This window comes from Streptomyces sp. NRRL F-5727, assembly GCF_000719555.1.
Lineage (GTDB): Bacteria > Actinomycetota > Actinomycetes > Streptomycetales > Streptomycetaceae > Streptomyces.
Window position 1 is genome coordinate 55,910 of sequence record NZ_JOGX01000002.1, and the last position, 185,334, is coordinate 241,243.

Annotated in this window: 169 protein-coding genes, 1 pseudogene and 1 riboswitch (1 of these 171 running past the window's edge); of the genes and pseudogenes, 96 read left to right on the plus strand and 74 right to left on the minus strand. The window is 73.5% G+C overall.

Going from position 1 to position 185,334, the window contains the following annotated elements; translation table 11 throughout:
* The 4 genes from IF73_RS0101815 to IF73_RS0101830 form a co-directional block, all read right to left on the minus strand.
* Positions 1-836, minus strand: the 5' portion of a protein-coding gene (locus IF73_RS0101815) for a branched-chain amino acid ABC transporter permease (protein WP_031002668.1). 94 nt of this gene lie to the left of the window's left edge; only the first 836 of its 930 coding nucleotides appear in the window; the start codon lies at positions 834-836; its stop codon lies beyond the left edge, outside the window.
* A gap of 117 nt (positions 837-953) precedes the next feature.
* Positions 954-2,192, minus strand: a complete 1,239-nt coding sequence (locus tag IF73_RS0101820) for a branched-chain amino acid ABC transporter substrate-binding protein (RefSeq protein WP_031002670.1) — start codon at positions 2,190-2,192, stop codon at positions 954-956.
* A 721-nt stretch (positions 2,193-2,913) separates the two neighbouring features.
* The gene (locus IF73_RS0101825) at positions 2,914-3,417 is read right to left on the minus strand and encodes a hotdog fold thioesterase (protein WP_031002672.1); all 504 of its coding nucleotides are present in this window, start codon (positions 3,415-3,417) and stop codon (positions 2,914-2,916) included.
* A gap of 64 nt (positions 3,418-3,481) precedes the next feature.
* Entirely contained in the window at positions 3,482-5,770 is a 2,289-nt protein-coding gene (locus tag IF73_RS0101830; protein ID WP_031002674.1) for an FdhF/YdeP family oxidoreductase, read from the minus strand.
* A 122-nt stretch (positions 5,771-5,892) separates the two neighbouring features.
* Between IF73_RS0101830 and polA the strand changes: the two genes are divergently transcribed.
* The gene (gene polA / locus IF73_RS0101835) at positions 5,893-8,604 is read left to right on the plus strand and encodes a DNA polymerase I (protein WP_031002676.1); all 2,712 of its coding nucleotides are present in this window, start codon (positions 5,893-5,895) and stop codon (positions 8,602-8,604) included.
* Positions 8,605-8,724: 120 nt separating this feature from the next.
* Here polA and IF73_RS0101840 read toward each other — a convergent pair whose 3' ends face one another.
* A complete protein-coding gene (locus tag IF73_RS0101840) occupies positions 8,725-9,600 on the minus strand; it encodes a DUF4184 family protein (RefSeq protein ID WP_031002678.1) in 876 nt (291 codons plus the stop codon).
* A 254-nt stretch (positions 9,601-9,854) separates the two neighbouring features.
* Between IF73_RS0101840 and IF73_RS0101845 the strand changes: the two genes are divergently transcribed.
* The 3 genes from IF73_RS0101845 (at position 9,855) to IF73_RS0101855 (ending at position 13,047) form a co-directional block, all read left to right on the plus strand.
* A complete protein-coding gene (locus IF73_RS0101845; protein WP_031002680.1) occupies positions 9,855-11,720 on the plus strand; it encodes a lytic murein transglycosylase in 1,866 nt (621 codons plus the stop codon).
* Between the two features lie 181 nt (positions 11,721-11,901).
* Positions 11,902-12,042 (plus strand): SPW_0924 family protein, encoded by a 141-nt coding sequence (locus IF73_RS40235; RefSeq protein WP_107049178.1) that lies wholly within the window; start codon positions 11,902-11,904, stop codon positions 12,040-12,042.
* A 9-nt stretch (positions 12,043-12,051) separates the two neighbouring features.
* Positions 12,052-13,047, plus strand: coding sequence for a DUF3068 domain-containing protein (locus tag IF73_RS0101855; RefSeq protein ID WP_031002682.1), 996 nt, complete (start codon positions 12,052-12,054; stop codon positions 13,045-13,047).
* On the opposite strand, the gene hrpB is transcribed toward IF73_RS0101855, so the two are convergent.
* Together hrpB and IF73_RS0101865 are read right to left on the minus strand one after the other, a co-directional pair.
* On the minus strand, positions 13,031-15,589 hold the full coding sequence (gene hrpB / locus IF73_RS0101860) for an ATP-dependent helicase HrpB (protein ID WP_031002685.1): 2,559 nt from the start codon (positions 15,587-15,589) through the stop codon (positions 13,031-13,033). The two genes, IF73_RS0101855 and hrpB, sit on opposite strands and share 17 nt — an antisense overlap.
* A gap of 93 nt (positions 15,590-15,682) precedes the next feature.
* A complete protein-coding gene (locus tag IF73_RS0101865) occupies positions 15,683-16,522 on the minus strand; it encodes a class I SAM-dependent methyltransferase (protein ID WP_031002687.1) in 840 nt (279 codons plus the stop codon).
* A 356-nt stretch (positions 16,523-16,878) separates the two neighbouring features.
* Between IF73_RS0101865 and rpsA the strand changes: the two genes are divergently transcribed.
* From rpsA to IF73_RS0101885, 4 genes are all read left to right on the plus strand, one after another.
* Positions 16,879-18,384, plus strand: coding sequence for a 30S ribosomal protein S1 (gene rpsA / locus IF73_RS0101870; RefSeq protein ID WP_031002689.1), 1,506 nt, complete (start codon positions 16,879-16,881; stop codon positions 18,382-18,384).
* 167 nt (positions 18,385-18,551) lie between these two features.
* On the plus strand, positions 18,552-19,490 hold the full coding sequence (locus IF73_RS0101875; RefSeq protein WP_031002690.1) for a PAC2 family protein: 939 nt from the start codon (positions 18,552-18,554) through the stop codon (positions 19,488-19,490).
* 31 nt (positions 19,491-19,521) lie between these two features.
* Entirely contained in the window at positions 19,522-20,127 is a 606-nt protein-coding gene (gene coaE, locus IF73_RS0101880; protein WP_031002692.1) for a dephospho-CoA kinase, read from the plus strand.
* Positions 20,128-20,184: 57 nt separating this feature from the next.
* Positions 20,185-20,553: a tetratricopeptide repeat protein gene (locus IF73_RS0101885; RefSeq protein WP_031002694.1), complete on the plus strand. Its 369-nt coding sequence runs from the start codon at positions 20,185-20,187 to the stop codon at positions 20,551-20,553.
* 15 nt (positions 20,554-20,568) lie between these two features.
* Here the strand turns inward: IF73_RS0101885 and IF73_RS0101890 are convergent, their stop codons facing one another.
* Positions 20,569-20,919, minus strand: a complete 351-nt coding sequence (locus tag IF73_RS0101890; protein WP_234338133.1) for a DUF6343 family protein — start codon at positions 20,917-20,919, stop codon at positions 20,569-20,571.
* Positions 20,920-21,005: 86 nt separating this feature from the next.
* Positions 21,006-21,338 (minus strand): hypothetical protein, encoded by a 333-nt coding sequence (locus tag IF73_RS0101895; protein ID WP_031002698.1) that lies wholly within the window; start codon positions 21,336-21,338, stop codon positions 21,006-21,008.
* 224 nt (positions 21,339-21,562) lie between these two features.
* Between IF73_RS0101895 and IF73_RS0101900 the strand changes: the two genes are divergently transcribed.
* The 3 genes from IF73_RS0101900 (at position 21,563) to IF73_RS42690 (ending at position 26,633) form a co-directional block, all read left to right on the plus strand.
* On the plus strand, positions 21,563-24,406 hold the full coding sequence (locus IF73_RS0101900) for a DEAD/DEAH box helicase (protein WP_031002700.1): 2,844 nt from the start codon (positions 21,563-21,565) through the stop codon (positions 24,404-24,406).
* Positions 24,403-25,683, plus strand: a complete 1,281-nt coding sequence (locus IF73_RS0101905) for an SWIM zinc finger family protein (RefSeq protein ID WP_031002702.1) — start codon at positions 24,403-24,405, stop codon at positions 25,681-25,683. Before IF73_RS0101900 ends, IF73_RS0101905 begins: the two co-directional genes overlap by 4 nt.
* Positions 25,684-25,820: 137 nt before the next feature.
* Positions 25,821-26,633: a chaplin gene (locus IF73_RS42690; RefSeq protein WP_031002704.1), complete on the plus strand. Its 813-nt coding sequence runs from the start codon at positions 25,821-25,823 to the stop codon at positions 26,631-26,633.
* A gap of 45 nt (positions 26,634-26,678) precedes the next feature.
* Here IF73_RS42690 and IF73_RS0101915 read toward each other — a convergent pair whose 3' ends face one another.
* From IF73_RS0101915 to IF73_RS0101930, 4 genes are read right to left on the minus strand one after another with little or no spacing between them, the layout of a single operon-like run.
* On the minus strand, positions 26,679-27,422 hold the full coding sequence (locus tag IF73_RS0101915; RefSeq protein WP_051716481.1) for a DUF2293 domain-containing protein: 744 nt from the start codon (positions 27,420-27,422) through the stop codon (positions 26,679-26,681).
* 11 nt (positions 27,423-27,433) lie between these two features.
* On the minus strand, positions 27,434-27,892 hold the full coding sequence (locus IF73_RS0101920) for a hypothetical protein (RefSeq protein ID WP_031002708.1): 459 nt from the start codon (positions 27,890-27,892) through the stop codon (positions 27,434-27,436).
* A gap of 57 nt (positions 27,893-27,949) precedes the next feature.
* Positions 27,950-28,327 (minus strand): MerR family transcriptional regulator, encoded by a 378-nt coding sequence (locus tag IF73_RS0101925; RefSeq protein ID WP_031002710.1) that lies wholly within the window; start codon positions 28,325-28,327, stop codon positions 27,950-27,952.
* Positions 28,328-28,340: 13 nt separating this feature from the next.
* The gene (locus IF73_RS0101930; protein WP_031002712.1) at positions 28,341-29,105 is read right to left on the minus strand and encodes an SDR family NAD(P)-dependent oxidoreductase; all 765 of its coding nucleotides are present in this window, start codon (positions 29,103-29,105) and stop codon (positions 28,341-28,343) included.
* A 44-nt stretch (positions 29,106-29,149) separates the two neighbouring features.
* On the opposite strand from IF73_RS0101930, the gene IF73_RS38490 reads away from it, so the two are divergent.
* Complete coding sequence (locus IF73_RS38490) at positions 29,150-29,629, plus strand: hypothetical protein (RefSeq protein ID WP_051716482.1); 480 nt, start codon at positions 29,150-29,152, stop codon at positions 29,627-29,629.
* Between the two features lie 28 nt (positions 29,630-29,657).
* Complete coding sequence (locus IF73_RS0101940; RefSeq protein WP_031002716.1) at positions 29,658-30,305, plus strand: uridine kinase; 648 nt, start codon at positions 29,658-29,660, stop codon at positions 30,303-30,305.
* Here IF73_RS0101940 and IF73_RS0101945 read toward each other — a convergent pair.
* Both IF73_RS0101945 and IF73_RS0101950 read right to left on the minus strand, forming a co-directional pair.
* Positions 30,297-31,223 carry a carbohydrate kinase family protein gene (locus tag IF73_RS0101945; protein WP_031002718.1) on the minus strand — a complete coding sequence of 309 codons (927 nt, stop codon included), beginning with the start codon at positions 31,221-31,223 and terminating at the stop codon, positions 30,297-30,299. The genes IF73_RS0101940 and IF73_RS0101945 overlap by 9 nt on opposite strands.
* Positions 31,220-32,140 carry a pseudouridine-5'-phosphate glycosidase gene (locus IF73_RS0101950; protein WP_031002720.1) on the minus strand — a complete coding sequence of 307 codons (921 nt, stop codon included), beginning with the start codon at positions 32,138-32,140 and terminating at the stop codon, positions 31,220-31,222. The genes IF73_RS0101945 and IF73_RS0101950 overlap by 4 nt, the downstream gene beginning before the upstream one ends.
* A 287-nt stretch (positions 32,141-32,427) precedes the next feature.
* On the opposite strand from IF73_RS0101950, the gene IF73_RS0101955 reads away from it, so the two are divergent.
* A complete protein-coding gene (locus IF73_RS0101955) occupies positions 32,428-32,787 on the plus strand; it encodes a cupin domain-containing protein (RefSeq protein WP_031002722.1) in 360 nt (119 codons plus the stop codon).
* Between the two features lie 15 nt (positions 32,788-32,802).
* On the opposite strand, the gene IF73_RS0101960 is transcribed toward IF73_RS0101955, so the two are convergent.
* Complete coding sequence (locus tag IF73_RS0101960) at positions 32,803-34,104, minus strand: MFS transporter (protein WP_031002724.1); 1,302 nt, start codon at positions 34,102-34,104, stop codon at positions 32,803-32,805.
* A gap of 44 nt (positions 34,105-34,148) precedes the next feature.
* On the minus strand, positions 34,149-34,703 hold the full coding sequence (locus IF73_RS0101965; RefSeq protein ID WP_031002725.1) for a methylated-DNA--[protein]-cysteine S-methyltransferase: 555 nt from the start codon (positions 34,701-34,703) through the stop codon (positions 34,149-34,151).
* 294 nt (positions 34,704-34,997) lie between these two features.
* Between IF73_RS0101965 and IF73_RS0101970 the strand changes: the two genes are divergently transcribed.
* The 5 genes from IF73_RS0101970 (at position 34,998) to IF73_RS0101990 (ending at position 42,072) form a co-directional block, all read left to right on the plus strand.
* Positions 34,998-35,897, plus strand: coding sequence for an MHYT domain-containing protein (locus tag IF73_RS0101970; RefSeq protein WP_031002727.1), 900 nt, complete (start codon positions 34,998-35,000; stop codon positions 35,895-35,897).
* Between the two features lie 72 nt (positions 35,898-35,969).
* The gene (gene uvrB, locus IF73_RS0101975) at positions 35,970-38,117 is read left to right on the plus strand and encodes an excinuclease ABC subunit UvrB (protein WP_031002729.1); all 2,148 of its coding nucleotides are present in this window, start codon (positions 35,970-35,972) and stop codon (positions 38,115-38,117) included.
* 148 nt (positions 38,118-38,265) lie between these two features.
* Complete coding sequence (locus tag IF73_RS0101980) at positions 38,266-38,844, plus strand: TerD family protein (protein WP_030492869.1); 579 nt, start codon at positions 38,266-38,268, stop codon at positions 38,842-38,844.
* A 120-nt stretch (positions 38,845-38,964) separates the two neighbouring features.
* The gene (locus IF73_RS0101985; protein ID WP_031002732.1) at positions 38,965-40,836 is read left to right on the plus strand and encodes a TerD family protein; all 1,872 of its coding nucleotides are present in this window, start codon (positions 38,965-38,967) and stop codon (positions 40,834-40,836) included.
* A gap of 237 nt (positions 40,837-41,073) precedes the next feature.
* On the plus strand, positions 41,074-42,072 hold the full coding sequence (locus IF73_RS0101990) for a TerC family protein (RefSeq protein WP_078867905.1): 999 nt from the start codon (positions 41,074-41,076) through the stop codon (positions 42,070-42,072).
* An 81-nt stretch (positions 42,073-42,153) separates the two neighbouring features.
* Here IF73_RS0101990 and IF73_RS0101995 read toward each other — a convergent pair whose 3' ends face one another.
* From IF73_RS0101995 to IF73_RS0102005, 3 genes are all read right to left on the minus strand, one after another.
* Positions 42,154-43,440, minus strand: coding sequence for an MFS transporter (locus tag IF73_RS0101995; protein WP_031002735.1), 1,287 nt, complete (start codon positions 43,438-43,440; stop codon positions 42,154-42,156).
* 163 nt (positions 43,441-43,603) lie between these two features.
* Positions 43,604-44,260, minus strand: a complete 657-nt coding sequence (locus IF73_RS0102000; protein ID WP_031002738.1) for an MBL fold metallo-hydrolase — start codon at positions 44,258-44,260, stop codon at positions 43,604-43,606.
* A gap of 47 nt (positions 44,261-44,307) precedes the next feature.
* Positions 44,308-44,997 carry a maleylpyruvate isomerase family mycothiol-dependent enzyme gene (locus tag IF73_RS0102005; protein ID WP_031002740.1) on the minus strand — a complete coding sequence of 230 codons (690 nt, stop codon included), beginning with the start codon at positions 44,995-44,997 and terminating at the stop codon, positions 44,308-44,310.
* A gap of 178 nt (positions 44,998-45,175) precedes the next feature.
* Between IF73_RS0102005 and uvrA the strand changes: the two genes are divergently transcribed.
* Positions 45,176-48,211: an excinuclease ABC subunit UvrA gene (gene uvrA / locus IF73_RS0102010; RefSeq protein ID WP_031002742.1), complete on the plus strand. Its 3,036-nt coding sequence runs from the start codon at positions 45,176-45,178 to the stop codon at positions 48,209-48,211.
* A 181-nt stretch (positions 48,212-48,392) separates the two neighbouring features.
* Positions 48,393-48,830 (plus strand): Rieske (2Fe-2S) protein, encoded by a 438-nt coding sequence (locus IF73_RS0102015; protein WP_031002745.1) that lies wholly within the window; start codon positions 48,393-48,395, stop codon positions 48,828-48,830.
* Between the two features lie 27 nt (positions 48,831-48,857).
* Here the strand turns inward: IF73_RS0102015 and IF73_RS0102020 are convergent, their stop codons facing one another.
* Complete coding sequence (locus IF73_RS0102020) at positions 48,858-49,787, minus strand: hypothetical protein (protein ID WP_031002747.1); 930 nt, start codon at positions 49,785-49,787, stop codon at positions 48,858-48,860.
* Positions 49,788-50,033: 246 nt separating this feature from the next.
* Here IF73_RS0102020 and IF73_RS0102025 point away from each other — a divergent pair, with 246 nt between their 5' ends.
* From IF73_RS0102025 to IF73_RS0102095, 15 genes are all read left to right on the plus strand, one after another.
* A complete protein-coding gene (locus IF73_RS0102025) occupies positions 50,034-50,657 on the plus strand; it encodes a papain-like cysteine protease family protein (protein ID WP_031002749.1) in 624 nt (207 codons plus the stop codon).
* Between the two features lie 5 nt (positions 50,658-50,662).
* Positions 50,663-51,535: a hypothetical protein gene (locus IF73_RS0102030; RefSeq protein WP_037878107.1), complete on the plus strand. Its 873-nt coding sequence runs from the start codon at positions 50,663-50,665 to the stop codon at positions 51,533-51,535.
* A 135-nt stretch (positions 51,536-51,670) separates the two neighbouring features.
* Complete coding sequence (gene uvrC, locus IF73_RS0102035) at positions 51,671-53,653, plus strand: excinuclease ABC subunit UvrC (protein WP_031002752.1); 1,983 nt, start codon at positions 51,671-51,673, stop codon at positions 53,651-53,653.
* Positions 53,650-54,630: an RNase adapter RapZ gene (gene rapZ / locus IF73_RS0102040; protein WP_078867906.1), complete on the plus strand. Its 981-nt coding sequence runs from the start codon at positions 53,650-53,652 to the stop codon at positions 54,628-54,630. Before uvrC ends, rapZ begins: the two co-directional genes overlap by 4 nt.
* On the plus strand, positions 54,627-55,667 hold the full coding sequence (locus IF73_RS0102045; RefSeq protein ID WP_031002757.1) for a gluconeogenesis factor YvcK family protein: 1,041 nt from the start codon (positions 54,627-54,629) through the stop codon (positions 55,665-55,667). The genes rapZ and IF73_RS0102045 overlap by 4 nt, the downstream gene beginning before the upstream one ends.
* Positions 55,658-56,647 (plus strand): DNA-binding protein WhiA, encoded by a 990-nt coding sequence (gene whiA, locus IF73_RS0102050; protein WP_031002759.1) that lies wholly within the window; start codon positions 55,658-55,660, stop codon positions 56,645-56,647. Before IF73_RS0102045 ends, whiA begins: the two co-directional genes overlap by 10 nt.
* A 220-nt stretch (positions 56,648-56,867) precedes the next feature.
* Positions 56,868-59,822, plus strand: a complete 2,955-nt coding sequence (locus IF73_RS0102055) for a M14 family metallopeptidase (RefSeq protein WP_031002761.1) — start codon at positions 56,868-56,870, stop codon at positions 59,820-59,822.
* A gap of 222 nt (positions 59,823-60,044) precedes the next feature.
* Positions 60,045-61,055, plus strand: coding sequence for a type I glyceraldehyde-3-phosphate dehydrogenase (gap, locus tag IF73_RS0102060; protein WP_031002762.1), 1,011 nt, complete (start codon positions 60,045-60,047; stop codon positions 61,053-61,055).
* A gap of 118 nt (positions 61,056-61,173) precedes the next feature.
* Entirely contained in the window at positions 61,174-62,385 is a 1,212-nt protein-coding gene (locus IF73_RS0102065) for a phosphoglycerate kinase (RefSeq protein WP_031002764.1), read from the plus strand.
* Positions 62,386-62,419: 34 nt separating this feature from the next.
* Positions 62,420-63,175, plus strand: a complete 756-nt coding sequence (tpiA, locus tag IF73_RS0102070; RefSeq protein ID WP_031002766.1) for a triose-phosphate isomerase — start codon at positions 62,420-62,422, stop codon at positions 63,173-63,175.
* Positions 63,176-63,280: 105 nt separating this feature from the next.
* Positions 63,281-63,511, plus strand: coding sequence for a preprotein translocase subunit SecG (secG, locus tag IF73_RS0102075; RefSeq protein ID WP_031002768.1), 231 nt, complete (start codon positions 63,281-63,283; stop codon positions 63,509-63,511).
* Positions 63,512-63,588: 77 nt separating this feature from the next.
* The gene (locus tag IF73_RS0102080; RefSeq protein ID WP_003957010.1) at positions 63,589-63,924 is read left to right on the plus strand and encodes an RNA polymerase-binding protein RbpA; all 336 of its coding nucleotides are present in this window, start codon (positions 63,589-63,591) and stop codon (positions 63,922-63,924) included.
* 163 nt (positions 63,925-64,087) lie between these two features.
* Positions 64,088-65,743, plus strand: a complete 1,656-nt coding sequence (gene pgi, locus IF73_RS0102085; protein WP_031002772.1) for a glucose-6-phosphate isomerase — start codon at positions 64,088-64,090, stop codon at positions 65,741-65,743.
* A gap of 3 nt (positions 65,744-65,746) precedes the next feature.
* Positions 65,747-66,247 carry a PH domain-containing protein gene (locus tag IF73_RS0102090; protein ID WP_031002774.1) on the plus strand — a complete coding sequence of 167 codons (501 nt, stop codon included), beginning with the start codon at positions 65,747-65,749 and terminating at the stop codon, positions 66,245-66,247.
* Positions 66,244-67,770 (plus strand): PH domain-containing protein, encoded by a 1,527-nt coding sequence (locus IF73_RS0102095; protein WP_031002776.1) that lies wholly within the window; start codon positions 66,244-66,246, stop codon positions 67,768-67,770. Before IF73_RS0102090 ends, IF73_RS0102095 begins: the two co-directional genes overlap by 4 nt.
* Before the next feature lie 33 nt (positions 67,771-67,803).
* Here the strand turns inward: IF73_RS0102095 and pgl are convergent, their stop codons facing one another.
* The 5 genes from pgl to tkt are packed head-to-tail and all read right to left on the minus strand — an operon-like array spanning position 67,804 to position 74,436.
* Positions 67,804-68,586 (minus strand): 6-phosphogluconolactonase, encoded by a 783-nt coding sequence (pgl, locus tag IF73_RS0102100; RefSeq protein ID WP_031002779.1) that lies wholly within the window; start codon positions 68,584-68,586, stop codon positions 67,804-67,806.
* The gene (gene opcA / locus IF73_RS0102105) at positions 68,583-69,653 is read right to left on the minus strand and encodes a glucose-6-phosphate dehydrogenase assembly protein OpcA (protein WP_031002781.1); all 1,071 of its coding nucleotides are present in this window, start codon (positions 69,651-69,653) and stop codon (positions 68,583-68,585) included. Before opcA ends, pgl begins: the two co-directional genes overlap by 4 nt.
* Entirely contained in the window at positions 69,650-71,182 is a 1,533-nt protein-coding gene (gene zwf / locus IF73_RS0102110) for a glucose-6-phosphate dehydrogenase (protein ID WP_031002783.1), read from the minus strand. The genes opcA and zwf overlap by 4 nt, the downstream gene beginning before the upstream one ends.
* A 5-nt stretch (positions 71,183-71,187) precedes the next feature.
* Positions 71,188-72,312, minus strand: a complete 1,125-nt coding sequence (gene tal / locus IF73_RS0102115) for a transaldolase (protein ID WP_031002786.1) — start codon at positions 72,310-72,312, stop codon at positions 71,188-71,190.
* A gap of 36 nt (positions 72,313-72,348) precedes the next feature.
* Positions 72,349-74,436, minus strand: coding sequence for a transketolase (gene tkt, locus IF73_RS0102120; protein WP_031002788.1), 2,088 nt, complete (start codon positions 74,434-74,436; stop codon positions 72,349-72,351).
* A 343-nt stretch (positions 74,437-74,779) separates the two neighbouring features.
* Here tkt and IF73_RS0102125 point away from each other — a divergent pair, with 343 nt between their 5' ends.
* The 3 genes from IF73_RS0102125 to IF73_RS0102135 all read left to right on the plus strand — a co-directional run bounded on the left by IF73_RS0102125 (position 74,780) and on the right by IF73_RS0102135 (position 77,345).
* Positions 74,780-75,733 (plus strand): heme o synthase, encoded by a 954-nt coding sequence (locus IF73_RS0102125; RefSeq protein ID WP_402311816.1) that lies wholly within the window; start codon positions 74,780-74,782, stop codon positions 75,731-75,733.
* A gap of 103 nt (positions 75,734-75,836) precedes the next feature.
* Positions 75,837-76,181, plus strand: coding sequence for a hypothetical protein (locus IF73_RS0102130; protein WP_031002792.1), 345 nt, complete (start codon positions 75,837-75,839; stop codon positions 76,179-76,181).
* 84 nt (positions 76,182-76,265) lie between these two features.
* A complete protein-coding gene (locus tag IF73_RS0102135; RefSeq protein ID WP_031002794.1) occupies positions 76,266-77,345 on the plus strand; it encodes an amidohydrolase family protein in 1,080 nt (359 codons plus the stop codon).
* Positions 77,346-77,355: 10 nt separating this feature from the next.
* On the opposite strand, the gene IF73_RS0102140 is transcribed toward IF73_RS0102135, so the two are convergent.
* From IF73_RS0102140 to IF73_RS0102150, 3 genes are all read right to left on the minus strand, one after another.
* On the minus strand, positions 77,356-78,315 hold the full coding sequence (locus IF73_RS0102140; protein WP_234338134.1) for a COX15/CtaA family protein: 960 nt from the start codon (positions 78,313-78,315) through the stop codon (positions 77,356-77,358).
* 174 nt (positions 78,316-78,489) lie between these two features.
* Positions 78,490-79,254 (minus strand): ABC transporter permease, encoded by a 765-nt coding sequence (locus IF73_RS0102145; RefSeq protein WP_031002798.1) that lies wholly within the window; start codon positions 79,252-79,254, stop codon positions 78,490-78,492.
* An 88-nt stretch (positions 79,255-79,342) separates the two neighbouring features.
* On the minus strand, positions 79,343-80,287 hold the full coding sequence (locus IF73_RS0102150) for an ABC transporter ATP-binding protein (RefSeq protein ID WP_031002800.1): 945 nt from the start codon (positions 80,285-80,287) through the stop codon (positions 79,343-79,345).
* Positions 80,288-80,457: 170 nt separating this feature from the next.
* Here IF73_RS0102150 and IF73_RS0102155 point away from each other — a divergent pair, with 170 nt between their 5' ends.
* The 8 genes from IF73_RS0102155 to IF73_RS0102190 all read left to right on the plus strand — a co-directional run bounded on the left by IF73_RS0102155 (position 80,458) and on the right by IF73_RS0102190 (position 87,007).
* Positions 80,458-81,183, plus strand: coding sequence for a helix-turn-helix transcriptional regulator (locus IF73_RS0102155; RefSeq protein WP_031002802.1), 726 nt, complete (start codon positions 80,458-80,460; stop codon positions 81,181-81,183).
* Complete coding sequence (gene sufB / locus IF73_RS0102160) at positions 81,180-82,595, plus strand: Fe-S cluster assembly protein SufB (protein ID WP_031002804.1); 1,416 nt, start codon at positions 81,180-81,182, stop codon at positions 82,593-82,595. The genes IF73_RS0102155 and sufB overlap by 4 nt, the downstream gene beginning before the upstream one ends.
* Before the next feature lie 68 nt (positions 82,596-82,663).
* Positions 82,664-83,842, plus strand: coding sequence for a Fe-S cluster assembly protein SufD (sufD, locus tag IF73_RS0102165; protein WP_031002806.1), 1,179 nt, complete (start codon positions 82,664-82,666; stop codon positions 83,840-83,842).
* On the plus strand, positions 83,842-84,159 hold the full coding sequence (locus IF73_RS0102170) for a bifunctional 3-phenylpropionate/cinnamic acid dioxygenase ferredoxin subunit (RefSeq protein ID WP_030692512.1): 318 nt from the start codon (positions 83,842-83,844) through the stop codon (positions 84,157-84,159). Before sufD ends, IF73_RS0102170 begins: the two co-directional genes overlap by 1 nt.
* A 7-nt stretch (positions 84,160-84,166) precedes the next feature.
* Complete coding sequence (gene sufC, locus IF73_RS0102175; protein ID WP_031002808.1) at positions 84,167-84,931, plus strand: Fe-S cluster assembly ATPase SufC; 765 nt, start codon at positions 84,167-84,169, stop codon at positions 84,929-84,931.
* The gene (locus tag IF73_RS0102180; protein ID WP_031002810.1) at positions 84,928-86,196 is read left to right on the plus strand and encodes a cysteine desulfurase; all 1,269 of its coding nucleotides are present in this window, start codon (positions 84,928-84,930) and stop codon (positions 86,194-86,196) included. Before sufC ends, IF73_RS0102180 begins: the two co-directional genes overlap by 4 nt.
* A gap of 14 nt (positions 86,197-86,210) precedes the next feature.
* Positions 86,211-86,672 carry a Fe-S cluster assembly sulfur transfer protein SufU gene (gene sufU, locus IF73_RS0102185; protein WP_031002812.1) on the plus strand — a complete coding sequence of 154 codons (462 nt, stop codon included), beginning with the start codon at positions 86,211-86,213 and terminating at the stop codon, positions 86,670-86,672.
* Positions 86,669-87,007 (plus strand): metal-sulfur cluster assembly factor, encoded by a 339-nt coding sequence (locus tag IF73_RS0102190; protein WP_031002814.1) that lies wholly within the window; start codon positions 86,669-86,671, stop codon positions 87,005-87,007. Before sufU ends, IF73_RS0102190 begins: the two co-directional genes overlap by 4 nt.
* Positions 87,008-87,069: 62 nt before the next feature.
* Here the strand turns inward: IF73_RS0102190 and IF73_RS0102195 are convergent, their stop codons facing one another.
* The gene (locus IF73_RS0102195; RefSeq protein WP_031002816.1) at positions 87,070-88,125 is read right to left on the minus strand and encodes a hypothetical protein; all 1,056 of its coding nucleotides are present in this window, start codon (positions 88,123-88,125) and stop codon (positions 87,070-87,072) included.
* A 62-nt stretch (positions 88,126-88,187) separates the two neighbouring features.
* On the opposite strand from IF73_RS0102195, the gene IF73_RS0102200 reads away from it, so the two are divergent.
* From IF73_RS0102200 to IF73_RS0102215, 4 genes are all read left to right on the plus strand, one after another.
* Positions 88,188-88,508 carry a DMT family transporter gene (locus IF73_RS0102200; RefSeq protein ID WP_031002818.1) on the plus strand — a complete coding sequence of 107 codons (321 nt, stop codon included), beginning with the start codon at positions 88,188-88,190 and terminating at the stop codon, positions 88,506-88,508.
* A complete protein-coding gene (locus IF73_RS0102205; protein ID WP_051716483.1) occupies positions 88,508-89,104 on the plus strand; it encodes a TetR/AcrR family transcriptional regulator in 597 nt (198 codons plus the stop codon). Before IF73_RS0102200 ends, IF73_RS0102205 begins: the two co-directional genes overlap by 1 nt.
* 44 nt (positions 89,105-89,148) lie before the next feature.
* Complete coding sequence (gene dapD, locus IF73_RS0102210; protein ID WP_031002822.1) at positions 89,149-90,135, plus strand: 2,3,4,5-tetrahydropyridine-2,6-dicarboxylate N-succinyltransferase; 987 nt, start codon at positions 89,149-89,151, stop codon at positions 90,133-90,135.
* A gap of 77 nt (positions 90,136-90,212) precedes the next feature.
* Positions 90,213-90,434 carry a hypothetical protein gene (locus tag IF73_RS0102215; RefSeq protein ID WP_031002824.1) on the plus strand — a complete coding sequence of 74 codons (222 nt, stop codon included), beginning with the start codon at positions 90,213-90,215 and terminating at the stop codon, positions 90,432-90,434.
* Here IF73_RS0102215 and dapA read toward each other — a convergent pair.
* Positions 90,413-91,297 carry a 4-hydroxy-tetrahydrodipicolinate synthase gene (gene dapA, locus IF73_RS0102220; protein ID WP_031002826.1) on the minus strand — a complete coding sequence of 295 codons (885 nt, stop codon included), beginning with the start codon at positions 91,295-91,297 and terminating at the stop codon, positions 90,413-90,415. The two genes, IF73_RS0102215 and dapA, sit on opposite strands and share 22 nt — an antisense overlap.
* An 84-nt stretch (positions 91,298-91,381) precedes the next feature.
* Positions 91,382-91,828 (minus strand): GNAT family N-acetyltransferase, encoded by a 447-nt coding sequence (locus IF73_RS0102225; protein WP_031002828.1) that lies wholly within the window; start codon positions 91,826-91,828, stop codon positions 91,382-91,384.
* 65 nt (positions 91,829-91,893) lie between these two features.
* Here IF73_RS0102225 and IF73_RS0102230 point away from each other — a divergent pair, with 65 nt between their 5' ends.
* Complete coding sequence (locus tag IF73_RS0102230) at positions 91,894-92,646, plus strand: antibiotic biosynthesis monooxygenase (RefSeq protein WP_051716484.1); 753 nt, start codon at positions 91,894-91,896, stop codon at positions 92,644-92,646.
* Positions 92,647-92,659: 13 nt separating this feature from the next.
* Here IF73_RS0102230 and IF73_RS0102235 read toward each other — a convergent pair whose 3' ends face one another.
* Positions 92,660-94,498: an endonuclease/exonuclease/phosphatase family protein gene (locus tag IF73_RS0102235; RefSeq protein WP_031002832.1), complete on the minus strand. Its 1,839-nt coding sequence runs from the start codon at positions 94,496-94,498 to the stop codon at positions 92,660-92,662.
* A gap of 232 nt (positions 94,499-94,730) precedes the next feature.
* On the opposite strand from IF73_RS0102235, the gene IF73_RS0102240 reads away from it, so the two are divergent.
* From IF73_RS0102240 to IF73_RS0102255, 4 genes are all read left to right on the plus strand, one after another.
* Positions 94,731-96,179 (plus strand): hypothetical protein, encoded by a 1,449-nt coding sequence (locus IF73_RS0102240; protein ID WP_031002834.1) that lies wholly within the window; start codon positions 94,731-94,733, stop codon positions 96,177-96,179.
* 139 nt (positions 96,180-96,318) lie between these two features.
* On the plus strand, positions 96,319-97,764 hold the full coding sequence (locus tag IF73_RS0102245) for an alkaline phosphatase PhoX (RefSeq protein ID WP_031002835.1): 1,446 nt from the start codon (positions 96,319-96,321) through the stop codon (positions 97,762-97,764).
* Between the two features lie 123 nt (positions 97,765-97,887).
* Entirely contained in the window at positions 97,888-98,589 is a 702-nt protein-coding gene (locus IF73_RS0102250; RefSeq protein ID WP_031002836.1) for a GntR family transcriptional regulator, read from the plus strand.
* A gap of 33 nt (positions 98,590-98,622) precedes the next feature.
* Positions 98,623-99,642 carry a 1-aminocyclopropane-1-carboxylate deaminase gene (locus tag IF73_RS0102255; protein ID WP_031002837.1) on the plus strand — a complete coding sequence of 340 codons (1,020 nt, stop codon included), beginning with the start codon at positions 98,623-98,625 and terminating at the stop codon, positions 99,640-99,642.
* Positions 99,643-99,660: 18 nt separating this feature from the next.
* On the opposite strand, the gene IF73_RS0102260 is transcribed toward IF73_RS0102255, so the two are convergent.
* Positions 99,661-100,902, minus strand: coding sequence for a TerD family protein (locus IF73_RS0102260; protein WP_234338135.1), 1,242 nt, complete (start codon positions 100,900-100,902; stop codon positions 99,661-99,663).
* Between the two features lie 36 nt (positions 100,903-100,938).
* Positions 100,939-101,178, minus strand: coding sequence for a hypothetical protein (locus IF73_RS0102265; protein WP_031002839.1), 240 nt, complete (start codon positions 101,176-101,178; stop codon positions 100,939-100,941).
* Positions 101,179-101,243: 65 nt separating this feature from the next.
* Here IF73_RS0102265 and IF73_RS0102270 point away from each other — a divergent pair, with 65 nt between their 5' ends.
* A complete protein-coding gene (locus IF73_RS0102270; RefSeq protein WP_031002841.1) occupies positions 101,244-102,209 on the plus strand; it encodes an AraC family transcriptional regulator in 966 nt (321 codons plus the stop codon).
* Between the two features lie 201 nt (positions 102,210-102,410).
* Here the strand turns inward: IF73_RS0102270 and IF73_RS0102275 are convergent, their stop codons facing one another.
* Positions 102,411-103,235 carry an NAD-dependent epimerase/dehydratase family protein gene (locus IF73_RS0102275; protein WP_031002843.1) on the minus strand — a complete coding sequence of 275 codons (825 nt, stop codon included), beginning with the start codon at positions 103,233-103,235 and terminating at the stop codon, positions 102,411-102,413.
* A gap of 226 nt (positions 103,236-103,461) precedes the next feature.
* Between IF73_RS0102275 and IF73_RS0102280 the strand changes: the two genes are divergently transcribed.
* Positions 103,462-104,613: a hypothetical protein gene (locus tag IF73_RS0102280; RefSeq protein ID WP_031002845.1), complete on the plus strand. Its 1,152-nt coding sequence runs from the start codon at positions 103,462-103,464 to the stop codon at positions 104,611-104,613.
* On the opposite strand, the gene IF73_RS0102285 is transcribed toward IF73_RS0102280, so the two are convergent.
* The 7 genes from IF73_RS0102285 to IF73_RS0102315 all read right to left on the minus strand — a co-directional run bounded on the left by IF73_RS0102285 (position 104,610) and on the right by IF73_RS0102315 (position 115,067).
* Positions 104,610-105,854: an amidohydrolase gene (locus tag IF73_RS0102285; RefSeq protein ID WP_078867908.1), complete on the minus strand. Its 1,245-nt coding sequence runs from the start codon at positions 105,852-105,854 to the stop codon at positions 104,610-104,612. The genes IF73_RS0102280 and IF73_RS0102285 overlap by 4 nt on opposite strands.
* Before the next feature lie 30 nt (positions 105,855-105,884).
* Positions 105,885-108,662: a SpoIIE family protein phosphatase gene (locus tag IF73_RS0102290; RefSeq protein WP_031002849.1), complete on the minus strand. Its 2,778-nt coding sequence runs from the start codon at positions 108,660-108,662 to the stop codon at positions 105,885-105,887.
* Positions 108,659-110,824, minus strand: coding sequence for a SpoIIE family protein phosphatase (locus IF73_RS0102295; RefSeq protein WP_031002851.1), 2,166 nt, complete (start codon positions 110,822-110,824; stop codon positions 108,659-108,661). The genes IF73_RS0102290 and IF73_RS0102295 overlap by 4 nt, the downstream gene beginning before the upstream one ends.
* A 93-nt stretch (positions 110,825-110,917) precedes the next feature.
* Positions 110,918-112,108, minus strand: a complete 1,191-nt coding sequence (locus tag IF73_RS0102300) for an MFS transporter (protein ID WP_051716486.1) — start codon at positions 112,106-112,108, stop codon at positions 110,918-110,920.
* Positions 112,109-112,191: 83 nt separating this feature from the next.
* The gene (locus IF73_RS0102305; protein ID WP_199806604.1) at positions 112,192-112,578 is read right to left on the minus strand and encodes a hypothetical protein; all 387 of its coding nucleotides are present in this window, start codon (positions 112,576-112,578) and stop codon (positions 112,192-112,194) included.
* A gap of 170 nt (positions 112,579-112,748) precedes the next feature.
* The gene (locus IF73_RS0102310; protein ID WP_031002856.1) at positions 112,749-114,197 is read right to left on the minus strand and encodes a peptidoglycan D,D-transpeptidase FtsI family protein; all 1,449 of its coding nucleotides are present in this window, start codon (positions 114,195-114,197) and stop codon (positions 112,749-112,751) included.
* A gap of 99 nt (positions 114,198-114,296) precedes the next feature.
* Positions 114,297-115,067, minus strand: a complete 771-nt coding sequence (locus tag IF73_RS0102315) for an IclR family transcriptional regulator (RefSeq protein WP_031002858.1) — start codon at positions 115,065-115,067, stop codon at positions 114,297-114,299.
* Positions 115,068-115,208: 141 nt separating this feature from the next.
* Here IF73_RS0102315 and IF73_RS0102320 point away from each other — a divergent pair, with 141 nt between their 5' ends.
* The 3 genes from IF73_RS0102320 to IF73_RS0102330 all read left to right on the plus strand — a co-directional run bounded on the left by IF73_RS0102320 (position 115,209) and on the right by IF73_RS0102330 (position 118,742).
* A complete protein-coding gene (locus IF73_RS0102320) occupies positions 115,209-116,702 on the plus strand; it encodes an aldehyde dehydrogenase (NADP(+)) (RefSeq protein ID WP_031002861.1) in 1,494 nt (497 codons plus the stop codon).
* 172 nt (positions 116,703-116,874) lie between these two features.
* On the plus strand, positions 116,875-117,591 hold the full coding sequence (locus IF73_RS0102325; RefSeq protein WP_031002863.1) for a DsbA family oxidoreductase: 717 nt from the start codon (positions 116,875-116,877) through the stop codon (positions 117,589-117,591).
* Between the two features lie 92 nt (positions 117,592-117,683).
* Positions 117,684-118,742, plus strand: a complete 1,059-nt coding sequence (locus IF73_RS0102330; protein ID WP_031002865.1) for an aminotransferase class V-fold PLP-dependent enzyme — start codon at positions 117,684-117,686, stop codon at positions 118,740-118,742.
* A gap of 98 nt (positions 118,743-118,840) precedes the next feature.
* On the opposite strand, the gene IF73_RS0102335 is transcribed toward IF73_RS0102330, so the two are convergent.
* Entirely contained in the window at positions 118,841-119,344 is a 504-nt protein-coding gene (locus tag IF73_RS0102335) for a MarR family winged helix-turn-helix transcriptional regulator (protein WP_037878080.1), read from the minus strand.
* 136 nt (positions 119,345-119,480) lie between these two features.
* Between IF73_RS0102335 and IF73_RS0102340 the strand changes: the two genes are divergently transcribed.
* On the plus strand, positions 119,481-120,551 hold the full coding sequence (locus IF73_RS0102340; RefSeq protein ID WP_031002868.1) for an alkene reductase: 1,071 nt from the start codon (positions 119,481-119,483) through the stop codon (positions 120,549-120,551).
* A 60-nt stretch (positions 120,552-120,611) separates the two neighbouring features.
* On the opposite strand, the gene IF73_RS0102345 is transcribed toward IF73_RS0102340, so the two are convergent.
* A complete protein-coding gene (locus tag IF73_RS0102345; RefSeq protein ID WP_031002869.1) occupies positions 120,612-121,712 on the minus strand; it encodes a pyridoxal-phosphate-dependent aminotransferase family protein in 1,101 nt (366 codons plus the stop codon).
* 86 nt (positions 121,713-121,798) lie between these two features.
* Between IF73_RS0102345 and IF73_RS0102350 the strand changes: the two genes are divergently transcribed.
* Positions 121,799-122,884 carry an amidohydrolase family protein gene (locus tag IF73_RS0102350; RefSeq protein WP_031002871.1) on the plus strand — a complete coding sequence of 362 codons (1,086 nt, stop codon included), beginning with the start codon at positions 121,799-121,801 and terminating at the stop codon, positions 122,882-122,884.
* Between the two features lie 18 nt (positions 122,885-122,902).
* Here the strand turns inward: IF73_RS0102350 and IF73_RS0102355 are convergent, their stop codons facing one another.
* Both IF73_RS0102355 and IF73_RS0102360 read right to left on the minus strand, forming a co-directional pair.
* Positions 122,903-123,469 (minus strand): GNAT family N-acetyltransferase, encoded by a 567-nt coding sequence (locus tag IF73_RS0102355; RefSeq protein WP_031002873.1) that lies wholly within the window; start codon positions 123,467-123,469, stop codon positions 122,903-122,905.
* Positions 123,466-125,556, minus strand: a complete 2,091-nt coding sequence (locus tag IF73_RS0102360) for a penicillin acylase family protein (protein WP_031002875.1) — start codon at positions 125,554-125,556, stop codon at positions 123,466-123,468. The genes IF73_RS0102355 and IF73_RS0102360 overlap by 4 nt, the downstream gene beginning before the upstream one ends.
* A gap of 103 nt (positions 125,557-125,659) precedes the next feature.
* Between IF73_RS0102360 and IF73_RS0102365 the strand changes: the two genes are divergently transcribed.
* Both IF73_RS0102365 and IF73_RS0102370 read left to right on the plus strand, forming a co-directional pair.
* Positions 125,660-126,379 (plus strand): siderophore-interacting protein, encoded by a 720-nt coding sequence (locus IF73_RS0102365; RefSeq protein WP_031002877.1) that lies wholly within the window; start codon positions 125,660-125,662, stop codon positions 126,377-126,379.
* Between the two features lie 321 nt (positions 126,380-126,700).
* Complete coding sequence (locus tag IF73_RS0102370; protein WP_031002879.1) at positions 126,701-127,726, plus strand: SCO1860 family LAETG-anchored protein; 1,026 nt, start codon at positions 126,701-126,703, stop codon at positions 127,724-127,726.
* Positions 127,727-127,852: 126 nt separating this feature from the next.
* Here the strand turns inward: IF73_RS0102370 and cobC are convergent, their stop codons facing one another.
* Positions 127,853-129,505, minus strand: a complete 1,653-nt coding sequence (cobC, locus tag IF73_RS0102375; RefSeq protein ID WP_078867909.1) for an Rv2231c family pyridoxal phosphate-dependent protein CobC — start codon at positions 129,503-129,505, stop codon at positions 127,853-127,855.
* A gap of 30 nt (positions 129,506-129,535) precedes the next feature.
* Here cobC and IF73_RS0102380 point away from each other — a divergent pair, with 30 nt between their 5' ends.
* Positions 129,536-130,288, plus strand: a complete 753-nt coding sequence (locus IF73_RS0102380; RefSeq protein WP_031002883.1) for a ZIP family metal transporter — start codon at positions 129,536-129,538, stop codon at positions 130,286-130,288.
* Positions 130,289-130,290: 2 nt separating this feature from the next.
* Here the strand turns inward: IF73_RS0102380 and IF73_RS0102385 are convergent, their stop codons facing one another.
* From IF73_RS0102385 to IF73_RS0102415, 7 genes are all read right to left on the minus strand, one after another.
* Positions 130,291-131,631: a cobyrinate a,c-diamide synthase gene (locus IF73_RS0102385; protein WP_031002885.1), complete on the minus strand. Its 1,341-nt coding sequence runs from the start codon at positions 131,629-131,631 to the stop codon at positions 130,291-130,293.
* Positions 131,625-132,233: a cob(I)yrinic acid a,c-diamide adenosyltransferase gene (gene cobO, locus IF73_RS0102390; RefSeq protein WP_031002887.1), complete on the minus strand. Its 609-nt coding sequence runs from the start codon at positions 132,231-132,233 to the stop codon at positions 131,625-131,627. Before cobO ends, IF73_RS0102385 begins: the two co-directional genes overlap by 7 nt.
* Positions 132,233-134,260 carry a putative cobaltochelatase gene (locus tag IF73_RS0102395; RefSeq protein WP_031002888.1) on the minus strand — a complete coding sequence of 676 codons (2,028 nt, stop codon included), beginning with the start codon at positions 134,258-134,260 and terminating at the stop codon, positions 132,233-132,235. The genes cobO and IF73_RS0102395 overlap by 1 nt, the downstream gene beginning before the upstream one ends.
* Before the next feature lie 130 nt (positions 134,261-134,390).
* The gene (locus IF73_RS0102400) at positions 134,391-135,899 is read right to left on the minus strand and encodes a cobyric acid synthase (protein WP_031002889.1); all 1,509 of its coding nucleotides are present in this window, start codon (positions 135,897-135,899) and stop codon (positions 134,391-134,393) included.
* On the minus strand, positions 135,896-136,870 hold the full coding sequence (locus IF73_RS0102405; protein ID WP_031002890.1) for a cobalamin biosynthesis protein: 975 nt from the start codon (positions 136,868-136,870) through the stop codon (positions 135,896-135,898). The genes IF73_RS0102400 and IF73_RS0102405 overlap by 4 nt, the downstream gene beginning before the upstream one ends.
* A gap of 54 nt (positions 136,871-136,924) precedes the next feature.
* Positions 136,925-137,007, minus strand: a riboswitch (cobalamin riboswitch).
* A 157-nt stretch (positions 137,008-137,164) separates the two neighbouring features.
* Positions 137,165-137,386, minus strand: a complete 222-nt coding sequence (locus IF73_RS0102410) for a hypothetical protein (protein ID WP_030492788.1) — start codon at positions 137,384-137,386, stop codon at positions 137,165-137,167.
* A 40-nt stretch (positions 137,387-137,426) separates the two neighbouring features.
* Entirely contained in the window at positions 137,427-138,701 is a 1,275-nt protein-coding gene (locus IF73_RS0102415) for an inorganic phosphate transporter (protein WP_031002891.1), read from the minus strand.
* A 397-nt stretch (positions 138,702-139,098) separates the two neighbouring features.
* Here IF73_RS0102415 and IF73_RS0102420 point away from each other — a divergent pair, with 397 nt between their 5' ends.
* Complete coding sequence (locus tag IF73_RS0102420; RefSeq protein WP_031002892.1) at positions 139,099-140,208, plus strand: alpha/beta hydrolase; 1,110 nt, start codon at positions 139,099-139,101, stop codon at positions 140,206-140,208.
* A gap of 110 nt (positions 140,209-140,318) precedes the next feature.
* Positions 140,319-141,752, plus strand: a complete 1,434-nt coding sequence (locus IF73_RS0102425) for a hypothetical protein (protein WP_078867910.1) — start codon at positions 140,319-140,321, stop codon at positions 141,750-141,752.
* A 27-nt stretch (positions 141,753-141,779) separates the two neighbouring features.
* Here the strand turns inward: IF73_RS0102425 and IF73_RS0102430 are convergent, their stop codons facing one another.
* Both IF73_RS0102430 and IF73_RS0102435 read right to left on the minus strand, forming a co-directional pair.
* Complete coding sequence (locus tag IF73_RS0102430; protein ID WP_031002894.1) at positions 141,780-142,178, minus strand: VOC family protein; 399 nt, start codon at positions 142,176-142,178, stop codon at positions 141,780-141,782.
* Positions 142,179-142,244: 66 nt separating this feature from the next.
* The gene (locus IF73_RS0102435) at positions 142,245-143,138 is read right to left on the minus strand and encodes a neutral zinc metallopeptidase (RefSeq protein WP_031002895.1); all 894 of its coding nucleotides are present in this window, start codon (positions 143,136-143,138) and stop codon (positions 142,245-142,247) included.
* 276 nt (positions 143,139-143,414) lie between these two features.
* On the opposite strand from IF73_RS0102435, the gene abc-f reads away from it, so the two are divergent.
* From abc-f to IF73_RS0102450, 3 genes are all read left to right on the plus strand, one after another.
* The gene (gene abc-f, locus IF73_RS0102440; RefSeq protein ID WP_031002896.1) at positions 143,415-145,013 is read left to right on the plus strand and encodes a ribosomal protection-like ABC-F family protein; all 1,599 of its coding nucleotides are present in this window, start codon (positions 143,415-143,417) and stop codon (positions 145,011-145,013) included.
* 321 nt (positions 145,014-145,334) lie between these two features.
* On the plus strand, positions 145,335-145,556 hold the full coding sequence (locus IF73_RS0102445; RefSeq protein WP_006123601.1) for a helix-turn-helix domain-containing protein: 222 nt from the start codon (positions 145,335-145,337) through the stop codon (positions 145,554-145,556).
* Positions 145,557-145,688: 132 nt separating this feature from the next.
* Positions 145,689-146,489 (plus strand): enoyl-CoA hydratase/isomerase family protein, encoded by an 801-nt coding sequence (locus IF73_RS0102450; protein WP_031002897.1) that lies wholly within the window; start codon positions 145,689-145,691, stop codon positions 146,487-146,489.
* A gap of 44 nt (positions 146,490-146,533) precedes the next feature.
* Here the strand turns inward: IF73_RS0102450 and IF73_RS0102455 are convergent, their stop codons facing one another.
* Positions 146,534-147,211 (minus strand): hypothetical protein, encoded by a 678-nt coding sequence (locus IF73_RS0102455; RefSeq protein WP_031002898.1) that lies wholly within the window; start codon positions 147,209-147,211, stop codon positions 146,534-146,536.
* Positions 147,212-147,304: 93 nt separating this feature from the next.
* On the opposite strand from IF73_RS0102455, the gene IF73_RS0102460 reads away from it, so the two are divergent.
* Genes IF73_RS0102460 through amaP form a run of 5 tightly spaced genes read left to right on the plus strand, consistent with a single transcriptional unit; the run spans position 147,305 to position 149,592 of the window.
* A complete protein-coding gene (locus IF73_RS0102460; protein ID WP_031002900.1) occupies positions 147,305-147,760 on the plus strand; it encodes an Asp23/Gls24 family envelope stress response protein in 456 nt (151 codons plus the stop codon).
* Between the two features lie 47 nt (positions 147,761-147,807).
* A complete protein-coding gene (locus IF73_RS0102465; RefSeq protein ID WP_031002902.1) occupies positions 147,808-147,999 on the plus strand; it encodes a hypothetical protein in 192 nt (63 codons plus the stop codon).
* A 6-nt stretch (positions 148,000-148,005) separates the two neighbouring features.
* A complete protein-coding gene (locus IF73_RS0102470) occupies positions 148,006-148,365 on the plus strand; it encodes an Asp23/Gls24 family envelope stress response protein (protein WP_107049179.1) in 360 nt (119 codons plus the stop codon).
* Positions 148,362-148,985, plus strand: coding sequence for a DUF6286 domain-containing protein (locus tag IF73_RS0102475; protein WP_031002906.1), 624 nt, complete (start codon positions 148,362-148,364; stop codon positions 148,983-148,985). The genes IF73_RS0102470 and IF73_RS0102475 overlap by 4 nt, the downstream gene beginning before the upstream one ends.
* A 7-nt stretch (positions 148,986-148,992) precedes the next feature.
* The gene (gene amaP / locus IF73_RS0102480; protein WP_031002908.1) at positions 148,993-149,592 is read left to right on the plus strand and encodes an alkaline shock response membrane anchor protein AmaP; all 600 of its coding nucleotides are present in this window, start codon (positions 148,993-148,995) and stop codon (positions 149,590-149,592) included.
* A gap of 17 nt (positions 149,593-149,609) precedes the next feature.
* Here the strand turns inward: amaP and IF73_RS0102485 are convergent, their stop codons facing one another.
* From IF73_RS0102485 to IF73_RS0102510, 6 genes are all read right to left on the minus strand, one after another.
* Positions 149,610-150,365: an SDR family oxidoreductase gene (locus IF73_RS0102485; RefSeq protein ID WP_031002910.1), complete on the minus strand. Its 756-nt coding sequence runs from the start codon at positions 150,363-150,365 to the stop codon at positions 149,610-149,612.
* 4 nt (positions 150,366-150,369) lie between these two features.
* Positions 150,370-152,154 carry a glycoside hydrolase family 15 protein gene (locus IF73_RS0102490; protein ID WP_031002912.1) on the minus strand — a complete coding sequence of 595 codons (1,785 nt, stop codon included), beginning with the start codon at positions 152,152-152,154 and terminating at the stop codon, positions 150,370-150,372.
* Positions 152,155-152,188: 34 nt separating this feature from the next.
* The gene (locus tag IF73_RS0102495) at positions 152,189-153,082 is read right to left on the minus strand and encodes an SURF1 family protein (protein ID WP_078867912.1); all 894 of its coding nucleotides are present in this window, start codon (positions 153,080-153,082) and stop codon (positions 152,189-152,191) included.
* 101 nt (positions 153,083-153,183) lie between these two features.
* Complete coding sequence (locus tag IF73_RS0102500; RefSeq protein ID WP_037878090.1) at positions 153,184-153,417, minus strand: hypothetical protein; 234 nt, start codon at positions 153,415-153,417, stop codon at positions 153,184-153,186.
* Positions 153,418-153,480: 63 nt separating this feature from the next.
* The gene (locus IF73_RS0102505) at positions 153,481-154,455 is read right to left on the minus strand and encodes a DEDDh family exonuclease (RefSeq protein WP_031002919.1); all 975 of its coding nucleotides are present in this window, start codon (positions 154,453-154,455) and stop codon (positions 153,481-153,483) included.
* Entirely contained in the window at positions 154,452-155,150 is a 699-nt protein-coding gene (locus IF73_RS0102510; protein ID WP_031002921.1) for a TetR/AcrR family transcriptional regulator, read from the minus strand. Before IF73_RS0102510 ends, IF73_RS0102505 begins: the two co-directional genes overlap by 4 nt.
* A 140-nt stretch (positions 155,151-155,290) precedes the next feature.
* Here IF73_RS0102510 and IF73_RS0102515 point away from each other — a divergent pair, with 140 nt between their 5' ends.
* The 8 genes and pseudogenes from IF73_RS0102515 (at position 155,291) to IF73_RS0102550 (ending at position 162,424) form a co-directional block, all read left to right on the plus strand.
* On the plus strand, positions 155,291-156,088 hold the full coding sequence (locus IF73_RS0102515) for an acetoacetate decarboxylase family protein (protein WP_031002923.1): 798 nt from the start codon (positions 155,291-155,293) through the stop codon (positions 156,086-156,088).
* Positions 156,088-156,972 carry an SDR family NAD(P)-dependent oxidoreductase gene (locus tag IF73_RS0102520; protein ID WP_031002925.1) on the plus strand — a complete coding sequence of 295 codons (885 nt, stop codon included), beginning with the start codon at positions 156,088-156,090 and terminating at the stop codon, positions 156,970-156,972. Before IF73_RS0102515 ends, IF73_RS0102520 begins: the two co-directional genes overlap by 1 nt.
* An 11-nt stretch (positions 156,973-156,983) precedes the next feature.
* Positions 156,984-158,267 (plus strand): amidohydrolase family protein, encoded by a 1,284-nt coding sequence (locus IF73_RS0102525; protein ID WP_031002927.1) that lies wholly within the window; start codon positions 156,984-156,986, stop codon positions 158,265-158,267.
* Positions 158,264-159,490 carry an amidohydrolase family protein gene (locus IF73_RS0102530; RefSeq protein ID WP_031002929.1) on the plus strand — a complete coding sequence of 409 codons (1,227 nt, stop codon included), beginning with the start codon at positions 158,264-158,266 and terminating at the stop codon, positions 159,488-159,490. The genes IF73_RS0102525 and IF73_RS0102530 overlap by 4 nt, the downstream gene beginning before the upstream one ends.
* A 119-nt stretch (positions 159,491-159,609) precedes the next feature.
* On the plus strand, positions 159,610-160,320 hold the full coding sequence (locus IF73_RS0102535) for a VIT1/CCC1 transporter family protein (RefSeq protein WP_031002931.1): 711 nt from the start codon (positions 159,610-159,612) through the stop codon (positions 160,318-160,320).
* A gap of 122 nt (positions 160,321-160,442) precedes the next feature.
* Positions 160,443-160,622, plus strand: a pseudogene (locus tag IF73_RS0102540) (sterol desaturase family protein); the annotation flags it as partial.
* A 71-nt stretch (positions 160,623-160,693) separates the two neighbouring features.
* Positions 160,694-161,368, plus strand: a complete 675-nt coding sequence (locus IF73_RS0102545) for a lysoplasmalogenase (RefSeq protein ID WP_031002934.1) — start codon at positions 160,694-160,696, stop codon at positions 161,366-161,368.
* A gap of 12 nt (positions 161,369-161,380) precedes the next feature.
* Positions 161,381-162,424: a zinc-dependent alcohol dehydrogenase family protein gene (locus tag IF73_RS0102550; RefSeq protein WP_031002936.1), complete on the plus strand. Its 1,044-nt coding sequence runs from the start codon at positions 161,381-161,383 to the stop codon at positions 162,422-162,424.
* Here IF73_RS0102550 and IF73_RS0102555 read toward each other — a convergent pair.
* Both IF73_RS0102555 and IF73_RS0102560 read right to left on the minus strand, forming a co-directional pair.
* Positions 162,414-163,712 carry a CoA transferase gene (locus IF73_RS0102555; protein ID WP_031002938.1) on the minus strand — a complete coding sequence of 433 codons (1,299 nt, stop codon included), beginning with the start codon at positions 163,710-163,712 and terminating at the stop codon, positions 162,414-162,416. The genes IF73_RS0102550 and IF73_RS0102555 overlap by 11 nt on opposite strands.
* An 85-nt stretch (positions 163,713-163,797) precedes the next feature.
* Positions 163,798-165,342, minus strand: a complete 1,545-nt coding sequence (locus IF73_RS0102560; RefSeq protein WP_031002940.1) for a S8 family peptidase — start codon at positions 165,340-165,342, stop codon at positions 163,798-163,800.
* 273 nt (positions 165,343-165,615) lie between these two features.
* On the opposite strand from IF73_RS0102560, the gene IF73_RS0102565 reads away from it, so the two are divergent.
* The 3 genes from IF73_RS0102565 (at position 165,616) to moaA (ending at position 168,797) form a co-directional block, all read left to right on the plus strand.
* The gene (locus IF73_RS0102565) at positions 165,616-165,990 is read left to right on the plus strand and encodes a DUF485 domain-containing protein (RefSeq protein ID WP_031002942.1); all 375 of its coding nucleotides are present in this window, start codon (positions 165,616-165,618) and stop codon (positions 165,988-165,990) included.
* Complete coding sequence (locus tag IF73_RS0102570) at positions 165,987-167,642, plus strand: cation acetate symporter (protein ID WP_031002944.1); 1,656 nt, start codon at positions 165,987-165,989, stop codon at positions 167,640-167,642. The genes IF73_RS0102565 and IF73_RS0102570 overlap by 4 nt, the downstream gene beginning before the upstream one ends.
* Positions 167,643-167,807: 165 nt before the next feature.
* On the plus strand, positions 167,808-168,797 hold the full coding sequence (gene moaA / locus IF73_RS0102575) for a GTP 3',8-cyclase MoaA (RefSeq protein ID WP_031002946.1): 990 nt from the start codon (positions 167,808-167,810) through the stop codon (positions 168,795-168,797).
* On the opposite strand, the gene IF73_RS0102580 is transcribed toward moaA, so the two are convergent.
* Both IF73_RS0102580 and IF73_RS0102585 read right to left on the minus strand, forming a co-directional pair.
* Positions 168,780-169,013, minus strand: coding sequence for a hypothetical protein (locus tag IF73_RS0102580; RefSeq protein ID WP_031002948.1), 234 nt, complete (start codon positions 169,011-169,013; stop codon positions 168,780-168,782). The genes moaA and IF73_RS0102580 overlap by 18 nt on opposite strands.
* Positions 169,014-169,226: 213 nt before the next feature.
* Complete coding sequence (locus IF73_RS0102585) at positions 169,227-169,571, minus strand: DUF3099 domain-containing protein (RefSeq protein WP_031002950.1); 345 nt, start codon at positions 169,569-169,571, stop codon at positions 169,227-169,229.
* A 169-nt stretch (positions 169,572-169,740) separates the two neighbouring features.
* Here IF73_RS0102585 and IF73_RS0102590 point away from each other — a divergent pair, with 169 nt between their 5' ends.
* Positions 169,741-170,016 carry a GlsB/YeaQ/YmgE family stress response membrane protein gene (locus IF73_RS0102590; protein ID WP_031002952.1) on the plus strand — a complete coding sequence of 92 codons (276 nt, stop codon included), beginning with the start codon at positions 169,741-169,743 and terminating at the stop codon, positions 170,014-170,016.
* A 72-nt stretch (positions 170,017-170,088) separates the two neighbouring features.
* Here IF73_RS0102590 and tyrS read toward each other — a convergent pair whose 3' ends face one another.
* The 3 genes from tyrS to IF73_RS0102605 form a co-directional block, all read right to left on the minus strand.
* Positions 170,089-171,354, minus strand: coding sequence for a tyrosine--tRNA ligase (gene tyrS / locus IF73_RS0102595; protein WP_031002954.1), 1,266 nt, complete (start codon positions 171,352-171,354; stop codon positions 170,089-170,091).
* Between the two features lie 51 nt (positions 171,355-171,405).
* Positions 171,406-172,809, minus strand: coding sequence for a metallopeptidase TldD-related protein (locus tag IF73_RS0102600; RefSeq protein ID WP_031002956.1), 1,404 nt, complete (start codon positions 172,807-172,809; stop codon positions 171,406-171,408).
* 91 nt (positions 172,810-172,900) lie between these two features.
* Positions 172,901-174,412 (minus strand): TldD/PmbA family protein, encoded by a 1,512-nt coding sequence (locus tag IF73_RS0102605; RefSeq protein ID WP_402311807.1) that lies wholly within the window; start codon positions 174,410-174,412, stop codon positions 172,901-172,903.
* A gap of 207 nt (positions 174,413-174,619) precedes the next feature.
* Between IF73_RS0102605 and fabG the strand changes: the two genes are divergently transcribed.
* The 3 genes from fabG to IF73_RS0102620 all read left to right on the plus strand — a co-directional run bounded on the left by fabG (position 174,620) and on the right by IF73_RS0102620 (position 176,698).
* Positions 174,620-175,339, plus strand: coding sequence for a 3-oxoacyl-[acyl-carrier-protein] reductase (gene fabG, locus IF73_RS0102610; RefSeq protein ID WP_031002960.1), 720 nt, complete (start codon positions 174,620-174,622; stop codon positions 175,337-175,339).
* Positions 175,340-175,341: 2 nt separating this feature from the next.
* Entirely contained in the window at positions 175,342-176,118 is a 777-nt protein-coding gene (fabI, locus tag IF73_RS0102615) for an enoyl-ACP reductase FabI (protein ID WP_030492754.1), read from the plus strand.
* 172 nt (positions 176,119-176,290) lie between these two features.
* Positions 176,291-176,698 carry a hypothetical protein gene (locus IF73_RS0102620; protein ID WP_031002962.1) on the plus strand — a complete coding sequence of 136 codons (408 nt, stop codon included), beginning with the start codon at positions 176,291-176,293 and terminating at the stop codon, positions 176,696-176,698.
* Here the strand turns inward: IF73_RS0102620 and IF73_RS0102625 are convergent.
* Entirely contained in the window at positions 176,646-177,347 is a 702-nt protein-coding gene (locus IF73_RS0102625; RefSeq protein WP_031002964.1) for a FadR/GntR family transcriptional regulator, read from the minus strand. The genes IF73_RS0102620 and IF73_RS0102625 overlap by 53 nt on opposite strands.
* Positions 177,348-177,504: 157 nt before the next feature.
* On the opposite strand from IF73_RS0102625, the gene IF73_RS0102630 reads away from it, so the two are divergent.
* The 4 genes from IF73_RS0102630 (at position 177,505) to IF73_RS0102645 (ending at position 179,896) form a co-directional block, all read left to right on the plus strand.
* Positions 177,505-178,815 (plus strand): CynX/NimT family MFS transporter, encoded by a 1,311-nt coding sequence (locus IF73_RS0102630; protein WP_031002966.1) that lies wholly within the window; start codon positions 177,505-177,507, stop codon positions 178,813-178,815.
* Between the two features lie 17 nt (positions 178,816-178,832).
* Entirely contained in the window at positions 178,833-178,949 is a 117-nt protein-coding gene (locus IF73_RS42530) for an SGM_5486 family transporter-associated protein (RefSeq protein ID WP_267883563.1), read from the plus strand.
* Between the two features lie 189 nt (positions 178,950-179,138).
* Complete coding sequence (locus tag IF73_RS0102640; RefSeq protein WP_031002968.1) at positions 179,139-179,342, plus strand: hypothetical protein; 204 nt, start codon at positions 179,139-179,141, stop codon at positions 179,340-179,342.
* Positions 179,343-179,377: 35 nt separating this feature from the next.
* Complete coding sequence (locus IF73_RS0102645) at positions 179,378-179,896, plus strand: SixA phosphatase family protein (RefSeq protein WP_031002970.1); 519 nt, start codon at positions 179,378-179,380, stop codon at positions 179,894-179,896.
* 164 nt (positions 179,897-180,060) lie between these two features.
* Here IF73_RS0102645 and serB read toward each other — a convergent pair whose 3' ends face one another.
* A complete protein-coding gene (serB, locus tag IF73_RS0102650) occupies positions 180,061-181,302 on the minus strand; it encodes a phosphoserine phosphatase SerB (protein WP_031002972.1) in 1,242 nt (413 codons plus the stop codon).
* Between the two features lie 228 nt (positions 181,303-181,530).
* On the opposite strand from serB, the gene IF73_RS0102655 reads away from it, so the two are divergent.
* Positions 181,531-184,128: an FHA domain-containing protein gene (locus IF73_RS0102655; RefSeq protein ID WP_031002974.1), complete on the plus strand. Its 2,598-nt coding sequence runs from the start codon at positions 181,531-181,533 to the stop codon at positions 184,126-184,128.
* A gap of 70 nt (positions 184,129-184,198) precedes the next feature.
* On the opposite strand, the gene IF73_RS0102660 is transcribed toward IF73_RS0102655, so the two are convergent.
* Entirely contained in the window at positions 184,199-184,990 is a 792-nt protein-coding gene (locus IF73_RS0102660; RefSeq protein ID WP_031002975.1) for a transglycosylase SLT domain-containing protein, read from the minus strand.
* Positions 184,991-185,334 lie beyond the last annotated feature (344 nt).

The window sequence follows — 185,334 nt, forward strand, 5'->3', positions numbered from 1 at the left end:
GACTGGCCGCCGAGCTGCTCCATACCGGGGATCTGGTCGACGTAGGCGGTCGCCATCGTCTCGGCGACGCCGAGGACGAGGCCGCCGATCATGGCGCCGTAGATGTTGCCGATGCCGCCGAGGACGGCGGCGGTGAACGCCTTGAGTCCGAGGAGGAAGCCCATCTTGTAGTCGACGACGCCGTACTTGAGGCCGTAGGCGACGGCACCGACGGCGGCGAACACGGCGCCGAGGGCGAACGCGATCACGATGATCCGGTCGGTGTTGACGCCCATGAGCTTCGCGGTGTCCGGGTCCTGCGCCGTGGCCTGCATGCCGCGCCCGGTGCGGGTGCGCATGACGAAGAAGGCGAGGAAGGCCATGCAGATCGGGGCCGCGATCACCAGGAAGATGTCACCCGTCTGGATGGTGACCGAGCCCAGCTCGATCGGGCCGCCGGGGATCTGCGGGAAGGTCCGGGCGGACTTGGCCTCCGGGTACCAGACCCAGACGGCGTACTGCAGGGCGAGCGAGAGGCCGATGGCCGTGATGAGCGGCGCGAGGCGCGGGCCGCCACGGAGCGGGCGGTAGGCGAACCGTTCCGCTCCGACGGCTATCGCCGTCGCGACGATCACGGCACCGATGATCATGAGGGGCAGCGCGACCCACATGCTGGTGCCGCCGGGCAGGATGAGCCAGACCGTCAGGGCCCCGAAGCCGCCGGTCATGAAGATCTCGCCGTGGGCGAAGTTGATGAGCTGGACGATGCCGTAGACCATCGTGTAGCCGACGGCGACCAGCCCGTACATGGATCCCAGTAGCAGGCCGTTGACCAGCTGCTGCGGCAGTTCGTTCACCGCATTGTCCTCCGAGACTTTCGACGGATATGACACCGCGCGGGGTGCCTGTGGTGTGCGGCCCCCCGCGCGGTGAAAGGTGGTGCTGAGTGGTGCTGAGTGGGGTGGAGCTGAGGATCAGCCGCCGAAGGTGCCGGACTTGACCGGCTTGTGGGCGCCGCCCGTGACCTGGTAGACGGTGAGCTGCTTGTTGGTGGTGTCACCGAACTCGTCGAAGGCGACCGAGCCGGTCACGCCCTCGAAGGAGACACCCTGGACGGCCTCGACGACCTTGGCGCGGGCGTCGTCCGGGAGCTTGCCGCCGTTGCCCTCGACGACCTTCTTGACGGCCTCGATGATGGCCCAGGTCGAGTCGTAGGAGTAGCCGCCGTACGCCTCGAACGCCTCCTTGTAGTTCGCGGCCTTGTAGTTGGCCAGGAACTCCTTGGCGGAGGCGAGGGACTCGATCGGGGCGCCGACGGAGGTGGCGATGTCGCCCTCGGCCGCGGCGGCACCCGCGAGCTTGACGTACTCGGGGGAGAAGAGCGCGTCACCGCCGACGACGGTGACCTTGGCGCCGGCCTCCTTGATCTGCTTGGCCAGCGGGCCGGCGGCCGGGTACTCGCCACCGTAGTAGACGACGTCCGCACCGGAGCTCTTGACCTGGGTGGCGACCGCGGAGAAGTCCTTGGTGTCCGGGTCGATGTGCTGGGTGCCGACGACCTTGCCGCCGAGCTTCTCGAACTCGCCCTTGAAGGTGCCCGCGAGGCCGGCGCCGTAGGTCTTCTTGTCGTCGATGATGAACGCCTTGGTCTTCTTGGCGTCCTTGAAGACGTACTGGGCGGCGAACGGGCCCTGGATGGCGTCCGTGGTGGCCGTGCGGAAGTACGACTTGTAGCCGCGCTTCTTGTCACCGGAGGCCCAGTTCGGGCCCTGGGACAGCGACGGGTTGGTGTTGGCCGGGGAGACCTGGACCAGCTTCGCGTCGTCGAAGACCTTCTGCATGGACTCGGCGACGCCGGAGTTCAGCGGGCCGACCACGCCGAGGACGGACTTGTCGGCGACCAGCTTGGTGGCGTTCTGCTGGCCGGACGACGGCTGGGCCTGGTCGTCCAGGGCGACCAGCTTGAAGGTGACGCCCTTGACGTACTCCTTCTTGTTGGCCGTGTTGACCGCGAGGTCGGCCGAGTTCTTGATGCCCAGGCCGAGGGCGGTCAGCTCGCCCGTGAGCGGGGCGTCCAGACCGATGGTGACGGTGATGCCGCCGCCCGCGTTGGAGCCGTCGCCGCCCTTGTCGTCGCGCGAACCGCAGGCGGTGAGGGTGAGTGCTCCCGCGGTGACCGCGGTGGTGAGTATGAGCAACGAACGGTTTCGCACGAAGGGTCCTTTCCCTGGCGCGGCCCCCTCTGCCGAGGCGGTGCCGTGGAGCTGCGGAGCAAGAGGTGCCGTTGGTGATTGCCGGGCCGTACTGAGTGCTGGTACGAGGCCGTGCAGTAGGTCGCGCCCAGTGGCGCGGTGACTGGCGGTGACTCTAAGCGCAGGTGGGGAGGGTCGGGGAGCGGCGAGTGAAGGATGTGACTGTCTTGTTATGCCGACGGGGTGAGCGGGGCTGAGAGGTCGGTCTAAATCCGGGCATAGCGACGTGTAACAAGGTGTTCACATGCTGAGAACGCCCAGTTCCGCTAAGGGGCTTGAGTGAATCTTGGTACTGACGCGGAACTTCGCCGACTCTCCGGATATCGGACAGGGCGCCCGAACTGAGCGGACGGATGTCAAGCCTCGGCCCCTCCTCGGCACCTCGCCTCCGTGATCACGGAGGGTGACGGAAGCGGGGTGGCGGCGGGGCGGGCGGCCGCCCCCGCGATCGGCCGGATCCCCTCGCTTTCGAACGTACCTCCGAGGCCCGGGAGTTGGGAGGGGCTGGCGTGAAAACGCCCTGAGGGGACGGGAATTGATGCGCGCACGGTGACGGACGCGGGTCCGACGCCCGTGGGGCACGGACCGGTCGGCCGCCGGCGATCCGGTGCCGGACACGCCGAAGGGGGCGGTACGCCTCCGCGTACCGCCCCCTTCGTGAAACCGGCCGACCGGCCCCGGCTCAGGCGCCGTTGAGCCTCGCCTCCTGCGGCAGGCTGCCCGCGTCGAGCGGACCGATCTCCCGCAGCATGCAGGTCAGACGCGCCGAGCAGACCCGGCGGCCCTGCTCGTCGCTGATGACGATCTCGTACGTCGCCGTCGACCGCCCGCGGTGCACCGGCGTCGCCACACCGGTCACGAGACCGCTCCGCGCGCCCCGGTGATGGGTGCAGTTCAGGTCCACGCCGACCGCGATCTTCGACGAGCCGCCGTGCAGCATCGAACCCACCGAACCGAGCGTCTCCGCGAGCACCGCCGAGGCGCCGCCGTGCAGCAGCCCGTACGGCTGGGTGTTGCCCTCCACCGGCATGGTGCCGACGACCTTCTCCGCCGACGCCTCCAGGATCTGGACGCCCATCCGGTTCCCCAGGTGCCCCGCCGAGAAGAGTGCCGGCAGATCCACGCCGAGCGCGGCGTACTCGTCGATGACCTCCTGCGGGAACTTCACGTGCTGCTGCTCACCCATGACCCGGCTCCGTTCGTCGTCGTACGGCTGATCCTTCCCGCCCTCCCGCTGGCTGAGCAAGCGCTTAGGCGGACGGTTGCGGCGATTCTTCCAGACGCACGATCACGGACTTGCTCGCGGGGGTGTTGCTGATGTCGGCCGTCGACTCCAGCGGCACCAGCACGTTGGTCTCCGGGTAGTACGCCGCCGCGCACCCCCGCGCGGTCGGATAGTGCACCACCCGGAAACCGGGCGCCCGCCGCTCGCTGCCGTCCGACCACTCGCTCACCAGATCCGCGTACACCCCGTCGGCGAAGCCCAGCGCCGCCGCGTCCTCCGGGTGCACCAGCACCACCCGGCGGCCGCCCCGGATCCCCCGGTAGCGGTCGTCCAGACCGTAGATCGTGGTGTTGTACTGGTCGTGCGAACGCAGCGTCTGCAGCAGCAGCCGCCCCTCCGGCACCTTCGGGTACTCCACCGGCGCCGCCGTGAAATTGGCCTTCCCGGTCTTCGTCGGGAAGCGCCGCTCGTCCCGGGGCGCGTGCGGCAGCGCGAAACCGCCCGGGTTCGCCGCCAGCCGCGCGTTGAAGTCCTCGAAACCGGGCACCACGCGCGCGATCCGGTCCCGGACGGCCGCGTAGTCCGCCTCGAACGCCTCCCACGGCGTCGCCGACCCCTCGCCCAGCACCGCCCGTGCCATCCGGGCCACGATCGCCGGCTCCGAGAGCAGATGCGGACTCGCCGGCGGCAGATTGCCGCGCGAGGCGTGCACCAGCCCCATCGAGTCCTCGACCGTCACGAACTGCCGCCTGCTCTTCTGCACGTCCTTGTCCGTGCGCCCCAGCGTCGGCAGGATCAGCGCCCGCCGGCCGGTCACCGCGTGCGAGCGGTTCAGCTTCGTCGACACGTGCACGGTCAGCCGCGCGTTGCGCATCGCCGCCTCCGTGACCTCCGTGTCCGGGGTGGCGCCGACGAAGTTCCCGCCCATCGCGAAGAACACCTTCGCCTCGCCGTCCCGCAGCGCCTGGATCGACCGCACCACGTCGAAGCCGTGGTGGCGCGGCGAGACGATCCCGAACTCCTTGTCCAGCGCGTCCAGGAAGGCCGGCGCCGGACGCTCGAAGATGCCCATCGTCCGGTCGCCCTGCACATTGGAATGCCCGCGGACCGGGCACACGCCCGCACCGGGCCGCCCGATGTTCCCCCGGAGCAGCAGCAGGTTGACCACCTCGCGGATGGTCGGCACGGAGTGCTTGTGCTGGGTCAGGCCCATCGCCCAGCAGACGATCGTCCGCTCCGAGGCCAGCACCATCTCCAGGGCCCGCTCGATCTCCGCGCGGGACAGCCCCGTCGCCGCGAGGGTCTCCTCCCAGCCGGCCTCCCCGGCCGCCGCCGCGAACTCCTCGAAGCCGTGGGTGTGGTCCCGTACGAACTCCTCGTCGACCGCCCCGGGCGTCTCCAGGACCAGCTTGTTGAGCAGCCGGAAGAGGGCCTGGTCGCCGCCGATCCGGATCTGCAGGAAGAGGTCGGTGAGCGCCGCGCCCCGCAGCATGCCCTGCGGGGTCTGCGGGTTCTTGAACCGCTCCAGACCCGCCTCCGGCAGCGGGTTCACCGAGATGATCCGCGCGCCCCCGGCCTTCGCCTTCTCCAGCGCCGACAGCATCCGCGGATGGTTCGTGCCCGGGTTCTGCCCCGCCACGATGATCAGGTCCGCCCGGTGCAGGTCCTCCAGGGAGACGCTGCCCTTGCCGATGCCGATCGTCTCGGTCAGCGCCGAGCCCGAGGACTCGTGGCACATGTTCGAGCAGTCCGGCAGGTTGTTGGTGCCGAACTCGCGCGCGAAGAGCTGGAGCAGGAACGCGGCCTCGTTGCTGGTCCGGCCCGAGGTGTAGAAGAGCGCCTCGTCGGGGGAGGAGAGCGCGGTCAGCTCCTCCGCGATGATCGCGAAGGCCCGCTCCCAGGTCACCGGCTCGTAGCGGTCGGCGCCCTCCGGCAGGTACATCGGCTGGGTGATCCGGCCCTGCTGGCCCAGCCAGTAGCCGCTCCGCTCGGCCAGCTCGGCCACCGGGTGCGCGGCGAAGAACTCCGGCGTCACCCGCCGCAGCGTCGCCTCCTCGGCGACCGCCTTCGCCCCGTTCTCGCAGAACTCCGCCAGGTGCCGCTTGTCGCCCTCCGGCCAGGCGCAGCCCGGACAGTCGAAGCCGTCCTTCTGATTGACCTTGAGCAGCGTCCGCGCCGTGCGGACGGCGCCCATCTGCTCCTGCGCGATCCGGAGGGTGTGCCCGATGGCGGGCAGGCCGGCTGCGGCGTGCTGCGGCGGCGTGACCTGCGGTGCGTCCTGGACCGGGTCACCGGCCGGCGGCTTGCTGACCATCGCGCTCTCCCTTGAGCGATCGACCTGTGGCGTACGTCTCCGATCCTGTCACGGACCGCCGACAGCCCGGCACCCCGACCGGTGTGGACGGGATTGTCGGTGGTCCGTGGCAGGATCGTCGTGTGGCCGAGACAGCATCGAAGAACCCCGCAGACACCCGCCCCCGCCTGCTCCTCATGGACGGGCACTCGCTCGCGTACCGGGCGTTCTTCGCGCTCCCCGCGGAGAACTTCACCACCGCGACCGGGCAGCCGACGAACGCGATCTACGGCTTCGCGTCGATGCTGGCGAACACCCTGCGCGACGAGGCGCCCACGCACTTCGCCGTCGCCTTCGACGTGTCCCGCAAGACCTGGCGCTCGCAGGAGTTCCCCGAGTACAAGGCGAACCGCTCGAAGACCCCCGACGAGTTCAAGGGGCAGGTCGAGCTGATCGGCGAGCTCCTCGACGCCATGAACGCGCCGCGGTTCGCCGTCGACGGCTTCGAGGCCGACGACGTCATCGCCACCCTCGCCACCCAGGCCGAGGCCGCCGGCTTCGAGGTCCTCATCGTCACCGGCGACCGGGACTCCTTCCAGCTGGTCACCGACCACACCACCGTGCTCTACCCCACCAAGGGCGTCTCCGAGCTGACCCGCTTCACCCCGGAGAAGGTCCAGGAGAAGTACGGCCTCACCCCCTCCCAGTACCCGGACTTCGCCGCCCTGCGCGGCGACCCGTCCGACAACCTCCCGGGCATCCCCGGCGTCGGCGAGAAGACCGCCGCCAAGTGGATCAACCAGTTCGGCTCCTTCGCCGAGCTGGTCGAGCGCGCCGACGAGGTCAAGGGCAAGGCCGGGCAGAACCTCCGGGACCACCTGGAGTCCGTCAAGCTCAACCGCGTCCTCACCGAGATGGTCCGGGACGTCGAGCTGCCGAAGACCGTCGCCGACCTGGCCCGCGAGCCGTACGACCGCAAGGCCGTCGCCCTGGTCCTCGACACCCTGGAGATCCGCAACCCCTCGCTGCGCGAGCGGCTGCTCGCCGTCGACCCCGGCTCCGCCGAGGCCGCCGAGCCGGCCCCCGCCCCCGGCGTCGAGCTCGACTTCACCGTCCTCGGCTCCGGCGAGCTCGCCCCCTGGCTGGCCGCCCACGGCGAGCAGCCCCTCGGCGTCGCCACCGTCGACAGCTGGGCGCTCGGCACCGGCAGCGTCTCCGAGATCGCCCTGGCCGGCGCCGGCGGCGAGGCCGCCTGGTTCGACCCCAGCGAGCTGGACGAGGCCGACGAGCGGGCCTGGTCCGCCTGGATCGCCGACCCCGCGCGCCCCAAGGTCCTGCACAACGCCAAGGGCGCCCTCCGGGTCTTCCCCGAGCACGGCTGGAGCGTCGCCGGCGTCACCATGGACACCGCGCTCGCCGCCTACCTGGTCAAGCCCGGCCGCCGCTCCTTCGCCCTGGACGCCCTCTCCCTGGAGTACCTCGGCCGGGAGCTCGCCCCCGCCGCCGCCTCCGAGGGCCAGCTCGCCTTCGGCGCCGAGGACCATGCCGAGGCCGAGGCCCTGATGACCCAGGCCCGCGCCGTCCTCGACCTCGGCACCGCCTTCGAGACCAAGCTCGACGAGGTCGGCGCCCGCGGGCTGCTGTACGACGTGGAGCTGCCCACCTCCGTCCTCCTCGCCCGCCTGGAGCGGCACGGCATCGCCGCCGACCGCGACCACCTGGAGGCCATGGAGCAGCAGTTCGCCGGCGCCGTGCAGCAGGCCGTCAAGGAGGCCCACGCCTCCGTCGGCCACGAGTTCAACCTCGGCTCGCCCAAGCAGCTCCAGGAGGTCTTCTTCGGCGAGCTCAACCTCCCGAAGACCAAGAAGACCAAGACCGGCTACACCACCGACGCCGACGCGCTCGCCTGGCTGGCCGGCCAGACCGAGCACGAGCTGCCGGTCATCATGCTCCGCCACCGCGAGCAGGCCCGGCTGCGCTCCACCGTCGAGGGCCTGATCAAGACCGTCGCCGCCGACGGCCGGATCCACACCACCTTCAGCCAGACCGTCGCCGCCACCGGCCGTCTCTCCTCCACCGACCCGAACCTGCAGAACGTGCCGGTGCGGACGGACGAGGGCCGCGCCATCCGGCACGGCTTCGTCGTCGGCGAGGGCTTCGAGTCCCTCATGACCGCCGACTACAGCCAGATCGAGCTGCGCGTCATGGCCCACCTCTCCGAGGACGAGGGCCTGATCGAGGCGTTCACCTCCGGCGAGGACCTGCACACCACCGTCGCCTCCCAGGTCTTCGGCGTCGAGCGGTCCGCCGTCGACGCCGAGATGCGCCGCAAGATCAAGGCCATGTCGTACGGCCTCGCCTACGGCCTCTCCGCCTTCGGCCTCTCGCAGCAGCTGAACATCGACCCGGGCGAGGCCCGCGGCCTGATGGACACCTACTTCGAGCGCTTCGGCGGCGTGCGGGACTACCTGCGCCGGGTCGTCGACGAGGCCCGCGCCACCGGCTACACCGAGACCATGCTCGGCCGCCGCCGCTACCTGCCGGACCTCAACAGCGACAACCGCCAGCGCCGCGAGGCCGCCGAGCGGATGGCGCTCAACGCCCCGATCCAGGGCACCGCCGCCGACATCGTCAAGGTCGCCATGCTCAAGGTCGACCAGGCACTCACCGAGGCCGGTCTCGCCTCCCGGATGCTCCTCCAGGTCCACGACGAAATCGTCCTGGAGATCGCCCCCGGCGAGCGCGAGCGGGTCGAGGCCCTGGTCCGCGAGCAGATGTCGGCCGCCGCCGACCTCCGCGCCCCGCTCGACGTCTCGGTCGGCGTCGGCCCCGACTGGGACTCGGCCGCGCACTGAGCCCACGGCGCTCCACCGGTGGCCGCACGCCCTCGCGGGCCGCGGCCACCGGCGTGTGCGCCAGGTGGCCACTCCGGGGCCGGCCCCGCGGCCTCACCCAGGAGGCCCGGATCGGCGAACTCACGGACGGGAGCGCGCCGTACGGCCGGCCGGGACTCCCTCCTCCGCCGGACCGGGGGCGGGGACCGCTCCCCGCCCTCGCAGCCGGGCCGCCGTCCCGTACAGCAGGAGCCCCGCGACGAGCCCCGCGCCCGCACCGAAACAGGCGGTCGGGATGATGTCGAGCGGGTTCTCGATCCGGTCCCAGCCCCAGTACGCCGCCCAGCGCAGCACCCGGTGCGCGACCCCGGCGAGCACACAGCCCCCGATCAGCAGCACCGCCGCCCGCCGCCCGCGCCGGCCCGGCACCGGCACCGCGGCGGTCGGCTCCGCCCCGGCCGGCACCGACCGCAGCGCCCGGGCCGTGAACCAGCCGAGCAGCCCCAGCGCCAGTGCCGAGCCCCCGTACTGCGCGTACTGGTAGACCGGGAACCCGGCCACGACCTCCGCCAGGAACGGGATCGTCCGCGTCCCCCACCGGTCGATGTGGGTGAAGGTGTCCCAGACGACGTGCGTGGCCGCGCCGAGCGCCGCCGACCCGGCGAACGCGAGGGCGAGCCCGGCCGGCTTCCGCCCCCGCCACGGCCGGCCGCGGACCAGCGCGTGCACCGGACCGCGCCACCGCCCCGGCAGCAGCCCGACCAGCGGCTCACGGACCATCAGCCAGAGCCCCACCAGGACGGCGGCGACGAGCACGTCGACGGTGACGATCCCGGCGGGGGAGTGGGTCACCTCCCCGAACTCCATCGCCCCGGGCACCGCCGTCGCCGCGAAGTAGGTGAGGTCGGGGGCGAAGCTGCCGGCGACCAGGGCGGAGGCGACGAGCGGTCCGCGCGCGGTCCCGTCCCGCCGTAGCGCCGGCAGCACCGCGGCGGCGTGACTCAGGGTGAAGGGCACGGAAGGAACCTCCCGGTCGTACGGATGATCGGCCCGCCCGGCAAGAGGCGCCGCGCCGCCCGGATGGTTCCCGGGGGTGCCTCCGGACCCCGGAGTCCGGACCTCCGTGTCCGGCCGACGGGAGGCCAAGGGGTGACGAAAGCGTGAAACCCGGTCAGGCGCTGGTGTCCGGTGATACGTACATCGCATAGGGTCGCCTGAGGCCACACGCGGGGAGCGTGCGGTTCCAGTCGATTTGGGGAGGGGTGCACGGTATGGCAGCGCAATTCGGCCGTCGCCTGCGCAGGGGCGCCACGAGCGGAGCGATCGTGGCGGCCGCGGTCGCGGCGCTGGCCGCTTCGCAGGGGCCGGGAGCGATCCCGCCGCCGACCGACAACCTCAACGGCGACCGGGCCGTCGGCGCCGGCGACGCCACCAGCCCGGCCGGCGGCCTCGACGGCGGCTCGGCGACCGGCGACTCGCCGTACTACACCGACCTGCCGCCGCTGAACTCGCCGAACCTGCCCGGCGCGTTGCCCCACTCGCCCCAGCTGCCGATCGTCACCGGCCCCGCCGCCGCCGGCATACCCGCGACCGTCCTCGCCGCCTACCGCCGCGCCGAGGCGTCGGTCCGCGCCACCGACCCCTCCTGCAACCTGCCGTGGCAGCTCCTCGCCGGCATCGGCAAGGTCGAGTCCGGCCAGGCCCGCGGCGGCCGCGTGGACGCCAACGGCACCACCCTCGCCCCGATCCTCGGACCGGTCCTCGACGGTGTCGGCTTCGCCAACATCTCGGACACCGACGACGGCGCCTTCGACGGCGACACCACCCACGACCGCGCCGTCGGCCCCATGCAGTTCATCCCGTCCACCTGGGCCACCTGGGGCCAGGACGCCAACGGCGACGGGAAGAAGGACCCCAACAACATCTACGACGCCGCCCAGGCCGCTGGCATGTACCTGTGCGCCGACGGCCGGAACCTGGCCGTCAAGGCCGACCTCGACCGGGCGATCCTCAGCTACAACCGCTCCACGGAGTACCTGAACACCGTCCTCTCCTGGTTCGAGTACTACGGGCGCGGCGCCCACACCGTCCCGGACGGCACGGGCGTCCTCCCGGTCGACCGCAGCGACCGGCCCGTCACCGGCAGGACGGTCCGCCCGTCCGAGTCCGCCGCGCCGCCCTCGCCCTCCCCGAGCCCCACCCCCTCGCCGCAGAAGCCGTCGCCGAAGCCCACCGAGACGACCCCGGTCACGCCCTCGCCGAAGCCGACCGAGCCGACGAAGCCGCCGGTCACCGACCCGACCCGGCCTCCCGTCGCCACGCCCGTCGAGGTCCCGCCGACGCTCAGGGTCGCGCGCCTCAAGCCCGGCACGGCGGTGCTGACCGCGGTCACCGAGAGCACCTTCGCCCAGGCCGCGACCGTCACCGCCGTCGACGCCTCGGGTCGCCCGGTCGCCGGCGTCAGCGTCCGCTTCGAGCTGCCCGCCACCACCGACGCCCGCTTCCCCGCCGGCGCCACCACGGTCACCGTCACCTCGGACGCGCGGGGCGTCGCCAAGGCCCCCGCCCTCCGCGCCGGAGCGAAGGCCGAGCCCTTCACCATCCGCGCCACCGTCCCCGGCCGCTCCCTGCCGGCCGCCGAACTGAAGGCGACCGTCGAGGTCCGCAAGGCCGACGCCCTCGCCCGGATCGGCGACACCGCCCTGACCGCCCAGACCGGCGCCGGCTACGCCGACGTCACGGTCGAGGCCCGCCTCGGCGGCGCGCTCGCCGCCGGCGTGAGCGTCACCGCGGTGGTCGCCGACTCGACGGACGCGCCGACCCAGAGCGCCGAAGGCCCCTCCTTCGGCAAGGACGCCGCGGGCAACCCGATCCGCACCAGGGTCCTGAAGACCGACGCCCAGGGCCGGCTGTCCATCGGCGACCTCGTGGCGGGCGAGAAGGCCGGCGGCTACGTCCTCTGGCTCACCGCGCCCGGCGGCGGCACGGTGAAGCTGACGCTCACCGTCACCGCCCCGGCCACCACGCCGCCCACCACGGAGCCGACCCCGGACCCGGCCCCGACGACCGAGCCCGCGCCCACCGCGTCCGGCTCCACGTCGGCCTCGCCCTCCACGAGCCCGTCGCCCACGAGCTGATCCGCGCCGCCCTTCCGCCGCACCGCCCCTTCTCCGTGCCGCCCCCGCCGCGTCCCTCCCGGGACGCCGGGGGCGGCGCGCGTTTCCGTCCGTCCCGCCACGAGCTGTTCTCATCTCACGGTCGCGTTGCTACGGTGCCCCCGCCCTGACGATCCATCAGATCACTTGCCGGGAGGCCGACATGCGCGCCCTCGTCGCCGCCGCCATCGGACTCGTACCCGTCCTGCTCTTCGTCCTGCTCGTCTCCGTGGTCGATCTGCCGCCCGACGGCCCCACCTCGCCCAGACCCCTGCTCACCGCCGACCCCGGCCCGAAGAAGTAGGGAGCCCCCGTGCGCCGCCGAGCCAGCCTCGTCCTCCTCTCCCTCGCGGTCTTCCTCGCCGCCATGGCCCCCACCCTGCGCTGGTACGCCTTCCCCCGGCTGGCCAAGATCCCGCCGAACCAGTACCAGGAGATGGTCCTGGAGGCCCGCCCCGCGACCCTCCTCGACTACGGCACCCTCAAGGCCCGCGAGGTCGAGAAGATCACGATCGTCCAGACCCTCAAGGGCAACGTGGAGGAGTCGAAGCGGATCGAGCGCGGCACCGACCGCGACGTCGTCGTCTGGGACGGCCTCTCCTACGTCATGGGACCCGACGGCGCGATGGTGTCCAAGATCCCCGAGCGGTACGTGTTCGACGCGCACACCCAGGACCCCGTGAACGTGCCGGGCGAGATGGTCGACGGCGACCCGGTCACGCGCGAGGGCATCGAGTTCAAATGGCCCTTCCTCACCGAGAAGCGCGACTACCTCTACTTCGACGCCCAGACCCGCACCTCGTCCCCCATCCACTACGTGGGCACCCGCACCTTCCGCGGCCTGGAGGTCTACTACTACGAGCAGACCATCCCCTGGACCCAGGTCCCCATGCCCAAGACCATGCCGGTCGAGGGCATCACCCCCGACGTCATCGCGAGCATGGGCCTCACCCGCTGGTACACCACCAAGCGCATGTTCTGGGTCGAGCCCGTCACCGGAGCCCCCGTCAACGGCGAGGAGATCCACAAGGAGGAGCTCCGCGGCGCCAAGGCCCTCACGGGCAAGGACACCGTCACCGTCTTCGCCGGCCACGTGAAGATGCGCGAGGACTACATCGCCGACACCGTCGAGCTGGTCTCCGCCAACCGCACCACCGTCCTCCTCCTCGTCTCCCGGCTGCCGTGGACCTTCACCGTCCTCGCCCTCCTCCTGCTCGCCCTCGCCCTCTGGCTGGAGTCCCGCTCCCGCCGCCCCGCCCCCGCAACCGCCCCGAGGACGGAACGGGAGCCCGTCACCCCTCCCGTCTGAGCCGCGCGATCGTGTGCCGGGTCGGCTCCGCCGAGGACGGGTCCTCCGGCCACGGATGCTTCGGATACCGCCCCCGCAGCTCCGCCCGCACCGCCCGGTAGCCGTCCCGCCAGAACGAGGCCAGATCCGCGGTGACCGCCGCCGGCCGCCCGGCGGGGGAGAGCAGGTGCACCAGCACCGGCACCCCCGCCACCGTCGGCGTCCCGTCCAGCCCGAACATCTCCTGGAGCTTCACCGCCAGCACCGGCCGCCCCTCCCCGTACGCCACCCGGATCCGCGAACCGCTCGGCACCTCGATCCGCTCAGGGGCCAGCTCGTCGAGCCGCCCCGCCTCGCCCGAGGCCCACGGCAGCAGCCGCCGCAACGCCTCCCCGGCGTCGATCCGCCCCAGGTCCGCCCGCCGCGCCGCCCGCGACAGCTCCGGCTCCAGCCACTCCTCGGCCCGCTCCACCAGCGCCTCCTCCGACACGTCCGGCCACGCCCCGCCGACCGCCTCGCGCAGGAACGCCAGCCGCTCCCGCAGCTCCACCGCCTCCCGGCTCCACCGCAGCAGCCCCGTCCCCTCCCGCCGCAACCCGTCGAGCAGCGCCTCCCGCACCAGCACCGGATCGGCCGCCGACCCCAGCGGGCGCACCGTCAGCTCCACCGCCCCCAACCGCTCCACCGACCGCGCGACCACGTCGCCGTCCTCCCAGCGCACCTCCTCGCCCGCCCGGAACAGATGCCCCGCCGCCCGCCGCGCCACGGCCTCGTCCACCACCGCAGCCAGCCGCACCCGCGCCGTCGCGTCCCGGGCCGTCCGGTCCGCCACCGCCACCGCCAGCCACGGCGCCGACCGCAGGCCCGACCCCTCACCGAGCCGGGCCCCGCTGCCGGACACCATCAGATGTCCGTCCCGCTCCCGCGCCCGCGCCACCCGCTCCGGGAACGCCAGCGCCGTCACCACCCCCGCCACCGAGTCCTCCCCGGCCGCACCCGCGCCGTCTCCGGCTCGCCCCTCCCAGGCGCCGCCCTCCGCGGCCGCCGCCCGCTCCAGCCGCCGCACCTCCGCCCGCCAGCGCGCCCCGTACCCGTCCCCGCCCCGCCGGGCCGCGCGCCAGGCGGCCGTCAGATCGTCCCCGTACTCCCGGGGCGGCTCCTCGCTCAGCAGCGCCACCACCTCGGCAGCCCGCCGCACCCCCACCTCGGCCGCCCCGTCGAGCAGCGCCCGCCCGAGCCGCGGATGCAGACCGAGCCGGGCCATCCGCTCGCCCCGCCCGGTCGCCTTCCCCGCCGCGTCCACCGCCCCGATCGCCTCCAGCACCGAGCGCGCCGCCGCCAGCGCCCCGGCCGGCGGCGCGTCGAGCAGCGCCAGCCCCTCCGCCGTCGGATCGCCCCAGCAGGCGACCCGCAGCGCGAAGTCGGCCAGATCCGCGATCCGGATCTCCGGCGCCGGGAACCGCGCCCGGCCGCTCTCCTCCGCCTCCGCCCAGCACCGGTACACCGTGCCCGGCGCCTCCCGCCCCGAACGTCCCGCCCGCTGCGTCGCCGCCGCGGCCGACACCGGCACCGTCGCCAGCGAACCGAGCCCCCGGGCGTGATCCATCCGCGGCTCCCGGGCCAGCCCCGCGTCCACCACGACCCGCACCCCCGGCACCGTGAGGCTCGACTCCGCCACCGACGTCGACAGCACCACCCGCCGCCGGCCGCCCGGCCCCGCGCCCCGCAGCACCGCGTCCTGCACCGCCGCCGGAGCCCGCCCGTGCAGCTGGAGCACCTCCGCGTCCACCCCGTCGAGCAGCCCCGCCGTCCGCGCGATCTCCCCCGTGCCGGGCAGGAAGCAGAGGACGTCGCCCTCGTGCCGCGCCAGCGCCTCCCGCACCGTCGCCGCCACATGCCGCAGCAGCGCCGGATCCACCCAGGTGCCGTGCGCCGGCCGGATCCCCGCCGGCGGCGGCACATGACGCACCGCGAACCCGTGCCCCTCGCCCTCGCTGCGCACCACCGGCGCCGGTCCGCCGCCCTCCTGGGCGGTCAGCAGCCGCGCCCACGCCTCCGCGTCACTGGTCGCCGAGGCCGCGACGAGCCCCAGCTCCGGCCGCAGCGCGGCCCGTACGTCCACCAGGAACGCCAGGGCCGTGTCGGCGTCCAGGTGCCGCTCGTGACACTCGTCGAGCAGCACCACGTCCACCCCGGCGAGCTCCGGGTCCCGCTGGAGCCGCTGGAGGAGGATGCCCGTCGTCACCACCTCGACCCGGGTCGCCGGCCCGGCCCGCCGCTCCCCGCGCACGGAGAAGCCGACCGCCCCGCCGACCTCCTGGCCCAGCAGCCACGCCATCCGCGCGGCCGCCGCCCGCACCGCCATCCGGCGCGGCTCGGCCACCAGCACCCGCCGCCCCGGCCCGTCCCCTATGAGTCCCGCGAGCGCGAGCGGCACCAGCGTGGTCTTGCCGGTGCCGGGCGGCGCGTGCAGCACCGCCGTGCCGCGCTCGGCGAGCGCGGCCAGCAGCTCGGGAACGGCATGGCGGACGGGAAGCAGATCGAGTACGTCGTGTCGGATCACGCACTCAGTCTCGTACGCGAAGGAAAAAGGCGGGCCCGGTTATCCACAGGCCCGCCTATAAGTACGACTGTCCGACTTCGAACGGCTCCGGTCTCAGTCCTCGCGCTCGCACACGAAGATCGCCGTGCCCGGGATCAGGTTCCCCCGCAGCGGCGACCAGCCTCCCCACTCCTGGCTGTTCCACGCCGGCCACTCCGGCTCGACCAGGTCCACCAGCCGGAAGCCCCCGGCCACCACGTCCCGCACCCGGTCGCCGAGCGTCCGGTGGTGCTCCACGTACACCGCCCGCCCCGACTCGTCCTGCTCGACGTAGGGCGTCCGGTCGAAGTAGGAGGCGGCGACCGACAGGCCCTCCGGCCCCGGCTCGTCCGGGAAGGCCCAGCGGATCGGATGCGTCACCGAGAACACCCAGCGGCCGCCGGGCCGCAGCACCCGCCGCACCTCCCGGAAGACCCGCACCGGATCGGCGACGAACGGCACCGCCCCGTACGCCGAGCACGCCAGGTCGAAGGAGCCGTCGCGGAACGGCAGCGCCCCCGCGTCCGCCTCCACCAGCGGCACCTCCCCGCCGATCCGCAGGGCGTGCTGGAGCTGCCGGTGCGAGAGGTCGAGCGCCACCGGCCGGGCGCCCCGCGCCGCCAGCCACCGCGAGCACTGCGCCGCGCCCGCGCCGATCTCCAGGACGTCGAGCCCCTTCAGCCCCTCCGCCGGCCCGAGCAGCCCGGCCTCGGCCTCGTCCAGCCCCTCCGGACCCCAGACGAACCGGTCGTCGCCGAGGAAGGCGCCGTGCTCGCTCTGGTACTCGTCGGCGTTCCGGTCCCACCAGCCCCGGCTGGCCCGGCTGCTCTCCGCGTCCCCGGCGTCACGCCGGGTGGCCTCCGCCTCCTCCTCGTCCGAGGAGAGGGGCAGTTCGTGTTCGTACTCTTGGTTCATCTCGCCCGTCGATGTAGTTTGCGCTCAGTGCCGCCTGCCGGCGGACCCCGCCGATGAGGCACGGGTGGACGCGGACCGGCACGAGTTGGTGCCGGGTTTGCGTGGTTCTGTCCCGGGTGCGCGCTTCGCGCATTGACCCTGTCCGGCCGCCCCCGTATGCTAAAGGTTGCGCTGCGGGCCTGCGCGCCTCAGACGGAGCAGGCCGCGCTCGCACCTGTTGCGGTCCCCTCGGTTTACGAGGCGCCCCCGTTCCCCGGGAAGGTGCTTCATCAGCTGTCCGGCTTCTTCAGTGCGATACGGGCTCTCGGCGTAGCAGTACCTACGACTTTCTGTCCGTAACCGGAGCCCTTTCCCACATGACGAGCAGCACCGAGACCACCGCCACCACCCCGCAGGTTGCGGTCAACGACATCGGTAACGAGGAAGCCTTCCTCGCCGCGATCGACGAGACGATCAAGTACTTCAACGACGGCGACATCGTCGACGGCGTCATCGTGAAGGTCGACCGGGACGAGGTCCTGCTCGACATCGGTTACAAGACCGAAGGTGTCATCCCGAGCCGCGAGCTCTCGATCAAGCACGACGTCGACCCCAACGAGGTCGTCAAGGTCGGCGACGAGATCGAGGCCCTGGTTCTCCAGAAGGAGGACAAGGAAGGCCGCCTGATCCTCTCGAAGAAGCGCGCCCAGTACGAGCGTGCCTGGGGCACCATCGAGAAGATCAAGGAAGAGGACGGCATCGTCACCGGTACCGTCATCGAGGTCGTCAAGGGTGGTCTCATCCTCGACATCGGCCTCCGCGGCTTCCTCCCGGCCTCCCTGGTCGAGATGCGTCGTGTCCGCGACCTCCAGCCCTACGTGGGCAAGGAGCTCGAGGCGAAGATCATCGAGCTGGACAAGAACCGCAACAACGTGGTCCTGTCCCGCCGCGCCTGGCTGGAGCAGACCCAGTCCGAGGTCCGCCAGACCTTCCTCACGACCCTCCAGAAGGGTCAGGTCCGCTCCGGCGTCGTGTCCTCGATCGTCAACTTCGGTGCCTTCGTGGACCTGGGCGGCGTCGACGGTCTCGTGCACGTCTCCGAGCTGTCCTGGAAGCACATCGACCACCCGTCCGAGGTCGTCGAGGTCGGCCAGGAGGTCACCGTCGAGGTTCTCGACGTGGACATGGACCGCGAGCGTGTCTCCCTGTCGCTGAAGGCGACGCAGGAGGACCCGTGGCAGCAGTTCGCCCGCACGCACCAGATCGGCCAGGTCGTCCCCGGCAAGGTCACCAAGCTGGTTCCGTTCGGTGCGTTCGTCCGCGTGGACGAGGGCATCGAGGGTCTGGTCCACATCTCCGAGCTGGCCGAGCGCCACGTGGAGATCCCGGAGCAGGTCGTCCAGGTCAACGACGAGATCTTCGTCAAGGTCATCGACATCGACCTCGAGCGTCGCCGGATCTCGCTGTCCCTGAAGCAGGCCAACGAGTCCTTCGGTGCCGACCCGGCGTCGGTCGAGTTCGACCCGACCCTGTACGGCATGGCCGCGTCCTACGACGACCAGGGCAACTACATCTACCCCGAGGGCTTCGACCCCGAGACCAACGACTGGCTCGAGGGCTACGAGACCCAGCGCGAGGCGTGGGAGGCCCAGTACGCCGAGGCGCAGGCCCGCTTCGAGCAGCACCAGGCGCAGGTCATCAAGTCCCGCGAGGCCGACGAGGCCGCCGCTGCCGAGGGCGCTGCCGCCCCGGCCGCCGGCAACGCCGGTGCGGGCATCTCGGGTGGCTCCTACTCCTCGGAGTCGGACGACAGCGCCGGCGCCCTGGCGTCGGACGAGGCCCTCGCCGCCCTGCGCGAGAAGCTCGCCGGCGGCCAGAGCTGAACAGGCTCACCGCTGAGCGGCGCTAGTCGCTAGCAGCACACCGGGGCCCGCTCCCTTCCGGGGGAGCGGGCCCCGGTTCGCGTTTCCGGCCCCGTCCCGGGCCCGCCGCGGGAATGACCTTGCCCTCCGGAGCGTTCTTCCCGAAGACGCGAGGAGGAGCGGTAACCGTGCTTGATCCCCAGGATTTGTACGAGTGGGACCCCAAGGGCCTGGCCGTGGTCGATCTGGCCCTGGCACAGGAGTCGACCGGACTGGTCATGCTGTACCACTTCGACGGCTACATCGACGCGGGAGAGACCGGCGAGCAGATCGTCGAGGGAGTCCTCGACGCCCTGCCGCACCAGCTGGTCGCCCGCTTCGACCACGACCGGCTGGTGGACTACCGCGCCCGCCGTCCCCTGCTGACCTTCCGGCGCGACCGCTGGACCGCGTACGAGACGCCCTCCATCGAGGTCCGCCTCGTCCAGGACGCCACCGGCGCCCCCTTCCTCGTCCTCTCCGGCCCCGAGCCGGACGTGGAGTGGGAGCGCTTCGCCGCCGCCGTCGCCCAGATCGTCGAACGGCTCGGCGTCCGGCTCGCGGTCAACTTCCACGGCATCCCCATGGGCGTCCCGCACACCCGGCCCGTCGGCCTCACCCCGCACGGCAACCGCACCGACCTCATGCCCGGTCACCGCAGCCCCTTCGACGAGGCCCAGGTGCCCGGCAGCGCCGAGTCCCTCATCGAGTACCGGCTCACCGAGGCCGGCTTCGACACGCTCGGGGTCGCCGCCCACGTCCCGCACTACGTGGCCCGCTCCCCGTACCCGGACGCGGCGCTCACCGCCCTGGAGGCCGTCACCGCCGCCACCGGGCTCGTCCTCCCCGGCGTCGCCCACGCGCTGCGCACCGAGGCCCGCCGCACCCAGACCGAGATCGACCGCCAGATCGGCGCGGGCGACGAGGAGCTGGTCGCCCTGGTCCAGGGCCTTGAGCACCAGTACGACGCCATGGCCGGCGCGGAGACCCGCGGCAGCCTGGTCGCCGAACCCGTCGACCTGCCCTCGGCCGACGAGCTGGGCCGCGAGTTCGAGCGCTTCCTCGCCGAACGCGAGGGCGACGCCTAGCACCGCGCGGCCAGGGCCTAAGCTGCCGCCCATGCTGAAGGTGGGCCTGACCGGCGGAATCGGCGCCGGCAAGAGTGAGGTGTCGCGGCTTCTCGTCTCGTACGGGGCCGTGCTGATCGACGCGGACCGGATCGCCCGCGAGGTCGTCGAACCGGGTACGCCGGGGCTCGCCGCCGTCGTGGCGGCCTTCGGGGAGGACGTCCTCACCGCCGAGGGCACCCTGGACCGCCCCAGGCTCGGCTCCATCGTCTTCGCCGACCCGGAGCGGCTGGCCACGCTCAACGCGATCGTGCACCCGCTCGTCGGGGCCCGGTCGGCCGAGCTGGAGGGCGCGGCGGCCCCTGGGGACGTGGTGATCCACGATGTACCGCTCCTCACCGAGAACGGCCTCGCGCCCCTCTACGACCTCGTCGTCGTCGTGGACGCCTCGCCCGAGACCCAGCTCGACCGGCTGGTACGGCTCCGGGGCATGGCCGCGGACGAGGCCGGGGCCCGCATGGCCGCCCAGGCCGACCGCGCTGCCCGGCTGGAGATCGCGGACCTGGTGATCGACAACGACGGCCCGCTCGACGCGCTGGAACCGCAGGTGCGGAAGGTGTGGGACGAGCTGGCGCGCCGGGCGGCGGAGACCGCCTAGCCGCCGGGAACACCGCGTCCGGTGTTCCCGGCCCGGAACGTGGGAAGGATGCAGTTCATGGCCGAGAGAAATCCGGAGACGCACGTCATCGACTTCCGTGCCGCAGAGCAGCTGCTGGCCGCACGGGACCCCCGGGGCGCCGTGAAACTGCTGGACTCGGTCATCGCCGAGCACCCGGAGAACACCGCCGCCCGCCTCCTGCGGGCCAGGGCCTTCTTCGCCGCCGCACAGCTGCGTCCCGCGCAGCTGGAGTTCGAGCTGGTGCTGGAGCGAGAGCCGGACAACGCCTTCGCCCACTTCGCCCTCGCCCGCACCCTCCAGCGGTCCGGGCAGGACGCCCGGGCCACCCGGCACTTCCGGCTGGCCGCCGCGCTCGACCCCCGGCCCGAGTACGTACGGGCCGCCGGCTTCGGCACCGAGGACTGACCGCCCGGCCGGTCCTCAGCGCTCACCGCGGTCCCGGCCGTCGTCGTCCGGGTGCGGGAGCCACCCGTCGCCGCCCTGGTCGCCGACGTACCCGCTCCGGGGCCGGCCGTCGCCGTGGTCCGGCTCGTACGGCGGGACGTCCCGGCCCGGCTGCCAGTGCGGCCCCTGGCGCAGATGGCGCAGGACCATCGACATGTCGACGGCGACCACCAGGAACAGCACCCCGCAGGCCACCGCCCAGCCCGGCCGGCCGACCAGCACGAAGACCACCGTGCCGAAGACCGCCCACACCATTCCCCAGGCACTCAGCCAGAACCGCAGCCGCAGCGCGCTGCGCGCGGTGGCCGGCTCGCTTCCGGTACGCATGACGGCGCCCTCTTCCGTCGGATCCCTGTGGGCACTTCCAGCATCTACCCGTCCGGAGGCGAAGGGAACGGCGTCGGGAACCGGGCTCAGTGCACCATCGAGTAGCTGTGCCAGGCCAGGGTGCCCGGCGCGATCGAGTCGGAGGTGTTGGTCGGCAGGTAGATCGACTCCTCGCCCCGGCAGTGCGGGGTCCGGTACAGGATCAGGTCCACCAGCGTGCCGTTCTCGACCCGCGTCGCGCCCAGCGGCAGCCGGTGGCAGCCCTGCACCGGCGGGCTCATCACCCGCACCACCTTCTCCCCGCGGGTCTCGTACGTGACGGGGCCGACGGCGGTGCGGCCGAGGCCCGAGCAGCCCGCGACCGTGAGCGTGAGCAGCACGGCCCCGGTGGCGGTCGTGAGACGCCGGCGAACGGACATGGCGGATCCCCTTCGATCGGGCGAGCGAGGCGGTCGGCGGCAGCCCCGGGGCGAAAAGCCCTGGTCGACGCCACCCTCCCGCCCCCAGAGGCGGCTGTCATCCGGGGTTGGGCCGGTCGGGGGACACACGCCGGCGACCGTTGTCAGACCCCGGCCGTAAGGTCGGGGGTACCGACGTGGAAGCTCCGCGCCGGCCGGTGGACCCGGGGGAAGGAGGGCGGCACATGACGGAGCGCTGGACGGCCCGTGCCGCCGTCTTCCTGCCGGCCGCGCTGCCCCGGGACGGCCGGATCGCCCTCTGGTCGCCGGACGGGACGGCCCTGCCCGAGCCCGTCGGCCTCACCGGGGCGGAGCCCACCCGGATCACGGTCGCCCGCCGGCACGGCACCGGCGCCCGCGGCCGGGAGGTGCCCGCCGTCACCCTGCCCATGGCGACCGCCCTGCCGCTGCTCGTCGCCGCCCGGCACAGCCCCGCCGCCCACCCCGCCACCGCCTGCTGGGGCGCGGCCGCCCTGCACGCCCTGCACCTCGTCGCCCGGGGTCGGCTGCTGCCCGGACTCACCGCCGACGACCTGGACGCCTGGCGGGCCGGGCCGCTCGACGCCGAGGACATCGCCCATCTGCGGGCCGTCGCCGCCGCGATGCCGTACGAGGGGCACGCCGTGCCCGTCGCCGGCCCGGGCCCGCTCGGGCTGCCCGATCCGGAGGCCCTGGTGCGGGCCTTCCTGGACGCGGTCGCCGACACCCTGCCGCGTACCCCCGCCGCCGTGCACGCGGTCGGGGCGCCCTTCGCCGCCGCCGAGCCGCAGCACCTGCCCGGGGCCCGGGCCTGGGCCGCCGAGGCGGCCGCCGGCATGGACGCCGGGGTGCGGATCTCGCTGCGCCTCGACCTCTCCGCCGCCGAACTCTTCGACACCGCCGACGAGGCCGAGGGAGGGGCCGAGCGGCAGGCGGCGGCCGCGATCCTCCAGGTGCACAGCCTCGCCGACCCGACCCTCGTCATCGACGCCGCCGCCCTGTGGGCGGGGGAGGGCGAGCACCTCGGCCCCCGCGCCCGCATCGACGCCCTCCTCGCCCTGCGCCGCGCCGCCCGGATCTGGCCCCCGCTCGGCCGCCTCCTGGAGCGGGACGCGCCCGACGTCCTCGCCCTCTCCGAGGCCGAGCTGTACGAGCTGCTCGGCCCCGCCGCCGCCCGGCTCGCCGACGCCGGGGTCGCCCTGCACTGGCCGCGCGACCTGGCCCGCTCGCTCAGCGCCTCCGCCGTCGTCCGCCCCGCCCGTTCCGCGCCCGGCTCCGCCACCGACGGCACCAGCTTCTTCGACAGCACCGAACTGCTCCGCTTCGACTGGCAGCTCGCCCTCGACGGCGATCCGCTCACCCAGGGCGAGATGGACCTCCTCGCCGAGGCCCACCGCCCCGTCGTCAGGCTCCGCGACCGCTGGGTCGTCGTCGACCCCGACCTCGTCCGCAAGGCCCGCAAGCGCGAACTGGGCCTGCTGGAACCGGTCGACGCCCTCGCCGCCGCCCTCACCGGCAGCGCCGAGGTGGACGGCGAGACGGTCCCCGCCGTGCCGGTCGGCGCGCTCGCGGTCCTCCGCGACCGGCTCCTCGCCGGCCCCGAGCCGGCCGCGCCCCCGCCCGGACTCACCGCCACCCTGCGGGACTACCAGCTCCGCGGCCTCGCCTGGCTCGACCTGATGACCTCGCTCGGCCTCGGCGGCTGCCTCGCCGACGACATGGGCCTCGGGAAGACCGTGACCGTCCTCGCCCTCCACCTCCGGCGCGCCCGCCGCGAGCCCACCCTCGTCGTCTGCCCCGCCTCGCTCCTCGGCAACTGGCAGCGGGAGGCGGCGAAGTTCGCGCCCGGTGTGCCCGTCCGCCGCTTCCACGGCACCGCGCGCGACCTCGGCGACCTCGACGGCGGGATCGTCCTCACCACCTACGGGACCCTGCGCACCCGCGCCGCGCAGCTCGCCGGGCGGCCCTGGGGCATGGTCGTCGCCGACGAGGCCCAGCACGTGAAGAACCCGTTCTCCGCGACCGCCAAGGCGCTCCGCACCATCCCCGCGCCCGCCCGCGTCGCCCTCACCGGCACCCCGGTGGAGAACAACCTCTCCGAGCTGTGGGCCCTCCTCGACTGGACCACGCCCGGACTCCTCGGCCCGCTCAAGGCGTTCCGCTCCCGGCACGCCCGCGCCGCGGAGAACCACGAGGAGCTGGAGAACGAGGAGGCGGTGGAGCGGCTCGCCAGACTCGTCCGCCCCTTCCTGCTGCGCCGCCGCAAGTCCGACCCCGGCATCGTCCCCGAACTGCCGCCCAAGACCGAGTCCGACCACCCGGTGCCGCTCACCCGCGAACAGGCGTCGCTGTACGAGGCGGTGGTCCGCGAGACCCTCGGCCAGATCGAGGCCGCCGAGGGGATGGCCCGGCGCGGCCTGGTGATGAAGCTGCTGACCTCGCTCAAGCAGATCTGCAACCACCCCGCCCAGTACCTCAAGGAGGACGCCCCGCGCGGCGGCGGCACCGCCCGTCTCGCCGGCCGCTCCGGCAAGCTCGCCCTCCTCGACGAACTCCTCGACACCATCCTCGCCGAGGACGGCTCCGTGCTCGTCTTCACCCAGTACGTGACGATGGCGCGGCTCCTCGCCGACCACCTCACCGCCCGCGGCGTCACCAGCCAACTCCTGCACGGGGGGACGCCGGTGGCCGAGCGGGAGCGGATGGTCGACCGCTTCCAGGCCGGCGAGGTGCCCGTGTTCCTGCTCTCCCTCAAGGCCGCCGGCACCGGGCTCAACCTCACCCGCGCCGGCCATGTCGTCCACTACGACCGCTGGTGGAACCCGGCGGTCGAGGACCAGGCCACCGACCGCGCCTACCGGATCGGCCAGACCCAGCCGGTGCAGGTCCACCGGCTCGTCACCGAGGGCACCGTCGAGGACCGCATCGCCGAACTGCTGCGGGCCAAGAGGGCCCTGGCCGATGCCGTCCTGGGCTCCGGCGAGGCCGCCTTCACCGAACTCACCGACCGCGAGCTGGCCGACCTGGTCTCCCTGAGGAGGTCCGCGTGAACCGCCCCGCCTCCCGGGCCGCCCGCCCCGCCCGCGCGGCAGGTCCCCGCCCCGACGACCGCCGCCGCACCTTCCCGGCGGTCCCGCCCCGCGAAGCCTCCGACGGGCGCTTCGCCGCCACCTGGTGGGGCAACGCCTGGGTGGCCGCCCTGGAGCGCACCGCGCTCGACCAGGCCCGCCTCGGCCGGGGCAGGGCCTACGCGGAGCGCGGCCACGTCGACGCCATCACCGTCACCCCCGGCCGGGTCGTCGCCTATGTGCACGGCAGCCGGATCCGCCCGTACCGCACCGAGATCCGGATGCGCACCCTCGGCGACGACGGCTGGGAGCTCTTCCTCGACGAGGCCGCCGCCCGGCCCGAGCACATGGCCGCCCTCCTCGACAAGGAGGTCCCGCACGCCCTGGAGGCCGTCGAGGGACTGCTGCCCGCCCCCGGCGACCTGCTGCCCGACTGCTCCTGCCCCGACGACGGCTTTCCCTGCAAGCACGCCGCCGCCCTCTGCTACCAGGCGGCCCGGCTCCTCGACGAGGACCCGTTCGTCCTCTTCCTGATGCGCGGCCGCGGCGAGGGCGAGCTCCTCGCCGAACTCTCCCGGCGCAACGCGGTCCGGTCCGCCGCCGAATCCGCCCCCACCGCGCCGCTCCTGCCCGCCGTGCCCGCCCGGGACGTGCTCACCGCCACCCGGCCCGCGCTGCCGCCGCCCCCGCCGCTGCCGCTCCCCGACCGGCCCGGCCGCCCCGCCGTCTTCCCGCCGGACCCGCACGCCCCGGACCCCCTCGCGCTCGACCTGCTGGCCGGCGAGGCCGCCGCCCGCGCCCATGCCTTCCTCGCCACCGGGCACGACCCCGTCGCCGACCTCACGCCGTGGCAGGACGCGGTCCGGCTGGCCGCCGCCCACCCCGGCTCCGGCCTCACCGCCTCGACCCGCGCGCTCTACCGGGACCTGGCCGACGCGCTCGACCGGACCCCGACCGACCTCGCCCGCGCCGTCGCCGCGTGGCGCCAGGGCGGCGCGGCCGGGCTCGCGGTCCTGGAGGAGCCCTGGGACCCGCCCGCCGGCCCGTTCGACCGGGCGAGACCCGCCCTCCTCGCCGCCGACTTCCCGGCGTTCCGCCCCTGGCGCAACCGGCTCTCCACCGCCTCGCTCCAACTCCGGCTCGGCAAGGACGGCCTGTGGTACCCGTACGAATCGGACCGCGGCCGCGAGGACTGGTGGCCGCGGGGCGTCCCCGACGCCGACCCGGTCGGAGCCCTCACCGAACTGCTGGGTCGCTAGCGGACGCGGAAGACGCCACTCGAACGGAGCCTCCCTCGAACGAGTGAAACCGCCCAACGGCCGGATCCGGCAAACGCGTTCGTCGCGTTTATTCCGGTACGGGCACTTGCCCGTGCAACTCCGGAAGGCAGGAAGCCATGAGGCAGATGCGCCGAAGTGGTCTGGCCACACTGTTGGTCACGGGTGGTGCGCTCGCGCTGTCGGCGGGCGCCGCCCACGCGGACTCGGGTGCCGAGGGGGCCGCGGTCGGCTCGCCCGGCGTCGGCTCCGGCAACACGATCCAGCTGCCGGTCCACGTACCGGTCAACCTCTGTGGGAACACGGTCAACGTGGTCGGGCTGCTCAACCCGGCGGCGGGCAACTCGTGCGCCAACACCTCGGCCCCGGCCGGGGAGTCCGCGGACTCCGGTACCGGCCGTACCCACAAGGACGAGGCCCTGACCCCGCGCGGCGGCGAGCAGACCGGCACCGAGAGCCGCGGCGGCTCCTCCGACGGCGGCGCGGTCAACGGCGGCGGTGCCACCGCCGAGAGCCACACCGAGGGCTCCCCGGGCGTGCTGTCCGGGAACGGCATCCAGCTCCCGATCGACCTGCCGGTGAACGTCGTCGGCAACTCGGTCAACGTGGTGGGCATCGGCAACCCGGCCGTCGGGAACACCGGCGTCAACGGCCCGAGCACCCCCGAGGAGCCGCAGGTCGAGATCCCGACCCCGCGCCCGCAGACCCCGGTGCGCAACGTGCCGCCGAAGCCGGTCGCGGAGCAGGAGAAGCCCGAGGCTCCCGCCCCGGTCCCCGCTCCCGCCCCCGCCCCGCAGGGCGAGACCGGCACCGCGTCGCTCGCCGCCACCGGCAGCGAGAGCGCCGGCCTCGCCGCCGCGGGCAGCGCCGCGCTCCTCCTCGGCGGCGCGCTGATGTACCGCCGCGCCCGCCGCGCGGCCGACCAGGTCTGACCCGGACCTCTCACGCCGGGGCCGGCCCCGCTGACGTCCGAGCCGTCAGCGGTCCGCCCGGCCCGGCGTCCCCTCCGCGCCCGTCGTGCCCGTCACGCCGGGCGCGTCCGCGTCTCCGCGCCCCCGCGTCCCGGGTGCGCGCCAGGCCCGGAGCACGGTCTCGATCGCCGGGGCGACGGTGGTGCGGGCCCGGTGGCGGGGGACCCCGCTCATCAGCAGCGAGTCGTACGGCGTGTCCAGGTGCCGTACGGAGGCGCGGACCGCGGCCGTCACGGCGCCCCGGTCGAGGGCCCGCCCGGCGGCCGTCCGGCCCACCCGGCCGCTGCCCTTCGCCGAGGCGTGGCCGGCGATCTCGGCCGCCCGGTCGAGCGGCATGGTGGGGAAGAGCCGCAGGATCTCGGCCCGCAGGGCCTCGGTGATCCCGGCGTCCCGCGCCGCCCGCCGCTCCGCGTCCCGGGCCCGGCGCCGGGCCCGGGCCTCCGCGTCGGCGAGGCAGGCCGCCTCCGCCAGCGCGAGGGCCGCCTCCTCGACGAGCAGCCCCTGCCGCTCGTAGCGGGTGCGGCGCCGGTTGTGGCGCACCACCACCGCCCACAGCGTGCTGCGCTCCCGGGCGCGCCGGGTGAGGGCGGTGTCGCCCCGGCGCAGGAAGACCAGGTGGCCGAGGTCGGCGCAGTCCAGACAGACCGGTCGGCCGTACTCGACGATCATCCGTTCCAGCGGGCCCTGCCGGCACTCCGAGCAGCGCCGGCGGCGCAGCGGCTCGACGACGACGGGGGCGACGAGGTCCATGACCGCCGTCCTCAGCGCAGTCCGGGCGCGGCGGCGGCGATGAACCGGGAGAGGGCTTCCTTGGCCTCGTCGGACCGGCGGGCCCGGTCAGCCGTGCCCACCGCCTCGTGCATGCAGTGGGTCTGCTGGAAGGCGGCTTCCGCGAGCCGCCGGACGTCGGCGTCGTCGCAGACCAGCTGGACGCGGAAGAGGGCCTGGCGGGCAGCGGTCCGCTGCCGGTAGGAGGCGTGCCGGGACTCCTCGGCCTCGTCCGAGCCGGGCTCCTCGACGGCCCGGAACCAGCGGTCGTTCTGGCTGTGGCGGTACTCGACGACGGCGCCCGCGAAGGCGCTGTAGGTGGCGATCCGTTCCTGGCGGAGCTGCTCGTTCCGGGCGAGTGCCGCCGTGCGCAGGGTCATCCGTCCCTGGAACCAGTGGGTGGCGATCACGCCGAGGAGCGTGCCCGCCACCGCTATCAGCGCCGCTTCCATGACCGGTGGTCCTCCCGTAGCCAATCCGACCGTCCGAAGATCCTTCGGACCGTCAGATCATGACATTCCGGGGGCTGTCGCGTCACTGCCGGACCGGTCGGCGAGGGCCGCCGCCAGCCGGTCGCGGGCCGCCGTCTGGGCCGCGATCCGGGCGTCGAGCACCGCGAGCCGTTCACGGGCGATCTCCAGGCCGCGGGCGGAGGGGCGCACCGACGGCAGGTCCCCGTCGAGGCAGGAGCGGAAGGCCGCCACGTCGTCGAGGGTGAGCCCGGCGTCGAGGAGGTACCGGATGTTGGCGACGCGGACGACCGCGTCCTCCTCGTAGACGCGGTAGCCGTTGGCCGCGCGGGCCGAGGCGAGGAGCCCGGCCTGCTCGTAATGGCGCAGGGCCCGCGCCGACACGCCCGTCCTGCGGGCCAGTTCACCGATGCGCACCCGCGCAGTCGTATCACGCGACCAGCGCGCCCCCGTCGACGGGGAGCACGGTCCCGGTGAGGTAGCCGGCCTCGGGCGCGGCGAGCGAGGTGACCGCCCAGGCGACCTCCTCGGGCCGGCCGATCCGTCCGAGCGGGGTGTGCGCCACCTGCCAGGCCAGGGTCCGGCGCCGCTGTTCGGGTGTCAGGCCCATGTGGTCGGCGATCGGTGTCTCGATCGCGCCGGGGGCGACCGCCACCACCCGGATCCCGGCGGGCGCGAGTTCCACCGCCCAGCAGCGGGTCAGCGTCTCCAGGGCGCTCTTGGTCGCCGGGTAGACGGAACCGGCCGGCCAGCCGCGCTGTCCGATCGTCGTCGTCACGTTGACGACCACGCCCCGGGAGGCGGTCAGCGCGGGCACGGCGGCCTGGGTGAGCAGCACGGGGGCGATCAGGTTCGTCTCCAGGAGCGGGCCGATCACGGTCCGGTCGAGGGTGCCGAGGGGACCGCCGGCCGCGATGCCCGCGTTGTTGACGAGGACGTCGAGGCGGCCGTGGGCGGCGAGGACGGTCCGGACCAGTTCCTCGGGAGCGCCCTCGGCGGTGATGTCGGCGGGGTACGGGTGGATCGCGGCGGGGGCCTCGGCGGCGGTCTCCCGCAGCGGCCCGGGCCTGCGGCCCACGGCGACGACGGTCGCGCCCTGCCGGGCGAAGGCCCGGGCGGTGGCCCGGCCGATGCCGGTCCCGGCGCCGGTGACGAGGACGACGCGGGCGGTGGAGGAGGTGTCGTTGATGTCCATGAATCCGATGGTGGAACCGTGACGCCAGTGACAAGGTCAAGTCCATGACCCACGACGACCGTTCGCCCGCGCCGCACGTGCTGTGGGCGGCCCTGCCGCAGGCCGTGCGGGAGCGGCTGGACGCCCATGTCCTGCGGCGGGCGCGGCTGATGGCGGCCCGGGAGGTCCTGGACGCCGGGTTGCACCCGCGTCCGGGGCTGTACGCGTGCCTCGACCTCGTCCACGTACGGGAGGAGGTCCTGGCCGACCGGCTGGTGCCGCTGCCCGCCCGGGACGCGGACGCGCTCACCGCGCGGGCGGAGGCGCTCGGCCGGCGGGTCGCCGCGCTGGAGCTGGAGTGGGACGGGGACAGCCGGGGCTGGATCCTGGTGCTGGACGCCGTGGGCGGGGCGGGGGAGCGGGTGGCTCTCGCCCAGTGGCAGGAGGTCGCCTGGGAGGGGCCGTTCGCGGTCGCGGCGGAGGTCGCCGGGCGGCTCGGGGTGGCGGTGCGGGGGCCGGGGGAGGACGGGCCGGACCGGCCGTGAGGGGCGGGCGCAGGGCAGAATGGGCGGGATGCGATACGAGGCGATCACCTGGGGCCGGATGGCCGGGCGGCTGGCGAGGCACCTGGACCGGCTCGCGCCCGGCGACGGCGGCGACCGGCTGAAGGTCGCCGTGGACGGGGCCCCCGCCGCGGGCGGCGGGGAACTGGCCGGGCTGCTCGCCGAGCAGCTCCGGGACCGTGGGCGCCCGGTGTGCGTCGTGGGGACGGCGGGGTTCCTGCGGCCGGCGTCGCTGCGGTTCGAGCACGGCAGGCAGGACCCCGACGCGTACTACGACGGCTGGACCGACACCGGCGCCCTGTGGCGGGAGGTGTTCACCCCGCTGGAGCCCGGCGGCGACGGGCGGATCCTGCCCGACCTGTGGGACCCGGTGAAGGACCGGGCGACCCGCAGCCCCTATGTGACGCTGCCGCCCGGCGGTGTCCTGCTGCTGCACGGTCCCTTCCTCCTCGGGCACTGGTTCCCCTTCGATCTGAGCGTCCATCTGCGGCTGTCGCCCGCCGCCCTCGCCCGGCGCGCCGAGGAGTCCTGGACGCTGCCCGCCTTCGCCCGGTACGAGGCGGAGACGGATCCGGCCGGGACCGCCGACGTCGTCGTCCGGGCCGACGATCCGCGGCATCCGGCCTGGACCGGGCTCGGGGCGCTCGGCTCAGACTGACGGCGGCCGGCCGCCGACCAGCGTCACCGCCTCGGCGCCCGCCGCGCAGCCCGCCCGGGCCGCCTCCGCCGGGTCCGCGCCCGCGAGCCGGGCGGCGAGGAACGTGCCGGTGAACGCGTCGCCCGCGCCCGTCGAGTCCACCCGCCGCTCCGGCGGCACGGGCGGTGCCGTCACCCGTGCCGTGACCGCCCCGGCCTCGGCGACCAGCGCGCCGGCCGCGCCCAGCGTCACCACGACCAGCGGCACCCGGCGGCTGAGCTCCCGCGCCGCGGCCTCCGGGTCCGGCGCGCCGGTGAGGAGCCGGGCCTCGTCGGCGTTGGGCAGCAGGAGGGAGGCGTCCGCCACGGCCGCGAGGAACCGCTCCGGTCCCAGCCGGGCCAGGAAGCCGGCCGACGCCGGGTCCACGCTCACCGGGGTCCCGGCGGCCCGGGCGTCCCGCAGGGCGAGGAGCGCCGCCGCCCGGCTCGACGGGGCGAAGAAGAGGTAGCCGGAGAGGTGGAGCGCCGCCACCCCGTCGAGGAGTCCGGGCGACCAGTCGGCGGGGCGGAGGCGCAGCGCGGCGCCGCTGTCCGTCAGGAAGGTCCGCTCGGCGGTCCCGTCGACCAGGGCGATCACGGTGCCCGTCGGGGCGTCCGGGTCGGGCACGAGCAGCGGACGGACGCCCGCCGCGACCAGCGCCCGCTCGTGCCAGTCGGCCGAGTCCGTGCCGACCCGGCCGAGGAGCCGTACCTCCCGGCGGCCCGAACGGGCCGCCCAGCAGGCCGCGTTGGCCCCCGCGCCGCCCGGCAGGGTGCGGATCGCGGCCGCCGTGTCCGTCGCCGGGGCGAGCGGGGTGCGGTGCCGGGCCACCACGTCCGTGACGACGTCCCCGACGACCAGCAGCGCCCCGGCCCGCTCCGGCCCCCCGGTGTCCGTCACCGCTCGCCCGCGGCGTACGCCCCCGCGATCTCGGCCGCGAGCCGGACGTTGCCCCGCACCGCCGCCAGGTTGGCCTCCAGGGACGCGCCGTCCGTGTGGGTCGTCAGGTACTCCAGGAGGAACGGGGTCACCGCCTGCCCGGTGATCCCCTTCTCCTTCAGTTCGGCGAGGCCCCGCGCGAGCACCCGGTCGTGCAGCGCCGGGTCCAGCTGCTCCGCCTCCGGCACCGGATTGGCCACGATCAGCGCCGACCAGGGCCGGCCCAGCGCCTCCCGGGCCCGTATGACGGCGGCGACCTCCGCCGGGCTGCGCAGCGTCCAGTCGACCGGCTCCCCGGAGGAGGAGAGGTAGAAGCCGGGGAAGGTCTCGGTGCCGTATCCCGCGACCGTGACGCCCAGGGTCTCCAGGCGCTGGAGCGTCGCCGGCACGTCGAGGATCGACTTCACGCCCGCGCACACCACGGTGACGCCGACCTCGGCGAGCAGTCGCAGGTCGGCGGACTCGTCCTGGGTCTCGCGCCACTCGCGGTGCACGCCGCCGAGCCCGCCGGTGGCGAAGACCCTTATGCCCGCGGCGTCGGCGAGCCGGGCCGTCGCCGAGACCGTGGTCGCCCCGGTGGCGCCGGTGGCGAGGGCGGGCGCGAGGTCCCGGTGGCCGAGCTTGCGCACCGACGGGTCCTCGGCGATCCGGGTCAGCCCCGTCCGGTCGAGGCCGATCCGGGCCACCCCGTCGACGACGGCGATGGTGGCGGGCACGGCGCCGCGGTCCCGGACCGACTCCTCCAGCTCCACGGCGACCGCCAGGTTCCGCGGGCGCGGCAGGCCGTGGGCGATGATCGTCGATTCGAGGGCGACGACGGGACGGCCCTCGTGGAGCGCCTCCCGTACCTCTTCGGACACCAGTGTGGTCGTGGTCATGGTCCATTTCTGGGCCGCCCGGGCGCCCCGCAAACACCGCCGGCGATCTCCCGCCACCCCCCTTTCGCACGAGGGTGCGAGTGGGGTACGGAATCGGTTCCCGGGTGTCCGGCCGAGGGGGCCGATCCGCCCCGGACCCCGCCGGAGCGGCGGGCAGGAGCCCGCTGCGGAATCCGTCGCCGTCCGCCCGGGTCGGCAACGTGCCTGGTCAGAGCCGTGAACGGAGGGATTCGTTCCGCGGTCCCGCTGTCACGTCCAGCCCCGGTGCCCGGCTACAGTCACCGCCCATGACGACACACGACCTCCCCTCCTTCGCCGTCCACATCCCCGACGCCGAGCTCGAGACCGAGCCGCTCGACCCCGGCCAGATCGTGTCCGGCACCCCCGAGGTGACCGGCAAGGTGCTGTGGGAGTCCGCCGACGGCAAGCAGCTGCGCGGCATCTGGCAGATCACCCCCGGCGTCGTCACCGACACCGAGGCGAACGAGCTGTTCGTCGTGGTCAGCGGCCGGGCCACCGTCGCCGTCGAGGGCGGCGCCACGATGGAGATCGGGCCCGGCGACGCCTGCGTCCTGCGCGAGGGCGACCGGACCACCTGGACCGTCCACGAGACGCTGCGCAAGGCGTACCACATCACCCTGCCCTGACCCGGGCCGTGCCGCTCAGGCCCTGCGGAGCACGCCCCGCAGGGCCAGCGCGCCCATCGGCAGCAGCAGACAGGCCGCGAGGGCGTTGAGCGGCCCGTAGCCCGCCTGGGAGACGACCACCCCGGCCGCCAGACCGCCGAGGCCCGCCGCCGTGTTCATCACCGTGTCCGACAGGCCCTGCACGGCCGCGCGCGCCGCCTGCGGCACCGAGTCCGTCAGCAGCGCCGAGCCCGCCACCAGCCCCGCCGACCAGCCCAGCCCCAGGACGAACAGACCGGCCGCGACCCGGGTGTGGCTCGCCCCCGCCGTCCCCGCGAGCAGCGCCGCCAGCCCCAGCAGCCCGACCGCGAGGCCGATCACCGCCAGCCGGCCGAGCCGGTCCGCGAGCCAGCCCATGACCGGCGAGAACGCGTACATGCCCGCGATGTGCACGCTGATGACGAACCCGATGAGCTCGATCCCGGCCCCGTGGTGGGTGAGCGCCACCGGCGTCATCGACATGATCGACACCATCACGGTCTGCGAGGCGGCCACCGTCACCAGGGCGATCCGCGCCTGCGGCGACGCGCGGACCGCGCGCAGCCCGGCCCGCAGCGACCGGCTCTCCGGGAGGTCCGCCGCCGCGCCCTCGTCCGCCGCGGCCAGCGCCCGCGCCGTCAGCAGGGGATCGGGCCGCAGCAGCACCGCCACCACCAGCGCCGAGACGACGAACACCACCGCCGCCCACACGAAGGGGCCCGCCGCCACCGGGATGCCGAGCCCGGAGACGCTCCGCCCGGCCGGAGCCGCGATGTTCGGGCCGAGGACGGCGCCGATCGTGGTCGCCCACACCACCGTCGAGATGGCCCGCGCCCGCCGGTCCGGCTCCGCCAGGTCGGCGGCGGCGAACCGGGCCGCGAGATTGGCCGAGGACCCCGCCCCGAAGCCCACCAGACCCACCAGCAGCACCGCGAAACTGCCCACGACCGCGCCGAGCACCGCGATCCCGGCCCCCAGTGCGCCCAGCAGATACGCCAGCACCAGACCGGCCCGCCGGCCCCGGCGGGCCATCAGCGCCGCCAGCGGCATCGCGAGCAGCGCGGGCCCGGCCACCGTGGCCGTCGAGGCGAGCCCCGCCAGCGCGTCCGTGCCGCTCACCTCGGTGGCGAGGACGGCGGCGAGCGCCACACCCGTGGCGATCCCCAGCCCGCCGAGGATCTGGGTGGCGACGAGCACCGCCTGGACCCGGCGGCGCAGCTCCGGGAGGGCGACGGTGCCGATCGGGACGGATATCTCTCCCTGAGCGGCGGTGTCAGGGGCGTCGGGCGTTTTGGTCACTACCGGAGTGTGCCAGCCGTCCCGGCCGATGGGAACGCCCGGACTCAGAAGAGCGGTTCCGGCAGCACGCCCTCCAGCGCCAGGAGTCTCCGCTTCGTCTCCAGCCCGCCGCCGAAGCCCCCGAGGCCGCCGTCGCTCTCCACCACGCGGTGGCACGGCACCACCACCGGCAGCGGATTGGCGCCCATGGCCGCGCCCACCGCCTGCGCCGCCCCCGGCTGCCCGACCCGCCGCGCCAGCTCCCCGTACCCGACCACCGACCCGTACGGGACCCCGGCCGCCAGCTCGCGCAGCACCTGGCGGTTGAAGCCGGTCGCCAGCGACCAGTCCAGCGGCAGGTCGAACACGCGCAGCGCGCCCGCGAAGTACCGGTCCAGCTGCCGCACCGGCTCCGCGAGCAGCCCCGTGGCGCTCTCGACGACCGCGGCGCCCAGCTGCTCGGCGAGCCGCTCCGGCATCCGCTCCCGGCGCCCCTCGCGCGCGTGGAACTCGACCCGCACGAGCCCCCGCCCGGTGGCCGCCAGGAAGAGCGGGCCGATGCCGCTCCCCACGACCGCCCACTCGGCGGTGACGCCCCGCGCTCCGTCCTCGATGTCCATGCCCTCACCGTACGGCCCGGCACCGACAGCCCCGCCCCGCGCCGACGGGCGCCCCCGGACCGGCGCCGCCGGTCACCGACGCCCTCCGGCCAGAACGCCGGATCGACGGCGAACCGGCGGCGGGACCCTCCCCGCAGGTCACGGACCGGTCTCGCTCCGGTCTCGCCACCGGAAAATCCCCGGTCAGGTGCTCACCGCACCCCGGACGGGCCATAATCTCGCCCCGGTAGTACTACCCAGCGGTACCGACTGTTTTCGGACGTCCATGCGCCAGGGGTGGGAGGGCACACGCTCATGCAGGGCACGGTCGACGGATTCAGCTACGGGATCGTCACACCGGTGGCGGCCTTTCTCATGGCCTGCCTCGGCGGTGCCCTGGGGCTGAGATGCACGACCCGCTCGCTGCGCCACCAGGACTCCTTCAAGGCCGGCTGGCTCGCGCTCGGCTCCACCTCCATCGGCACCGGCATCTGGACCATGCACTTCATCGCCATGATGGGCTTCTCGGTCCAGCAGGCGCCGGTCGACTACGACCGGCCGATCACCTTCGCCAGCCTCGGCGTCGCCGTCGTCATGGTCGGCATCGGCATCTTCATCGTCGGCTACCGGGGCGCCACCGCGCTCACCCTCGTCACCGGCGGCACCATCACCGGCCTCGGCGTCGCCACCATGCACTACCTCGGCATGGCCGGGATGCGACTGCCGGGAAGGATCGAGTACGACACCCTCACCGTCGCCCTCTCCGTGGTCATCGCCGTCGTCGCCGCCACCACCGCCCTCTGGGCGGCGGTCTCCGTCCACGGCTTCCTCGCCAGCCTCGGGGCCAGCCTCGTCATGGGCGTCGCCGTCAGCGGCATGCACTACACCGCCATGGCGGCCGTCAGCGTCCACCTGCACGCCGCCCCGGCCGCCTCCGCCGGGACCTCCGCCGGTTCGCTGCTGCTGCCCATGCTGATCGGCCCCGCCGTCTTCCTCATCCTCGCCGCCGTCGTCGTCATGTTCGACCCGCTGCTCGTCATGGGCGACCCCGACTGGCAGCGCGCCCCGGCCCGCTCCCCGTACCGCCCCGGCGTCCCCGCCCCCCGGCACGTCCCCAGCTACGGCGAGCCCGCGAACTGGACCGCCCGCCCCCCGGGCCGCGCTCGCTCCCGCCGCTCCGCCCCGCGCGGCGGACACCGCTCCCAGGACTGGTGACACCGGGCCGCCGCGCTCCGATCGCGCGGCGATCACCCCCCGACTGTCGGTGGCGGGTCGTACGGTGGTGGCATGCGGCCCGTTTCCAAGATCGAACGTTCGGTGGCGCCCTTCGAGGTCGTCTCCCCCTTCCAGCCGAGCGGCGACCAGCCGACGGCCATCGCCGAGCTGGACCGGCGCATCCGCGCCGGCGAGAAGGACGTCGTCCTGCTCGGCGCCACCGGCACCGGCAAGTCGGCCACCACCGCGTGGATGATCGAGAAGCTCCAGCGCCCCACCCTGGTGATGGCGCCGAACAAGACCCTGGCCGCCCAGCTGGCGAACGAGTTCCGCGAGCTCCTGCCGAACAACGCCGTCGAGTACTTCGTCTCGTACTACGACTACTACCAGCCCGAGGCGTACGTCCCCCAGTCGGACACCTACATCGAGAAGGACTCCTCGATCAACGAGGAGGTCGAGCGGCTGCGCCACTCCGCCACCAACTCGCTGCTCACCCGCAGGGACGTGGTCGTGGTCGCCTCCGTCTCCTGCATCTACGGCCTCGGCACCCCGCAGGAGTACGTGGACCGCATGGTCCCGCTCAAGGTCGGCGAGGAGATCGACCGCGACCAGCTGCTCCGCCGCTTCGTCGACATCCAGTACACGCGCAACGACCTCGCCTTCACCCGCGGCACCTTCCGGGTCCGCGGCGACACCATCGAGATCTTCCCCGTGTACGAGGAGCTCGCCGTCCGCATCGAGATGTTCGGCGACGAGATCGAGGCGCTCTCCACCCTCCACCCGCTGACCGGCGAGATCATCAGCGAGGACCAGCAGCTCTACGTCTTCCCCGCCAGCCACTACGTCGCCGGCCCCGAGCGCATGGAACGGGCCGTCAACGACATCGAGCGCGAGCTCGAAGGGAGGCTGGCGGAGCTGGAGAAGCAGGGCAAGATGCTGGAGGCCCAGCGGCTCCGGATGCGCACCACCTACGACATCGAGATGATGCGCCAGATCGGCTCCTGCTCCGGCATCGAGAACTACTCGATGCACTTCGACGGCCGCGAGCCCGGCTCCCCGCCCAACACCCTCCTCGACTACTTCCCCGAGGACTTCCTCCTCGTCATCGACGAGTCGCACGTCACCGTGCCGCAGATCGGCGCCATGTACGAGGGCGACGCCTCCCGCAAGCGGACCCTCGTCGACCACGGCTTCCGGCTCCCCTCCGCCCTCGACAACCGCCCGCTGAAGTGGGAGGAGTTCCAGCAGCGGATCGGCCAGACCGTCTACCTCTCCGCCACCCCCGGCACCTACGAGCTGTCCCGCTCCGACGGCTTCGTCGAGCAGATCATCCGCCCCACCGGCCTCGTCGACCCCGAGGTCGTCGTCAAGCCCACCGAGGGCCAGATCGACGACCTGGTCCACGAGATCCGGGTGCGCACCGAGCGGGACGAGCGCGTCCTCGTCACCACCCTCACCAAGAAGATGGCCGAGGACCTCACCGACTACTTCCTGGAGCTCGGCATCCAGGTCCGCTACCTCCACAGCGACGTGGACACCCTGCGCCGCATCGAGCTGCTGCGCGAGCTCCGCTCCGGCGAGTACGACGTCCTCGTCGGCATCAACCTGCTCCGCGAGGGCCTCGACCTCCCCGAGGTCTCCCTCGTCGCCATCCTCGACGCCGACAAGCAGGGCTTCCTGCGCTCCGGGACCTCGCTCATCCAGACCATCGGCCGCGCCGCGCGCAACGTGTCGGGCCAGGTCCACATGTACGCCGACACCATCACCCCGGCCATGGCGCAGGCGATCGACGAGACCAACCGGCGCCGCGAGAAGCAGGTCGCCTACAACAAGGAGCACGGGATCGACCCCCAGCCGCTCCGCAAGAAGATCAACGACATCGTCGCCACCATCGCGCGCGAGGAGGTCGACACCGAGCAGCTCCTCGGCAGCGGCTACCGGCAGGCCAAGGACGGAAAGGGCGCCAAGTCCCCGGTGCCCTCGCTCGCCGCGCACGCGCCGAAGGCGGGCAAGGCGGGCAAGGCCGGCGCCAAGGGCGGCTCGACGCTGGAGCTCGGCGACCGGCCCGCCGCCGAACTGGCCGGGGTCATCGAGGAGATGACGGAGCGGATGCGCGCCGCCGCCGCCGAGCTGCAGTTCGAGGTGGCCGCCCGGCTGCGCGACGAGGTCGCCGAACTCAAGAAGGAACTGCGCCAGATGAAGGAGGCGGGCCTGGCGTGAAGGCGCCGGTCCCGGCCGGGGCGAGCCGGGACCGGAGTGCGGCGAGGCGGCCCGGTGTGTTGCAAGACCGACACAAAACCGGGCCGCGCCCGGCACGTTGTCAGTGGGCCTGCGTAGGGTGCTGCCACAACGACGAGAGGGGCAGCGCGTGACGGTCAACATGACCAAGGGGCAGGCCATCAGCCTGGAGAAGCAGGGCGGGGGCAGCCTCACCCAGGTGCGGATGGGGCTCGGCTGGCAGGCCGCGCCGCGCCGGGGGCTCTTCGGCTCGCGCACGCGCGAGATCGACCTGGACGCCTCCGCCGTGCTCTTCGCCGAGAAGCAGCCGGTGGACGTGGTCTTCTTCCGCCACCTGGTCAGCGACGACGGCTCCGTCCGCCACACCGGGGACAACCTCGTGGGCGGCGTGGGCCAGGGCGGCGACGACGAGGCCATCCTCGTCGACCTCCAGCGGGTGCCCGTCCACATCGACCAGATCGTCTTCACGGTGAACTCCTTCACCGGGCAGACGTTCCAGGAGGTGCAGAACGCCTTCTGCCGGCTCGTCGACGAGACGAACGGCCAGGAGCTCGCGCGCTACACCCTGGACGGCGGCGGCCAGTACACCGCGCAGATCATGGCCAAGGTGCACCGGGCCGGCTCCGGCTGGCAGATGACGGCCCTGGGCAACCCGGCCAACGGCCGCACCTTCCAGGACCTGATGCCGGCGATCCTGCCGCACCTGTAGACCGACCGGCGGGGCCCCACGGCCCCGCCGCCGCGGCACCGCAGCTCCCGACGGGCACCGGCCCGCCGGGAGCTGCCCCGCATGACCGACCCGAACAGCGCCGAGGGGAACAGAGTCCAGATGACGGCCGAGCTGGTCCGGGGGCAGAACCACCCCCTGCCCGACACCCGACTCGAACTCCGGGTGTCCGCCGGACACCCGGTCGTCGCCGGGGCCACCCTCGGCGACGAGCGGGGCCATGTCGCCGGCGCCGAGTGGATCGTCCACCCCGGCGCCCCCGTACGGCCGGGGGTCGAGGTCCCCGGGGCGGTCGCGGCCGAACACCGCATCGCCGTGGACCTCGCCGCCCTCCCGGACTCCGTCCACCGCCTCTCCGTCCTCCTCGCCCTGCCGCCGGTCGCGGGCGGCCCGGCCCGCTTCGGCACCGCCGCCGCCCCCTTCGTGTCCGTCGCCGACCCGGCGGGCGCCGCCGTCGTCACGTACACCATCACCGGCCTCGACCGGGAGTCCGCCGTCGTCGCGCTGGAGCTCTACCGCCGCCAGGGCACCTGGAAGGTCCGCGCCGTCGGGCAGGGGTACGAGGGCGGGCTCGCCGCCCTCCTCGCCGACCAGGGCGCCCCTGCCGCCGCCGAGCTCGCCGCCGCCGTCCTGGACGCGGTCGCCCCCGCCGGGGCCCCGGTGCCGCCGCCGCTGGTCCCCGAGACCGCGACCGCCCCGGCCGACGTCGCCACCACCACGATCAGCTACACCCACCCGAGCCGCCGCCCGGCCCCCCGGCCCGCCCCCACGGAGCCCGGGCCGGGCCCGGCCGCCGGCGCCGGAGCCGTACCGCCGCAGCCGTCCGCGCCGCCGGCCGACTCCCGCCCGGCGCCCGTCGCCGGGGACGCCACCGGCTGGACGATGGACGAGCGGCTCTACAACCAGGTGTGGGGCATGTTCGAGGACCTGGCCCGGACCGTGGCCGCCTACCGCAGCGCCCGCGACTTCGCCGACCACCGCCTCGACCGCGCCATCGACCAGGTGCTCGCCGATCCGAGCACCCGCGTCGGGGGCGCCGGCGACGCCGCCCGGGCCGAGGCCCGCGCCACCCACGAGGAGCTGATGAGCCGCGCCCAGGAGGTCCTCGACCGGGACCTCGCGCAGCTCACCGCCGAGTCCGAGGTCGTCGAGCCCGCCCTGCCGGTCGCCTACGCCCGCTGGGACAACCCCGTCTGGCACGCCTACCGGACCCCGGAGGAGGCGCCGATGGCGGTCCGCCTCGGCGACCTCCACCTCCCCGAGCGGACCGGCCTCCGCATCCCCTTCCTGGTCCGGCTGCCGCTGGAGCGCGGGCTCTGGATCGACGCGGGCCCCGGCCGGACCTCGGCGGCCGGCCTGCTCGACGAGACCGAGCTGCGCCGGCTCGCCCTGGACAGCGCCGTGGCGCACACCGCCCGGCTGCTCGCCGCGTACCCCGCCGGCGCCCTCACCGTCCACGTGCTCGACCCGGCGGGCAGCGGGGCCGCCGCCTTCGGGCCGCTGGTCGAGACCGGCGTCCTGGCCGCCCCGCCGGCCCGGGGCGCGGCCGGGGTCACCGCCGTCCTCGCCCAGCTCACCGAGCGGGTCGACCTGCTCCAGATGGCGGTGCGCGGCGACGCCTCGGAGGACCTGCCGCCCGGCTTCGACGGCTCGCGCCAGCTGCTCGTCGTCCACGACTTCCCGCACGGCTTCGACGACCGGGCCGTCACCCGGCTCCGCTACCTCGCCGACGAGGGCCCCTCCGTCGGCGTCCACCTGCTGATGGTCGCGGACCGGGCGGACGCCGCCGCGTACGGGCCGGAGCTCGACCCGCTCTGGCGCTCGCTGCTCCGGCTCACCCCGGTGCCCGACGACCACCTCGCCGACCCCTGGGTCGGCCACGCCTGGACGTACGAGCCGCCCACGGTCCCGCCGGGCAGCGCGGTGCTCTGGCAGGTCCTCGGACAGGTGGGTGAGGCGCGGCGGCGACACTGACCCTGACCAGGTCGTTTGGCCTCTCTTTACCCTTCTCTTTACCTTCTCTTGGTTCTTCGGGTAGTCTCTGGGGAGCGGAGGGGAGTACTCCCCATGCGCGGCGTACCCGTCAATACGGACGGATCAAGGACATCCGGTCCCGGGGCGTCGGCCCGGCGGTCGTGCGAGCGTCCTCGGGTGGAAGAGACCTCCGGCAGCGACGACGCTGATCAGTAGCCGTACGAAGCCGGAGGCGCAGTGGACGTTTCGATGACCATGTGGGTGCTGACCATTCTCGGTCTGTGTGCCCTGATCGCGGTCGACTTCTTCATCGGGCGCAAGCCCCATGACGTGTCGATCAAGGAAGCCGGAATCTGGACGATCGTCTGGATCGTCCTCGCCGTCCTCTTCGGACTGGGTCTGCTCGTCTGGGGTGACAGCCAGGCGTCGGGCGAGTTCTTCGCCGGCTACATCACGGAGAAGTCCCTCAGCGTCGACAACCTCTTCGTCTTCGTCCTGATCATGGCGAAGTTCGCGGTTCCCTCGCACCTCCAGCAGCGGGTGCTGATGGTCGGCGTCCTCATCGCCCTGGTCCTCCGCGCGATCTTCATCGCCGCGGGCGCCGCGATCATCGCCAACTTCTCCTGGGTCTTCTACATCTTCGGCGCCTTCCTGATCTACACCGCCTGGAAGCTCATCCAGGAGGCGCGTGCCGGCGAGGAGGAGGACGACTACGAGGAGAACCGTCTCCTCAAGTCGATCGAGAAGCGCTTCGGCGTCGCCGACCGCTACCACGGGACGAAGCTCTTCGTCCGGGTCAACGGCAAGCGGGTGATGACCCCGCTGATGGTCGTCATGCTCGCCATCGGCACCACCGACATCCTCTTCGCCCTCGACTCCATCCCGGCGATCTTCGGCCTGACCCAGGACCCGTACATCGTCTTCACCGCCAACGCCTTCGCCCTCATGGGCCTGCGCCAGCTCTACTTCCTGATCGGCGGCCTGCTCAAGAAGCTGGTCCACCTCAGCTACGGCCTGTCGGTGATCCTCGGCTTCATCGGCGTCAAGCTCGTGCTGCACGCCCTGCACGAGTCCGGGCTCCACGTCCCCGAGATCTCCATCCCCTTCTCGCTCGCCTTCATCTGCGCGGTCCTGGTCGTCACCACGATCACCAGCCTGATCGCCTCGAAGAAGCAGTCCGAGAAGGCGGCTGCCGAGGCCGCGGAGAAGTCGGGCAAGGACAGCGTCGAGGCGTGACCCGCCCCCGCCACGCGTGACGGCGACGGCCGGCCCGGGCATTCCGCCCGGGCCGGCCGTCGCCGTTCCCGTACCGCCCCGCTAGGCGGGCGCGGACTCGACCGCCTCCGCGGCGCGCCGCTCCGGCAGCGTCTCCGGCAGCAGCGCGAAGCAGCCGAGGCTCACCAGCGCCACCACCGTCAGATAGGCCGCCACGCCCCACGGCGGGCCCGAGCCGCCCTCCGACAGCGTCGTCGCCACGATCGGCGTCAGCGCCCCGCCGAGCACCCCCGCCAGGTTGTAGCCCACCGCCGCGCCCGTGCAGCGCACCCGGGGCTCGTACAGCTCCGGGAGGTACGCGGCGACCACCGCGAACATGGTGATGAAGGCGAGCAGCGCCCCCAGGAAGCCCAGGAACATCAGCAGCGGCTGCCGGGTGTGCAGCAGCGCCACCATCGGGAACATCCACAGCGCCGCCCCCGCGCACCCCGCGAGGCAGAGCGGCCGGCGCCCCCAGCGGTCGCCCAGCAGGGCCAGGAACGGCGTCGCCGCGCCCTTCACCGCCACCGCGGCCATCACGCAGACGAGCATCACCGTGCTGCTCACCCCGAGCTTCTCGGTGCCGTAGGCCAGTGCCCAGGTGGAGACGGTGTAGAAGATCGCGTACCCCACGGCGAGGGCGCCGGCGGTCAGCAGGACGAGCCGCCAGTGGTCGCGCGCCACCTCGGCGAGCGGGGCGTTCGCCCGCCGCCCGGACGCGGACAGCTCCTCGAACTGCGGGGTCTCGGCGAGCGAGGAGCGCAGCAGCAGCCCGACGGCGGCGAGCAGCCCCGCCGCCCAGAAGGGCACCCGCCATCCCCAGGACCGGAAGTCGGCGTCGCTCAGCCCGGCGGTGAGCGCCAGCATCACGCCGTTCGCGAGCAGGAAGCCGACCGCCGGGCCGATCTGCGGGAAGCTCGCCCAGAGCGCCCGGCGGTGCGGCGGGGCGTGCTCGGCGGTGAGCAGGACGGCCCCGCCCCATTCGCCGCCGAGCCCGAGCCCCTGGAGGAAGCGGAGCACCAGCAGGAGCACGGGAGCGGCGACGCCGATCGACTCGTACGTGGGGACACAGCCGACCGCGACGGTGGCGCAGCCGGTCAGCAGCAGGGAGGCGAAGAGCACTGGGCGCCGCCCGTGCCGGTCCCCGACGTGTCCGAAGAGGACGGATCCCATGGGGCGGGAGAGGAAGCCGATGGCGAAGGTGCCGAAGGCGGCGAGGGTCCCGGCGAGCGGGGAGAAGGTCGGGAAGAAGAGCGGCCCGAGGACGAGGGCGGCGGCCGTTCCGTAGACGAAGAAGTCGAAGAACTCGATGGCGGTGCCGACGAGCGAGGCGGCGGCGAGCCGGGGCATGGAGGGGGTGGGCGGGGCCGCCGGTGGCGACGGAGCGTGACTGGGGTGCATGTGCCGCCAACTACCCGGCCGCCGTCCGGGTTACGGGGGCGTACGGGAGCGGTCATGGCGGCATACGGGGGCGCCCCCCGGGGTCACCGGGGGCGCTGCGGCACCGGCGGGATCACCAGCCGCGCTCGCGCCACTCCGGGAGGTGGGGGCGCTCGTCACCGAGCGTGGTGTCCTTGCCGTGGCCGGGGTAGACCCAGGTCTCGTCCGGCAGCGCGGCGAAGAGCTTGGTCTCGACGTCCCGGAGGAGGCTCGCGAACGCCTCCGGGTCCTTCCACGTGTTGCCGACGCCGCCGGGGAAGAGGCAGTCGCCGGTGAAGAGGTGCGGGTGGCCGTGCGGGTCGTCGTAGACCAGCGCGATGGAGCCGGGGGTGTGGCCGACGAGGTGCCGGGCGGTGAGCTCCACCTCGCCCACCCGGATCGTGTCGCCGTCCTCGACGAGGACGTCGGTGGCGACCGGGATGCCCTCCGCGTCGTACGCGCCCGCGTACGTGGTGGCGCCGGTGGCGGCGACCACCTGGGCCAGGGCCTGCCAGTGGTCGCCGTGCCGGTGGGTGGTGACGACGGCGCTGATGCCGTCGTCACCGATCAGCGTGAGCAGGGTCTCGGCGTCGTTGGCCGCGTCGATGAGCAGCTGGGCGCCGGTGGCCCGGCAGCGCAGCAGGTACGCGTTGTTGTCCATCGGGCCGACCGCGACCTTGGAGATCATCAGGTCCTTCAGCTCGTGGACGTCGGCCGGACCGCCCACCCTCACCGCTCCGCTGTACGTCATGGCCTCAGACTAGCCCCGCCCGCCGACAGCGGTCCCGGGAACGGCGTCTAGAGCGGCGGGAGCTGGGGGAGCGCGCCGCCCTCGGTCTTCAGGGCGGAGCCGTCGCGGCGGCCGGCCAGCCAGCCGAGCAGCTCGGGAGCGGGTCCGGAGACGGTCACCGGGCCGCCCTCGGCGCCGCCGCCGGTGGTCCACGTCCGGCCGTCGTCGGCGCGCAGGCCGGTGGAGGGGACGTCCGGGTGCCCGGCGAACCGCTCGGCGAGGAAGTCGATCTCGCGCTGGACGAACTCCTCGGGGAGGTCCTCCAGCTCGTAGCCGCAGCCGAGGTCGACGTGGTGGAGGGCCACCTCGACCCAGCGGCGGAAGGGGAGCCGGGAGGCGCTGTCGGTGACGCCGTTGCGCAGCTCGACGGTGCGGCTCCAGTCGGCGGGTGCGGCGGCCGTCTCGCGGAAGGCGGCGTCGGTCGCGCGCACGTCGGCGAGCTGGACGTCGAGGGGGCGGGCGGCGTCGCGCTCGATGTCCGCGTCGCGGGCCTCGGCGCTCGCGTACATGGGTCGGCCTTCGAGGACGTTCACCAGGGCGTCGGCGTTCCGGGCCAGGTGGGCGAGGACGTGGCCGCGCGTCCAGCCGGGAAGCCGTGACGGCTCGGCTACGGAGGCGTTGTCCCAGGAGGCGGCGTCGGTCAGCAGCCGCTCGGTCGCTTCGTGCAGGGAGGCGAGGTCGCGCTCGTGGTCGATCATGGCGCCGACCCTAGCGCCGACCACTCGTTCGGGTGAAGCAGGCGGGCGAGGCCCGGAAATCGAATGTACGTGCTATAGGCTCGGGGGGGGGCAACCACCCACCGCGGAAGCTTCCGGCATCCTTGGTTGTTGGGTGTTCACAGGCACATCCGCTCTCTCAAGAAAGGTGCGGACCGGCGTGGCCGACCGTCTCATCGTCCGTGGCGCGCGCGAGCACAACCTCAAGAACGTCTCGCTCGATCTCCCCCGTGACTCCCTCATCGTCTTCACCGGGCTCTCGGGATCGGGCAAGTCCTCCCTCGCGTTCGACACGATCTTCGCCGAGGGGCAGCGCCGGTACGTCGAGTCGCTCTCCTCGTACGCGCGGCAGTTCCTCGGTCAGATGGACAAGCCGGACGTGGACTTCATCGAGGGTCTCTCGCCCGCCGTCTCCATCGACCAGAAGTCGACCTCGCGCAACCCGCGCTCCACGGTCGGCACCATCACCGAGGTCTACGACTACCTCCGCCTGCTCTTCGCCCGCATCGGCAAGCCGCACTGTCCCGAGTGCCGCCGGCCGATCTCGCGCCAGTCGCCGCAGGCCATCGTCGACAAGGTCCTGGAGCTGCCCGAGGGCAGCCGCTTCCAGGTGCTCTCCCCGCTCGTGCGCGAGCGCAAGGGCGAGTTCGTCGACCTCTTCGCCGACCTCCAGACCAAGGGCTACAGCCGCGCCCGGGTCGACGGGCAGACCATCCAGCTCAGCGAGCCGCCGACGCTCAAGAAGCAGGAGAAGCACACCATCGAGGTGGTCGTCGACCGCCTCACCGTGAAGGACAGCGCCAAGCGCCGCCTCACCGACTCCGTCGAGACCGCCCTCGGCCTCTCCGGCGGCATGGTCGTGCTCGACTTCGTCGACCTCCCCGAGGACGACCCCGAGCGCGAGAAGATGTACTCGGAGCACCTCTACTGCCCGTACGACGACCTCTCCTTCGAGGAGCTGGAGCCCCGCTCCTTCTCCTTCAACTCGCCCTTCGGCGCCTGCCCCGACTGCACCGGCATCGGCACCCGCATGGAGGTCGACCCCGAGCTGGTCGTCCCCGACGAGGAGAAGTCCCTCGACGAGGGCGCCATCCACCCGTGGTCCCACGGCCACACCAAGGAGTACTTCGGCCGGATGATCGACGGGCTCTCGCAGGCCCTCGGCTTCCGCACCGACATCCCCTACGCGGGCCTCCCGCAGCGGGCCAAGAAGGCCCTCATGTACGGCCACAAGACCCAGATCGAGGTCCGCTACCGCAACCGGTACGGGCGCGAGCGCGCCTGGACCAGCCCCGCCTTCGAAGGCGCCGTCTCCTTCGTGAAGCGGCGCCACAGCGAGGCCGAGAGCGACTCCAGCCGGGAGCGCTTCGAGGGGTACATGCGCGAGGTGCCCTGCCCCACCTGCGAGGGCTCCCGCCTGAAGCCGATCGTGCTCGCGGTCACCGTGATGGACCGGTCCATCGCCGAGGTCTCCGCGATGTCGATCAGCGACTGCGCCGAGTTCCTGGGCCGGCTCACGCTCAACGCCCGTGACAAGAAGATCGCCGAGCGGGTCCTCAAGGAGGTCAACGAGCGGCTGCGCTTCCTCGTCGACGTCGGCCTCGACTACCTCTCGCTCAACCGCGCGGCCGGCACCCTCTCCGGCGGCGAGGCCCAGCGCATCCGGCTCGCCACCCAGATCGGCTCCGGCCTGGTCGGCGTGCTCTACGTGCTCGACGAGCCGTCCATCGGCCTCCACCAGCGCGACAACCACCGCCTGATCGAGACCCTGGTCCGCCTCCGCGACATGGGCAACACGCTCATCGTCGTCGAGCACGACGAGGACACCATCAAGGTCGCCGACTGGGTCGTGGACATCGGCCCCGGCGCCGGCGAGCACGGCGGCAAGGTCGTCCACTCCGGCACCTTGAAGGAGCTCCTCGCCAACGAGGAGTCGATGACCGGGCAGTACCTGTCCGGCCGCCGGGCGATCACCACCCCGGACATCCGCCGCCCCGTCGACCCCGGCCGGCTGCTCACCGTGCACGGCGCCCGGGAGAACAACCTGCGGGACATCGACGTCTCCTTCCCGCTGGGCGTCCTCACCGCCGTCACCGGCGTCTCCGGCTCCGGCAAGTCGACGCTGGTCAACGACATCCTCTACACCCACCTGGCGCGCGAGCTGAACGGCGCGAAGACGGTGCCCGGGCGGCACACGCGCGTGGAGGGCGACGACCTCGTCGACAAGGTCGTGCACGTCGACCAGTCGCCGATCGGCCGCACCCCGCGTTCCAACCCGGCGACGTACACCGGCGTCTTCGACCACGTCCGCAGGCTCTTCGCGGAGACGATGGAGGCGAAGGTACGGGGCTACCTGCCCGGCCGCTTCTCCTTCAACGTCAAGGGCGGGCGCTGCGAGAACTGCTCCGGCGACGGCACCATCAAGATCGAGATGAACTTCCTCCCGGACGTGTACGTGCCGTGCGAGGTCTGCCACGGGGCCCGGTACAACCGGGAGACCCTGGAGGTCCACTACAAGGGCAAGTCCATCGCCGAGGTGCTGGACATGCCGATCGAGGAGGCCCTGGACTTCTTCGAGGCCGTCCCCACGATCGCCCGCCACCTGCGGACGCTCAACGAGGTCGGGCTCGGTTACGTCCGGCTCGGGCAGTCGGCGCCGACGCTCTCCGGCGGCGAGGCGCAGCGCGTCAAGCTCGCGTCCGAGCTCCAGAAGCGGTCGACGGGGCGCACGGTGTACGTCCTGGACGAGCCGACGACCGGTCTGCACTTCGAGGACATCTCGAAGCTGATCAAGGTCCTGTCGGGCCTGGTCGACAAGGGCAACTCGGTGATCGTCATCGAGCACAACCTCGATGTCATCAAGACCGCCGACTGGATCATCGACATGGGTCCCGAGGGCGGCAGCGGCGGTGGCGTCGTCGTCGCCGAGGGCACCCCGGAGGAGGTCGCCTCGGAGCCGGCCAGCCACACCGGCAAGTTCCTCCGCGAGATCCTCGGCGCGGACCGCGTCAGCGACGCGGGGGTGCCGGCGGCACGCGGCACGGCGGCGAAGAAGGCCACCGCGAAGAAGGCGGCGGCGAAGAAGGCGCCGGCCGCGAAGAAGACGGCCGCGAAGAAGACGGCCACGGCGAAGACGGCCGCGGCGAAGAAGGCGGCGCCGGCCAAGAAGACGGCGACCCGCACCCGCAAGGCGTGACGCCGTGCCGTCCGGGGCCCGGAGCCCCGGACGGCACGGCGCCCGTGTGGCCGCCGTCCGGCGTGCCCCGCCGGCGGGTGGGGCACGGGTTCCGGGGCCCGCGGGCCCGGCCGAAACCGGATCAAAGGGCGCGGGTATCGTCGGGGCTGACCACCGTCCCCCGCACCCGTGGAGCGCGATCATGTCCGGCCAGTCCACCCGCCGCACCGTCCTGAAGGGTGCCGCTCTCGCCGGTGCCGCCGGGCTGGGAGTCGCCGCCTGCTCCACCGACTCCAAGCTGGGGCACGCGCAGGTGCCGACGCCGACCGCGCCGGTCGCCCTCGGCTCGCCGGACGAGGTCCCGGTCGGCGGCGCCAAGCTCTACCGCGAGCAGCGGGTCCTGGTCAGCTGCCCGGCCAAGGGCGAGTACAAGGCGTTCAGCGCCCAGTGCACCCACGCCGGCTGCGTCCTCGACAAGATCGAGGACAACGAGGGCAACTGCCCCTGCCACGGCAGCCGCTTCGACGTCACCACCGGCAAGGCCCTCAAGGGCCCCGCCACCGTCCCGCTCCCCGCCGTCGAGGTCCGCGTCGAGGGCGGCAAGCTGATCGCCGGACCGAAGGCCGCGCCCTCCGCCTGACCGCCGAGCCGAGCCGGTCCGTCCGGCTCAGGCCCAGTCCCAGTCGATCCCGAGGATCCCGGGGCGTACGCCCTGCTCCACCAGGTGCACCGTGCGGTGCCGGCCGCCGAGCGTCAGCTCCGTACGGCCACCGCGCGGCGCGCCCGCCGACGCCTGGGCGAAGCGCCGGCACCGTACCGGCAGCGCCGCCTCGTCGAAGGCGACCTGGAGCACGTACTGCCCGCCCGCGAAGGTGAAGCCGCGCACGTACTCGCCGCTCGGGCCGGCCGTCCCGTCCTCGAAGCCGTACGAGAACAGATGGGTGTCGCCGGCCCGCAGCCGCGCGTCGAAGAGCAGCTCGGCGACGACCACCCCCGTCTCGGCGTGCCACCGCACCCGCCCCGTACGGCAGTTCTCCACCGCCCGCACCCGCACCCGCGCCGGATCGCAGCCCGGGTCGCCGTGGTGGATGGCGAGATAGCGGTCGACGCCGTCCCGGTGCGCGCGCACCACGTGCTGCGACTCGCGGCCCACCAGCTCCCGGCCCGGTCCGATCCGCACCCGCTCGTGGTGGCCCACCGTGTGCAGCCCGCCGTCCGCCGGCGACTCCAGCTCCGCGAAGAGCGCCTCCACCGCGCCCGACGCCTCCACCAGCGAGCGGTACGAGCGGGCGGCCGGCCGCTCCACCCCCTCCCGGCCCGCCGCGTCCTCCGCCAGCAGCCGCAGCAGCGAGTTCCCCGGCAGCTGGAGCACCTCCTCCAGGGCCCTGACCGCCTTCAGCGACTCCGGCCGCTGGGGCCGCCGGGCGCCCTGCTGCCAGTAGCTCAGCGAGGTCACCCCGACCTTCACGCCCCGGTGGGCGAGATGGTGCTGGACCCGCTGGAGCGGCAGACCGCGCACGGCCAGCGCGGTGCGCAGCGCCAGATGGAAGGGGCCGGTGTGCAGCAGCTGCACCAGATCGGCCTCCGTGTGGCTCACACGGGCTCCTCGGTGAACGTTCACGCCCGGGGCACGGACCGCCGCGGCCCGGACGGCGGGCGGGCTGGTGGGCGGCGGGCCCGCGTTCACACGCGCGCCACACCGTTCACAGCCCGATGTCACCCCGCATTGAAGCGTGTTGACCCGCTCCCGACAACGACCGATGCTCCAAGCGGTGTCCGGACGCCGCCCCCACCCCCCACGCACCCCCCACCCATCCCCACCCCCCGCACTGGGAGGAACCCCATGAGGAACCCCATGCGCAGACGACTCCGGAACAGGAGGAGCGGACTCGTGGCGTTCGCCGCCGCCGCGCTCCTGCTCGTCCCCGCCGCGGCCTCGGCGTCCGCCGCGCCGGCCCCCGCACCCGCCGAGACCACCGCCGCCCTCGCCGCCAAGCGCCTCAACATCACCATGCAGGCCCAGCAGAAGACCAACTGGTGCTGGGCGGCCGCCGGAAACACCATCGCCACCTGGTACGGCCGCGGCTACAGCCAGAACCAGTTCTGCAACGCGGCCTTCCAGCGGCAGCAGGGCTACGACTGCCCCAACTGGCAGGCCACCCTCGGCAACGTGCAGACCGGCCTCTCCTGGGCGGGCATCAGCCCCGGCTCGTACGTCGACGGCTGGCTGCGCTACTCCACCGTCCAGACCGAGATCAACGCCGGCCGACCGGTCGAGACCCGCATCCAGTGGTCGAGCGGCGGCGGCCACATGCACGTGCTGTACGGCTACGACGACGCGAACAGCTGGGTGTACTGGGGAGACCCGTGGCCTTCCAGCGATCGCTACAACTGGGCCTCCCACGCGTGGTACGTGAACAACGCCTCCTTCTCCTGGACCCACTCCCTCTACCGGATCGGGGCGTGACCACCATGACCACCACGGCACTCGCCACCGGAGCCGCCGCCGCGCTCCTCGTCCTCGGCGCCGGCGTCCCCGCGGCCGCGGCCGCCCCGGGCGCCGAGCCCCTGCCGACCGCGCCGACCGCCGAACAGGCCGCCGCCGCGCCGGAGACCCTCGCCACCCTGGGCCGCTTCTTCGCCCGCGACGGGGAGCTCTCCCGGACCGCCGCGGCGCCCCGGATATCCGGCCCGTCGGTCCCGGTGCGGATCCTCTCCGCGGAGTTCGTCGCCGGCACGGCGGGCGCGCCGGTCGCCCGCGAGGAGTTCCGGGCCAGCCTCGCCGTCGCCGCCGACGGACAGAAGGCGTCCCTGTGGACCGTGCGGCGCCCCGGCGGCTGGCAGGTGGTGAACATCGCCACCGGCGACGACGAGATCCGGTACGCGCGCGTGGGGGAGCGGAGACTCCCCGGCGGCCTCGTCTTCCGCGAACCGCAGATCGACGCCTGGTACGTCCAGAAGGGCACGAAGGTGCTGCCGCTGGACGAGGACGCGGTGACCGCCGTCGGCCGGAACGGCACCACCCTCGCCGCCTACCGGGACCGGGTCACGCGCGCGTACGCCGACAAGCTCCCCGGCTCCGCGTACGCCCGCAAGGGCGCGGCGGGCGGCTACGCCCCCGAGGCGGCCGGTTCCGCGCCCGTGGCCGGGGCGCCCGGCGCCGGGACGGCCGTACGGCACGCCTCGGCGGCGGGCGGGCCCCGGCACCAGCCCGCCGCGGCCACCGCCGCCTCCACGATCGCCGCCCTCGGCGCCGTGACGGCCCTCGCCCTGACCGGCGCCGCCGCCCTCCGCCGCCGCACCCGCGCCCGCCGCGCGGAGCCAGCCCTGACCGAACAGCCCTGACCGAACAGTCCTGACCACCCGGCCCGGGACGCCCACGAGGCGCCCCGGGCCGCTGCCCGCCACGGGCCGGGCGGCGCCTCCGGCGACCCCGTGCGCTCGCCCTCGGTGTCGGTCCCCGCCAGTAGGGTGGGAGCCATGGCCGACCCCTCCAGCTACCGCCCCAAGCCGGGTCAGATCCCGGACTCGCCGGGCGTCTACAAGTTCCGGGACGAGCACCGGCGGGTGATCTACGTCGGGAAGGCGAAGTCGCTGAAGCAGCGGCTGGCGAACTACTTCCAGCCGCTCGCGAGCCTGCACCCGCGGACCGCCACCATGGTGACCACGGCCGCCTCCGTGGAGTGGACGGTGGTCTCCACCGAGGTCGAGGCGCTCCAGCTGGAGTACTCCTGGATCAAGGAGTACGACCCCCGGTTCAACGTGAAGTACCGGGACGACAAGAGCTACCCCTACCTCGCGGTCACCCTGAACGAGGAGTTCCCGCGCGTCCAGGTCATGCGCGGCCACAAGAAGAAGGGCGTGCGGTACTTCGGGCCGTACGCGCACGCGTGGGCGATCCGCGAGACCGTCGACCTGATGCTGCGGGTCTTCCCGGTGCGGACCTGCTCGGCCGGCGTGTTCCGGAACGCCGCCTCGGCCGGCCGGCCCTGCCTCCTCGGCTACATCGGCAAGTGCTCGGCGCCCTGCGTCGGCCGGGTCACGCCCGAGGAGCACCGCGAACTGGCCGACGAGTTCTGCGACTTCATGGCCGGCCGCACCGGCACGTACATCCGCCGCCTGGAGAAGCAGATGATGGCGGCGGCCGAGGAGATGGAGTACGAGAAGGCGGGCCGGCTCCGCGACGACATAGGCGCGCTGCGCCGGGCCATGGAGAAGAGCGCCGTCGTCCTCGCCGACGCCACCGACGCCGACCTCATCGCCCTCGCCGAGGACGAGCTGGAGGCCGCCGTCCAGATCTTCCACGTCCGCGGCGGACGCGTCCGCGGCCAGCGCGGCTGGGTCACCGACAAGGTCGAGGCCGTCGACACCGCCGGACTCGTCGAGCACGCCCTCCAGCAGCTCTACGGCGAGGAGAGCGGCGACGCCGTGCCCAAGGAGGTCCTGGTCCCGGCGCTGCCCGAGGACGCCGAGGCCGTCACCCAGTGGCTCTCCGGCCGCCGCGGGTCCCTCGTCTCCCTGCGGATCCCGCAGCGCGGCGACAAGAAGGACCTGATGGCCACCGTCGCCCGCAACGCCCAGCAGGCCCTCGTCCTCCACAAGACCAAGCGGGCCAGCGACCTCACCACCCGCTCCCGGGCCCTGGAGGAGATCGCCGAGGCCCTGGACCTGGAGTCGGCGCCGCTGCGCATCGAGTGCTTCGACATCTCCCACCTCCAGGGCGAGGACGTCGTCGCCTCCATGGTCGTCTTCGAGGACGGGCTGCCCCGCAAGAGCGAGTACCGCCGCTTCCAGATCAAGGGCTTCGAGGGCCAGGACGACGTCCGCTCCATGCACGAGGTGATCGGCCGCCGCTTCCGCCGCTACCTCGCCGAGAAGGAGAAGACGGGGGAGTGGGGCGAGGACGGCGAGGTCGCCGTGGACGAGGCCGGGGACGACGGCCGGCCCAAGCGCTTCGCCTACCCGCCGCAGCTCGTCGTCGTCGACGGCGGACAGCCGCAGGTCGCCGCCGCCCGCCGGGCCCTGGACGAGCTCGGCATCGACGACGTCGCCGTCTGCGGGCTCGCCAAGCGCCTGGAGGAGGTCTGGCTGCCCGGCGAGGACGACCCGGTGGTGCTGCCCCGCTCCAGCGAGGGCCTCTACCTGCTCCAGCGGGTCCGTGACACGGCTCACGATTTCGCCATCCGCTACCAGCGGTCCAAGCGCACCAAACGGCTGCGCAGCAGCCCCCTCGACGCCGTCCCCGGTCTCGGCGACACGCGCAAGCAGGCCCTGATCAAGCATTTCGGCTCGGTGAAGCGGCTGAAGCAGGCGACAATCGAGCAGATCTGTGAGGTCCCCGGCTTCGGCCGGAAGACCGCGGAGGCGGTCGCCGTGGCCCTGGCCCAGGCGGCCCCCGCCGCACCCGCCGTCAACACGGCCACAGGAGAGATCATGGAAGACGACGGGGGCACCCCCGCATGACCGGCCGCCACCCCGGCGACGGGCACCACACGCACGACGGGCACCACCGAGAAGACGGAGCAGGACACGTGAGTACGGGCACGAAGGAGACCGCGGGCGACAACGGCGCCGAGGCGGCCATCCCCGAGCTGGTGATCATCTCCGGCATGTCCGGAGCCGGCCGTTCCACCGCGGCGAAGTGTCTGGAGGACCTGGGCTGGTTCGTCGTCGACAACCTCCCGCCCGCGCTGATCCCCACCATGGTGGAGCTCGGCGCCCGCTCCCAGGGCAACGTCGCCCGCATCGCGGTCGTCGTCGACGTCCGCGGCCGGCAGTTCTTCGACGCCCTGCGCGAGTCCCTCGCCGACCTGGAGTCCAAGCAGGTCACCCGCCGGATCGTCTTCCTGGAGTCCTCCGACGAGGCCCTGGTCCGCCGCTTCGAGTCGGTCCGCCGCCCCCACCCGCTCCAGGGCGACGGCCGCATCGTCGACGGCATCGCCGCCGAGCGCGACCTGCTGCGCGAGCTGCGCGGCGACGCCGACCTGGTGATCGACACCTCCAGCCTCAACGTCCACGAGCTGCGCGCCAAGATGGACGCCCAGTTCGCCGGCGAGGAGGAGCCCGAGCTGCGGGCCACCGTCATGTCCTTCGGCTTCAAGTACGGCCTGCCGGTCGACGCCGACCTCGTCGTGGACATGCGCTTCCTGCCCAACCCGCACTGGGTCCCCGAGCTGCGCCCGTACACCGGCCTCAACGAGGAGGTGGCGAACTACGTCTACAACCAGCCCGGCGCCAAGGAGTTCCTGGACCGCTACACCGAGCTGCTCCAGCTGATCGCCGCCGGCTACCGCCGCGAGGGCAAGCGGTACGTCACCATCGCCGTCGGCTGCACCGGCGGCAAGCACCGCTCCGTCGCCACCGCGGAGAAGCTCGCCGCCCGCATCGCCGCCGAGGGCGTCGAGACGGTGGTCGTCCACCGCGACATGGGGCGCGAGTGAAGCCGTACCGCCGGCGCTCCACCTCCAGCCTCTCGGTGAAGCGGACGCTCCGCAGGCGCGGCGCCCAGCCGAAGGTCGTCGCCCTCGGCGGCGGCATGGGCCTCTCCGCCTCCCTCGCCGCGCTGCGGCGGATCACCGGCGACCTGACGGCCGTCGTCACCGTCGCCGACGACGGGGGCTCCAGCGGCCGGCTCCGCGAGGAGCTGGGCGTGCTGCCCCCCGGCGACCTCCGCAAGGCGCTCGCCGCGCTCTGCGGCGACGACGACTGGGGCCAGACCTGGGCCCGGGTCATCCAGCACCGCTTCCAGTCCAAGGGCGAGATGGGCGGCCACGCCGTCGGCAACCTGCTGATCGTCGCGCTCTGGGAACAGCTCGGCGGCGACCCCGTGCAGGCCCTCGACCTGGTCGGCCGGCTGCTCGGCGCCCAGGGCCGGGTGCTGCCCATGTCCGCCGTGCCGCTGGAGCTCCAGGCCCTGGTCAGGGGCCACGATCCGGCACGCCCGGACGACGTGGACACCGTACGCGGCCAGGCCACCGTGGCGCTCACCCCGGGCGAGGTGCAGTCCGTCCACCTGGTGCCGCACGACCCGCCGGCCGTGCCGGAGGCCGTCGCCGCGGTCCTCGACGCGGACTGGGTCGTCCTCGGCCCGGGCTCCTGGTTCTCCTCGGTGATCCCGCACCTCCTCGTGCCCGAACTGCTCGACGCGCTCGTCGAGACCAAGGCCCGCAAGGTGCTCTCGCTGAACCTCGCGCCCCAGCCCGGAGAAACAGAGGGCTTCTCCCCGCAGCGTCATTTGGAGGTTTTGGGACGACACGCCCCTAAACTCGCCCTGGACGTGGTGCTGGCCGACGAGGCCGCCGTGCCCGACGTGTCAGCCAGGGAACCCCTCGTCGACGCCGCCAAGCGGCTCGGCGCCGCGCTCGAGCTGGCGCCGGTGGCCCGCGCCGACGGCTCTCCGAAGCACGACCCGGAGCAGTTGGCCGCCGCGTACGACCGTATTTTTCGGATGCATGGAAGGATCGGCCCATGGCGATGACGGCAGCGGTGAAGGACGAGATCTCCCGGCTTCCCGTCACCCGGACCTGCTGCAGGAAGTCGGAGGTCTCGTCGATCCTCCGGTTCGCGGGCGGCCTGCACCTGGTCAGCGGCCGGATCGTGATCGAGGCGGAGCTCGACACGGCGATGGCGGCCCGGCGGCTGAAGCGGGACATCCTGGAGATCTTCGGGCACAGCTCGGAACTGATCGTGATGGCCCCCGGCGGGCTGCGGCGCGGCTCCCGCTTCGTGGTGCGCGTGGTGGCCGGCGGCGACCAGCTGGCCCGCCAGACGGGCCTGGTCGACGGCCGCGGCCGGCCCATCCGGGGCCTCCCCCCGCAGGTCGTCTCCGGGGCCACCTGTGACGCCGAGGCGGCCTGGCGCGGCGCCTTCCTCGCCCACGGCTCGCTCACCGAGCCGGGCCGCTCCTCCTCCCTGGAGGTGACCTGCCCCGGTCCGGAGGCCGCGCTCGCCCTGGTCGGCGCCGCCCGCCGGCTCTCCATCGCCGCCAAGGCCCGCGAGGTCCGCGGGGTGGACCGGGTCGTGGTCCGCGACGGCGACGCCATCGGCGCCCTGCTCACCCGGCTCGGCGCGCACGAGTCGGTGCTGGCCTGGGAGGAGCGGCGGATGCGCCGCGAGGTCCGCGCCACCGCCAACCGGCTGGCCAACTTCGACGACGCCAACCTGCGCCGCTCGGCCCGCGCCGCCGTCGCCGCCGGCGCCCGGGTGCAGCGCGCCCTGGAGATCCTGGCGGACGAGGTGCCCGAGCACCTCGCGGCGGCCGGCCGGCTGCGCATGGAGCACAAGCAGGCGTCCCTGGAGGAGCTGGGCGCCCTCGCCGACCCGCCGCTCACCAAGGACGCGGTGGCCGGCCGGATCCGCCGGCTGCTCGCCATGGCCGACAAGCGGGCGCAGGACCTGGGCATCCCCGGCACCGAGTCGAACCTGACGGAGGAGCTGGACGAGAGCCTGGTCGGCTGAGCCCGGCCCCGGGCCCCCACGGCCCCCGCCCCACCCGGGGCGGGGGCCGTTCCCGTACCGGTGGAATCTCGAACTCCGGTGCACCGGAAGGCATCTGAGGCCCCATCAGCATCCGGGTGTCACGGGCCCCTTGCCGCGAGGCGCCCTTGACAGGCCCATGGGCGCCCATGAGCCTGGCTCCGTTCTTCTTCGTGACGGATCACACCAAGGGGGGCTTTTGATGAGACGACGGGCGCGCGCGGTTCTCGCCGCCGCCTCGCTGCTGATCGCCGGACTCGCGGCGGCACCCGCCGCCGGAGCCCGGCCGGCGGACCCGGAGGGCGGCGACGCCCTCTCCGTATGGCGGGCCACGGTCACCAAGGAGCAGGTGCCGCTCCTCCTCGACGCCGGGGCCGACGGACACGAACTGACCGAGCAGGTGCCCGAGCGCGGCACCGCCACCGTCGAGGTCTACCTCACCGAGGCGCAGGCCGGAGCGCTGCGCGACCGGGGCGTCCCGGTCGCCGAGCACGACCCGGGCCCGGCCGCCGCCCGGCGCGCGGCCGCCGCCGGCGACGGCGTCTTCCGCCCGTACGGCGGCCCCGGCGGCCTCAAGGAGGAGCTCCTCGCCACCGCCGCCGCCCACCCCGGCCTCACCAAGGTCGTCTCGATCGGCAAGACCCTCAAGGGCCAGGACATCCTCGCGGTCAAGGTCACCAAGGGCGCCCGGCAGGCGAAGGACGGCAGCAGGCCGGCCACGCTGTACCTCTCCAACCAGCACGCCCGCGAGTGGATCACCCCGGAGATGACGCGGCGGCTGCTCCACCACTACCTCGACAACTACGGCAGCGACGAGCGGATCACCCGGATCGTCGACTCCACCGAGCTCTGGTTCGTGCTCTCCGCCAACCCGGACGGCTACGACTTCACCCACGCCGACCCGGCCAACCGCCAGTGGCGCAAGAACCTCCGCGACAACGACGGGGACGGCGTGATCGCCCCCGGCGACGGCGTCGACCTCAACCGGAACTTCGCCTACAAGTGGGGCTACGACGACGAGGGTTCGTCCCCCGACCCGGCCGACGAGACCTTCCGCGGCAAGGGCCCCATGTCCGAGCCGGAGACCCGGGCCCTGGACGCCTTCCAGAAGCGCGTCGGCTTCTCGTACGGCATCAACTACCACTCCGCCGCCCAGCTGATCCTCTACGGCGTCGGCTGGCAGGTCGCCACCGACACCCCCGACGACACCGCCCTCAAGGCGCTCGCCGGCACCCCGCAGAACTCCGCGGTCCCCGGCTACCGGCCGCAGGTCTCCTCCGAGCTGTACATCACCAACGGCGAGGCCGACGGACACGCCGCCAACGTCAACGGCATGCAGATGTTCACCCCCGAGATGTCCACCTGCGCCACCGCCTCCCGCGTCGACCCGAACGACGCCTGGGAGGCGGCCGACTGCGCCTCCGTCTTCACCTTCCCCGACGACGAGAAGCTGATCCAGGCCGAGTTCGCCAAGAACATCCCCTTCGCGCTCGCCGTCGCCGAGTCCGCCGCCCGCCCCGACGACCCGGTCTCCCCGGTCGGCGCCGAGGCCCCGGCCCTCACCCCCGACACCTTCACCACCTCCTACGCCGCCGCCGGCGAGGAGCAGCCGGTCGCCGTCACCGCCCGCAAGTCGCTGCGCGCCAAGAGCCTCCACTACCGGATCAACGGCGGCCGCACCCACCGCGCCGGCGTCGAGGCGTGGGAGGGCGGCGAGACCTACGGCGGCGACGACAACCTGTACTACGACCAGTACCGCGGCGAGGTGAGGGGCGCCCGGCCCGGCGACTCCGTCGAGGTCTGGTTCACCGCCCGCGACCGCGCCGGGAGGACCACCGCCACCACCCCCTTCACCTACCGGGTCGCCGCACGCGCCCGCGGGGACGTCCTCGTCCTCGCCGAGGAGGGCGGTACGAGCCCCGCCGCGCACGCCGACACCTATGTGCGGGCGCTCGCCGCGACCGGCCGGAAGGCCGCCGTCTGGGACATCGCCGGCCAGGGCGCCCCGCACGCCCTCGGCGTCCTCTCCCACTTCCGCACCGTCGTCTGGTACACCGGCGCCGAGCGTCCCTCCGGGGCCGTCCAGCTCGCCGTCCGCTCCTACCTCAACGAGGGCGGAAAGCTGCTCAACGCGGGTGAGAAGAGCGGCGGGCTCACCCGGATCGGCCGGGCCGAGTCCAACGACTTCGCCCAGTACTGGCTCGGCGCCTACCACCGGGCCGGACTGAACGGCCCGGCCTCCTTCGCCGGCGCCGGCCGCCTCACCGGCGCGGGCACCGGGCTCGGCGCCGCCGCCGGCAACCCGCTCGACAACGCGGGCGCCTACACCGTCACCTCCGACACCCTCGACCCGGAGCGGTTCCCGCAGTTCGCCTCCAGCGCCCCGGCCGGCGACTACCCGGGCCTGCGGACCCCCTTCGAACCGGCCGAGGGCAGCACCTTCGCCGCCGTCCGGCACGCCGACGACACCTGGGCCCGGCTCACCCGGACCGTCGACCTCACCGGCACCACCGCCGCCGCCGGCCCCCGGCTCGACTTCCAGATCAGCTACGACACCGAGCCCGGCTACGACAACCTCGTCGTCGAGGCCCGGACCGTCGGACAGGACGACTGGACCACCCTGCCCGACCGGAACGGCGGCACCTCCACGGAGCCGCCCGCCGACTGCGGCGAGGGCTACTACCTGAAGCTCCACCCCGCCCTCGGCCGCTACCTCACCCTCGGCGCGGACGGCTGCGCGCCCACCGGCACCACCGGCGCCTGGAACGCCTTCACCGGCCCCTCCAACGGCTGGCGGCAGGCGTCCGTCGACCTCTCCGCCTACGCGGGCAAGCAGGTCGAGCTCTCCCTCTCGTACGTCTCCGACCCCGGCACCGGCGAGACCGGCGCCTTCGTCGACGACGTCCGGCTGGTCACCGCGGCCGGCACCGAGCACGAGGGCTTCGAGGGCTCGCTCGGCGCCTGGACCGTCCCCGGCGCCCCGGCCGGCAGCCCCGGCAACACCGCCGACTGGACCCGCTCGCCGGCCCTGTTCCACTCCGTCGCCGCCGTCACCACCCGCGACACCGTCCTCCTCGGCTTCGGCCTGGAGCACGTCGCCACCGCGGCCGAACGGCAGCGGCTCCTCGACCGCGCCCTCACCGCGCTCCGCCGCTGACGGAGAGTAGTGGGGACAAAGGTCCCAAGACGGCCCGTACCCGTTGGTAGGTACGGGCCGTCGGCCGTTTTCCGGTCACTTTCCGGGCTCTAACGGCTGCGGTCGATGTCACCCGGGGGCGCCCGGAGAGGTAGGGTCGGAGGCGGTCGGGGACATCCCAAAAAAATCAAGATCTCGCCGGTGTGACATTTCACCCGGCGTTCCTAACGAGGAGATCGGTTCGTGACGATCCGCGTAGGCATCAACGGCTTTGGCCGTATCGGTCGCAACTACTTCCGCGCGCTCCTTGAGCAGGGTGCCGACATCGAGGTCGTGGCCGTCAACGACCTGGGCGACACCGCGACCACGGCTCACCTGCTGAAGTACGACACCATTCTGGGCCGCCTCAAGGCCGAGGTCTCCCACACCGCCGACACCATCACCGTCGACGGCCACACCATCAAGGTGCTGTCCGAGCGCGACCCCGCCGACATCCCGTGGGGCGAGCTGGGCGTCGACGTCGTCATCGAGTCCACCGGCATCTTCACCAAGCGCGAGGACGCCGCGAAGCACCTCGCCGGCGGCGCCAAGAAGGTCCTCATCTCGGCTCCGGCCAAGGACGAGGACATCACCATCGTGATGGGCGTCAACCAGGACAAGTACGACCCGGCGAACCACCACGTCATCTCGAACGCGTCCTGCACGACCAACTGCGTCGCCCCGATGGCCAAGGTCCTCGACGAGAACTTCGGCATCGTCCGCGGTCTCATGACCACGGTCCACGCGTACACCAACGACCAGCGCATCCTGGACTTCCCGCACAAGGACCTGCGCCGCGCCCGCGCCGCCGCGGAGAACATCATCCCGACCACGACCGGTGCCGCCAAGGCCACCGCCCTGGTCCTCCCGCAGCTCAAGGGCAAGCTGGACGGCATCGCCATGCGCGTCCCGGTCCCCACCGGCTCCGCCACCGACCTGGTCGTCACCCTGGACCGCGAGGTCACCAAGGACGAGGTCAACGCCGCCTTCAAGAAGGCGGCCGAGGACGGCCCGCTCAAGGGCATCCTCTTCTACACCGAGGACCCGATCGTCTCCTCGGACATCGTCAGCGACCCGGCGTCGTGCACCTTCGACTCCTCGCTGACCATGGTCCAGGACGGCAACAGCGTCAAGGTCCTCGGCTGGTACGACAACGAGTGGGGCTACTCCAACCGTCTCGTCGACCTCACCACCTTCGTCGGCGGCCGGCTCTGAGGTACTAGGGTTCGACAGGGCAGGGCTTTCGATGTGAGCAGGGCTCGGGCAGCGCGACGAAGCGCTGCGCGGGCCCTGTCTCGTGTGCTCCACCGCGTACCAAGGAGTCAGTGAACAGATGAAGACGATCGACGAGCTTCTCGGCGAGGGCGTCGAGGGCAAGCGGGTGTTCGTCCGCGCCGATCTCAACGTGCCGCTCGAAGGCACCACCATCACCGACGACGGCCGCATCCGCGCCGTCGTCCCCACGGTCAAGGCGCTCGCCGAGGCCGGCGCCCGGGTCGTGGTCGCCTCCCACCTGGGCCGTCCCAAGGGTGCCCCGGACCCGGCGTTCTCCCTCGCCCCCGCCGCCGCGCGGCTCGGCGAACTGCTCGGCGCCGAGGTGGCCTTCGCCACCGACACCGTCGGCGAGTCCGCCCGCGCGACCGTCGCGGGCCTGGCCGACGGCGGCGTCGCCGTCATCGAGAACCTGCGCTTCAACGCCGGCGAGACCTCGAAGGACGACGCCGAGCGCGACGCCTTCGCCGACCAGCTGGCCGCCCTCGCCGACCTCTACGTCGGCGACGGCTTCGGCGCCGTCCACCGCAAGCACGCTTCGGTCTACGACCTCCCGGGCAAGCTGCCGCACGCCGCCGGCTACCTCATCGCCACCGAGGTCGGCGTCCTCAAGAAGCTGACCGAGGACGTCCGGCGGCCGTACGCGGTCGTCCTCGGCGGCGCCAAGGTCTCCGACAAGCTCGGCGTGATCGACCACCTCCTGGAGAAGGCCGACCGCATCCTCGTCGGCGGCGGCATGGCCTACACCTTCCTCAAGGCCCAGGGCCACGAGGTCGGCATCTCCCTCCTCCAGGAGGACCAGATCCCGGCCGTGCTCGACTACCTCAAGCGGGCCGAGGAGAAGGGCGTGGAGTTCGTCCTCCCCGTCGACGTCCTGGTCTCGCCGTCCTTCCCGGACCTCAAGGCCAAGGCCCCGACGAACCCCACCACGGTCGCCGCGGACGCCATCCCGGCCGACCAGGAGGGCCTGGACATCGGCCCGGAGACCCGCAAGCTGTACGCCTCGAAGCTCGCCGACGCGGCCACCGTCTTCTGGAACGGCCCGATGGGCGTCTTCGAGCACCCCGACTACGCCGAGGGCACCAGGGCCGTCGCCCAGGCGCTCGTCGACTCCCCGGCCTTCACCGTGGTCGGCGGCGGCGACTCCGCCGCCGCGGTCCGCATCCTGGGCTTCGACGAGAACGCTTTCGGCCACATCTCGACCGGTGGCGGCGCCTCCCTCGAATACCTCGAGGGCAAGAAGCTCCCCGGCCTCGTCGCACTGGAGAAGTGATCACCCCATGACCGAGACCACCCGCACCCCGCTGATGGCGGGCAACTGGAAGATGAACCTCAACCACCTGGAGGCCATCGCCCACGTCCAGAAGCTCGCCTTCTCGCTCACCGACAAGGACTACGCCGGCTGTGAGGTCGCCGTCCTCGTCCCCTTCACCGACCTGCGCTCCGTGCAGACCCTGATCGAGGGCGACAAGCTCAAGATCAAGTACGGCGCCCAGGACCTGTCGGCCCACGAGTCCGGCGCGTACACCGGCGAGATCTCCGGCGCCATGCTCGCCAAGCTGAACACCGGCTTCGTCGCCGTCGGCCACTCCGAGCGCCGCCAGTACCACGGCGAGTCCGACGAGCTGTGCAACGCCAAGGTGAAGGCCGCCTTCGCCCACGGCATCACCCCGATCCTCTGCGTCGGCGAGGAGCTGGAGGTGCGCGAGGCGGGCGACGCCGTCACGCACACCCTCGCCCAGGTCGAGGGCGGCCTGAAGGGCGTCCCGGCCGAGCAGGCCGAGACGATCGTCATCGCCTACGAGCCGGTCTGGGCCATCGGCACCGGCAAGGTCTGCGGCGCCGCCGACGCCCAGGAGGTCTGCGGGGCCATCCGCGGCAAGCTCGCCGAGCTCTACACGCAGGACGTCGCCGACAAGATCCGCATCCAGTACGGCGGCTCCGTCAAGGGCGGCAACGTCGCCGAGATCATGGCGCAGCCCGACATCGACGGCGCCCTGGTCGGCGGTGCCTCGCTGGACGCGGACGAGTTCGTCAAGATCGTCCGCTTCCGCGACCAGTGACGATGTAGAGCGGCGGAGGTGATCCGTCGTACCCTTGCGGGGGTCGGGCAGGTGCCCGGCCCCCGTCCCTTTTCAAGCTCCGAGGAAGTTGGTCCAGCCGTGGTTATGGGGTTCTCGATCGCCCTGATCGTCTTCAGCGGCCTGCTGATGCTGCTGGTGCTGATGCACAAGGGGAAGGGCGGCGGCCTCTCCGACATGTTCGGTGGCGGCATGCAGTCCTCCGTCGGCGGCTCCTCGGTCGCCGAGCGCAACCTCGACCGGATCACGGTCGTGGTCGGGGTGCTGTGGTTCGCGTGCATTGTGGTACTTGGTCTGCTCATGAAGCTGGACGGGTAACTCCGCACACTGGACGCGCGTTGGGCCTTCCGTAGACTGGGGCATCTTCGAGCACCATCACGCAGGGAGTTACGACCGTGGCAAGTGGCAACGCGATCCGGGGAAGCCGGGTCGGAGCGGGGCCGATGGGGGAGGCCGAGCGGGGCGAGTCGGCGCCGCGCCTCCGCATCTCCTTCTGGTGCTCGAACGGGCACGAGACCCAGCCGAGTTTCGCGAGCGACGCGCAGGTCCCGGACACCTGGGACTGCCCCCGCTGCGGGTTCCCGGCCGGCCAGGACCGGGACAACCCGCCGGACCCCCCGCGCACCGAGCCGTACAAGACCCACCTCGCCTATGTCCGTGAGCGGCGCAGCGACGCCGACGGCGAGGCGATCCTCGCCGAGGCGCTCGCCAAGCTCCGGGGCGAGATCTGAACGACGGCTGAACAGCAGGCCAAGGGCCCTGCCCGCGAACCCGGTTCGCGGGCCGGGCCCTTCGTCGTGTCCGGGACCGGTGGCACGGAATGCCCCGGCCGATCAACTAGGTTGGAGGAGCAGCGGGGCAGACACGTACGAGAAGAAGTGGGCGATGTCCGAAATGACCACTGAAGGACGCATCAGGCTCAACCGGCTGCCCGAGTGGGCGGCCCTCGGCAAGCACCGGGAGCAGCTGGGCGCCACCCACCTGCGCGAGCTGTTCGCGGCCGACCCGGAGCGCGGCACCGGCTACACCCTGCGGGTCGGTGACCTCCACCTGGACTACTCCAAGCAGCTCGTCACCGACGAGACGCTGGAGCTGCTGCGCGAGCTGGCCGCCGCCACCGGCGTGGCGGAGCTGCGCGACGCCATGTTCCGCGGCGAGAAGATCAACACCACCGAGGACCGGGCCGTCCTCCACACCGCGCTGCGCGCCCCCCGCGAGGCGGTGATCGAGGTGGACGGAGAGAACGTGGTCCCCAAGGTCCACGCCGTCCTCGACAAGATGGCCGGCTTCGCCGACCAGGTCCGCTCCGGCGCCTGGACCGGCCACACCGGCAAGCGCGTCAGGAACATCGTCAACATCGGCATCGGCGGCTCCGACCTCGGCCCCGCCATGGCCTACGAGGTCCTGCGCGCCTACACGCAGCGCGACCTGACGTTCCGTTTCGTCTCCAACGTCGACGGCGCCGACCTCCACGAGGCCGTCCGCGACCTCGACCCGGCCGAGACGCTCTTCATCGTCGCCTCGAAGACCTTCACCACCATCGAGACCGTCACCAACGCGACCTCCGCCCGCGACTGGCTCCTCACCGGTCTCGGAGCCGGCCAGGAGGCCGTCGCCCGGCACTTCGTGGCGCTCTCCACCAACGCCGAGAAGGTCCAGGACTTCGGCATCGACACGGCCAACATGTTCGAGTTCTGGGACTGGGTCGGCGGCCGCTACTCGTACGACTCCGCCATCGGCCTCTCCCTGATGATCGCCATCGGGCCGGACCACTTCCGCGAGATGCTCGACGGCTTCCACCTCGTCGACGAGCACTTCCGCACCGCCCCCGCGGAGGAGAACGCGCCGCTGCTCCTCGGCCTCCTCGGCGTCTGGTACGGCGGCTTCTTCGACGCCCAGTCGCACGCCGTCCTGCCGTACTCGCACTACCTGTCCAAGTTCACCGCCTACCTCCAGCAGCTCGACATGGAGTCCAACGGCAAGTCCGTGGACCGCCAGGGCGAGCCCGTCGACTGGCAGACCGGCCCGGTCGTCTGGGGCACCCCCGGCACCAACGGGCAGCACGCCTACTACCAGTTGATCCACCAGGGCACCAAGGTCATCCCCGCCGACTTCATCGGCTTCGCGCGGCCCGTCGCCGACCTGCTGCCCGGGCTCGTCGCCCAGCACGACCTGCTGATGGCGAACTTCTTCGCCCAGACCCAGGCCCTCGCCTTCGGCAAGACGCCCGAGGAGGTGCGCGCCGAGGGCGTGCCCGAGGAGCTCGTCCCGCACAAGACCTTCCAGGGCAACCACCCCACCACCACCATCCTCGCCGACGCCCTCACGCCCTCGGTCCTCGGCCAGCTGGTGGCGCTCTACGAGCACAAGGTCTTCGTCCAGGGCGCGATCTGGAACATCGACTCCTTCGACCAGTGGGGCGTCGAGCTCGGCAAGGTCCTCGCCAAGAAGATCGAGCCCGTCCTCACCGGCGACGCGAGCGCCGAGGGCCTCGACAGCTCCACCGCGGCCCTCGTCTCCGCCTACCGTGCGCTGCGCGGCCGGAGCTGAGTGATGGCGGGGGAGGGCGCGGTACGGCTCCGGCCGCCCAGGAACGCCGTGGACCGCAGGGCCGTCGGCTGGTGGCGCACCCGGTGCCTCCTCGGCGCCGCCGTCCCGGTCGCCGTCCTGGCCGTGCTCGGTCTGCTGATCGACCCGGCCAGGAGCTGGCTGCTCACCGCGGCCGGCGTCCTCGGGGCGGCCGGACTGGCCGGCACCGCGTCCCTCCCCGCCTGGTGGTACCGGGTGCACCGCTGGGAGGTCACCGACGAGGCCGTGTACGTGCGCACGGGCGCCCTGTGGCAGGAGTGGCGGATCGCCCCCATGTCACGGATCCAGACCGTGGACACCGTACGCGGCCCGCTGGAGCAGCTCTTCGGGCTCGCCACCGTCACCGTGACCACCGCCTCCTCCAAGGGCGCCCTCCGCGCCGAGGGGCTCGACCACGAGCTCGCCGCGGAGCTCGCCGAACGGCTCACCGCGCTCACCCGGGCCACCCCCGGGGACGCCACGTGAGCCCCGCCGGCGAGGGGGAGTGGCAGGGCCTCGACCGGCGCACCCTCCTCGTCACCGCCGCCGTCCTCTGCGGGGTCGCGGCCGGCGCGGGCGTCCCGGTCACCGCCGGGCTCGCCGGCGCCCGGCCGCTCGGGCAGGCCCTCGGCTGGGTCCTGGCCGGCGCCGCCCTGCTGGTCGGCGGCGGCACCGCCGCCGACTACGTGCGCTGGCGCCGCACCCGGTACCGGATCGGCCCCGACCGGGTCGACCTGCACACCGGGCTGCTCCTGCTCAAGCGCCGCTCGCTGGCCCGCGACCGGATCCGCAGCGTCGACCTCACCGCCAACCCGCTCCAGCGCGTCCTCGGCCTCGTCAAGGTCCGCATCGGCACCGGCGAGTCCACCGGCGGCGGCGAGTCCACCCTCGAACTCGAACTCGTCACCCGCGCCGAGGGCGAACGGCTCCGCCGCGCCCTCCTCGCCCGCACGGCCGCCCCCGGGGCCGACCCGGCCCACGACGGCACGCTCGCCGTCCTCGACCCCCGCTGGATCCGCTACGCCCCGGTCTCCTTCGTCGCCCCGGCGCTCGGCGGCGCCGCCGCCGGAGCGGTCATGCAGGTCAGCGAGTGGTTCGGCGCCCAGGCCGAGGTGATCGACTGGATAGGGGACCGCTTCGCCTCGGTCTCGCTGCCCTGGATGATCGTCGACCTGATCGTCCTCGCCACCCTCGCCGGCGCCGTCGGCGCCCTCGGCCTCTGGGTCGAGATGTGGTGGAACCACCGGCTGGAGCGCGAACCGGGCGGCACCCTCCGGGTCCGGCGCGGCCTGTTCACCGCCCGCTCGGTCTCCCTGGAGGAGCGCCGGCTGCGCGGTGTGGAACTCGTCGAACCCCTGGGCGTCCGGCTCCTCGGAGCCGCCCGGATCGACGCCGTCGCCACCGGCCTCACCGAGGACGACGACGAGAAGCACACCGACCTCAAGGCCCTGCTGCCCGCCGTGCCCCGGGCCGTCGCCGACCGGGTCGCCGCCGAGGTGCTGCGCGCGCCCGCGCCGCCCACCTCCGCCCCGCTCACCGCCCACCCGCGCGCCGCCCGCGCCCGGCGGCTGCGGTGGGCCCTGCTCGCCGTCCTGCTCCCGGCCGCCGTCCTCGCCGTCCTCGGGGCCCTCCTCACCCCGGTGCTGCTGTACGTGGCGGCGGGCTGGACCGTGGTGCTCGCGCCGCTCGCCGTGCTGCTCGCGCTGGACGCGTACCGCTCGCTCGGGCACGCCCTGGGCGGCGCCTATCTGGTGACCCGGTCCGGCGCGGTCCGGCGGAGCACGGTCGCCCTGCAGCGCTCCGGGATCATCGGCTGGACGGTCAAGCAGTCGTACTTCCAGCGGCGCGCCGGGATCCTCACCCTCACCGCCACCACGGCCGCCGGGGAGGGCGCCTACGACGTCCTGGACGCCGGCGAGTCCGAGGGCCTGGCCTTCGCCGCCGAGGCCGTACCGGGGCTGCTCACGCCCTTCCTGGAGACGCCGGAGGCCCGGTCCACCGAGGGGTGAACCGGGCCTCCGGGGGCCGTGAGCGAGGCTCCGTCAGGCGGAGACCGGCGGGTGCAGGCCGGCCGGCAGCTTCGAGGCCGCCGCCGTGTCCATCAGCCACAGCGTGTGCTCGCGGCCGCGGGCGCCGGCCGCCGGGGCCTCCGCCGGCTCCGCGCCGGACAGCGCGAAGGCCGCGGCCTCCGCCTTGTCCTCGCCGGCGGCGAGCAGCCAGACCTCCCGCGCCGCCCGGATCGCCGGGAGGGTCAGGGAGATCCGGGTCGGCGGCGGCTTGGGCGCGGCGTGCACCCCGACGACCGTCCGTCCGGTCTCCCGGACCGCCGGCAGGCCGGGGAAGAGCGAGGCCACGTGGGTGTCCGGGCCGACGCCCAGCATCAGCACGTCGAAGGAGGGCACGCCCCCCTCGTCGCCGGGGCCGGCCGCGGCGGCCAGCTCGGCCGCGTAGGCCGCGGCGGCGGCGTCGGCGTCGTCCCCGTGCGGGCCGTCCGAGGCCGGCATGGCGTGCACCCGGGCCGGGTCCAGCGGGACCCGGTCGAGCAGGGCGTCGCGGGCCTGGGTGACGTTCCGCTCGGGGTCGCCCTCGGGCAGGAACCGCTCGTCGCCCCACCACAGGTCGAGCCGCGACCAGTCGATCGCGTCCCGGGCCGGCGCGGTGCCGAGCGCGGCGAGCAGCCCGTTGCCGTTGCGGCCGCCGGTCAGCACGACCGAGGCCGTGCCGCGGGCGGACTGGGCGTCCACGATCCGGGTGATCAGCCGGGCCGCCGCGGCCTCGGCCATCAGCTCCTTGTCCCGGTGGACCACGAGACGGGGGGCGCTCACTTGGCCGCCGCCTTCTTCGCCGGGGCCTTCTTGGCGGGAGCCTTCTTCACGGGCCCCTGATCGGGCTCCTGGACGGGCTCCTCGGCGACGGCCGCCGTGACGTCGACGGGCCGCTCGGGCGCGGGGGCGGTGACGGCCGCCTCCTCGTCGAGCCGCTCCAGGCCGTACTTCAGCGACGCCGCGTAGGTGTCGTCCGGGTCGAGCCGGCGCAGCTCCTCCGCGATCAGCTCGGACGTCTCGCGCCGCTTGAGCGCCACCGCGCGGTCCGGCTGTCCTTCTATGGAGAGGGTCGCGAGCGAACCGTCGGGCCGGTCGAGGACGATCGGCCCCGCGTCGGTCTCCAGGCGGACGGAGGTGAGGCCGGGCCCGGCGGAGCTGGAGCGCCGCACCGGCACCTTCAGCCGCTCGGCCAGCCACATCGCGAGCAGTTCGACGCTCGGGTTGAACTCCTCGCCCTCCACGTCGGCCGAGGTCACCTTGCAGTGGACCTGGTCGAGCGCGGCGGCCAGCATCGAGCGCCACGGGGTGATCCGGGTCCACGACAGGTCCGTGTCGCCGGGGGTGTAGGTGTCCGCGCGCGCGGTCAGCTCCTGGATGGGCTGCTCGGCGGCGTACGTGTCGGTCACCCGGCGCTGGGCGAGGGCGCCCAGCGGGTCGTTCGCCGGGTCGGTCGGCGCGTTCACCGGCCACCAGACGACGACGGGGGCGTCCGGGAGGAGCAGCGGCAGCACCACCGACTGGGCGTGGTCGACGACCTCGCCGTACAGCCGGAGGATCACCGTCTCCCCGGAGCCGGCGTCGGCGCCGAGGCGGACCTCGGCGTCGAGCCGGGTGTTGGCGCGGTCCCGCGGCGAGCGCGAGACCCGCTTGATCACCACGAGGGTCCGCGAGGGGTGCTCGCGGGACGCCTCGTTGGCCGCCTTCAGCGCGTCGTAGGCGTTCTCCTCGTCGGTGACGATGACGAGGGTGAGCACCATGCCGACGGCCGGGGTGCCGATCGCCCGCCGCCCGAGCACCAGCGCCTTGTTGATCTTGGAGGACGTGGTGTCCGTCAGGTCGGTCTTCATGGCCGGCGCCAGCTCCTGCCGTCTCGTGCGAGCATCTCGTCCGCCTCGACCGGTCCCCAGGTGCCGGACTCGTACTGGGCGGGCTTGCCGTGCGTGTCCCAGAACTGCTCGATCGGGTCGAGGATCTTCCAGGACAGCTCGACCTCCTCCACGCGCGGGAAGAGGTTGGAGTCGCCGAGCAGGACGTCCAGGATGAGCCGCTCGTACGCCTCGGGGCTCGACTCGGTGAAGGACTCGCCGTAGGCGAAGTCCATCGACACGTCCCGGATCTCCATCTGGGTGCCGGGCACCTTGGAGCCGAAGCGGACGGTGACGCCCTCGTCCGGCTGGACCCGGATGACGATGGCGTTGCGGCCCAGCTCCTCCGTCGACGTGTGGTCGAAGGGGGAGTGCGGGGCGCGCTGGAAGACCACCGCGATCTCGGTGACCCGGCGGCCGAGCCGCTTGCCGGTCCGCAGGTAGAAGGGGACGCCCGCCCAGCGGCGGTTGTCGATCTCCAGCTTGATCGCCGCGTAGGTGTCGGTCGTCGACTGGGGGTCGATGCCCTCTTCCTGGAGGTAGCCGACGGCCTTCGCGCCGCCCTGCCAGCCGGCCGCGTACTGCCCGCGGACGGTGGACTTCGCCAGGTCCTTGGGGAGCCGGACGGCGCCCAGGACCTTGGTCTTCTCCGCGGCGAGCGCGTCGGCGTCGAAGGAGGCGGGCTCCTCCATCGCGGTCAGCGCGAGCAGCTGGAGCAGGTGGTTCTGGATGACGTCACGGGCGGCGCCGATGCCGTCGTAGTAGCCCGCGCGGCCGCCGATGCCGATGTCCTCGGCCATGGTGATCTGCACGTGGTCGACGTACGACCGGTTCCAGGTCGGCTCGAAGAGCGTGTTGGCGAAGCGGAGCGCCAGGATGTTCTGGACGGTCTCCTTGCCGAGGTAGTGGTCGATGCGGAAGACCGCCTCGGGCGGGAAGACCTCGTGGACGACCTCGTTGAGCTCCTTGGCGGAGGCGAGGTCGTGGCCGAAGGGCTTCTCGATGACGGCGCGGCGCCAGGAGCCGTTCTTCTGGTCGGCCAGGCCGTGCTTCTTCAGCTGCCGGACGACGAGCGGGAAGAACTTCGGCGGCACGGACAGGTAGAAGGCGAAGTTGCCCCCGGTGCCCTGCGCCTTGTCCAGCTCCTCGATGGTGTCCTTGAGCTGCTCGAACGCCTCGTCGCTGTCGAAGTCGCCCTGGACGAACCGCATGCCCTGGATGAGCTGCTGCCAGACCTCCTCGCGGAAGGGGGTGCGGGCGTGCTGCTTGACCGCGTCGTGGACCTCCTGGGCGAAGTCCTCGTCCTGCCACTCCCGGCGGGCGAAGCCGATGAGCGAGAAGCCCGGCGGCAGCAGGCCGCGGTTGGCCAGGTCGTAGACGGCGGGCATCAGCTTCTTACGGGACAAATCGCCCGTGACGCCGAAGATGACCAGGCCCGACGGCCCCGCGATGCGCGGGAGCCGTCGGTCTGCGGCGTCACGGAGCGGGTTGGCTCCGTCGACGGTGCTCACTGTGGTCAGCCCTCCGAGGGGGCGAGGCGCTTGAGCTCCGCCTCGGTCGAGCCCAGCAGGTCGTTCCAGGCCGCCTCGAACTTCTCGACGCCCTCGTCCTCCAGGAGCTGGACCACGTCGTCGTAGCTGATGCCCAGCTTGGCGACGGCGGCCAGCACCTCGCGGGAGGAGTCGTACGTGCCGCGCACGGTGTCGCCGGCGACCTCGCCGTGGTCGGCGGTGGCCTCCAGGGTCGCCTCCGGCATGGTGTTGACGGTGCCCGGGGCGACCAGGTCCACCACGTACAGCGTGTCCTTGTACGCGGGGTCCTTGACGCCGGTCGAGGCCCACAGCGGCCGCTGCTTGTTGGCCTGCGCCTTGTCCAGGGCCGCCCAGCGCTCCGAGGAGTCCGAGAAGACCTCCTCGTACGCCTCGTAGGCCAGGCGCGCGTTGGCCAGGGCCGACTTGCCCTTGAGCGCCTTGGCCTCGTCGGTGCCGATGCCGTCCAGGCGCTTGTCGATCTCGGTGTCCACACGGGACACGAAGAAGGACGCCACCGAGTGGATCTTCGCCAGGTCGAGGCCGCGCTCGCGGGCCTTCTCCAGGCCGGCCAGGTAGGCGTCCATGACCGCGCGGTAGCGCTCCAGCGAGAAGATCAGCGTCACGTTGACGCTGATGCCGAGGCCGATGACCTCGGTGATCGCCGGCAGGCCCGCCTCGGTGGCCGGGATCTTGATGAGCGTGTTCGGGCGGTCCACCAGCCAGGCCAGCTGCTTCGCCTCGGCGATCGTGGCGACCGTCTCGTGGGCGAGCCGCGGGTCGACCTCGATGGAGACCCGGCCGTCCTGGCCGTCGGTCGCGTCGAAGACCGGGCGCAGGATGTCGGCGGCGTCACGGACGTCCGCCGTCGTGATCATGCGGATGGCCTCGTCCACGGTGACCTTGCGGGCGGCCAGGTCGGCGAGCTGCTGGTCGTAGCCGTGCCCCTCCGAGATCGCCTTCTGGAAGATCGACGGGTTGGTCGTCACACCGACCACGTGCGACTGGTCGATGAGCTCGGCCAGGTTGCCGGACGTGATCCGCTGACGCGACAGGTCGTCCAGCCAGATCGCGACGCCTTCGTCGGAGAGGCGCTTGAGAGCGTCTGTCATGAGAGTTGCATCTCCAAAAAGTCGTACGTATCCGCGTCAGCGCGCGGCGGCTGCGATCGATTCCCGGGCGGCGGAGGCGACGGCCTCCGGCGTGAAACCGAACTCACGGAAGAGGACCTTGGCGTCGGCCGAGGCACCGAAGTGCTCCAGCGAGACGATCCGGCCGGCGTCACCGACGTACTTGTGCCAGGTCAGGCCGACACCGGCCTCGACCGCGACACGAGCCTTCACCGACGGCGGCAGGACCGAGTCCTTGTACGCCTGGTCCTGCTCCTCGAACCACTCCACGGACGGCATCGAGACCACCCGGGTCGGGACGCCGTCGGCCTGGAGCTGCTCACGGGCCTCGACGGCCAGGTGCACCTCGGAGCCGGTGGCGATGAGGACGACCTGCGGCTCGCCGCCCTCGGCGTCGAAGAGCACGTAGCCGCCCTTGGCCGCGTCCTCGTTCGGCGCGTAGGTCGGCACGCCCTGACGGGTCAGCGCCAGACCGTGCGGGGCGCCCTTCAGGTACTCGCGGGTGTGCCGCTTCATGATCTCGCGCCAGGCGATCGACGTCTCGTTGGCGTCGGCCGGGCGGACCACGTTCAGACCCGGGATCGCGCGCAGCGAGGCCAGGTGCTCCACCGGCTGGTGGGTCGGGCCGTCCTCGCCGAGACCGATCGAGTCGTGCGTCCACACGTAGGTCACCGGCAGGTGCATCAGGGCCGACAGGCGCACGGCGTTGCGCATGTAGTCCGAGAAGACCAGGAAGGTGCCGCCGTAGATGCGGGTGTTGCCGTGCAGCGCGATGCCGTTCATCTCCGCGGCCATGGCGTGCTCGCGGATGCCGAAGTGGATCGTGCGGCCGTACGGGTTCGCCTCCGGCAGCGGGTTGCCCTGGGGGAGGAAGGACGACGCCTTGTCGATCGTCGTGTTGTTCGAGCCCGCGAGGTCGGCCGAGCCGCCCCACAGCTCGGGGACGACCTCGCCCAGCGCCTGCAGGACCTTGCCCGAGGCGGCGCGGGTGGCGACGCTCTTGCCCGCCTCGAAGACCGGGAGCTTCTCCTCCCAGCCGGCCGGCAGCTCGTTCGCCTGGATCCGGTCGAACTCGGCGGCCCGCTCCGGGTTGGCCGTACGCCACTCGGCGAGCTGCTTGTCCCAGGCGGCGCGGGCCTCGCGGCCGCGGTCGCCGAGCGCGCGGGTGTGGCCGATGACCTCGTCGGTGACCTCGAAGCTCTGCTCCGGGTCGAAGCCCAGGACGCGCTTGGTGGCCGCGACCTCCTCGGCGCCGAGCGCCGAGCCGTGCGCGGCCTCGGTGTTCTGCGCGTTCGGCGCCGGCCAGGCGATGATCGAGCGCATCGCGATGAACGACGGACGCTCGGTCTCGGCCTCGGCCGCGCGGATCGCCGCGTACAGGCCGGCCGGGTCCAGGTCGCCGTTCTCCTGCGGCTCCACGCGCTGCACGTGCCAGCCGTACGCCTCGTACCGCTTCATCGTGTCCTCGGACACGGCGGTCTCGGTGTCGCCCTCGATCGAGATGTGGTTGTCGTCCCACAGCAGGATCAGGTTGCCCAGCTTCTGGTGACCCGCGAGCGAGGACGCCTCGGCGGAGATGCCCTCCTGGAGGCAGCCGTCGCCGGCGATCACGTAGACGTTGTGGTCGAAGGGGGAGGTGCCGGGGGCCGCCTCCGGGTCGAACAGACCCCGCTCGTAGCGGGCGGCCATCGCCATGCCCACCGCGTTCGCGACGCCCTGGCCCAGCGGGCCGGTGGTCGTCTCGACGCCGGCCGTGTGGCCGTACTCGGGGTGGCCCGGGGTCTTCGAGCCCCAGGTGCGGAACGCCTTGAGGTCGTCCAGCTCCAGACCGAAGCCACCCAGGTACAGCTGGGTGTACAGGGTCAGCGAGGAGTGGCCCGCCGAGAGCACGAACCGGTCGCGGCCCACCCACTCGGGGTCGGACGGGTCGTGGCGCATCACCTTCTGGAAGAGGGTGTACGCGGCCGGCGCGAGGCTCATCGCCGTACCCGGATGGCCGTTGCCGACCTTCTGTACGGCGTCCGCGGCCAGGATGCGGGCGGTGTCCACGGCCCGCTGGTCCAATTCGGTCCACTGGAGGTCTGTGGTGGTCGGCTTAGTGCTCACCCTGGGTCAGGGCTCCTCTCCACATGTCTGTAGCCGGTGACTGAGGGTGTACCGGCGCTGTCGAGCCTACCCCCGAAAAAGCCCCCTCTTTTCGTGTCCATGCCCCTCAAATGAGCGCTCGGAGCAAGAGTGCCGGTGGGCGTGGCGCTCCGCCTCCCGAACGGCGCGCCGAACCGTGTCCACCCCTTGATACGGGGCCGGATACGCGCTCAAGAGTGAGCCCCGCCAACACGACCCCACCCCCGCGAAGATCGGTGTCTGGGCAACGTCTACAGTGGCGTGGTACGCGCAAGTTTCACCCCGCCTTTATCCGGGGAACTTGCTGGGAATTTCTCTGTCAGGGGTGTGCGTGACGGCCGTCGAGTCCCGACCCGCAGGGGTCGTCTTGGCTTCCGGCCCGGGGGGCCGTCGGCCGTTCGGGGCCCGCGTCAGGGCGTTCGTGGCGCTGACCAAGCCGCGGATCATCGAACTGCTGCTCATCACCACCGTTCCGGTGATGTTCCTCGCCGAACAGGGCGTGCCCGACCTGTGGCTGGTGCTCGCCACCTGCTTCGGCGGCTACCTCTCGGCCGGCGGCGCCAACGCGCTGAACATGTACATCGACCGCGACATCGACGCGCTGATGGACCGCACCTCGCAGCGCCCGCTGGTCACCGGCATGGTCTCGCCGCGCGAGGGCCTGGTCTTCGGCCTCACCCTGGCCGTCGTCTCCACCCTCTGGTTCGGCCTGCTCGTCAACTGGCTCTCCGCCTGGCTCTCGCTCGGCGCGCTCCTCTTCTACGTCGTCGTCTACACGATGCTGCTGAAGCGGCGCACCGCGCAGAACATCGTCTGGGGCGGCATCGCCGGCTGCATGCCAGTCCTCATCGGCTGGTCCTCGGTCACGAACTCGATGTCCTGGGCCGCCGTCGTCCTCTTCATGGTCATCTTCTTCTGGACGCCGCCGCACTACTGGCCACTGTCGATGAAGGTGAAGGAGGACTACGCGCGCGTGGGCGTGCCGATGCTCCCGGTGATCGCCTCCAACAAGGTCGTCGCCAAGCAGATCGTCGTCTACAGCTGGGTCATGGTCGCGGTCTCGCTGCTGCTCACCCCGCTGGGCTACACCGGCTGGTTCTACACCGCCGTCGCCCTGGCCACCGGCGGCTGGTGGCTCTGGGAGGCGCACGCCCTGCTGAACCGCGCCAAGGCCGAGGTCACCGGCGCGAAGCTCAAGGAGATGCGCCTCTTCCACTGGTCCATCACCTACGTCTCGCTGCTCTTCGTGGCGGTCGCGGTGGACCCCTTCCTGCGCTAGTTCCTCCGCAGGCGGTTCTCCGGCTCCGACGGCCGGGTCGTGTGGGCTGTCCCACGCGGCCCGGCCGTCGTCAGTCGATCTACCGCTCGGTAGCATCCTTGGCATGGCAGACACCAAGGAAGAGACCACGGCCGTCGCCCCGCGCGACGCGCGCAAGGCGGCCAAGCTGGCCAAGGAGATCCGCGCCTTCGGCAAGGAGCACGGCGGCGTCGAGGGCCAGCTCGCCCACATCGGCCAGGCCGGCACCCGGATCGTCCTCGTCGGCGAGGACGGCGGCTGGGGCGACCTGGTGGCCCCCACCCACGCGATCGCCCAGCAGGCCGCCGAGCAGGCCGGCCTCACCCTGCACGACGAGTTCGACGGCGAGTTCGCCGCCAAGGTCGTCACCGGCCCGTACGAATGGACCCGCATGGCCGGGATCCAGCTCGGCGGCCCCGCGAACGCCTGACCCCGCGGGGCGTCAGCCAACAACCTCGCGCGGGGTTCACCCGTTAGGACGTGTGGAGACACGTCCACGCAGGGAGCCCCCGAGATGATCGACACGCCGCGCCTGGTGGACCAGTACTGCCACGGGGTGCTCCGGACGGAGCTGGGCCTCGGCACCTTCGAGGCCCACCTCGGCCCGGCAGCCGTCCTGCCCGCGTCCGGGACCACCTTCTTCGACACCCAGACGGGCTTCGCCGTACGCCGCTGGTGCCCGCCGCTCCTCGGCCTCGAACCGCACTGCCCGCCCGCCCGCTACCTCGCCCGCCGCCGGGAGCTCGGCGTCGCCGAGACCGGCCGCCGGCTGCTGCGGGGCGCCGGCATCGCCACGTACCTCGTCGACACCGGCCTCCCGGACGACCTCACCGGGCCCGCCGAACTCGCCGCCGCGGGCCGCGCCCGCGCCCACGAGATCGTCCGCCTCGAACCCCTCGCCGAGCAGGTCGCCGACACCTCCGGCACCGTCGACGCCTTCCTCGCCAACCTCACCGAGGCCGTCCAGGACGCCGCCGTGCACTCCGTCGCCTTCTCCTCGGCCTCCGCCGCGCGCTGCGGCCTCGCCGCCGTCGCGGAGCCCCCCGGGCGCGGCGAGGCCCGCCGGGCCGCCGGCCGCTGGCTCGCGGACCGGCCCGCGAAGGGCCCCCTCGACTCGCCGGTGCTGCTGCGCCACCTGCTGTGGATCGCGGTGGGCGCGGGACGGCCGCTCCAGCTGCACACCGGGGACCGGGACCCGGCCGGTCTGGCCGGTTTCGCCGCCGCCACCGCCGGGCTCGGCGCCGACCTCGTGCTGCTGCACGGCTCGCCGCACCACCGGACGGCGGCCCGGATGGCGGGCGCCTTCCCGCACGTCTACGCGGACCTGGGCGCCGCCCTGACGCACACCGGGGCGCGGGCGGCGGACGTCCTCGCCGAGGTCCTGGAGCTGGCCCCCTTCGGCAAGCTGCTCTACTCCAGCGGCGCCCGCGGCCTGCCCGAGCTGCACGTGGTCGCCGCCAGCGCCTTCCGGGCCGCCCTGGGCCGGGTGCTGGGCTCCTGGGTCCTGGACGGCGCCTGGTCGCGTCGGGACGCGCAGCGGGTCGCCGCGATGCTCGCCGCGGACAACGCGACGCGGGTCTACCGGCTGGGCTGAGCCGCCGGGCTCATGCCGCGGCCAGCTCCGGGTCCGCCTGGGCCGGGATGCCGGCCGTCGGCAGCGGGCGCTCGCGCAGGCTCAGGGCCAGGCGGACGACCGCGATCCACATCAGCGAGGAGCCGAGCATGTGGGCGGCGACCAGCAGCTCCGGGACGCCGGTGAAGTACTGGACGTAGCCGACGGCTCCCTGGGCCAGCAGCACGATCAGCAGGTCGCGGGCGCGGGCCCGGGTGTCGTCCGGGGCGTCGACCACGCGGAGGACCAGCCACATCGCGACGGCGAGGGCGCAGACCGCCCAGGCGGCGATGGCGTGCAGATGGGCGGCGTTCGTCCAGTCCCAGGGCATCCGGGGCACGTCGCTGCTGTCGCCCGCGTGCTTGCCGGCGCCGGTCACCGTGGTGCCGAGCACGATCAGCAGGCCCGACACGACCGTGATGGCCCAGGACAGCTTCCGTACCGGCTTGGGCACGCGCGGGCGCGCGGGCGTGTCGCCCTCGCCGGCCCGGTGCCAGGTGATCACCGTGACGGTGAGCAGCGCGTTGGCGGCCAGGAAGTGGCCGGCCACGGTCCACGGGTTGAGGCCCATCCAGACGGTGACGCCGCCGATGACGGCGTTGCTCATCACGATCCAGAACTGCGCCCAGCCCCAGCGGGTGAGGCCGCGGCGCCACGGCTTGGTCGAGCGGGCGGCGATGATCGCCCAGCCGACGGCCGCCGACAGGACGTACGTCAGCATCCGGTTGCCGAACTCGACGAAGCCGTGGAAGCCCTGCTCGGCGGTGACGATGAGGCTGTCGTCCGTGCACTTCGGCCAGGTGTCGCAGCCGAGACCGGAACCGGTCAGCCGGACCGCGCCACCCGTGACGATGATGAGCACGCTCATCACGACGGCGGAGAGCGCGGCGCGCCGGAGGATCCGGGGGGACGGGGTCCAGCGCTGGGCGATGAAGGCGAGGGGGGTCTGCACGGGCCCTATCGTAGGCAAGGGCTTGTGCACGCTTTCACGAGGGGGTACGGGGGAGTCGTCTCCCCGGGAGAGCCGAGGGGCACGAGGGGGTACGGGGGAGTCGTCTCCCCGGGAGGACAGGGGCACGAGGGGTGCGCTGTCGGGAGACGTCGCCCTCCGAGCCCCCGCGGGCGACTACTCCCAGCGGAAGAACTTCGCCGCCGCCCCGAGGCCCAGGACGGCCCACACGGCGAGGATCCCGGCATCGGCCCACGGCATCCCCGAACCGTCCTGGAGGACGTCCCTGAGGCCGTCCGAGAGGGCGGAGATGGGCAGCAGCGCCAGCACGTCGCCGGCGGCGCCGAACCTGTCCAGCGGGACGATCACCCCGCCGCCGACCAGCAGCAGCAGGAAGACCAGGTTGGCGGCGGCGAGGGTGGCCTCGGCCTTGAGCGTGCCGGCCATCAGCAGCCCCAGCCCGGAGAAGGCGGCCGTGCCGAGGACGAGCAGGAGCACCACGGCGAGCGGGTTGCCGTGCGGGGACCAGCCCAGGCCGAGCGCGATGGCGGTCAGGAGGACGATCTGCAGGACCTCGGTGACCAGGACGGAGAGCGTCTTGGCGGTCATCAGGGCCCAGCGGGGGAGCGGGGAGGCGCCGAGCCGCTTCAGGACGCCGTAGCGGCGCTCGAAGCCGGTGGCGATGGCCTGGCCGGTGAAGGCGGTGGACATCACGGCGAGCGCGAGGACGCCCGGGGCGAGGAAGTCGACGGCCTTCCCGTCGCCCGTGTCCACCACGTCCACGGTCGAGAAGAGCACCAGCAGCAGGGACGGGATGATCACCGTGAGGAGGAGCTGCTCGCCGTTGCGGAGCAGCATCCGGGTCTCCAGGGCCGTCTGGGCCGCGATCATCCGCCCGACGGGGGCGGCCCCCGGCTTCGGCGCGTACGTACCGGCGCTCATGCGCGCAGCTCCTTGCCGGTCAGTTCCGGGCTGTGCTTTCCCGGGGGACAAGCCCCGGACCCCCGGCAGATCTCGGGCTTGCCCGCCTTCACGACCTCAGCTCCTTGCCGGTCAGCTCCAGAAAAACGTCTTCGAGGGTGTGGCGCTCGACCGCGATGCCGTCGGGCATCACGCCGTGCTGGGCGCACCAGGTGGTGACGGTGGCGAGCAGCTGGGGGTCGACGGTGCCGCTGATCCGGTACGTGCCGGGGAGCGGCTCGGCGGCCTGGGTGCCGTCCGGGAGCGCCTTGAGCAGGGAGCCGAGGTCGAGGCCGGGGCGGCCGGTGAAGCGGAGGGTGTTCTCGGCCCCGCCGCGGCAGAGCTGCTCGGGGCTGCCCTGGGCGGCGACCCGGCCGCCGTCGACGATGGCGACGTCGTCGGCGAGCTCCTCGGCCTCCTGCATGAAGTGGGTGGTGAGGACGACGGTGACGCCGTCGGCGCGCAGCTCGCGGACGAGGTCCCAGGTGGCGCGGCGGGCCTGCGGGTCGAGGCCGGCGGTGGGTTCGTCGAGGAAGACCAGTTCGGGGCGGCCGACGACGGCCATGGCGAGGGCGAGCCGCTGCTGCTGGCCGCCGGAGAGCCGTCGGTAGGTCGTCCGGCCGCAGGAGCCGAGGCCGAGGCGCTCGATCAGGGCGTCGACGTCGAGGGGGTGGGCGTGCAGCTTCGCCATGTGGCGCAGCATCTCGTCGGCGCGGGCGCCCGAGTAGACGCCGCCGGACTGCAGCATCACGCCGATGCGGGGGCGCAGGGCGGCGGCGTCGGCGACGGGGTCGAGGCCGAGGACGCGGACGGTGCCGGCGTCCGGCCTGCGGTAGCCCTCGCAGGTCTCGACGGTGGTGGTCTTGCCGGCGCCGTTGGGGCCGAGGACGGCGGTGACGGTGCCGGTGCGCACGTCGAGGTCGAGGCCGTCGACGGCGGTCTTGGTGCCGTACCGCTTGACCAGGCCGCGGACGCGGACGGCGGTGTCGGCCGTGTCGGCGGACTCGTTTCGCATGCCGGGAAGTCTAGGAGAGACCCGGACGGGCCCGTCCGTCCGGGCCCCGGATTCATCCCACCAATGATCGTTTCCGCAGGTCAGGTAAGCCTTACCTGAGTGATGCACGCCATCGTCACCACTTCCGGCGCCGCTTGTCACTGCCTGATTAATTACGCAACAATGGCGTTGTGAAAAACCTTGGCGCGGCTCCGGTGGAGGAACTCGCGACCCGAGAGCGGTCCACGCGCAACCGGGTCGCGCGGTCCATCCTGGATCACGGGCCGTCCACCGTCGCGGACCTCGCCGAGCGGCTGGGCCTCACCCAGGCCGCCGTCCGCCGGCACCTGGACGCGCTCGTCGCCGAGCAGGTCGTCGAGGCCCGCGAGAAGCGCGTCTACGGGACCCGTACCCGCGGCCGCCCCGCCAAGGTCTTCGCCCTCACCGACTGCGGCCGGGACGCCTTCGACCAGTCGTACGACTCCCTCGCCGTCGAGGCGCTCCGCTGGATCGAGCGCAACGCCGGCGGAGAGGCCGCCGTCGCCGCCTTCGCCCGCGACCGGATCGAGGCCCAGGCCGAGTCCTACCGCGAGGCCGTCGAGTCGGTCGAGCCCGAGCGGCGGGCCGAGGCGCTGGCCAAGGCCCTCACGGCGGACGGGTACGCTGCCACTGCGCGCAACGCGCCGGTCGGCGAGCAGCTCTGCCAGCACCACTGCCCGGTCGCCCACGTCGCCGAGCAGTACCCCCAGCTGTGCGAGGCGGAAACGGAGATCTTCTCCCGCCTCCTGGGAACGCACGTCCAGCGCCTGGCCACCATCGCCCACGGCGACGGCGTCTGCACCACGTTCATCCCGCACAGCGCCCCACAGACCACCGAAACAGCATCCGCAAGCACGGCCGGGAGGAACCCCGCATGACCACCGAGATCAGCCACCCCGAGCTCGAGGGCCTGGGTCGGTACGAGTACGGCTGGGCCGACTCCGACGCGGCCGGCGCCGCGGCCAAGCGCGGTTTGAACGAGGACGTCGTCCGCGACATCTCCGCGAAGAAGAACGAGCCCGAGTGGATGCTCAAGCTGCGTCTCAAGGGTCTGCGCCTCTTCGACAAGAAGCCCATGCCGACCTGGGGCTCCGACCTCGGCGGCATCGACTTCGACAACATCAAGTACTTCGTGCGGTCCACCGAGAAGCAGGCCGAGTCCTGGGAGGACCTGCCGGAGGACATCAAGAACACGTACGACAAGCTCGGCATCCCGGAGGCGGAGAAGCAGCGCCTCGTCGCCGGTGTCGCGGCCCAGTACGAGTCCGAGGTCGTCTACCACCAGATCCGCGAGGACCTGGAGGAGCAGGGCGTCATCTTCGTCGACACCGACACCGCGCTGAAGGAGCACGAGGAGCTCTTCAAGGAGTACTTCGGCACCGTCATCCCGGTCGGCGACAACAAGTTCGCCTCGCTGAACACGGCCGTGTGGTCCGGCGGATCGTTCATCTACGTGCCGAAGGGCGTGCACGTCGAGATCCCGCTCCAGGCGTACTTCCGTATCAACACGGAGAACATGGGCCAGTTCGAGCGGACGCTGATCATCGTCGACGAGGACGCCTACGTCCACTACGTCGAGGGCTGCACCGCCCCGATCTACTCCTCCGACTCGCTGCACTCCGCGGTCGTCGAGATCATCGTGAAGAAGGGCGGCCGCTGCCGCTACACGACCATCCAGAACTGGTCGAACAACGTCTACAACCTGGTGACCAAGCGCGCCGTCGCCTACGAGGGCGCCACCATGGAGTGGGTCGACGGCAACATCGGCTCCAAGGTCACCATGAAGTACCCGGCCGTCTACCTGATGGGCGAGCACGCCAAGGGCGAGACCCTCTCCATCGCCTTCGCGGGCGAGGGCCAGCACCAGGACGCCGGCGCCAAGATGGTCCACATGGCCCCGAACACCTCGTCGTCCATCGTCTCCAAGTCGGTGGCGCGCGGCGGCGGCCGCACCTCCTACCGCGGCCTCATCGAGATCGGCGAGGGCGCCCCCGGCGCCAAGTCCAACGTGCTCTGCGACGCCCTGCTGGTCGACACGATCTCCCGCTCCGACACGTACCCCTACGTGGACGTGCGCGAGGACGACGTGACCATGGGCCACGAGGCCACCGTCTCCAAGGTCTCCGAGGACCAGCTCTTCTACCTGATGCAGCGCGGTCTCACCGAGCAGGAGGCCATGGCGATGATCGTCCGCGGCTTCGTCGAGCCGATCGCCAAGGAGCTGCCGATGGAGTACGCGCTGGAGCTGAACCGGCTGATCGAGCTGCAGATGGAAGGCGCGGTCGGCTAGTACCGCCACCGCCCCACCCGTACCGCAGCGACTGATTTCTTACGCAGGAAGAGAGCAAGACGACAGCCATGGCTGAGGCTCAGAACATCCCGGCCGGTTCCACGACCGCCGGCTCGATCGCGGTGGCCGCCGAGTCCACCGTCGCCACCCGCATGAGCGCCCCGCCGTCCTTCGACGTCGCGGACTTCCCCGTCCCGCACGGCCGCGAGGAGGAGTGGCGCTTCACCCCGCTGGCCCGCCTCCGCGGTCTGCACGACGGCACCGCCGTCGCCACCGGCGAGGGCGTCCGGGTCGAGATCGAGGCCCCCGAGGGCGTCACCGTGGAGACCGTCGGCCGTGACGACGCCCGCCTCGGCAAGGCCAAGCCGGTCGACCGGGTCGCCGCCCAGGCGTACTCCTCCTTCGAGAAGGCGTCGGTCGTCACCGTCGCCAAGGAGGCCGTGCTCGCCGAGCCGATCCGGATCGCCGTGCACGGCGAGGGCGGCGTCGCCTACGGCCACCAGGTGATCGAGCTCGGCGCCTTCGCCGAGGCCGTCGTCGTCATCGACCACACCGGTGACGCGGTGCTCGCCGCCAACGTGGACTACGTGCTCGGCGACGGCGCCAAGCTCACCGTCGTCTCCGTCCAGGACTGGGACGAGAAGGCCGTCCACGTCGCCCAGCACAACGCCCTCGTGGGCCGCGACGCCTCCTTCAAGTCGGTCGTGGTGACCTTCGGCGGCGACCTGGTGCGCATCCACCCGCGGGTCGAGTACACCGCCCCCGGCGGCTCCGCCGAGCTCTTCGGCCTGTACTTCACCGACGCCGGCCAGCACCAGGAGCACCGCCTCCTCGTCGACCACAACACCCCGCACTGCACCTCGAACGTCGCCTACAAGGGCGCGCTCCAGGGCCAGGACGCGCACGCGGTGTGGATCGGCGACGTCCTCATCCAGGCCGCGGCCGAGGGCACCGACACCTACGAGCTCAACCGGAACCTCGTCCTCACCGACGGCGCCCGGGTCGACTCGGTGCCGAACCTGGAGATCGAGACCGGCGAGATCGCCGGCGCCGGCCACGCCTCCGCCACCGGCCGCTTCGACGACGAGCAGCTCTTCTACCTGATGGCCCGCGGCATCCCGGAGACCGAGGCCCGCCGCCTCGTCGTCCGCGGCTTCTTCGCCGAGCTGGTCCAGCAGATCGGTCTGCCGGACGTCGAGGAGCGCCTGATCGCCAAGGTCGAGGCCGAGCTGGAGGCTTCCGTCTGATGGCCTTCGTCCGAGTCTGCGCACTGAGCGAGCTGGAGGCCGACACCCCGAAGCGGGTCGAGGTCGACGGCACGCCGGTGTCGGTCGTCCACACCGAGGGCGAGGTGTACGCGATCAACGACATCTGCTCGCACGCCAACGTCTCCCTCTCGGAGGGCGAGGTCGAGGACTGCGCCATCGAGTGCTGGCTGCACGGTTCCAGCTTCGACCTCCGTACCGGCAAGCCGTCGGGCCTTCCCGCGACGCGCCCCGTCCCCGTGTACCCCGTAAAGATCGAAGGGGACGATGTGCTCGTCTCCGTCACCCAGGAGTCCTGAGTCACCCATGGCAACGCTCGAAATCCACGACCTGCACGTCTCCGTCGAGGCGGAGAATGGCCCCCGCGAGATCCTCAAGGGCGTCGACCTGACCATCAAGCAGGGTGAGACCCACGCGGTCATGGGCCCCAACGGCTCCGGCAAGTCGACCCTGGCGTACTCCCTGGCGGGTCACCCCAAGTACACGGTCACCGGCGGCACCGTCACCCTCGACGGCGAGGACGTCCTGGAGATGTCCGTCGACGAGCGCGCCCGCGCCGGCGTCTTCCTCGCCATGCAGTACCCGGTCGAGGTCCCCGGCGTCTCGGTCTCCAACTTCCTGCGCACCTCCGCCACCGCCATCCGCGGCGAGGCCCCCAAGCTGCGCACCTGGGTGAAGGAGGTCCGCGAGGCCATGGACAAGCTGTCCATGGACCCGGCCTTCGCCGAGCGCAACGTGAACGAGGGCTTCTCCGGCGGTGAGAAGAAGCGCCACGAGATCCTCCAGCTGGAGCTCCTCAAGCCGAAGATCGCGATCCTCGACGAGACCGACTCCGGCCTCGACGTCGACGCCCTGCGCATCGTCTCCGAGGGCGTCAACCGGGTCCGCGAGACCGGCGAGGTCGGCACCCTGCTGATCACGCACTACACGCGCATCCTGCGCTACATCAAGCCCGACTTCGTGCACGTCTTCGCGAACGGCCGCATCGTCGAGTCCGGCGGCGCCGAGCTCGCCGACCAGCTGGAGAACGAGGGCTACGACAAGTACGTGAAGGGTGGCGCATCCGCGTGACTTCCGCCCATCAGGGGCTGACCGGCCTCCTCGACACCGAGGCGATCCGCAAGGACTTCCCGCTCCTGGATCGCACGGTCCACGACGGCAAGAAGATCGTGTACCTGGACTCCGCGGCGACCTCGCAGAAGCCGCGCCAGGTCCTCGACGCGCTCAACGCCTACTACGAGCGGCACAACGCCAACGTCCACCGCGGCGTCTACACGGTCGCCGAGGAGGCCACCGAGCTGTACGAGGGCGCCCGCGACAAGGTCGCCGCCTTCATCAACGCGCCGAGCCGCAACGAGGTGATCTTCACCAAGAACGCCTCCGAGTCGCTCAACCTCGTGGCCAACATGCTCGGCTGGGCCGAGGACCCCTACCGGGTCGACCACGAGACCGAGATCGCCATCACGGAGATGGAGCACCACTCCAACATCGTCCCGTGGCAGCTGCTCTCGCAGCGCACCGGCGCGAAGCTGAAGTGGTTCGGCCTCACCGACGACGGCCGCCTCGACCTGTCGAACATCGAAGAGGTCATCACGGAGAAGACGAAGATCGTCTCCTTCACGCTGGTCTCCAACCTGCTCGGCACCCAGAACCCGGTCGAGACCATCGTCCGGCGCGCCCAGGAGGTCGGTGCGCTCGTCTGCATCGACGCCTCGCAGGCGGCCCCGCACCAGGTCCTGGACGTGCAGGCGCTCCAGGCCGACTTCGTGGCCTTCACCGGCCACAAGATGTGCGGCCCGACCGGCATCGGCGTGCTGTGGGGACGGCAGGAGCTCCTGGAGGACCTGCCGCCCTTCCTCGGCGGCGGCGAGATGATCGAGACCGTCTCGATGCACTCCTCCACCTACGCGCCGGCCCCGCACAAGTTCGAGGCCGGTACGCCCCCGATCGCCCAGGCCGTCGGCCTCGGCGCGGCGGTGGACTACCTGTCGGCGATCGGCATGGAGAACATCGCGCGCCACGAGCACGCGATCACCGAGTACGCCGTCCGACGCCTCCAGGAGGTGCCGGACCTGCGGATCATCGGCCCCACCACGGCCGAGGACCGCGGCGCGGCGATCTCCTTCACCCTCGGGGACATCCACCCGCACGACGTGGGGCAGGTGCTGGACGAGCAGGGCATCGCGGTCCGGGTCGGCCACCACTGCGCGCGGCCGGTCTGCCTGCGGTACGGAATTCCTGCGACCACGCGGGCGTCGTTCTACCTGTACTCCACTCCGGCCGAGGTCGACGCCCTGGTCGAGGGGCTGGAGCACGTCCGTAACTTCTTCGGATAGGACGGCTGAGCGCTGTGAAGCTGGATTCGATGTACCAGGACGTCATCCTGGACCACTACAAGCACCCGCACGGGCGGGGCTTGCGGGACGGCGACGCCGAGGTGCACCACGTCAACCCGACCTGTGGTGACGAGATCACGCTCCGTGTGAAGTACGACGGCGACCGCATCGAGGACGTCTCGTACGAGGGCCAGGGCTGCTCCATCAGCCAGGCGTCGGCCTCCGTACTCAACGAGCTCCTCGTCGGCAAGGAGCTGGCCGAGGCACAGAAGATCCAGGAGACGTTCCTGGAGCTGATGCAGTCCAAGGGCCAGGTCGAGCCCGACGACGCCATGGAGGAGGTGCTGGAGGACGCGGTCGCGTTCGCCGGCGTCTCCAAGTACCCGGCCCGGGTGAAGTGCGCGCTGCTCAGCTGGATGGCGTGGAAGGACGCGACCGCCCAGGCGCTGGGCGACGCGGAGAGGAAGACGGCATGACCGAGAACATCGAGGCCACGATCAAGCCGGCCTCCGAAGAGGAGATCCGCGAGGCGCTGTACGACGTCGTCGACCCCGAGCTGGGCATCGACGTCGTCAACCTCGGCCTGATCTACGGGATCCACATCGACGACTCCAACGTCGCGACGCTGGACATGACGCTGACCTCGGCGGCCTGTCCGCTGACCGACGTCATCGAGGACCAGGCCCGCTCCGCCACCGACGGCATCGTCAGCGAGCTGCGGATCAACTGGGTCTGGATGCCCCCGTGGGGCCCGGACAAGATCACCGACGACGGCCGCGAGCAGCTGCGCGCGCTGGGCTTCAACGTCTGATCGCCGCTCGACCGTACGAGAAGAGGCCCCCGGCATTCCGCCGGGGGCCTCTTCTCATGCCGTCACGCCGCCGTCCGGGCGGCCAGGACCGGGCCCAGGTTCTCCCGGCGGATGCGCTGGTCGACGTAGAGGAGCCCGGAGGTCAGCGGCAGCAGGGGGCCGAGGACGAGCTGGGTCAGGAGCTGGAGGAGGCCGCCCGTGACCGCCAGGGTGGCGACGGACGCGAAGACGGTCCCGGGGGTGGCGTGCCGGGTGAGCGGGACGCCGAAGACCGCGGACTGCGTCACGAGGGAGATCACCGTCTGCACGGCGAGCGAGACGCCGCCGACGATCAGCCCCATCACCAGCGTGCAGCCGAAGATCCGCCACCAGGAGCCGCGGACCAGCTGCGCCGAGCGGCGCATGGCGGTCAGGGCGCCGGCCGACTCGACGACCGCGGCGGTCGGGGCGAGGCTGAACCTGACCCAGATCCAGAGGGCGACCGGCGTGGTGCCGAGCGCCAGGAACAGCAGCAGCAGGGCGGTGAGCGCCGCCCCGACCTCGTCGCCGGAGCCCGGCTCGACGCTCGCGAGCAGCGCGAACAGCATCACGCAGAGCCCGGCCAGGAAGAGCACGACCGGCACGAGGGCGGCCAGGGCCGACAGGACGACCGTGCCGAGCACCGAGCCGAGCCGCGACCAGGCCCGGCGCCACACCGTCCCGAAGCCGACCCGGCGGCCGAGCACCGCCTCCTGGACGACGACCGCGACGGCCCCGTGCAGCAGGCCCGTCGACAACAGCACCCCCACGGCCAGGAGCAGCCAGAGCCCGGCCAGGCCGGCGAAGAGCGGCGTCAGGTCCGAGAGATCGGCGCCACCGGTGGAGGACGTGTCCCCCATGGCCTCCCAGGGGCCGGACAGGGCGGCCCAGCCGGCCGCGCCGAGCCCGGCGACCACCACGGCGGCCAGGGCGTAGGAGACCAGCGCCATGCCGAACAGCGCCTTCCAGTGCCGGCGGTAGGCACCGAACGCCCCCGCGAGGACGTCGCCGAGCTCCAGCGGCGCCAGCGGTATCACACCGGGCTTCGGCGGCGGTGCGGCCGGAAAGCCGTACCGGTACGGCCCAGGGGTGTAGGTCATGCGCCCTACCGTAGCGGCCGCCGTTGTGTACGCCCGTACACAACGGCGCTACCCTCGGGCCCATGGGTTACGGACTGCTCGCCGGGGCCATAGCGGCCGAGATCATCGCCACCACCTCCATGAAGTACAGCGAGGGCTTCACCAGGCTCTGGCCCTCGCTCGTCACCGGCACCGGGTACGTCATCGCCTTCGCGCTGCTCGCCCAGGCCCTCAAGACCCTCCAGGTCGGCACCGCCTACGCGATCTGGTCCGGCGTCGGCACCGCCGCCGTCGCCGGGATCGGGATCCTCTTCCTCGGCGAGACCCTGAGCCTCGCCAAGATCGCCGGGATCGTCCTCATCATCGCCGGCGTCGCCGTGCTCAACCTGGGCGGGGCGCACTGATGGCGCGGCCCCGGCGGTACGACCCCGGGCGGCGCGAGCGGATCGTGGACGCCGCCCTGCGGGTGGCGCGCCGGGACGGGATCGGCGGGCTGAGCCACCGCACGGTCGCCGCCGAGGCGGACGTGCCGCTCGGCTCCACCACGTACCACTTCGGCTCCCTCGACGAACTCCTCGTCGCCGCCCTCCGGAAGGTGAACGCCGGGTTCGCCGAGCAGCTGCGGAGCCGGCCCGTGCGCGACGGCGACACCCTCGCCGACGGGCTCGCCCGGCTGCTCGGCGGGTGGCTCGGGGCCGAGCGGAGCCAGGTGGAGCTGGAGTACGAGCTCTACCTCGCCGCCCTGCGCCGCCCCGCGCTGCGGCCGGTCGCCGCCGAATGGGCCGAGGAGGTCGTCACCGTCCTCGCCCCGCACACCGGGCGGGCCACCGCCCGCGCCCTGGTCGCCCTCATGGACGGCATCGGCCTCCAGGTGCTGCTCACCGGCGCGCCGTACGACGAGGCGTACGCCCGCGAGATGATCGCCCGGATCCTGAACGAAGCGCCGAAAGACCAGGCCGGGGGCTTGTCGGAAGCTCCGGCGGGCCCGACCGGCACCTGAGACCGGTTGGCCCGCGCGGGGGCGGGACCGTTAGGTTTTCCGTCATGACCACCACTGCTCACCGCACCACCGGCGCCGTCGCCGCCGGCCTCGCCACCATCGCCGGCGACGGCACCGTCCTCGACACCTGGTTCCCCGCTCCCGAGCTCACCGCGGAGCCCGGCCCGGCCGGCACCACGCGGCTCTCCCCGGACGAGGCCGTGAACGCCCTCGGCGAGGGCGCCGCCAAGGCGCTCGGCGTGGACGCCCGCCGCGGCGTCGAGGTGGTCGCCGTCCGCACCGTCATCGGCTCCCTCGACGACAAGCCGCTCGACGCCCACGACGCCTACCTCCGCCTCCACCTGCTGAGCCACCGCCTGGTGAAGCCGCACGGCCAGAGCCTGGACGGCGTCTTCGGCCTGCTCGCCAACGTCGCCTGGACCTCGCTCGGCCCGGTCGCCGTCGACGACATCGAGAAGGTGCGGCTCAACGCCCGCGCCGAGGGCCTGCACCTCCAGGTCACCTCGATCGACAAGTTCCCCCGCATGACCGACTACGTCGTGCCCGCCGGCGTCCGGATCGCCGACGCCGACCGCGTCCGCCTCGGCGCCCACCTGGCCGCCGGCACCACCGTCATGCACGAGGGCTTCGTCAACTTCAACGCCGGCACCCTCGGCACCTCCATGGTCGAGGGCCGCATCTCCGCCGGCGTCGTCGTCGGCGACGGCTCCGACATCGGCGGCGGCGCCTCCACCATGGGCACCCTGTCCGGCGGCGGCAACGTGATCATCTCCATCGGCGAGCGCTGCCTGATCGGCGCCGAGGCGGGCGTCGGCATCGCCCTCGGCGACGAGTGCGTCGTCGAGGCCGGCCTGTACGTCACCGCCGGCACCCGGGTCACCCTGCCCGACGGCCAGATCGTCAAGGCCCGTGACCTCTCCGGCCAGTCGAACATCCTCTTCCGCCGCAACTCGGTCACCGGCGCCGTCGAGGCCCGCCCGAACAACGCGGTCTGGGGCGGCCTCAACGACATCCTGCACAGCCACAACTGACGACAACCGAACCTCGTCACGGAGCGTTGTCCCGGTGGAGCGCTGTGCTCCACCGAGAGACGAGGCGAGGAGTCGACATGAGGACGAAGCCCATGGTCGCCGGGGTGCTGGCCGCGGCGGCGGTGCTGCTGCTGCCGGCGGGCGCCGCCCGGGCGGACGAGACGCACACGCACAACGGGCCGACGGTGACCAACGGCCCCAGTCTCAGCCTGCACACCGGGCAGATCGACGACCCGCTGGAGGACGTCCTGGAGCACGCGGCGATCCTCGGTCGGACCTACACGACCGACGCCGCCTGATCCAGCTCCGCGAGGAGGGCACGCAGCCCGTCGGCCGTCTCCCGGTCGGCGGGCCGCAGCGGTTCCCGGAGCACGCCGCCGAGCAGGGCCTTCGCGGTGACCGTGCCGGGCAGGCCGGCGGCCATCATCCGCTCGACCAGCGGCAGCGTGCGGGCGTGCAGCCGGGCGGCGAGGGTGGTGTCGCCGGCGTCGTACGCGTCGAGGACGGCGGCGAGCGGGCGCGGCGCCACGTTCGCGACCGTGCTCACATAGCCGGCGCCGCCCACCGCGTACAGCGGCAGGTTCAGCTCCTCGCTGCCGGAGTAGTACGCGAGCCCGGTCTCGGCGATCAGCCGGGCCGCGGTCAGGAGGTCGTACGAGCAGTCCTTGACGGCCGTGATCCGCGGGTGCCCGGCGAGGCGGCGCATGGTGCCGGGCTCGACGCGGGTGCCGGTGCGGCCGGGGATGTCGTAGACCATCACGGGGAGCCCGGTGGAGTCCGCGACCTTCAGGAAGTGGGCGGCGACCGCGTCCTGCGGCGGGCGGCTGTAGTACGGGGTGACGACGAGCAGTCCGTCGGCGCCCGCGGCCTCCGCCTGGCGGGCCAGCTCCACGGTGTGCCGGGTGTCGGCCGTGCCGACGCCCGCGACCAGCACGGGGGCCGGGCCGACCGCCTCCCGGACCGCACGGAGCAGCGCCGCCTTCTCGGCGTCCGTGGTGGTGGGGGACTCGCCGGTGGTGCCGTTGAGGACCAGGCCGTCGCAGCCCTCCCCGACCAGCCGGGCGGCCAGCTTCCCGGCCGCGTCGAGGTCGAGGGCGCCGGCGTCGGTGAAGGGGGTGACCATCGCGCAGAGGGTGCGGCCGAAGGGGCGGTGAGTGTTCATACGGGGAGTCTGGGCGCGAGCGAGCGTGACGGTCCACTTAGATCTGCTTGGCCGGAATGTTCAGCCAGGCTGAGGAGTGGGAGCTCACAGGGCCAGCTTGAAGCCCTCGTGGCTACAAACGTAGCCGAGCGAGGCGTAGAAGCGGTGGGCCTCGGCGCGTTCCTTGTTGCTGGTCAGCTGGACAAGGGCGCAGCCGCGGCCGCGGGCCCGGTCCGCCGCCAGCTCCATCAGCCGGCGGCCCAGGCCCGCGCCTCGGCGGTCGGCCCGGATCCGGACCGCCTCGATCAGCGCCCGCTCGGCGCCGCCCTTGCCGAGACCGGGGATGTAGGTGGCCTGGAGGCAGCCGAGGACCGTGCCGTCCGCGTCGGCCAGCACCAGCATCTCGTTGCGGGGGTCGGCCTCGATGGCCGCGAAGGCCCGCTCGTACGCCTCGGTGACCCGGACGGTCGACGGGTCGACGACCCGCCGCTCGTCGGCCAGGAGGGCGAGGACGGCGGGGAGTTCGGCGCGGGTGGCGGGGCGAAGGATCACGACCGGAAGTCTCCCATGCCGAATCCCCTTGACCTCGACCAAGGTTGAGGGAGGAGGGTCGGGTCATGCGAACCGAGCAGAAGGAGACCCGCGTGAACGCCGTCGCACGCCCCGAGGCCCGCCCCGACCTCCACCGCCCCGGAGTCGGTGCCGTCCTCGTCAGTACCTGGCGGGTGGGCACCCCCGAGCGCCAGCGCGCCGCCGTCGAGGCCATCCGGACGGCCTGGGAGAGCCGCGCGTGGCCGGACCTGGGCCTGCTCTCGTACAGCGTTCTCGCCGGCACCGACGGGGAGACGCTGCTGCACTACTCGCAGTGGACCGAGGAGCAGGCGTACGACGACTTCGTGCGCGCCTACCGGGACGACAGGAACGCCGAGATCGACGCCGCCGTGCCCGGCATCGAGCGAGTGGAACTCCGCCGCTACGGGCGTGTCCACCGCTCCCGCAGCCACGGTGCGGAGGACGGGGGGAGGCTGCCCGGGGTCGTCGTGATCGTCGAGGCGGACTTCGACCCGGCCGGGGCCGGGACGGGACAGCGGGAGGAGTGGGTGGACAACGTCCTGACCGCCCTGGACGAGGACGAGGCCGCCGGGGCACGGCCGGTGTCCGGCGGGATCAGCGGCAACTTCCATCTGTCCACGGACGGCGGCCGGGTCCTGAACTACGCCGAGTGGGAGAGCGCGCGGGCCCACGAGGACTGGCTGGCGAACGCCGCGCCGCTCAGCGACGCCTGGCGGGCCGTCCACCACCACCCGGGGCTGGTCGGCAGCCGCGTGCGCAGGTACGCGCCCGCGCTCAGCCTGAGCGCGGGCGCGTAGCGCGGGATCCGGGTTACGGGCGGAAGCGCAGGACCTGCGGGTCGTGGTCGCTGTTCTGGTCCGCGAACTCGGCGTTGATGTGCACGCTGTCGTACTCGAAGTGGTGCACGCCGGGGCTGGTCAGGATCTGGTCGAGGACCTGGCTGTTGCCCTGGTAGACGTACGAGTAGCGCTCCGGGCGGGGCAGCGACGTCACGGCCGCGTGGAGGGCGCCGCCGTCGGTCAGCGCCTCCGTCGTGCCGGAGAACTCGAAGTCGTTGATGTCGCCGACGACGAGGACGTCCGCCTGCTTGTCGACCGCGATGATCTCCTTCACGAAGGCGTTCACGGCCTGCGCCTGGAGGTGGCGCTTGACCTCGGAGGAACGGTTCGGCGGCTGGTGGTGGGAGACGATCGACTCGTCGCCGCCCTTCGAGCCGAAGTGGTTGGCGATCACGAAGACCGTGCGGCCGCGGAAGGTGAACTCGCCCGCCAGCGGCTTGCGGCTGGCCTCCCAGGCGGCGTTCGCCGGGTCGATCCGGCCGGGGGAGAGGGTGAGGGCGGCGCGGCCCTTCGAGCCCGTGACACCGGTCGCGGTGGTCGCGTCGCCGCCCGCGCGGTCCACGAAGGAGACCCGCTCGGGGTTGAAGAGGAAGACCTGGCGGATGTTGCCGCCGGGCTCGCCGCCGTCCTTGTTGTTCTCCGGGTCGATCGAGCGCCACTCGTACGCCGGGCCGCCGGCCGCCACGATCGCGTCCGTGAACTTCTTCAGCGTCTGGGCGGCCGAGACCGTGCCGTCGTTCTTGGCGCCGTTGTCGTCCTGGATCTCCTCCAGGGCGACGATGTCCGGGGTGGCGAGGTTCTCGACGACCGCCTTGGCGAGCGCGTCGAACTTCTCCTGCGGGTCGCTCGGGTCGAGGTTCTCCACGTTGTACGTGGCCACGGCCAGCTCGTTCTTGTGCTGCTTCTCGGTGACCTCGTGCTCCAGGCCCATGTCCTGGAGGGTGCCGAGGGTGCGGGCGGTGAGCGTGTAGCCGCCGAACTGGTTGAAGTCGAGCGGGCCCTCGGTCGAGCCGGTCAGCCAGTCGCCGACGTTCGCCTTCGGGAAGGGCTGCTGGGCGAGCGGGATCAGCGACTGGATCTGGAGCCGGCCGGTGTTCTGGGACTCGTACGAGCCGTAGACCGTGCCGCCGCGCTCGTTGTCGTTCTCCCACGGCTTCACCGTGACCCACAGCTCGGAGTACGGGTCGGTGGCGCCGACCACCCGGGAGGAGCCGACGCGGACGTTGGTGCCCTCCAGGGACTCGTAGTAGTCCAGGGCGTACGTCTCCGGGTCGAGCGGCAGGCCGTTGATGGAGCCGCCGTTCGCCGGGTCGCCCGCGGGGGTGTACGCGTCCGGCACCGACCAGGGGGCGATGGTGACCGGGGCGGGCAGCGCGTTGCCCTTCGAGACCACGGTGACCTTCGGGCGGGACAGCTGGGTCAGCGACTGGTTGCCGGAGTTGAGGCCGCCGGGGACGTACTCGGTGACCGTGCCGTCGACGCTGACCGCGTCGCCGACCGCGACCGTCGGGGCGGAGCTCGTGAAGACGAACAGGCCCTCGCTGGTGGCCGGGTTCTCGTCGCCCTGCGGGTCCTGCATCCAGAAGCCGCGCGAGGAGCCGTAGCCGCGGACACCGGTGACGATGCCCGTCACCCCGGTGACCTGCTTGCCGGCCAGCGGCGAGACCCGGGTGGTGCCCTGGACGTCGTGGATGCGGACGGCGGCGGTGTCCTCTGCCGCGGCGCTCTGCGAGCCGGCGAGCAGACCGGCCGCGAGCGCGGCCGCGACCACCGCGGAGACGGCGGCGGTTCTCGGTATGGAGGAAGACATCAGGAGGCTCCGAGGGTGCTTGGAGGAACGGCAGAGAGATCTACGCGCGTCAATCTCCGGTGAGACCGCCCCACTTGTCAAGGGTCGACGGGTGTACGAAGGCTGACGGGCCCGTGAACCGGCGGGCGGCCCCCCGGATGCGTCTACGCTGAGACGCCGGCCCCACCCCGGTGCCGGCCGGTCCCCACCGGGCACCCCACCGATCCACGCGCGCGTCGAGGAGATCCCCCACATGGCTGCGGAGCACCCCACCCTTCCCCCCGTTCGGCTGCCCTCGGACGCGGAGCTGGCTCGGGAAGCCCTGGCCGCCCCCCTCCTCGCCCACGCCGTCCGCCTCGCCCGCTGGGCCGGACCCGACACCCGGGTCGGCGCGGGCGGCGAACTCGTCGACGAGCAGCTGCCGGACGCCGCCGGCGTCCTCGGCCTCGGCGACGACGAGGACGCCGAGTACTGGGCCGGCGACGCCTGGCGGCTCGCCGTCGACACCGGCCTGGTCGACGTCGAGGACGGCGCCGACGACGACACCCCCGGCACCGCCGCCCCCGGCGAGAACCTCGCCGTCGTCACCGGCGGCGCGCCCAAGGACGTGCTCGCCCTCTGGCTCGACGCCTTCGAGGCCGTCTTCGCCGACGCCGTGGCCCCCGCCCTCGACGACCTGGAGCCGCTGCTCGACGAGGACGGCGGCCTCGACCTCGACACCCTCGACTGGGACCCGGAGGCGGAGGCCGACTTCCTGGAGGGCGTCCTCGGCAACCTCTACCTGCTGACCGTCAGCGAGGGCGGCCCCGGCGACGGGCCCGTGCCGCTGCCCGCCCTCGCCGCCTCCATGGTCGTCCCCGACGACATGGGCGAGCCCACCGACGACGTCCTGGAGCAGGTCTCCGACGCGATGATGCGGCTCGACGAGCAGTTCCGCCTCCTGGAGCCCATCGGCCTCGTCGCGTACCAGCCCGTCGACGAGGCCCTGATGGCCGAGGAGGGCGAGGAGCCCGCGCCGCCCGTCGACGACGAGGACGTCACCCGCTACGGCATGGTCCGCCTCACCCCGCTCGGCCTCTTCGGCGTCCGCACCCGCATGGTGGAGGCCGGAGTCGCCGCCCCCGCCGTCGGCGACCTCGCCGATAAGGACGCCGACACCCTCCTCGCCGGCCTCGTCGGCTACCCCGAGTCCGCCGCCCGCGCCGAGACCGAGGCGTGGCTCGCCGGCCGCGAGCCGGTGCCCGCCGCCGCCGACCTCCTCGCCGCCGCCCGCGGCTCCGACCCCGAGTCCCCGCTCCGCCGCCTCCACTGCCAGCAGGCCCTCGCGCTCGTCGGCCCCGAGGCCGAGCCGGTGGTCCGCGCCGTCCTCGACGACCCGGAGCTCGGCGGCCTCGCCCGCGTCTGGCTCGCCGAGCGCGGCGCCTCCGACGTGCCCCCGCCGCCGGAGTCCATGATCTTCTGGCTCGCGGTCGACACCATCGCCGCCCAGCTCGACGCCTCCGGCGAACCGGCCGAGCTCCAGGAGCTCATCGAGGGCCTGACCAGCCGCCACACCGGCTTCCTGGAGACCGCCTGGCGGGTCGAGCACCCGGCCACCGCCGACGTCCTCGACGCGATGGGCCGGCTCCACCCGGACAAGACGGCCGCCAAGGAGGCCCGCAAGGCCGCCTTCAAGGCCCGCTCGCGCACCGGCTCCGCCTGATCCCCCGCCGACGGAGCGCCTTTCCCCGGACCGGAGAAGGCGCTCCGCGGCCGTTCCCACGGCGTTCAGCCGCCGTTCCCGTGGACAGGCGAGGGTGTGCGCGACAACCGGCACCCAGCTTGGGGAGAGACCGCACACCATGGCGCTCAACCGCAGAGAGTTCACCCAGAAGTCCGCCGTCGCCGGCTTCGCCCTCACCGGCGCCGTCGGTGTGCTCGCCACCGCGCCCGAGGCCCTCGCGAGCGACGAGGCCGCCCACGGCGTCCCCGGCCCGGCCGACGACCACGCCGACGACCACGCCCGCGGCCACCACCGCCTCGGCTACGGCCCGCTCGTCGCCGACCCCGACGGACTCCTCGCCCTGCCCGAGGGCTTCACCTACCGGGTGATCACCCGCACCGGCGTCACCCGCCTGGAGAGCGGCGAGTTCACCCCGGCCAAGCACGACGGCACCGCCGCCTTCGCCGGCCCGCGCGGCACCACGTACCTGGTGAACAACCACGAGATCAAGGGCGACCGCGCCAAGGTGGAGTTCCCCGTCCCGCTCGCCGAGGGCCTCGTCTACGACCCGAAGGCGGCCGGCGGCTGCACCGTCGTCGAGGTGCACCGCGACGGCACCGTCGCCGAGTGGGTCGGCATCGCCGGCACCTCCACCAACTGCGCCGGCGGCCGCACCGCCTGGGGCACCTGGCTGACCTGCGAGGAGAACTCCGACCTCGCCGGCACCAACGGCATGACCAGGGACCACGGCTACGTCTTCGAGGTCGACCCCCGCGACCGGCGGGCCAACCTCGACCCCAAGCCCCTCAAGTTCTTCGGCCGTTACGACCACGAGGCCGTCGTCATCGACCCGAAGCGCGGCCACGCCTACCTCACCGAGGACGCCTCCAAGCCCAACGGCCTCCTCTTCCGCTGGGTCCCGCCGCAGGGCTTCGAGCACGGCCGGGGCAGGCTGCGCACCCTCGCCGACGACGCCGGCGTCCTCCAGGCCGCCAAGTGCGTCGACTCCGGCGGGCGGTTCGTCGACGACCTCTCCCGCGCCACCCGCATCGGCACCGTCTACGGCGTCGACTGGGTGGACGTCCCCGACCGCGACGCCCGCACCACGCCCGTGCGCAAGCAGTTCGCCGACGACCAGGTCACCCGCGGCCGGAAGCTGGAGGGCATGTGGTGGGCCGACGGCGGCGCCTACGTCGTCTCCTCGTACGCCCGTGAGGAGAGCCCCGGCGCGGCCCACGACGGCCAGGTCTGGTTCTACGACCCCAAGCGCCGCACCCTCACCCTCAAGGTGCTCTTCGGCGTGAACCCCGCGCCCGACCAGGACGGCGCCTACGACGCCCCGGACAACATCACCGTCTCCCCGTACGGCGGGATCGTCATCGCCGAGGACGGCGAGGGCGTCCAGCACCTCATCGGCGCCACCGACTCGGGCCGCACCTACCCGATCGCCCGCAACGACCTCAACGACAGCGAGTTCGCCGGCGTCGTCTTCTCGCCCGACGGCGACACCCTGTACGCCTGCATCCAGAACCCGGGCATCATGGTGGCGATCACCGGCCCCTGGCGCCGCCAGCCCCGCCGCTGACACACCGTCGCCCCCCGGTCCACCGGGGAGGCTGTGAGGATTCGCGTCGGGTTCCCGTCGGGTTCCCGCCAGGTTCCAAGATCCTCTGTCGGCCCCATGGACTGACATCTAACCTGTCAGTCCATGGACGACGTTCTGCGGCCCGTGGGCCGGACCCTGTTGCGCGACCGGGCCTACGAGTCGCTCCGCGAGGCGATCGTGCGCGGCGACCTCGCCCCCGGCGCCCTCCTCAAGGACGCCGACCTCGCCGAGCGGCTCGGACTCTCCCGCGCGCCCGTCCGCGACGCCCTCGCCCGGCTCACCGCAGAGGGCCTCGTCGAGACCAAGCCGCAGAGCTACACCCGGGTCACCCGGCCGGTCAGCCGGATCGTCCGCGACGCCGCCTCCGTGGTCCGGGTGATGCACGAACTCGCCGCCCGCACCGCCGTCCCGCTGCTCGGCCCCGAGGCCATCCGCGCGATGCGGGAGGCCAACGAGCGCTTCGCCGCCGCCGTCCGCGCGTCCGACGTCGAGGCCGCCCTCGACGCCGACGACGAGCTGCACCAGGTCCTCGTCGGCGCCAGCGGCAACCACGCCGCCGCCGCCACCATCGACCGCTACACCCCGCTGCTCCGCCGCATCGAGCGCCGGCTCTTCGGCGACGCCGACAGCTGCGCCTCCGCCGAGCTCCACACCCGCCTCATCGACGCCTGCGCCGCCGGGGACGCGGAGGAGGCCGTCCGGATCACCAGCGAGATCTGGGCCGCCCTGGAGCAGCTGGCCGACGACGCCATCGACGTCGCCGAGGTGACCGGGATCCCCGCGCCCACGCCGTCGATGGCGTGACCCCGCCCCCCGCCACCCCAGGGAGAGCCGCCCGTGCCCATCACCGACTTCGACCGCTATCCGCTGCTCTTCGGGCCCTCCCCGGTCCATCCCCTCGAACGGCTCGGGCACCACCTCGGCGGGGCCACGCTCTGGGCCAAGCGCGAGGACTGCAACTCCGGTGTCGCGTACGGCGGGAACAAGACCCGCAAGCTGGAGTACCTGGTCGCGGACGCCCTCGCGCAGGGCTGCGACACCCTCGTCTCCATCGGCGGCGTGCAGTCCAACCACACCCGGCAGGTCGCGGCGGTCGCCGCCCGCGCCGGGCTGCGGTGCGTGCTGGTGCAGGAGAGCTGGGTCGACTGGCCCGACGCCGTCTACGACAAGGTCGGCAACATCCTGATCAGCCGGCTCGCCGGCGCCGACGTGCGGCTGGTCCGGGCCGGCTTCGGGATCGGCTTCAAGGAGAGCTGGGAGCAGGCGCTGCGCGAGGTCGAGGAGGGCGGCGGGAAGCCGTACGCGATCCCGGCCGGTGCCTCCGACCACCCGCTCGGCGGCCTCGGCTTCGCGAACTGGGCCTACGAGGTGGCCGAGCAGGAGCGGGAGCACGGCGTCTTCTTCGACACGGTGGTGGTCTGCTCGGTGACCGGCTCCACCCAGGCCGGCATGGTGGCCGGCTTCGCCGCGCTCGCCGAGGAGGGCGGCCGGCCGCGCCGGATCATCGGGATCGACGCCTCCGCGAAGCCCGCCGAGACCCATGAGCAGGTCACCCGGATCGCCCGCTCCACCGCGGCCCTCATCGGCGTCGAGCGCGAACTCTCCGGCGCCGACGTGGAGCTGGACGAGCGCTACCACGCCGGCGTCTACGGCGTCCCGGACGAGGCCACCCTCGACGCGATGCGGCTGGCCGCCCGCACCGAGGGCATGGTCACCGACCCCGTCTACGAGGGGAAGTCGATGGCCGGGCTGATCGACCTGGTGGACCGGGGCGAGATCGGTCGCTCCTCGACCGTGCTCTACGCCCACCTCGGCGGCCAGCCCGCCCTCAACGCCTACAGCGCGCTCTTCGCGTAGCGCGCCGGGGCCGGCCGCTCAGAGCGCCTGGGCGGCCGGCTTCACCATGCCCCGGACCGTCCGGGACTTCACGAACTCGCCCATCGCGGTCATCTCCCACTCGCCGGAGAACTGCTTGATGAGCTTGGCCATCATCACGCCGGTCTGCGGCTCGGCGGAGGTCAGGTCGAAGCGGACCAGCTCCTCGCCGGTGGCCGCGTCCATCAGCCGGCAGTACGCCTTGGCGACCTCGGTGAACTTCTGCCCGGAGAACGAGTTCACCGTGAAGACCAGGCCGGTGGCGTCGGCCGGCAGCCGGCCGAGGTCGACGGTGATGACCTCGTCGTCGCCCGCGCCCTCGCCCGTCAGGTTGTCACCGGAGTGCCGGACGGCCCCGCCCAGGATGGTCAGCTTGCCGAAGTAGCAGCTGTCCAGGTGGTTGCGCTGGGGGCCGTACGCGATGACCGAGGCGTCCAGGTCGATGTCCTTGCCCCGGTACGCGGGCTCCCAGCCGAGGCCCATCTTCACCTGGGAGAGCAGCGGGCGGCCGCCCTTGACCAGCGACACCGTCTGGTTCTTCTGGAGGCTGACCCGGCCCTTGTCGAGGTTGATCTTGCCGGCGGGGGCCGGGGCGGCCGGAGCGCCGGCGGCGACCCGCGGGTCCACCGGGGGAGCCGGCGGCATCGGTGGGGGAGTGAACGAGGGCAGGGTCTGCGCCGTGTGCGCCGGCGGCGGGGTGTGCGCCGGCGGGGCGACCGGGGCGGCGGGGGCGGCCGGCTCCTCGTCCACGGAGACGCCGAAGTCGGTCGCGATGCCGGCCAGGCCGTTCGCGTACCCCTGGCCGACGGCGCGGACCTTCCAGGCGCCGTTGCGCTGGTAGATCTCGACGACCACCAGGGCCGTCTCCGTGGCCAGCTGCGGAGGCGTGAAGGTGGCGATCACCGCGCCGCTGTCGGCGTCGCGGACGGTCGCGGTGGGCTCGATGCCCTGGAAGGTCTGTCCTGCGGCGTCCGGACTGGCCGTGACCACGATCCTCTCGATGCCGGCGGGCAGGCCGCCGGTGTCCACCAGGATCGCGTCCGGCGCGGTGCCGCCGCCGGAGCGGTAGGTGACACCGGGCCCGGCCGGCTGGTTGTAGAAGATGAAGTCGTCGTCCGAGCGCACCTTGCCGTTGGCGCCGAGCAGCAGGCCCGAGACGTCGAGCCGCACCGGGGCGGCGACGTCCACCGCGACACGGGGGGCGGTGAGCGGGAGGTTCGAGCCGGGGGTCATTGCGGTCATGCCAGGCTCAACGATCCGGGCCGCTTTGCCGTTCCCTTACCCACGACGGGTTCGGCCACCTTGGTTACGCGGATGGTTCCGCGCCTGCCGCTCGTTGCCGAAACGGTACGCCCCCGTCCAGCGGGCCATCAGCAGCTGGACGTCGCCGGACGCGGCCTCGGCCAGGAACTTCGCGGCCCGGGCGCCGCGCAGCGTCCCGGCGGGCCGGCCGTGGTGGGTGAGGACGACGGAGCCGTCCTTGCGCTCCTCGTACGAGAAGCCCTGAGGTCGTGGCATGCCGGGCATCCTGCCCGGTCCCGGACGGGTCCGTCATATGAATTATCTTTCGCATCGTGGGTGCTGTGGGTGGGAGCTCTTTCAAGACCGGGGACGTCGACGAGGCGCGTCAGGAACTCGACGCGCGCTACTACACGAGCCGGATGGACGTCGTCGACGAGCACCGGACCTTCGCGGCCCGGTTCGACATCGTCGAGTTCGGACCGCTCGTCATCGGCGACCTGAGCTGCGGGGCCGACGTCCGGATGAGCTTCGGCGAGCTGGGCGCGTACCACGTCAACGCCCCGATGAGCGGCGTCATGGAGATGCGCCAGGGCCGCGGCCCCGCCGTCCACGCCTCGGCCCGGGAGGCGCTGCTCCTCGACCCCGCCGGGGACACCTTCCTCGACCGCTGGAGCGGCGACGGTCGGATCCTCTCCGTCAAGGTCGGCGCCGCCGAACTCCGCGACCGGCTGGAGAGCCTGCTCGGCCGGCCGCCGCAGGGCGGCCTCGTCTTCCGGCCCGGCCTCGACATCTCGCGCGGCCCCGGCCTCAGCTGGGTGCGGTTCGCCCGCCGGGTCGCCGCCGAGGCGCTCGCCGGAGAGGGCCTCGCCCATCACGAACTCGTCGCCCGCCCGCTCCAGGAGGCGCTGCTCAACGGCCTGCTGCTGGCCGCCGAGCACCCCTGGCGGGACGAGCTGGCCCACCCCGGCGGGCCGCGCCGCCCGGCACCGGTCAAGCGCGCGATGGACGCGGTCCGGGAGCGCCCCGAACACCCCTTCACCACCACCGAACTCGCCGCCCACGCGCGCGTGAGCGTCCGCCGGCTCCAGGAGTCCTTCCGGGAGTACGTCGGGATGTCGCCGATGGCGTACGTCCGCGAGGTCCGGCTCGAACGGGTGCGGGAGGAGCTGCGGGCGGCGGAGCCGGACGAGGTGAGCGTCAGCGAGGTCGCCTGGCGCTGGGGCTTCGCGCACCAGGGGCGGTTCGCCGCCCGCTACCGCGAGAGGTTCGGCGAGTCCCCGTCGCGGACCCTGCGGACGGCGCCCTGAGCCGGGCGGTGCGCCCCTGTGCTCCGGCCGGCCGCGCATTCCGGACAGGGACCGCGTTCCGCGGCTCGCGATGATCTTGGAGGCGGCCTACCGTGGTCGCGTCCGGCGCTGCCAGCGCGCGCCGTCGAACCGGGCCCGGCCGGCTCCCCCGTATCACCGGCCGGGCCCGAGGACGGCCGCTCTGTCCCAGGCGGCGCCGGATCACCGGATCAGGGCCGGGTGCGGCCAGCGGGGGGCGTTCACGGTGAAGCCGCCGCCCAGGTAGCGGTCGTCGGGGCTGCCCTCCGGCGGAAGGCCCTGCTCGGCGATCAGCTTCTCGGCGTACGCCTCCGAGTCGTCGCGCGGCGCGTAGCCGAGGGCCCGGGCGGTCGACAGGTCCCACCACTCGCGGGTGTTGGCGGAGGAGCCGTACACCACGGTGTGGCCGACGTCGGGCGCGGTGAGCGCGGCGTGCAGCAGCCGCGCGCAGTCGCCGGGGCTCAGCCAGAGCGAGAGCATCCGCACCGAGGTGGGCTCGGGGAAGCAGGAGCCGATGCGGACGGAGACCGTCTCGATGCCGTGCCGGTCCCAGTACAGCTGCGCCAGGTCCTCGCCGAAGCACTTGGAGAGGCCGTAGAAGGTGTCGGGCCGGTGCGGGGTGGTGACCGGCACCGGCGGTTCGCCGTCGCGCGGGCGCGGGGTGAAGCCGACGGCGTGGTTGCTGGAGGCGAAGACGACCCGGCCGACGCCCTCCTCGCGGGCCGCCTCGTAGAGGTGGTGCAGGCCGGTGATGTTGGCGGCGACGATCGCGTCGAAGTCCGCCTCCAGGGATATGCCCGCGAGGTGCACGATCGCGTCCACCCCGCGGACCGCCTCGCGCAGCGCCGCGCGGTCGGCGAGGTCGGCGACGATCGCGTCGGGGGCGCCGGGGACCGGGGCGACGTCGAGGAGGCGGAGCGCGTACCCGTGGGCCGGGAGCAGTTCCCGCATGAGGGTGCCGACGCCGCCGGCGGCACCGGTGAGGAGGAGCGTGCGGGGTGCGGGCATCGGGGGTTCTCCTCGGCTGGGACGCGGGGCCGGCCGTGGCCACGACCGGTCACGGATGTGCTGCATTCACGGACGTGGACACGCTAGGGAGGGGCCGAGGGGTCGTCAAGGCGCTGTGCGGCCAGGTGCGTTCCTCTTGACCGGGTCGGCGGGGCGGGCTAGCGTGCCAGCGTCGTTCATGGATGTGAACGACGCTGATCCTGTGCCGCGTACTCCGGGAGCGCCCGTGACCACCCCCGCCCGTCCCCGCGCGGGAGCCTTCCTCTACCCCTGGGACGTCGACGGCGACCCCGCCGCCCCCGCGCTCCTCGCCGGGCTCGGCGTCCACCAGGTCACCCTCGCCGCGGCCTACCACTCCACCCGGGCGCTCGCCCCCCGCCACCCGGCCCGCCGGGTCGTCACCGCCGAACACGCCGCCGTGCTCTATCCGCCGGACCCGGCCCGCTGGGCCGGCCGCCGGCTCGCCCCGTACCCGGCGGGCGACTGGGCCCCCGGCGACGCCTGGGCGCGCGCCGCCGAAGCCCTCGGCTCCACCGGCCTCGCCGTGCACAGCTGGGTCGTCCTCGCCCACAACTCCCGCCTCGGCGCCGAGCATCCGGACACGTCCGTGGTCAACGCCCACGGCGACCGCTACCCCTGGGCCCCCTGCGTCGCCCACCCCGAGGTCCGCGCCCTGCTCGTGGACCTCGCCGCGGAGGCCGCCGTCCGCCCCGGCGCGGCCGGCACCGAGCTGGAGTCCTGCGGCTGGTACGGCTACGCCCATCTGCACGCCCACGACAAGACCGGCGGCGTCCCGCTCGACGACCGTGCCCGGCTGCTGCTCTCGCTCTGCTTCTGCCCCCACTGCCGGCAGGGGTACGCGGACGGGGGCGCCGACCCCGACGCGCTGGCCGCGGCCGTCCGCGCCGCCCTCGCCCCCGTCTGGGCCGGCACCGGGCCCGCCGGGGAGCTCGGCGACCTCGCCGCGCCCGTCCTCGACTGGCGCGCCCGGACCGCCCGCGCCCTCCAGGAGGCGGCCGTCGCCGCCGTCCGGGCCGCCGCCCCGCCCGGCTTCCGCGTCCTGCTGCACGCCGACCCGGACCCGTACGCCTGCGGCGCCGACGCCGGCACCGACCCCGCGCACATCCTCGGCCTCGCCGACGGCGTGGTCGCCCGCCCCGGCCGGCTCGGCCCCTTCGCCGCCCACCTGCCGGCCGGCTCCACCCTCGCCGCCAACCTCTCCGTCGTCAGCGGCATGGGCGGCGCCCCCGCCCGGCTCGCCGAGGACGCAGGGCGCGCCCTCGCCGACGGCGCCACCGAACTCCGGCTCTACCACGCGGGCCTGGCCTCCGACGCCGACCTGTCGGCGGTCCGCACCGCCCTGGCGCGGCTCGGCTAGCCGACCAGGCGCCCGTCCCTGGCCACCACCCGGCCCGCCCGGACCACCAGGTCCCGGCGCGGCAGGTCCACCACGACCTGCGGCAGGCACTCGCCCTCGACCAGCATGAAGTCGGCCGGGGAGCCCGGGCGCAGGTCGGCGGCGGGCAGGCCCATCAGCGCCGCCCCGCCGTGGGCGGCGATCCCGAAGCACGCCTCCAGCTCCTCGTCGAGCCGGGCGTCCAGGGCCCAGCCGGCCAGCCAGGCGCGGTGCAGCATGTCGGCGTCGCCGTACGGGCTCCAGCTGTCGCGGACGCCGTCCGAACCGAGGCCGACCGTCACCCCGCGCTCGGCCAGCCGCCGGAACGGCAGCACCGTGGTCTCGCCGAGGGCGACCGTGGTCAGCGCCACCCCGGACCCCGCCAGCAGGTCGGCCGTCTCGTCCAGCTCCCGGCCTGCCAGGCCCGCGACGGCGAAGGCGTGCGCCACCGCCACCCTGCCGTGCAGGCCGGCCGCCCGGGTGCGGGCGGCGATGTCCCGGATCACCGCGAGGCCCGGCTCGCCCCGGTCGTGCAGGTGGATGTCGAGGCCCAGGCCGTGCTTCTCGGCCAGCCCGAAGACCAGCCCCAGCTGGTCGCCCTCCCCGCCGCCGGAGGCGTCGAAGCCGGTCGGGTCGATGCCGCCCAGATGGCTGACCAGACCGCTCGCCGCCGCCTCCGCCAGCAGCTCCGCCGCCCCCGGCTCGCGGACCACGCCGTGCTGCGGGAAGGCGACCAGCTCGACGTCGACGATCCCGGCCAGCCGGGCGGCGGCCTCCGCGACGCCCTCGATTCCGGCCAGGCCGAAGGCGGGCGCCACGTCCGCGTGGGCCCGCATCGCGCGGGTGCCCCGGGCCGCCGCGTGGGACATCAGGCGCAGCGCCCGCTCGCCCACCGGGGTGGGCAGCGCGCGGGCCAGCTCGACGTCCCCGGCGACGTGGTCGGCGATGCCCGTGGCGGGGCGGCGGCGGTGCCAGGGCTCGCCCCAGGAGGTCTTGTCCGGGTGGATGTGCGCGTCGACCAGGGTCGGCAGGGCGAGGCGCCCGCCGCCGTCGACCCGCTCCACGGCCACGCCCTCGGGGAGCTCCGCGACGAGCACCCCGTCGACGGCGATCAGGTCGCCGGCGGGCCCGCCGAGGGGCCGTACGTCGTGGAAGAGGGTCGCGGTGCGGGGCGTGGGGCTCACGGAGCTCTCCTTCGGAGTCTGACGGAACCCTTTTGGTATACCATGTGGGCCGGTGGTCGAGGCCCGCCGTCACCAGGCCAGCTTCTCCAGGGTGTCCAGGTCGAGGGCCGGCGCCGGACCCCCGGCCTCGGGAGCGCCGTCCCCGCCGTCCGGCCCCACCCGCAGCTCCGCCCAGATCGTCTTCCCGCGCCGCCCGTACCGGGTCCCCCAGCGCTCCGCGAACCGCGCCACCAGATACAGGCCCCGCCCGCCCTCGTCGGTCTCGGCCGCGTGCCGCAGATGCGGCGAGGTGCTGCTGCCGTCCGACACCTCGCACACCAGCCGCCGGTCGTACAGCAGCCGCACCCGCACCGGGTCCGCCCCGTACCGCACCGCGTTGGTGACCAGCTCGCTCAGGATCAGCTCCACCGCGAAGACCGCCTCGTCGAGCCCCCACTCGCCGAGCTTGGCCGCCGCCGCGTTCCGCACCGGCGACACCGCCGCCGGGTCCCGCGCCACCTCCCACTCGGCGATCCGGTCGGCCGGCAGCCGCCGGGTCCGCGCCACCAGCAGCGCGATGTCGTCCCGGGGCGCCGGCGACAGCAGGCTCGCCAGGACGTCCGCGCAGATCTGCTCCGGGCTCCGCTCCGGGCGCTCCAGCGTCCTGCGCAGCAGCCGCAGCCCCGTCCCCACGTCCCGCCCGTGGTCCTCCAGGAGCCCGTCCGTGAACAGCACCAGCGTGCTGCCCTCCGGCAGCCGCAGCTCCGTCGACTCGAACGGCACGTCACCGAGCCCCAGCCCCAGCGGCAGCCCCGGCTGCAGCGGCGGGAACTCCACCCGCCCGTCCGCGTGGACCACCGCGGGCCCCGGATGCCCGGCGCTCGCCACCGTGCACACCCCGGACGCCGGATCGTAGATCGCGTACAGGCAGGTCGCGCCGGTGATGGACTCCTCCGGCCGCCCCCGGCCGCCGTCGCCCGGCGCGGCCGCCGGCTCCGCCTCCTCGTCGATCCGCCCGGTGAGCTCGTCCAGATGCCCCAGGATCTCGTCCGGCGGCACGTCCAGCGTCGAGAAGTTGTGCACCGCCGTCCGCAGCCGCCCCATCGTCGCCGCCGCGTGCAGCCCGTGCCCCACCACGTCGCCCACCACCAGCGCCACCCGCGCCCCCGGCAGCGGGATCACGTCGAACCAGTCGCCGCCGACCCCCGCCTTCGCCGGCAGATAGCGGTACGCCACCTCCACCGCGTCCTGCTCGGGCAGCACCCGGGGCAGCAGGCTCCGCTGGAGCGTCACCGCCATCGCGTGCTCCCGGGTGAACCGGCGGGCGTTGTCGATCGCCACCGCCGCCCGCGCCGCCAGCTCCTCCGCGAACTCCAGGTCCTCCTCCCCGAACGGCTCCGGCGTGTCCGCCCGCCAGAAGTTCGCCATCCCCAGCACCACGCCCCGGGCGAGCAGCGGCACCGTGAGCAGCGAGTGCATCCCGTACGCCAGCGCCCGCGCGGCCCCCTCCGGGTCCTGCGCCCGCCAGCCCTCCGCCGCCGCCAGCTCCTCCTGGACCACCGCGTGTCCGCCGGCCAGCGCCGTCGACATCGGCGTGCTCGGCACGTGGAAGCGGATCATCTCGCCGACCGGCTGGAGCGGCTGCTCCGCCCGCACCCCGGTCAGCGCCGTCCGCCGCATCTCCGCCAGCGTGGCGTCCTGCGGCGGCTCCTCGCCCCGCAGCACCGGTTCCAGCAGCTCCACCGTCGCGAAGTCGGCGAACCGCGGCACCGCCACCTCCGCCAGCTCCTCCGCCGTCCGGACCACCTCCAGGGTCGTCCCGATCCGCACCCCCGCCTCGTACAGCAGCTGGAGCCGGCCCCGCGCCACCGCCGCCCGCCCGGAGAGCGCGGCCAGCTCGGTGGTGTCCCGCATCGTCATCACGCTGCCCGAGCCGGGGCCGTCCGGGACGGTCGGCCGCACGCTCACCGCGAGGAGCCGGTCGCCCGCCCGGTGCACCTCGTCCGTCGCGGTCCGTCCGGACTCCAGGAGCTCGACCGTCCGGGGATCGAGCCCCAGCTCCCCGACCGGCCGCCGCTCGGCGTCCGCCGGCAGCGCCAGCAGCCGCCGCGCCTCGTCGTTGGCGAGCAGCAGCCGCCGGTCCGCGCCGACGATCAGCACCCCCTCGCGGACCGCGTGCAGCACCGCCTCGTGGTGCTCCTTCATCCGGGTCATCTCGGCCGGGCCCAGGCCGTGCGTCTGCCGCCGCAGCCGCCGCGACACCAGCGCCGCCCCGCCGACCGCGAGCAGCAGCGCCCCGCCGCCCGCGGCGAGCAGCACCACGAGCCGGCCCTGCACCACCTCGCTGATCGACTGCACCTCGATGCCGCTCGTCACCATGCCGACGATCCGGCCCTCGTCGTCCACCACCGGCACCACGGCCCGGACCGCGTCGTTCGGCGCCCCGTGGAAGGTCTCGGTGTACGACTCGCCGTCCACCACCGCCCGGGACAGGTCCCCGGTCGCCTTCTGGCCGATCAGCCGGCGCTCCGCGTCCGTGTACCGGGTCCCGTCCAGGGCCAGCACCGCGACGAAGTCCACCCCGGTCGCCACCCGGGTCTGCTCCGCCCGCGCCTGGAGCGCGGCCGTCGGGTCCGGCGCGGCCAGCGCCTCGTCCACGCCGGGCGCCTTCGCGAACGCCTCCGCCACCGCGAGCGACCGCACCCGGGCGTCCCGCAGCACGTCCTGCCGGGCCTGCTGGAAGGTGACGAGCACGGCCGCCACGATCAGCAGGAGCGCGATCATCGCCTCCAGGGCGAGGACCTGTCCGGCCAGGCTCCGCAGCCCGGAGCCCCGCCCAGACGCCGGCCTGTCCCGCCGGGCCGTCATCCCGTGCTCCGGGCGATCAGCAGGGCCACGTCGTCCGGGGCGCCGGGGCGGCGCAGCTCCCGCAGCAGCAGGTCGCAGCTCTCCTCCAGGGACAGTTCCCGGGTGGCCTCGACGAGGGCGACGAGCAGCGCGAGGCGCTCGTCGATGGCGGTGTCCCGGGTCTCGATCAGCCCGTCGGTGTAGAGCACCAGCCGGTCGCCGGGCAGGAAGGGCACCCGTGCGGTGCGGAAGGTGCCGCCGCCGACGCCGAGCGGCAGCCCGGGGGAGACGCCGACCAGCTCGGCCGGGCCGTCCGCCGGGAGCCGCACCGGCGGCAGATGGCCGGCGTTGGCGATCCGGCAGCGGCCCCTGCGGGGCTCGTACACCGCGAAGAGGCAGGTGGCGATGGAGTGCTCCAGACCGACGGTGATCCGGTCCAGGTGCCGCAGCACCTGGGCGGGGGAGAGGTCCAGGTCGGCGAAGGCGCGGGTGGCGGTCCGCAGCCGCCCCATGGTCGCCGCCGCGTCGATGCCGCTGCCCATCACGTCCCCCACCACCAGGGCCGTCTTCTCGTCGGGCAGCGCGATCACGTCGTACCAGTCGCCGCCGACCTCGATGGACTCCTGGGCGGGCTGGTAGCGGGCGGCCGCCTCCAGGCCGGGGCGCTCGGGCGGGTCGCCGGGCAGCAGACTGCGCTGGAGGGTCACCGCCGAGTTCCGCATGCTCTGGTACCAGCGGGCGTTGTCGATGCTCACCGCCGCCCGGGCGGCCAGCTCCTGGGCGAGCAGCACGTCGTCGGCGTCGAAGGGGAGCGGGTTGTGCCGGTCCCGCTTGAGGTCGAGGGCGCCCAGCACCTCGCCGCGCGCGATCAGCGGCACCGCCAGGTACGAGTGCACCCCGGCCCGTTCGAGAAGCAGGGCCGCCTCGGGGCCGCGCGCGATCCGCGGCAGGTCCGCCGGCCCGACCCGGGCCACCAGGACCGGCCGCCCGGTGTGCACGCACCGGGTCACCAGCCGGTCGGCGCCGTACAGCGCGACCGAACCGGGCGGGTCGGCCGCCGGCAGCGCCTCCGTCTCGTGCCCGGCCTTCACCGCGAGCGCCCGGAAGAGCGCCGGGCCCCGCTCGGGGGCGTCCGGCCGGCGCAGCGCGAGCACCGAGTCCAGGACGTCGACGGCCGCCACGTCGGCGAGCGCGGGCACCACCACCGACGCCAGCTCGTCGGCGGTCCGCTCGACCTCCAGGGTGGTGCCGACCCGGGCCGAGGCGTCCGCGATCAGCGCGAGCCGCCGCCGGGACCGGTCGGCCGCCCCGTCCGCCCGGTACCGCTCGGTGACGTCGACCACCCAGGCCGCCACCCCGAGGACCCGGCCCCCGGCCGCCTCCAGCCGGTAGAACGACACCGACCAGGCGTGTTCGCCGCCGCCCGGGTCGGACGGGGTGGGGCCCAGCGCCTGCACGTCGAGGAGCGGCGTCCCTGTCTCCAGCACCCGCCGGGCCGCCTCCTCCAGCGGCGCCGCGTCCACGAGCGGCAGCACCTCGGAGGGGCGCCGGCCCAGGTGCCGGTCGGCCGGCACCCCGTTGAACCGTTCGAGCGCCGGGTTGACCAGGGCGTACCGCAGCTCGGTGTCGAGGACCGCGAGGCCGATCGGGGACTGGTCGACCAGCCGGTCGGAGAGGGCCAGCTCGGTCTCCACCCGGGCGACGGCGGTCCGGTCGGCGCAGATGCCGAGCGCGTACAGGTCGCCCAGGTCGTCGGTGAGCCGCATGTTGCGGAACTCGACCTCGCGGGTCGATCCGTCCTTGTGCCGTACGGGGAAGGTGCCCGCCCAGGTCGTCCCGCGGCTCAGCACCTCGCCGAAGAGCCGCATCGCCTCGGCCCGGTGCTCCTCGCCGACGATCAGCCGGGCCACGTACCGGCCGAGGGCCTCGTCGGCCGGGTAGCCGAAGAGCACCTCCGCCTGCGGGCTCCACAGCACGATCCGGCCGGCCGAGTCCACCACCACGGCGGCCACCCCGAGCACGTCGAGCAGCCCCCGCGCGTCGAAGGACGTCCCGGGCACCGGCCCACCGGGCGGTCCGGCCGCGCCGCCACCGCCCGGACCCGGACCTCCGGGGCCGCGGGGCACGCCACCGCGACCCTCCTCCGTCCCCGTGCCCGTCTCCGGGAAGGAACCGGCCGTCACCCTGCCCTCCTCCCGCCGAGCCCGCCGCCCCTTCCATGCTCCCCGGCCCCTCGCGGCGACGCACCACGAAGGGGTCCGACCAGGAGCCGGGCGCTACGGGGACCCGGCGGCGGCCCCGGCACGCGCGCGTGCAGGGGCGCCGGCCGCCGTGACCGCCGCCCAGGCCAGGCCCGCCACCGCGAGCGCCGGCAGCAGCAGTCGCACGTCCACCGCCGTGACCAGGGCCGCGCCCAGGGCCAGGGCCACCGCGTTCGGCACGAAGAGGAGCGTGTTCGCGGTCGCCGCGAGCCGTCCCGCCGCCTCCGCCGGGGCCTCCTTCTGCACCCCCGTCATCGCCGCCACCAGCACCCACGGCAGGCCCACCCCGATCACCGCGCTCGCGGCCGGCGCCGTCGCGTCGAAGGGCAGCGCCCGCAGGCCGGCCGCCGCCGCGAAGAGCGCGAGCCCGACGGCGGCGAGCAGCCGTTCCGGCACCCGGCGGAGCAGCGGCCCGGTGGTCAGGCCCGCGAGGACCGAACCGGCGCCCTGCACCGCGTACAGCACCCCGGCGTACGCGGGCGGCCGGCCGAGCCCCTGGTCCACCACCGCGTACACCGCCGCCCCGTTCACCCCGGCGAGCAGCATCGTGAACGCCCCGGTCGCGACCAGCGGGCGCAGCACCGGCGAGGCGGCGAGCAGCCGGACGCCCTCGGCGGTCTCCCGCCGCCAGGCGCCCCGGTCACGGGCGGCGGCGGGCGCGGGCCGCTCCTCCCGGACCCGCATCGCGGCGAAGGCGGCGGCGGCCAGGGCGAAGGTCGCCGCGTCCAGGAGGGCGACGGGACCGCCCCCGTACCGGGCGAACAGGCCCGCCGCGACCAGCGGGGCGACCAGTTTCGTCGACTCGTTCGCCGTCATCCGCCAGCCGTTGACCGAGCCGAGCCGCTCCTTGCCGACGCCGGTCGCGAGCAGCGCCTGCTCGGCCGCGTCGTGGACGGCGCCCTGCGTCCCGTACAGCACGAGGACGGCGAAGAGCAGCCACACCCGGTCGGCGGAGGTCACCCAGAGCAGCAGCGGGAGGACGGCGGCCATCGCGAGGTCGAGGGCGATCAGCAGCGGTCGGCGGCGCACCCGGTCCGCGAGCGTGCCGAGCAGCGGCCCGAGCAGGGCCGGGGCCCAGAGGGCGAAGGCGGTGAGGGCCGCGAGACCGTCCGAACCCGTCAGCGACTTGACCCAGATCCCGGAGACCAGCCACATCGCCGTCGTCCCGAACCCGGACACGACCACACCTGTCAGATACCAGCGCATGGACGGAGCGTGGCGTCTGAGGTGGCCCCGGGGGATCGGGCAGCTGCCCTATTCGGGGCGCCCCGGTCCGGACGCGGGGTGCCCTACGCGGGGCGCGCGGACCGCTTCTCCTCCCACCACAGCGCCGTCCCCGTGACGACCGCGCCGAGCCCCTCCCACAGGCCCACCCCGAGGAAACCGGACGGGGCCCGCTCGGTGACGACCGCGAGGGTGAAGACCGCGCAGGTGAGCAGCCGGAAGGGGACCGTCCAGCGGAAGAACGCCTTCCAGTCGGAGAGCGCGGCGAGCACGTAGTAGACGCCCATGTTCAGCGCGGCCATCGAGGACGCGGTGAGGAAGACCAGCGTGTGGTCGCCCTCCGCCCGTGCCCCGTCCGGCACCGGCTCGAAGCCCATCACCGTGAGCAGGGCGTCCGGGGCGACCAGGCCCACCACCCCGAGGGCGGCGGCGAGGAGGCCGAAGACCGCCATGGTCCAGCCGGACAGCGAACGGGGCAGGCGACGCACGACGGTCCTCCGCGGAGCAAGATCGGCATTTCGAGAGAACGCTCTCGCGTTCGAGCATGACCCTGCATATCGCGCCGGGGCCCGTGGGGGCCAATCCGGCCCCCACGCACGTCACTTCGGGACGGCCCCCGGCGTCACTTCAGCGCCGCCGCCATCATCTTCTGCGCCACCGGCGCCGCCAGGCCGTTGCCGCTGACCTCGGAGCGGGCCGCGCCCGAGTCCTCGATCATCACGGCCACCGCCACCTGCTTCCCGGTCGACGGGTCCTTGGCGTAGGAGGTGAACCAGGCGTACGGCGTCTTGCTGTTGTTCTCGCCGTGCTGCGCCGTGCCCGTCTTGCCGCCGACCTCGGCGCCCGCGACCGCCGCGTTGCTGCCGGTGCCCCGCTCGACCACCGTCACCATCGCGCTGCGCAGCTGCTCCGCGGTGGCCGAGGAGACGATCCGGGTGGTGTCGCCGTCGTCGAAGGACTGCAGCGCGTCGCCGTCGGAGTCGACCACCTCGGAGACCATGTGCGGGGAGGCCAGCTGTCCGTCGTTGGCGATCACCGCCGAGACCATCGCCATCTGGAGCGGGGTCGCGGTGACGTCGAACTGCCCGATGCCGGTGAGCGCGGTCTGCGCCTGGTCCATCCCGGACGGGTAGACGCTCGCGTACGCCCGGACCGGCACGTCCCGCTCGGCGTCGTTGAAGCCGAACTTCTCCGCCATCGCCCGCACCTTGTCCTGCCCCAGGTCGGCGGCCATCTTGGCGAAGACGTTGTTGCAGGAGTACTGGAGCGCGGTGCGGATCGTGGCGTTCTCGCAGGGTGCGGAGGCGTTCTCGTTCTTCAGCACCGTCCGGGTGTGCGGCAGGGTGTACGGGTCCGGGCTCTCCGTCCGCACGTCCACCGAGGAGTACAGGCCGTCCTCCAGGGCGGCGGCCGCGACCACCAGCTTGAAGGTGGAGCCGGGCGGCAGCGGCTGCCGCAGCGCCCGGTTGACCAGCGGCTTGTCCGGGTCCTCCGTCAGCTTCCGCCACGCGTCGCCGTCGGTGGTGCCGGCGATGTCGGAGGGGTCGTAGGAGGGCGTGGAGACCATGCCGAGGATCCGGCCGCTCGCAGGGTCGATGGCGACCGCCGCGCCCTTCTTGCTCCCGAGCGCCCGGTAGCCGGCCTTCTGCACGTCCGGGTCGATCGTGGTGACGACCGTCCCCGGCTCCTGCTGCTTGCGGGTGACGGCGTCCACGGGGTTCTTCAGCCGGTCGTCGGTGCCGTCCAGGATCCCGGAGTAGATGCCCTCCAGCTGGGTGGCCCCGTACGCCTGCGAGCTGTAGCCGGTGACCGCCGCGTACAGCTCGCCGTCCGTGTAGCTGCGCTCGTACGCGAGATCACCGCTCTCGGTGTGCTTCGAGCCGGTGACCGGCGAGCCGGCCACGACGATGTTCCCGAGCGGCTGCGCGTACTGCGCGATCGTCTTCCGCCGGTTCTTGCTGTCGTTCGCGAGCGCCTTGTTCTCGTACGCCTGCACCCAGGTGGCCCGGCCGAGGAGGGCGAGCACGAGGAGCAGCACGAAGACCGAGGTGCGCCTGATCGTCTTGTTCATGGCACCAGGTGGGACGAACGGGGCGGCGCGTGACGTTCCGGTTGTGGCCCGATTCTCAGGAAACGTTCATGCGGCACGCATCCGGTGCCGCCGCGGGTGTCACAGCCGCCGGGTCGCCAGCGTCAGCCGATCCCGCGCGTCGAAGAGGGCGTCCTTGATCAGCTGCTCGTGGCCCGGGGTCAGCCGCGCGGCCGGCACCGAGCAGCTCAGCGCGTCCCGGGCCGGAGTCCGGTAGGGGATCGCCACCGCGAAGCAGCGCAGCCCCAGGGTGTTCTCCTCGCGGTCCACCGCGAAGCCCTGCTCGCGCACGGCGGCCAGCTCCTCGATCAGCCGCTCCCGGTCGGTGATCGTGTGCTCGGTCACCGACGGCAGGCGCTCCGGCAGCAGCTCCCGCACCTGGGCGTCGTCGTGGGTGGCGAGCAGCGCCTTGCCCAGCGCGGTCGAGTGGGCGGGGAGCCGGCGGCCGACCCGGGTGAAGGGCCGCAGATGGTGCTGCGACTGGCGGGTGGCCAGATAGACCACGCTGGTGCCGTCGAGCCGGGCCAGGTGGACGGTCTCGGTGGTGTCGTCGGACAGCCGGTCCAGGGTGACCCGGGAGGCCGCCACCACCTCGTCGCCGTCGATGTACGAGGTCCCCACCAGCAGCGCCCGCACCCCGATCCCGTACCGGGTGCCGGTGGCGTCGGTCTCCACCCAGCCCAGCTCGACCAGGGTGCGCAGCAGCATGTACAGGCTCGACTTGGGATAGCCGACGGCCTCCTGGACGGCGGCCAGGGTGTGCATCCCGGGCCGGCCGGCGAAGAACTCCAGCAGCTCCACCGTCCGCACCGCGGACTTCACCTGCGCACCGTTCGCGTCGGCACCCGCCATGACCCCGCCCTTCTCCCTGGCTCCGGACGACCTCGTGACGCCGGAACGACCTTGTGGGAACACCCGTGGCGTCAATAGAGTCCACCCCGAAGCGTTCATGCACAAGAACGACGTTCATCATAGTGAACAGGGGTGTGGGCCGTGTCGGCAGCAGCAGTGTGGAGTGTGGACCCCCGCTCGGGGAAGCGGCGCGAGCAGGTCGCGACGGAGGCCACGGCCGACGGGGTCGACCGCGCGGTCCGCGCCGCCCACGCCGCCCGGGGGTCCCTCGCCGACCGCGCGGTCCGGGCGGCCTTCCTGCGGACCGCCGCCGACCTCCTCGACGCCGCCGCCGACGAGGTCGTCACCACCGCCGACGCCGAGACCGCCCTCGGCACCCCCCGGCTCACCGGCGAACTCGCCCGCACCACCGCCCAGCTGCGCGCCTTCGCCGACGTCGTCGACGAGGGCGCCTTCCTCGACGTACGGATCGACCTGCCCGACCCGTCGGCCGTGCCGCCCCGCCCCGACCTGCGCCGCTGGAAGATCCCGCTCGGCGTCGTCGCCGTCTACGCCGCCAGCAACTTCCCGCTCGCCTTCTCCGTCCCCGGCGGCGACACCGCCAGCGCCCTCGCCGCCGGCTGCCCCGTCGTCGTCAAGGCCCACCCCGACCACCCGGCCACCTCCGAACTCGCCGCCGGACTGCTGCGCCGGGCCGCCGCCGAGAGCGGCCTCCCCGAGGACGTCGTCGTCCTGGTGCACGGCTTCGAGGCCGGCGTCGAACTGGTCCGCCACCCCCTGGTCACGGCGGCCGGCTTCACCGGCTCCGTGCGCGGCGGCCGGGCGCTCTTCGACGCCGCCGCCGCCCGCCCCGCGCCGATCCCCTTCCACGGCGAACTCGGCTCCCTCAACCCGGTCGTCGTCACCCCCGGCGCCGCCGCCGAGCGGGCCGAGGAGCTGGGCACCGGCCTGGCCGGCTCGATGACCCTGGGCGCCGGGCAGTTCTGCACCAAGCCCGGCCTCGTCCTCGCCCCGGCCGGCGCCGACGGCGACCGCTTCCTCGACGCCCTCGCCGAAGGCGTCGGCCAGGCCGGCCCCGCCGTCCTGCTCGACCACCGGATGCGGACCGCCTTCGTCGACGGCGTCACCGAGCGGGCCGCCCTCGACGGCGTGGCGGCCCCCGTCGCCCCCGGCGCCGCCGACGAGCACACCGTCACCGCCGGCGTCCTCACCGTCGACGCGGCCCGGCTCGCCGACGGCGACCACGCCCTCCTCCTGGAGGAGTGCTTCGGCCCCGTCACCGTCGTCGCCCGCTACACCGACGAGGCCGAGATCACCGCCGTCCTCGGCCGGCTGCCCGGCAACCTCACGGCCACCCTGCACTGCGCCGACGAGGACCCGGCCGCGCCCGGCCTGCTCGCCGCCCTCACCCCGCTCGCCGGCCGGATCCTCGTCGGCGGCTGGCCCACCGGCGTCGCCGTCGCCGGCGCCCAGCACCACGGCGGCCCCTACCCGGCCACCACCTCCACCTCCACCTCGGTCGGCGCCACCGCCATCGAGCGCTGGCTCCGCCCCGTCACCTACCAGTCGACCCCCCAGCACCTCCTCCCGCCGGAACTGCGCGACGGCAACCCCCTGGGCCTGCCCCGGCGCTGACCCGGGGCGAAGCGGAAGGCGGGGAGACCCGCGGTGGCCGGGCCGCCGCGCGCTCCCCGCCCCGTGCTCCGGCTCACATCCCGGGCGGAAGCGGAATGAAATCCGGGTGGCTCGGCGTTCGGACGAGGACTGATCCCCGTCCGCTTCGTACACCCCCCGGAGAAGAAGAGCCATGCGCGTAGAGATCTGGTCGGACATCGCCTGTCCCTGGTGCTACATCGGAAAGGCCCGGTTCGAGAAGGGTCTCGCCGCCTTCGCCCACCGCGACGACGTCGAGGTCGTGCACCGGTCCTTCGAGCTGGACCCGCACCGCGCCAAGGGCGACACCGGGCCCGTCCTGGAGCTGCTCGCGAAGAAGTACGGGCGGACGCTCGACGAGGCGCGGGCCATGGAGGCGCACGTCGCGTCCAACGCGCACGCCGAGGGCCTGGAGTACCGGACCGACGGCCGCGACCACGGCAACACCTTCGACATCCACCGGCTGCTGCACCTCGCCCGGGAGCGCGGCCGGCAGAACGAGCTCCTCGACCTCGCCTACCGGGCGAACTTCGCCGAGGAGCGCTCCGTCTTCGACGGCGAGACGCTGATCGCCCTCGCCGTGGAGGCCGGGCTCGACGAGGCCGAGGCGCGCACCGTCCTCGCCGACGAGACCGCCTACGCCGACGCGGTGCGCGAGGACGAGCGCGAGGCCGCCGAACTCGGCGCCACCGGTGTCCCGTTCTTCGTCCTCGACCGCCGCTACGGCGTCTCCGGCGGGCAGCCCGCCGAGGTCTTCACCCAGGCCCTGGAGCAGGCGTGGCAGGGCCGCGCCCTCCAGCCGGTGGCCGCCGCCGGCGACGGGGCGGAGGCGTGCGGACCGGACGGCTGCGAGGTCCCCGCGCGCGGCTGACCCCCTCTGACCTGCGCGGATAAGAGCCGCTTGGGGGCGCTCCATGATCGACGGGCATTGACGGGCGGTCGCGGGGAGCCCAGGCTGGGACCATGGACTCCCTCGATCTGCCGCTCGGCGGCGCCGAGTTCGCCCCCACGCGGACCTATCTGAACACCTCCGCCTGCGGCCTGCTGCCGCGCCGTACCGTCGAGGCGGTCACGCTCCTCGCGCGGGAGACCGCGGACGGGCGCTCCGGCGGCGCCGGCAGCTTCGACGTCGTCGACGCCGCCCGCGCCGCCTACGCCCGGCTCGCCGGGGTCGCGCCCGAGCGGGTCGCGGTCGGCAGCTCGGTCGCCGTGCACTCCGGGATGATCGCCCAGTCGATGCCCGCCGGATCCGAGATCCTCTTCCCCGAGGGCGACTTCTCCTCCCTCATCACGCCCTTCACGATCCGCGGCGACCTCAAGGTCCGCTTCGTGCCGCTGGAGCGGCTCGCCGCGTCCGTCCGCCCGGAGACCGCGCTGGTCGCCCTCTCCGCCGTGCAGTCGGCGGACGGGCGCACCGCCGACCTCGCCGCCGTCCGGGCCGCCGCGGCGGCCCACGGGGCCCGCACCCTGCTCGACGCCACCCAGTCCGCGGGCTGGCTGCCGCTGGCGGCGGGGGAGTGGGACTACACGGTCGCCGGCGCCTACAAGTACCTGCTCTGCCCGCGCGGCACCTCCTTCCTCACCGTCACCGAGGAGGCGCAGGACAGCCTGCTCCCCATCCACGCGGGCTGGGTCACCGGCGAGGAGCTGTGGGTCAACAGCTATGGACCGGTGCGCGAACTCGCCCGCTCCGCCCGCCGGTTCGACGAGCCGGCCGCCTTCCTCTCGTACCACGGCGCGGCCGCCTCGCTGGCGCTCCTGGAGGAGATCGGCATCGGGCGGATCGAGGCCCACGACAAGGGGCTGGCCGCCCGCTTCCGCGCCGGGCTGCTCTCGCTCGGGCACCAGCCGGTCATGGACGACTCGACGGTCGTCGCGGTGCCGGGCCTCGGCCACCGCGCGGACGCCCTGGACGCCGCCGGCGTCGTGCTGTCGGCGCGGGCGGGCAATCTGCGGGCCTCGTTCCACCTGTACAACACGGCGGCGGACGTCGACCGGACCCTGGACGTCCTCGCCGGCTGAGCCGTCCTCCCCGCGGGGGCCGCGCGCGGCGGCCCCCCGGCAGGTCACCGGCGGGCGGTCGCCCGCGTCGGCAGGTCACCGGCGGGCGGTCGCCCGCGTCAGCAGGTGATCGGCGGGCAGTCGCCCGCGTCGCCCGCCTCCGCGCGCAGGTTGTCCGCCAGGACGCCGAGGAGGCGGGCCAGCTCGGCCCGCTCGGCCGGGTCGAGCCCGGCCAGCGAGCTCTCCTCCAGGTCGGCCCAGGCGCCCTCCACCCCGGCCCGCAGCGCCTGCCCCCGCTCCGTGGCCTCGACCAGGACCGCCCGCCGGTCGGCGGGGTCGGGGGAGCGGCGCACGTGTCCGCACTGTTCGAGCCGCTGGAGCATCTTCGTCACGGTCGACGGGTCGAGCCCGAGCGACTGGATCAGCTCCGACTGGCGGACCGCCCCGCAGTCCCACAGCCGCATCATCATCAGCTCCTGGCCCGGGTAGAGGTCCAGCTCGCGCAGGCGGCGGCCCATCGCTATCCGGTGCGTCCGGGAGACCCGGGCGAGGGTGTGCCCGACGGGTCCACCGCGCGCGGCGGACGGCAGTTCCTCGGTACAGGCGGGCTCGACTGCGGTCATCGGGGGCTCCTCGGGGCGGCTCTTCACCCCCCAGGTTACCGGTGACCCCGAATATTGCTTGGCTGGCCAATGAATGGGTTACAGTGGCGGCGGGCCAAATAGTTGGCCGACCACATATTTTTTCCGGGAGACCGCCATGACCACCGCATTCGACCCCGTGGACCTCGCAGGCATCCGCCTCGCCAACCGGATCGCCATGGCCCCCATGACCCGCAGCCGCGCCGACGGCCGGGACCGCACCCCCACCGCGATCGTGGCCGAGTACTACGCCCAGCGCGCCTCCGCCGGGCTGATCATCAGCGAGGGCATCCAGCCGGTCGCCGAGGGCCAGGGCTACCCCGACACCCCCGGACTCCACAGCCGCGAGCAGATCGCCGCCTGGCGCCGGGTCACGGACGCCGTCCACGAGCGCGGCGGCCGGATCTTCGCCCAGCTCATGCACTGCGGCCGGATCGGCCACCCCGACCTCCTCGACGGCGACCTCCACCCCGTCGGGCCCTCGCCCGTCGCCGCCGCCGGCCAGGTCTACACCCACGAGGGCCCCAAGGACTTCGTCACCCCGCGCGAGCTCACCGGCGACCAGGTCCACGAGGCGATCGCCGGCTTCGCCGCCGCCGCCCGCAACGCCGTCGAGGCCGGCTTCGACGGCGTCGAGATCCACGGCGCCAACGGCTACCTGATCCAGCAGTTCCTCGCCTCCGGCTCCAACCACCGCACCGACGAGTGGGGCGGCCCGGTCGAGAACCGCATCCGCTTCGCCGCCGAGGTCGTCAAGGCCGTCGCCGCCGAGATCGGCCCCGACCGCACCGGCCTGCGCATCTCCCCGGCCAACACGCTCAACGACATCAGCGAGACCGACACCGACGAGCTCTACACGCGGCTCCTCACCGCGATCGAACCGGTCGGCATCGCCTACCTCCACGTCCTGGAGACCGGACCGGAGCGCCGCCCGCTCGTCCTCGACCTGCGCAAGCGCTTCGCCGGCACCTTCATCCTCAACCCGGCCACCGGCGCCGACCCGACCGGCGCCGAGTCCCTCGCCCTGATCGAGGACGGCACCACCGACCTCGTCGCCTACGGCAGGCTCTTCATCGCCAACCCCGACCTGCCCGCCCGCCTGCGGGCCGACGGCCCCTACGCCACCCCGGACCCCGCCACCATGTACGCCGGCGGCCCCCAGGGCTACGTCGACTACCCCGCGCTGTAGGCCGCGGACACGCGGAAGGGGCGGGGGTCCCGGACCCCCGCCCCTTCCGCGTACCGGCACCTACCGCCAGGCCGCCGTGACCGCCCGGCGCGCGCCCTCCAGGTCCACCGTCCGGCCCGCCTCGCCCAGCACCGCGCCCAGCGCGGCCAGCGACGACTGCACCGCGTTCGGGGTCGCGTCGGCCCCGTAGTGGTTCACCCGGACCATCTCCTTCGCCAGCGCCCCGCCGCCCGCGATCAGCGGCAGCGACGGGTCCGCCGCCAGCGCCTTCGCCACCAGCTCGGAGGCGTCGAGGTCCGCCGGGACCCGCAGCGTCGTCGCCACCGGCGCCGCGTCCCGCGCCTCGTACACATACGGCTCCAGGCCGCCGCCGAGCGCCACCGCGCCCGCGCGGGTCGCCGCCGCGGCCGAGGCGTGCCGGGCCATCAGCCGGTCCAGGCCCTCCGCCTCGATCCGCTCCACGCACGCCTCCAGGGCCAGCATCTCCAGCTGCGCCGGGGCGTGCAGCAGCGCCTTGCGGCCGCCGTCGATCCAGCGCTCCTTCCAGTCCAGGAGGGAGAGGTACGAGCGGCGCGGCGCGGCCGGGTTGGCGGCGAACCGCTCCCACGCCCGCTCGCTCACCGACACCGCCGAGACACCCGCCGGGCCGCCCATCGCCTTCTGCGCGCCGATGATGCACATGTCGACGCCCCAGGCGTCCGGCAGCACCGGCTCGGCGCCGATCGAGGCGACCGCGTCCAGGTAGAAGAGCGCGCCGTGGGCGCGGACGACCTCGCCGATCTCGGCCACCGGGTTGGTGTTGCCGGTGGCGGCCTCCGCGTGCACCAGGGAGACGAAGTCGATCTCCGGGTGCTCGGCCAGCGCCCGCTCCACCTGCTCGGCGGTGACCGCCGTGTGGAAGGGCACCGCCAGGTCGACCACGGTGGCGCCGCAGTCCCGCAGCCAGTTCCCGAAGGTCTGTCCGTACGGACCGGTGACCACGTTCAGCGCCGTCGAACCGGCCCGCGCCCCGCTGCGGATGCACCCCTCCAGGGGCAGCAGCGCCTCGCCCTGGGTGATCACCACGTCCTGCTCGGTGGAGAGCAGCGCGGCGACCCGCCGCTCGACGGACGCGAAGTGCGCGGCGGTCATCGGGGCCAGGTCGAGCAGCGGATGTGTCACGGTCACGGTGGTGCCTTCTCGGGTCGGTGGTACGGCCGTGGCCAGCGTACGCCCACCGGTTCCGCCGCCCCTCGTACAGTGCAGGCATGAGCGATCACGAGGTGTTGCACGTGAAGGGGCGGGTGCTCGTCGGCCCGGAGGACGTACGGGACGAACTCTGGTGCGTGGACGGGCGGATCACCTTCGAGCGGCCGGCGGCGGAGGCGGTCGTCGTCCGGGGCTGGGCGCTGCCCGGTCTCGTCGACGCGCACTGCCACGTCGGACTCGACCGGCACGGCCCCGTCGACGAGGCCACCGCCGAGAAGCAGGCCCTCACCGACCGGGACGCCGGCACCCTGCTCATCCGGGACGCCGGCTCGCCCTCGGACACCCGGTGGATCGACGAGCGCGAGGACCTGCCGAAGATCATCCGCGCCGGCCGGCACATCGCCCGCACCCGCCGCTACATCCGCAACTACGCCCACGAGATCGAACCCGCAGACCTGGTGGAGTACGTGGGCCGGGAGGCCCGGCGCGGCGACGGCTGGGTCAAGCTGGTCGGCGACTGGATCGACCGCGAGGTCGGCGACCTGGCCCCGTCCTGGCCGCGCCCCGAGGTCGAGGCGGCCATCGCGGAGGCGCACCGGCTCGGCGCCCGGGTCACCGCCCACTGCTTCGCCGAGGACTCGCTGCGCGACCTCGTCGAGGCGGGCATCGACTGCGTCGAGCACGCCACCGGTCTGACCGAGGAGACGATCCCGCTCTTCGCCGAGCGCGGGGTCGCGATCGTCCCCACCCTGGTCAACATCGCGACCTTCCCGCACCTCGCGGACGGCGGCGAGGCGAAGTTCCCCCGCTGGTCCGCCCACATGCGCCGGCTGTACGAGCGCCGGTACGACACCGTCCGCGCCGCCTGGGACGCGGGCGTGCCGGTCTTCGTCGGCACCGACGCGGGCGGCTCCCTCGCCCACGGCCTGGTCGCCGAGGAGGTCGAGGAGCTGACGAAGGCCGGCATCCCGCCGCTCGACGCCCTCTCGGCCACCACCTGGGCGGCCAGGACCTGGCTCGGCCGCCCCGCCCTGGAGGAGGGCGCCCCCGCCGACCTCGTCGTCTACGACGAGGACCCGCGCGCGGACGTCCGCGCCCTCGCCGCGCCGCGCCGCGTCGTGGTCAACGGCCGCGTCATCGCCTGAGCCGCCCGGGGAGGCCCGTCAGGCCCGCCGGCGGAGGAAGGCCAGCCGGGCCCGCTTCTCCGGGATGAAGACCTCGGGCAGGTCCACCTCCGGGAGGACGACCTCCGGGCCGATCTCGAAGCCGGCCCGCGCCATGCGGGCGATCGCCTTCTCGTTCGCCGCGTCCGGCTCCACCACGATCCGCAGGTGGTCGCGGTGGCAGAAGGCGATCAGCGCGGTGAGCAGCCCGGCGGTGAAGCCGGGCGTGGGGGTGGCGGTCGGGGCGAGGAAGAGGTGGCAGCCGATGTCGCCCTCCTCGACCTCGTAGCACTCGCTCACCCGGTCCGCCGAGGGCTCGTACGTCTGGAAGACGGACACCGGCTCCCCGTCGACCTCCACGATGAAGCCGTGGTGGGTGGTGAGCGAGTCCAGGTGCGCGTAGACGTCCCTGACCTGCTCGACGGTGGTGCCGTTCATGCCCCAGAAGCGGGCCCGCTCCTCGTTGACCCAGGCGTGGATGAGGGCGGCGTCCGCGTCCGGGGCGATGGGCCGGACGCTGACGGTGCCGAGGCCCTCGACGGTCTGGACGTGTACGGGGGTGGTCATCCCTGCTCCTTGGTGAGGCGGTTCCAGTCGGTGGTGACGGGGGCGAGCTCGCCCCGCAGCCACAGGGGGAGTTGGTCTTCGTGGTGCGGGTCCCCGGCCACCCCGGAGGCGCCGAACGGCACGATCCAGCCGCTGCGTTCGCGGTCGGCCAGGTCCCACACGTACCGCGCGGCCGAGGCACGGGCGCTGCGGTCGGTGTAGCCGGGGGCGCTGGAGGTGGAGAGCACGCAGTCGTGGTCGCCGGCGAGCCCCGGCCACCGGTCGTCGTCCGGGTGGGGCAGCGCCTGCCAGGGCGCGAGCCGGTGCGTGGCACCCCAGACGGCCGGCGGCTCGCCCGCGCCGGTCTCCTCCAGCGCCTCCCGCACGATCCGGTCCACGTCCGCGGCCGGTACGGGCCCGGCCACCAGCAGCGTCTCCAGGGCGAGTCCGACCCGCGGGCCGAGGTACAGCCAGGGGCGGAAGAGCTCCGGGTACGGCCCCGGTTCGCGCAGCCCCGCGAAGACCTCGTGCGCGGCCAGCCGCCGTACGACCGCGCCCCGCACGGCCGCGAAGAGCCCGGCGTCGGCGCTGTCGGCGTCCATCCGCCGGTCCCAGGCCAGCAGCCGCTCCCGCACCCGGCGGGCGGCGGGGGAGAGGCCGCCGGCGCCCTCTCCGCCGGTCGCCTCGACCGCGGCGAGCAGCCGGGCCGCCGCGCGGTTGTCGGTGTCGCGGTGGACGGCCGCGGTGGCCTCGGCGGTCCAGGCGTCGGAGGCGCCGAGGAGCTCGGCTATCCGGTCGGCCCGGTGCGGGGGCGCGAACTCGACGCCGAGCGGCGCGGCGATCCCCCGGGCGTTGGCCATCACCGCGTGGCCGTCCGTCACCTCGGCGCGCGGCAGCGGCGCGGGCTCGGGACCCCAGGCGTGCGCCGGCTCCCAGGCGGGCACCGGCCGCAGGGAGTTGGACCGGTCGCGTACGGGGACGTGCCCGGCGACCCGGTGCAGCAGCCCGCCCTCCGTGTCGGCCGCGAGCACCACGTTCACCGGCTCCACCCAGCCGTCGAGGGCGCTGTCGACCTCGGCGACGGTCCGGGCGGCGAGCAGCCGCGGCAGGACCTCGAAGCCGAGCCGGCCGGTGACCCGGGGCACGTACCGCAGGCTCAGCCCCTCCCACTCGGCGCCGGGCCCGTCCGGCGCGTCACCGGTGATCACCGGGCCGCGCCCGGTCTCGACCACCTCGACGAGGACCGGCTCGCCGCCGGAGACCTCGACCGTCTCGGTGTGCGCGGCGGCCGGCCGCCAGCCGTCGGGACCGTACGCCTCCACGCCGCCGCCGGCGGTGCGCCGCAGCCGCTCCCGGTAGAGGTCCTGGTAGTCGGCCATCGCGTTGGTGATCGCCCAGGCGACCGGCCCGGTGTGCCCGAAGTGGGCGAGCCCGGGCACGCCCGGCACGGCGAGCCCGACGACGTCGTACGCGGGGCAGGCGAGCCGGATCTGCTGGTAGACGCCCGGCGCCTCGATGAACCGGTGCGGGTCGCCGGCCACCAGGGCCGCCCCGCTCGCGGTCCGCTCGCCCGCCACGAGCCAGCCGTTGGAGCCGGCCGTGGCCGGCCCGTCGGCGGCGAACAGCTCGGTCCACTCCTCGCCCAGGCCGGTCGCCACCTGCTCGCGCCACAGCTTGGTCGGGAAGCCGGCGAAGAGGATGTGGGTGGAGAGCCAGACGGCGAGCGGCGTCCACGCCTCCCAGCGTCCGGGCTCCAGCCCGGTGGCGGCGAACTCGGGGGCGCGGCGGGCCCCTTCGGCCAGACCGTCGTTGACGCCGTCCGCGTAGGCCCGCACCCACTCCGCGGTCTCGGGGTCGGTCTCGGCCAGCCGGGCCAGGCAGCGCCGCGCGGTGTCGGCGAGCCGGGCGCGCCGCACGAAGACGTCCCAGCCGGTCTCGGCCGCGCCGAGGAAGGCGGCCGTGGTGCCCTGGGCGCGGTGCCGCTCGACCTCCAGCTGCCAGGCGCGGTCGTACGCGGTGACCCGGCCCTGCGCGAAGGCGAGTTCCGCGGGGTCCGCCGCGCGCAGATGGGGGACGCCGTACGCGTCCCGGTAGACCTCGATGCTCACCCGTACCGATCCCGTCCGTGTGCTTCCAGATGTCGTTAGGTTAGGCTGACCTAAATTGATCGCCGACCCAAGGTAACCCATGGGTCGGGGGGAGGAGCACGCGGTGGGGCACGGGTGGCAGGGCGCGGTCCTTAAGCTGATGGGCGCCAAGGACTTCACGTTCACCGTCACGGGGGCCGAGCAGGTCACCGAGGACTACCGGAGGGTCCACTTCACCGACGGCGGGCTGCTCGCCGCCGCCGGGGTGCACCCCACCATGTGGGTGCGCATCTGGTTCGAGAACGCCGGCAAGCCGCACCAGCGCGGCTACACCCTGGTCGACCCCGACCCGGAGGCCGGCACCTTCAGCCTGGAGTTCGCCCTCCACGACGGCCCCGCCAGCCACTGGGCGCGCGGCTGCGCCCCCGGCGACACCGTCGAGGCCACCCTCCAGGGCACCGGCTTCGAGACCCCCGAGCCCCGGCCCGAGCGGCTGCTCGTCGTCGGCGACCCGGCCTCGCTGCCGGCCGTGAACTCGCTGCTCGACGCGCACCCGGACATCCCCGCCACCATCTGGTTCGAGACCCAGCACGCCTCCGACGCGGAGCTGCCCTTCCGCGTCGACCCGGACCGCCACGAGCTGCGCCGGGTGCCCCGGCAGCGGGCCGGCGCCGACCTCGTCGAGCGGGTCAGGGCCGAACTGCCCGCGCTCGCCGGGCCGGAGGCGTACGTCTGGATCGCCTGCGACACCGCGACCACCCGCGCGCTCGCCGGGTACGCCCGCAAGGAGCTGGCGCTGCCCAAGGACCGGGTGCACGCGCTCGGCTACTGGCGGGCGAGCTGAACCGTTCCGCCGACCGGCGCGATGTTGACGATCCGTGACCCCGCCGGGGCGCGGATCGTTTCACTTCCCCGCGCCGGGCCCTTCCGTCCCCCGGACGGAGTCCCCCGTACGAAACACGCGGGACGGCCGGGAACGGTTGTGTCCTAAAGAATCGAAAATGAACACGGAAACCCCCCTTTGGAGTGAACTCACGTCAGGCGACTGTCGGTTCACTCTCCGTGCGTAAAGATTCCGGTGTCTCAAGTCGCCGCCGCCGCGTCGACCCACCGTCCCCGTGGCGAGCGGCCGGCGACGCCATTCTTCTGTGGGGGTTCCACCATCTTGAACAGCAACACCTTCCGCGCGCCCGTCCGCCGCAGCGCCGCCGCCGCGACCGTCGTCGCCCTCGCCGTCGGCCCCGTGCTCCTCGCGGCCCCGGCCCAGGCCACGGACGGCGAGCGCCGCGAGGGCAAGGCCGGCGCCGTCGTGCTCCGCACCGGACTCGACGTCGGCCTCCTCGGCGAGGCCGTGAAGATCCCGGTCCGCGCCTCCCTCAACGAGGTCCAGGCGCCGGAGAGCGAGAACAAGACCGCGCTCAGCGTGAAGGTGCAGGGCGCGGAGGGCGGCGAGCCCATCGACATCCTCACCGCCGACGTCGCCACCTCGACCGCCACCGTCGACGAGCGCAGGGCCGAGGGGTACGTCAACCTCGCCAAGGCCCGCGTCCACGTCCCCGGCCTGCCCTCGCTGGCCATCGTCGAGGTCGAGAAGGTCACCTCCAAGGCGGTCTGCGAGGCCGGGAAGAAGCCGGTCGCCGAGTCCAACGTCCTCGGCCACGTCCAGGCCCTCGGCAAGAAGGTCACCCTCACCGCGGGCGGCCGCACCGAGCTCGTCGTGCCCGCCGTCGGCCGGATCACGCTGGACCTCTCCCGCACCAGCACCACCACCCGCACCGCGGCCGCCACCGCGCTGGAGCTCGACGTCGAGGTCAACCCGCTCAACCTTGGCGTCGCCAAGGTCAAGGGCACCGTCACCCTCGCCGAGGCCACCTGCGAGACCCCCGACGGCCCCGCCCCGACCGAGCGGCCCACCGAGAAGCCGACCCAGGAGCCCACCGAGCAGCCGAGCGAGCGGCCCACCGAGAAGCCCGCCGAGCAGCCGAGCGAGCAGCCCACGCCGCAGCCCACCGAGTCGAAGGACGACGGCGGCATCACCACGAACAACGGCGGCTCCACCCCGACCCAGAACCTCGCCGAGACCGGCGGCAGCTCCGCCACCCCGTACATCGCCGGCGGCGCCCTCGCGCTCGTCCTCGCCGGCGGCGCCGCCCTCGCCCTGACCCGCTCGCGCGCCCGCGCCCGCGGCTGACGGCCCGAGGAGGACGGCCCGAGGGGGACGCGTCGGGGGGACGCAGGGGGAACCGGCCCGGGGCGGGCGGTGTGACGACACCGCCCGCCCCGGGCCGTCCCCTCTCCGCGGGGGTATGCCGACGGCTCAGCCGCCCAGCAGCAGTGCCTGGTCCAGCGCCTGGAGGAAACGATTCGTCGTCGCCCGGTCCCGGACCGCGAGCCGCAGCCAGTGCCGGTCCAGACCCGGGAAGGTGTCCCCGCGCCGGGCCGCGAACCCCAGCAGCCGCAGCCGCTCCCGTACCGCGTCCGCGCCCTCGATCCGGATCAGCACGAACGGCCCCTCGGCCGCCGCCACCGTCCGCACCTCGTCGAACTCCGCCAGCCCCGCCAGCAGATGAGCCCGCTCCGTCCCGATCCGGTGCGCCGCGTGCTCCGCCTCCGCCAGCGCCGCCCGCGACATGCACGCCTCCGCCGCCACCAGCGCCGGCGTCGACACCGGCCACAGCGGCTGCGCCCGCTCCAGGAGCCCGATCGTGTCCGGCTCCGCGAGCACGTACCCGATCCGCAGCCCGGCGAGGCCCCAGGTCTTCGTCAGACTCCGCAGCACCACCAGACCCGGCACGTCCGTCCGCCCGGCCAGCGCCTCCCGCTCGCCCGGCACCGCGTCCATGAACGCCTCGTCCACCACCAGGTACCGCCCCGGCCGCGCCAGCGCCGTGATCGTCTCCGCCGGATGCAGCACCGACGTCGGATTGGTGGGATTGCCGATCACCACCAGGTCCGCGTCCTCCGGCACCGCCGCCGGATCCAGCCGGAAACCGTCCTCCTCGCGCAGCAGCACCCGGCCCACCTCGTGCCCGGCGTCCCGCAGCGCCGCCTCCGGCTCGGTGAACTGCGGGTGCACCACCACCGGCCGGCGCACCGGCAGCGCCCGCGCGAGCAGCACGAACGCCTCGGCCGCGCCCGAGGTCAGCAGCACCCGCCCGGTGGGCAGATCGTGCCGCTCGGCCACCGCCGCGCGCGCCGAGCGCCCGTCCGGATAGGCGGCCAGGGTGACCAGCGAATGAGCGATCCGCTCCCGCAGCCAGTCCGGCGGGGTCGCCGTGCGGACGTTGACCGCGAGGTCGATGAGTTTCTCGTCCCGGACCTCGGCGTCACCGTGATGACGCAGGTCGTGGAGGTGGCTCCCCGCGTGGGGGCTGTCCGTGTGGGTGTCCATGTCCGCCGTCGTGTGGGGGGTGGGGATGTGGGGTGTGCCAGGCTCGCCAGCGATGTACCCGCACGTCAAGGGCGACAACCGTGCGATGGTTGTCACTTCGTGCAGGCGAAAAGGGGCGAAACCGGCGATCGCGCACGTCACGTGCCGCGACTTCCGCTTCGGCACCAGCAGCACCGCCCCCGGCCCCGCCGCCCGCAGCGCCGCCGCCTCCGCCACCGAAGCCGTCCCCGTCGCCGCCAGCGGCACCTCCGACGGGTGCGGCACGACCACCCCGGCCAGCTCCCCGGCCGGGAACCCCGTCACCGGCACCCCGAGCCGCCCGGCCGCCGCCACGATCCCCGGCTCCGCCACGCGCGTGTCCAGCGTCGCGAACCCCACCACGCGCACGTACGCCCCCGAGAGCCCGGCCCCCGCCACGCGCGCGTGCCCCGCCCCGTCCAGTTCCACGCCGTCCAGCACCCCGTCCAGCCCCGCCCCGCGCGCGTGCCCCGCCCCGTCCAGCTCCGCCAGCGCGGCCCGCACCAGCGTCAGGACCTCGGCCTCCGTCGCCCCCGAACGGGCCCCGACACCGATGTGCACACCGGGCGCCCCATCCGCTACGAAGGGGCCATGGCTGTGCTCGTCGCGCTCGGCGCGTTCCTCATGACGCTCTTCGGCGGCTGGGTCGCGCAGCGCGTCACCGACCGCCGGCACCTCGTCCTCGGCCTCGCCGGCGGCCTCATGCTCGGCGTCGTCGGACTCGACCTGCTGCCCGAGGCCCTGGAGGCCGCCGGGGAGGAGGTCTTCGGCGTCCCCCAGGCCCTGCTGCTCTTCGTCGGCGGCTTCCTCTTCGCCCACGTCGTGGAACGCCTCCTCGCCACCCGCCGCGCAGCCCACGGCGCCGAGACGGGGCAGCAGTCCGGCGGGAAGACCACCGAGCGGACCCCGCAGGTCGGCCTCGTGGCCGCCGCCGCCATGGTGCTGCACAGCCTCATGGACGGCATCGCCCTCGGCGCCGCCTTCCAGGTCGGCGGCGGCATGGGCGCCACCGTCGCCCTCGCCGTCGTCACCCACGATTTCGCCGACGGCTTCAACACCTACACGCTCACCCGCGTCTACGGGAACGAGCGCCGCAAGGCCCTCGCCATGCTCCTCGCCGACGCGATCGCGCCGATCGCCGGCGCCGGCCTCGCCACCCTGCTCACTCTTCCGGAGGAACTGCTCGGCAGCTATCTCGGCTTCTTCGGCGGCGCCCTGCTCTACCTCGCCGCCGCCGAGATCCTGCCCGAGGCCCACCACACCCACCCCGCCCGCACCACCCTGCTCTGCACGGTCGCGGGCGTCGGCTTCATCTGGCTGGTGGTGGGCCTCTCCGGCGGCTGAACTCACCCGCAGCGCCCCACGAACCGCGCGGCGACCTCGGGAGACCCCGCCCAGTGCGTGTGCACGTAACTCGCGTGCACCCCGCCCTGCACGAAGCCCTCCACCCGGGTCTCCGGCTGCCGCAGCCCCCAGGCCGCGAGCGCGCCCGCGCCCGGCTCGATCACCGTCCGGTGGAACTCGTGCCCGCGCAGCCGCGCCCCGGCCGGCGCGAGGACGCTGTCGCTCACGGCCACGGCGTCCCGGTAGCCCAGCGTCAGCCGTGCCGACATCCGCGCGTCCGCGTCGAGCACCCCGCACATGGGTGTGCCGTCCAGCGACCGCGCCAGATACAGCAGCCCGGCGCACTCGGCGGCGACCGGCGCCCCGCCGGCGGCGAAGGCGGCCACGGCCTTCCGCAGCGGCTCGTTGGCGGCCAGCTCGGCCGCGTACATCTCCGGGAACCCGCCTCCGACGACGAGCCCGCCCGTCCCCTCGGGAAGCGCCTCGTCCCGCAGCGGGTCGAAGGTCACCACCTCCGCGCCGGCGGCCGTCAGCAGCTCCGCGTGCTCGGCGTACGAGAAGGTGAACGCGGCCCCGCCGGCCACCGCGACGACCGGCCGGCGCCCCGCCCGGGGCGCCACGACCGGCGGCGCCCACGCCTCGGCGTCCAGCTCCGGCGCCGACCGCGCCAGCGCGAGCAGCGCCTCCAGGTCGCACCCGGCGCGCACCTGCTCCGCCTGCGCGGCCACCGCCTCCACGGCCTGCGCCTGCCGCTCGGCGACCGGGATCAGCCCGAGGTGCCGCGACGGCGTCGCCACGGCGGGCGCCCGCCGCAGCACGCCGAGGACCGGCACCCCCGACTCCCCGAGCGCCTCCCGCAGCAGGTGCTCGTGCCGGTCGGTCGCCACCTTGTTCAGGATCACGCCGCCGATCCGCACCTCCGGGTCCCAGGACGCGAAGCCGTGCACCAGCGCCGCCACCGACCGCGACTGCGAGGACGCGTCCACGACCAGCACCACCGGCGCCCTCAGCAGCTTCGCCACCTGCGCGGTGGACGCCAGCTCGCCCTGGTCGGCGGCCCCGTCGTACAGGCCCATGACCCCCTCGACCACGGCCAGGTCGCAGCCGCGCGACCCGTGCGCGAAGAGCGGCGCGACCAGCCCCGTCCCGCACATGAACGCGTCGAGGTTGCGGCCCGGGCGGCCGGTGGCGAGCGCGTGGTAGCCCGGGTCGATGTAGTCGGGGCCCACCTTGTGCGGGGAGACGGCCAGACCACGGCCGGCGAACGCGGCCATCAGGCCGGTCGCCACCGTGGTCTTGCCCGCGCCCGACGAGGGGGCCGCGATGACGAGACGTGCTACCACTCGATGCCCCGCTGGCCCTTCTGACCGGCGTCCATCGGGTGCTTCACCTTGGACATGTCGGTGACGAGGTCGGCGAAGTCGACCAGCTCCTGCGGCGCGTTGCGCCCGGTGATGACGACGTGCTGCTGCCCGGGACGGTCCCGCAGCACCTCGACGACCTCCTTGACGTCGATCCAGCCCCAGTGGAGCAGGTACGCGAACTCGTCGAGGACGTAGAACCTGTACTTCTCCTCGGCCAGGTCCCGCTTGACCTGCGCCCAGCCCTCGCGCGCCTTGTCCTCGTGCGACTGCTCGCCCTCGGCGACCTCGCGCTGGATCCAGGACCAGCCCTCGCCCATCTTGTTCCAGGTGACCGTCCCGCCCTTGCCGGTCTCGCCGAGCGCCTTGAGGGCGTTCTCCTCGCCGACCTTCCACTTGGCGGACTTCACGAACTGGAACACCCCGATCGGCCAGCCCTGGTTCCAGGCGCGCAGCGCCATCCCGAAGGCGGCCGTCGACTTCCCCTTGCCGACTCCGGTGTGCACCATCACCAGCGCCCGGTTGCGGCGCTGACGGGTCGTGAGACCGTCGTCGGGCACGACGGTCGGCTGTCCCTGCGGCATTAAGCGGCCCTCCTGACAGAGCGGTTGACTTGTGCTTCTCGTACGAGCCCGGCGATCGCGTCGGCGCGCAGTTCGTCCAGGGTGACGGCGGTGCCGCCCAGATCGCGGGCGAGGTTCCCGGCGAGACCGAGCCGCACCGGGCCCGTCTCGCAGTCCACGACGACGCTCGCGGTGCCGTCGGCGGCGTGCAGCCGCGCGGCCCGGGCGGCCAGACCCACCGGGTCCGGCCCGCCGCCGGTCGCCCGCCCGTCGGTCACCACCACGAGCAGCGGCCGGCGCGAGGGGTCCCGCAGCCGCTCCACCCGCAGCACGTCCCGGGCCTTCAGCAGCCCGGCGGAGAGCGGCGTACGACCACCGGTCGGCAGCTCCTCCAGCCGGGCGGCGGCGGCGTCCACGGACGACGTCGGCGGCAGCGCCAGCTCGGCGCCGCGCCCCCGGAAGGTCACCAGGCCCACCTTGTCGCGCCGCTGGTAGGCGTCGAGCAGCAGCGACAGCACGGCGCCCTTCACCGCGCCCATCCGCTTCCGCGCGGCCATCGACCCGGAGGCGTCCACGACGAACAGCACCAGGTTCCCCTCGCGCCCCTCCCGCACCGCCTGCCGCAGATCGTCCCGGCGCACCACGAGCCCCGCCCCGGACCGCCCGCGCGCCTTCTGGTGCGGGGCGGCGGCCCGGACGGTCGCGGCCAGGTGCAGCTTGGTCAGCGCGCCCTCGGGGCGGGTCGCCCCGGTGGTCCGCCCGTTCTGGGTCCGGGCCCGCGAACGCCGCCCGGCCGCGCCCTCGCCGAGCCCGGGCACGCTGAGCATCCTCGTACGGAACGGCTCGCCGGCCTTCACGGCTGCCCGCTCACCGGCCGCGCCCTGCGGAGCCGGTGCCTGCGCGGGAGCCTCCTCCGGTACGTCACCGGCCTCGGGCGCGGGTCCCTCACCGCCCTGCGGTGGCACGCCGCCGCCCCCGGGCCCACCGTCCCCCGGCCCGTCCGGCCCCGGATCCGGATCGTCCTCGGGCTCGTCGTCCCCCTTGAACTGCTCCAGGGTCTCGTCGAGCTTGTCCTCGTCCATCCCCGGCGCGTCGAAGGGATTGCGCCGCCGCCGGTGAGGCAGCGCCAGCAGCGCGGCCTGCCGCACGTCCTCGCTCGTCACCTCGTCCCGCCCCGCCCACGCGGCGAGCGCGGTCGCGGTCCGGGCCATGACGATGTCGGCGCGCATGCCGTCGACCTCGAACGCGGCGCAGGTGGCGGCGATCTGGAGCAGCACGGCGTCCCCGAGGGCGACCTTCGGCAGCAGCTCGCGCGCGGCGACGATCCGCTCCCGCAGCGCGGCCTCCTCGCCGGCCCAGCGCTCGGCGAACCCGGCCGGGTCGTCCTCGAACGCGAGCCTGCGCCGCACCACTTCGACCCGCTCCTCCGGCACCCGGGAGGCGGCGACCTCCACGGTCAGCCCGAACCGGTCGAGCAACTGCGGCCGCAGTTCGCCCTCCTCGGGGTTCATCGTCCCGACGAGCAGGAACCGCGCGGCGTGCCGCACGGACACGCCCTCCCGCTCGACGTGCGAGGCGCCCATGGCGGCGGCGTCCAGGAGGTGGTCGATCAGATGATCCGACAGCAGATTGACCTCGTCGACGTACAGAATCCCCCGATGGGCGGCGGCGAGCAGCCCCGGCTCGAACGCCTTCACGCCCTCCGCGAGCGCCCGCTCGATGTCGAGCGCCCCGACGAGCCGGTCCTCGGACGCCCCCACGGGCAGCTCCACCATCCGCGCGGGACGCGAGTCCGCCCCCGCGTCCAGGTGGGGCCCGTCCGGACAGCCCGGATCGGGCGCGACGGGATCACAGCTGAACCGACACCCGGCGACGACGCCCACCGCGGGCAGCAACTCGGCGAGCGCGCGCACGGCGGTGGACTTGGCGGTCCCCTTCTCGCCCCGGACGAGCACGCCGCCCACCGCCGGTGACACGGCGTTGAGCAGCAGCGCGAGCCGCAGGTCGTCCATCCCGACGACGGCGGTGAACGGATAGCGGGTGCTCATCGAGCGATCACTCCTCGGGAAGACGTGTATGCGGTGTCAGCGCGCTCGAAGTGCCGGCCGTTCGCCGCCGACGGCGGGCAACCGCCCACCAGGGGGCGCGCCGGCGCGTAAGCCCCGCCCCCCGCCCCCCTCACGGCGCACCCGGCGGTACGAACGGCAGCCCCTTGGGCGCGCCGTCCTCGATGAGCCGCAGCAGCGCGTCCGTGTCGGCGTGCTCCTCGATCAGGTCGCCGAGCCGGTCCAGCTGCTCCTCGCGCAGCGCGCCGAACGACGTGTCGGGGGCCGGGACGAAGGCCCGCCCGGCCGCCGCCGCGACCTCCCGGAGGAAGGCGCGCCGGAAGCCGTCGCTCTCCAGGGAGCCGTGCCAGTGGGTGCCCCACACCGCGCCGACCCGGCACCCGTCGAGGAAGGGCTCCCCGCCGCGTACGTCCGCGACGCCGTGGTGGATCTCGTATCCCTCGACCCGCTCGCCGAGTGCCTCGCCGACCGGCCGCGCGAGGGTCTTCTCGCGTGCGAACCGGACGCGTACGGGCAGCAGCCCGAGCCCCTCGACCGCGCCGGCCTTCGACTCGACCTCGTCCTCGATGTGCTCGCCGAGCGCCTGGAAGCCGCCGCAGATCCCCAGCACCGGCCGGCCCTCGGCGGCCCGCCGGGCGAGCGCCTCCGCGAGGCCCCGCTCGCGCAGCCACGCCAGCGCCTTGACCGTCCCCCGGGTGCCCGGCACGACCGCCAGGTCCGCGTCGGCCAGCTCCTCCGGCCGGTCGACGAACCGCACGATCACGCCCGGCTCGGCGGCCAGCGCGTCCACGTCGGTGAAGTTCGACATCAGCGGTACCGCGCAGACCGCGACCCGCAGCACGTCCGCGCCGAGCGGCGGCGCGACGACCGACTCGCGGACGGTGCCGCGCAGCGAGACCCGCAGCCCGTCCTCCTCGTCGATGCCGAGGCCGTGCGCGTACGGCAGCACCCCGAGGGTCCGGCGCCCGGTCAGCCCGTGCAGCATGTCCAGGCCCGGTTCGAGGAGCGTCACGTCACCGCGGAACTTGTTCACCAGGTACCCGGCGATCAGCTCCTGGTCCTCGGGCGCGAGCAGCGCCGTCGTGCCGAAGAACTGGGCGAAGACCCCGCCCCGGTCGATGTCGCCGACGACGACGACCGGGAGCCGCGCGGCCCGCGCGATGCCCATGTTGACGATGTCGGTGCGGCGCAGGTTGATCTCGGCCGGGCTGCCGGCGCCCTCGCAGATCACCGCGTCGTGGGTGGCCCGCAGCTCCTCCAGGCAGGCGAGCACCGGCTCGAAGAGGGTCTGCTGCCGCCCCCCGTGGTAGCCGCGCGCGCTCATCTCGCCGACCGGCTTTCCCATGAGCACGACCTGGCTGGACCGGTCGCCGCCCGGCTTGAGCAGCACCGGGTTCATCAGCGCGGTCGGCTCGACGCGGGCGGCCTGCGCCTGCATGGCCTGGGCGCGGCCGATCTCGGCGCCCTCCCGCGTCACGAAGGAGTTGAGGGACATGTTCTGTCCCTTGAACGGCGCGACCTTGACGCCCTGCCGGACGAGCCAGCGGCAGATGCCCGCCGTGACGACGCTCTTGCCCGCGTCGGAGGTCGTCCCGGCGACGAGCAGCCCCCCACCCTTCACTTCGTCCTCCGCTTCACCGTGTCCGTGATCAGCCGGCCGCCCACGCAGACGGCCAGGGTCAGCCAGGTCACCCGGCGGGAGAGCCGGACGGCCCGGTCGATGTCGGCGACCTCGACGGGCCGCCCGCCGCCGTTGAGGACGGGCCGGTGTTCGACCCGTCCGCCGTACGAGAGCGTTCCCCCGAGCCGTACCCCGAGGGCGCCCGCGAACGCCGCCTCGACGGGGCCGGCATTGGGGCTCGGGTGCTTGCCGGCGTCCGCCCGCCAGGCGCGTACGGCGCCGCGCCGGTCCCCGCCCGCGACGGTCGCGAGGGCGGCGGTCAGCCGGGCGCCGGGCCAGCCGGCCAGGTCGTCGAGGCGGGCCGAGGCCCAGCCGTAGCGGCGGTACCGGGGCGACCGGTGGCCGACCATCGCGTCCAGGGTGTTCACGGCCCGAAAGCCGAGCAGGCCGGGGACGCCGGCGACCGCGCCCCAGACGAGGGCGCCGACGACGGCGTCGGAGGTGTTCTCGGCGACGGACTCGACGACCGCGCGGGCCATCGCGGGGCCGTCCAGGGCCTGCGGGTCGCGCCCGACCAGGTGCGGCATCCGCTCCCGGGCGACCTCCAGGTCGCCGGCGGCGAGCGCCCCGCCGATGGCCCGGGCCTCCCGGCCCAGGGTCGTACCGCCGACGACGGCCCACACGGCGGCGGCGGTCAGCGCGGCGGAGGCGGCCCGGCTGCCCCGGGCCGTGCGGGCGGCCAGCGCCCCGGCGGCGGCGGCGCCCCCGGCGCAGACGGCGGTGTGCAGGGCGCCCCGGCCGCGGTGGTCGCGGTACAGCCGCCGTTCGACGGCGGCGGCGGCCCGGCCGAAGGCGGCGACGGGGTGGCCGCGGCGGGGATCGCCGAGGACCAGGTCGACGGCGAGGCCGGCGGCCGCTCCGTACGCGAAGACTGCGGTGGCTCGGGAAGCCACGGGGGTGCGGCCGGGCATGGCGGCGTGTCCTCACTCAGGGTCCGCGCCCTGGGTCGACGTGACCGGCGGCGAGAGTTCCTGACTCCCGGTCCCCGCCGTTCGCCGGGGCCGGTCACAGTGGCGGGACCGCGCCGGAATCGCACCGGGCTTCCTCTCCATTGCCGCCGTGTTGGCCCCGGCAGTCCACCACGCCCCGCGAAGGGCCGTCAACTCACCCTTGACCTGCGACGGGTCACTGTGCGAAGCGCCACAGACACGAGGGCCGGACCCGCCCTCGGAAGAGGTGCGGGCCCGGCCCTCGGAGTGTCGTGGTCAGGCGACGATCAGATAGATGCCGTACGCGACGGCCGCCGCGCACAGCGCGAAGCAGGCGTAGGCGCCGGTGCGGGCCAGGACGGCGGAGCCGCCCGCGGCGGCGGCCTTCTCCTGCTTGCCGAGGCCGACGATCCCGAGGGTGAAGAGGCCCACGAGGGCGACGGTCGCCACGAGGCTGACTCCGAAGACGGAGCCGAGAGCTGCCCAGTCGATCTTCATGGCTGGTTCCGGTTTCCTTAGGGGGTTCTCGGGAGGGGGCTCAGACCGCGGCGGCGGGGGCCGGGGGAGCGGCGGGGTCGTTCGGACCCGGCGCGTGGATGGTGGTCTTGAGGCCCTCGTCCGCGACGGCGGCGACGGAGCCGGCCGGCGGCGGGGTGACGGCGGCGATGGCCGTGGTCACGACGCCCGCGGGCTCGTCCGCTCCCGCTCCGGGCTCGTCGTCGTTGACGTTGGTGTGGTCGACCACCTGGCGGCGGGAGTAGAGCCAGATGCCGAGGCAGGAGGCGACCAGGAAGCCGGCGACGGTGTAGATGCCCCAGTCGCCCTGACGGGCCACGAACTCGGCCCCGGCCGCGACCAGGCCGGCGGCCGGCAGGGTCAGGCCCCAGGCGGCGAACATGCGGGTGGCGGTCGACCAGCGGACGACACCGCCCTTGCGGCCCAGGCCCGCGCCCATCACGCCGCCGGAGCAGACGTGCGTGGTGGAGAGGGAGTAGCCGAGGTTGGAGGAGGCCAGGATGACGGTGGCCGCGCTGGTCTGGGCGGCGAAGCCCTGCTGCGGCTGGAGGTCGGTGAGGCCCTTGCCCATGGTGCGGATGATGCGCCAGCCGCCGAGGTAGGTGCCGAGCGCGATCGCCAGGCCGGCGGAGACGATGACCCACAGGGGCGGGTTCGAGCCGGGGACGAGGGCGCCGCCGGCGACCAGGGCGAGGGTGATGATGCCCATGGTCTTCTGGGCGTCGTTGGTGCCGTGCGCGAGCGAGACGAGACCGGCGGAGGCGATCTGGCCGGCGCGGTAGCCCTTCTCCGTCGTCTTGGCGTCCGCGTTCCGGTCGAGCCGGTACGTCAGCCGGGCCGCGAACATCGAGGCCACGCCGGCGACGATCGGGGCGGCGACCGCCGGGATGAGGACCTTGGTGACGACGACGTCGCCGTTGACACCGCTGAAGCCGATCGAGGCGACGGTCGCGCCGATCAGGCCGCCCATGAGGGCGTGCGAGGAGCTGGAGGGCAGTCCGACCAGCCAGGTCAGCAGGTTCCAGAGGATCGCGCCGACGAGCGCGGCGAGGATCACTTCGGGCTGGATGCCCTCCTCGTTGACCAGTCCCTTGGAGATCGTGTTGGCGACCTCCACGGACAGGAACGCGCCGACCAGGTTCAGCACGGCGGACATGGCCACCGCCGTCTTGGGCTTGAGAGCACCGGTCGAGATGGTCGTGGCCATCGCGTTCGCGGTGTCGTGGAAACCGTTCGTGAAATCGAACACGAGAGCTGTCACGACCACAATGGCGAGCAGCAGCGTGATGTGTTCCATTTACCCAGGCAATCGTTTGACGTCAGTGGCTGGTCGAACGTAGGCAACCTGAGTGAACGGAAGGTGAACTGGGTGGGGCATCACGGTGTCCCGAACCGGGGTTGTGAGATTCCGTTTCGTCTCCGGGGCGCCTCCGTGTCCACCATCCGGTCACCCCGCGACCACGGGTAATCCCGGACCGCACGGGACACACCCGGCCCAAGCCGCCATCGGTCGTGATCGGCGCGTTTCACCCCCTGGACGGTCTCACCCGCACGAGCCACCTGCCGGGGAGACCCATGTCACTCTCCCGAGGGGCGCCGCCGCGCACCCCGCGCGCCTCCCCGGGCACTGCCCGGGGCACCCGGCCGGCCCCGCCCCGGTGGCAGTCCCCCGCCCCCGTGCCGAGACTGGGAACGTGCGCCCGGCTACAGCGACGGCAGCGGCCGTCACCACCCTGATCGGTGTCGGCGCGGCCGCCGTGGCGGCCGGCCGGTACGCCAGCGACGTCGCCCTCAAGGCCGCCTCCGGACGGCCCCTCCCCGGCGACCCCAAACTCACCGTGCACGCCACGGGACCCGAGCGGGTCACCCTCACCCGCAGCCTCGCCTCCCTGCGCCCCGGAACGTACGGGATGACGGCGCCCGGCCTGCACGCGGTCACCGGACCGGTCCTCGACCGCGTCCCGCACACCGCCGACACCGTCGTCCGCCGTCTCGAACGCGTCGAGCGCGGCGCGCTCGGCCCCGGCAGCCGCGTCCGGCTCACCCCGCAGCTGCACGTCGGCACCCCCGAGACCGCGCTCGGCCTGCCGCACGAGGACGTCGAGATCCCCGGCGAGCTCGGCCCCCTCCCCGCCTGGCTCGTCACCGGCCCCCGCGCCACCTGGGTCGTCGCCCTGCACGGCATCGGCGCCGGCCGCGAGCACGCCCTGAACCTCGTCTCCTTCTACGCGCGCCGCCGCGTCCCCGTCCTCGTCCCCGCCTACCGCGGCGACGACGGCGCCCCCAGGCCGGCGGACGGCATCGCCCAGCTCGGCGACACCGAGTGGCGGGACGTCGACGCGGTCCTGCGGTACGCGGTCCGGCGCGGCGCGGAGAAGATCGTCGTGCACGGCTGGGGCACCGGCGCCACCATGGCGCTGCGGGCCGCCGCCGAGTCGGGGGTGCGGGACCGGATCGCCGGCCTCGTCCTCGACTCCCCGGTCCTCGACTGGGAGGCCACCGTCCGCAACCTCGCGGTGGCCCGCGGCGTCCCCGCGCCGCTGGTCCCGCTCGCGGTCCGCGCCGCGCTCGGCCGGACCGGCCCGCACCCCGACCACACGGCGGGCCTCCGCGTCCCGGTCCTCCTCGCCCACGGCCCCGACGACACGATCGCCCCCTGGGAGCCCTCGGTCGAACTGGCCTCCCGCCGTCCCGACCTGGTCACCCTCCTCCCGGTCCGCCAGGCCCCCCACGCGGCCATGTGGAACGCCGACCCCCTCCGCTACGAGGAAGCCCTCCGCCGCTACCTCACCCCCCTGATGTGACCCCCGCCCCCGGCGCCGCCCCGCGGCGGAGGTGACGGTCGGGGACCGGGGCGTCACGGCGTGGTGGATTCCGATTGGGCTTTCGGGCCGTCAGCGGGAAGACTGCCCCCGTGACGTCTCGAAAGCCCGATGAACCATTGGCGCGCAACTCCAGACTCCGACTCGTCCGTCCGCGGTCGCTGGCCACCGCCCGACGGGCCGCGACGACGCGGCGCACCCGGCCTGCCCCGAGGCCGCCCGAGGGCACCCCGCCCCGCGCGGAGCTGGCCCGTCAGGCCCGGCTGGTCCTGGCCGACGCCGTACGGATCGCCCGCTGGGCCGCCGCGCCGCGCGGCCCGCAGGCGGGCCCCCGCGCGGTCGCCGACGCCGCCTCCGCTTCCGGCCCGCTCGACGGCCCGGCCGCCGTCGAACGGGCCGCCGCCGACCTCGGCCTGACGCCGGATCGGGTCCGGGCCGGCTGGGACCGGGCCCGGCTCGCCGGTCTCGTCGAGCTGCACGGCGCCACCGTCCGCCCCGGCTGGCGGCTCCAGGCGTGGGACCGGGACGACTCCGCGGTGCTCCGCGGCTGGGTCGCCCTCCTCGACGCCTGGTCGCTGGTCCGCCCCTCCCCGGAGGGCGTCGCGCCGGGCGCGGTCGCCGAGGTCGTGGAGGCCGTGCCGCAGGTCCTGTCGCTGCTCCAGCTCTCCCAGGGCCCCGTCCTGGTGCCGACGCTGCTCGACCTGCTGGGCCAGCGCGTGGACGAGCTCCGCGAGGAGCGCTGCGAGCTCCCCGGCGACGACGCCCCCGCCCCGCCCGCGCCCGCCGAACGCCTGCCCGCCCTCCTCGACTGGGCCCTGGAGGGCCTCGCGGAGGTCGGCGCGCTCACCCTGGACCCGGCGGCCGGTCCGGAGGGACGTCACGCGACCCTGACCCCGCTCGGCAACTGGGCGGTCTGGGTCAAGCTGGAGCAGATCTGCGTGGCCGCCCAGAGCCCCGCGGGCAACATCGAGCAGTCCGCCGCCGACATGCTCCGCGGCTGCGCCCGGCTCACCCCGGGCCCGGCCCGCGACGAGTACCGCGCCTGGCTCGCGGCCCGCACCCTGTCCAGCGCGGTCGCCGAACTGCTGGCCGCGGCCCGCGGCGAGGACGCCCTGCTGCGCGGGCTCGCCTTCGAGGCGCTGCGGGTGGTCGGCGCCCCCGCCGAGGCGGAGGTCCGCGCCGCGGTCGCCGAGCCCTCGCTGCGCCCCTACGCGCTGCTGTGGCTCGCCGAGTACGACGGCACCGACCCCGACGACGCCCCCGAGGTCCTCACCCGCGAGGAGGCGACCTGGCTCTGGGTGGACACCGCGGCCGCCGTCGCCGACCACGGTGAGAGCGAGCTGCTGGTGCGGCACCTGGACTCGGCCGTGCAGGGCACGGTGCCGGCGCTGCTGGAGGAGGTCAGGGCCGTCGGCCATCCGCGGACCGTGCAGGTGCTGGTGGCGCTGGCCGCCGCCCACCCGGACCCGGCGCTGGCGAAGGCGGTCCGCCGGGCCGCCTTCCAGGTCCACACCGGCGGCGCCTGACGAGGGGCCGGGGGCAGCGCGGCGGGGTCAGTCGCCGCCGGGGGTGTACGTGCCGAAGCCCCACACGTTGCCCTCGGCGTCCCTGGCGATGTAGTCCCGGGAGCCGTACTCCTGGTCGGTGGGCGGCATCACGATCTCCACGCCGTGTTCGACGGCCCGGGCGTGGTGCTCGTCCACGTCCCGGACGTGGACGTAGACCCCCACCGGGCCGCCCGCGCCCATCGCCTTGTCGAAGACGCTGTCGGTGCCGCTGCTGCCGAGCATCACCGTGCCGTTCCCGTAGCTCAGCTCGGCGTGCGCGACCAGGCCGTCCTCGCCCTCGTACACGGCCGTCGCGGTGAACCCGAACGCCTCCGTGAGCAGTCGGATCGCCGCCTTGGCGTCCCGGTACTTCAGCGTCGGACAGATGTCGGGTGCCTCGGACATCCCGCTCACTCCCTCTCGGTCGGCCGGATGTGACCCGGGACACAGTCTCGCAGGCGGCGCCGACAATCAGCGGAAGGTGTTGCACTGGGCCATGTCGCCGGTCCGGTAGCCCGTGTGGAACCACTGCTGCCGCTGCTCGGCCGAGCCGTGCGTCCAGCTCTCCGGGGTGACCCGGCCCTGGAAGCGCTCCTGGATCCGGTCGTCGCCCACGGCCGCCGCCGCGTCCAGGCCGTCCCGGATGTCGGCGTCGTCGAGGCGGGAGATCAGGGGCCGGCCGGTGGACTCGTCCGGGGTGCTCGTCGCGTGCCGGGCCCACACGCCCGCGTAGCAGTCCGCCTGGAGCTCGACCCGGACGGCGTTGGAGTCCGCCCCGGTCCGCCCGTCCTGGGCCCGGCCGAGCGTCCCCATCAGGTTCTGCACGTGGTGCCCGTACTCGTGGGCCACCACGTACGCCTGGGCGAAGGGGCCGCCGCTGGAGCCGAACGTGGTCCGCAGCTCGTCGAAGAAGCCCAGGTCCAGGTAGACCTTCCGGTCGCCGGGGCAGTAGAAGGGGCCGACCGCGGAGCTCGCCGCGCCGCAGGCGGTGTTCACCCGCTGGGTGAAGAGCACGGTGGAGGCGTCGGCGTAGGCGCCGCCCCGGCGCGCGTACTCCCCGCGCCAGTAGTCCTGGAGGCTGTTGACGACGGCCACGGTCCGGCAGTCCTGGCGGCTGTTGGCGTCCGCGCCGGTGCGGCAGGACCGGTTCACCTCGGCCGCGGAGGAGACGCCCGGGGCGGCCTGCTCCTCGCCGCCGGAGGAGAGCCCCAGCTGGTCGGGGCCGACCCCGAAGAGGACGCCGAGGACCAGTGCGATGAGGCCGATGACGCCGCCGCCGACGGTCGCCTTCCCGCCGGGGACGCGGCTGCCGCGTACGTCCTTCACCTCGGAGGTGTCCAGACGGGCGTCGTCGTCGAACTGCACGGTCCACCTCCGCGTCACCGCGGCGGCCCGACCGCCGCCCACCGCCGAGTATCGGCCGGTCTTCCGCGCCCCGCCCTTTTTGTTCCCCCTGGTGAGGGATGAGAGAAAGGTCCCGATCGCGCCCCGGTCGCCCGTGTGGCCGAAAACCAGTTGCATGCGCCCGATAGAATGGCCGCATGGACATTCTCCCCTGGGACATCCTCCCCTGGGTGCACTAGCGGAGTCGCAGCCCGTCACCAGCCGTCGTCCGCCGCTTTCCCCCTCTGGAGTCTGTCCGTGATCACCGCTTCCGGCATCGAGCTGCGCGCCGGTGCCCGCATCCTCATCGAGAACGCCTCGTTCCGCGTCGCCAAGGGCGACCGCATCGGCCTCGTGGGCCGCAACGGCGCCGGCAAGACCACCCTCACCAAGTGCCTGGCCGGCGAGGGCCAGCCCGCCGCCGGCACCATCACCCGCTCCGGCGAGGTCGGCTACCTCCCGCAGGACCCGCGCACCGGCGACCTCGACGTCCTCGCCCGCGACCGCGTGCTCTCCGCCCGCGGCCTCGACGTCCTCATCCGCAAGATGCGGCAGAACGAGGAGCGGATCGCGAACGGCTCCGGCGCCACCCGCGAGAAGGCCCTCAAGCAGTACGAGCGCCAGGAGACCGAGTTCCTCACCAAGGGCGGGTACGCCGCCGAGGCCGAGGCGTCCACCATCGCCGCCGCCCTCGGCCTGCCCGACCGGGTCCTCGGCCAGCCGCTGCACACCCTCTCCGGCGGTCAGCGCCGCCGGATCGAGCTCGCCCGGATCCTCTTCTCGGACGCGGACACCCTGCTCCTCGACGAGCCGACGAACCACCTCGACGCCGACTCGATCACCTGGCTGCGCGACTACCTCAAGACGTACCGCGGCGGTTTCATCGTGATCTCCCACGACGTCGACCTGGTCGAGACCGTCGTCAACAAGGTCTTCTACCTGGACGCCAACCGCTCGGTCATCGACGTCTACAACATGGGCTGGAAGCTCTACCAGCAGCAGCGCGAGGCGGACGAGAAGCGCCGCAAGCGCGAGCGCCAGAACGCCGAGAAGAAGGCCGCCGCGCTCAACTCGCAGGCCGACAAGATGCGCGCCAAGGCGACCAAGACCGTCGCCGCGCAGAACATGGCCAAGCGGGCCGAGCGCCTGCTCTCCGGCCTGGAAGCGGTCCGCGTCTCCGACAAGGTCGCCAAGCTGCGCTTCCCGGAGCCCGCCCCCTGCGGCAAGACGCCGCTCACCGCGGAGGGTCTGTCCAAGTCGTACGGCTCGCTGGAGATCTTCACCGACGTCGACCTGGCCATCGACAAGGGCTCCCGCGTCGTCATCCTCGGCCTCAACGGCGCCGGCAAGACGACCCTGCTCCGCCTCCTCGGCGGGGTCGAGCAGCCCGACACCGGCGAGGTCACCCCCGGCCACGGCCTCAAGCTCGGCTACTACGCCCAGGAGCACGAGACCCTGGACCCGGAGCGCACGGTCCTGGAGAACATGCGCTCCGCCGCCCCCGACCTCGACCTGGTCGAGGTCCGCAAGGTGCTCGGCTCCTTCCTCTTCTCCGGCGACGACGTCGACAAGCCGGCCGGGGTGCTCTCCGGCGGCGAGAAGACCCGGCTCGCGCTGGCGACCCTGGTCGTCTCCTCGGCCAACGTGCTCCTGCTCGACGAGCCCACCAACAACCTCGACCCCGCCAGCCGCGAGGAGATCCTCGGCGCGCTGCGCACCTACAAGGGCGCGGTCGTCCTGGTCACCCACGACGAGGGCGCCGTCGAGGCGCTCGACCCGGAGCGGATCATCCTGCTCCCGGACGGCGTCGAGGACCTCTGGGGACCGGACTACGCGGACCTGGTCGCCCTGGCCTGAGCCCGGACTGGATCATTCGGCTCATCGCCGGATCCGTCATCTGAGTGAGAAGGTCTCGTACCCCCGGCGCGGGCCTCTGCCGAATCCTTCCGGCAGGGTCCGCGCCGTACGTGTGTTCGTACGAATGCGCTGACCTGCCGATCCCTTGATCCACTCGTTCGATGGTCGGGTTCAAGCCGCGCGGAATGGCGGCTTCCGATCGTGAGGGCGCCGTACTCGTCCGCAAACCCGGCAGCACGGACCTTGTCGAATGGGTGGCCAGGAGGACGGGGAGGGGTGATCATGAGAAGTCCAGAGCGCACTTCCCATGAGGAGGCACGGGTGGCCGAGACTCTGAAGAAGGGCAGCCGGGTGACCGGCGCCGCGCGCGACAAGCTCGCGGCAGACCTGAAGAAGAAGTACGACTCCGGTGCGAGCATCCGGGCGCTGGCCGAGGAAACCGGCCGCTCCTACGGATTCGTCCACCGGATGCTCAGCGAATCCGGAGTCACGCTGCGTGGTCGCGGCGGAGCGACACGGGGCAAGAAGGCAGCCTCGGCCTGACGCCGGGGGCGGCTCGACCGGTCCACCGGGACCCTCCCGGTGGGCACCCGGTCGGTCTCGCGACCGGCCCGGTGGTTACTGTGCAGTCACTTAGCATCGGATGCAGTGCTGCACCGGAACCGGAGGCGCCCCATGACCACGCCCGACGACTCCCAGCTCGTCTTCGACAAGGACGGTGTACGGCTCACCGTCGAGGACGCCGTTGCCACGGTGACCCTGACCAACCCGGCGAAGCGCAACGCTCAGTCTCCCGCTCTGTGGCGGGCGTTGACGGAAGCCGGCCGGTCGCTTCCGGGCAGCGTGCGGATCGTCGTCCTGCGCGGTGAGGGCAAGTCCTTCTCCGCCGGACTCGACCGACAGGCGTTCACGCCCGAGGGCTTCGACGGAGAGCCGTCCTTCCTCGACATGGCCCGGGGTTCCGACGCGGACCTCGACGCGGTCATCGCCGAGTACCAGGAGGCGTTCACCTGGTGGCGCCGCAGCGACCTCGTGTCGATCGCGGCCGTCCAGGGGCACGCCATCGGTGCGGGCTTCCAGCTCGCCCTCGCCTGCGACCTGCGGGTCGTCGCCGAGGACGTGCAGTTCGCGATGCGCGAGACCAGCCTGGGCCTCGTCCCGGACCTCACCGGGACCCACCCGCTCGTCTCCCTCGTGGGCTACGCCCGCGCGCTGGAGATCTGCGCCACCGGCCGCTTCGTCCACGCCGACGAGGCCGAGCGCATCGGCCTGGCCAACATCGCCGTGCCCGCCGCCGAACTCGACGCCGCGGTACGGGACCTGAGCGCCGCCCTGCTCGCCGCGCCGCGCGACGCGGTCGTCGAGACCAAGGCGCTGCTCCAGGGCGTCGCCGGCCGCTCGTACGAGGAGCAGCGGGTCGCCGAGCGCGCCGCCCAGGCCCGCCGCCTGCGCGACCTCGCCGGCCTCGGCGACTGACCCCCGCCCCGGGCCGGACCGCGCCGGCCCGGGGCTTCCGCGCGTCAGCGCAGCTCCGTCACCACCACCGTGACCGCGGCGCCCTCCGGGGCGGCCGCGGCCGCCGCCGCGCGGGCCGCCTGGGCCACCTCCGCCGGCGGGCGGTCCGCCGCCACCGCGCACTCCACCCGGACCGCCTCCGCCGTCCGGTGCACCGGCGCGCCCAGCGCGTCCGTCACCGCCACCACGCCCGGCACCCGCAGCACCGCGAGCGCCACCGGGTCCTCCGAGGCCGGCGGGGTCCGGCCCGGCGGTGGCGCGGCGGGCTCGGTCACGGGCGCCTCCTCCAGCAGGTCGGTCACCCGCAGATCGACCTCCGTCACCGCCAGGCCCAGCCGCCGGGCCGCCGCGAGGAGCACCGCCCGTACCTCCTCCGCCGTCTCCGGCAGCGGCCGTCCGGTCGCCACCACCGCCAGCTCCGCCCCGATCCGCAGCGGCCCCGCCGGCACCCCGCCCGGCGGCACCGGGAACGGTCCCGGGTCCGCCTCCGCCGCCTCCGCCGCCGCGCCGATCCGCAGCGCGCCCGGCACCGCGCCCCGTACCCCCGAGGCCGCCCGGTCCAGCACCTCCCGGGCCGCGTGCTCCGTGAGCCAGGTCCCGTCCGCCGCCGTGCCGAGCGGCAGCAGCCTGCCCGGCGCCAGGCGGTCGCGGACCGCCGCCGTCCAACCGTCACCCGTGGTCATTGCCCCAGCCTGCCGTATCCCCGGAGCGGTATCGGGGAACCGCCCTTAGTGTGAGCAAAGAAGCCCGAAATATCCCGGAAGGGGCTGAATTTCATGACGGACAGCGAACGCAGCGTCGAGAGCACCCCGGTCACCCGCAAGGGCGGCGGTTCCGCCGCCACCAGGGGCCGGACGACCATCGCCGACGGTGTGGTCGAGAAGATCGCCGGAATGGCGGCCCGGGACGTCGTCGGCGTCCACGCCATGGGCAGCGGGCTCTCCCGCACCTTCGGCGCCGTCCGCGACCGCGTCCCCGGCGGGGGCGGCGCCAAGGCGAGCGTCACCCGCGGCGTGAAGGCCGAGGTCGGCGAGGTACAGACCGCCCTCGACCTGGAGATCGTCGTCGACTACGGCGTCTCCATCGGGGACGTCGCCGGAGCCGTCCGCGAGAACGTGATCGCGGCCGTCGAGCGGATGACCGGCCTGGAGGTCGTCGAGGTCAACATCGCGGTCAGCGACGTGAAGCTGCCCGACGAGGAGGAAGAGGAGCCCGAGTCGCGGCTCCAGTAGCCGACCGGCACGGGCAACGGAGTGCAGGGCTCGGAAAGGGGTTCAGCATGAGCATGGCGGTGGTCGGCCTGCTGGCCGGCATGGGTCTCGGCTTCGCCGGATATTTCGGCGGATTCGGGGCGTTTCTCCTGGTCGCGGCGCTGGGGGCGGTCGGCTTCGTGGCCGGTCGCTTCCTCGACGGCGACCTCGAACCCGGCGATCTGCTCCGGGGTCGCGACCGCGGCGACCGGCGGCGGTGACGCCGGGTGCCCACGGACGTGACGGAACGGCCGCCGGTGCGCGAGCGGGGCGCGACCACGATCGCCGACCGCGTGGTCGCCAAGATCTCCGCCCAGGCCGCCCGGGAAGCCCTGGGCGGCGTGCCGGCGGGCGGCCACAAGCCGCACGCCTCGGTCGTCGTCCACCGGGACGCCGCCCGCATCTCGGTCAGCCTCGAACTCGACTACCCCACGGACATCGGCCGCCGCTGCGGCGCCGTCCGCGCCCGGGTCCGCGGCCGGGTCGAGGAGCTCGTCGGCATGGAGGTCCACGAGGTCTCCGTCCACGTCGAGCGCCTCCACTCCCCGCGCACCGCCCCCGCCGCCAGGAAGGGCCGCCTGGGATGACGACACCCGAACGGCCCCACCCCGCACCGGAACCGGAGGACGTCCCCGTCCTCGGCGGCAGCGGCCCGGACCCCGAACGGGTCCGGCGCTTCTGGTCCGTCCGGCGGATCCCCGCCGCCCTGCTCGCCGCCGTCGTCCTCGGCGGCGCCGGACTGCTGCTGTACGACGTCGCCGCCGTCCGCGCCGACCACAGCGCCATGAGCTGGCGCCGCGAACTCGCCGACGACCTCGCGACCCGGCCCCTCGACAGCGCCACCACCCTCGCGGTCGCCGGCGCCGTCGTCCTGCTCGGCGTCTGGCTGCTGGTGCTGGCGTCCACCCCCGGGCTGCGGGCCGTGCTGCCGATGCGCCGCACCCACCCCGACCTGCGGGCCGGGCTCGACCGGGACGCCGCCGCGCTCGCCCTGCGCGACCGGGCCATGGAGGTCTCCGGCGTGCAGTCCGTGAAGGTCCGGGTCGGCCGCGCCAAGGTCGCCGTCCGGGCCGTCTCCCACTTCCGCCCGCTCGACGACGTCCGCGCCGACGTCTCCACCGTCCTCACCGCCGGCGTCGAGGAGCTCGGGCTCGCCCACGCCCCCGCGCTGACCGTCCGGGTGGAACGCCCGTCCAAGAAGGGGTGATCCGCCCGTGCACGCACCCGTCACCGCCGTCCTGCGGCGCGTCAACCGCGTCCTGCTCGGCCTCGCCGGGCTGCTCCTCGTCCTCGCCGGCGGCGCCGTCCTCGCCGCCGGCCTCGACCTGCCCGTCCCGTCCTGGTGGCCCTGGTCGGGCCCCGACGACGTGCTCCTGGCCACCGCCGACCGGCGGCGGTGGCGCGAGGAGAGCTGGTGGTGGCCGACCGTCATCGCCGTCCTCGGCGTCGTCGTCCTGCTCGCCCTCTGGTGGCTGATCGCCCAGTTCCGCCGGGCCCGGCTCGCCGAGGTCCTGGTCGACACCGGCGACGGCGACGCCGCCGTGCTGCGCGGCCGGGCCCTGGAGGACGTCCTGGAGGCGGACGCCGCCGCCCAGGAGGGCGTGGCCCAGGCGAAGGTCGCCCTCACCGGCCGCCGCACCGCCCCCCGCACCCGGATCGCGCTCCTCCTGGAGCCGTACGCCTCCCCGGGCCAGGCGCTGGCCGGCCTCAGCGGCGAGGCGCTGGCCCGCGCCCGTACGTCGGCGGGCCTGGCCGCCCTGCCCACCGAGGCCCGGCTCCGCGCGGTCAGGCACCGGGCCCGACGGGTCACCTGACGCCGGGCCCGCCCCGGTCAGAAGCCGTGCCGGGCGCCGCCGTCCACCGGCAGCATCAGCCCCGTCAGATAGGAGGCGGCGGGGGAGAGGACGAAGGCCGCCGTGCGGCCGAACTCCTCGGGGGTGCCGTAGCGGCGCAGCGGGATCGCCAGCTCGTTGGCCGAACGGGCGGCCTCCGGGTCGCCCGAGAGGGCGTCGAGCTGCCGCACCCGGTCGGTGTCGATCCGGCTCGGCAGCAGCCCGACCACCCGGATCCCGCGCGGGCCGAGGTCGTTGGCGAGGGACTTGGCGAAGCCGGCGAGCCCGGGGCGGAGGCCGTTCGAGATCGTCAGGCCCGCGATCGGCTCGTGCACCGACCCCGACAGGACGAAGCCGATCACCCCGCCCTCGCCCAGCGTCTCGGCCGCCGCCCGGGCGAGCCGCACCGCGCCGAGGAAGACGGTGCCGAAGGCCGCCGCCCACTCCTCGTCGGTGTTGTCCGCCGCGAAGCCCGGCGCCGGGCCGCCGACGCTGATCAGGATGCCGTCGAAGCCGCCGAACCGGGCGCGGGCCTCCGCGATCAGCCGGGCCGGGGTCGCCGGATCGTCGTTGTCGGCGGCGAGGCCCGCCGCACCCTCACCCAGCTCGGCGACCGCCTCGGCGACGGTCGCCTCCTCGCGCCCGGTGACCAGCACCCGGGCGCCCTCGGCGAGCAGCGCCTCCGCGGAGGCCCGGCCGAGCCCCCGGGTCGCGCCGGTGACGACGTACACGCGGTCCTTCAGTCCAAGATCCATGGACCTATCCTGCCGTCTCCCCGCCGGGCAGCGCGAGCGCCGTCCCCACCAGTCCGATGTGGCTGAACGCCTGCGGGAAGTTGCCGAGCTGCCGGCCGCTCACCGGGTCGTACTCCTCCGCGAGCAGCCCCACGTCGTTGGTCAGCCCCACCAGGCGCTCGAACAGCTCCCGGGCCTCCTCCTCACGTCCGGTCATCCGCAGCGCGTCGGCGAGCCAGAAGGAGCAGACGAGGAAGGTGCCCTCCCGCCCGGGCAGCCCGTCGACCGCGCCCGAGTCGGGGCTGTAGCGCCGCAGGAAGCCGCGGTGGGTCAGCCCGGCCCGGACCGCGTCCACCGTGCCGACCACCCGGGGGTCGTCCGGCGGCAGGAAGCCGACCCGGGGGATGAGCAGGGTGGCGGCGTCGAGCTCGGCGGAGCCGTACGACTGGGTGAAGGTGTTCCGCCCGGGGTCGTACGCCCTGGCGCACACCTCCGCGTGGATCTCGTCCCGCAGCGCCCGCCAGCGGTCCGGCTCCCCGGGCAGCGAGGGGTCGGCCTCCAGGGTGCGCACCGCCCGGTCGGCCGCGACCCACGCCATCACCTTGGAGTGGGTGAAGTGGCGGCGCGGGCCGCGCACCTCCCACAGCCCCTCGTCGGGGTCGCGCCAGTGCGACTCCAGGAAGCCGAGCAGGCTCAGCTGGAGGTTCCAGGCGTGCCGCTCGGGCGGGATGCCGGCCTCGCGCGCCAGGTACAGGGAGTCCATGACCTCGCCGTACACGTCGAGCTGGAACTGGTCGACGGCCGCGTTCCCGGTCCGTACCGGGGCGGAGTCGGCGTAGCCGCGCAGCCAGGGCAGCGAGGTCTCGGGGAGCCGCCGTTCGCCCGCGGGCCCGTACATGATCTGGAGGTCGGCGGGGTCGCCGGCGACCGAGCGGAGCAGCCAGTCGCGCCAGGCGGCGGCCTCGTCGGCGTATCCGGCGGCGAGCAGCGCGCCGAGGGTGAGGGAGGAGTCGCGCAGCCAGCAGGCCCGGTAGTCCCAGTTCCGCACCCCGCCGATCTCCTCCGGCAGGGAGGTGGTGGGGGCGGCCACGATCCCGCCGGTGGGGGCGTAGGTGAGCGCCTTCAGGGTGATGAGGGAGCGGACCACGGTGGAGCGGTACGGGCCCCGGTAGGCGCAGCGGGCCGTCCACGCCCGCCAGTCGGCGAGCGAGTGCTCCAGGGCCTCGAAGGGGTCCAGGAGCGGGGGCCGCCGTTCGTGCGAGGGGTGCCAGGTGAGGACGAACGCCACCTGTTCTCCGGCGGCCACGGTGAAGGCCGAGCAGGTGGCGTACTGCTGGCCCCAGGTCTTCACGGGCGGTTCGCTGCGCAGCCAGACGGCGTCGGGCCCGGCGATGGCGACGCGGTGGCCCTCGGAGCGCCGCACCCACGGCACGATCGAGCCGTAGTCGAAGCGGAGGCGGAGCACGGCGCTCATCTCGACGCGGCCGCTGACGCCCTCGACGATCCGGACGAGGTCCGGGGCGCGGTCCCGCTGGGGCATGAAGTCGGTGACCCTGACGGTGCCGGTGCGGGTCTCCCAGAGGGTCTCCAGGACGAGGGAGTCCTCGGCGTAGCGGCGGGAGGTGCAGGTGCCGGCGCCGGTGGGGGCGATCCGCCAGTGACCGTTGTCCTCGTCGCCGAGGAGGGCGGCGAAGCAGGCGGCGGAGTCGAATCGGGGCAGGCACAGCCAGTCGATCGACCCGTCGCGGCCGACGAGCGCGGCGGTCTGGAGATCGCCGATCAGGGCGTAGTCCTCGATACGTCGGGTCACGCTCTGGGCTGTTCCCGGAAGCGGCGACGGTCAATCAGCGGGGCGAGGTGGCCTGAATCGCGCTGTCGTCCCCTTGCGGGGCGGCGGGGATCTCCTCCGGGATCTCCTCGGGCGTCTTCTCCGGCGTCTTCTCCGGCGTCTCTTCCGGGGTCTCCTCCGGGGCGGTGTCGCCGGCCGCCGCGGCGGCCTCCCGGTCTCGCTTCTCGCGGCGCGCGAGGACGAACCAGCCGACCGGCACGCCGGCGGCGAAGAGCCACCACTGGACCGCGTACGCCATGTGGGCGCCGATCGAGTCGTGGTCCGGCTCGGGGATCTGCTCGGGGGAGCCGCCGGCCGCCGCCGGTTCGGTCTGCTCGATGTAGCCGCCCAGCACCGCACGGCCGATCAGCTCGGACTGCTGGCGGCTGCTGATGAGCATCACCTGACGGTCCGGCAGGCCCTTGAGGTCCTTGATGCCGCTGGCGCCGGTGGTCTCGTCGGCCTTGAGGCGGCCGGTGACGGTGACCTCGCCCTTCGGGGCGGGCGGGACGTCGGGGTAGGCGCGCTGGTCGGCGGCGCCGGGCACCCAGCCCCGGTTCACCAGGACGACCTTGCCGTCCTTGAGCACCAGCGGGGTGAGGACGTGCGCGCCGACCCGGTCGTCGGAGGAGGTGCGGCGGCGGACGACCACCTCGTGGGCGGTGTCGAAGGTGCCGGTGGCGGTGACCTGGCGCCAGTAGTCGGCGCGGGGGACGACATGGCCGGGGGAGGTGAGCTCCTCGACCGGGACCGGCCGGGCCTTCAGGTTGTCCGCGATCAGGGTGTTCTGGGCGACCCGGCGTTCGTGCCGGTGGAACTGCCAGAAGCCCAGCTCGATCATCACGGGGATGAGGACGAGGGCGATGAGGGTGAGGATCACCCACTGCCGGGACAACAGGAAGCGGTACACCCCACGACCGTACCCCTGGTCCCGTGGGGCGCCCGCACAGGGGGTCGGGTGACCGGCGTCACCCGACCAGGATCGTTTCTTCCTCGGTGGACGGGGGCGGTTCACACCCGGTCGACGATGCCCGCCTTCCCCTCCGCGCGGGCGCAGTGGGCGCCGCAGTACCAGGTCCCCTCGACCTCGACGCCCTGTCCGATGATCTGGACCCGGCAGTGTTCGCAGATGGGCGCCATGCGGTGGATGGCGCAGGCGAAGCAGTCGAAGACATGGATCGCACCCTGGGCATGAACCTCGAAGGACATGCCGTAATCGTTTCCGCAGACCTCACAACGTGCCATGCGCCACAGGGTGGGGCCCCGGGGACGCGCGCGCCGCGCGGCACGCCCGCCGGGGGCGGGGTGTCACCCGTCTGCCGGGGCGACGTCCCGCAGCAGGTGGGCGTAGGCGGCCTCGTCGAGGATCGGGGTGCCGAAGCTCTTCGCCTTGACCGTCTTGGAGGTGCCGGCGTCCGGGTCGTTGGTCACCAGCAGGCTGGTGAGCCGGGAGACCGAGGTCGCGACGTGCAGTCCGGCCTCGACCGTGCGGTCCTCCAGGAGCTCGCGGTCGACGGAGGTGTCGCCGGAGAAGGCCACCCGCATGCCCTGCTTGAGCGGCTTGTCGCTCTCGTACCGGCCGGGGTTGGGGTACGGGCAGGCCGGCCGCTTCCGGGAGGGGCGCCAGCCGCCCGCCCGGTACGAGGACTGGTGGCCGATCAGCGGGCGGGCGGGCGAGGCGGCCCACTCGGTGAGCGGGCGGCACTCCAGGAGCGGCAGCCGGACGCCCCGCTCCGCCGCCGCGTGCAGGCTCGGGCGGAACGCCTCGGCGAGCACGCGCGCGTCGTCGAGGGCGTCGTGCGCGCGCTGCTGCACCACCCCGAAGTGGGCGGCCAGCGAGGACAGCTTGTGGTTGGGCAGCGGCAGCGCCAGCTCCTTGGCGAGCGCGATGGTGCACAGCCGCTGCTTCACGGGAGCGGTCCGCTCGGCGCGCGCGTACTCCCGGGCGATCATCTGCCAGTCGAACATCGCGTTGTGCGCGACGAGGACGCGGCCGTCGAGGCGGGCCGAGAACTCCTCGGCGATCTGCGCGAAGAGCGGCGCGCCTTCGAGCACGTCGCTGGTGAGACCGTGGATCCAGACCGGGCCCGGGTCGCGCTCCGGGTTCACCAGCGTGTACCAGTGGTCCTCCACGTGTCCCTGCGCGTCGAGGCGGTAGACGGCGGCGGACACGATCCGGTCGTCGCGGGCGAGACCGGTGGTCTCCACGTCGACGACCGCGTAACCCTGGGGGTACGCGGCCGGCCATGTCGCTGCTGTCGTGCGGTCGTCGAGCATGGTCACTGAGAATACGGCCCGCGACCGACACTCCCGTCCCCGGTGTCCGCCTTGTCCTGGATGTCCCTCTCGGTGGGTGCCGGAGGGTCGGCCAGGAGGCCCTCCACCAGCGCGCGCACCGAGGCCGCGAAGAGCCGGTCCGTCTCCACCGGGGCGGCCAGCGCGCGGGCGAGCGGCGGGTCGGCGTCGGCGGTCTCGGCGTCCCACAGCTCCTGGTCGGCCGGCGACTGGACCGGCGCCCGCTCGCGGTTGCGCTCCACCAGGACGTACCCGACGACCTGGAAGGCGACCGCCCGGACCAGCTCCGCCGCCCGCTCGCCGCGCAGCCCGGCCGCGTGCGCCTCCCGGGCCAGCGCCCGGTGGGCGGGGAGGAACATCCGCTCCGTCAGGCCCCGCTCGTGGACCATCGCCACCAGGTGCGGGCGCTCGCGCAGCGCCCGGCGCAGGGCGTGCGCCACCGAGGCGATGCGCTCCGCGGGGTCCCTCCCGTGCGGCCGGATCGCTCCGAGGTCGGTCACCGTCCGCTCGGCCAGCGCGTCGAGCAGCGACTCGCGGTTGCCCACGTGCCAGTAGATCGAGGTGACCGCCGTGCCGAGCGCGGCGGCGAGGCCGCGCATGGTGAGCCCGTCCGGTCCGTGCGCCCGCACCAGGGCCGCCGCCGTGTCCAGGACCTCCTCGCGGCTGAGCGCCGGGCGTGCCATCCGTACCCCCTGATGGTCCGTCAATTCCGTCCGTGCGCACGTCTTTACCCTCCACGGGTGGCGGTGTAACTGTGTTACAGGCCGAGGGTCCTGGAGCCGTGGCGCCGAAGGACCGTATCCGTCCGGAAGGGTGGTACGACATGGCACGAGTACGGTACGGGGCGCGCACCGCGGCGGAGAGCGCCGCCGCCCGCGCCGCCGCCGCGAAGCTCCCCGACATCTGGTCCACCGGGGTGGTCGCCCTCTGGGAGACCGACCCCGACGCGGTCGCGGCCGTCCTGCCGCCCCCGCTGAAACCCACCGGGCGCCCCCTCGTCCGGGTCACCATCAGCAAGGTGGACCTGCCCGGCTGTCCTCTCGGCGCCGGCTCGGTCTCGGTGGCCGCCGCGCACGGCGCCACCGAGGGCTGGTATCCGCTGGTCATGCCGATGACCCACGAGCGGGCCCTGATCGGCGGCCGGGAGGTCTTCGGCGAGCCGAAGAAGCTCGGCGAGGTCGTCGTCGAGCGCGACGGGCTCGTGGTCGGCGCCCGGCTCGCCCGGCACGGCATCGCCTTCGTCGAGGTGCGCGGCGCCGTCTCCGGCCCGCTGCCGCTGCCCGAGCCGGCCGAGAAGACCGACTTCTACTTCAAGTTCCTGCCCGGCGTCGAGGGCTCCGGATTCGACGCCGACCCGGTCCTCGTCCACTGCGTCCGCAACGAGCGGGTCCGCAGCCTGGAGCGGATCACCGGCGACGTCGTGCTGCGCGAGTCCATGTACGACCCCGTCGCCGACCTCCCGGTCCGCCGGCTCGTCGAGATCACCCTCGGGGAGAAGACCTCCGACCAGCGCGGCCGGGTCGCCGAGCGGGTCTCCGCGGAGGCCCTGCTGCCCTACGTCCACCAGCGCTACGACGACCCCGCGCAGATCCTCGACGGCCCCCCGGAAGGAAGCGTCTGATGGAACTCCGGGAAGGGCAGGTCGCCGTCGTCACCGGCGCCGCGAGCGGCATCGGCCGGGCCATGGCCCGCCGCTTCGCCGCCGAGGGACTCGCCGTCGTCCTCGGCGACGTCGAGCCCGGACCGCTCGCCGAGGCCGCCGACGAACTGATGGCCGAGGGGGCGCAGGTCCTCGCCCGGACCGTGGACGTCTCCGACCCGCGGGCGGTACGGGCCTTCGCCGACGCCGCCTACGACACTTTCGGCGCCGTCCACGTCCTCTGCAACAACGCCGGCGTCGGCTCCGGCGCCGAGGGCCGCATGTGGGAGCACGAGCCGAGCGACTGGAAGTGGGCCTTCGCCGTCAACGTCTGGGGCGTCTTCCACGGCATCCAGGCGTTCGTCCCCCGTATGCTCGCCGGCGGCGAACCCGGCCACGTCGTCAACACCTCGTCCGGCGACGGCGGCATCGCCCCGCTGCCCACCGCCTCCGTCTACGCGGTCACCAAGGCGGCCGTCGTCACCATGACGGAGTCCCTCTACGCCCATCTGAAGGCCGAGCACGCGCGCGTGGGCGCCTCCGTGCTCTTCCCCGGACCCCACATGCTCCGCACCGGACTGTGGGAGTCGCACCGCAACCGGCCCGAGCGGTACGCCAAGGAGCGCCCGCGCCGGACCCCGTACCGCACCCTCGACCAGTGGGAGGCCGCCATGAAGGAGGCCGGCCACGAGATCGCCTTCACCCCCGTCGAGGAGGTCGCCGAGCACGTCGTCGACGGGATCAGGGCCGGCCGGTTCTGGATGCTCCCGGCGAGCGAGCACAGCGACCGGCAGATCAGGGCGCGCTCGCAGTCGATGCTCGACCGCGCCGACCCGACCTATCTGGAGAGCTTCATCCTCGACTGAGGGGGGTGGCCATGAGCCACGAGGACCCGTATCTGATCATCTCCTCCGACTGTCACGCCGGACTGCCCACCGAGGAGTACCGGCCCTACCTGGAGTCCCGCTTCCACCGGGCCTTCGACGACTTCCTCGCCGGCCGGCAGGCCCGCCGCGAGGCCATGACCCGCCTCGGGGTGCGCAACGAGGACTTCGCCGCCAAATGGTTCAGCGACCACGAGGAGGGGCTGCGCGGCGGCTGGGACCACGCGCAGCGGATCAAGGAGCTGGACGGGGACGGCGTCGCCGCCGAGGTCGTCTTCCCCGACGCGGACGCCGTCGACAGCCAGACCGCCGCCCCCTTCGGCGTCGGCCTCGGCCTCTCCGGCGACCAGGACCCCGAGCTCGGCATGGCGGGCGCCAAGGCGCACAACCGCTGGCTCGCCGAGTTCGTCGCCCACGCCCCGGCCCGGCACTGCGGCGTCGCCCTGCTGCCGGTCACCGCGGACCCGCGCGAGGTCGTCGCCGAGATCCACCGGGCCAAGGAGTCCGGGCTCGGTGCCCTGATGATCCCCTCCATGTGGGTCGACAAGGCGCCCTACCACGACCGGCGGTACGACCCGGTGTGGGCGGCCGCCGCCGAGACCGGGATGCCGGTCGTCACCCACTCCGGCGCGGCGCCCCGCGAGGAGTACGGCGACCACCTCGGCATCTACGTCTCCGAGGTCACCTGGTGGCCGGCCCGGCCGCTGTGGTTCCTGCTCTGGTCCGGGGTCTTCGAGCGCCACCCGGGGCTGCGGTTCGGGGTCGCCGAGTCCGGCTGCTGGTGGCTGCCGAACCTGCTGTGGTTCATGGACCGGCTCTACCTCGGCGCGCACGGCGGCAAGAAGCTCTCGCCCTTCGCCGAGCTGCGGCGCCCGCCGAGCGAGTACCTGGACCGGCAGGTCTTCGTCTGCGCCACCAACACCAAGCGGCGCGAGCTGGCGCAGCGGTACGAGATCGGCGTCGACAACATCCTGTGGGGCTCGGACTTCCCGCACCCGGAGGGCACCTGGCCGAACACCCGGACCTGGCTGCGGAACACCTTCCACGACATCCCGGTGGGGGAGACCCGGCGGATGCTGGGTCTGGCCGCCGCCGAGGTCTTCGGATTCGATATTCGAATATTGGATCCGATAGCCAGACGGATCGGCCCCACCCCCGCCGACCTCGGCCAGCCCGCCGACCAGACCGCCGTCGAGGCGTCCTGGGCCCGCTCCCGCGAGACCGGCCGGCACTGGCTGACCGGCGGTGACTTCCCGGTGATCGGAGCCACGCCATGACCGACCGGTACACGGTGATCTCGGCCGACTGCCACGCCGGCGCCGACCTCCTCGACTACAAGCCGTACCTGGAGAAGCGCCACCACGACGACTTCGACGCCTGGGCAGCCACGTACGTCAACCCGTACGAGGACCTGCTGGCCGACACCGCCGACCGCAACTGGAACTCCGACCGGCGGCTGCGCGAGCTGGAAACCGACGGGATCGTGGCCGAGGTCGTCTTCCCCAACACCATCCCGCCCTTCTTCCCCTCCGCCTCCCTGATGGCCCCGGCCCCCACCCGGGAGGAGTTCGAGCGGCGCTGGGCGGGGCTGCGCGCCCACAACCGCTGGCTCGCCGACTTCTGCGCGCAGGCCCCCGGCCGGCGCGCGGGCGTCGCCCAGATCCTCCTCAACGACGTCGACGAGGCCGTCCGCGAGATCCGCCGCGGTCACGCGGCCGGCCTCACCGGCGGCGTCCTGCTGCCCGGCACCCCGCCGGGCAGCGGACTGCCGGAGCTGTACTCGGAGACGTACGACCCGATCTGGGCCGTCTGCGAGGAGCTGGGCGTCCCCGTCAACCACCACGGCGGCTCCGCCTCCCCGCCGCTCGGCGACGAACCGGCCGCCCGGGCCGTCTTCATGGTGGAGACCACCTGGTTCTCCCACCGGGCCCTGTGGCACCTGGTGTTCGGCGGCGCCTTCCGCCGCCACCCCGGGCTCCGGCTGGTCCTCACCGAGCAGGGCTCCGGCTGGATCCCCGGGGTGATGGAGATGCTGGACTACTACCACGGGCGGCTGGTCGCGGCGGCGGGCCGGGCGGCCACCGCCGAGTCCAGGTTCGGCGCGGGCCTGGCGGACGCGATGGGGCGCAGCCCCGGCGAGGTCTGGCGGGAGAACTGCTTCGTCGGCGCCAGCTTCATGCGCCCGCACGAGGTGCCGCTGCGGGACCGGATCGGCCTCGACAAGATCATGTGGGGCAGCGACTACCCGCACGACGAGGGCACCACCCCGTACTCCCGGGAAGGGCTCCGGATCGCCTACGCGGGCCTGCCGCGCGAGGAGGTGGCGGCGATGGTCGGCGGCAACGCGGCCCGCGTCTACGGCTTCGACCTCGCCCTCCTGGACCGGCTCGCGGCGGTCCACGGCCCCACCGTCGAGGAGATCGCCACGCCGCTGGACACGATCCCGCCCGCCGCCACCAGCCCCGCCTTCGCCCCGGGCGGCTCGGTCCGCGTCTGGTGACCGCACGGCCCGCCCCGGTCCGGCCCCTTCCGCCGCCGGTGCGACGCACGCCGGGGGCGGGGCGGCACCGGGGCGGGTCGGTGCGTGTGCCGGGGGCCGGGGGGTGCGAACCTCCAGGGGTGACCGCACCCCCCGTACCCGAGGCCCACGGTGGTGGACTGGGTTCCCGGCTCAACTGGCTCCGGGCCGCCGTGCTCGGAGCCAACGACGGCATCGTCTCCACCGCCGGTCTGGTCGTGGGCGTCGCCGGTGCCACCGAGTCCCAGGCCGCCCTCCTCACCGCCGGCCTCTCCGGCCTGCTGGCCGGCTCCCTCTCCATGGCGGCGGGGGAGTACGTCTCCGTCTCCGTCCAGCGCGACTCCGAGGACGCCGCCCTCGCCACCGAGAAGCGCGAGCTGCGCGAGAGCCCGGCGGCCGAACTCGACGAGCTGACCGCGCTCCTCACCGCCCGCGGCCTCAGCCCCGCCGTGGCCCGCGAGGCCGCCGAACAGCTCACCGCGCGCGACGCGCTCAGGGCCCACGCGCGCGTGGAGCTGGGCATCGACCCCGACGACCTCACCAAGCCCTGGCACGCGGCCTGGGCCAGCTTCCTCGCCTTCACCGCCGGCGCCCTGCTCCCGCTGCTCGCGATCGTCCTGCCGCCCGCCTCCGTCCGCCTCTGGGTCACCGTCGCCTCGGTCCTCGCCGCCCTCACCCTCACCGGCTGGTGGGCCGCCCGGCTGGCCGCCGCCCCGGCCCCGAGGGCCACCCTCCGCACGGTCGCCGGCGGCGCCCTCGCCATGGCCGTCACCTACGCGGCGGGCTCCCTCCTGGACGTCGCGGGGGTCTGACACCGCGGGCCCCGGGCGCGGCGCCTTGTCGGAAGCGGCCAAACACTGCTGACAACTCGTCTCGCATACTTGTCGGTAACGACGTCTGGCCGTCCGCGCGGGCGCGCCCTACCGTCGACGCCATGCCCCACCTGCCCGATGTCGTGCTCCGGTCCATACCGGCGTTCGTCCTGCTCACCGTCGTCGAGAGGGTGGGCTGCCGGCTGCACCCCGACGGGGACGCCGCCGGGTACGAGACGAAGGACGCCGCGACCAGCCGCGGCAGCCTCGCCTTCGACGCCCTGGGGAAGATCCCGATCCTGCGCGGACCCGGCCGGCAGCCGGAGCCCCGTACCGCCCCGCACCACGACCCGACCGCCCCGGAGCCCGCCGCGTGACCACCCAGCCCGCCACCGCCGACGCCGCCCGTCCCGCCCGCACCACCCTCGCCGGGGTCCTGTGCGGCGCCTTCCTCCTCGCCGCCGCCGTCGACCTCGGCTCACTGCTCGCCGGCGCCGACACCGGGCACCTGGTCGCCAAGCCCCTCCTGATGCCGCTCCTCGCCGCGTACGCCGCCACCCGCGGCGCCCCGGCGCCGCTCCTCGCCGCGCTGCTCCTGGGCTGGGGCGGCGACGTCCTCCTGCTGCTCGACGCCGACGGGGCGTTCCTCGCCGGCATGGGCTCCTTCGCCCTCGGCCACGTCTGCTACCTGGTGCTGTTCGGCCGCCGCCGCACCTCGCCCGCCCTCGGCGCCGGCTACGCCCTCGTCCTCGCCGGCACCCTCGTCGCCCTCTGGCCCGGCCTCCCCGCCGACCTGTGCATCCCCGTCGCCGGCTACTCGCTGCTGCTCGCCGCCATGGCGTACCGCGCCGGCTCGCTCGGCGTCCTCGCCGGCACCGGGGGCGCGCTCTTCCTGCTCTCCGACACCCTGATCGCCACCGGCATCGCGGAGTGGCCGCAGCTGCCGGTCCCCGACTTCTGGGTCATGCTGACCTACATCGCCGCCCAGTGCCTGCTGACCGCCGGTGTCCTGCGCGCGATGTACGGTGAACGTCGTACGACCAGCTGACAGCGAGGAACCATGCGCGCCACCACCATCCATGCCCCGTTCGACATGCGCGTGGAGGAGGTGCCCGACCCGGTCGTCCAGGACCCCGCGGACGTCGTCGTCCGGGTCCTGCGCGCCTGCATCTGCGGCAGCGACCTGTGGGCCTACCGCGGGGAGTCCGCCCGGCAGCCCGGCCAGCGGATCGGCCACGAGTTCCTCGGCGTCGTCGAGGAGACCGGCTCCGAGGTCCGCGGCTTCAAGGCCGGCGACCTCGTCGTCGCCCCCTTCGTCTGGTCCGACGGCACCTGCGAGTACTGCGCCGAGGGCCTCCAGACCTCCTGCCCCCGCGGCGGCTTCTGGGGCTCCGTGGGCTCCGACGGCGGCCAGGGCGAGGCCGTCCGCGTGCCCTTCGGCGACGGCACCCTCGTCAAGCTCCCGTCCGGCGCCGCCTCCGACGACCGGCTGCTCACCGCCCTGCTCGCCCTCTCCGACGTCATGGGCACCGGCCACCACGCCGCCCTCGGCGCCGGCGTCCGCCCCGGCTCCACCGTCGCCGTCGTCGGCGACGGCGCCGTCGGCCTCTGCGGCGTCCTCGCCGCCCGGCGGCTCGGCGCCGAGCGGATCATCGCCCTCGGCCGCCACACCGCCCGCACCGACATCGCCCGCGCCTTCGGCGCCACCGACGTCGTCGCCGAGCGCGGCGAGGCCGCCGAGGCCGCCGTCCGCGAACTCACCGGCGGCCAGGGCGCCCACGGCGTCATCGAGGCCGTCGGCACCGAGCAGTCCATGCGCACCGCCGTGAACATCACCCGCGACGGCGGCTCCATCGGCTACGTCGGCGTCCCGCACGGCTCCGGCACCGGCCTCGACCTCTCCGTCATGTTCGACCGGAACATCGCCCTGCGCGGCGGCGTCGCCCCCGTCCGCGCCTACATCCCCGAGCTGCTCGCCGACGTCCTCGACGGCACCATCGACCCGTCGCCGGTCTTCGACCTCACCGTGGACCTCGACGGCGTCCCCGGCGGCTACAAGGCCATGGACGAGCGCACCGCCCTCAAGGTCCTCGTCAGGCCGTAGCCCACACCGGGGCGTCCGCCCCCGCGACGCCCGGCGGGCGGGACCAGCCCGCCGGGCCGCCCTCGTACGCCACCGGCGACAGCGCGTGCCGCAGCCGCCCGAGCGGGCCCTCCGACTCCGCGAGGTACCGCCCGGGGTCGTACCGGGGCAGCCCGTGCGTCAGCCAGTGCCCGGTCTGCGCCAGCGCGAGCCGGACCAGCCGGCTGCCGCCGTCCCGCTCCTGCTCCGTCAGCGACCGCAGCACCGCCGCGGCCAGCAGATACCCCGTGCCATGGTCCAGCGCCTGCGCCGGCAGCGCCCCCGGCTCCCCGGCCGACCCCTCCTCGACCGCGATCCCGGTCGCCACCTGCACCAGGCTGTCGAAGCCCCGCCGGCCGCCCCACGGCCCGTAGTCGCCCCACGCCGACAGCCGGGCCGTCACCAGACCCGGCCGCTCCAGCCCGTACCGTTCCAGCGCCCCCGGCCGGTAGCCGGTCACCAGCACGTCCGCCGCGTCCAGCAGCTCGTCGAAGCTCCGCCGGTCCGCGGGCCGGTCCAGGTCCAGGGCCGCCGTCCGCTTCCCGACGTCCGTGTCCGCGTGCTGGTCCGGCAGCTCCGGGTTCCCCGGCGGGTCGATCCGCAGCACGTCCGCGCCGAGCAGCGCCAGCGTCCGGGTCGCCACCGGCCCCGCGATCACCCGGGTCAGATCGAGCACCCGCAGCGGACCCGTCCGCCGCCGGGGCGGGGCCTCGTCGAGCCGCTCCCGGCTCAGCACCGGCCGCGCCGCCACCTCCCGGCCCTGCGCGTGGGCGGCCCACCCGCCGGGCGTCCGCAGCGCCACCGCGAGGCCCCCGGCCGCGTACACCGCCGACTCCACGTCGACGGCCTTCCGCCCGCCGATCGCCTCCGCGACCGCCTCCACCGAGTCCGCCGCGCCCAGCGCCGCCAGCAGCGCTGCCCTGTGGTGCGGGTAGTTGGCGTGGGTGCGGACCCAGCCGTCGGCCGCCCGCCAGAACCGCGACAGCGGCGCGAAGCTCACCGGCGCCCGCCCGTCCACCCGCAGGTGACGCTCGCTCACGAAGGCGGTGGCCACGGCCCCGTCGTCCACCCGCACCGGGCCCGCCACGCGCGCGTGCTCCACGGCAGCGAGACCGCAGACCGCGACCGTCGCCCGGGCCAGGTCCATCACCGGCAGCCGGGCCGGCAGCAGTCCCGCCACCCCGCCGTACTCCACCCGGTCGACCAGGGCGGGATCGCCGCCGAGAACCGCCCACAGTGCTTCCGTACCGCTCCGAACCGTGTTCTCCATGCCCGCACTATGGCACCGGGTGCCACCCCCCGGACACGCGAGAGGGCCCCGGTGCTGCAGACCACACCGGGGCCCTCTCCGAGCGTCAGTACTTGCGGACGGCGTCCAGCGCGTCCACCAGACCGGCCCCGTAGAAGCCGTTCTTCTCCTTGCCACCCTCGCAGACCGCGTCGACGGTGCCGTCGCCGTTGATGTCGTACGGGTTGGTGCAGGCGCGCTCGTCGGCCTGCGCGTACAGCAGCGCCTTCAGCGCGGCCGGGCTCGCCTTCGGGTGCGTCGACTTCAGCAGCGCGAGCACACCGGCGGCGTGCGGCGACGCCATCGACGTACCGGCCTTGTAGTTGTAGCCGCCGTTGACCGTGGTCGACAGGATGCGGCCGTTGACCGCCGGGGCGTCCGGGGTCTGGTACTCGGTGCGGTCACCGCCGGGGGCGGCGATGTCGATGACACCGTGACCGTAGTTCGAGTACGACGCCTTCAGGTCCTTCGCGCCGGTCGCGGAGACCGTCACGACGCCCGGCAGCTGGGCCGGGTAGTCGAAGCACTCGCTCGGGTCGATGATCCGGTCGCCCGGAACGGTGTCGTTCGGGCTGGAGTTGTCCAGGATCTCGTCGGCGGCGAGGTCGAACTTGGAGTTGCCGGCCGCGGCCACGTTGACCGTGCCCTTCTTCTCCGCGTACCGGGTCGCCCGGGTGACCGCCTCGACGAGGGCCTTCTGGTCCTCGTCCGTCTTGCAGGCGAACATCCACGGGTCGGTGTAGTAGCTGTTGTTCGTGATGTCGACGCCGTGCTCGGCCGCCCACACGAAGCCGCAGACCACGGCCTCGGTGTAGAAGAAGCCGTCCGGGGTCGACACCTTGATGCCGGAGACCTTGACGCCCGGGGCGACGCCGGTGACGCCGACACCGTTCTTCGCGGCGGCGATCGTGCCGGCCACGTGGGTGCCGTGGTCCGACTCGCCCGGGTTGGGACGCCACGAACCGGGGGTCGTGTCCGGCTTGCCGGAGACGCAGTTCGCGGAGGCCGCGGTGTCGAAGTTCGGCGCCAGGTCCGGGTGGGTGTCGTCCACACCGGTGTCGATGACGCCGACCGTCACCTTGCTGCTGCCGAGGGTCTTCTCGTGCGCCTTGTCGGCCTTGATGGCCGGCAGGTCCCACTGCAGCGGCTCCAGCGGGTCCTGACCGTCCGCGGCGGTCGCCGCGGCGGCCATGGCCTCGGCCGCGGTCAGCTCCTCCGTGGCACCGCCGACGGAGTCGTCGCCCTGGACGGTGAGCGGGGCGGTCCGGGTCGCACCGGCCGAGACCACACCGCGGGCCTGGCGGATCGTCTTCGCGAACTCGGGGTTCTGCGAGTGGACGACGATGACGCCTATCTGGTCGTACGCGATGACGACCTCGCCGCCGGCGGCGGCTATCGCCTTCTTCACCGAGTCGGCGGTCCAGCGACCACCCTCGATGTTGACGACGTACGAGAGCTTCTCGCCCGTCGCCGCGACGGTGGCGGCCGCCGGGGCATCGCTCAGTTCCGCGGCGGAGGCGGCGCCGGAGGGAAGGAAGCCGAGCGAAGCGGTGAGCGCGAGACCAGCAGGCAGAGCGAGTACTCGGCCGCGCCTCGATCCCAGATGAGCCATGGGTTCTCCACATCATCCGTATGTACTGCCCGGACGCGGGTCGCGTCCGGGCAGGTGCATGACGAGTGAAGCTATCGCTGATCTTCCCTGCTCATCAATGAGTTGAGAAGACGAAATGAAGATTTCCGGGAAGAAATCCACTCCGCTGAACCACTTCGCATCCGGCTCCGTGCCGTTGAGCAGGGGAGGGGCTCCAGCAGGCGCCCCGTTCCCGCACCCCCAGGTGAGGCCCCCTTGACCATGCCGTCCGTCCCCGCGTCACGAGGAGAGTCCGTGGCTACCGAAGCACCGCCGCCGCCGAGAAAGGGCACCGAGACCGGCCCCGGTCCCGCCGGGCCCACCACGGAGCAGTTCGTCGAGGTCCAGCAGAGCGAGGAGTTCGGCGAGCTCCGCCGCACCTACCGCTCCTTCGCCTTCCCCCTGACGATCGCCTTCATCACCTGGTACCTGCTCTACGTCCTGCTCTCCAACTACGCGGGCGGCTTCATGGGCACCCGCCTCTTCGGCAACATCAACGTGGCGCTCGTCCTCGGCCTCGGCCAGTTCGCCACCACCTTCCTCATCGCCTGGCTCTACTCCCGCCACGCCGCCCGCAGCCTCGACCCCAAGGGCGAGGCCATCAAGGCCCGTATGGAGGGCGACGCATGAGCAGCACCCTCGCCACCGCCCCCGTCCTCCTCGCCGCCGACAGCGCCACCGCCGAGCACCGGCCGCTGATCATCGCCCTCTTCGGGGCCTTCGTCGTCGCCACCCTCGCCATCACCGTCTGGGCCGGCCGGCAGACCCGCAGCGCCGCCGACTTCTACGCCGGCGGCGGCCAGTTCACCGGCTTCCAGAACGGCCTGGCGATCTCCGGCGACTACATGTCCGCCGCGTCCTTCCTCGGCATCTCCGGAGCCATCGCCCTCTACGGCTACGACGGCTTCCTCTACTCCATCGGCTTCCTCGTCGCCTGGCTCGTCGCCCTGCTCCTGGTCGCCGAACCGCTGCGCAACTCCGGCCGCTTCACCATGGGCGACGTCCTCGCCTACCGGATGCGCCAGCGCCCGGTCCGCACCGCCGCCGGCACCTCCACCATCGTCGTCTCGATCTTCTACCTGCTCGCCCAGATGGCCGGCGCCGGCGTCCTCGTCTCGCTGCTCCTCGGCATCACCAGCGACGGCGGCAAGATCGCGATCGTCGCCCTGGTCGGCGTCCTGATGATCGTCTACGTCACCATCGGCGGCATGAAGGGCACCACCTGGGTGCAGATGGTGAAGGCCGTGCTGCTCATCGCCGGCACCCTCCTCATCACCTTCCTCATCCTGCTGAAGTTCGACTTCAACCTCTCCGACCTGCTCGGCGCCGCCGCGACCAACAGCGGCAAGGGCGACTCCTTCCTGGAGCCCGGCCTCAAGTACGGCCTCACCGAGACCTCGAAGCTCGACTTCCTCTCCCTCGGCATCGCCCTCGTCCTCGGCACCGCCGGCCTGCCGCACATCCTGATCCGCTTCTACACGGTGCCGACCGCGAAGGCCGCCCGGAAGTCGGTCAACTGGGCCATCGGCATCATCGGCGCCTTCTACCTGATGACGATCGTCCTCGGCTTCGGCGCCGCCGCCCTGCTGAGCCCCGAGACCATCACCTCCTCCAACAAGGCCGGCAACACGGCCGCCCCGCTCACCGCCCTGGAGGTCGGCGGCGGCGCCGACTCCACCGCCGGCGCCATCCTCCTCGCCGTCATCTCCGCCGTCGCCTTCGCCACCATCCTGGCCGTCGTCGCCGGACTGACCCTCGCCTCCTCCTCGTCCTTCGCGCACGACATCTACGCCAACGTGATCAAGCGCGGACAGGCCACCGAGAAGCAGGAGATGCGGGCCGCCCGCTGGTCCACCGTCTTCATCGGCATCGTCTCGATCGCCCTCGGCGCCCTCGCCCGCGACCTCAACGTCGCCGGCCTGGTCGCCCTCGCCTTCGCCGTCGCCGCCTCGGCCAACCTGCCGACGATCCTCTACTCGCTCTTCTGGAAGCGGTTCACCACCCAGGGCGCGCTCTGGTCGATCTACGGCGGCCTGATCTCCTCCGTCCTCCTCGTCCTCTTCTCGCCGGTCGTCTCCGGCGGACCGAACTCCATGTTCAAGGGCGTCGACTTCCACTGGTTCCCGCTGGAGAACCCGGGCCTCGTCTCCATCCCGCTCGGCTTCCTCCTCGGCTGGCTCGGCTCCCTCCTCTCCAAGGAGGAGCCGGACAAGGGCAAGTACGCCGAGCTGGAGGTCAAGTCCCTCACCGGCGTCGGCACCGCCGCCGCCGTCGAGCACTGACCGCATCGCAACGGGTCGTATACGGTCCGCAACAAGCCACCGGCCGCGTCGTAGAGTTCTACGACGCGGCCGGCTCCGTCCTCGTGACAATCGGCCCGTGCCCGCGGTCCGCGCCGTCACGTAGGCTCGAAAGAGAAGCGAACCTGGAGAAGGGGAGGGGGCCCGGTGCTCCTCGACACGTACGGCCGAATCGCCACTGACCTGCGCGTTTCCCTCACGGACCGGTGCAATCTGCGCTGCACCTACTGCATGCCCGAGGAGGGCCTGCAGTGGCTGGCCAAGCCCGACCTCCTCACCGACGACGAGATCGTCCGGCTGATCCGGATCGCCGTCACCGACCTGGGGGTCACCGAGGTCCGCTTCACCGGTGGCGAGCCGCTGCTCCGCCCCGGCCTGGTCGGGATCGTCGAGCGCTGCGCCGCCCTGGAGCCCCGCCCCCGGATGTCCCTGACCACCAACGGCATCGGCCTCAAGCGCACCGCCGCCGCCCTGAAGTCGGCCGGCCTGGACCGGGTCAACGTCTCCCTCGACACCCTGCGGCCCGAGGTCTTCAAGACCCTCACCCGCCGCGACCGCCACCACGACGTCCTCGACGGCATGGCCGCCGCCCGCGAGGCCGGCCTCACCCCGGTGAAGGTCAACGCGGTCCTGATGCCGGGGCTCAACGAGGACGAGGCCCCCGACCTGCTCGCCTGGGCCATGGAGCAGGGATACGAGCTCCGCTTCATCGAGCAGATGCCGCTCGACGCCCAGCACGGCTGGAAGCGCGACGGCATGATCACCGCCGGCGACATCCTGGAGTCCCTCCGCACCCGCTTCACCCTCACCCCCGAGGGCGCCGACGAGCGCGGCTCCGCCCCCGCCGAGCGGTGGGTCGTCGACGGCGGCCCGCACACGGTCGGCGTCATCGCCTCCGTCACCCGCCCGTTCTGCCGGGCCTGCGACCGGACCCGGCTCACCGCCGACGGACAGATCCGCACCTGCCTCTTCGCCACCGAGGAGACCGACCTGCGGGCCGCGCTCCGCTCGGACGCGCCGGATGCGGATGTCGCGGAGCTGTGGAAGAAGGCGATGTGGGGGAAGAAGGCCGGCTCCGGCCTGGACGACCCGAGCTTCCTCCAGCCGGACCGCCCGATGTCAGCGATCGGCGGCTGAGCCGGGGTCCGCGGACTCCCACTCGGCGAAGGGCACGACGTCCTTCAGGAAACCGCGCACGCCCAGGAACTGGGAGAGGTGCTCGCGGTGCTCCTCGCACGCGAGCCAGGTCTTGCGCCGCTCGGGCGTGTGCACCTTGGGGTTGTTCCACGCGAGGACCCAGACGGCGTCGGCGCGGCAGCCCTTGGCGGAACAGATCGGCTTCTCTTCACTCACCTGATCATTGTCCAGCAAGGGCGATGCCGAGCAGCCACGGGGGGAGCTGCCCGGCATCGGTCCGTCGCTCCGACGGGGGATGCGGAGCGCGTACGCAGTATGTCACGGCACACCCGGTACGGTGCACCGGAACTTCATGATTGATCTGAGCTTTTCTTGAGGTTCCCGGCGGCTCTCCCGCCACGTTCCGTGACCGGGGAACAGGGGGCCGGTTCAGGCGCGTCCGTACGGCCGTTCCGCTCCGGATTCCGCCGCGCCCTCGGCCGGGCCGAGGGCCGGCCGCACCGGCGAGGACAGATACGCCGACGGGAGCGAGGGGGCGGACTCGCGCCCCGCGTTCGCGATCACCACCGCGACGTACGGCAGCAGCACCCCCAGCGCCAGGGCCACGACCGCCACGTGCCGCTCGACGTTCCACAGCACCGCCGCCGCGATCACGGAGAGCGTCCGGACCGACATGGAGATGACGTACCGCCGCTGCCTGCCCCGGACGTCGTCCGCGAGCCCCTGCCGGGCCCCGGTGATCCGGAAGACCTCGGGTCCGCCTCGCTTCCGCATCGCGTTCCACCACCCGCCGCTCACGCCGGACCCTCCCCGGTCCGGACCTCGGACCACCGTACGCCCAGCGTCCCCGCCCGACGAGACCGGGGCACGTACGGAGGCGTCCGACATGCGCCGTATGGCCGATGCGCCGAGACTGGGGCCACATGCGCACGAGGAGGCGGCTATGAGTTGGTTGTGGGCGATCATCGTCGGTTTCGTCCTGGGTCTGATCGCGAAGGCGATCCTGCCGGGCAAACAGCAGATCCCGCTGTGGCTGACGACGATCTTCGGCATTCTGGGCAGCGTCCTGGGCAACGCGGTCGCCGGCTGGATCGGCGTCGAGGACACCAAGGGCATCGACTGGACCCGTCACCTGCTGCAGCTCATCGGCGCCGTGCTCGTCGTCGGCGTCGGCGACATGCTCTGGGCCTCGATCAAGGGCAACCGGCAGCGCGCCTGACGCGGGCGGAGAACCGGGAGGCCCGGTACGGCGACTGCCGTACCGGGCCTCGGTGCGTGTCGTGTCCGGCGCTCAGCCGGCGTACTCGATCGCCGCCAGGTTCTTCTTGCCGCGCCGCAGCACCAGCCACCGGCCGTGCAGCAGCTCGCCGGCCTCGACGACGGCGTCCTCGGCGGTCACCTTCACGTTGTTCACGTAGGCGCCGCCCTCCTTCACCGTGCGCCGCGCGGCCGACTTGCTCGCCACCAGGCCGACCTCGGCGAACAGGTCCACGACCTGGCCCAGCTCGGTCACCCGGGCGTGCGGCAGCTCGGAGAGCGCGGCGGCCAGCGTCGGCTCGTCCAGCTCGGCCAGGTCGCCCTGCCCGAACAGCGCCTTGGAGGCGTTGATGACGGCCGCGCACTGCTCGGCGCCGTGCACCAGCGTGGTGAGCTCCTCGGCGAGCGCCCGCTGCGCGGCCCGCGCCTGCGGCCGCTCGGCGGTCTGCGCCTCCAGCTCCTCCAGCTCCGCACGGGACCGGAAGGAGAGGATCCGCATGTAGGTGGAGATGTCCCGGTCGTCCACGTTCAGCCAGAACTGGTAGAACGCGTACGGCGTGGTCATCTCCGGGTCCAGCCAGACGGCGCCGCTCTCGGTCTTGCCGAACTTGGTGCCGTCCGCCTTGACCATCAGCGGCGTCGCGAGGGCGTGGACCTCCGCGCCCGGCTCCAGCCGGTGGATCAGGTCCAGGCCGGCCACCAGGTTGCCCCACTGGTCCGAGCCGCCCTGCTGGAGCGTGCAGCCGTAGCGCCGGTACAGCTCCAGGAAGTCCATGCCCTGGAGCAGCTGGTAGCTGAACTCGGTGTAGCTGATGCCCTGCTCGGACTCCAGCCGGCGGGCGACGGAGTCCTTGGTCAGCATCTTGTTGACCCGGAAGTGCTTGCCGATGTCCCGCAGGAACTCGATCGCCGACATGCCGGCGGTCCAGTCCAGGTTGTTCACCATGACCGCCGCGTTCTCCCCCTCGAAGGAGAGGAAGGGCTCGATCTGGGAACGCAGCCGGTTCACCCAGTTCGCGACCGTCTCGGGGTCGTTCAGGGTGCGCTCGGCGGTCGGCCGCGGGTCACCGATCTGACCGGTGGCCCCGCCGACCAGCGCCAGCGGCCGGTGACCGGCCTGCTGGAGCCGGCGGACGGTGAGCACCTGGACCAGGTGGCCGACGTGGAGACTGGCCGCGGTCGGGTCGAAACCGCAATAGAACGTGACGGGACCGTCCGCGAGAGCCTTGCGCAGGGCGTCCTCGTCGGTGGACTGGGCGAAGAGCCCACGCCACTTCAGCTCGTCGACGATGTCCGTCACGGTCGTCAGTCTCCTTGGCTAGTTACGGGGTGACAGCCCAGTCTAGGCGGGTCAGACGCCCTTGCTGACCGAGCTCATGTTGAAGTCGGGCACCCGCAGGGCGGGCATCGCGGCCCGGGTGAACCAGTCGCTCCACTCGCGCGGCAGCGTCCGCTCCGTCCGGCCCGCCTCGGTGGCCCGCGACAGCAGGTCCACCGGCGACTCGTTGAACCGGAAGTTGTTCACCTCGCCGACCACCTCGCCGTTCTCGACGAGGTAGACGCCGTCCCGGGTCAGACCGGTGAGCAGCAGCGTCGCCGGATCCACCTCGCGGATGTACCAGAGGCAGGTCAGCAGCAGCCCGCGCTCGGTGGCGGCCACCATCTCCTCCAGCGAGCGTTCGCCGCCGCCGTCCAGGATCAGGTTCCCCACCCCGGTCGCCACCGGCAGGTCGGTGAGGCCCGCCGTGTGCCGGGTGGTGATCAGGCGGTCGAGCGCGCCGGCCCGGATCCACTCCACCGGGGCGACCGGCAGACCGTTGTCGAAGACCGACTCGTCGTCGCCGGAGGCGTGCGCGATCACGAAGGGCGCGGACTCCAGGCCCGGCTCGTTCGGGTCGCTGCGCAGGGTCAGCGGCAGCGGCGAGAGGGTCTCGCCGAGCCGGGTGCCGCCACCGGGACGGGAGAAGACCGTACGGCCCTCCACCGCGTCCCGGGCCGTCGAGGACCACATCTGGTAGATCAGCAGGTCGGCCACGGCGGTCGGCGGCAGCAGCGTCTCGTACCGCCCGGCCGGCAGCTCGATCCGCCGCTCGGCCCAGCCCAGCCGGACGGCCAGCTCGGCGTCGAGCGCCGCCGGGTCGACGTCCTTGAAGTCCCGGGTGGAGCGCCCGGCCCAGGCGGAGCGGGAACGGCCCTCGGCGGCCGCAGGCGACTTGGCGTTGAGCTCCAGGGTGCCGTTGGGCTGGTCGTGCCGGAGCCGCAGCCCGGTCGAGGTGCCCAGGTAGGTGGAGGTCAGCTCGTGGTGGGCGAAGCCGTACAGCTCCCGGCCGCCGGCCCGGGCGCGGGCGAACGCCTCGCCGAGCGCCGGCGCGAAGTCGGCGAAGACGGCGGAGGAGGTCTCGGCGGGCGCGTCGGTGAAGTCGGGGGAGGCGGGCACGCCCGCCACCAGCGGCTGCGCGTCCTCGGCGGGTCCGGCCGCCCGCGCCGCCGCCTCGGCGGCCCGCACCAGCGGCTCCAGGTCCTCCGCGGTCACCGCGGACCGGGAGACCACCCCGGAGGCGGTGCCCTCGGAGCCGTCCACGGTCGCGATCACGGTGAGCGTACGGCCCCGGGTCACGCCGTTGGTGGTGAGCGCGTTGCGCGCCCAGCGCAGGTTGGCCGAGGACTCCTCGTCCGCGATGACGACACACCCGTCCGCGCGGGACAGCTCCAGCGCCCGCTCGACGATCTCGTACGGCTTGCTGACGCGGCTCATCGACCGGCCTCCTGCGTCGTGTTCAGGCTGTGCTTACCCGGGGGGCGACCCCCGGACCCCCAGCAGAGGGTCCCGTCCGTCATGGTCGCGATCATCGACCGGCCTCCTGCGTCGTGTTCAGAATGTTGACGCCCCGGAAGAGGGCGGAGGGGCAGCCGTGCGAGACGGCGGCGACCTGGCCCGGCTGTGCCTTGCCGCAGTTGAAGGCACCGCCGAGGACGTACGTCTGCGGGCCGCCGACCTGCTCCATCGAGCCCCAGAAGTCGGTGGTGGTGGCCTGGTACGCCACGTCCCGCAGCTGCCCGGCCAGCCGGCCGTTCTCGATGCGGAAGAAGCGCTGCCCGGTGAACTGGAAGTTGTACCGCTGCATGTCGATCGACCAGGACCGGTCGCCGACCACGTAGACGCCCCGCTCCACGCCGCCGATCAGGTCCTCCGTCGACAGGCCGCCCGGGTCGGGCTGGAGCGACACGTTCGCCATCCGCTGCACCGGCACGTGCCCGGGGGAGTCCGCGAACGCGCAGCCGTTGGACCGCCCCAGGCCGGTGAGGCTCGCGATCCGCCGGTCCGTCTGGTAGCCGACGAGCGTCCCGTCCTTCACCAGGTCCCAGGACTGCGCCTCGACGCCCTCGTCGTCGTAGCCGATCGTCGCGAGCCCGTGCTCGGCCGTGCGGTCACCGGTCACGTTCATCACCGAGGAGCCGTACGCCAGCTTGCCCAGCTGGTCGAAGGTGGCGAAGGAGGTGCCCGCGTAGGCCGCCTCGTACCCCAGCGCCCGGTCCAGCTCGGTGGCGTGGCCGATCGACTCGTGGATCGTCAGCCACAGGTTGGACGGGTCGACGACCAGGTCGTACCGGCCTGCCTCGACGCTCGGGGCCCGCATCTTCTCGGCGAGCAGCTCCGGGATCTCCTCCAGCTCCCCGTCCCAGTCCCAGCCGGTGCCGGTCAGGTACTCCCAGCCCCGCCCGACCGGCGGCGCGATCGTCCGCATCGAGTCGAACTCGCCGGTCGTGCCGTCCACGGCGATCGCCGTGATCTCCGGGTGGAGCCGCACCCGCTGCTGGGTGGTGACGGTGCCCGCCGTGTCCGCGTAGAACTTGTTCTCGAAGACCGTGAGCAGCGAGGCGTCCACGTGCGCCACCCCGTCGGCCCGCAGCAGCCGCGCCGACCAGTCGGCGAGCAGCGCGCTCTTCTCCTCTGCCGGCACGGAGAACGGGTCGATCTCGTACGAGGAGACCCACACCTTGTCCGCGTGCACCGGCTCCGCCGCCAGCTCGACCCTCTCGTCGGAGCCCGCGGCGGCGATCACCTGCGCGGAGAGCTTGGCCATGGCCACGGCCTGGGAGGCGACCTTCGCCGCCCCGTCCATCGTCAGGTCGACCCCGGAGGCGAAGCCCCAGGCGCCGCCGTGCACGACCCGCACCGCGTACCCGAGGTCGGTGGTGTCCGACGAACCCGCCGACCTGGCGTCCCGCAGCCGCCAGGACGCGGAGCGGACCCTTTCGAGGCGGAAGTCGGCATGCTCGGCACCGAGCGCCCGCGCCCGCGCGAGCGCGGCGTCGGCGAGCGCCCTCAGCGGCAGGGCCGTGAAGGCCGGATCGATGGAATGGGCCTCAGTTGGCACAGCTGTCTCCTGTCGTGTGCGACCGGTCGTCCCGATCATGTCGCGCTTTGGGTCGGGATGCCCAGGGATTTCTGTAGGGACCCGACAGTGACATCCGTACGCCACTGTCAGGGCCCGATTCCGCGGATCGAGGGACGGACCGATAGGTTTTCGAGGTACCAGACCGCTGATCGAAAGGGTGATCCGTTGAGCCGCTCGGTTCTCGTCACCGGAGGAAACCGGGGCATCGGCCTCGCCATCGCCCGCGCGTTCGCCGAGGCGGGCGACAAGGTCGCGTACACCTACCGGTCGGGCGAGCCGCCGGCCGAGCTCGCCGAACTGGGCTGCCTGGCCGTCCGGTGCGACATCACCGACGGCGAGCAGGTGGAGCAGGCGTACAAGGAGATCGAGGAGAAGCACGGCCCGGTCGAGGTCCTCGTGGCCAACGCCGGCGTGACGAAGGACCAGCTCCTCATGCGCATGTCCGAGGAGGACTTCACGTCCGTCCTCGACACCAACCTCACCGGCACCTTCCGGGTCGTGAAGCGCGCCAACCGCGGCATGCTCCGCGCCAAGAAGGGCCGCGTCGTCCTCATCTCCTCGGTCGTCGGTCTGCTCGGCTCCGCGGGCCAGGCCAACTACGCCGCCTCCAAGGCCGGCCTGGTGGGCTTCGCCCGCTCGCTCGCCCGTGAGCTCGGCTCGCGGAACATCACCTTCAACGTCGTCGCGCCCGGCTTCGTCGACACCGACATGACCGCCGTGCTCACCGACGAGCAGCGCGCGGGCATCGTGTCGCAGGTCCCGCTCGGCCGCTACGCGCAGCCGGCGGAGATCGCCGCGACCGTGCGGTTCCTCGCCTCCGACGACGCCTCGTACATCACTGGAGCCGTCATCCCGGTTGACGGCGGACTGGGAATGGGTCACTGATCATGGCTGGAATCCTCGAGGGCAAGAAGATCCTCATCACCGGTGTGCTGATGGAGTCCTCCATCGCCTTCCACGCCGCGAAGCTGGCCCAGGAGCAGGGCGCGGAGATCATCCTCACCGCCTGGCCCCGGCCGACGCTGACCGAGCGCATCGCGAAGAAGCTGCCGCAGCCCGAGAAGGTCAAGGTCCTGGAGCTCGACGTCTCGAACGACGAGCACCTCGCCCGCCTGGAGGGCCAGGTCCGCGAGCACCTCGGCGACCGCATCGACGGCGTCGTGCACTCCATCGGCTTCGCGCCGCAGGACGCCCTGGGCGGCAACTTCCTCAACACGCCGTTCGAGTCCGTCTCCACCGCCATGCACGTCTCGGCCTTCTCCCTGAAGTCCCTGACCATGGCGCTGCTGCCGCTGATGAGCGAGGGCGGCTCGGTCGTCGGCCTCACCTTCGACGCCAAGTTCGCCTGGCCGCAGTACGACTGGATGGGCCCGGCCAAGGCCGCCCTGGAGGCCACCAGCCGCTACATGGCCCGCGACCTGGGCAAGCAGAACATCCGCTGCAACCTGGTCTCCGCCGGCCCGCTGGGCTCCATGGCCGCGAAGTCCATCCCGGGCTTCGGCGAGCTGGCGAAGGTCTGGGACAGCCGCTCCCCGCTGGAGTGGGACCTCTCCGACCCGGAGCCGGCCGGCCGCGCCATCGTCGCGCTGCTCTCCGACTGGTTCCCGAAGACCACCGGCGAGATCGTCCACGTCGACGGCGGCCTGCACGCGATCGGCGCCTGACGCCGCCCGCACACCGCTCCGGCCGGGGCCGGGCCCGCGTCCCCCAGGGGACCGCGGGCCCGGCCCCGGCCGATTTCCGGGGTCCGGGAGCCCCGACTCGAAAAGTCCGGCGGATCACCGCAGACTGGTCGGAGCGTGTCGTTCCGGCTACTCACGGGGAGGAGGTACGGGCATGCGCGCGCTTCACCGCGGCTTCGCCGCCTACGCCTCGGTCGCCGCCCTGCTTCTCGGGACCGCCGTCGCCGCGGAGGTCCACGCGGCCCCCGCCCCCGCCGAGGAACCCGCCGCGGCCGCCCCCGCCGCCGACGGTCCGGAGAACTTCGGCGCCTCCTGCCACACGGTCGTCGAGGGCAGCCGGGTCTCCGCCCACTGCCGGAACCCCTACCCGCGCACCGACCGGATACGGCTGCACGTCGAGTGCGACCGCTGGTGGGACCTGGACACCGACAGCGCGCCCGTGGACGTCGCCCCCGCCGACCACGCGACCCTCACGGCCCGCTGCTGGAAGGAGGTCCGCTCCGCGTGGGTCACCCACGAACCGGCGGCGGCTCCTGCTCCTTCCGGCCGCCCAGGCACATGAACGGATAGCCGGCCGCCTCCTCCGCCGCCCGCTCCGCGTCCCCGCCGCGGATCGCGTCCACCAGGCGCGCGTGGTCCATGTGGTTCTCCGGCCGCAGCACCTGCCCCACGTCGTCGCGCAGCCACTCCCGCAGGAGATCGCCCAGGTCCGCGTAGAGCTCCGTCAGCACCTCGTTGCCGGACGCCGCCACCACCGCGTGGTGGAAGGCCGAGTCCACCGTCACGAACCGCTCCGCGTCCCCCGACTCCCACGCCTCCTCGCGGCGGACCAGCAGCGCGTCCAGCTGCTTCAGGTCCCGCTCCGAGCGGCGCCGCGCCGCGAACCGCGCGGCGGCCGACTCCAGGGTGGAGCGCAGCTCCGCCACGTGCCGCGGATCGGAGCCCGCGAACCGCCGGTGCATCACCCCGGCCAGCTCGCTCGTCGCCGCCACGTAGGTGCCGGAGCCCTGCCGGATGTCGAGCAGCCCGTTGTGGGCGAGGGCGCGGACCGCCTCGCGGACCGTGTTGCGGGCCACGCCCAGCTGCTCGACCAGCTCGGGCTCGGTCGGGATCCGTGAGCCGACCGGCCACTCGCCGGAGGTGATCTGGTTCCGCAGCTCGGCGATCACCTGGTCGGACAGACCGGTGCGCCGGGGGTGCCCGAGGGCCATGGAGACTCACTTTCCGGTGGGGGAGCGGGGCGGTGCGAGACGGGTTCGACGATCGGTTCGACGAGCGCTTCGATTATGGGTCGACGGTGGTTCGAGGTGGGTTCAAGATTGGTTCGAGATTGGACAACCAATCATCCCATGATTCTATGATGGCTCCATGTCAGACGAGCCGAAGACCCTCGACCCCGCGCCCGCCACCCGGCCGGCCCCCGCCCAGGAACACCTCCTGCCGCCCCGGGACGGCGCCCGCGCCGGCCGCTGGACCCTCGGCCTCGTCTCCGTCGGACTCGTCCTCGCCGCGCTCAACCTGCGCCCCGCGATCACCAGCCTCGGCGCCCTCCTCGAAGAGGTCAGCGCCGGCCTCCACATGAGCGGCACCGTGGCCGGCGTCCTCACCTCCGTGCCGCCGCTCTGCTTCGCGATCTTCGGCATCACCGCCCCGCGGCTGGCCCGCCGCTTCGGCCCCGCCGCCGTCGTCTGCGCCGGCATGGCCGCCATCCTCGCCGGCCTGCTGCTGCGCCCCCTCGCGACCGGCACCGCCGCCTTCCTCGCCGCCAGCGCCCTCGCCCTCATGGGCATCGCCGTCAGCAACGTCCTCATGCCGGTGATCGTCAAGCGGTACTTCCCCGACCGCATCGGCAGCATGACCGGGCTGTACTCGATGGCCCTGGCGCTCGGCACCTCGCTCGCCGCCGCCCTGACCGTCCCCATGACCGACGCCCTCGACGGCGACTGGCGCCTCGGCCTCGGCGTCTGGGCCGTCCTCGCCGCCCTCGCCGTCCTGCCCTGGCTCCCGCTCGTCAAGGACCGCACCGGCACCCCCCGTACGGAACCGGGCGCCCCGGCCGCCGCCGAGGAGGCCCCGCCCGCCGCCCGGACCGCCGCGCCGCGCCCGATGTACCGCAGCCGCACCGCCTGGGCCCTGGCCTGCTTCTTCGGCCTCCAGGCCACCGGCGCGTACATCACCATGGGCTGGATGCCGCAGATCTTCCGCGACGCCGGCGTCCCCGCCTCCACCGCGGGCGTCCTGCTGGCGGTCACCATGGTCATGGGCGTCCCGCTCGCCTTCGTCATCCCGCGCCTCGCCACCCGCATGCGCCACCAGGGCCCGATCGTCGTCGCCCTCGGCACCAGCGGCCTCGTCGGCTACACCGGCCTCCTCCTCGCCCCCGCCGCCGGCGCCTGGGTCTGGGCGGTGCTCCTCGGCATCTCCAACTGCGCCTTCCCGCTCGCCCTCACCATGATCGGCCTGCGCTCGCGCACCGGCGCCGGCGTCGTCCGCCTCTCCGCCTTCGCCCAGTCCGTCGGCTACCTGATCTCCATCCCCGGCCCCCTCCTCGTCGGCGTGCTCTACCAGCACAGCGGCGGCTGGGGCGTGCCGATCGCCCTCATGGCCGGGCTGATGGTGCCGCAGATGATCGTGGGCACGCTCGCCGGACGGGACCGGACGGTCGAGGACCAGTCCTGAGATGCGAGACTGGGCCCATGCCCGTTCTCGAACCCCAGCCCCAGGGCGGCCAGAAGAAGCTGCTCATCGTGCTCGGCGCGATGCTCGGCATCACGGTCGTCATCGCCGTCATCGCCTCGATCGCCTCCCCCTGACCCGGCCCGCCCCGGCCGGGGGGTAGGGACAACCCCCGGTACCCCCTAGGGGAAAGTCTCAGGGGCGAGTGGGTGGATCACCGGATGGGCCGCGGCCCCCGCGCTCCCTACGGTGGAGACACACCGCGGTACCGCGGTACCCACCTCCCCCGAGGACCGCGTCCCGGGGTACCCACCACGGAGGCGGCCATGGCGGCCCTCACCCGCACCTGCGACCGGACCACGCCCGCCGGCGTCGACACCCGGCTGCCCTGGTGGGCCCTCGCCCTCCCGGTCGCCGCCTTCACCGTCCTCCTGCTGCTCGTCACCGGGCCCGGCGAGGCCGCCGCGGCGAGCGGGGACGACGGGATCGGGAGGTTCCTCCAGCTGATCGGGCAAACCCTCGCTCTCTGAGTCAGGACGGGCGGATCCGTGCCAAGCTGTGGACCATGAGCGTCGAATCAACCCGCAGGATCGTGCTGCTCCGGCACGCGAAGGCAGACTGGGGCCAGGAGACCGACCACGAGCGCCCGCTCGCCGAGCGCGGCCGCAAGGACGCCCCCGTGGCCGGCCGCAAGCTCGCCCAGTCCGGCATCCACTTCGACCTGGCCCTCTGCTCGACCGCCGCCCGCACCCGCGAGACGTGGAAGCTCGCCGTCCACGAGCTGCCCGAGCGCCCCAGGACGGTCTACGAGGAGCGGATCTACGAGGCGTCGCTCGGCGAGCTCATCGCCCTGCTCAACGAGATCCCGGAGGACGTCTCCGACGTGCTCCTCATCGGCCACAACCCCGGCATGCACGCCCTGGCCGACGCCCTCGCCGGTGACGCGGAGGGCGACGCCCTGGCCCGGATGAACCGCAGCGGCTACCCGACCGCCGCCTACGCCGTCCTCACCTTCACCGGCACCTGGAAGTCCGTCGAGCACGGCGTCGGCCGCCTCGTCGACTTCTGGACCCCCCACGGCTGACCCCACCCGGTACGCCGCCCGCGCGCCCACCGCGCGGGCCCGTGAGCCGGCCCGCGCACCCGTACGCCCCCGTGCGAGCCCGCAGGCGCCCGTACGCGAAAGGGGCCCGGCCGTCCTCGTGACGGCCGGGCCCCCTCCCGTACGCGACGGGCCGGGCGGGACGGTCAGTGCTCCCGCGGCTCCTCGCCGACGTCCGCCGCCTCGACCTCCTCGCGGGTGATCCCCAGCAGGTACAGCACCGTGTCCAGGAACGGCACGTTCACCGCCGTGTGGGCCGCCTCACGCACCACCGGCTTGGCGTTGAACGCCACCCCGAGCCCCGCCGCGTTCAGCATGTCCAGGTCGTTGGCGCCGTCGCCGATCGCCACCGTCTGCGCCAGCGGCACCCCGGCCTCCGCCGCGAACCGGCGCAGCAGCCGCGCCTTGCCCGCCCGGTCCACGATCTCGCCCGTCACCCGGCCGGTCAGCTTCCCGTCCACGATCTCCAGGGTGTTGGCCTGGGCGAAGTCGAGCCCGAGCCGCTCCTTCAGATCGTCGGTGACCTGCGTGAAGCCACCCGAGACCACGCCCACCTGGTAGCCGAGCCGCTTCAGCGTACGGATCAGGGTCCGCGCGCCCGGCGTGAGCCGCACCTCGGACCGCACCTTGTCCACCACCGACGCGTCCAGGCCCTCCAGGAGCGCCACGCGCGCGTGCAGCGACTGCTCGAAGTCCAGCTCGCCGCGCATCGCCGCCGCCGTCACCTCGGCGACCTTCTCCTCACACCCCGCGTGCGCCGCGAAGAGCTCGATCACCTCGTCCTGGATCAGCGTCGAGTCCACGTCCATCACGACCAGCCGCTGCGCCCGCCGGTGCAGCCCGGCCGAGACCACGGCCACGTCCACGCCGATCGTGTGCGCCTCGGTCGCCAGCGCCGTCCGCAGCGCCTCCGTCGCACAGCCCGAGACCGCGAACTCGACCGCCGTCACCGGGTACTTCGCCAGCCGGAAGATGCGGTCGATGTTGCCGCCCGAACCGGCGATCCTGGCCGTTATGGCCGCCGTCTGCTCGGCCGTCAGCGGGTGCCCGAGCACCGTCACGTGCGAGCGGCCCTCACCGCGCGGCCGGTTGTCACCGGTGCCCGAGATGATCTCGGCCTGGAGCTTCAGGGACTCGGCCCAGCTGTGCACGGTGGCGCGCAGCTCGCCCTGGGTGGCGACGGTCGGCTCGGTGACCAGCGCGCACAGCACGAGCCGGCCGCGCGAGACCACCTGCTCGATGTCCACGACGTCCACGGAGAAGGCGGCCAGGGTGTCGAAGAGACCGGCGGTGATCCCGGGCCGGTCCTTACCGAAGATCTTGACGAGAAGGGTGGGCACGTCCGCGGCGGGAACGGCGGGAACGTCCGGTGTCTGCGATGCGCTCATGGTGCTTCCACCGTATCGGGCACCCGGTGCCACCCGACGCCCCGTCCCGCGTACCGGACACCCGACCGGACCAGCCCCCTGCCCAGGCCCGGCCACGCGGCCCCGGCGGCCCTCCCCGGGGTCTTCACGCCGCCCGACTTTCGTATCGGGGACCCGGCCTGAAATAGTTCCCCAGGATGATTCGCCATCCCTAGGACCCCCGTATCGGGGGGCATCGGGGGACACACAGTGGGGCATGGAGTGCCAGAACTCGTACTCGAACTCAACGGCAGGACCTGGACGCTGGAGCCGTCCCGGTCGTACACCCTGGGGCGCGACCCCCAGGGGGACCTGGTCATCGACGACGCCAGGGTCTCGTGGCGGCACGCCACGATCAGCTGGAACGGCCGGAGCTGGGTCATCGAGGACCACGGCTCCACCAACGGCACCTTCGTCGCCGGGCAGCGGCTCCAGCAGCTGGAGATCGGCCCCGGCACCGCCGTCCACCTCGGCAACCCGACGGACGGCCCGCGCCTGAACCTGGCCGCCGCGCACGCCGGACAGGCCGCGCACGCGGGACAGCAGGCCCACGCGGGGCAGCAGGCCCACGCGGGACAGCACGGCGCCGCCCCGGCCCCGCACGCGCCGCAGGCCGGACCGCAGGCCGAGTGGGCCACCCACGACGCCGCGCCGCCCCAGCACGGCGGCTGGCAGCAGCCCGCTCCGCAGCACGGCGGCCACGTACCGCCGCAGGTGCCCCACCAGGGGGGCGGTCCGGTCGAGCAGCTCGCCCAGAAGACCAACGGCGCCGCGGGGGCGTCGTCGGCCTACTCCGACCGCAGCCCGACCACCTTCCACCAGCTCGCCCTCGGGCACGTGATGCGCATCGGCCGTGCGCTCGAGAACGAACTGGTCGTCTCCGACCTCCAGGTCTCGCGCCACCACGCCGAGTTCCACGCCACGCCCGACGGCCGCATGGAGATCCGCGACCTCGGCTCGCACAACGGCACCTACGTCAACGGCCAGCCGATCCCCAAGGGCGGCAGCGCCCTCCTCGGCCCGCAGGACATCGTCGGCGTCGGCCACTCCACCTTCCGGATCGTCGGCGGCCAGCTCGAGGAGTTCGTCGACACCGGCTCGGTCTCCTTCTCGGCCCGCCACCTCACCGTCACCGTCGACGGCGGCAAGCAGATCCTCAAGGACGTCTCCTTCGGCGTCCCCGAGAAGTCGCTGATCGGCGTCATCGGCCCCTCCGGCTCCGGCAAGTCGACCCTCCTCAAGGCGCTCACCGGCTACCGGCCCGCCAACGAGGGCGACGTCCTCTACGACAACCGCAGCCTCTACAAGCAGTTCGCCGAGCTGCGCCAGCGCATCGGTCTGGTCCCGCAGGACGACATCCTGCACAAGGAGCTGACCGTCCAGAAGGCGCTCCGGTACGCCGCCAAGCTCCGCTTCCCCGGCGACACCGCCACCGCCGAGCGCGAGGCCCGCATCGACGAGGTGCTGCGCGAGCTCAAGCTCGACATCCACAAGGAGAAGAAGGTCACCTCGCTCTCCGGTGGCCAGCGCAAGCGCGTCTCGGTCGCCCTGGAGCTGCTGACCAAGCCGTCGCTGATCTTCCTGGACGAGCCGACCTCCGGCCTCGACCCGGGCATGGACCGCGACGTCATGCAGCTGCTCCGCGGCCTCGCCGACGACGGCCGCACGGTCCTCGTCGTCACCCACTCCGTCGCCGAGCTGGCCCTCTGCGACAAGCTCCTCGTGATGGCGCCCGGCGGCTCCGTGGCGTACTTCGGCCCGCCGGACGAGGCGCTGAACTTCTTCGGCTACTCCTCGTGGGCCGACGTCTTCTCCGCCTTCGAGAACTACCGCGACTACGACTGGGCCGGACGCTGGAAGGGCTCGCAGCACTACCAGCTGTACGCCGCCGACATCGACGCCGTCGCCGCCCAGCCCGTCCACGTGCCGCAGCAGGCGATGTCCCGCCCGCCCAAGCCGCAGGGCTGGGGCTCCCAGCTGTGGACCCTGATCCGCCGCTACACCTCGGTGATCGTCTCCGACAAGGGCTTCCTCGCCCTCATGGTGGTCCTCCCCGCGGTCATCGGCTCGGTCTCCGTGGTCATCCCGGCCGACTTCGGCCTCGCGCCGCCCACGCCGCCGGCCCGGTTCAACGGCGACGCCGGCATCATCATGCTGATCCTCACGGTCGGCATGTGCTTCTCCGGCGCGGCGAACTCGGTCCGAGAACTGATCAAGGAACGGGTCATCTACGAACGGGAGCGCGCCACCGGCCTCTCCCGCTCCGCCTACCTGATGTCCAAGGTGATCGTCCTCGGCGTCATCACGGCCTTCCAGGGCGTCATCCTCTGCGCCATCGGCTTCGCCATCCGCGACCTGCCCGCCGAGGGCCTCCTGATGCCGCCGGCCGTCGAGCTCTGCCTCGTCGTCATCGCGCTCGGCCTCACCTCGATGATGGTCGGCCTGGTCATCTCCGCGCTGGTGAAGACCGCCGAGAAGACCATGCCGCTGCTGGTCATGTTCGCGATCGTCCAGGTCGTCTTCACCGGCATCCTCTTCAAGGTGTTCGGCTCGCCCGGCCTGGAGCAGTTCGCCTGGCTCATGCCGTCCCGCTGGGCCATCGCCGGCGCCGGCACCACGCTCGACCTCGCGCACCTGATGGCGCCGTGGGACCCGAAGAACCCCACCGACCTCGACCCGCTGTGGGAGCACAGCGTCGGCCAGTGGAGCTTCAACATCGGCGTGCTGCTCGTCATGACCGCCGTCCTCGGCGTCCTGGTCGCGCGCCTGCTGCGCCGCCACGAGCCCGAGGTCATGCGCAGCAAGTAGCGGACCCGGAGCAACGCCCGGAGGGCGGCACCCCGTGCGGGGTGCCGCCCTCCGTCGTCGCCGGGGCGACTCAGTACGCGCTGTTGACGTTGTCGATCGAGCCGTAGCGGTCGGCCGCGTAGTTGGCGGCGGCGACGATGTTGGCGACCGGGTCGTACTGGTCGAACTTGGTGCCCGGCACGTGGTACGCCTTGAAGGTCGGGTAGATGACCTGCAGCAGACCCTTGGACGGGACGCCGTTGCGGGCGTTGATGTCCCAGTTGTTGATCGCGTACGGGTTGCCGCTGGACTCGCGCATGATGTTCTTGTGCAGGCCGTGGTACGAGCCCGGGATGTTGTGCTTGTCCATGATGTACAGCGCCTCGCGGATCCAGCCGTCGAGGTTGTTCGCGAAGACCGGCGTGCGCGTGACGGAGCGGCTCGCGGCCGTCTTCTGCGCGGCGCGCTTCTTCGCGGCGGCCTTCGCCTCGGCGGCCCGCTTCTTGGCGGCGGCGTCGGCCTTCGCCTTCGCGGCGGCCTTGGCCTTGGCGGCCTTCGCGGCCTTCTCCGCCTTCGCGGCCTTCGCCTTGGCGGCGGCCTGTGCCTGGGCCTTCGCCGCGGCGTCCTGCTTGGCCTTCAGGCCGATGGTGGTGTGCTGGTCGGTCACGCTCGCGGCCAGCGCCTTCGCCTGCGGGCTGCTCGCGTCATAGGACCACGCGACCCGCTGGGTCGTGTTCAGCGCCTGCGGCTCGGTCTCCGTGGAGCCGTTGCCCGGCACGAGGGAGAGGGTGAGGGCGGCAGCGCCCAGGGCGGCGACGCCGGCGATCGTGGCCTTGTGGGTCTTCTTCAGACCACGACTGTGGCCAGGGGTGTTCTGAGACATGCAGGACTACCTCTTCGAATCGCTGGGGGTCGCTGGGCCGGGGCGGCGCTGCGCCTGCTCGGCGGCGACGGGGGCAATTCTTAGCGGCAGCAAAATCGCGTGGCAAAGGTGTGACGTACGATCCCGGTTAGTGGATCAGCGACCGGTGTACGCGCCCGGAACAGCCCCCCTGCCCTGGTTCGCCCCGCCCCGAACCACCCCGAACCACTCCACTAGGCAGCTTCGTAAGTGACCTGCGTCCTATGCGCGGGCTCACATAGCCCTCGTAACAAACTCACCAACAGTTGCGCAAGCAACGCACAGGGTAACCCCCTCCACCCCAAGGAGGACCCCCAGCCCTCACC

What these genes read in the sequence shown, in the direction of transcription:
- IF73_RS0101825 (WP_031002672.1), bottom strand. Translation starts at nt 3,417, where the DNA reads ATGGGTGAGCAGCAGCACGTGAAGTTCCCGCAGGAGGTCATCGACGAG.
- IF73_RS0101830 (WP_031002674.1), bottom strand. Translation starts at nt 5,770, where the DNA reads ATGGTCAGCAAGCCGCCGGCCGGTGACCCGGTCCAGGACGCACCGCAG.
- IF73_RS0101845 (WP_031002680.1), top strand. Translation starts at nt 9,855, where the DNA reads ATGGCAGCGCAATTCGGCCGTCGCCTGCGCAGGGGCGCCACGAGCGGA.
- IF73_RS40235 (WP_107049178.1), top strand. Translation starts at nt 11,902, where the DNA reads ATGCGCGCCCTCGTCGCCGCCGCCATCGGACTCGTACCCGTCCTGCTC.
- IF73_RS0101865 (WP_031002687.1), bottom strand. Translation starts at nt 16,522, where the DNA reads ATGAACCAAGAGTACGAACACGAACTGCCCCTCTCCTCGGACGAGGAG.
- rpsA (WP_031002689.1), top strand. Translation starts at nt 16,879, where the DNA reads ATGACGAGCAGCACCGAGACCACCGCCACCACCCCGCAGGTTGCGGTC.
- coaE (WP_031002692.1), top strand. Translation starts at nt 19,522, where the DNA reads ATGCTGAAGGTGGGCCTGACCGGCGGAATCGGCGCCGGCAAGAGTGAG.
- IF73_RS0101885 (WP_031002694.1), top strand. Translation starts at nt 20,185, where the DNA reads ATGGCCGAGAGAAATCCGGAGACGCACGTCATCGACTTCCGTGCCGCA.
- IF73_RS0101890 (WP_234338133.1), bottom strand. Translation starts at nt 20,919, where the DNA reads ATGCGTACCGGAAGCGAGCCGGCCACCGCGCGCAGCGCGCTGCGGCTG.
- IF73_RS0101895 (WP_031002698.1), bottom strand. Translation starts at nt 21,338, where the DNA reads ATGTCCGTTCGCCGGCGTCTCACGACCGCCACCGGGGCCGTGCTGCTC.
- IF73_RS0101900 (WP_031002700.1), top strand. Translation starts at nt 21,563, where the DNA reads ATGACGGAGCGCTGGACGGCCCGTGCCGCCGTCTTCCTGCCGGCCGCG.
- IF73_RS42690 (WP_031002704.1), top strand. Translation starts at nt 25,821, where the DNA reads ATGAGGCAGATGCGCCGAAGTGGTCTGGCCACACTGTTGGTCACGGGT.
- IF73_RS0101915 (WP_051716481.1), bottom strand. Translation starts at nt 27,422, where the DNA reads ATGGACCTCGTCGCCCCCGTCGTCGTCGAGCCGCTGCGCCGCCGGCGC.
- IF73_RS0101920 (WP_031002708.1), bottom strand. Translation starts at nt 27,892, where the DNA reads ATGGAAGCGGCGCTGATAGCGGTGGCGGGCACGCTCCTCGGCGTGATC.
- IF73_RS0101930 (WP_031002712.1), bottom strand. Translation starts at nt 29,105, where the DNA reads ATGGACATCAACGACACCTCCTCCACCGCCCGCGTCGTCCTCGTCACC.
- IF73_RS38490 (WP_051716482.1), top strand. Translation starts at nt 29,150, where the DNA reads ATGACCCACGACGACCGTTCGCCCGCGCCGCACGTGCTGTGGGCGGCC.
- IF73_RS0101940 (WP_031002716.1), top strand. Translation starts at nt 29,658, where the DNA reads ATGCGATACGAGGCGATCACCTGGGGCCGGATGGCCGGGCGGCTGGCG.
- IF73_RS0101950 (WP_031002720.1), bottom strand. Translation starts at nt 32,140, where the DNA reads ATGACCACGACCACACTGGTGTCCGAAGAGGTACGGGAGGCGCTCCAC.
- IF73_RS0101955 (WP_031002722.1), top strand. Translation starts at nt 32,428, where the DNA reads ATGACGACACACGACCTCCCCTCCTTCGCCGTCCACATCCCCGACGCC.
- IF73_RS0101965 (WP_031002725.1), bottom strand. Translation starts at nt 34,703, where the DNA reads ATGGACATCGAGGACGGAGCGCGGGGCGTCACCGCCGAGTGGGCGGTC.
- IF73_RS0101970 (WP_031002727.1), top strand. Translation starts at nt 34,998, where the DNA reads ATGCAGGGCACGGTCGACGGATTCAGCTACGGGATCGTCACACCGGTG.
- uvrB (WP_031002729.1), top strand. Translation starts at nt 35,970, where the DNA reads ATGCGGCCCGTTTCCAAGATCGAACGTTCGGTGGCGCCCTTCGAGGTC.
- IF73_RS0101985 (WP_031002732.1), top strand. Translation starts at nt 38,965, where the DNA reads ATGACGGCCGAGCTGGTCCGGGGGCAGAACCACCCCCTGCCCGACACC.
- IF73_RS0101995 (WP_031002735.1), bottom strand. Translation starts at nt 43,440, where the DNA reads ATGCCCCGGCTCGCCGCCGCCTCGCTCGTCGGCACCGCCATCGAGTTC.
- IF73_RS0102000 (WP_031002738.1), bottom strand. Translation starts at nt 44,260, where the DNA reads ATGACGTACAGCGGAGCGGTGAGGGTGGGCGGTCCGGCCGACGTCCAC.
- IF73_RS0102005 (WP_031002740.1), bottom strand. Translation starts at nt 44,997, where the DNA reads ATGATCGACCACGAGCGCGACCTCGCCTCCCTGCACGAAGCGACCGAG.
- IF73_RS0102015 (WP_031002745.1), top strand. Translation starts at nt 48,393, where the DNA reads ATGTCCGGCCAGTCCACCCGCCGCACCGTCCTGAAGGGTGCCGCTCTC.
- IF73_RS0102025 (WP_031002749.1), top strand. Translation starts at nt 50,034, where the DNA reads ATGAGGAACCCCATGCGCAGACGACTCCGGAACAGGAGGAGCGGACTC.
- IF73_RS0102030 (WP_037878107.1), top strand. Translation starts at nt 50,663, where the DNA reads ATGACCACCACGGCACTCGCCACCGGAGCCGCCGCCGCGCTCCTCGTC.
- uvrC (WP_031002752.1), top strand. Translation starts at nt 51,671, where the DNA reads ATGGCCGACCCCTCCAGCTACCGCCCCAAGCCGGGTCAGATCCCGGAC.
- rapZ (WP_078867906.1), top strand. Translation starts at nt 53,650, where the DNA reads ATGACCGGCCGCCACCCCGGCGACGGGCACCACACGCACGACGGGCAC.
- whiA (WP_031002759.1), top strand. Translation starts at nt 55,658, where the DNA reads ATGGCGATGACGGCAGCGGTGAAGGACGAGATCTCCCGGCTTCCCGTC.
- IF73_RS0102055 (WP_031002761.1), top strand. Translation starts at nt 56,868, where the DNA reads ATGAGACGACGGGCGCGCGCGGTTCTCGCCGCCGCCTCGCTGCTGATC.
- IF73_RS0102065 (WP_031002764.1), top strand. Translation starts at nt 61,174, where the DNA reads ATGAAGACGATCGACGAGCTTCTCGGCGAGGGCGTCGAGGGCAAGCGG.
- tpiA (WP_031002766.1), top strand. Translation starts at nt 62,420, where the DNA reads ATGGCGGGCAACTGGAAGATGAACCTCAACCACCTGGAGGCCATCGCC.
- secG (WP_031002768.1), top strand. Translation starts at nt 63,281, where the DNA reads ATGGGGTTCTCGATCGCCCTGATCGTCTTCAGCGGCCTGCTGATGCTG.
- pgi (WP_031002772.1), top strand. Translation starts at nt 64,088, where the DNA reads ATGACCACTGAAGGACGCATCAGGCTCAACCGGCTGCCCGAGTGGGCG.
- IF73_RS0102090 (WP_031002774.1), top strand. Translation starts at nt 65,747, where the DNA reads ATGGCGGGGGAGGGCGCGGTACGGCTCCGGCCGCCCAGGAACGCCGTG.
- opcA (WP_031002781.1), bottom strand. Translation starts at nt 69,653, where the DNA reads ATGAAGACCGACCTGACGGACACCACGTCCTCCAAGATCAACAAGGCG.
- tal (WP_031002786.1), bottom strand. Translation starts at nt 72,312, where the DNA reads ATGACAGACGCTCTCAAGCGCCTCTCCGACGAAGGCGTCGCGATCTGG.
- IF73_RS0102130 (WP_031002792.1), top strand. Translation starts at nt 75,837, where the DNA reads ATGGCAGACACCAAGGAAGAGACCACGGCCGTCGCCCCGCGCGACGCG.
- IF73_RS0102135 (WP_031002794.1), top strand. Translation starts at nt 76,266, where the DNA reads ATGATCGACACGCCGCGCCTGGTGGACCAGTACTGCCACGGGGTGCTC.
- IF73_RS0102145 (WP_031002798.1), bottom strand. Translation starts at nt 79,254, where the DNA reads ATGAGCGCCGGTACGTACGCGCCGAAGCCGGGGGCCGCCCCCGTCGGG.
- IF73_RS0102150 (WP_031002800.1), bottom strand. Translation starts at nt 80,287, where the DNA reads ATGCGAAACGAGTCCGCCGACACGGCCGACACCGCCGTCCGCGTCCGC.
- sufB (WP_031002804.1), top strand. Translation starts at nt 81,180, where the DNA reads ATGACCACCGAGATCAGCCACCCCGAGCTCGAGGGCCTGGGTCGGTAC.
- sufD (WP_031002806.1), top strand. Translation starts at nt 82,664, where the DNA reads ATGGCTGAGGCTCAGAACATCCCGGCCGGTTCCACGACCGCCGGCTCG.
- IF73_RS0102170 (WP_030692512.1), top strand. Translation starts at nt 83,842, where the DNA reads ATGGCCTTCGTCCGAGTCTGCGCACTGAGCGAGCTGGAGGCCGACACC.
- sufC (WP_031002808.1), top strand. Translation starts at nt 84,167, where the DNA reads ATGGCAACGCTCGAAATCCACGACCTGCACGTCTCCGTCGAGGCGGAG.
- IF73_RS0102190 (WP_031002814.1), top strand. Translation starts at nt 86,669, where the DNA reads ATGACCGAGAACATCGAGGCCACGATCAAGCCGGCCTCCGAAGAGGAG.
- IF73_RS0102195 (WP_031002816.1), bottom strand. Translation starts at nt 88,125, where the DNA reads ATGACCTACACCCCTGGGCCGTACCGGTACGGCTTTCCGGCCGCACCG.
- IF73_RS0102200 (WP_031002818.1), top strand. Translation starts at nt 88,188, where the DNA reads ATGGGTTACGGACTGCTCGCCGGGGCCATAGCGGCCGAGATCATCGCC.
- IF73_RS0102205 (WP_051716483.1), top strand. Translation starts at nt 88,508, where the DNA reads ATGGCGCGGCCCCGGCGGTACGACCCCGGGCGGCGCGAGCGGATCGTG.
- dapD (WP_031002822.1), top strand. Translation starts at nt 89,149, where the DNA reads ATGACCACCACTGCTCACCGCACCACCGGCGCCGTCGCCGCCGGCCTC.
- IF73_RS0102215 (WP_031002824.1), top strand. Translation starts at nt 90,213, where the DNA reads ATGAGGACGAAGCCCATGGTCGCCGGGGTGCTGGCCGCGGCGGCGGTG.
- dapA (WP_031002826.1), bottom strand. Translation starts at nt 91,297, where the DNA reads ATGAACACTCACCGCCCCTTCGGCCGCACCCTCTGCGCGATGGTCACC.
- IF73_RS0102230 (WP_051716484.1), top strand. Translation starts at nt 91,894, where the DNA reads ATGCGAACCGAGCAGAAGGAGACCCGCGTGAACGCCGTCGCACGCCCC.
- IF73_RS0102235 (WP_031002832.1), bottom strand. Translation starts at nt 94,498, where the DNA reads ATGTCTTCCTCCATACCGAGAACCGCCGCCGTCTCCGCGGTGGTCGCG.
- IF73_RS0102240 (WP_031002834.1), top strand. Translation starts at nt 94,731, where the DNA reads ATGGCTGCGGAGCACCCCACCCTTCCCCCCGTTCGGCTGCCCTCGGAC.
- IF73_RS0102245 (WP_031002835.1), top strand. Translation starts at nt 96,319, where the DNA reads ATGGCGCTCAACCGCAGAGAGTTCACCCAGAAGTCCGCCGTCGCCGGC.
- IF73_RS0102250 (WP_031002836.1), top strand. Translation starts at nt 97,888, where the DNA reads ATGGACGACGTTCTGCGGCCCGTGGGCCGGACCCTGTTGCGCGACCGG.
- IF73_RS0102260 (WP_234338135.1), bottom strand. Translation starts at nt 100,902, where the DNA reads ATGACCGCAATGACCCCCGGCTCGAACCTCCCGCTCACCGCCCCCCGT.
- IF73_RS0102265 (WP_031002839.1), bottom strand. Translation starts at nt 101,178, where the DNA reads ATGCCACGACCTCAGGGCTTCTCGTACGAGGAGCGCAAGGACGGCTCC.
- IF73_RS0102275 (WP_031002843.1), bottom strand. Translation starts at nt 103,235, where the DNA reads ATGCCCGCACCCCGCACGCTCCTCCTCACCGGTGCCGCCGGCGGCGTC.
- IF73_RS0102290 (WP_031002849.1), bottom strand. Translation starts at nt 108,662, where the DNA reads ATGACGGCCCGGCGGGACAGGCCGGCGTCTGGGCGGGGCTCCGGGCTG.
- IF73_RS0102300 (WP_051716486.1), bottom strand. Translation starts at nt 112,108, where the DNA reads ATGCGCTGGTATCTGACAGGTGTGGTCGTGTCCGGGTTCGGGACGACG.
- IF73_RS0102305 (WP_199806604.1), bottom strand. Translation starts at nt 112,578, where the DNA reads ATGGCGGTCTTCGGCCTCCTCGCCGCCGCCCTCGGGGTGGTGGGCCTG.
- IF73_RS0102310 (WP_031002856.1), bottom strand. Translation starts at nt 114,197, where the DNA reads ATGAACAAGACGATCAGGCGCACCTCGGTCTTCGTGCTGCTCCTCGTG.
- IF73_RS0102315 (WP_031002858.1), bottom strand. Translation starts at nt 115,067, where the DNA reads ATGGCGGGTGCCGACGCGAACGGTGCGCAGGTGAAGTCCGCGGTGCGG.
- IF73_RS0102325 (WP_031002863.1), top strand. Translation starts at nt 116,875, where the DNA reads ATGCGCGTAGAGATCTGGTCGGACATCGCCTGTCCCTGGTGCTACATC.
- IF73_RS0102330 (WP_031002865.1), top strand. Translation starts at nt 117,684, where the DNA reads ATGGACTCCCTCGATCTGCCGCTCGGCGGCGCCGAGTTCGCCCCCACG.
- IF73_RS0102335 (WP_037878080.1), bottom strand. Translation starts at nt 119,344, where the DNA reads ATGACCGCAGTCGAGCCCGCCTGTACCGAGGAACTGCCGTCCGCCGCG.
- IF73_RS0102340 (WP_031002868.1), top strand. Translation starts at nt 119,481, where the DNA reads ATGACCACCGCATTCGACCCCGTGGACCTCGCAGGCATCCGCCTCGCC.
- IF73_RS0102350 (WP_031002871.1), top strand. Translation starts at nt 121,799, where the DNA reads ATGAGCGATCACGAGGTGTTGCACGTGAAGGGGCGGGTGCTCGTCGGC.
- IF73_RS0102355 (WP_031002873.1), bottom strand. Translation starts at nt 123,469, where the DNA reads ATGACCACCCCCGTACACGTCCAGACCGTCGAGGGCCTCGGCACCGTC.
- IF73_RS0102380 (WP_031002883.1), top strand. Translation starts at nt 129,536, where the DNA reads ATGGCTGTGCTCGTCGCGCTCGGCGCGTTCCTCATGACGCTCTTCGGC.
- cobO (WP_031002887.1), bottom strand. Translation starts at nt 132,233, where the DNA reads ATGCCGCAGGGACAGCCGACCGTCGTGCCCGACGACGGTCTCACGACC.
- IF73_RS0102395 (WP_031002888.1), bottom strand. Translation starts at nt 134,260, where the DNA reads ATGAGCACCCGCTATCCGTTCACCGCCGTCGTCGGGATGGACGACCTG.
- IF73_RS0102405 (WP_031002890.1), bottom strand. Translation starts at nt 136,870, where the DNA reads ATGCCCGGCCGCACCCCCGTGGCTTCCCGAGCCACCGCAGTCTTCGCG.
- IF73_RS0102410 (WP_030492788.1), bottom strand. Translation starts at nt 137,386, where the DNA reads ATGAAGATCGACTGGGCAGCTCTCGGCTCCGTCTTCGGAGTCAGCCTC.
- IF73_RS0102415 (WP_031002891.1), bottom strand. Translation starts at nt 138,701, where the DNA reads ATGGAACACATCACGCTGCTGCTCGCCATTGTGGTCGTGACAGCTCTC.
- IF73_RS0102430 (WP_031002894.1), bottom strand. Translation starts at nt 142,178, where the DNA reads ATGTCCGAGGCACCCGACATCTGTCCGACGCTGAAGTACCGGGACGCC.
- IF73_RS0102450 (WP_031002897.1), top strand. Translation starts at nt 145,689, where the DNA reads ATGACCACGCCCGACGACTCCCAGCTCGTCTTCGACAAGGACGGTGTA.
- IF73_RS0102455 (WP_031002898.1), bottom strand. Translation starts at nt 147,211, where the DNA reads ATGACCACGGGTGACGGTTGGACGGCGGCGGTCCGCGACCGCCTGGCG.
- IF73_RS0102460 (WP_031002900.1), top strand. Translation starts at nt 147,305, where the DNA reads ATGACGGACAGCGAACGCAGCGTCGAGAGCACCCCGGTCACCCGCAAG.
- IF73_RS0102465 (WP_031002902.1), top strand. Translation starts at nt 147,808, where the DNA reads ATGAGCATGGCGGTGGTCGGCCTGCTGGCCGGCATGGGTCTCGGCTTC.
- IF73_RS0102475 (WP_031002906.1), top strand. Translation starts at nt 148,362, where the DNA reads ATGACGACACCCGAACGGCCCCACCCCGCACCGGAACCGGAGGACGTC.
- IF73_RS0102485 (WP_031002910.1), bottom strand. Translation starts at nt 150,365, where the DNA reads ATGGATCTTGGACTGAAGGACCGCGTGTACGTCGTCACCGGCGCGACC.
- IF73_RS0102500 (WP_037878090.1), bottom strand. Translation starts at nt 153,417, where the DNA reads ATGGCACGTTGTGAGGTCTGCGGAAACGATTACGGCATGTCCTTCGAG.
- IF73_RS0102510 (WP_031002921.1), bottom strand. Translation starts at nt 155,150, where the DNA reads ATGGCACGCCCGGCGCTCAGCCGCGAGGAGGTCCTGGACACGGCGGCG.
- IF73_RS0102515 (WP_031002923.1), top strand. Translation starts at nt 155,291, where the DNA reads ATGGCACGAGTACGGTACGGGGCGCGCACCGCGGCGGAGAGCGCCGCC.
- IF73_RS0102520 (WP_031002925.1), top strand. Translation starts at nt 156,088, where the DNA reads ATGGAACTCCGGGAAGGGCAGGTCGCCGTCGTCACCGGCGCCGCGAGC.
- IF73_RS0102525 (WP_031002927.1), top strand. Translation starts at nt 156,984, where the DNA reads ATGAGCCACGAGGACCCGTATCTGATCATCTCCTCCGACTGTCACGCC.
- IF73_RS0102530 (WP_031002929.1), top strand. Translation starts at nt 158,264, where the DNA reads ATGACCGACCGGTACACGGTGATCTCGGCCGACTGCCACGCCGGCGCC.
- IF73_RS0102550 (WP_031002936.1), top strand. Translation starts at nt 161,381, where the DNA reads ATGCGCGCCACCACCATCCATGCCCCGTTCGACATGCGCGTGGAGGAG.
- IF73_RS0102555 (WP_031002938.1), bottom strand. Translation starts at nt 163,712, where the DNA reads ATGGAGAACACGGTTCGGAGCGGTACGGAAGCACTGTGGGCGGTTCTC.
- IF73_RS0102560 (WP_031002940.1), bottom strand. Translation starts at nt 165,342, where the DNA reads ATGGCTCATCTGGGATCGAGGCGCGGCCGAGTACTCGCTCTGCCTGCT.
- IF73_RS0102570 (WP_031002944.1), top strand. Translation starts at nt 165,987, where the DNA reads ATGAGCAGCACCCTCGCCACCGCCCCCGTCCTCCTCGCCGCCGACAGC.
- IF73_RS0102585 (WP_031002950.1), bottom strand. Translation starts at nt 169,571, where the DNA reads ATGCGGAAGCGAGGCGGACCCGAGGTCTTCCGGATCACCGGGGCCCGG.
- IF73_RS0102590 (WP_031002952.1), top strand. Translation starts at nt 169,741, where the DNA reads ATGAGTTGGTTGTGGGCGATCATCGTCGGTTTCGTCCTGGGTCTGATC.
- IF73_RS0102600 (WP_031002956.1), bottom strand. Translation starts at nt 172,809, where the DNA reads ATGAGCCGCGTCAGCAAGCCGTACGAGATCGTCGAGCGGGCGCTGGAG.
- fabI (WP_030492754.1), top strand. Translation starts at nt 175,342, where the DNA reads ATGGCTGGAATCCTCGAGGGCAAGAAGATCCTCATCACCGGTGTGCTG.
- IF73_RS0102620 (WP_031002962.1), top strand. Translation starts at nt 176,291, where the DNA reads ATGCGCGCGCTTCACCGCGGCTTCGCCGCCTACGCCTCGGTCGCCGCC.
- IF73_RS0102625 (WP_031002964.1), bottom strand. Translation starts at nt 177,347, where the DNA reads ATGGCCCTCGGGCACCCCCGGCGCACCGGTCTGTCCGACCAGGTGATC.
- IF73_RS0102630 (WP_031002966.1), top strand. Translation starts at nt 177,505, where the DNA reads ATGTCAGACGAGCCGAAGACCCTCGACCCCGCGCCCGCCACCCGGCCG.
- IF73_RS42530 (WP_267883563.1), top strand. Translation starts at nt 178,833, where the DNA reads ATGCCCGTTCTCGAACCCCAGCCCCAGGGCGGCCAGAAGAAGCTGCTC.
- IF73_RS0102640 (WP_031002968.1), top strand. Translation starts at nt 179,139, where the DNA reads ATGGCGGCCCTCACCCGCACCTGCGACCGGACCACGCCCGCCGGCGTC.
- IF73_RS0102645 (WP_031002970.1), top strand. Translation starts at nt 179,378, where the DNA reads ATGAGCGTCGAATCAACCCGCAGGATCGTGCTGCTCCGGCACGCGAAG.
- serB (WP_031002972.1), bottom strand. Translation starts at nt 181,302, where the DNA reads ATGAGCGCATCGCAGACACCGGACGTTCCCGCCGTTCCCGCCGCGGAC.
- IF73_RS0102660 (WP_031002975.1), bottom strand. Translation starts at nt 184,990, where the DNA reads ATGTCTCAGAACACCCCTGGCCACAGTCGTGGTCTGAAGAAGACCCAC.